The sequence below is a fragment of the Labrenzia sp. THAF187b genome, assembly GCF_009363375.1.
GTDB classification, from domain to species: domain Bacteria; phylum Pseudomonadota; class Alphaproteobacteria; order Rhizobiales; family Stappiaceae; genus Roseibium; species Roseibium algicola.
In genome coordinates this window covers 115,344-343,081 of record NZ_CP045345.1, presented here as the reverse complement: position 1 = coordinate 343,081, position 227,738 = coordinate 115,344, and the positions used below count along the sequence as shown (strand labels likewise).

The following is a 227,738-nucleotide window of genomic DNA, read 5'->3' as shown; positions in this document are numbered from 1 at the left end:
GAGATAACAGATCGCACCGTGCCGGACGGCCGCCGTCAGCGGTCCGTCGTGCCAGACGGTACCGTCGGCATCCAGCAGAAACCGTCCGACCAGATCCGACGCGGTCATGTCCTCATGACAGGACACCGTGACGAGAGGACGCTTCAGCCGCCATGCCATGTGCTCGACAAACCGCGTTTTTCCGCATCCCGTGGGCCCCTTCAGAAGGATCGGCAACCGTGCGGCATAGGCGGCTTCATAATGGCCGACCTCCTGTGCAAAGGGGCGATAAAAGGGTTCACTGACAATGCGATAGGCGTCAATCGGGTCCTCAACCGGACCAGCTATCGGTGCATTCATTCCTGAACTTCCTGTTGAAGACGCTGCAGCGGGGGAAATCGCTGCAGCGCCAGGAGGATGCGGCGCTGCGAACCGCATCGCTCGGGAGGATCGCCGGATCAGCGCGTGCTGCCAGGTTGTTGGCCTGCGGCAAGAGCTGATCGATTTCGAACCGGGCGAGAGACTTCCCGCCCGGATTGGACCTGAGCCCTAGCGGTGGGTGCTTGCGCCGTTCGGGATGCCTTCCATCGGACATTCCTCGGTGCCGACCGTCGTGCGGGTCATGGCCTCGACCATCTCCCGCGTTCCTTCCGGATCGTTCACCCAGTTGGCGTAGAAGTTATAGGGGCAGGCTGCCTGGCCCTTGTCGCCGTCACCGGAGTTGATCGTGCCGGTGTAGCCACGGTGTAGCAGCTTGAAGAGGTGGTTCTGCGACTGCATGTTCTTGCGGGCATCGCGGATCCCCGACACCGACATCTGGGCATATTGAATGCCGTTTTCTTCGGTGCCGCATTCCCCCAGCGTCCGGCCATCGAAACCGATCAGGGCTGAATGGCCGAAATAGGAATAGACGCCATCGAAGCCGGCGGCGTTTGCAACCGCCACATAGCAGTTGTTCGCCCAGGCCATGGATTTGGAAATCTGGATCTGCTGCTCCTTGGCCGGATACATGTAGCCCTGGCAGCGGATGATGAGTTCCGCCCCGCGCATGGCGCAGTCACGCCAGATTTCCGGATAGTTGCCGTCGTCACAGATGATCAGGCTTATCTTCATCCCCTTCGGGCCTTCCGAGACGTAGGTGCAATCGCCCGGATACCAGCCTTCGATCGGCACCCAGGGCATGATCTTGCGGTATTTCTGGACGATCTCGCCCTTGTTGTTCATCAGGATGAGCGTGTTGTAAGGCGCCTTGTTTGGGTGATCCTCGTGTCGCTCGCCTGTCAGGGAGAACACGCCCCAGACGTTCGCCTTCTTGCAGGCTTCGGCGAAGATGGCCGTTTCCTCTCCAGGCACCTGGGAAGCGGTTTCGTACATCTCCTTGGGGTCATACATGATCCCGTGGGTGGAATATTCCGGGAAGATCACCAGGTCCATGCCCGGAAGGCCGATCTTCATTCCCGCGATCATGTCCGCGATGTTGCGAGCATTGGCCAGCACTTCCTCGCGGGTATGCAGACGCGGCATCTTGTAGTTGACCACCGCCACGCCGACGGTGTCGTTGCTGCTGGAAATATCACCGTGATACATCAATTCCTCCTTCTAGGAACGGGTTGCCGCGCCTCAGACCACGAGGTGTTCGTGGACAAGGTCGTCGGACAGTTGGGCAATGCCGGAAGTGACCGCGACGGTGCCGCGGTCGAGAATCGCGAACCGGTTCGAGGCCCGGCGTGCGAAAGTGAGGTTCTGCTCCACCAGAACGATGGTGAGGCCCCTGGTTCGGTTCAGGTCGATCAGGACACCCTCGATCTGCTCGACGATGTTCGGCTGGATGCCTTCCGTCGGCTCATCGAGCAGAAGCACCTTGGGCTGGGAAAGAAGCGCCCGACCGATTGCAAGCTGCTGCTGCTGACCTCCGGAAAGGTTGCCGCCCCGCCTGTTCAGGAACTCCTTCAGGATCGGAAACAGCTCCAGCACCCAATCGGCGATCTCGCCCTGGCCCGACTGGGCGGCGAAGGTGCCGATCATCAGGTTCTCGCGCACGGTGAAGGCCGGCAGGATGCCGCGGCCTTGCGGGACATAGCCGATGCCGGCGAGCGCTCTTGCGTGCGTCGGCAGGCTGTTCAATTCCATTCCGTCCAGCTTGACCGAACCGGACGTTCTGCTCATCAACCCGAGGACACTGCGAAGAAGTGTCGTCTTGCCCACGCCATTGCGGCCGAGAACGGAGAAAAAATCACCCTCGTCAATGTCCATGGAAACGGACTGGAGCGCACGGCTTCGGCCGTAGAAACCATCGAGGCCGTTCAGCTCAAGCATGGCCGGCCTCCTTCGTTCCAAGGTATGCTTCCTTCACTCGCTGGTCGCTGGAGACTTCCTCCAGCGAACCTTCGGCAAGCAGCTTGCCCTGGTGCATGACTGAAATGGTTTCAGCGATGTCGCGCACGAATCCCATGTCGTGCTCGACGACTATCAGCGTGTGCTCGCCCCGCAGCCTGTTGAACAGCTCGGCCGTCTTGCCGGTTTCCTGCGCGGTCATGCCGGCTGTCGGCTCGTCCATCAGGATGAGTGTCGGGTTCTGGGCCAGGATCAGCGCGATCTCCAGCCATTGCGTCTGACCGTGAGACAGATGTCCGGCAGCAAGATCGAGATCGTCCTGAAGGCCGACCAGAACCGCAAGACGTTCGATTTCCTCGTCGTCGTGACTTGCACCGAAACGTACGAGGTTGGCCAGAACGCCGGTATTTCGTGATTGACCGATGTTCAGGTTTTCCCGAACGGTCAGTTCGCGGAAGACACTCGGCACCTGGAACTTGCGTCCGATACCGATGCGGGCGATCTGATATTCCTTCAGGGTATGGATCGCCTCCCCCTTGAAACGGATCTCGCCTGAGGTCACACGGGTCTTGCCGCAGATCAGGTCGAGCGCCGTGGTCTTGCCCGCACCGTTCGGTCCGATCAGGCACCGCAGTTCGCCGCTGTTCACATCCAGCGACAATCCTGAGATCGCCTGGAAACCGCCGAAGGACACACTGACGTCCCGAAGGCTGAGGTGGTCGGTTGCCGTCTTCATGACGCCGCCTCCGTGGTTTTCATGACATTGCTCGCGGATTTCCTGGCGCTGCCGGCGAAAAAGGGCAGCCGGTCGACGGCCATCGAGACCGCACCTGCAATGCCTTTCGGCAGAAACAGGACAGCGAGTACGAACAGCCCCCCCATGATCAGCATCCAGCTTTCCAGGAAGACTTCGGATTCCGACAGGGCACCCTGGACGCCGGTCACGATCAGGGCTCCGATGGCAGCCCCCAGAAGGCTCTGCCGGCCGCCCACGGCTACCCAGATCACCACGGAGAGGCTGAGTGGAACGCTAAGGAATGTCGGCGAGGCGAATTCCATCACGATCGTGTAGAGCATGCCGGCCAGACCGGCGATGCCGGCCGACACCGAGAAAACGAAGATCTGATAGAGCGCGACGTCGTAGCCGAAGAAACGGACCCGGTTTTCCTGATCGCGGATCGCTTGCAGGATCATGCCGGTCTTGCTGCGGGTAACCGCGAGCGACAGAAACAGCACGACACACAGGCACAGCGCGACCAGGTAATAGGTTGTCGCGGAATAGGCGTCGAAGAAGAAACCGGCCACTTCGAACTGGGCGAGATCCGTGATGCCGTTGAAGCCGCCGGTGTAGCGCTGCTGATCGATGATCAGGAGATTGACCACCACCAGAACGGCCAGAGTGATGATCGACGCATAGACACCGGTGATGCGCCCGCGAAACATGAACCAACCGAGCAGCGCAGCAAAGGCGGCAGGGATCAGGAGGCCCGCCAGAATGGCGAAGGTCATGGAGTGAAACGGTGCCCAGAACCAGGGCAGTTCGGTGACATTGTTCCAGACCATGAAGTCCGGAAGCCCTTCGCTGCCGGTGTGCACCGGCACGGTGCGCAGCTTGAGGCCCATGGCCATGGCGTAGGACCCGAGGCCAAAAGTGGCTGCCTGGCCGAGATTGAGAATTCCGGCATAGCCCCAAGAGAGACTGAGCGAGACTGCCAGGATGGCGAAGACCAGGTAGCGGGAATATTTGTTCAGGAGAAACGCATCGTCCAGCACGGACGGCACGAGCAAGATGGCTGCACAGAACGCCAGATAGAGCACCAGCCGTGCTGTTGATTTTCCAGTCAGGTTCATTGAATTGCGATCCTTTTTCCGGCCGTGATCACGAGCGCACACGGGTCGAGAACAGGCCTTCGGGCCGAAAGCGGATGAGGATGACGATCGCCAGCAGGACCAGCGCCTTGGCCAGGGTGTCGTTACTGTGGAAGGCCAGGAAACCCGAAAGTTCACCCAGGATCCCGGAGCTTGCGACAGTGCCGAGCAGGCTCTGGGCACCACCAAGGACAACCACCATGAAGGCGTCGACGACGTAGGTCGTCCCCATCTCCGGAGAGACGCTCTTCAGCGGCGACACGAGCGCACCGGCGAGACCGGCAATGCCGGCGCCATAGGCGAAGGTCGACCGGTAGATGCGGGCGGAATTGATGCCGAAGCTGGAGGCGATCTCCCGGTTCTGGGTAATCGCGCGCAGTTTCAGCCCGAAGCTGGTGCGTCGGTAGATGACCCAGGTGATCCCGAAGAGGACAAGCGCAAGACCGAGGATGAACAGCCGGTAGGCGGACTCGCTCGCGCCGAACAGGGACACGCTGCCACTGAGGAACGCCGGGATCTCGACATAACGCAGCTCGCCACCGGCAATCAGCCGGATCGCCTGCTGCGCCATCACGCCAATACCCCAGGTCGCCAGGATGGTGTCGAGCGGCCGGTCGTAGAGATGGCGGATGACCAGGGCTTCCACAGCCCAGCCGAACACCGCGAGAATGAAAAAGATCGGGATCAGGCTCTCCAGCAATCCCATGCCAAGCTGGGACTGCAGGAACCAGGCGCAATAGGCGCCCAGCATGACGAATTCGCCATGCGCGAGATTGATGACCCCGGTCACGCCGTAAATGACGGCGAGGCCAAGGGCGACCAGCATCAGGATCGAAGCGATACTGAGACCGGTCAGGAGTTGGGAGACGACAAGTTCCATCTGCAAGCCTTCAAGGTCTGGAAAACATCAGGTCACGGAAAAGCCGGGCGGCGTGACGACACGCCGCCCGTTTGCGCGCGTCAGCTGCTCTTCAGACCGTCAGCGGTGCAGACCTGGCCGTCGTATGCCTTGTAGGGAATGGGCTCGAGCCAGTCGGCGGATTGTTGCAGGATCTCGAACTGGCCATCCGACTTGCACTGGCCGATCTTCGGTCTCAGCCAGGTATGAAGGTTCTCGCCCTCGATCTTGACCAGTCCCTGCGGCGCGTTGAACTGCTCGCCCTTGACGGCCTCGCGGATGGTGGTCGGATCGATATCGTCCGGCGACAGTTTCTCGACGGCCTGCTTGAACAGATGCACCTGGAAATAGGACGGCTCGGAGACGAAATGCGTGACCTTGTCGCCGCCCCAGCGGGACTTGTAGGCCTCGACGAATTTCTGGTTTTCCGGTGAATCCCAGACCATGAAATATGGTGCGGAGGTAAAATGTCCCGCGGCAGCGGCCCCCCCCATCGCCGCCACTTCGTTTTCGGAAGTGGTCAGGCTGGCCATCGGCATCTTTTCCGGGTCGAGCCCGGCCGCATGATATTGCCGGTGCAGGGCGACAACGGAATCGCCGACCACAGTCGAGAAGATCACATCCGGCTTTTCCGCCTTCAGCTTGTTGATGACGGACGAGAATTCCGAATGGCCGAGCGGCACATATTCCTCGTGAACCACTTCGGCTCCAAGTTCGGCCAGCAACTTCTTGCAGTAGTTGTTCTCTTCCTTCGGATAGATGTAATTCGACCCGATCAGGTACCAGCGCTTGCCGAAATTCTTCACCAGCCAGGGCACGAACTCGTCCTGCTGCTGATTGGGAACGGCACCTGTGTAGACGACATTCTTCGAGCACTCGCGCCCCTCGTAGAGGGTCGGATACCAATAGAGATTGTCCCGCTTTTCGAACACGGGCAGCACGGCCTTCCGGCTGGCCGAGGTATAGGAGCCGAAGACCGAAACGCATTTGTCCTGGAGGACAAGCTTGCGCGCCTTTTCCGCGAAAGTCGCCGGATCAGAAGCCGGGTCCTCAACCACCGGAACGATCTCCATGCCGTTGACACCGCCGGCGGCGTTGATTTCCTCGATCGCCATGATCGTCGCCTTGTTGAGCGACTCTTCGATAATCGCAGTCGTCCCGGTCAGGGAGAACAGAACCCCCACCTTGATCTGGCCGCCGGCGGCGCGCGCCAGTCCGCTGTTCTTGCTCCAGATATGCGGGAAGGTGCCGAGACCGGCTGCCCCGAAAGCGACCGACCCGAGAATAAAATTACGCCTGTTGGTTTTCACGTTGCTGCTCCATAAACAAAAAAGCCCCGTCCGCCCTGCCTTGCGGCAGCTCGTTCGGGGCATCGTCGCCTCTGATTTTTGTGAACGCGGCTATGGTGCCGCTGAGGGAAATGTCTGAATTTCAGACAACAAAAAACCCCACGTTCCGCCAAGACGAAAACCGTGGGGCTCTTTTACCCGGATGTACGTGGCGCTGTTGCCACGAATAACTTTGAAAGATTAGCTAAGAAGTTCGTGCGAGTCAATTATCGCATTTGCAACTGCGCCAATAGTTACACGCCGTTCCATCGCCTGCCGACGCAAATAATTGTAAGCTTCCTCTTCGCTTACATTCTTGACGCGAACCAACAGAGACTTTGCACGTTCAACAAGGCGCATCGTTCTGAGATTTTCGTCAAGTTTATCGATCCGGTTTCTTAGTCGACGCTCGTAAAGAAAGTGCTCGCGCGCCAGGGCGACACAAGTCTGAACCGCGCGCTGGACGACCGGATAGTGCAGCACGCCATGGGCGGCGCAATTATGGATCAGCTTGAGATCCAGATTGCTGACACCGCGATCCACCAACACCAGACCGGCTTCCGGCTCTCCCGGCAACCAGGGGATACGTTTGGGCATATCCTCGACCAGCGTGCAGAACACAAGATCGCAATCGACAGGCAACTGCGGCGGGATCGGCCAGATATGGCGCACCTCGCAACGCAGGCGCTGCAACTCCCGGATCAGGCGTTCGCCATCCGCATCGGGTTCGACGATAACCGCGATCCTGAGGTTCTGATGCGGAGTTGTCGCGGTGGCGTTCTTGCGCATGGCAGCCGCAGCCGACGTTCGTTGCGAAAGCGGACGCTTGGTCTTGGCCGCCGCGTTTGTGTCCATTTCCAGTGTCTCCCCGGTTGTCTGCTTGTTTGTCCAGGTTCTTCGGGAGGTTTGTGTCAGCTGTATTCGAGGCATCGGCCGTACCCAATCAAGTAAGGATCCGCCTTCACGCTGGAGGGCGATTCAAAAACGATATCGAACTGGCCGCTGCGGTTCGCGCGGCCGATGCGGGTCCACAGGTCGGCATGGCCCCAAACGGGGTTGATGGAAACTTCGCCCTGCGGGGCATCGAATTCCGATCCCATGACCGACTGGCGGATCATCGAGGTGTCCATCGAGTTGGTCTCGGCAAGGGTCTTGGCGAAGACATTCACCTGGAAATAGGAAGCCTCCAGACACATGTTGGTCGGCTCGTCCTCGCCGTAGCGCTTCTTGTAACGGTCGATGAAGGTCGCATTGCGGTCGTTGCCGACGCCCTGGAAATAGGAAGCGGCGGTCAGGTGGCCGTCGCCGACATCATATCCCATCGCCCGGATCTCGGCCTCGGTTGTCGTCAGGCTGGCGATCGGCATCACCCTCGGGTCGATGCCGAGATCCGCGTAGGCCTGGTAGAGATATGTAGTCGTGTTGCCGACCACCGTGGAGAAGATCACGTCCGGCTGCAGCTGCCGGATTTCGCGCATGATCGGTACGAAGGAATTTCTGTCCGCTCCCAGCCGGACATAACTCTCGCCGACGACACTGCCGCCGTTGTTGCGGATCAGCTCCCGCATGATGCGATTGGATTCGCGCGGATAGATGTAGTCCGACCCCACGAAATAGAACCGCGTTCCATAGAGCTCCATCAGGATCCGGCACAGCTGGACGCTGTTCTGGTTGGGCGTTGCTCCCGTGTAGATCACGTTGGAGGAAAACTCGAAGCCCTCGTAAAGCGTCGGATACCACAACAGGCCGTTCAGTCTTTCAACCACGGGCAGAACGGCCTTGCGGCTGGACGAGGTACAACAGCCGAATATCGTGCTGCAGCCGTCCTCGACCATAAGCTTCTTTGCAAGAAGCCCGTAGTTGCGCGAGTCCGAACCCGGGTCATAGATAATCGGCTCGATGGGCCGTCCATTGATCCCGCCGCTATCATTGATTTCATCGATCGCCGTCAACGTCCCGCGCAACTGGGTTTCCTCGATCACCGACATGTAGCCGGATTGCGAGAACAACACACCGACGCGCCACGGTTCGGAAGTTTTGCATGAACTGGTCAACCCAAACTCTCCCCTTTCAGTCCTGCGCCGGCCGCAAAAGCGGCCGGCCGGGCTGGCCTTGCCTGTCAGGCACTACCCGCAAGTATTTCCTTCAGCTTCCCGTCCAGAAACGCCACATCAACCGGGCTGGTGCCCGGCCCACCTGCAAAATGTCCCCAAATGGATTCAATCGGAATCAACGTCGCATTCGGCATGTTCGCGACTTCGATTTCGCTGTCTTCCGGCGGGAAGTATAGATCCGTTCGGCCGGGCATCACATATGCCTTCGATTGTATTGCCCCCAGCGCCTTCTTGTAATCGCCATGGTAGATGTCGTTGGCGCTGATATCGCCGTTCTGCCAGGTCCAGAGCATGGCCAGCAGGTTGTTAGCGTCCTTGGGCAGGAAAAATCCTTCCCAGAACGCAACCAGGAAATCCTCCAGCGAAGAATATCCAAGCGTCTTCAGGTCCAGTTCTTCCCGGTAGAATGATTGCGAGAAACCCCAACCGGCGTAGACTCGCGCCATCGCCCGAAGCCCTCGTTCCGGCTTTTTCTCGTACCAGCCTTCCAGAAAGGCGGCATCGGCTGTCAGGGCCGCTTTCACCCCTTCCAGGAACACGAAGTTGTGCCGGGAGCATTTGGCGGACCCGCAAAACGGCACGATCCTCTCGACCATGTCGGGATACATCGCGCCCCAGTGGAAGGTCTGCAGAGCCCCCATGGACCAGCCCGTGACCATCTTGATGCGCTCGACACCAAACTTCTGTGTCATGAGCTGGTGCTGTGCGCGGACGTTGTCATAGGCGGTCACTTTCGGAAACCGCGCCGCGTTGTAGGGCTCGGGCGTATTGGACGGCGAAGATGACAAGCCGTTGCCGAACATGTTCGGAATCACGATGAAATACTCATCGGGATCCAGCGCCATGCCCTTGCCGACCAGCCATTCGTTGTCGACGTGCTGGCCGGAATACCAGGTCGGGTAAACGATGACGTTGTCCTTCGCCGCGTTGAGTTTGCCGAAGGTCTTGTAGGCGAGCTTGCACTCGCGAAGCGTTGCGCCACTCTGAAAGGTGAAGTCGCCCAGTTCGTAAATTTCGTAGTCTGCCATGGAAGGCTATCCTCTGGTTTTTGGTATTGTCCGGCGGCCTTAGCCGCCGGAAATGGGTCAGGCACCGGCCCTTGCGGCCTCTGGCATCCTGTTGAACAGGAGGTAGGCAACCCCACCCGCAAGCCCCGCGGAAATTGCCGTCGAAAACTGCGGCGCATAGAACTCGACGATCACCGCAACGATGGAACCTGCCGCCCAGGCAGCGAATGCAGTCGGGCGCCAGTCACGGTCGATCGTGGCGTTGCGGCGCTGCAGATACTGGTCAACCAGAATGATCGCGCCGATCGGCGGAACAAGGATGCCGAGCAGGGAAAGCCACTGAATGAAGAACGCCCAGACGTTGCCGGCGGCAATGACGATACCGATGACACCCAGGACAACTGCCATCAACCGCATACGGCTGTTGAGAATACGCGACCAGCCGGTTGCGGCATTGTAAAGGCAATGAGCGCAGACAGAGCCGAGATTGCAGTAGAGAAAGAGGAAGGCAAGGACACTGAGAAAGGTCAGCTGCTTGCCGTTCATGTAGCCGAACATGTTGTCCGTGCCGAAGGGATTGGCATCGGGAACCGCAAGGGCTGCCGTCATGATGCCCCCGACCAGCATGGCGCACATGTTGGCGAACGGAAAGGCGCTGAACGTTGCGATGACGGATGCCTTGGTATCCTTTGCCCAGCGGTTGAAGTCCGCAGTCACTGTCCCGGCATCGATGAACAGGGCGATGACCACTGTCAGTCCGACACCCATGGACATGGTCGCCGCGCCGTTGTTGCCGGGATAAGCCGCGATTTCCGCCCAGCTTGTCGTCGACAGGCTGTCGGCAACCACCCAGCCGCCAAGCAGCACGAACAAGGGCACCGACACCAGCCCGATCAGGTGAAGCCCGTGTACGCCGACGAAGGTGATGCCGATGTAAAGCAGGCCGGCGATCACGGTCATCGCGACATAGTTCAGCTCGTAGGCCGAGCTGATCAGGGATCCCGTGATGCCGGTTTGAACCGCGTACCAGCCGAGCAGCAAGGTCGACAGCAGGCCGGAGGCAAGCATGTATCCCTTCCGTCCAAAGACCACGCTGGCGAGAAGTGCGAAATTCATGCCCCTGCGGGTGCCCAGAACTCCCAGCAGGCCGACATAGGCAAACATGATCAGGTTGCCCAGGAGCATGGCCCAGACCGCATTTGTGAAACCCATGCCCAGAACCAGGAGAGACCCGGTCATGGCGCCGGTGATGATCATTGGAAAACCGATCCAGACGGTCGTGACCGAAAAGGTGCTCCTGCGGGCCGACATCGGGACCGGCGTGTGTTCATATTCTTCTCCGAGAACATGATCCACTTCGTCCAAGGCTTCCGCCTCGCCGTGTAACTTGCTCATTTTTACCCCTCATTTTTATTGTTCTGCCGCGCCCCGGCAGTTGTTCGGGGTTTCTCTCGCGGCACATCGCTGAGCGCAAAAGAAAAGGCCTCCCTACAGCTTCGTTTCCGAAGACATAGAGAGGCCTTTTCGCCTGCGAATTTTAAAGTGGCCCCGTTGCCACGTTCCAATCACTTGGAGATTGAAACGTTATCGAGAGGTTTTACTTCTGTCAACAAAATCGGCACACGGCTTCTGCCGAATTTTTGACCAGCCACCTAAAAGATTTTTCTTATTAATTTCAATTAATTACAGCAAATGCTTCACACAGGCGCCCGTCAGGCAAACATCAAAGCACTCTATTCGGGCTGCTGTTTCGCGATGTCAGGGGTTGGAATTTTCTTTCGCCAAGCCCTGACACCGGTTTCCGAAAATGGCGCAACATCGGCCTCTTCAACTGCGTAGTCCGCCTGCTGTGACGCGCTTCTGCGTTTGTCTCGATGCCTATTCCTGGGTCAGATGCTCGAAGAAGGTCGAGCCTGAATAGTCCTTCCGGAAAAGGCCCAGATCACCCAATGCAGGAACCACCTGTTCCAGGAGCAGGCGTACCGCGTCCAGAGATCCGCCCGGAAAGGCGACGAAACCGTCGATCGCACCTGCCGCTGCCCAGTCCTTGATTTGTGCGACCGCATCGGAAGGTGTGCCGACGACGAGCCAATGGGCCGAGCCGATAACCTCCGGCCGGCGCAGCAGGTCTTCGACGGCCGGTTCGTCCCGCTCGATCATCCGCCGCAGAAGTTGCGAATGGGTACGGCTGCGCACCGTTTCCGGTGGCGGGGGCAGATCCGTGGCTTTCACCTGTCGTTTTGCCGGCCAGTCGCAAAGATCGAGCCCGGTCATTTCCAGAACAGTTGCCAGGCACCGGTCCCGGCTCACGCGTGCGTTGGTTTCGGCAAAGAGCTCCTCCGCCTCCGCCCTGGTCGGCGCAAGATAAAGGCTCAACCCCGGCAAAACCCGGATATCGTCACCCTTTCGTCCGCGCTGTTCGGCCCGTTTGCGCAAATCGGACCGCAAGTCCATGGCTGCCGCCTTGTCCGGTGTCGAGGCGAAGATCGCGTCCGCCACCGAAGAGGCAAAGTCACGGCCTGCACCAGAAGCCCCAGCCTGCACAAGCGGTATCCGTGTCTTGCCGAAGCGCGGCAAGTTGAGCGGGCCCTTCACGTTGAAGAACGAACCTTCGTGGTCGACCGGTTTGACCAGATCCGCATCGGCGAAAAGCCCGCTTTCCCTGTCGAGCTTGAGAGCTTCATAAGGAAAGCTCTCCCAGAGCTGCCGGACGACTTCGGTAAATTCGGCAGCCCGTGCGTAGCGTTCCTCCGGGCTCGGCATTTCGGAAAGGCCGAAATTCGCGTTGCCGTCCAGCGCGGTGACGATGTTCCAGCCGGCCCGCCCGTTGCTGAGCCAGTTCAGCGACTGGATCTGCCGGGCGACGATATAGGGTGGAAAGAAGGTCGTCGACGCTGTCGATAAAAGCCCGATCTTCGACGTCTCGCGTGCGATCGAGGCCAGCAGCAATGTCGGGTCAAGACTGGCGAACCCGGTGCCGGATGCCAGCAGCCCGGCGTTCAGAAACAGCGAGTCCGGCAGAAACGCAAAGTCCAGTTTGGCCTGCTCCGCACGGAGTGCGACGTCGAGATAAAAATCACTGCCGTAAAGGCCTTCCACGCCACTATCCGCACGACGCCACGCGTCGCCGCTGAGCCATGTCGGGGCGAGCGACATGCCGATATGCAATTTCTTTGAGGGGGTCATCAAATCCGCTCTTGATTGGATTGGAAACGAGTTCGAGGGCTGGCTTTGGGTTTGCTGGCTCGTTTCGGATAGTATAAAGACTTCTGCATTGCAGAAGGTCAAGAGGTCGAAATTGCTGGAGACAAGACACGTAAGCGCGGCTTACGGACCCTTGAATGTGCTCAGTGATGTCTCCGTCCGGTTCAGCAAAGGCCGGCTTACGGCGATCGTCGGGCCGAACGGGTGCGGCAAGTCCAGCCTGTTGAAAGCCATCATGGGCTTCCTGCCGATCAGCACCGGCGACATTCTGCTGGAAGGCGCACCTCTCCGTGGCATCGGCCGAAAAGCTCTTGCCCGCCGGATTGCCTATCTGCCTCAGGATTGCTTCTGCCCGGATTACATGACACTTGGCGAGCTGATCGAGCTTGCCGGCTATTCGCGGTATTCGCTGACGGGTGGTCCGTCGGCGCAGGATCGTGATCTTTTCAAGCAGGTTCTGGAGACGGTCGGCCTGAGCGACCGGGCCGGCTTTCCCGTGAACAAACTGTCCGGTGGCCAGCGTCAGCGCGCCTGGATCGCTATGGTTCTGGCACAGGATACCGATGTCATCCTGATGGACGAGCCAGTCAATCATCTGGACATGAAATACCAGTTCGCCGTTCTCGAACTTGTCAGGGAGTTGATCGAAACCCACGGCAAGACGGTGATTGCCGTTCTGCACGACCTGAACCTGACCACCGCCTTCGCCGACGAGGTCGTGCTGATGCAGTCAGGCCGGTGCATTACGGCAGGACCGGTCGCAGACACCGTCACCAGTGACAACATCGAACAGGTCTTCGGTCTCAGGACCCAGATCTTTCCGCGCGATGGGCGCCTCGTCTGCTTCCCGGAGCGCATTGGGCACGCATCGGTAGCCTGATGGACCGGCGTAGTCTCCACCTTCTGCTCATCCTTGCAATGCTTGTCATCGTACTGGTGGTGCATTTGTTCTTCGGTTTCCACGCGGCCGATCTGCCGAACCTGATTGCCGCGCTCCAGCGTTTCGAAGCTCAAAGTTACGAAGAAGCGGTCCTTCTCTTCCAGCGTTTGCCGCGCACCCTGATTGCGATTTACGCCGGCGGCATTGCCGCGGCCAGCGGCTTCGTCCTGCAGAGCCTGGTGCGCAATCCCCTGGCCTCCCCTGCCACACTGGGCGTCAATTCAGGTGCGGCTCTCTTTCTCGTTGCCAGTGCACTGCTATTCGGTGCTGGTGCCGAGCTGCAGGGCATTGCGGCGCTTGCCGGAGCACTTGCCGGCTTTCTCTCCAGCCTTGCAGTTGCCCGGCTCGCAGGGCGCCGGAACGACCCGCGCGGATTGTCTCTTATTCTGTCCGGCGCCCTGGTTTCCATGCTGTTCACCGGCATGACCAACGCCTTGCTGTTGTCCGACCCGGCCCGACGTGCCGATTTCCTGAGTTGGGTAACCGGCAACATCAACCACGTCTATATCGACCGCCTTGCCATGTTCTGGTGGATCGGGGCCCTTTCCGTCGCAATCCTGCTGCTGTTTGCCCGGCCGCTGACCCTGATCCTGCTGGGCGCCGACAAGGCCGCCTCAACCGGTGTCAACGTTCCTCTTGTCTCACGTCTTGCCGTCGGAGCAGCCGTTCTCGGGTCCGGCTCCGCGGTTGCAGTGTGCGGTCCGATCGGCTTTGTCGGGCTGGTCGTGCCGCATATCGTGCGCCCCTTCATGGGCAACAATCTTGTTCACGCCCTGCCGGTCTCCCTGATCGTGGGAGCGATTGTCGGTCTGGCTGCGGACCTCATCGCACGGGAAGCCTTTTACCCCTACGTCGTGAACACCGGCCTGGTTACGGATCTGATCGGCGGCATCGTATTCATCGTGATCGTCAAACGCTTCTATCTCTCTCCCGGAAGCCGGGAGGCCTCATGATCAGAGGCGGTAGAGCAATCGACGGCAAACGGGTGCTGCGTCTGGCTGGCGGACTTCAGATGAGGACCGGCAATCTGCTTGCCGGAGCCTGTCTTGTGGCTGCTGCGCTTGCACTCGCAGCTCTTGCCACCGGCCTCGGGCTGACCGACACCGGGCTAACCGATCTTTTCCGAACGCTTGCCGGTGAACAATTGCCGGGTGCAGAGGACTATGCCCTCTGGACGGTCCGCCTGCCGCGGATCCTGCTCGGGTTCATGGTCGGCTGGGCGGTCGCACTTGCAGGAGCAATGCTTCAGTCGGTTGCCAGGAACCCGCTGGCTGACCCGGGACTTTTCGGCTTCAGCCAGGGGTCGATGACGATGATCATGTTGCTGTTGGTCTTCCTGCCTGCGGCACCCAAGAGCCTTGTGGTTCTTGCTGCGCTCGCCGGTGGGCTGACGGTTGTCGGTCTGCTTTTGTGGCTTGTCGGCAGCGAGCGATCCAGCGGCCTTTCCATCGTCCTGATGGGGATAGCAATCGAGACTGTCCTGTCTTCCTTCGGATCGCTTCTCATCCTGTATCTGCCGACCGAGACCTCCATCGCCCTTTCCGAGTGGCTGGCCGGCTCGCTGTTCCAGGCCAACTGGACAGTCATCGCCGCCTTTACACCGTTGTTCGTTCTCAGCCTCGCGGCAATCTTCGTTCTCGGCCCTGCCATGGCCACCTATGACCTGGGCAGCGAAATGGCGATGGCATTGGGCGAACCTGTTGGCCGTTCACGCCCGTTGATCCTGCTCACTGCCGTTGTGCTGAGCTCCGCTGCCGTAACGGCGGTTGGGCCCCTGGTCTTTCTCGGCGTGCTGGCACCTCACATCGCCGGCTTTCTTTCACCGGCCGTCGCCCGGGCACGGCTTTTCCTGTCAGCCTTGATGGGCGGGATCCTCGTCCTGATCGCCGATGCACTGACACGCGGGCTTGGCGGCTCCCTGCCAATGCCTCTCGGTCTCAGCCTGACCATGGTCGGCGTGCCGCTCTTCATCATCGCGCTGCGTCTGCAGGCGCTGCGCAAACTCCAGTCACACTGAAAGGATCTTCATGCGTTTTCTCGTCTCCTGCGCAATCGCAGCCCTACTGGCGACAAGTCCGGTCCTTGCAGCCGAGCGCACCGTCACCGACGACACAGGCCGGAAGGTCACGATACCGGAGCAGCCCGAACATATCGTTGTCATGCACGAGCCGTTGCTCGGCATTCCTCTGATGGATCTCGGCCTCGATCTTACCGGCAGCTTCGGCCGGGCGGACGACGGCAGTTTCGTTATCGCAGTCGACTTCATCGACACCGTTCTCGGCGAAGGCAAAACGAAACCGAAGGGTTTCGGCCCCGTCGGGCAGCTCGACCTTGAAAAACTGAGAGCGCTGGAACCTGATCTGATCGTCGCGAGCGAACTGGATGCCGGCAAAGCCGATCAACTGGCCACTGTCGCCCCGGTCTATCTGCAGAATGTCGGCAGCTCGAAGGTCTACGGTTTTGATGTCGAGGAAGACCTCGCAGCTCTCGTCGGCCGGGAAGATGTCTTTGCCGCCCGCAAGGCGGCCTATGAAAAGCGCGTGGAAGATCTGCGCGCCAAACTGCCCTTCGATCCTTCAGGCAGGACCTACCTTCCCGTCTTTCTGACCGACCAGCTCAATGTTGTGGGCGATTCCTCCGGGATGGTTCAGGCACTGGAAGATCTCGGATACAGCCGTCTGGAAGTCGGCGCGCCGAGTGGCGCCTCTCCGGCAGGCGGTTCCATGATGCTCATGCCTTTGAGTGCGGAGGAATTTGGCAAGCTCAATCCTGATGTTCTTGTCCTGCTCAACAGCTACATGGCCGGCGGCCGCGATGAGGCCGGCACCCGTGCTTCGCTGAGCAAGATTGTTCCCGGTTGGGATCAATTCATGAAACCGGCCAAGGAAAACCGGATCCTGTTCGTCGATCCCGCCAAAGTGATTACGCCGAGCGTTGCAAGCGCGGAACACATGCTGGATGCGATCGCAAGCTGGAACGAGACGACGCAGTAAAACCGGTGCTGCTCAGTCTATCGGTTTTCTGCGTCGGACACGCCCGGGCGGCACACCAAGTGCTTGTCCGGGGTGTCTTGCCTTCTCCCGTCCAGAAAACATATCCGGCCCACCGCGATGGATGCCGGGCTTAAAAAAACATGAGTATTTGATACAAGTTTAATTGCTCCCGCTGGCTGTGCCTGCTAACAAATGCAACTCATATCCGCTTACTCAGTGAGCCCCCGCGTCGTCGGCCCGAATGGCTGCGGACGAGCTCCCAAGGCAAGCAATCAGCACGACACATGAGTATCGGGAGACTGACATGACCGGAGGTTTAGACCGCCTGTTGACAGCAACCGAGTTCGAGCGTTTTGACGCGGAACTCAAATCCCTGGACGGGTCAACCCAGCCTGCCGTCCCGGCTGGCCGTTTGCCGGAAAAAGGCCGGGAGCCGCACACCGTCACGCAGCATCAGGAACGTATCTGGCTGGCGCAACAGCAAGATCCGGACAAGGTGCTGCGACATGCCCAGGCTTACCGGCTCGGTGGCGCACCCGATATCGCACGCCTCGCCCGCGCCGTGGGCACGATGGTTGAAGCCTTTCCCGAGCTGGCGATGCGCTATCGCTTCAGTGACGAGGGAGAACTCGTGAAGTCCCCCTCGCACGGGCCGGACGGAACACTTGAAATCATCAAAGCTGAAAACCAGCAGGAAGCTGTTTCACTTGTCCTGTCCGCCCAGGAAGCACATTGGAACAGCGAAGCCGAACCCCCTTTCAAGGTGCTGATGATCTTCGGCGGCCAAGAGGTGCTCCTGGGCCTGCTCATGCACCGCATTCTCGAGGAGGTCTGTTCACCGGAAGATGTCCTGAGAAGTCTTGCGGCAGCCTATGACGGCAAGGTCATTGCTGCACCGGCGCCGCATCAGGTGAAGCATTTCGAGCCTGATGTTCCCGGACTTGCGCCGGTCACCTGGTTACGACGGGGCGAAGGATTGGCCGATACGGCCGTTATCGATTTCAACGAAACACCTGGTCTTCTGCCAACGGGCGACCGGCTCGCGCGGAGGTTCGGAACCTTGCTCGAACCTGTCCTCAATCATGACCAGGTTTACTCTTCATCAGACCACGCCACATTGCTGGCACAGATTGGAGCTCGTTTCGCGCAGTTCCTCTGCAAGCTCGGCGGTCACGAACGGATCGAAGCCATTTTTCCGGCACGGCAGACAGGCAGCCTGACTGACCATTGCGGCAGTTTTGCCCGTTCGGACAGCTTTGCTGTTTCGGTTGAACGGGATACGTCTCCCGAAGATATTGAACGACAAGTTCTGTCTCATCTTAATGCAATTTCGAAATCGGAAAAACACGACAACAACGCACTGGCGACGGACCTTCCAAAGGTCTGGATTCAACGGCTAGCCGATCCGAAAACCATCGTCCCGACAGACACACTCGCCTTCGAACGGATACCCCTGCCGACATATGAAGCCCGCCCCGATTTCGAGCTGGCAGTGGGCTTTGACACAGAAGGCAGGGCAATTCTTGAACTGGTCACGGGACAGAGGATCAGGCGACATGCCGGCAGTTTGGTGCTGGATCTGTTTTCCGAATACCTCCGGAACCCTGAAGGTCTTTCAATCGCGACGGGCAAGCAGCTTCTCCAGGGCGAAAGTGCCTGTGTTTCTGACGCTCCTTTCCACACACGGCAAGGAACTTCTCTCGACGTGACGGCCATTCAGGCGGCCATCCTGCAGGAATTTCGGGATGCGCTCGCGGTTGCAGACCTCACACCAGACGACGACTTTTTCGATTTTGGCGGACATTCGCTGGTTGCCACCCGGATCATCGGCCGCCTGCTTCATGATCATGGAATAGAGGTTCGTTTCAATGATCTTTTCGGCAACCCCACAGCAGCTGGTCTTGCCCGGCACGCAACACTGGTGGATGGGGCCGGCGAAAGCGCCGGGAACCGCAATGTCGAGATCAGAAACGGCAAGGCCAGCGACGCTGCCACACCTCTAGCTCTTGCGCAGATGTCGCTCTGGAAGATCTATTCGGCTCTTGGATACCGCGAGATTTTCAACTTGCCGTTTGCCCTGGATTTTCTCGACCCCGTGGACGAAACCGTTTTCGAGGCCGCCTTCGGTGACTTGATGAAACGGCATGCCGCCCTCAGGACACTCTACTTCGAAACGGAAGAAGGTGACGTCTTGCAGAAGGTTGTCCCAGTTGACGAGCTGGCGACCTACAAATGGTTCTGGACCAGTACGGAAAGCGCCGGTGCGGACCGCAATGCCGAAGCCATTTATTGCTTCGACCTTGCAAAGGAATTGCCGGTCAGGTTGCGGTTTCTCACCGATCCGGAAACAGGTCGGCAAGTGCTTTCGTTCCTGTTCCACCACCTCGCGCTCGACGAATGGTCCGTCAACCTGATGATGGACGAACTGGTTGAAGCCTACCGCGCACGCAGCCTTGGCGTAGCGCCCGAATGGCCGGACGAACCAGCACCTTTTCACGAGTTTGCCCGCAAGCAGGTGCAGTCGGGCGTCAATGCCCGGCACCTTGCCTTCTGGACGGACATGCTCGGTGATGCACCCAGGGAACTGGCTCTCTTCACCAACGAACCCAAACTCCCCGATGAATCCGCCACCGACGATAGTTCGGTCGCAGGCGGCTGGGTTGAAATGCGGCTGGAGAGCGACGTTTCCGAGGGGCTTTATGCCATTGCCAAGGAAAACAGCGCTTCCCTTTTCAACGTCGTCTATGGCGCGATTTCCGCCGCGCTTCAGGCCCTTGGGGGATTGTCCGATCTGGTGATCGGCACCTCTGCCGCTGGCCGTACAGACCCCGACTATTTCGACACGATCGGCTACTTCACCACTGTCGTCGCCCACCGGGTTCGCTTCGGAGACGATCCGACTGTCGGCACCCTGATCGGCAACATCAAGGACATGATCAACGGATCGATGCCCTTTACCGACATTCCGATCGACCTTGTGGAAGACGCCCTTGGCATGACGCCCGGAATGGATCACCTGTTCGATGTGTTCATTCAGATCCATGCGCAAAACAAGTTGAACGGCAACCTGCCAACGCCGAATGGCGGTACCATCGCGTTTCGCCAGGTCGACCCGGACAAGCATGAATCCCATCTCGGACTGCAATTTGAAGTGATGGAAGAGGTCATCGACGGCAACCGCGCCATCCGCGTGCTGATGAGCTACCAGGCCAGGCGCTATTCGCCTGCGCAGGTAGAGGCAATCCGCGCTTCAGTCATGTCAATGTTCACGCAATTCTCGCGTGGTGATGCCTCCAACATGAATATTTCCCAACTGGCCAGGACTTGACCTTCTCACATCATCGCAAAAACACCTTCGGGCTGACGGCCCGAAGGTCTCCGGCCTCAGGCGCAGCTCCTGCAACCGCTGACCGCATCCGGCTGGACTGACTTCCGTTTCACACTGGCGCGAGACGCTGAATTTCAGAAATGAATTTGATAATCGGCGGTATTTCCGTCGATTTTTCTGAATAGTTTTCCGTAAATGCAAAAATATGATTGTAGATGCGGAAGAAAACCTGCAGACCAACTTGACCGGCAACGTCGGTTTAATCGCTGCTCGATATCCACGGACGTCATTCCTGGAGAAACGATCAAACTCCGGAATACTGCGTGGAAGGCCGCATGAATGACCGTAACCTCTAATATTAGCGCGCCCGAGCTCAGCCACGGCTCTGAAAATCCGTCGCTGAAAAATTCGACTGCTGATCGCCAGAGCCGGTCCTGGATCGCAGCTCTTGCCAAATTCCGGAACATCAGTGCGCGCCGCAGCAGTTTCGAGATTGCAATCACGGTCCTCCCCTTCATTGCACTGTGGGGAATTACCGCGACACTCGTCTTACACGGCTACTGGTTCGGATTGATCCTGACGGTCCCGGCGGCTGGGTTTCTGGTCCGGCTTTTCATCCTGCAGCACGATTGCGGCCATGGGAACTTGTACGCCCGGCGCAGCATGAACGACTGGATCGGCCGGGTCATCGGGGTACTTACCTTTACCCCTTACGATTACTGGCGCCGAACTCACGCCATCCACCATGCCTCTGCCGGGAACCTCGACCGTCGCGGCGTCGGTGACGTCGATACACTGACCGTGCGCGAATACAGAGCCCTGTCCCGCTGGGGCCGCCTGCGCTACTGGCTCTATCGGCATCCGGTCGTCATGTTCGGCCTGGGACCGGCATGGCTGTTCGTCGCCCAATACCGGCTTCCCTATGGCCTGATGCGCGCCGGAATGCAGCCCTGGGTGTCGACAATTGCCACAAATCTCGGGATCGCGGCACCGTTTGCGCTCTTGATCTGGCTGGTCGGCGCAAGCACGTTTTTCCTTGTGCAGGTCCCGATTACTCTGATGGCAGCCAGCGCCGGTGTTTGGCTCTTCTATATCCAGCACCAGTTCGAAGAGACCCATTGGTCTGAAGAAAGTGACTGGGATTTCCAACATGCCGCGCTTGAAGGCAGTTCACACTACGACCTGCCGCCCCTGTTGCGCTGGTTCTCCGGAAATATCGGCATCCACCACGTGCACCACCTGTCTCCCAAAATTCCCTTCTACCGGCTATCTGAAGTCCTCAAGGAACATCCGGAACTGCGCAATGTCAGCCGGCTTACTTTGCGTCAGAGCCTTGGCTGCGTGAAGCTGGTCCTGTGGGACGAAAACGCAAGGCGCCTTGTCTCCTTCCGCGATGAGCGGCTAGCAAGACTGGCCGCCCCGGCCTGACCGGGTTCGAAGCGGCAAAGCCCGTCAGGAGCGTCCTGAAAAAGGACCAATGAAACAACGAGGCGTGACGGGCACCACGATCGCGCTCTCAAAGCGACGGGACAACCGCAGCATGAGGCAAGTTGTATCTAAATGAAATTACGATAACTACAGATACAATTTTCAATAATCTTCACACCAGCACCTCGACAACGCCCATAGACTTGTTTCAGCCAATTTACGTTCAGCAGATTGGACCATGCCCAGTCGTTGGCCGAGTTTTCGAATTTCAGCCTAACCGTTACCACCGGCGGATCGATGTATCTGAAGATATGCGGCGGCTGCTTCAGTCCTGTTCGACACGCCCATTTTCGAAATGATGTGGTGAATGTGAAGTTTGATCGTGTGCTCCGACAGCGAGAGATTTGCAGCAATATGCTTGTTTTGCTGCCCTCGTGCGATCAACTCCAGCACTTCCCGCTCTCGGGGCGTCAGCGAACTTACGATGTGCGCCCCGGACACGCCGCTGGCAGCAGTCGCCTTGCGCGCCTTTTCCAGCAGCACGCTCCTGTCGTTCTCGAGAAGTTCGACAAGATCCGGTGGCATGTAGGAACCACCATGCAACATGATCTGGATCGCATAGAGCCAAAGATCCAGACGGAGGTTCATGGGTATGACGTTATTGATGATACCGGTTTTCAGACATTTTCGAATGTGCAGCTTGGATGTGTACTCACCGTTAAAGGTTAGACACAGGATGGCATTGGGATACGTGTCCTGAAACACTTGCAACAAATCGGCATTCATCGCGCCGAAGGCTTCATCAACCAGGATCAGGGAAGGCAAAACACCTTCCTGTTCGGCCTTTTCAACCAGAACATCCCAGTCAGTTGAAACCTGCACAACGAGACCCGGCAGCTCCCGAACCAATGAATTTTCCAATGGTTTAGGCAATTTGTCCCTGGGACCTATAAAAAATAAATAACGCAAATGCTCGGACATAGAACGTCTCCCGAAGGACCATGACCAGCTCTATTGATTACGTAAAGGAATTTCGGGTCATGACTCGGCTGAAAAGCATCAATGGGTTTTAAGTTCCAGCCAACACTTTATGGTAAATAGTCTACACCGGGGAAAAAATCAGTGACATAAATCATTATATCTAATCGCCCAGATATCAACTCAGAAATTTCTTTTTTTATTTTGAATGTAAAAGCATCCACCAAAAGCAACGCCCGATGCCAATGAAAATAATTCAAGCAAGTACAGTCGAACTGCACCTCATTTTTATTGCTTTTTCATGCGGGTTTTGATTATGACCAAACGCTTCTCCAGACAAATATTTAACCGGAGAATTCGACTGATAATATATCTTCAAACCGCCTCTTAAACGCTAAAGTCTTATCTACTTCCGCGTGGCACTTAAAATGCGTGAGAGGCATAACCGGCAAACAAACAAATCGGTAAAGACTACCCGGCTTTTGCCTGTCGCTCCGCTGGCGACATCCCGGGTGGTAGAGGCGATCTCGTCTTTAGCGGCCTGCACTTGAAAACAGGCCCATCACCGCCCAAGCAATCGATCACTTCTTGTCTTCAGAGAGCGTGGCCGCGACGATCGCATTTGCATGTCCGTGCCCAAGCCCGTGCTCGGTTTTCAGAAAGTCGACAATATCCATGTGCTTCTTTCCGTTCTGGGCGCGCACGAGAGCTTGCCAGTCGCCGATTGGCTTGCCGTATTTCTTTTCGATAGACGGAAAGTACGACGCAGGCCCCTTCACCTTGGAGACCTGATCTTTTTCAGCCACCGCAATCTCCTCTCGTGATGCAGGCGAACGCCGAGACGTAGCATCTGACGTCGCCGGGTTGATTTATCTTGCGCGAAAGATAAACTGAATTGTCTCGCACGCAAGATAAAATTGAGAATGAGCAAAAGCGATACTGATCACGTTGAACGCCGACGCCGGCAATGGGAGCTGGAGTTGCCAGAGGTTGATACGCGCGGCATGGCGATCCTTGGCCGCGCGCGGGTGATTACCCATTTGGCCCGGCCGGGCATCGAGGCCATTTTCTCAAGACACGGCCTCGATACCAGGGAATTCGATGTTCTGTCGACGCTGCTGCGCTCCGGATCACCTTACCAGCTTCGCCCCACGGAACTGTTCAATTCCCTGATGCTCACCTCAGGAGGGCTAACCGGCATTCTGGCACGCCTGGAAAGGGCGAAATTGATCGAAAGGCCAAAAGACCTTGCAGACGGCCGGAGCTCACCCGTCCGACTTTCCAAGAAGGGGATCGACCTCATCCGGTCCGCTTTCAAGGAAGACATGGCTCATGAAGCCCGATTGATCGACTGCCTCACAGATGAGGAGCAGCGCACGCTTTCGGCATTGTTGGGGAAGTTGACGAAGGCTCTGGAAGGATCGGAAGGCGGTCGCAAGAGCTGAAAGGCCGAACAGCCTTACTGCTCTTGCCAAAAAACTATCCGTAATGTCGCAATTCGAATGTCAGAACCGTCCTTGTAACTATGGAACCGTTTTTCATGTTGTACATGCTGCTTTGCTATAATGATGAAGAGGTCACCTCCGCGTGGAGTGACGAGGAAGACGCCGCTGTCATGAAACGGCTGCAGGTCGTCCACGAGAAGTGGGCTGATCAGTATGAGCTGGCTGCCCGCCTCATGCCCACCAAAACGGCCTCTACCCTCCACAAGAAGGAAAATCTCGTTACCGATGGCCCCTATGCGGAGACCAAGGAACAGCTGCTCGGCTTTTATCTGGTCGAGGTTGAGGATCAGCAGCAGGCCCTGGACTTTGCCAGAGACCTTACCGAAGCCAACCCCGGTGGAGCCTATGAACTGAGGCCGGTCAAGAGCTTCCACCCGGGCACCACGACTGACACCGACAATGCAACCGCCTGATCTCACATGGATTGACAGCAAATTGACTGCCTCGCGGCCACGGGTGATGGCCGCTTTGCTCCGGTATTTTCGTGATCTGGATCTGGCCGAAGAAGCTTTTCAGGAAGCCTGCCTGCGTGCCTTGAAAAACTGGCCGGAGAACGGACCGCCGCGAAACGTGGAAGGATGGCTGATCACCGTCGGCCGCAATCTGACGCTGGACGTGTTGAAACGAGAGGCAAGGACCTCCGGCCTGCCCTCCGAAGACGTTCTGTCGAACGTGGAGGATGCCGAACCGGACCTGGTTGAACGGCTCGATACGGCGGACTACCGTGATGACATCCTGCGCCTTCTGTTTATCTGCTGTCATCCGGATCTGCCGGCTACCCAGCAGATCGCGCTTGCATTGCGCATCGTTTCCGGCATTCCGGTTGGTGACATCGCCCGGGCATTTCTGGTCGGCGAACACGCGATGCGGCAGCGGATCACCCGTGCAAAGGCGACGATAGCCGACGCTGGCGTGCCGTTCGAGACACCGGATCAGGCAGAGCGGGAAAACCGCCTGGCGGCTGTATCCGCGATGATTTATCTCGTCTTTAGCGAAGGCTACAGCGACCCTGATCCGGCTGGCGAGCGCTCGGGTCTGTGCCACGAGGGTATTCGCCTGGCCAGGCTGCTGCTGCGGATGTTTCCCTCCGACCCGGAACTCATGGGACTGCTTGCGCTCATGCTGTTGCAGCATTCCCGTCAAGACACGCGAGTTGACGCAAACGGCCTGTTGGTCCTGCTGGAAGATCAGGACAGATCACGATGGAACCGGCCCATGATAGCCGAAGCCCTCGTCCTCATAGACAAGGCGATGCTCCGCCGCGGACCGGGGCCCTATCAGATACAGGCGGCAATCGCTGCTCTGCATGCGCGTGCCGCGACACCGGAAGACACCGACTGGAAAGAGATCGAACAGCTATACGCCGCGCTCGAGCGTCGCTCGCCATCTCCCGTTGTCACACTCAACCGTGCCGTCGCGGTGTCGAAAACGGAAGGGGCCGAGGCTGCGTTGCAGATGATCGAACCGCTCGCAGTCAAACTTAACGGATATTTCTATTATCATGGCGCGCGTGGGGCGCTGCTCAAGCAATTGGGGCGGACAAGCGAGGCACGCTGCGCATTTGATCAGGCCATTGCCCTTGCCGGGACTGTTGCGGAAGCCGCTCATATTCGCCAACAGCTCGACCAGATGACAGGCCTTGAAAAAAACTGAACTCATTTGTCGCACGTGCCATTCTTCAATCGTCCTTGAGCTATCAACAACAGCGCAATGGACGAAATCAGATGTCAGAACAACAGCATGCACTCGAACTGATCCTTGATCTGGATGCCCCGCGAGAAAAACTCTGGCGTTGCTGGACGGAGCCGAAACTGCTTGAAAAGTGGTTCTGTCCCAAGCCCTGGTATGTCTCCGATGCCCGTATCGATCTGCGGCCTGGCGGCGAGTTTTCCTGTCGCATGCATGGCCCAAACGGCGAGGAATTCCCAAATACCGGTGTCTTTCTGGAAGTCGTTCCAAACGAACGTCTGGTCACCACCGACGCATTCCATCCCGGCTGGAAACCAACCGGCCGCCCCTTCATGGTGGCTGAGGTAACCTTTGAAGATCTGGGTGGTGGCCGGACCCGTTACCACGCTCAGGCTCTGCATTGGACGAAGGAAGCCAGGGAAGAACACGAACGGATGGGGTTTCACGAAGGCTGGGGCAAGGCTGCCGAGCAGCTTGAAGAACTTGCCAAGTCTATCTGATGGAGCGCGAAATGAGTAACGGAACCACCTTGCTATGGGCAGGCCGCATTCTGACGGGCCTGTTCGCCTTGTTCATGCTGGGCGCTTCCATTGCGCCGAAGCTGCTCCATCTGCCTGTTGCCGAAGACACGCTGGCCGAGCTTGGTTGGCCTGCGGGGTACGCATTTCCGATTGGCTTGATCGAACTGGCCTGCCTTGTTCTTTACCTCATTCCGCGCACCAGCGTATTAGGAGCAATCTTGATGATGGGGCTGCTTGGCGGTGCCATGGCAACCCAGATCCGGGCCGGGTCACCCCTGTTCAGCCATGTGCTGTTCAGTCTTTATCTGGGCCTGTTCATGTGGGGTGGCCTGTGGTTACGCGCTCCGGACCTGCGCAGGCTGTTCCCGTTGCGAGGATGGACTTGAACTGACACTGCCGATCAATCGAGAAAGACCTGTCCAAAGGTAACTCTTGCAGCTCACTGGCCTTGTCCACTTCCCAGTGACCCTTCGTGAAAGGATACTCGTCTTCCTGGACAGTAAGGGCACTTCGCGTTGGACAGGTCTTTCTCGAGGCCATCAGTATCTCAATTTTCAATGCGCATTTATGATGCGCATTGAAAATGCGTAAGCGTGCCGCTATTATCCGGGTACCGGGTATGAATGGTTTGGAAACACGATGGCACGCGTTCACGCACGCAAGGCGACCAATTTGACGATTGATATGACGCTGGTCGGTTCGGCGAAGGAACTGGGCGTGAATATTTCCCAGGCAGCCGAAGAAGGTATCCGGCGCGCGGTTTCACAAGCCCGCGCAGAACGGTGGAAACTGGAAAACAGGGCAGCCCTGAACAGCTCCAACGACTTTGTCGACGAACACGGCCTGCCGCTTGAAGCGAGACGCCTGTTTTAATGGCCAGAAATCAGCTCTACCGGCTGAAACCGGACAGCGTTCTGGTGCTAGATGTGCAGGCAGACCTTCTGGAAAGCCTCAACACACGTGTCGTCGTGCCGCTTTTGCCCAGGTCTCGCGCACCAGCGCCCGCGGCCTACCTGAACCCGATATTCAGCTGGGAGGGCGAGGAATACGTCATGGCGACCCAATTCCTCGCCGCCGTGGCGGTTTCCCAGCTGGGAGACCCGATCGGCAGCCTCGACGAGAACTTTGCGGAAATTACCCGCGCGCTGGACACCCTGTTCCAGGGCTTCTGATTACCGGTTCAGCCGGCTTCAAAAAACGCCGTACCGCTCAAGCCATTTCCACCCGGCTTTCACTTGCTGCATCGAAGTAGATGGCCTGATCGGTGTCATAGCCGATCCAGACGGTTTCGCCCCCGGAGGTCATGTCATGGCGCGGGGCGGTCACGATCAGCCTGCCGACGTCGCTTTCACAATGCAGGACCAGATTGGCTCCGGTCATCTCCGAAAAGACAATCCGTGCGGGGATCGCGGGAACGTCCGGGGACGAGGTGTGTACCTTCATATGCTCCGGCCGCATGCCGACGGTGAGGCCTGTTCTGCCGGACCAGAAGGGCAAGGTTTCTATGGGCAGAAAATTTGTCGGCAGCATTCCGAGGAACCCGGCGACGAAACGGTTCGCCGGCCGGTCGTAGATCGTGCCGGGCGTGTCGAACTGCAGTAGATCTCCATCTTTCAGGACGGCGATCCGATCCGCCAGGGAAAGGGCTTCACCCTGATCGTGGGTTACGTAAACGACAGTCGCCCCCAGTTGCCGGTGGAGCTCCTTGATTTCCGAGCGCATGGCAACCCGCAGGGCGTTATCCAGATTGGACAGCGGCTCGTCCATCAGGAAGATGGAACTGTTGCGCGCCATGGCCCGGCCCATCGCGACCCGCTGACGCTGGCCGCCGGACAGGGCGCCCGGTTTTCGGTCGAGATAAGGATCAAGCTTCAACGTTCTGGCCACTTCCTCGGCTCGGGTGTTGCGCTCTGACTTGGCGACGCCGCGCAATTCCAGACCAAAGGCGATGTTCTGGCGCACGTTCATATGCGGATAGAGAGCGTAATTCTGGAAGATCATGGCAATGTCCCGATCTTGCGGCGCAAAGTCGTTGACGCGTTTGCCACCGATGCGGATATCGCCCTGATCGCATTTCTCCAGGCCGGCGATGAGGCGTAGCAGCGTGGATTTTCCGCAGCCCGACGGGCCGACGATCACGATGAATTCCCCGGCTTGCATATCCAGCGAAACGCCATGCAGAACTTCCGGCCCGCCAGGATAGGATTTGCGGATATCTGTCAGTTCTATCCCGCTCATGACCGCCCTTCCCCCTGCCAGCGATTCCGGATCGCGATCGCGAGACTGGGCCGGTCGGTGGTGAAAACCTTCACACCGAGCCGAAGGGCCTTTTCGATCTGCGCACAGGTATGTGCTGCCCAGCAGCCGAACTGAAGTCCGGCGTTCTCGACAGCGGTCATCAGCTCTTCATCTGCGCAATCGATATGAACACCGATTTCCGGGATCCCGTGAGCCTTTGCCACTTCGAGCGTGCCTGCGGTTCCCAGTTGCTGAAGAACCGGCGGGCTGACCAGCCATAGTCTTGGTCGCTCTGTTGCCCTGGCCAGCTCGTCCTGTGTTTCGACCAGAAAAGACGAAAACACCGTACGCTCCAGCATGTCTTCTGCGGCAAGCATCGCGACCACCTTCGGAACGAAGTCGGCATAGGGCCTGCGATCCGGGCCGGGCTTGATCTCGCAGCGGAAGCCAACGGCACTGCCACGGTAAATCGCGCAGAGTTCCTGGAGGGACAGCGGATGACCTCCCGCCCCGTAATCGATCGTTGCCGAGCGAACCTCGGCCTCGCGCAGATCGCAGATCGCGCCGGATCTGTCGGTCGTTCGCTCGAGTGTCGCATCGTGGTGGACCATGATGGCGCCATCTGCCGTCGGGTGCAGGTCGAATTCGACTTCCTCAAGTGCCATCCGCGCAGTGGCTTCGAAGCCTGCCGGTGTGCTGTCACCAAATTCCAGGGTGCCGCCGCGATGAGATGCAATACGTGTCATTGAAACTTCCATTTACTTGACCGCACCCATGGTGATGCCACGCACCAGGTGCCGTTCGACGAATATGAAACCGAGCAGGACGGGAAGAATTGTGATGGTGGAAGCCGCCATCACCAGCGGCCAATTGACCACGTCTTCGCCCGGGTTGACCCGGTAGAGACGCGCAAGACCGATCTGGAGCGTGTAGAGGTCTTCATCACCAACTGCCACCAGCGGCCAGATGTAGCTGTTCCATTCCGTGATGAAGATGAACAGCCCCATGGAGAATATGGCCGGGCGGGCAATCGGCACGATTACGCGCCAGAGCACTTTGAGCGGTGTTGCTCCGTCCATATAGGCCGCTTCATCCAGTGCGATCGGAATGCCGCGGATGTACTGGCGCAAAAAGAAAGCCGCGAAGCCATTGGAAATCGCCGGAAGAATGAGCCCTGCATAGGTGTCCAGCAACCCCACCTTTGCAAGGGTCAGATAGTTCGGGATCAGCGAGATATGGCTGGGGATCATCAGGGTTGCCACCACGGCTGCAAACAGCAGGTTGCCGCCTGGAAAACGAAACCTGGCAAAGGCAAATGCGGCCATTGTCGACACCGTCAGGGCAATGAATGTGACCAAACCCGATACGACGATGCTGTTCAGCAGATAGCGGGCGAAATGGTATTGCCCGATGGCCAGCTCGTAATTCTCCAGTGTGAACTCGAACTTGCCCGTGTAATAGGCGTCCACCGTCTGAAACGACATGAAGACCGAATAGAGCGCCGGAGACAGGAACAGAAGGCCGGCAATCAGTGCAAGCCCTGCGAGGATGCGGCTGTCAGGCTTCATAATGCACCCTCCGGCCCAGAACCCGTGCCTTGAAGAGGGCCAAAGCCATCAGCAGCACGAAGAGCACAACGGCCAGCGCAGAGCCCTGCCCGATATCGAACAATGTGAAGCCGACACGGTAGAGCATGTTGACCAGCATGTCGGTGGCCCCCGCCGGCCCCCCCTTGGTCATGACGTCCACGACGGTGAACACCTGAAAGGCCTCGATCACCGAGACGACAAGCAGGAAATAGGTTGTCGGCATTACCAGCGGAACAGTTACACGGCGGAAGACGCGGCCTTTCCTGCCGCCATCGACGGCGGCGGCGTCATAAAGTTCCTGCGGGATTGCCTGAAGCCCGGCGATGTAGATGACGATATCGTAGCCGAGCTGCTTCCAGGTGTTGACGATGATCAGCACCCAGAGCGCAAGCTGCGGGTCCTGAAGCCAGGGAACCTTGCCGAAGCCAAGAGTTTGCAGGAAGGCATTGATCATGCCGTAGTCCGTTGCAAACAGCCAGGAAAACACAACCGCGATGGAAACGGTGGACGTTACCGACGGCAGGAACAGCGCGCCGCGCAGAATACGGGACGGCAAGGCCTCCCGGACCAGGTAACTTGCAACCACAAGCGCAAGGCAAAGCCGGATCGGAACGGAAATGACAGCAAAGATCGCAGTCACCTTGAGCGAGTTCCAGAACTCGTGGGACGAGAACAGCAGCCGATAGTTTTCAAAACCGACAAGGGGCATCGTCGGCGACAGGAAATCCCATTCCCGGAAGCTGAGATTGAGACTGGCTGCAATCGGAATGTAGGTGAACACCGCGATGAAGGAGATCAGCGGCAGCACCAGAATATAGGGTGTCAGGCGGGACAGCATCGGAAAGGGCTCCGGAGACACCGGGCTTCATCTGGAAGCCCGGTGCTGATGTCGAAAGAAAATCGGGCGATCAGTTGGTGCGCTCGGCTTCCTTTCGGGTGCGGTCCGCAAAATCCTTCAAGGTTTCCGTGACATCACGCTGACCAAGGGCCATGGCCTGCCACATGTCGTATTCGGTTGCGCGCATCCAGGTGACCACCGGCGGGCGCGGACGGCCACGGGCGAAGTCCAGCTGGTCGATCGCAACCGTGATGCCGGGCTTGTCCTGAACGGCGGCGGCGGCCAGCGGCTGTTTGGCGGTATTCTTGTTGATCGGCATGTAGCCGGTGCCGGAGAACCAAGTGGCGTTGGACTCAGGTGATGCGGCAAAGCTGATGAACTTGTAGGCGGCGTCCTGGGTTTCCTTGTCGGCTGACGACAGAATACCGATACCTGCCCCACCGATCGGCACGGCGCACACCTTGTTGCAAGGCATCGGACGAACGGCAAGGTTATCGCCGAGCGCCTTCTTGGAGCGGCCGTAGTTGCCGGTTGAATTCAGCATGATGCCGACCTTGCCGGCCAGGAAGGCATCCCTGCCGTTGTTTTCCTTGGTCACGCCGTCGGCAGAGGCAACCTTGTGCTCATGCACCAGCGAGGCCATCCATTCATAGGCTTCGATCGTGTTCGGGCTGTCGATCAGGATCTCGCCGGTCTTGCTGTCGATCAGGTCACTGTCGTTATCCATGATGAGACCCCAGCGTGCGAACTGGCCCGGAGCGGCAATGCCCGTGATGCCTTCGTCGCCTAACTTCTCGGTGATCTGTTTGGATACCGCCAGAAGATCGTCGTAGGTCTTGAGCGCCGGTTCTTCGGCAAAGCCGGCCCGCTCGAAGATCTCCTTGTTGTAGTAGAGCACCGGCGTGGAGGAGTTAAACGGCACGATGTAGTTCTTGCCTTCAAAGACGCCGACTTCGCGGGCAAAATCGAACAGGTCGTCCTTTAGTGGGTCGTTGTCGACCTTTTCGGTCAGATCCAACAGCACGCCGCGGTCAGCGAAGAGACCATACCGGGTGACTTCCATGATCACCGCGTCCGGCGCCCGGCGCGCCGGGATGGCAGCCTGTAGCTTGGCGACGATATCATTGTAGTTGCCGATGAACTGGGCATCGATCTTGATATCAGGGTTGGCAGCCTGAAAGTTCTCAATGATCTCGCCAAGCGCTTCGCCGCCGCTACCATCGAAGCTGTGCCAGAATTCAACCGTGACTTCCGCCTGCGCGGCACCGACGCTGCCAGAAAGACCTATCAGGCCAGCCAACAGCACTTTCTTCAAATTCTTCAACATGGAGTCATCCTTGTCAGAGTGAACTATTTCCGTTTGCGCACGAGACTTTGCCGCCGGTTCCAACGGCGGTCTTTTTTGGTTTGTTCAGCGATTTCCGTGTCCAGCCCTGCTTCCGGGACAGGGCAGGTCTGCTGGCGAACTCATCTGCGCCAGCGTGGCGGCAGCGATTGACGAAATGCCTTGAATTCCTCCAGGGACCGGATCGATCTACCGCCATCGATACCGGCCAGATCGAGAATGACCGCGTTGGCAATGGTCATCGGCACGACCAGTGACTGGGATTCGCCCGCCTCACCGCGCGAGGCGCAGATCTGATGATCGGGCGCGGGGTCGAACCGGGCTGCGAGCAGGTCCGTCAGCGCCAACCTTCTCGCGCCGCGCATGGACGCAATCCCGTTCGCATCGCTGATTTGCTGTGAAGGGCGGCGGAAGGCGAGCAGCCAGACGACATCGTCCGGTGAAAGCCTGTTCAGCATCTCGGCAAAGTGATGGGTGCGGTCGCCAAGGTCGGCGGCATCATAGCCGGATCGCTGCAAGCGCAGGGCAATCAGCGAGGACAGGCTCGCGGCATGACCGCGACCGAAAATGAAGATCTTGCGGGCATCGCGCAGGGCTTCGGAGAAGGCGCGGATATCGCTGTCGGGGACGGCGGTACGCAAGGCCTCGAGGGCGGCGATTTCACTGTCGAGCACGGACGACAGCACTTGCCCTTCTTCCGCCCGCACCAGCCGGGCTGCCATGCGGGCGGCCGGGTTCTCGAAGTCGTTGCCTTCCTCAACCAGATTTGCCTGCAGGTAGGCTCGAAATTCCGGATAACCTTCAAAGCCGAGCCGCTTGGCCAGACGCACCGCTGCGGCGGGATGCACCCCCGCGCGAAGGGACACTTCCTTGCCGTTTTCGATGGCGGCACGGATCGGGTCCTTGACCAGCACATCGAGTAGACGGGTATCGGAGCCCGTCAGCCGGGAGGCGTTGCGGGTGATGAGATCGGACAGGAAACCGGAGGATGGCACAGGTTTTGACATGCCATCGTTCTAGTTTTGCAATTTGAATTGCAGGCTACAGTTCGATGAAATTTTTATTACAAACCCTGGAGCCGGTACAGACGCCGGTACAGGCGCATGCACCGTCGGGCAGCCGCCGTTCAGCCAACTCAGGCCTTCCGTTGCAGTTTGAACCGCGAGACGAATTCAGCAGCAAGGGACGCGTCTCCCGACACCTCGACCACGCCTTTGGCGTTCAGATCCGCAAGCGGAACTGAGCCATAAACGGCTGAAGCCATCCGGTTGCCGTTGCCGGAAAGCACAAAGGGCGCGTCAGGACGGGAAACCGCCTTGGTGTGAACCTTGCCGGAGATCAGCTGCATCTCGAATGCCTCGCCCTTGAAATCGAACCCGGCAAGTGCGTCTCTTTGCGCCGCGGCCTCCGGAACGACGTTGACACCCATGGAAATCATCAAGGCAGACGGGCTGATGAAACGCGTCGGATCGTGACCGGGCACCAGCAACGCCCACCGGCACAGCGATTCCAGCACGGGCAGCAGAGCCTGGCCCGCCGCCGTCAGCGAATACACCCCCAGCCGCTCGTCGTGTTCGATGACATCGACCTCTACGAGCTGTGCAAGACGGCCGGTCAGAACACTCGCGGTTATGCCCGGCAACCCGGCGCGGATCATCTGAAAGCGTTTTGCGGAAAACATAAGCTCGCGCACGACGAGCAGAGCCCACCTGTCGCCTATTAGGTTCAGGGCGTGGGCGGCCAGGCACCCTTCGTCATAACGAAGGCGCGTTGTTGTTTTTGTCTCTTTGGTCATTTTTTCATACTGGCAGTTGTTTTTTCATACTAACGCTGTCACGATAATGCTGCAACCGGGATGTTCCCATCATCCCGACAAAAAGGAGGAAATGATCGCCATGTCCTATTTCACAGGTGCGGTAGCGGCTGTTCCGGCCGCAAACAAGCAGAAATATGCCGACCACATCGCCGCTGCCTGGCCTCTGTTCAAATCCTACGGCGCCACCCGCATGGTCGAAACCTGGGGTGTTGATGTTCCGAAGGGCAAGGTTACGGACTTCTACGGCGCCGTCGATGCCAAGGAAGACGAGGCAATCGTGTTTTCCTGGATCGAATGGCCGGACAAGGCTGCTGCCGATGCTTCCTGGGAAAAGATGCAGAACGACCCTGCCATGAAGGAAATTCCGGAAATGCCGTTCGATGGCAGCCGGATGATCTTCGGCGGATTTGCCCCTGTCTACGAGGCAGGCAGACACAGCGATGCTGGCTATTATCAGGGGTTTCTGCTGGCGGTGCCCGAAACGAACAAGAAGGCCTACACCGAGATGGCGGACGAAGGCTGGAAGATGTTCGAGAAATTCGGCGCACTCGGGATGATCGAAAACTGGGGCACGGATGTACCGCGCGGCCAGAAGACCGATTTCTACCGGGCCTCCAAGGTTGAAGACACCGAAGTGCCCGTCTTCAGCTGGGTTGCCTGGCCGGACCGCGCCACATGTGATGCCGCCGCCAAAGAAATGGAAGCGGGGATGGCCGATATGGACATGTCCGCAATGCCCTTCGACGGAATGCGGATGATGTGGGCCGGCTTCGATCCGCTCTTCGACTCGGAGAAAGCCGCATGACCCTTACCCTCTACACCTTCGACTGGCTGCCGGAGTTTCCACGCGGGTTCGTGCGGGATCTACGGGTCCGCTGGGGCCTGGAGGAGATTGGTCGCAGCTACCAGGTTGCGACAGTACCCGCACACCCCAAGAGCGCCGAACACCGCAAGCTGCAGCCATTTACGCAAGTGCCCGTAATCCAGGACGGTGAGCAGACGCTTTTCGAAAGCGGAGCGATCCTTGTCTACCTTTGCGAAGGCACCCCGTTGCTGCCGGACGACCGCAAAGCGGAAATCTGGCAGTGGCTGTTCGCCGCGCTGAACACGGTTGAATTGTCGGTGATGCACTGGGTCAGCATGATACTGGCCGAGCGGGTCCCGGAATTCTTCGGCCCTCCTCCGGCAGCCGACGTCAAAGCTCACGCCAAGTCAGACATGGATACCAAGCTGACTGCGCTACAGCAGGCTCTGGGCGACAAGGAGTGGCTCGCCGGTGACTTCTCCGTCGCCGACATCGCGATGGTAGAAGTGCTGCGCGTGGTCGCGGCCGAAGAGGCCCTTGATGCCTATCCGCAACTTGCAGCCTATGTCGAACGGGCAACATCCCGCCCTGCTTTCAAGAAGGCCATGGCAGATCACATGCAGCATTGGCAGGCGGCGGACGCCGAACAAGCGAGACGCAACACGGGCTGACGCTGGTTCTTCCGCAAACAATGTCATGTCGCCCCTGGATCTTTGAGTACAGACATCCGGGGCGACGGTATAACTCCAGGACTGGAAACAATGTCGATTGCAAAGAACACAATTTGCCTCTGGTACGAAAAAGACGCCGAGGCCGCAGCACGATTTTATGCTGAAACCTTTCCAGACAGTGCCCTGAAAGCCGTCAACCACGCGCCCGGCGACTATCCGTCCGGGAAAGAGGGCGACGTTCTGACCGTCGAATTTACCGTGCTGGGCATTCCCTGTCTCGGCTTGAACGGTGGCCCCACATTCAAGCACAGCGAAGCGTTCTCTTTCCAGGTTTCGACCGAGGATCAGGAAGAAACCGACCGTTACTGGAACGCCATTGTCGACAATGGCGGCGAGGAAAGCGCCTGCGGCTGGTGCAGGGACAAATGGGGCATTTCCTGGCAGATCACCCCGCGCACGCTGATGGAAGCCCTGGCTGCCGGCGGCGGCGAAGCAAAGCGCGCCTTTGGCGCAATGATGGAGATGAAGAAAATCGACGTGGCTGCCATCGATGCGGCCCGCCGGGGCGGCTGATCGTACCCGAGTGGCCGGACATTTTGTGAACCAGCCCTGTAATTTCGAGAAGTCCGATATGAAGAAATCACTATTAGGTGCAGCTGCAACGTTGCTGATCACAAGCCTTGCGCAGGCAGACACCGTTACCGTGAACGGTCACGACGTCTATTACGAAGTTCACGGGGACCTGGAGACCGGCGAAACGCCGGTTCTCCTCCTTCACGGCGGCATGCAGAGTATCGCCTCAAGCTTTGGCGCCTTCATCCCTGAACTTGTCGAGGACCGGCCAGTGATTGGCGTCGAGCAGCAGGGGCACGGACACACGCCTTTGAATGACGAACCAATCACCCTGGAGACCATGCGCATTGATACCATCGGTGTGCTTGATGCCTTGTCAGTGGAAAAGGTTCATGTCGTCGGGTTCTCGGCGGGTGGCATGCTGGGACTTGACCTTGCGGTCAACATGCCGGACCGACTGGCCTCTCTGACAAGCATTTCCGGCAGCGCCTCGCCAGACGGCTTTGTGCCCGGCATCATCCGGATGCAGAAGGACCCGGACTATGTGCCGCCGGCCGAAGTTCTGGCGATGATGCCGAGCGAAGAGGAATTTGCGGAGATGTTCGCCGAGATTGCGGCCGTGAACCCGGGAGGTGCCGAGGCCGCGCCGGTGACGATGCAAAAAATGAGCAGGTTCATAACCACGGACTGGGGATGGACAGAGCAACAGGTCGCGGCAATTCCCGTGCCGTCGCTGATCATGAACGGTGACAACGACTTCATCCTGGCAGAGCATGCGCTCTATCTGTCAAAAACCATTCCTGCCGCCCGCCTGGCAATCCTGCCCGGAACCACGCATATGAACATTCTGAAACAACCGGAACTCAAACCGATGATCAGAAAATTCATCGATGACATGGATAGCCAAGCCGGCGAATGAGGTTTCCTACAGCAATAGCCGAATACCAGCTTCCTTGAGCATGATCTCGGAAACCTCAAAACTGTGATCGAGCTTGCCGTCATGCGATGGTCTGGGCGGGCATTCCACACAGGACAGCCCGCTTTGAATGATCGCTCTCGCGCAGTCCGCACAGGGAAACCGGTTGACGTAGAGGGTGCAACCGGCAAGCGCTACACCGGCGCGGGCTGCGTTGTAGATCGCATTGCGTTCGGCGTGTTCCACCCAGAAGAACTTTTCACCGCTCGGGCGGTCGAGACGGGTTTCGTCCGTTCCGGAGACCCCGCGCGGCAGGCCGTTGTAACCTGTCGCGCGGATTTCCTGGCCAGGCCCGACAATGACTGCGCCCACCTTGAAGTCGCGATCTTCAGACCATTGTGCGATGTGATCGCAGAGCCCGAGAAACCGGTTGCGCCATTTGCCGGATTTGCTGTCCAATGTGCTTCTCCTAGCCTGCAAACAGGTAGCTGGTCTTGACCGTGGTGAAGAATTCCGCCGCGTAGCGGCCCTGTTCACGTGGTCCAAAAGACGATCCCCTGGTGCCGCCGAAGGGAACGTGAAAATCAACACCGGCGGTCGGCAGGTTGACCATCACCATACCGGCCCTGACACGCCGCTTGAAGTCGCGGGCATGTTTCAGGCTTGTGGTGCAGATACCGGCTGACAGGCCGAAATCGGTGTCGTTTGCAACTGTAATGGCTTCCTCGAAGTCGGCCACCTTGATGACGGATCCGCATGGACCGAAAATCTCTTCCCGGTTGATGCGCATGGAATTGGTCGTCTCGAGAAACAGTGCCGGGGCCTGAAAATAGCCGGGCACGGCAAGTTCGAGCCGCTCGCCGCCAATCACCTTTGCGCCTTCTTTCCGGGCGAGGTCCACATAGGCAAGGTTCGAAGAGAGCTGTTTTTCGTCGACCACCGGTCCAATCTGGGTAGCGGGATCAAGCGCATCCCCGACCTTCAAGGCCAGCATTGCTGTTTGCAGTTTCTCAACGAAAGCGTCGTGAATTCCCGCCTGCACGATCATGCGCGAGGACGCGGTGCAGCGTTGGCCGGTGGAAAAGAACGTCCCGTTCAAGCATGCGGAAACGGCGACATCCAGATCGGCGTCATCCAGCACCACCATCGGGTTCTTGCCGCCCATTTCAAGCTGGCATTTGCGTTTAAGCCGTCCGCACACTTCGGCAATATGGCTTCCCGTGGCAACGGACCCGGTGAAGGAAACCGCATCGACATCCGGGTGGGTGACGATGGCCTCGCCAACAACAGAACCGCGCCCCATGACCAGGTTGAAGACACCGGGTGGACAGCCGCATTCATCCAGCAGAGTTGCGATCACATGAGCGCAGCCCGGCGTCAGATCCGCCGGTTTCAAAACGACGCAATTGCCATAGGCCAGCGCAGGTGCCGCCTTCCAGGCCGGAATGGCGATGGGAAAGTTCCACGGGGTGATCAGGCCGATCACACCGACCGGCTCACGCGTAACCTCAACGTCGATGTCGGGCCGCACGGAGGCCTGCATATCGCCGGTCACGCGCAGCGCTTCACCGGCAAAGAACTTGAAAACCTGGGCGGCGCGCATGGTTTCGCCGATGCCTTCCGCCAGCGTCTTGCCTTCCTCGCGCGACAGCAGGCGGCCATATTCTTCGGCCCGTTCCGCCAACTTTCGCCCAACCGCTTCCAGCAGATCATGGCGTGTCTGCGGCGTTGCCGCTGCCCAGCCTGGCGCGGCCTTGCGCGCTGCCGTGACGGCGGCATCGACATCGTCAACGCTTCCCTGGGCATAAAGGCCGACGACATCATCGGTGTTCGAAGGATTGCGGTTTTCGGAATAGGTGTTGGAAGGCAGCCATTTGCCGCCGATCAGATTGTCGTGCTTTGTCATTGGAATTCCGGTTTCAAAGGGTTTCGGCAATGCGGTCGAGAGACCCGCGTGCGCCATCGTCCAGTTGTTGAAAGGGAGGCAGGACACGGTTCCAGGTACTTTCATCAGCGCGCCGGCCGACAAGATATTTGACCGCCGGAACCAGCGGATGGGCAGCAATGTCCGCCCGTATGCTGGCGACCCGGCCAGCCACTGCCTCGTTTGCAGGATCCTGCAGGAGCCGTGCACAAAGGGGCGCGCTGATGTTCACGGTGGCGGAAATGCACCCTGCAAACCCGGCTCCAGGCCCTTCCGCGAGCGCCGTTTCAGAACTTGGGAACACCTTCAGGTCTGGCAGCCGCCGGACAAGCTCCCGGCAATAGTCGAGATCGCCGGAAGAATCCTTGATGCCCGTGAACCTTTTCGGATGGGTCTTTGCCAGACACTCGACGACATCCGCGGGTATCTTCAAGCCCGTCATCTGCGGGAAATTATAGAAATAGATCTCGATCGGTGTCGCGCCGAGTGCCCGGTCCAGCGCTTCGTACCAGGCAACCAGCCCCTCCTCGGTGACAGGCTTGTAGTAGAACGGCGGCAGGACCAGCGCGACGCCATAGCCCATGTCGGCAGCTGCGCGCGTGAGGTCCAGCGTGTCCTCAAGCGACGTCAGACCCGTGCCGACCATAAGACGGCTCGTGTCAAAGGCCTCGGCCGCCCAGGCCATCACCTTCTTGCGATGGGCCAGACCGAGAGAATTCGCCTCACCGGTCGTTCCCAGGATGTTCAGGGCATCGCACCCGTTGGCCAGCGCCCAGGCGCAATGTTCCAGAAAGGTATCTTTCACCGGTGCGCCATGCGCATCGAGCGGTGTCGGCACCGCCGCAACTATCCCCTTCATGTCGTCTGTTCCTCAAAATCACGTTTGAAAAAATCCCGCACCGCAGGGTGGTCCCGGAAAGGCGTATCGCCCCTGGTCCAGCCACCCGGCGAAACCAGCCCTCCGTCCGGACCCTGGAACACATCCTTGTTGATCTCGATGAACGCCCGGTCCGCACCGGTCACCTCGTCGTCGTAGCGGATCGCGTCGACAGGGCAGATGCTCTCGCACATGCCGCATTCGATGCATTCTTCGGGGTGGATGTAGAACATCCGCTCGCCTTCATAGATGCAGTCGACCGGACAGGACGTGGTGCAGATCCCGTCCTTCACATCAATGCATTCGCTCTTGATGATCAGCGCCATCTTGATCTCTCAACTTATTTGCCTTGCCAGACCGGCGCGCGCTTTTCCCGGAACGCCCGAACCCCTTCGAGGGAATCCTCGGATGTGAGAGCGGCGATCAGTTCGGGAGACCGCACGGCCTGTGCCTGGTCGGGCGGCATTTCACCGGTTTCGCGTACCGTGGCCTTGATCGCCTGCACGCAAAGCGGCGCACTTGCCAGAATGTCGGCAATCCAGCGGTCCACTTCCGCATCGAGTTCGTCCTGCGGCACGACGGCATTGACGAGCCCGTAGCGCTCCATCTCCACAGCGCTTGCCATCCGGCCGGTCATCATCAGACCGACAGCGATATTGCGGGGGACGAGACGCTGAAGCAGCGTCATCCCGCCTGCCAGCGGAAGGTTGCCCACCTTTGCTTCGGGCAAGCCGAACCTGGCCGTATCGCTGGCAATCACGATATCGCAGCCAAGAACCATTTCCATGCCGCCGCCGAGCGCAAGACCGTTGACGCGGGCAATCACCGGCACCTTCAAGGATCGCCTCAGGGCGATGCCGCCGAACCCCAGCGGGTTTGCGGACGCCCAATATTCAAGCCCACTCAGTCCGTTGCTGTCCTTCAGGTCCGCACCGGCGGAAAAGGCACGTTCACCCGAACCGGTCAACACCACGCAGCGCACGGTCTGATCGGCTTCGATCTTCCGCCAGATGGTTTCCAGCTCGTCCGAAGTTGCCCTGTCGACCGCGTTCATGCGCTCCGGGCGGTCTATGACAACCCGGGCGACATGGTTTTCGAGGGTGAAAAGGACACTCATTCCGCCGCCCCTGCCACCTGTTGCAGGCCGAACTCCGCAATGACTTCGTCGGTGTGTTCGCCCAGGCGCGGCGGCGCGTGCCGCAGTTTCAGGGGGGCTTCACTCAAGTGCACGGGTGACCCCACGACCCTCAAGGGGCCAAGGACCGGATGGTCGAAATCCAGCAGCATGCCGTTGATGGCAGTCTGCGGGTCTTCGAGTGCCTCTCCGAGCGCCCGCACGGGTGCGCAAAGCAGGTCCTGCTCTTCCAGCCTGGCGATCCAGTGCGCCGTCGTGTCCGTTGCGAAGACGGCCCGGAACCGGTCCTGCAGATAGGGCTTGTTGGCACGCTGGCTGGCGAGATCCGGATAGGTGGGTGAAAGGTCCTCAATGCCAAGCGCGGTGCAGATGTCGCGCAGCGGATTTGCCTTGAAGGCACCGACCACCACCAGAGCACCGTCGGTGGTGTCGAAGACACCGGTCAAGGGCATGGCAGCCCAGTTCAGCACTTCACGATGCTTGGTCCACTGTGCGGCTTCCTGCATCTGCATCGCGATCATGGAATCGTAGAGCGACACGGAAACACGCTGGCCACGGCCGGTCTTCGTCCTTGCCAGCAAGGCCGCCAGAATGCCCTGAACCAGGTGCATGCCTGCCGTATAGTCGCACAAGGTTGTGGGATAGATGGACCGCTCGATCGACGGGTCGGCGGTCTTTTCCATGACACCACTCATTGCCTGGGCCAGAACGTCCTGCCCACCCTTGTGGGCATAGGGGCCCTTCTCGCCAAACCCCGTTCCGGATGCACAAATGATGCGGGGATTGATCGCCTTGAGCGCCTCATAGCCGAAGCCCAGACGGTCCATGACACCGGCGCGGAAATTGTCGACGACCACGTCCGCGTTGCGCACCAGATCGTACACCATCTGCTTGCCCTCATCGGACTTGGTGTCGATCTCGACAGACCGCTTGTTACGGTTCAGCGACGAGAAGACGGCGTTGTTCATGCCCTCTTCCGACCGCACGTCGAAGAAGTGCCGCGACAGGTCGCCTGCACCGGGGCGCTCGATCTTGATGACGTCCGCGCCGAAGTCGGCCAGCATCTGGGTTGCACATGGCCCCAGCATGACCTGGGTGAAGTCCAGAATGCGGACACCGGAGAGTGGGAAAGCTTGGGTATTCACGTTTGTTATCCTTTTTATTCTGCAGCGACGGTGCCTTCGACGAGCGCATTTGCTGATGGGATGTCGCCGGGGTCGGCGCCCTGGGCACGCATGCGTTTCTGGATCGTGGCAACGTCGGCGTCGCGCAGTGCACAGTTCTGTTCCAGAGCGACCGCAACGGCGACGCCCGCGGCTTCGCCCTGCGCCATGCACGGCGGTATTTCCCGCGAAAGCTTCTGGGCTTCGCTTTCAACCGAGTAGTGGCGGCCAGCAACGATCATGTTGTCGATGCCCTTGGGCAGCAGGGCCCTGTAAGGCGTGTAGTAGTCCCTGCCCCGGCAGACGCTGTCGGAGAAATGACGGCGGGAGCGCACGTCATCGCGGGTGACCACATATTCGCCCTGCAACAGACGGGTCTGGCGAATGCCGAGTTGTTCCGCGGCACCCAGCATCTTGGCGTTTTCGAAACCGGGCAGATTGGCGCGCACGAAGGCGAGCAGCTTCATCATGCGCTCGCGGCCTTCGACTTCCGCCGCCAGCATGTGTTCCGGCGACAGACCGTCATACCCCGGCATGTGCGGGCAGTTGCACCAGACGATGCCCGGCAGCGGCGTCTTCAGCCACCACATGCCCCAGGCGCCACCGATCACCCGGCGCACCTGACGGTCCAGGGCCTTGTATTCTTCCGGATTTTCGAACTCGAAGGCTTCTGCCTTGTCCGTGTCGACGTCGCACAGGCGGAACACGGTCGTGACGATGTACTGTCCGGTCTGGAAAGACGCCCCTGCGGACGATGCAACATCCAGATCGCCGCTGGCATCGATCACCATCTTCGCCTTGATCGCCTGACGGCCAAGCTTGGTCTGGCAGATCACGCCGGTCACACGGCCGTCTTCCACCATTGCTTCGGAAAACCACGAATGCAGGCGCAAATTGACACCTGCCTCACGAGCCAGGTCGAGGCTCACCCGTTTCCAGCAATCGGGGTCGAAGGCAACTGCGTGAATGATCGGCTGAGGCATGCCGGTCTGATGAAAATCGATGCAGCCCCAACGGGACCACTTCTTCCACACTTCCCAGTTGGTCAGGCAATCTTCCGGCGGCGGAAAAACTGCGCCATCCTGAGCCGACATCCGGTCGACGAATTCGTTGACGATGCCCGTCGTGACGATTTCATTGCCCTCGTTGACCATGTCGTCGAGCACCAGAACCATTCCGCCGGAGGCCATGCCGCCAAGGTGATGGTAACGCTCGAGCAGGGTCACCGAGCAGCCGTTTCTGGCAGCCGATACGGCGGCACTCAGGCCGGCGGGGCCACCGCCGATGACGACCACGTCGCAGTCTGCGACGACCGGAACCTGCTCATTGCGGGTCAAGGAAATCTGCGTTGTGTTGGTGCTCATTTCGGCGCACTCCTCCCGTTGGGCCGCCAAGCGACGGCCCGGTTTCAGTTAAGATTTTCGTTTGGTTCAGATCCGCTTCACCACCGCACGATCATGCGTTCGGCAATGGAAACAGCGGCAAACATCAGCACCGACAGGCCCGACGACAGGAAGACTGTCGCGTAGAGCAAGGCGGAGCGGAAATTGAACGTTGCATCGATGATCAACGCACCCAGCCCGACATCCGCGCCAACCCATTCCCCGACGATGGCGCCGATGACACAGGTGGTGGCCGCGATCTTCAGTGCCGAAAACAGGAACGGCAGCGAAGACGGCAGGCGGATCTTCCAGAACACTTCCGACTTGGAGGCGGACAGGATCCGTGCCAGCTCCAGCGCCTGAGGGCTGACCGACTGCAGGCCGCGCACCATGTTGACCAGTGTCGGGAAGAAACAGATCAGGGCAGCGATGACGACCTTTGCGGTCAAGCCGGCTCCGAAGATCAGAACCAGGATCGGGGCAATGGCCAGGATCGGAATGGTGTTGATGAACACCGCGATCGGGAAGAACGCCCGCTCCACCATCCGGCTGTGCACGAAGGCGATCGCGATCAGCACTGCAGCCACGTTGCCGACGACAAAGCCGAGCACGCTTTCGAACAGTGTTGGCCAGAAGTTCCGCATCAACTGCGGAAATTCGGTCACCAGCGTTGTCGCGACTTCGCTCGGAGCCGGGGCGATGTAGCTCGGCACTCCAAAGGCCCGGACGCCGATTTCCCAGGTGGCGATCAGGCCGACCGCAGTCAGCACCGGGGTCGCGACAGCAGTCAGCCGTGCCCTGCGCGCCATGGCCTTTTCGGCAGCGTCATCATCCACCGGCATGCCCATCGTTTCGTCGACGGCAGTCATCAGCACGCCTCCAGAAGTTTGCGCAAATGCGCGGAGTATCGGGTGAATTCCGCCGTATCCCGCAACTCGGTGGTGCGCGGATATGGCAGATCGATATCGACGATCTCGTGCAGGCGGCCCGGATGCGCCTTGAGCATCAGCACCTTCTGCCCCAGAAAGACCGCTTCCGGGATCGAGTGGGTTACGAACAGGATCGTCACGCCGGTTTCCTCCCAGACCTTCAGAAGCTGAAGGTTCAGGTGGTCGCGGGTCATCTCATCGAGCGCACCGAAGGGCTCGTCCATCAGCAACAGCTTCGGCTTGCAGACCAGTGCACGGGCAATCGCCACACGCTGACGCATGCCTCCGGAAAGCTCGTGCGGCAGTGCGTGTTCGCGGCCCTTGAGACCGACCAGCTCAAGCAACTCCATCGGCGACTTGTCGCTGACGGGGATCTGGATCCCGCGGCTCTGCCCCATTTCCAGGGGAAGCTGGACGTTCTCCAATGCCGTGCGCCAGGGCAGCAGCGTCGCGTCCTGAAACACGAAGGCAAATTCCCGTGCCAGACGGGCAGCCTCGGTCGTCTTGCCAAAGATCGACACGTCCCCGGATGCAGGCGGGATGAGATCAGACACCAGCCTGAGCAAGGTCGACTTGCCACAACCCGACGGACCAAGGATGGAATAGAAGGCTCCCGCCTCGATCTCCAGGCTGATGTCCTGGATCGCGGTGAACTGACCGAACTTGACCCAGGCATTGCGCAGGCTGGCTGCAGGCACCAATGTGCCTGCGTCCAGATTTTCCAATACCGCTTCCATGGCCTTAACCGACCTTCGGGCGGCTGTCTGCGGTGCTCTCCAGGACCGACAGCGTCATCACATCGTCGACGGCGGGCGCCCCGTTCGCGAATTGCTCGAGATTTTCGTAAGTCTCGATCTGGGCCTGCCAGTTTTCGCGTGTCATGGTGCCCCAGCCGTTTTCGGCGGTCTTTTCGTTGAAGGAATATCCGACCACCAGCGGCACCGCCTTCAATTCGCTTTCCCTGTCCAGGTTCGGCAGGCGCTCGACCAGATAGTTGACGGCTTCTTCCTGATTCTCACGAACCCAGCCCCAGCCGCGCGAGATGGCGCGGATCATGGCCTGCACCTTGTCGCCATGCTCGTTCAGCACAGTGTCCGTGGTGTAGAAGGGGTTGGCATAAAGCTGGATGCCCGCATCCCACAGAGACATGTCGACACGCTGGTCCCCAAGGATCGAAAGCGCGTTGACGTTTGTCTTCCAGCCGGTAATCGCATCGACCTGCCCCGTCAGCAGCGGCGCCATGTCACTGCCGATGACCTTCAGTTCAACCTGGGCCTCGGATATGCCGTTCTTGGCCAGAAGCGCGCGGAACAGGATCCGTCCGGTCGCCTGGGTGCCGATGGTCTTGCCGATCATGTCCTGCGGCGTCTTGATCGGGTTCTTCTTGAGCGAGAAATACGTGTAGGGGTGCTGCTGGTAACCGGCGGCAATACATTTCACCGGAATGCCCGCCGAGCGCGCCAGCATGAGAGAGGGGCTGGAAGACACCTGGCCGAGATTGGACCGCCCGGAAGCGACGGACGCCACACCATCGACATTCGGCCCCCCCGGCACGATTTCGAATTCAAGACCTTCTTCCGCGAAATAGCCCAGCTTGTCGGCCGCGATTTCTCCCAGGTTGCCGTTACCGGCCAGCCAGCCGAGCTGCATGGAAACCTTGAAGGTGTCCTGAGCAAAGCCTGGTACGATATTCACAAGTGTTCCGGCGCCTGCCAGACCAGCGCCTGCGGCCATGGTCTTGAGCATCGAGCGGCGGTTCAATCCATTCGAGAATAGGTATGACATACTGTTGGTCCCCCTCATTTGAGATTGGGCGGTTTGTGGCCGACTGTTCCCCTTGCCGACTTCACAGTGAACTCTAACGGGAAGATGCACGGTGCAAAAAGTGCAAAAACATGCTAACGGTGATGCATAAAATGCACCGCACTTTGTGATGCACTGTTTGCCACTCTGTCCGGGGGGACATCGTGCATTCGAATTTTCTGCGTTATTTCGACGAAGTCGCCCGCCAGGGCTCCATCCGCAAGGCATCTGCGGTTTTGAACGTGTCTTCCACCACGGTGAACCGGAAGATCATCAGCACCGAGAACGAGATGGGCGTTCGCCTGTTCGAGCGCACCCCCGAAGGCGTGACGCTGACCGATGCCGGGGCCATCGTCCTGGAACACTGCCGCAAGACGCTGCAGGACTATGAACGCACCCGCACCATGCTGGACGATATCCGCGACCTTCGGTCCGGGCACCTCAACATTGCCGCCATCGATTCCGTAACCTACGGGCTGTTGCCTCGTATCCTGCTCGACTTCAACCGGATCTATCCGCAGGTCACCTATTCGATCACCACCGCGCAGCCGGACGAGATCATCACCGCTGTCGCGGGCGGAATTGCCGATATCGGCATTACCTTCACCTTCGATCTGCATCCAAACGTTCGGGTAATTTCCGATAAGACCGCGCCGATCGGCATCATCATGCGATCCGACCATCCCTTCGCGGGCCGAACAAACCTCGCCATAGAGGAACTCTCCGGCCAGAAAATGGTGCGCACCGTAGATGCGCGCGGTCGCAATTCGATCATCGACCAGGCAATCTCGGGCATGTCCTCCGCCCTCTCGACCAACTGCTTTACCGACACCTTGCACGTGGCAAAACAGATGATCCTGGCCGGCCGAGGCCTCGGCCTTTACACCAAGATCGGTTTCATTGACGAAATCGACCAGGGCATTCTCCGGTTCGTGCCACTGATGCATGACATCCTGTCCAACCTGCGCATTGGCGTCGTCATGTCCGCTTCTTCCGGCATCTCGCCGCCCGAACGGTTGCTCGGCAACGAAATCAAGCGCGCCCTCACCCAGCTGCGGCTGGATTCATGAGTTTGCAAGGACACTGCCGGCGGCCTGCACTCTGTCTGCCGGATGGTTCAAATCGGTCTTACGTACCGGCGCAGTGAAACAGCAATTGTAATTATCGAAAAAAGCGATACAAATAGCTGTTCCAGATTCACAGCCGGGGACAACCCATGCGCGCAAATTTTCTGATCGTCGATCCCGTCAAGGACAAGATCGCCATGAAGGCGATCGCTTCCCAGCCTCGCCTGCACCTGTTGCAGGAGCTGGTACGGACACCCGGGATGAACATCAACGCGCTTTCGGAAGCTTCCGGCATGCCGCAATCCTCCGTGTCCACCCACATCCAGGTTCTGGAAGAAGCAGGCCTGGTGCGAACGGAAGTGCAGCGGGCGAAGAAGGGCAGCCAGAAGACGACCTTCGCCATCTACGATGAGATCATCCTGGCCTTCCGCTCGTCGGAAGAACGCATCGAGCCGAACCAGATCGAAGTATCGATGCCGCTCGGCCTTTACACCAACAGCCTCGTCACAGCTCCTTGCGGCATCTGCTCGACAGAAGGGATCATCGGCCTTCTCGATGTGCCGGAAACTTTCATGGATCCGGAGCGGATGAAAACGGCTTTGTTGTGGTTTACCAGTGGCTTCGTCGAATATCAGTTCCCCAACAATGCCAAGCTGACTGGCAAGCAGATCGACGGTCTGGACGTTGTGATGGAGGTGAGTTCCGAGGTGCCGGGCACCATGAGCAACTGGCCCTCAGACATCGTCCTGTCGATCAACGGCAAGGAGATCGGCGTCTGGACGTCCCCGGGTGATTTCGGCGACAAGCGCGGGGCCTACACACCCGACTGGTGGAAGCTTTCCGGCTCGCAGTACGGCATGCTGAAGACCTGGAGTGTCGGCAGGAACGGCACCTTCGTGGACGGTCACAAGATCTCTGATGTCAAGACAGAAGACCTCCAGCTCGACGAACACCGGTCGGTTCGATTGAAGATCGAGGTAAAGGCCGAAGGACGGCACCCGGGCGGAATCAACGTCTTCGGCCGCGGTTTCGGCAATTACGATCAGGACATTATTTTGCGACTGCACACCCGCAATTGACCGAAACTGCACTTGAAAAGACGTCGGGACATTCACTTCTGGTTGCACCGCAACAACATTGTCCAGTTGACAATTTTCCCCAAGCTCGCATTCTTATCAGAAATAAAGATTCATATCGATTTATTCGATATATATTTCTGGGAGAATGCGAATGAAGGCACGCGTCACCGTGCATCGGGATTTCCGGATCAGTTCCATCGATGAGCGGCTCTATTCCGCATTCATTGAACACATGGGACGGGCGATCTATTCCGGCATTTATGAACCTGACCATCCGCAGGCCGATGCCAACGGCTTTCGCAAGGACGTGCTGAAATTCGTACAGGACCTCAGGATCCCGGCCATTCGTTACCCGGGCGGCAACTTTGTTTCCGCCTACAACTGGGAAGACGGCATCGGCCCGAAGGACAAGCGCCCCGTCCGCCTCGATCTTGCCTGGCGCAGCAAGGAAACCAACCAGGTCGGTATCGACGATTTCGCGATCTGGGCGGAACAGGCCGGCATCGAGATGATGCTGGCCGTCAACCTGGGTTCGCGTGGTCTGGAAGAGGCACGCAACTTCCTGGAATATGTGAATTTTCCCGGCGGCACCCAATGGTCCGACCTACGTCGTTCCAACGGCCGCGAGGATCCTTACGGGGTCAAGATGTGGTGCCTCGGCAACGAAATGGACGGCCCCTGGCAGATCGGCCACAAGGTCGCCACGGAATACGGCCGGCTGGCCAACGAGACGGCCAAGGCGTTCAAAGGCTTCGACCCGACGATCGAGGCGGTCGTCTGCGGCAGTTCAAACGACCGCATGCCCACCTATCCCGAATGGGAACGCGAAGTCCTGGAAGAGTGCTACGAGAACGTCGACTACATCTCTCTGCACAAGTATTTCGGCAACAAGAGCAAGGACACGCTCAACTACTTCGGCAAGATCGAGGAAACCGGCCGCTACATCCAGACCATTGGCGGTGTCATCGATTACGTGAAGTCCAAGAAGCGTGCGAAGAACGACGTCCATATCTGCTTCGATGAGTGGAATGTGTGGTACCACATCCGCGAGGACGACAGCCGCCGCATCAAGGAATGGGACTGGCCGGAAGCACCGCCGCTGCTTGAAGAGAACTACAACTTCGAGGACGCCCTCTTCGTCGCCGGCCTGCTCAACGAGTTCATCCGCCGCTCCGACCGTGTGCGTATTGCCTGCATTGCCCAGCTGGTCAACGTAATCGCCCCGATCCGGGCGGAAAAGGGCGGGCCCGCCTGGCGCCAGACCATCTATTACCCCTATCAGTTCGCGTCTCTTTACGGCCGCGGTGATGCGCTAAACGTTGCCGTGGATGCACCGACCTACGACTGCTCCGTTGCCGACGATGTCTGCTACCTCGACGTTGCCGGGGTACACGACAAGGCAGCAGGCACACTGACGCTTTTCGTCCTGAACCGGCATCTGACCGAAACGGCCGATCTCGACGTGTCCTTGACGGGTTTCGGCTCGCCGTCCCTGGCCGAACATCTGTCCATGGAAGGCTACGGCCTCAATGACACCAACGGTCCGGACAAGCCGGACAACGTGGTTCCCGGCAAGGGGACAGGCGTTGGCGTGGAGGATGGTCAGCTCAAGGGCAAGCTTGCGCCGCTTTCCTATAATGTCCTGCGGTTGAGCGTCGGCTGAGGGGATCCATGCAATGGGGGTTCAGCTTCGCAACATACGCAAGGTCTTCGGCCCGGTCGGGGTGATCCATGATGTCAGCATGGACATTCCGACGGGTGAATTCGCGGTCTTTGTCGGTCCATCCGGCTGCGGAAAATCGACATTGCTGAGGATGATCGCAGGCCTTGAGGACACAAGCGGCGGCAAGATCTCGATCGAAGGCACCGATGTGACCTGGCAGGAACCGGCCAAACGCGGCGTTGCCATGGTCTTCCAGTCCTATGCGCTTTATCCGCATCTTTCCGTCTTCGAGAACATGGCCTTTTCCATGCGTCTGAAACGGGCGCCGAAACAGGACGTGCACGACAAGGTGATGGAGGCGGCCCGCATCCTCCAGCTTGAGGAACAGCTGCAGAAGAAGCCGTCTCAACTGTCCGGAGGCCAGCGTCAGCGAGTTGCGATCGGACGGGCGATCGTGCGCCAACCCAAGGTGTTTTTGTTTGATGAGCCTCTGTCGAACCTGGATGCGGAGTTGCGCGTCCAGATGCGGCTGGAACTTGCCCGGCTGCACAAGCAGATCGGCGCGACGATGATCTATGTCACCCACGATCAGGTGGAGGCCATGACACTGGCCGACCGGATCTTCGTGCTGAAACAGGGTGTCGTGCAACAGGCTGGAAAACCACTCGATCTCTACGACGACCCCGACAACAAATTCGTCGCCGGTTTCATCGGATCGCCGGCCATGAACTTTCTGCCGGCAACAGTGCTCGGCCGGGAAGGCGATTGCCTGCGCATTGCCATCAACGGAACGGACGCAGTCCTGCTGGCGAAAGTTTCCGGCGATCTTCCGGCCGACAGCCGGATCACCGTCGGACTGCGTCCGGAACACCTGACCAGCGCGGACAAGGGCATTCCCGTGACCGTGGAAATGGCGGAGGACCTGGGAGGTGTTTCCTACCTGCACACGCATATGCCGGACGGCCGCGAGATCGTCGTTGAATGGCGCGGCAGCCGCCATGCCGGGGGCGGTGAGGCAATCAAGCTCACCTGCACACCTGAACAGGTTCTGGTCTTCAACGAGCAGGACCAGCGTATTCGGTAGACCTTCTGTCTGCCTGGTACCTTTGAACCGGCCTTGATGGGAAATGCCGGTTTTTCATACGGGAGGAAGAGTCGATGAAATACCTTAAGACACTTCTGGCAGCGGGGGCGATGAGCCTTGCCAGCCTGCCGGCATTTGCCCAGCAGGACATCACCTGGTGGGACTTTCTGAGCGGTGGTGACGGCGTTCGCATGAAAGCGTTGATCGCACGCTTCAACGAAGAACATCCGGACGTCAAGATCAACGGAACCACTCTGGAATGGGGCGTGCCCTTCTACACCAAGGTGCGCACTTCCGTTGCCGTTGGCCAGGGCCCGGACGTGATGACCTATCACCTGTCGCGCATGCCGCTCGGGCTTGAGGAAAATGTGCTGGACGTGATCAGTGATGAAGATCTTGCCACCGCCGGTCTCAGCAAGGATGACTTCTTCCCGGCAGCCATTGCCGCCGCGAGCGATGCGGACGGCAAGCTCCACGCAGTGCCGTTCGATATCCACGCCATCGTGCTCTACGTAAACAAGACCTATTTCGAAGGATCCCGCTTCCTCGATGACCAGGGCAATCTGACCGGCATTGAAAGCCTCGCCGATTTCGAGGAAGCGCTTGCGCTTGCCAAGGAAAACGGCTCCGAAGCTCCCGTCTCCTACGCAACAGGTGATGACGGCGGCACCTACCGGGTCTTCTTCACCCTGCTCAAGCAGCAAGGCGGCGAGCTGATCACCGACGGCGAGGTTCTGGCAGGCGACAATCTGGACAAGGCCGCCAATGCCATCGAGATCATGACCAACTGGCACAAGCAGAGCTGGCAGCCGGAGCAGGCCGAATACGAAGCCTCCGTTGCGTTGTTCACGTCCGGCAAGGCCGCTTTTCACATGAACGGCGTCTGGGAAGTGCCGACCATGGTCGACATGGCGGAAAAGGGAACGCTCGGGTTCGACTGGGGTGCGGTACAAATTCCGACGCTGCTTGGAACCACGGCCACCTGGGCGGATTCCCACGCCTTCGCCATTCCTCAGGGAACGGAAATGAGCCCGGAAAAACGCGCGGCGGTGATGACCGCAATCGGCTGGATGGAGAAGAACTCGATCTCCTGGGCCGGGGCAGGACATATTCCAGCCTACAAACCTGTCGCGACCAGCGATGAATTCGGGGAAATGGAACCCAACGCCACCTATTCGTCACTCGCCGAAACCGCGGCCTACGATCCAAGGTCGCCGATCGCAGGGGTGGCCTCGCCTGTCTATGATGCAGCCATCAACATCATCTCGCCCGCCATGCATGGTTATCTGGAGCCCGCGCAGGCAGCACAGCAGATGAAAGACGAGCTTCAGTCGAAGCTTCAATAGACGAAGGCTTTGCCCGGGACGCCTGCCGCACGCACACAATATGCGGCAGGCGTCTCCTGCGGCGAGAAAAGGACGATTACTCAAGTGGCCATGATTACCAACCGGCGCAGGGAAGTGGCGGTCGCCATGACGCTCATCGCGCCCTTTGTCCTGACCTTCGTGCTGGTCTTTCTCTATCCGACGATCCGGATGATCGAGCTGAGCTTTACCAACGCGCCTTTGATCGGTCCGGGGGAATGGGTCGGCCTTGCCAATTTCAAACGGCTGCTTACCGACAACCTCTTCTATACATCTCTGAAGAACAACGGTTATTTCGTTCTCCTGACCGTCGTTCCAACGACCGCACTGGCCCTTGCCATTGCAATGATGATCACGCGCCTCAAGGGGCCGCTTCAGGCGCTGATCCTCGCGCTTTTCTTTCTTCCCTACATTCTGCCCGTGTCGGTGGTGACGCAAATCTGGGCCTGGATGCTGGACTTCCAGTTTGGCGTGCTGCAGCCGGTGTTCGCGTTCTTTACCGGTAAACCGGTACCGGTCTTCAAGAACCCCTATTGGGTCATGCCGACGGTCGCCACGGTGACAATCTGGTGGACCAACGGTTTCAACGTACTTCTGTTCATCGCGGGCCTTCGAAACATCTCCAGCGATTACTATGAAGCAGCGGCACTGGACGGGGCGACACGCTGGCAACTGTTCACCAAGGTCACCTGGCCCCTGCTTTGGCCGGTAACCGCCCTTGTTCTGACCCTTCAGCTGATCCTGCAGCTCAAGATTTTCGACCAGATCTACCTGTTGTCGTCCGGCGGACCGTTCAATTCGTCCTACGTTCTGCTTCTGATGGTCTACCGGGAAGCCTTCCAGTTGAACCACGGCGGCTATGCCTCTGCCATCGCCCTTGTTCTGTTTGTGCTGATCGTGGTCGTGTCGGTGCTGCAGTTTCAGTTGCTGCGCGCGGGAGGGAACAAGCAATGAAGACCCGCAAACTGGAAAACTGGGTTCTGGGCATCGGCAGCCTCTTGGCGGCGGCCATCTGGATCTTCCCTCTCTACTGGGCGTTCATTACCTCGATCCGCACCGAGGAAAGGGTCGTCAGCGAGGGCGCGGGTGTCATTCCCGACGAGTTCAACCTGGCCTCCTACATCGACGTTCTGTTCGATACCAAGCTGCTCAACTGGTACTGGAACTCCATCGGCACATCCGTGATCATCACGCTGGTTGTCATTGTCTCCGGAATGATGTGCGCCTATGCCATCTCCCAGATGCGCTTTCCCGGCCGGAGGCTGCTTTACGGCGTGGTGCTCGCCAGTTTCATGGTGCCCTCGCAGGCACTTGTGGTGACGCAGTTCATCCTGATGAACGACATGGGCCTGATAAACACCTGGGCCGGCATCATCCTGCCGCAGCTCATCGTTCCGGTGGTGATCATCGTCTACAAGCAGTTCTTTGACGCCGTACCGAAGGAAATGCGCGAGGCCGTCGTCCTGGATGGCGGCGGTGACTATACGCTGCTGTTCAGGATCTACCTGCCGCTCAACTGGGGCATCACGACCGCTCTGGCGATCATCACCTTCATCATGGCCTGGAACCAGTTTCTCTGGCCCTTCCTCGTCATCACAACGGAAAACCAGATGACGATCCCGGTCGGCATCACCCAGGTGAACGATGCCTTCGGCGTCTATTACGCCCGTCTGATGTCCGTCGCGCTTCTGGGTGCCATGCCCGTTGCCGTTGCCTATCTGATCTTCCAGAAGAAGGTGACGGAAGCCGTCATGATCTCCTCGGGCGTGAAAGGCTGAAGCCTGCCCTTTCGGAAGCATTTCTTCTTCCGGTTTCCTGTAACTCCTCGGCCCCGCGAACAATGTCGCGGGGCAATCGGTATTCTGCAGGCACTTGGATGCAGGCGCTGCAGTTCATATGTCTACGTCAACAAGATCAGAATGACGAAGACAGTTGAGCACTCACACCGTGTGTGTTTGGCAGACGGATGAGGAGTTCAGAATGACAGTTGGAGCCGGTCTCCCGATAGTCCTGGCGGGACCGATCCTGCGACATATCACGGCGAACAACGTTAGCGTCTGGCTCGCCACTTCCCGACATTGCGATGTTCGATTTGAGTTTTTCCCCGAAGCACAGCCGGACCTCAACCAGACCTATGAAACCGGCGATCAGGACTGGCAGGTTCTGAAGGCGGGAGAAAGCCTCTATTATCATCTCGTCGATATCGAACTGGGCACTTCGCTGCCGATCGATGTCCTGATTTCCTATCGCCTGAGCGTCAAGCCGACTGGTGAAGCTGAGCAAGCGTGGCAGGACCACACGGTGTGGGCTCCCGATCTCTGCTATCCGGGACGTGACCTGCCTTGTTTCAAGGTGCCGGACCGTATCACCTCCCTGTTCCACGGGTCCTGCCGCAAGCCGCATGCGCAAACCCCGGACGGCCTTGCCGGAGCCGACGTTGTCCTGAGGCAGGCCCTTGGCCCTGAGGGCGAAACCACAGCCGGCAGTCCCGCCTTGCCATCGCTGCTCGTGATGAGCGGTGACCAGGTTTATGCCGACGACGTTGCCGGACCGATGTTGCAGGCAATCAGCCTGCTTGTCGAAAAACTGGGCCTGCCGGACGAACCGCTGGACGGCGTTGAGCCTGGGCTACCTGCGTCCGGCAACGAACTGCGGAATGTCGGCAACCTGCTCTATCACCGCGATACGCTTCTGCCCCGGGTCTACAAGAACAAGACCGTGTTCGACGTCCTGTTCGGAGGCACCGAAAAGCCGGTTTTCACAACCCAGCACGCCCGCAACCACCTCGTCACACTCGGCGAAATGCTGGCCATGTATCTGCTGGTCTGGTCGCCGGCATCCTGGCAAGGCATGCCGGAGCTGAAAGCGCCGGAAGGCCTGGAGGCCAAGGACGCGGAGATGTACGCCGAAGAGACGGTGACGCTAAAGGATTTCCGGGCTGATCTGCCTGCCTGCAGACGGGTCATGGCGCATCTTCCAACGGCGATGATTTTTGATGATCACGACATCACCGACGACTGGAACCTGTCACTTGCGTGGGAACAGGCCGCTTACAGCCATCCTTTGTCGCGCCGGGTGATCGGCAATGCCTTGGTCGCCTATGCTCTGAACCAGGCCTGGGGAAACCGGGCACGCACCATCGGTCCGGACATTCTTCCGCCCGTGCAGGCCGCGCTTGCCGATCCCGGGTCCGAGGCGCATGAGACCGCGATCACCACGCTGCTTGAATACGAGGAGTGGGACTATCAGTGGCAGACGTCCCCGCCGTTGATCGTTCTGGACACGCGCACGCGGCGCTGGCGGTCAGAACGCAACGCGCATAATCCCTCTGGCCTTCTGGACTGGGAAGCAGCCACAGACCTTCAGACCCACCTGAAAGGCAAGGACGCCGTTCTGCTTGTGTCCGCTGCCCCGATCTTCGGCGTCAAGCTGATCGAAACGGTGCAGAAGATGTTCACGCTGGCCGGCAAGCCGCTGACTGTCGACGCGGAATACTGGATGGCGCATTCGGGAACCGCCAGTGCGATCCTGAATGTGTTCGGTCACCGCGGCACCCCCCGGCACTTTGTCATCCTCTCCGGCGATGTGCACTACTCGTTCGTCTATGACGTTGAACTGCGCCAGACCGCACCGAGCCTGTCCGGTGCGACCGACGACGGATCAAAGATCTGGCAGATCTGCAGCAGCGGGATAAAGAACAAATGGCCGGACAAGCTGATCAAGATTCTGGATCGCGGCAACCGATGGGCGTTTTCACCCCGTTCGCCGCTGAACTGGTTCACCAAACGCCGTGGTATGCGTGTCATCCCGCGCAAGCCCGTCGGAACGCCACATGGCCGCCGGATCCTGAACGCGTCGGGGATCGGCCTTGTGGAGCTGGACGAGACGGGCGCGCCCGTCGACATTCACCAGGTTCTGCCGGACGGTTCGCTGGTGTCGTTTGAACGCCGTGAAGCCGAAGCCCGGGACGACTGACCGTTCCGGCGGACGGTTCTGCTTCAGCGCGTTACCGCCATCAAGGCGCTTCCACCGATCATGAACCCGCCCCCGGCATAGCCCATGCGGCGCCGGGCGAGGCGTGTCTGAAAAAGTTTGCGCGCACGCGCGGCGATCAACGCATAGCCCGCCAGAAGCACCATGACGACAACGCTTGAGGTCAGTGTCAGCACAACGAGTTGAACCGTCATGTCTGCGGCCGGGTCGATGAACTGAGCGAGGAAGGCCATGTAAAAGACGATCGCCTTGGGATTGAAGATAGCCGTCAGGGTACCTGCCCAGAAACTGCCCCACGCAGACCCTGCGCGTATGCCCGGTTCAAGGGCAACGCTGTCGCGACGTGCCGCCCTGATCTGGCTGTAACCCAGCCAGGCGAGATAGACGACGCCTGTCCATTTCACGATCTGGAACAGCACAGTGGACGCGGCCAGAATGGCGCCGACACCTGCGAAGGAAAGGCCTGTCAGAACGATACTTCCGACAACGTCGCCGAGAATGCACATCACAGCAGCGGTTTTGCCGCGCATCAAGGTTTGCCCGACAACCAGCATGACACTTGGTCCCGGAATGATGGTCAGAACGACACAAGCGAGTGTGTAGGCAAGCCAGGTTTCCAGAGACACGTTCAACTCTCCCTTGGGGTCAGGCAGCGGCGGGTTGCGGCAAGAGGCAGTGAGGCGAGGAGCGCGGCACACCCGATGAGGAGTATGCCGGCCAGATCTGCCCTGTCTGGCATATCCGCAAAGAAGACGACACCCCAAACCACCGCGAAAACGAGGTAACCATTGTCGAAAAGCCCGATCAGAGGTGCCGGTGCCAACTGATAGGCAAATGCCACGGCCACCGTGATGAGGGCAAGCAGCAGACCCAGCAGGATCAGAAGTCCCCACGCAGCAGCTGAAAGAGCTGGCCAGGCGCTCAGCAGGAACCCTGCCCCGGCAGGGACGGAAAAGAGATGAAGCCCCAGCACGTAGGCACCGCCCGCCAAGGCAAGCACCAGGTTCAGATTGAACGCCATTGCCAGCGGTGCCTCCTTCCGGCACCTGGCCGACGTGACGACCGCCGCTAGCGCATAAAAGAAGCCTGCCAGCAAGGGCAAGACCACTGCCGGAGACATGTCATCAATTCCCGGCCGGAGGAGCATGACAACACCCGCCATCCCGAGAACAATTGCAACCGTGCCTTTTGCACCGACGGGCCTTCCCTGAAAGACAGATGTCAGAATGGCCATCCACAGGGGCGCGGTGTAATAGCAGGCTGCCGCAAGTGACAGCGGCATCAGCGGCAATGCGGCGTAGTAACAGCCCCACATCAGTGCAAGGCATACGCTGCGCGTCCAGACCCAGACGTTTGCCGCAAGAAGGGGCTGTGATGGGCGCCCTGTGTACGCGAATGCCAGCCCAAGCAGAATGGCTGCGACGAATGAGCGGACCAGAAGCAACTGCCCAAGCGCGATACTGCCGCTGTTCAGTTTGACCAAGGCGTCGGACAAGGACAGCAACAGCACTGCTCCGGTAATCGAAATGATCCCGGCAAGGAGCGATCCAGCTTGTTGTTTCGGCAGAAATAAAGATATCATTTCAGCATGGAAGCATGTCCACTATCTTTGTAAAAATGAGAAATTTCGAGAAATACATAATTGAAACGCATGCATAAGGATGACCTCTCACTGGCCCGCCTGAAACCGTTCGAGGCTGCTGCCCGATATGAAAGTTTCACACGCGCGGCCGATGAACTCGGCCTGACCCAGACGGCCATCAGCCGGCAAATTGGTCAGCTTGAAGAGGAACTGGGTGTCCGCCTGTTCGAGCGGCGCAACCGCGCGGTGTTCCTTACCGAGGAAGGAAAACGCCTGGGCCAGGTTGTCGGAGAAGCACTCAGGGCAATCCGCACGGAAGTTGCCGCCATCCGCGGGACAGGCGATCCAGATACCATCGTCCTGCGATGCCAGCTATGCGAAGCTTTCTACTGGCTGATGCCGCGTCTCTCGGGTTTCCACGCGGCACATCCTGAAATCCAGCTTCAACTGGTCAGCGCATTGGAACCCCTGACGGAGGCGCGCGAACCATTTGACGTCGCCCTTCAGACCACCGGGCGGGCGGCCGGAGCGGCACGGTTGGTGTTCACGGCATCCGACGAGATCTTCCCGGTCTGCGCTCCGGCGCTCTTGAAGGACGTTTCGTTGCCGCTGACACCGCAAGAGGTCTCCACCTTGCCTCTCCTGTCGCACCGTGTGGTGCCACAGGACTGGTTTGACTGGCCGGACTGGTTCGAAGCTGTCGGCGTTCCACGACCCGCCCACAAGAAGGTCATCTATTTCGACAGCTACCCGCTTGTCCTTCAGGCCGCCGTTGCCGGTCAGGGTGTTGCCCTCGGCTGGAAGCGCACGGTGGACGGCCTGATCGACGAAGGCAAGTTGCGCTCCATCTGTGATGTTGCCCTGAAGAGACCAAGCGAAATCTCGGTTTACCGAGGCACCAAACAGTCGCGGCACAGTGCCGTCGACCAGTTGATCGCGTGGCTCCGCGCAGAGCTGGCGTAACTCGGCGATACCCTTCGAAAAACCTAGCTTGGCCAGGCCAAGAACGCGTGAGGTTCAGTTATAGCGCTGTGCCATCGCTTCCAGCGGCAGCGGGCGAATGCGGCTGGCGTGGCCGGCTGTTCCGAAAGCCTCGAAACGGTCGCGGCACACCTGCGCCATCAACTCCATGGCCGGCTTCAGGTATTTGCGTGGATCGAATTCGGACGGATCGTTCGTCAGGGCCTTGCGTACGGCTGCCGTCATTGCCAGGCGGTTGTCGGTGTCGATGTTCACCTTGCGCACACCGCTCTTGATGCCGCGCTGGATTTCCTCGACCGGAACGCCCCAGGTCGGGCGAATATCACCGCCGTAGGAATTGATGATTTCCTGGAGATCTTCCGGCACCGAAGACGATCCGTGCATGACGAGGTGCGTGTTCGGCAGACGGGCGTGAATGGCCTCGATCACATTCATTGCCAGAACGCTGCCGTCCGGCTTGCGCGTGAACTTGTAGGCGCCGTGGCTGGTGCCCATGGCAACGGCAAGCGCATCGACGCCCGTGTCGGCAACGAACCGTTCAGCTTCTGCCGGGTCGGTCAGGAGCTGGTCTTCGCTCAGCTTTTCGGTTGCGCCATGTCCGTCTTCCTGATCGCCCATGCCGGTTTCGAGTGACCCGAGCACGCCAAGTTCGCCTTCCACCGACACGCCGGCCGCATGAGCCATGTCCACGACCTGCCGGGTTATGCCCGCGTTATAGGCATAGTTGGCAGGCGTCTTGCCATCCGCTTCCAGCGAACCGTCCATCATCACGGAGGTGAAGCCATGCTGGATAGCAGTCACGCAGGTTGCCAGGTTGTTGCCGTGGTCCAGATGCATGCAAACGGGAATATCGGGATAGGTTTCGGCGAAACCATCAATCAGGCGGGCCAGCACCCTGTCGCCGGCGTAGGCCCGTGCACCCCTGCTTGCCTGCAGGATGACCGGCGCATCGCAATCGGCCGCGGCGCGCATGACAGCCATGCCCTGTTCCATGTTGGAAATGTTGAACGCAGGCACAGCGTAGCCGTTGTCAGCTGCGTGATCCAGCAGCTGACGCAAAGTGATGCGGGCCATCAAAAGCTCCTTAGGTGTTGTCCGTGCAATAGGTAATGAACATGTCGACGTTTTCGGGTGACCCGAAAATCAACGGAATGTTCTGGTGCAGGCTCTCGGGCATCAGGTCGAGGATAGGCGTTTGCCCGTCCGTCGCCTTGCCGCCGCCCTGCTCGATCAGAAACGCGATCGGCACCGCTTCATAGACCAGACGCAAGCGCCCGTTCTCATAGCCGGGCCGCCGGTCGCCTGGGTAAAAGAACAAACCGCCCTGAAGCAGGATCCGGTGAAACTCGCCAACCGCGGAGGCCAGCCAGCGCATGTTGTAGTTTTCGCCAAGACGCCCCTCCTTGCCTTTCAGAACGTCATCTGAAAAGCGCCGGACCGCATCCGGCCAATGACGGGCATTGGAGGCGTTGAAGGCAAGTGTTCTTGATTTAGCGGGCACCTGATGGTTCTCCCGCAACATGCGGAAGACACCCGTAGCGCGGTCGAAGACAGCAAGGTGAAGGCCGTTGCCCAGGCTGAACCCCAGGTCTGTGGAATGGCCAAACGAAACATATCCCGCCGCAATGACGGATCTGCCCGTGCACAGAAAACCCTGGTCCGATGCCGGCAGGATCGAGAACAGGGTCCCGAGCGGAGCGCCTGTTCCGATACTGCCGGATCCGTCGATGGGGTCGATGGCAACGTCAAGCGTGCCTTCCGGGTTGAGAACAATGATCTCTTCGGCTTCTTCCGAAAGCAGCTGGCGGACACCCGCTGCCCGCAGCACCTCGACCATGTGAAGATGGGCACCGACGTCGAGTGCCTTCTGCTTGTCGCCACTTTCATTGGTGCCGACGACCTCGCCGGGGTCCCCCGGCAACCGGCCTGCGGCAAGCCTGTCTGCCAGGACGCCGGTCGCATCCGCAATGGCCTGAAGAACGGCGGCAGTATCGCTCGCCCCATGCTGTCTTGCCAGATACGCCTGCAGCGTTTCGGCATTCACGTCCGTATCGTTCGGAAGTCTCAGCATGGTCTCATCATTCCTCGGGTCAGCAATTTCGATCAGACCGCATGATACTTCGAATCGACGGCATTGATCGCGTCAACATTGCTAGCAGAGCGGCCGTTGACGTCGAATGTTTCCTTCAGGAAGGCGTCGGCGATGGATTTGGCGAGTTCGGGGCCAACCACGCGCGCGCCCATGGTGATGATCTGGGCATTGTTGGAAAGGGCTGCCCGCTCGGCGGAGTAGGTGTCGTGGGTCAGTGCGGCGCGAATGCCCGGCACCTTGTTGGCGGCAATGCACACACCGATACCGGTTCCGCACACCAGGATCGCCCGGTCGTAGGCACCGGAGATCACCTGGCTGGCAACACGCTCGGACAGATTGGCATAAAACGCATCCGGCCCTTCGGGCGTTCTGGAGATCTCGTCGACCTCGAAACGATCCTTCAGGTAGTCCGCCAGCAGTTTCGCAAGGCCTTCGCCTGCACTGTCGCCCGCAATTGCAAGTTTCATGTCAAACCTCTCCGAGTTTCGACGAGCACCTGGCGAGAATGTCGAGGTAACCCTCGACTTCCCAGGCGGATCGCCCGATGAACAGCCCGTCCACATGAGGACAGGAAATGAGCTCTTCGCAGTTTCCGGGATTGACCGACCCGCCATAGAGGCAGGGGATACGCCGGTTGAGGACGTCCTCTGCAACGGCAATAATCTCCGCCTGGCGGGCGTCTGCATAGTCCGACGTTGCCGGCACACCATTGACGCCGATTGCCCAGACCGGTTCATAGGCAAGCAGGATCTCGGCCTGTTTCTGCCCATCGGACAGATTGCCAAGAGCCGCGCGAACCTGTGCCTCAAGCACCGCCTGTGCCTGTCCTGCCTCTTTTTCCGCCAGCGTTTCGCCGATGCAGATCAACGGAACGAGCCCGTGACGCACGGCCGCTTCGGTCTTCAGGCCGACGGCCTCATCGGTTTCACCGAAAAAACTGCGCCGTTCGGAATGCCCAAGTTCGACAATGTCGAGACCGCAATCGGTCAGCATGAGCGGCGAGACTTCTCCCGTCCACGCCCCTGCATCTTCCCAGTGCATGTTCTGCGCGCCGACCTTCACCGATGTGCCTGCGAGCATCGCCTTCACTTCGCGCACCGCGGTGAAGGGAGGGATGACAAACCGCTGGATCCGGGGATCCCGATCCGCGTCGGACGTGACAAGCCCGTCCGCAAACCGTCTGGCATCTGCCAGCAGCTTGTTCATTTTCCAGCTCGTACCGACCCATTTTCCGGTGAGGGCAGCCATTCGCTCAGTCCTTTGCGATCATCAGCTTGAGCCCCGCCGCCTCGATTTCCTTCGCCGCATCTCCGGCCGGCCGGTCATCCGTGATGATCCAGTCGAACCGATCCAGATCGGCAAGGGTATGAAGTGCGGTGCGTCCGAAACGCGTGTGATTGACGAGCAGGCAACGCCGAGACGCAGCACCCATCATCTTTTGCTTGGAACGAACGACGTTGTCGTCCATGTGAAAGGCCTTGAGGTCCGCTACGGCCGGGGTCGACACGAAAGCGATATCCGCGCGCAACTGCGACAGCGCCGCTTCGGTAACGACGCCGAAAAAGCCGTTGAACTTGGCCGAATAGACGCCGCCGAGGCCCAAAAGGGTTATGCCGGGCTCATCCCGCAAACCATCGAGAATGGCGGCGTTGTTGGTGATGACCGTCAGCGGCCGCTTTTCCGGCAGCATCGAGCCGAGCACTGCGGCCATCGAACCGTCGTTGATCATCACGGTCATGCCGGGCTCGATCAGCTCGAGCGCCGCACGGGCCATCCGCTCCTTCGCGGCCGCGTCCTGGCGGGCCCGGATGCGGAAGTCGCTTTCGAACTGCGTTCCTGAATCCGCAGTGGCACCCCCGCGCACCTTGCGCAGCACGCCGGCCTGTTCGAGCTCGTCCAGATCCCGGTGAATTGTCATTTTCGAGACGGCAAATCGCTCCGCAAGGTCGTCGAGATCGACTTCCCTGTGTTCCACGAGCAGATCCATGATCGCCTGTCTTCGTTCTTCGCGTTTCACGCAAATCCTCCTCGTCCGGCGTTCACCGGATGCTTGATACCTAACATCACAAAATCACAAAATCAAAGTTATTTTGTGATTTTGTGATTTATTTTTGTGACTTCCTCCGCTACGCCTATGCCGTAAGCGCAGAGGAGGACCTCATGACTACAGACACATTTCTATCGTCGAAAGCAGCCCTGGACCCGGAAAATTTCAAACTCGCCAACTGTATTCGGGCGTTGTCCATAGATGCCGTCGAGGCAGCCGCTTCCGGACATCCGGGCGCGCCCATGGGTCTCGCGGATGCAGCGACCGTGCTGTTCCGCAAACACCTGAAGTTTGACGCGAAAACACCGGACTGGCCGGACAGGGACCGGTTTGTGCTGTCAAACGGTCATGCCTCCATGCTCCTCTACAGCCTGCTGCACCTGTGCGGCTATGAAGACATGACGATCGAGGAGATCCGAAATTTCCGGCAGTGGGGCTCGATAACCGCAGGTCATCCCGAGCATGGTCACGCCAAAGGCGTCGAAACCACCACCGGCCCTCTTGGCCAGGGCATTGCGACCGCTGTCGGCATGGCCCTGGCCGAACGGCGTCTTGCAGATGAGTTCGGTGATGAACTCGTAGATCACAACACTTATGTGATCGTCGGTGACGGGTGTCTTCAGGAAGGCATCGGTCAGGAAGCGATCAGCCTTGCCGGTCATCTGGGCCTTGGCAAATTGATCGTTCTCTACGACGACAATTCCATCACCATCGACGGCCCAACCAGCGTTTCCTTTTCCGAGGATGTTCCCGCCCGCTTCGCAGCCTGTGGCTGGCATGTGCAAACGTGCGACGGACATGACGGTTCTGCAGTCGACGCCGCACTGACCGCAGCCAAGGCAGCCACCGACAAGCCCTCGATGATCGCCCTGAAAACGGTGATCGGCTTTGGCTCCCCCAACAAGGCAGGCACCGCCGGCGTACATGGCGCGGCGCTTGGCAAGGACGAAGCGGACGCGACCAAGAAAGCTCTCGGATGGACGGCCCCTGCTTTCACCATTCCGGATGAACTCGCAGAAAGCTGGAAGAAGATCGGGATACGTGGCCAGGACAGCCGCGAGGCCTGGGAAGGCCGGCTGGCAGGTGCGCCTGAAGACAAGCGCCGCGAATTCGAAAGACGCGTGAGCGGCACCTTGCCGGCAGGCTATGAGGCTGCGGTCTCCAGTGCGCGTGACAGCCTCTTTTCAGAGCCCAGGTCCGCTGCTACCCGCAAGGCAAGCCAGATGGCTCTGGAAGCCCTTGCCCCGGCCCTGCCAGAAATGATCGGGGGATCAGCCGATCTGACCGGATCGAACCTGACCCGTGTTCCTGCCGTCAACAGCCAGTTTTCGCGCGAAGCGTCCGGCCGTTATATCGGTTACGGAGTTCGTGAATTTGCCATGGCGGCAGCCATGAACGGTCTCGCGCTGCATGGCGGCTTTCTGCCCTACGGCGGCACTTTCCTTGTCTTTTCCGACTATGCAAGGAACGCCATTCGCCTCTCGGCCCTGATGGGGCTGCGCTCCATCTATGTCATGACACATGATTCCATCGGTCTTGGCGAAGACGGCCCAACCCATCAGCCGGTCGAACATCTCCTCTCGCTGAGGGCAATCCCCAACCTGACGGTGTTCCGACCGGCAGACACGGTTGAAACGCTGGAAGCCTGGGACTGTGCCATTCGCTCCATGAATGCGCCGAGCCTTCTGGCCCTTTCCCGTCAGGCTGTCCCGCAACTGCGCCTGGAGCGGACAGAGGAAAACCTGACGGCACGCGGTGCCTATGTCATCCGCCAGTTCGGAGAGGGCCGCGACATCACGCTGATCGCGACCGGAACCGAAGTCGCACTGGCGGTCGAGGCAGCAGAGGGCCTGGCAGCAGATGGACTGGCCGTTGCGGTGGTATCGATGCCGTCGTGGGAACTGTTCGACGCCCAGCCGGACGCCTACCGCGCCGAAGTTCTCGGCACCGCCCCGCGCATTGCCATCGAGGCCGCGGGAAAACTTGGCTGGGCCCGTTATGTCGGCAGTGAAGACAATGTCATAGGCCTGAGTGGTTTCGGAGCTTCAGCCCCGGCCGAACGCCTCTACGAGGAATTCGGCATCACGAAAGAAGGGATTACCCGCAAGGCGAAGTCTCTGGCCGGCTGATCAAGCCGTCTGCGCATCCTGACCGGTCACGCTCCGGTCAGGGCATGCGCGGTGGTCTCGTCGGTGATGAGGCCACGCAGGCGTCCGCTGCGCAAGATAGCGCGAATGGCCTCGATCTTCTCAGGGCCACCTGCAATCGCGATGATCTGACTGTCGGCCCGTTCATCCAGCGTGGCCGCAAGCGTGCGGGCAGTCAGGGTCGTTTCGAGTGTCCGTCCACTGGCATCGAAAAAATGGCCGAGCATTTCACCAACGCCGCCACCGGCCTTGATTTCCTGGATCTCACTGAGTTCGATCATGCCGGACGAGACCAGCTGCGCCTGCGGCTCGACGGTGCCTATGCCGACGAGCTTGATATCGGCTGCGTTTGCCATGTCGAACACGTCCTGAACCCCGCGCTGCGCGAGCAGCACCTCCCGGTCTTCCGACGAATTGGCAAAGAAGGGCACCGGCATGACAAAAGCGCTCGCTGCCGTCTTTTCGGCCAGGCGATGCATGACGTCGTACGGATTGGCGGAAAAGTTGCGGGTCAATCCGCCGAGCAGGGACACGAACTGGACACCGCCTGCATCCATGCGGCTCATCAGACGAACAGCGTTGGAAAGCGTCCTGCCATGGCCAAGGCCAATGACCTTGTGCTCCTTGCGCTCGATTTCCCGGCGGATGAAATCCGCACCGGCCTGGCCCAGAGCCCGCAGCGGCATGCCGGGCTCGCCCAGATCCGGGGCGACATCGCAGAATTCGAGGCCAAAACGGTCGCAGAGGCTGTCCTCCAACTCGACGCATTCGATGATCGCACCATCAATGGAGACCTTCACCACCCCTTCGGCAGCCGCCTTTGCGATCAGCCGGTGCGCCTTGACCGAGGCAACCCCGAGCCGCTTTGCCACGGCCGCCTGTGTCAGTCCACCGGCGTAATGCAGCCAGGCAGCCCGCGTCGCGAGCGATTCCTCCGGGTCGATATCCCTCACCTTGCGTACCTTCCCAATAATTCGCAATGCCGCTTGCCGCCGCCAGCCGAACCGCGACGGTCACCTGATTTCAATAGCTTAGATATCGGGGCCTTGCTACCGCAAGCCCGTTGGCAAATAGCCGAAGACGCGATCAGCTAGATGTTGAGATCCTGCTGGCCCGTATCGATATGAGGTGCCCAGAAGGCAACACTCTCGGCGATCTGCGGAATGACCTGCCGGTCATTTGGCTCGCGCTCCTTGAAGCTGAGTTCCAGGCAGATCTCATTGTCCTCGGCGCCGCCTTTCGCCAAAGCTTCCAGAAGCGGCCCGGGATGGATCTGGCCGCGGGCGTTGAATTCCGCCGTAAAGGGCCGATGGCCGCTCTTGTCCAGAAGGCTCTGCTTGATGTGAATGATCGGCGACACCCGTGGAACGGCTTCGGCCCAGGCAAAGGGGTTGAAATCGTCCGGATTTGAGCTGGTCACGTCACCGTGGTCGATATCGGCCATCATCCACATCGGAATGGCCATCGGCGTGGCGGAAATTCGCTCCTGAAGGGCAAGGCAGGTCGCTATGGTCTCACCGAATTCCCGGCCAATGCTCATCGGCTCCCAGAAAACATATTCCAGACCCGCCCCCTTCGCGTGTTCGGCAACCTCCGCCCAGCAATCGATGGCGATCCTGATCAGGTCGTCCCGCCGAACCGGATCGTCGTAATCCTTGTAGGTGAAAATCGCGAACTGGGTGCCGACGGAAACGCCTCCGAGATCACCAATGATGTCGGCGAAGGTCTTGAACCAGTCTACATAATAACGCCGCACATCGGCATCTGGATGACCGAAATGATTGAGACGGCCGTAGGGGCCCGTCATACCGCTGGTCACCCGCACTCCTGTCCTGGCAAGTGACGCCGACATCTCGCGCGTCAACCGCCGGATAAGGGGCGCCGGCCAGCTGGGGTTGACGAACTCGTGCGTCAGCTGCAGGTCGCGGATCTTCAGGTCGCGTGCAACCGTCTCGATCAGATCCGCGGGATCCGCGTAGCGATTGACCAGCGGGTTTGTGTTGAGCGAAAGCGTCAGGGGCATGAAGTGTCCAGTCGTCGGGGAAATGGCAGGCGTCCGAGCCGGATATCAGGCGGCGCGTGCGGCGTATTCGGCGTTGAACCAGCTCGAGAAGGCTGCTTTTTCATCCGCACTCAGGTGCAAGCCGTGTTTGGTCCGCCGGGTCAGGATGTCATCGGCGGTCTGCGCCCATTCCTCATTGACGAGATGGCGCACCTCGGCCTCATAGAGTTGCGCGCCGAAGTGTCTGCCAAGCCCGTCCAGTGCGGTGGCCGAGCCGATTATCCGGCTGGTTCTTGCCCCGTAGCAGCGCCCGTAGTGTTTCAAAAGGGCGCGCGGCATCCACGGATAAGCCTCCCGCATCGTTTCCGAAAAGCTTTCGAAATCCGCATTCGGAATTTCGCCGCCAGGCAACGTGGCGGTTTCCGTCCAGTCGCCGCCCATCTGCGGGAAGATCCGGTCAAGCTTGTGCATCGCGCGCTCTGCAAGCTCGCGGAATGTCGTGATCTTGCCGCCGAAGACATTCAGAAGCGGGACATTGTCCGTCATGTCGAGATCGAACACATAGTCGCGCGTTACGGCAGACGGATTGCCCTTGCCGTCGTCGAACAATGGACGCACACCCGAGAAGGACGTCAGGACATCCGACCGGCGCAGCTTTGCCTTGAAGTACCTGTTCACGGCCTTGATCAGATATTCGATCTCGAATTCTTCGGCCTGCACGTCCTCGGCGCGGCCTTCATAAGCGATATCCGTGGTCCCGATCAGGGCCTTGTCGCCCTCATAGGGGTTTATGAAGATCACCCGTTTGTCGTCGTTCTGGACCAGATAGGCCTGTTGTCCCTGCCAGAACTTCGGCACGACGATATGGCTTCCCTTGACCAGCCGCACGTTCCGGCTGGAATTCGATCCGGCTACGTTCAAGATGACATCGGATACCCAGGGACCTGCCGCATTGACGATGCACCTGGCTCGAACTGTTGACGTTTCTCCGGTCTCGCTGTTGCGCAATGTTGCCAGCCAGACGCCGTTGTCGCGGCGCGCGCTGGCAACAGCCGTACGCGTGAGAACCCGGGCCCCTTTCTCGAAGGCATCCAATGCGTTGATGACAACAAGGCGGGCATCGTCGACCCAGCAGTCGGAATATTCGAAACCGCGTTTGTAATTGTCGAGGATCGGCGCGCCTTCCGGATCCCTGTGCAGATCGAGCGTCCGGGTGCCCGGCAGCTTCTTGCGGCCTCCCAGGTGATCGTAGAGAAACAAGCCGAGACGCACAAGCCAGGCCGGGCGGTCCGCCGGGCTGTGCGGCAGCACGAAGCGCATGGGCCAGATGATATGGCTGGCAGAATTCATGAGCACTTCCCGCTCGATCAGTGCTTCGCGCACGAGCCGGAATTCATAATATTCCAGATACCGCAGACCACCGTGAACCAGCTTGCCCGACCGGGATGACGTTCCTTGCGCAAGGTCGTCCTTTTCGCAGAGCCAGACGGACAGTCCCCGGCCGGCAGCGTCGCGCGCAATGCCGGCGCCATTGATGCCACCACCAATCACCAAAAGATCGATCGTCTGCGTTTCGCTCGTCATTTCATGCTCCTGTGGTGACACTGCTGGCAGGTTCCGTCTCGTCGCGGCTCTCGGTGCGCAGTTTCGCGAGCAGGTCCCATGTGCCTGCAAGATCCCTGCGAAGACCTGCAAAGACCGGGAAAATAGTCTCGTAGGACCGGACCAGGCCGGGATCGGGTGCTTCCGCCTGTCCAAGCAAGGGCGTGACCCACTCGCTGATGCAGCTGCGCATGTCCGGATAAACGCCGGTGGCAACCGCCGCCATCATTGCGGCACCCGCCGCTCCGGCCTCGTCCCGCGCCGAGACGCGAACCGGTGCGTTCACCGCAGCTGCCAGTATCTGACGTAGTGCCGGGGAGCGTGCCGCGCCTCCGGTCAACCGAAGTTCGGAAGGGAGTGCTCCCATTGCGGCGTAGCAATCACGGGCGGCCATACCGAGACCTTCCGCCACCGCACGCACCAGATCCGCGTAGCCATTTGCGGCGGAAAGCCCAGTAAATCCGGCGCGGGCGTTGGCATTGACGAAGGGGCCGCGTTCGCCAGCTTCAGAGATGTAGGGGTGATAGAGGATGGCTCCCGGCTTGCCGGCGGCAAGCCAGCCCTCGATGTGGGACACCAGATCGCGGTGAGAGACATCCTGTCCCATGCCGCGCATCACGTCCGCGGCAATGTTGAGAACCCAGTCAAGATTGAGCGTAGCCGACATGTTGGTCTGCACCTGGGTGACGATGCCCGGCACCGGTAACGCAATCACATAACCTGTGCCTTCAGCATTGAGGTGCACTTCTTCTGCTGGCTTGGCATGCATGTGCACACCGGTGGAGCCAATCGTCGAACAAGCGGCATCCGCTTCGCCCGTGTAGACACCGGCGCCAAGTGCCGTCATCACCATGTCGACGTAGCCGAGCGAAACCGGTGTCCCAGCCCGAAGGCCCGTCACCTTCGCGGCTGCATCGCTCAGCCCGTGGGTCGTTTCCGTTCCCTCGACGATCTCCGGCAGCAGATGCCGCCGGTGCCTGAGGCCGAGCGCTTCGATAGCCACATCATTATATTGCCGGGTCCGGAAATTGCCGAAAGTGAAACTAGCCTCGGACGGGTCCGTTGCCCGGACACCCGTGAGGTTCAGGTAGAGCCAGTCCTTGCAATGAAGCGCGACTTCCGCGCGGTCCAGGCTTGCCGGATCAAACCGGTCCATATGCGCAAGCTGGGCGCCTTGCTGACAGGTATTCAGCCCTGTTCCCGTTGCCTCGAACCGGGCCCGGTTCAGCGCATTTCCTTCCAGCCGGCTGACAGTAGGTGCGGCGCGGGCATCAAGCCAAAGCCAGGCGTCACCGACCGGAACATTGTCCCGCCCCACCAGCCAGGTTCCGTCTCCCTGCGCGGTCACGCCGATCGCGACAGTCCGCCCGCTCAGGCCTTCGACCAAATTACCAAGCTGTTTCAGGGCTGTGACACAGTCCTGCCAGGTTCGGCTCATGCACTGGGTCGCGGCACCTCCGGCGCCGGTGTCATAGGCATTCGTGACCGAAGCCACCGCAATCTGGGTGCCTGAAAGGTCGAACGCCACCGCTTTCACCACGGACGTGCCGGAGTCGATTCCGATAAGAATGTCGCCCTTATGCATGATGGCGTCCACCGCCCGAGCCATGCTCAAGAGCCGCTATTTCGGCTTGCATTTCATTCCTCCCAGAAAGCTTCAACTGACCGGACTCTCGCAGATCCTGACTGTTTGCACAGCCCTGCATGCGCCGTTCGGGACGAAGCTTCTGCAGTCTATATATAACACTATTATCTCATGTGCATGTATTTTTTTACTGACAACGTAATTTATTTCATCTAGAGTGATTGTCATCGGGAGGCATGCAGAAGGCATTTCTCCCGGTGCGAGGGTGGGAGCAACGTTCGCAGGAACGGGACCCTCAAACGAAAAAGCCGCGCAAGCGCGGACTGGGAGGAGAACAATGGTTTTCACGTTAGAAATGACGGTCGTCCGGAAGCGCATCGCGGATCAATGCCGCACGCAGCACCGGTCATTTGCGCATCCAGTCGCGCATAGCCGCTAAGAACGTGCTGAACGGGCGCGGTTAACGGGCGCCCGACGCATCCAGCTACTGACACGAGAAGAACATGCCGGCCGCAAGCCTTTTCGCGGCCGAACGAGAATTGCATGCCGGAGGAAGATATGGCCAAGGTCGAAACAGCAGTCGGCGGCGCCTCATTCGTGAAGCCCAGCTATGGAAAGTGGATCACGGTCGCGATCGTCGCTGTGGTGGCCGGTGCCATTGCCCTGGATACCAAGGTCGTGCGTGTCGGCTCCGAGAGCGACATTCGGCAACAGGCTTTTTCACCTGACGTCTATGGCGTGGACACTTTCCCGCGTATTCGTGACTTCGTTGCGCAGAAGGCCGTCGAAGCTAGCGAGATCGGAGCCCTGGCGCTTTCCGACAAAACAAAGCTGGCCGAAACCTACGGCACGGCTTCGTCTACCGGTTCGATCATTCCGGTGAAGTTCGAAGGTGTCGTCGGCGAAGGAAAGTCGGGACTTTACAACGTCACGATCGACGGTGTGCCGTCGGAAATCCGGGTTCGCGTCCAGACGGGTCCTGCCATCAACGGCACGGATCTTCGCGATGTCCCGGGGGATATCGCCTTCGGCGATTTCAAGAACCAGATCGAGTATCAAAACGCCGCTTCCGCCATCAACCGGGCAATGAAGCAGGTGGTGCTTGAAGGCCTCGACACGAGCGCCCTCACCGGCAAGACCATTCAGGTCACCGGCGCGTTCCGCCTGATCAATCCCAAGAACTGGCTGGTAACACCGACGGAGGTCACCGTTCGATGAACGCGATCCATCCCGTTGCCGCAGTTGAAGACGAAGTCGTGCTCGCCGCGCGTAATGTCGCCAAATCCTACGGTGCGATCCAGGCTCTGAAGGGTGTCAACTTCGACATTCACCGTGGCCAGGTCACCACCCTTTTCGGTGAAAACGGCGCCGGCAAGTCGACCCTGATGCGCATCCTGTCCGGCATCACGACGCCGACGACGGGTGAAATCATCCTGGATGGCGCACCGATCACCTTTGCCTCGGCCACCGAAGCCCGAGACAGAGGCATCTCCATCATCCACCAGGAGCTGAGCCTGGCGCCGAACCTTTCCGTGCGGGACAACATCTTCATGGGCCGTGAAATTCGCGGACCGATGGGGGTCGACTTCGCGGAGGAAGAACGCCAGACGCGAGCGCTGATGGTGGAGCTGGAAGAGGATATCGACCCGCTGACGCCGGTTGAGGATTTGCGCCTCGGCCAGCAGCAAATCGTCGAAATTGCCCGTGCGCTTTCATATGACAGCCGCATCCTGATCATGGACGAGCCAACCTCTGCCCTGTCCGCATCGGAAGTGGAAGTGCTGTTCAAGGTCATTCGCGACCTGACGAGCCGCGGCGTTTCCATCGTCTATATTTCCCATCACCTGGAAGAAGCGCTCCAGATCACCGATCACGCGGTTGTCCTGCGGGACGGCGTGATGACCGCCTATGCGCCACGCAGCGATATCGACCTGGAATGGATCGTCCGCAACATGGTGGGCGAGAACTATGATCTCGGCTCACCACCGACCGGTTACGAATTTGGCGAAACCGCCCTTTCCATTCGCAATCTGACCGTCGCCGACCCGTCAGGCGCGGATTACAACGTGGTCGACGACCTGTCGCTTGACGTGAAAGCCGGCGAGATCGTCTGCATCTATGGATTGATGGGCGCCGGACGCACCGAACTTCTGGAAACCGTCGCCGGGCGGTTGAAGCAGGAGACGGGAGACATCCTCCTGAACGGCGGCAATGTCTCGCCACTCTCGATCGGCCAGAGAATTGCCAACGGTCTCGCGCTTGTTCCCGAGGACCGGCAGAAGGACGGCCTCGTCCAGACAATGACGGTCGGCCAGAACCTGTCGCTTGCCTCCATCATGGATTTCACGCGCGGCATCTTCACGTCCAGAAAGCTGGAATCCGATCTCATCGAAACCAGCATCCGCAAGGTCACCGTCAAGACCTCCGGACCGGACGCGGCGATTGGTTCGCTGTCTGGCGGCAACCAGCAGAAGGTCGTGATCGGCAAGATCCTGGCCACCGAGCCGAAGGTGATCATGCTCGACGAGCCAAGCCGCGGCATCGATATCGGCGCCAAGGCGGAAGTGTTCCGGCTCCTGGCCGAACGTGCCCGCGAAGGTCTGGCCGTCATCTACTCGACCTCGGAAGTCGGCGAATGCCTGTCCATCGCCCACCGCATCATCGTCATGCACCGGAGCCGGATCTCGGCGGAATTCGATTCAACCATCAGCAAGGAAAAGATCATGGCCGCCTCCGGCGAAGCCGTGGTCGCCTGACGGAGATCAGATCATGAGCGTTACGAGCGCCAACACGCAACCGGTCGCCAAGAACCGCCAGTCCCGCGAGCACAATATAGGACGGCTCCTTCTCGAAGGCCGCGCTTTCTTCGCCCTTATCGCGATCATTGCCGTTTTCTCGTTCCTGTCGCCGCATTATTTCACGGTCGGGAACTTCCTGATCATGTCCTCGCATGTGGCGATCTACGGCATTCTGGCCATCGGCATGCTGTTGGTGATCCTGAACGGCGGCATCGACCTTTCGGTCGGCTCCATTCTGGCCCTGTCCGGTGTCATTGCCGGCTTCCAGATGCAGGGCATCGTTCTGGATGCCTTCGGCGTCATCGTCTATCCGCCGGTCTGGGCGGTGGTCGTCATTACCTGTGTCGTCGGGGCGCTGGTTGGCGCGGTGAACGGGATCCTGATTGCCTGGTTCCGCGTTCCGGCCTTCGTGGCAACGCTCGGCGTCATGTATGTCGCCCGCGGTATCGCCCTGTTGATGACCAACGGCCTCACCTACAACAACCTGTCAGGCGATCCTGCGCTTGGAAACACCGGTTTCGACTGGCTTGGTTTCAACCGTCTGTTCGGCGTGCCGATCAGTGTTCTGGTGCTGGCGGCACTTGCGATCGTTGCCGGTCTGATGCTCAGCCGTTCCGCCTTCGGTCGCTGGCTCTACGCTTCCGGCGGCAATGCCCATGCGGCTGATCTTTCCGGCGTTCCCGTCAAGAAGGTGCAAGTGTCGGTCTATACGCTCTCCGGCATTCTTGCGGCCATCGCAGGTCTTGTTCTCTCGTCCCAGCTGACATCCGCTGGCCCGACTGCGGGAACGACCTACGAGCTGACCGCAATTGCTGCTGTGGTGATCGGTGGCGCAGCCCTGACCGGTGGCCGAGGCACCGTCCGAGGCACCATGCTGGGTGCCTTCGTCATCGGCTTCCTGTCCGACGGCCTCGTGATCATCGGCGTCTCGTCCTACTGGCAGACCGTCTTCACCGGCGCCGTGATCGTGCTCGCCGTCCTGATGAACTCCATCCAGTACGGCGGCGCCCGAAAGAAGTAGCCACCGCCTCGATCAGATTTCGCCGCTCCCGGAGGACTTAGGGAGCGGGAATACCCGCCAATTGGCGACCCCCATTCACGCTAAGGGAGGAATACTCGATGTTGAAATTTACCAGACGGACCCTGCTTGCCGCTGCCGCCGTCCTGCCGATGATTGCAAGCCCGGCTCTTGCCGACGGCCTGATCTCGATCATCGTCAACGACCCGGCCAACCCCTACTGGTACACCGAAGGCCATGTGGCAAAGGCTACTGCGGAAGAACTCGGTTACGAGGCCCAGGTCAGCGCCCATAAAGGTGACACCAACACCGAAAGCACCCTGATCGATACCGCGATCACCAACCAGTCCAAGGCAATCATTCTCGACCCGGCCAACGCAGACGGTTCCGTCGGCGCGGTGAAGAAGGCCGTGGCCGCCGGCATTCCGGTGTTCCTCATAAACGCTGAAATCAACCAGGAAGGCCTTGCCCAGGCACAGCTCGTTTCCAACAACGCCCAGGGCGCTGCAATCGGTGCGCAGCAGTGGGTGGAAGCCGTTGGTGAAGAGGGCAAATACGTCGAGCTCTTCGGTGCGCCGTCCGACAACAACGCAGCGACCCGTTCCAACGGTTTTGAAACCGTGCTGACCCAGTATCCGGATCTGGAAAAGGCAGCGCAGGAAGTCGCCAACTGGGACCGTACCCAGGGCTATCAGAAGATGCAGTCCATGCTTCAGGCCAATCCGGACATCATCGGCGTCATTTCCGGCAACGATGAAATGGCTCTCGGCGCAATCGCCGCCTTGAAGGAAGCCGGCAAGCTTGACCAGGTGAAGGTCGGCGGCTTTGACGGTTCACCGGACGCGGTCGCTGCCATCCGTGCTGGCGAACTTCAGTACACCGTGCTGCAGCCGGTTGCAGTCTTCTCCGCCGAAGCAATCCGCCAGGCCGACAAGTACATCAAGACCGGCTCCACTGGCGCTGAAAGCGAAAAACAGCTCTTCGATTGCGTGCTGATCACGGCCGACAACGTCGACAAGGTCACGGCGGCCTTTACCCTGACCCAATAATACCTCCCCACCTGACGGAGGCATCGCAAGGTGCCTCCGCTTTTTTCCGGGCAACCGGACCGCAACGCTGCCACTTTGCCAAATTCAGACTTTGACGTTAAGTGAAGCTGATCGAGCAGCAGCAGAAGCGACACAGCGTGGCATCGGACAACACCAGTTCCCCCGGAAACCGGCCCCACCTTCCCACCGACAGCCGACAGGCGCGCCAGATTGCGCGCAGGCGTTTGATCGCCGACTACGTCAACAGCCGCCAGAGTGCGCGCATCGACGAGATTTCGAAACGCTTCGGCATCAGCCTGATGACGGTCCATCGCGATATCGACACGCTGGTCGAGGACGGGCTTGTCTCGAAGTCCCGCGGTGTGATCACCTCCAGAACCAGTGCTGCTGGTTTACCTGAACCGGCTGAAACCGCGGCAACTGACGCCGGCCACTATCAGGCGATCGCAGCGGTCGCTGCGGATCTGATCCAGCCCGGCCAGACCGTTCTTCTCGCAGGCTCCCCGATTCTCAGGCACGCAGCCAGGTACCTCGCCAGCAAGGTGCCGCTCACCATCGTGACCAACTCCCTCGATCTGATGAACGATTTCCGCGAGCTTCCCGATATTTCTCTCATCGGGCTCGGCGGGACATTCAAATCCTGGTCTGGCTGTTTCCACGGTCCGCAAACGATCCGGGAAATCAACGACATCGATGCGGATGCGGCGATTGTCTCTGCGGATGCGATCTTCGAGGAAAAGACCTTCTACGAGACCGAAGAAGACCTGGCTGTTCGGAAAGCGATGCAGGAAAAGGCTAGACGGAACATCCTGGTTGCCAGCCATGGGTTGTTCGACAAGAAGGCCTTTTACGGTGGCAATGATCTTCGTGACTACGACGCGGTGGTCGTGAATACCGCCGTTCCCCCGCTGCTTGTCGACCGAATGCTGTCCAGAAAAATCGACGTCCGGCTTGCCTGAGATCCTCTCGAAAATTCTTGTCTCCAGACAATCGTAACATTGTCGTCTTTTGTTGCAAGGAAATGACAAATGTTACTTAATGTTGCCAAAAGTCAGATTCACTTTTCGGCAATTGGACTATCGGCCGAAATCGTGCAATTCAGATCGGCAACAAAGGGGGGAGCGGTCATGACAATGGAACCGTCTCGAGAGATCAACCGCCGCGTACCTGCGGAGTTTGACGATGTCGTCGTCTGGGCAGCCTGGCTTTATTACGAAGAATCGCTCAACCAGAGCGACATTGCCGGCATCATCGGTGTCTCGCGCGCGACCATCGTGAACTATCTTCAGGAAGCACGAGAGCGGGGTGTCGTTCGCATCGCCATGGATGCGGGCGTCATGGCACGTTCCGACCTCTCGCGGGAGATATGCGAACGCTTTGGCCTCAGCGAAACGCTGGTGGTGCAGCATCAACCCGGCGCGGATGCCCAGACACGGCTATTGACCCTTGGTGCAGCCGGTGCGCGCCAGCTGGAGCGGATGATCGACCCCGGTGAGATCCTCTGTGTTTCCTGGGGCAAGACTGTTCTTGCGGTTGCCGATGCGTTGAAACCCATGAGCGACGTCGACGGGGTCACGGTGGTTCAGGTGACAGGAGCAGCGACCAGCAAGCGCGACTTTTCGGCAGAACTCTGCACCGCAATCATGGCCCGTAAGCTTGGTGCGATCAGCATGAACCTGAATGCACCGGCTGTTCTGTCCAGTGCAGACCTGTGCCAGGCGCTGCGACGGGAACCTGCCCTCGAACGCCAGTTCGACATGATCCGGCAAGCCCGTACGATCGTTTTCGGGCTCGGCGGCCTTGGGCCGGAAAGCACCATCCGCTTTGCCGACATCGCGACGGACGAGGAAATCGACGCCTACGGTGAAGACGGCGCGAAAGCCGTTCTGATCTGCCGGTTCCTCGATGAGGAGGGCAATCAGATAACGCGGGAATTCGACAAGCGCATGATGGGGATCGAACTCGACGAACTGCGCACCATTCCACGCCGACTTTGCGTGGCAGGCGGATTGTCAAAGCTCGAGGCAATCCGCGCAACGCTGAAGGGTGGCTATGCAACCCATTTTGTCACCGACCTGGAAACGGCGCGGGCCCTCCTCAAGGGCTGAGGCCCGCGCGTTCTGTCTGTCAGGCAAGAACCTTTGCCGAATTCATGAAGTTGACAGTGTCCTCGAAGCTCTTGATGCCTGCGTCAGACCCGAGCCCCGTCGCCACAAGCGCCGCCGAGGCCTGCGCAAAGTTCAGCGCGGTCTTCAGATCCATCTTGTGGTGAAGGGCCGTGATGAACCCTGCATCGAAGGCGTCGCCGCAGCCGGTCGTGTCCACGACGGAAATCTCGAACGCAGGCTGGCGGACAAACTCGCCCTTGTGATCCATGAAGCAGACGCCGTCACCGCCGAGCGTGAAGACACATTGCTTGACGCCGCGATCCAGGAAAAAACGTCCTGCTTCCTGGATGTCACCTGCACCGGAAATCAGACGGGCTTCTTCGATCGACGGCATGAAATAATCGACATTCGGAAGCAGCGGCAGGAGCAGATCGATTGTGTTTTCGTTGGCTCCCAGCAGATCGAAGGTGACCGTGCGGCCACGTTTCTTGGCCTCCGCCAGAAGTCTCGCGCTCGGCTCGCCGTCCAGTTTGGCTAGCAGTCCGGTTCCACCCAGGTGAATGATTGACGGCGCCAGAACGGCATCAAGCATGTCGGTGGGAACATCGAAATGATCGGACGCGCCGCGCTGGTGCAGGGCCGGACGGTCGCCGTTGCGACGCACGTTCAGGATGGTTGCCGAAGTCGGCACGCCCTCGAGCCGCTGCATCAAGCTCGTGTCGACCTTGAACCGGCCGAGTGTCGACAGCACGAAGTCGGCCTTTTCATCGTCGCCGACCGCTCCGACGGCCAGACAGTTCAGCCCGAGTTTCGCCAGATCGATCACCGTACCGCCCGCGGTACCGGCAACCGTCAACCGAATTTCGTCGATGAATTCGACATTGCCGCCCTCGGGGATGGCATCGACCGGACGACCGAGAACGTCAAGAATGTAAAGGCCTATGACAGCAGCATCGTGGCTCATTTTTCCTCCCGGGAAAGTATGTTTCAGGCGCGGTTGCGCAATGCGAAGATCGTGCCCGCCAGCAGGATGAAGGCGCCGATGATGGCGAGTTGAAGCGTGCTGGGGATACCGATGAAGACAAGAACGTTGCTGACCAGAGTGATCAGGACAACGCCGAGCAGTGTGCCGACCACGGTTCCCGAACCACCGGTGATCTTGGCGCCGCCGAGCACCACTGCCGCGATGATTTCCAGTTCCATGCCTGCAAGGTCGAACGGGTTGGCAAGCCGGTTCGAAGCGACATGCACGATACCAGCGACACCAGCCAGAAGGCCAGCCCAGCCGAAGACAAACAACCGGACATAGAACAGATTGAAACCGAGGCGCTCGGCAATGCCCGGATTGCCGCCAGCCGCGAAGATCGCCCGTCCCATGAGCGTTCTTTCCAGGATGAACCAGGTCGCAAAAGCCGCGGCCACAAGCACCAGCACTGTTACCGGCAGGGTCGAGATCACACCATTGGTGCCATGCCACGTGATCAGCGAGGCTTTCCCGAAGCCATCCATTGCGGCCGGAATATTCATGAACAGGGCCGTTCCGATGAACGTCAGCAGGAAACTGCGAATGAAGTACTGGGTGCCGATGGTGACGATCAGCGAAGGCGTGCGCAGCGCATGGACCAGAAGCCCGTTGACCACGCCGAAAGCGGCTCCTCCGGCGGCGGCCAGCGGCAGGATCACCCAGATCGGCATGCCCGGAAACACATTCGTGACCAGCATGGTCAGCGCGTACATGACGAAGGCGGCAATCGCGGTAAACGATACATCGATCCCGCCGGCGGCAAGAACGGCAAGCACGCCCATTGCAAAGATGCCGCGGACCACCGAGGCCCGCAGAATGTCGAAGAGATTGTTGACCGCAAGAAAATCCGGATTGGCAATCGCAACGCCGATCACCGTCAGAATGACGAGTGCAAGCGTGAACAGCTCCGGTCTGCGGCCCATCAGATCCCAGATGCGCTTGAACACGCCGGGTCCGCTGTTGGTAAGGGTCATGTCGGTCACTGTGCGGCTTCCTCGTCCATGTTCGCCGGCGCTTCCGTCGCCGGGCCTGCAGCCATTGTCTGGTAGATCCCGTCTTCATCGATCTCTTCGGCCGCATAGTCGGCGACGATCCCGCCCTGTCGCATGACGAGAATGCGGTCGCAGTTCTGCAGCAGCTCGGGAAGGTCATCGGAAATGATCACGACAGCCATGCCGTCGTCCGCCAGGCGCTGAATGATGCGGAAAATCGTGTCCTTCGAGCCGACATCGACGCCGACAGTCGGGCCGTGCAGCACCAGAAGGCGTGGTTCGATGGTGAGCCAGCGTCCGATCAGAACCCGTTGCTGGTTACCGCCCGAAAGCGATTGCACCGGCACCGTGACATCGGGCGCGACCACCTGAAGATCAGTGATCTGGTCTTCGGAGAGCTTGCGCGCCTTGCGCTGGCTGATCATTCCGAAGAAGTTGCGCAGCCTGTTCAACACCGGCAGCGTGACGTTGTCCTGAATGGATTTCTCCAGGAACAAGCCTTCGGTCAGGCGATCTTCGGGAACATAGCCGACACCTTCCCTGATGGCCTCGGCCGGTGAGCGCAGGGCAACCGACCGGCCGTCCAGACGGATCGTGCCGCGCTCTGCCGGGACGACACCGGACAGCGCGAGGGCCAGCTCATTGCGGCCGGAATCCAGAAGGCCGGTCACACCCAGAATTTCACCCTTGCGTACCGTGAACGACAGGTTCTTGAAGGCGCGGCCCTGGCTCAGGCCTTCGACCTGAAGCAGCGTGTCGCCGATTTTCGGCTCGGTGCGATACCGGGCCTCGGAAATCTCGCGACCGGTCATCAGATGACCGATTTCGGCCTTGTTGGTGGTGGTCACATCGCGCTCGGCAACCTTCTGGCCGTCACGCATGATGATGGCGTGTCCACCAAGCGACTTCACTTCGTCGAGCTTGTGCGTCACGAACAGGACCGTCACGCCCTTGTCCAAAAGCTTCCGGACCACGGAAAGCAGGTAGTTCACTTCCTGCCGGGTGAGCGAAGTGGTCGGCTCATCCATGATGACGAGCCGTGCCTCTGCGGCAATCGCGCGGGCAATCGCGACCAGCTGCCGGGTTGCAAGAGGAAGCGTGTCAATTCTGCGCGTCAGGAAGGCACGGTCCGTCGGCAGATGAACCTGCTCGAGAGCCTTGGCCGCGGTTTCGTAAAGCGCCCCCAGCTTCAGCCTCCGGGCGAGACTGCCGTCTGCTTCCACGAGCTGACCTGTCAGGGCGACATTTTCGGCAACCGACAGATTGGGGAGCAGGGAAAGGTCCTGATAGACCGTCTCGATGCCCGCGCGCAGGGCACCGATGGCACCGAGATCGCCTGCGACATCGCCTTCGGTCTGCACGCCATCGATAAAGATCTGTCCCGATGTCGCCGGTTGGGCGCCAGAGATGATCTTGATCAACGTGGACTTGCCGCAGCCGTTTTCACCCATGAGATGGTAGATCTGTCCGGCACGAAGCGTAACGCTGACATCCTTCAGCGCCTGCACGCCGCCGAACGACTTGCGCACATTGCGGATCTCTAGAAAAGGCGCCGTGCCTGTCTTTTGAGACTGAGCGGGCTGGGGCTGCATGGTGACGTCCTGTGAATTCGATAGGTTCGGGGACGCGGTGTTCCCGCGCCCCCTGTTTTGCAGTCGTGTGTCAGAGGATCAGAACGGGTACTCGCCGTAGTTTTCCTTGCCGACATCAACCCAGGCCTGACCCTGAATGATGATGCCCTTGCCCGGACCCTGGCTCACCTTGACCGAGTTGTAGCCCTGCACGCCGAGGTCAGCGCCATCGGTGATTTCTTCGCCGTTGAGGATCTTTTCCGAAACGACGTTCATCACGTAGCCGGCATCCTTCGGATCCCAGAAGTAGATCCGGTCGACGGCGCCGGTTTCCAGGTAAGGTCCGGTGTCCTTGGGCAGGCCCAGGCCGAAGACGCAGGTCTGATCAGACCGGCCAGCTTCCTCGATCGCACGGCCGATGCCGATGACGTCGATTGCGGACGAGCCCTGGAAACCCTTGATGTCCGGATAGGCGCGCAGGATTTCCTTGGCCTTCTCATACGCCTTGTTGGCGTCGTTGAAGGATTCGTTTTTCGCAGCAACCAGTTCCATGCCTGGATACTTGGCTTCCGCGTTGGCCGCACCGGCATCAACCCACTGATTGTGCGTCAGGCTGCCGAGCGAGCCGACGAAGGTCGTCCACTTGCCTTCACCGCCCATGCATTCGGCCAGACCTTCGTTGATCTTGGTGCCGAACGCGGCGTTGTCGAAAGCTTCGATGTCGGCATCCGCGTTGACGATGCTGTCACCTTCATGGGCGATGACCTTGATGCCACGGCCCTGTGCACGGCGCAGCACGCCTTCCAGTGCGGACGGATCCATCGGCACTACCGCGATCGCGGAAACGCCCTTGGCAACCAGATCCTCGATGATGCGTGCCTGCTGGGCGGCATCGGCCTGTGCCGGGCCGATCTGGGTGGCGTCGATAGCCTCCTTGTCCGCATTGAAGGCATCGACGCCTTCGTTCATGCGGATGAACCAGTTTTCGCCGGTAACCTTCACGACCGTCGTGATGGTCTGCTCGTCTGCAGCCAAAGCCGGGCCGGCAAGTATAGTGCTCAGGACGAGCGCGCTTCCAGCCAGTTTCTTGACTGATTTCATAGTCTTTCCTCCACGGTTTTTTAAAGGGCTGTTCATTCTTGCGCCGCCCGGGGTGCCCTCAGGCCCGCGGCGCATCCGTTCATTGCCTTGATGGCAACCAGATGCTGAAGTTCACGCGAGCCGAGGCCAGCAGGGCGAGCAGAAGGACACCCCACGCAAGGTCGCGAAAGAAGTTCGAGATTCCGAGAAAGTTGAACAAGCTCGACAGGATCTGCAGCGCCGTTGCCGCAAGAAGAACGCACAGCACCTTGCCGTATCCGCCTTCCGGCTTCACCCCACCCAAAACCGCAATCAGGATCGCGATGAGGACATAGGAGCTGCCGTAGTCCCATTTGACGGACAGATTGCGTGAAGCAATGACGACACCCGCGATCGAGGCCAGAATTCCGCAGATCGTATAGGTGATCACGATCATGCGGCGGGCCGGAATACCGCCATAGTGAGCGGCCTTGGCATTCGACCCGAGCAGCATCAGCTTCACACCGAAGGGCGTATAGCGCAGGACATAGGCAATCAGCGCGGCCACCACGACAAACAGCGTGAAGCACAGGGGAACGCCGAGAACGGGCAGGTTTCCGAAGCTGTCGAGCGGCGGAATATATCCGAGGCTGAGCGCCGATCCGTTGGTCAGCCAGACGGCGACACCGGTGAACAGCAGCTGGGTGCCGAGTGTCGCGATCAGCGGCGTCAGACCGGCAAAGGCGATGACTATTCCATTCAGAAGACCACCGACGAGACCGACCGCAATTGCAACGCCGGCGAACGTCCAGGAGAACAGCAGCGGATCATCACCCGGCACGACAAGCGTACGAACGACCAGAAACGAAACGATGCCGGAAAGATTGGCCAGGGCGATGCCGGAAAGATCGATGCCGCCGTTCCCGGAGATCATGGCCAGGGTCACGCCAAGTGCCAGCAGGCCGAGCTCCGGTACCTGGGCAGCCATGATCTGCAGGTTATAGCTGTCGATAAAATTGGCACCTGCAAGCAGGGCACCGGTGACCAGCACGATCACATTGATCAGCGCCAAAAACACCGTCTGTCGGTCAGCTCTAGGCAACAATCTTTCCTCCCAGGGGCCGGAGCGTTTGCACTCCGGATCGTTAATTGTATTTAGACAAGGGTATCTGACAAATGTCAATCACTCTGATTCAAGGTTTGACAATTCACCTTTAACCCATTGTCTTTTCGTCACTTTCCACCCTTCTGCTCACCGAGTTCCGTCAGTGCAGGGGTGTGGCAGGGATGGTCGAGAAGGGTGATGAGTTCGTCGTCCAGCTTCATCAGCGAGAGCGACACTCCCTTCATGTCGAGCGAGGTGAAATACGGTCCGACGAAGGTGCGGTGAACGCCGATGCCATGCGCCTTCAGACGCTGGCGAACACGGCGTGCCAGAATGTAGAGTTCCATCGTCTGGGTGCCGCCGAGCGAGTTGATGAGGAGCGCCACGCGATCGCCGCGCACCGGTGCCATCTCGCTCAGAATGCGGTCCAGAAGCAGATCCGCGGCATCATCCGCCTTGACGATCTTCTGCCGCATCACACCGGGTTCACCGTGGATGCCGACCCCGATCTCCATCTCGTCCGGACCGACCTCGTAGCTCGGCTGACGGGTATCGGGCAGCCTTACCGGCTCCAGGGCCAGACCCATCGTGTAGGTACAGTCGGCCGCGCGCCGCGCAACGATTTCGCAGGCCTCGAGCGAGGCATTGAGATCTGCCGCAGCCCCCGCGATCTTGAAAACGAAGACGTTGCCGGCAACACCCCGGCGCGACCCGCGGGCATCCGGTGGTGACGAGGCGATGTCGTCCGTCGTCACAACCTGACGAACACGAATTCCCTCCGCCGCTGCCATTTCGGCAGCCATGTCGAAGTTCATGACGTCACCGGAGAAGTTTCCGTAGATATAAAGAAGCCCGGCATCGCCATGAACTGCACGGCTCGCAGCCAGAATCGGATCAGGCGGCGGCGCGGCAAAGATGTTGCCCATGACGGCAGCATCAGCGCAGCCCTGGCCGACGTAACCCCAGAACCCGGGGTCATGGCCCGAACCGCCCCCAATGACGATGCCGACCTTGCCGGACCTCGGCCCGTTCCGCGCCATCACGGCACGATGGGTACCCGGCACCTTGGCAAGCAAGGGTTCATGCGCCAGCAAAAGACCGTCGATACTCTCGTCGACAATGTCCCGTGCTTCGTTGATCAGTTTCTTGTCGCCGCCGTGATGGACGCGCGGTGCAGCCCCGTCAACGACAGGGGCCGGAACTTGCGAACGCCGCTTCGGCTCCTGCCAGCCATCCGCCGTGAGCACACCCCTTGCACTGGCGGCATCGGTGATCAGCACATTGACGTATCCGCCGCGCAGCGCAGCAAGGATCGCCGAAACCTTTTCAATGCCGCCGGCAACGGCAATGCGCTGCGGGATTGCCCGCAACGCAGCAAGATCAAGGCCGATCGTCCGATCGTTGACCGGACCGATGACCGGTTCCCCGCGTGCCGAGATGAAGCGCCCGCTGACGCTGCCGACCGCGTCCTGATAATGCGCTTGCTGGTCGACCCCGTCGAGAAAGCCGCTTGTGTGAATTGTGCTTTCCGGGCGCATCGACGAAATGCCCATCACGATGCGATTGGCTTCCGAAAGAACGACCATCTGCTCCGACAGGACGGTTTCGGCCAGAAGCCGTTCGCGCATTTCCGGCGAGGATACGATGGCAGGTGCCGACAGGGGTACCCAACGAGCCCCGAGCGCTTCGGCAAGGCGGGCGGCGCAGGCCTCCGGGGTCCAGGGTATACGTGCCGTCGTGCTGCCGGACGCCTGAACGACGCGAATGTCGGCAAGGCCCGGATGGTGCAATTCCTCGGCAAGGGACAGAACAGACCGGCCCCAGGCCACTGCAATCGTGTCGCCGGCGCGCACCAGCCTCTTGAGCACCTGCGCACCTGCAGCGCCAAGCCGTTCGAACAGAGAGCGATCACCGCCTTCGCTGGGGATGACCAGGCAATCCTGCAGGTTGAAGCGGTCCTTCATGGCCTTTGCAATCATGACCGAACGGAAACGATCCGGTTCGATCTCGATATTTACCAGCCCACGCGTACGCGCATCGGCCAGATAGGTATTTACCGACGCCCGGGAAAGCCCCATGAGGTTGGCGATGTCCGCCTGGGTCATGCCGTCTTCGTAATAGAGCCAGGCAGCCCACAGCAGCGGATCGTCACCAAACCGCATCGGCATTTCACTCAGGATGGCCTTGTCGGATTTCCCGCCGGAACGCTTCACCATCAGCTTGCCTCCCCTTGCAGGAGGTTCGTGAGGCCCTCGCGCAATGCGGCAATGATGATGACTGCGGAGGCGGCTCCCGGGTCGACATGCCCGAGCGATCTTTCACCCAGTCTTGCGGCCCGGCCGACGGAGGCGACCATGGCGCGCGTGGCTTCTCGCCCTTCGCTCGCCGCCTCCAGCGCCGCATCGAGGCAAGCAACCGGGCCTGCCCCGTTCTGCTGTGCTTCTGTCACGGCGCGCGCGGCCGGTCCCCAGGCATCCAGCATGGTCTTGTCGCCCGGGGTCGCCTTGCCGCGTTGTGCAATCCCGTCGCAGAAGCAGACGACCATCTCCGGGAGACGATCGACCGAAATATCCTGCTGCGCATCAAAGGCCTGCCCAGCCCGAAGAAAGGCACTGGCATAGAGCGGGCCGGTCGTTGCACCGACGGCATTCAGGAACGAGCGTCCTGCAATCGGCAACAGGGCACCGGCCTTCACGTCCTGGTTTGCAGCCTCAACGCATGCGGTAACGACCGCAGCAAATCCGCGTGCCATGGTGTTCCCATGGTCGGCATCACCGATGGCGCCATCCAGGGCACCAAGTTCGGCACTTGCTTCGTCGATCCGCATCGAAACGATGCGGAGCAATTCGGTCATTTGCGTTGCGTTGAGGTTTGTCATGGTTCGTCTGCTGCTCCGTTTAGCCCAGCCTCTTTTCAAGTGAGTCGGCCAGTGCCACCAGGATAAGGCAGCAGGATGTCGCGCCTGCGTCCAGCACACCGCGCGATCGTTCGCCCAGACGGCTGGCACGTCCGATCTTCGCGACCAGGTCGATCGTGCTGTCACGTCCCTGTTCTGCGGCCTTGCGCATGGCGGCAAGGGCAGCAACGAACCCTTGCGATTTCGCCCCGTCAAAGGCTTCGACCGCTGGAACAAGCGTGTCGATCAGCGTCTTGTCGCCGACCTTTGCCGAACCGGTCCGGCGAACGCCTTCAAGCGCGGCATTGAGAACGGCAGAGAACCCGTCGGCATCGATGGCGGGGCGCCCCTGAACGGTCGTTGCCATTTCCTGGAACATGAAGCCGTACAATGGCCCCATGGATCCGCCGATCTCGCTCATCAGGACATCGGACAGAACGCTCATCGCCTCATCAAGTGAAAGGGACTTGCCGGAAATACGCTCCGCGGCACGACCAAACCCCTTGGCCATGTTGATCCCGTGATCACCGTCTCCGATCAGACCGTCGATTTCGGAAAGATAGGCCTTGTTCGCGACGATCACCTCGGCAACTTCCGCCACGATCTCCCGTGATCCTGCAACAGGCACAGAAGGTCCCTCGATGGTGACATCCTTTGCGACGGTGGACCGCGCTTCTTTTCGGCTTCCCCGTGACCTGTGGGTCGGAGCGCCTTCGGCAACTTCCGGCGCTTCGACTTTCCCTGTCGACATGCCCGGTGCCTCGGCGGCCATGTCCAGCAGCTCCTTCAGTTCACTGTCGAGCGCCATGACCGTCAAGGTCGCACCGATCATTTCCAGGGAGGTGAAGTAGTTGCCGACAAACGCCTTGTGCACACGAATGCCCTGCGCCTGGAGACCTGTCTCGATGCGGTTGTAGAGGACATAAAGCTCGTTCACGGGCGTGGCACCGAGACCCGAAACAAGCACGGCGACTTCCGCACCGTCCTTAAGTCCGTGATCATCGAGTACGATCTTCAGCATGTCGTCGGCCACGGCATCGGCAGAAGCGAGCTTTTCGACACGAACTCCGGGTTCGCCGTGGTGACCTATGCCGACTTCCATCGTACCGGCTTCGATCGAAAAATTGGGATGACCCACAGCGGGCAAGGTGCAGGGCCCCAGACCCACACCAACGGACCGGCAGGCATCGATTGCCTTTTGCGCGGCCGCCTGCACTTCCGTCAATGATCCGCCGAGCGCAGCCTTCGCTCCGCCGATCTTCCACATGAAGATTTCTCCGGCGACACCCCGGCGCTTTTCCCGCTCGGAAAGCGGAGCAGAGCAGACGTCGTCGTTGGCAACCACCGTAACGACCTCGATGCCGTCGGGAGCCACCATTTCCTTGGCCATTTTCACGTTCATGTTGTCGCCGGCATAATTGCCATAAAGGACGGCAACACCCTTGCCGCCATCGGCGGCGCGGATCGCGTCGGCAAAGCTCTTGGCGGTCGGTGAGGAGAACAGCTCGCCAACAGCGGTGGCGTCGACAAGGTTCCGGCCGGTATAGCCGATAAAGGCCGGCTCGTGACCCGATCCACCACCAGTGACGATACCCACACGACCTGGCCGCGGCGCTGTGGTGGACACGACAACACGGTCGTTTTCCGGATCCAGCCGGACAAGGTCGCTATGCGCCCTCACGAAGCCGGCAACGGTCTCGTCCACGAGGTTGTCTGGGTCGTTGATAAATCTCTGCATTCTCTTTCCGCTTGAAAAAACGTCACAGAAGGGCTCAGCCCCGGAAGCCATGCGCGAGACGCCTTTGAACAAAGGTCCGCGCTCGGCCAACCGAAGTTTCCGAGACAAGAGTGACGCTGATTAGCTCCTCCCTGAGCCGCCCTGAACGTGCAGGTCCGGCCTTGATGGGTCCTATGCTTCATCCGTATTTTGTCATTTGTCAAGCAAGAGTCGAATAATATCAAAAATTGACATCTTCCGTGTCGAGACGCTGTCGTCCAGCGACGCTACAGCATTGCAGCCGCAATCTCGGCCAGGGCCGGAACCGCATTCCCACTACCTAAGGTTTCGGTATCTGCACTTGTTTGGAGAACGAATTTCGATGCCGTCACTTTGACCTCGCTCCGGCCAAATCGACAGAACGGCGGGCAATGACAAATGGATCTAAGAAACTGATCTAAATGATCATTCAGACATGCGTTTTGGCTGCTCTCATAGACACAGGGAAGCGAAGGCCTTGCAGATGCCCCCAGCATCGATCGCCCTTCGCCACCCCTTGAACGCCCGACGGCACAAATTGGCACTTTCTAGTTATGAGGGTAAAATTCACCCGGATGCGGAAGGTCGAAAATCCGCCTTGGACGGACCACTTCTTCCAAGGGTGCGGCTAATGAAGAAGGTCAGCCCGATCAGTCCCGTCATGAGCGCCAGCCAGAAAAGGGAGCGTTCGGGGTGGCTGCCGATCTGGCTGAGCTGATAAGCGATCGTGGCACCGGAATAGGCGACAAACGTTGTCCAGGCAGCAGCAAAGACGGCCCAACCGGCACCGATTTCCCGAGCAATCGCAGAAAGGGTCGCAACGCAGGGGATGTAGAGCAATACGGCCAGCATGTAGGCAAATGCAGCGCTCTGGCTGCCGAAATACCTGGACATTTCGGCAAATACGGCTGGCTGGACGTTCTGTTCGCCTGCCGCGGCTTCGAAACTGGATATGTCACCGACATCCAGCCCAAGTGGATCAAGCAGGGCATCCGCAAGGCCGATCAGGGATTCGCCCAGGGCAAGCACCGTCGCTTGTGCGGTTTCCATCGGATTGGGAACCTCCTCACCTGTCGTTTCACCGGACGCGTAGAGAGCCTGCAGGGTCCCCACCACGGTTTCCTTGGCAAACATGCCGGTGAAAAGGCCGACCGCTGCCGGCCAGTTGTCGGCACTGACGCCCATGGGCTCAAGAACGGGTGTAACCTGCCGGGCTGTGAGCGCCAGTATGGAGGTGCCATTGTCCTCATTTCCGAAGCTGCCATCGGGGCCGACGGAATTCAGAAACGACAGCAGCGCAACCACGATCACGATGGTCTTCCCGGCCTCGGCAACGAATTGCCGGATCCGGGCCCAGCAGAGGCGCAGGACCCTTGAAAGCGGCGGCATCTGGTAGATCGGCAGCTCGATTGCCAGAGGCCGGGGTCGCTGCAAGGTCAGCCTGGGAGCCAGCATCCAGCCGGTGAATAGCGCTGCCGCGATGCCGATCAGATACAGCGCGAAAACAACATTCTGACCCCCAACCGGGAAGAAAGCAGCGGCGAACAGCGCATAGACCGGAAGGCGCGCCCCGCAGGACATGAAGGGCGCCATCATCGAGGTCAATATGCGCTCGGCGCGCGTGTCGAGTGTCCGCGTCGCCAGCACCGCCGGAATTGTGCATCCGAAACCGAGCACAAGCGGCAGGAAGGCGCGGCCCGACAGTCCCAGACGACGCATCACACGGTCCGCGACCACGGCTGCGCGGGTCATGTATCCACTTTCCTCCAGAAAGATCTGGCACAGGAACAGGAACCCGACCACCGGCACGAAAGTCCCGACCGTCTGAATGCCGGTACCGATCGCGCTGACGGCAATGTCGAGGACCGTGCCGGACAGCCCCAGCTGATGGAAAACGAGCGCTGGCGTATCGACAAAGGCAGCCTGACCGAGGCCGTCGAACAGATCGATGAAGACGCCGGACACATTGATCGTCAGGAAGAACAGGAGATACATCACGCCAAGAAACAGCACCGGGCCGAACCATGGCGAAAGGGCGACCCGGTCGAACCTGTCGGACAGGAATCTGCGACCCGCAGGTGGCGGCATATCTATGCGGCGCGTCAGAAGGGTTGCCTGTGCAAGGGGCGCGTCCGCCAGATACTGGTCGAGCGGCACGCCTTCCACAGGTCCGGTCTCCTCGATCAACCGGTCACGGATTTCAAGAAGGTCTTGTCTCGCGCGTTTTTCCGTCAGCCAGTCCCGTTCCATCAACCGGCGCGATGCGGCAACGGTGTTGGCGTTTTCATATTCGGGCCTGCCGTCCAGTACCTGTTGCAACGCCTCCAAGGCATCGCAGACCTTGCCGGGCAAGGATGTCTCCTGAGGGGAGGAAACGCGCTGCCGATCTTGCAGGCAACGTGCAAGCTGGTCATGCAGCTGATCGAGCCCGGAAAGTGTTCTGCCGGAAACGGCAACCACTGGAACATTCAATTGTTCGCTCAGAACCCGCGCGGCTGCGTCCACGGCAGCCGACGTCCAGCAGTCGGCCTTCGTCAGAACCGCCACGACCGGCACGCCGTTGCCACGGGCCTGCAGCAACATGGACAATCCGCGATGCGGCGCGGACAGATCCACCGCAACAATCAGGGCATCGTGCGCCACGTTGACGAGAGCGTCTCTGGCAACCCTTTCATCTATCCGCTCCGCCTGGGGAGCGGACAGGCTCGAGATTCCCGGCAGATCGACGAATTCAACGGTCAGACCCTTGATGACAGCCGTTCCGCTCTTTCGATCGACAGTCACGCCGGGCCAGTTGCCGATCGTTTGCCGGGCGCCGGTCAGCATGTTAAAAAGCGTGGACTTGCCCGAATTGGCAGGGCCGAGCAGGAAAACCCGGTACTGGGCCGGTGCACAGGGCAGAAGGTCCCGCCGAACGCAACCGGGTGCGGCACAACTAAAACAGCCCATCAGACGTCCCTCCCCCGGAAAACGTGTTCGTGTGCCTGTTCCTTCTGGCGATTGCTGTCGCAACCGCAGCCGCAGTCACAAGGAGAAAGCTGGACCGACAAGGCCAGATCCACGCCGATGGCGGCGCGAATGTCGCCACAGGCCACGATACGCGGCCGCAATCCGTTGCCGCGAAGAAGATTGATGACCGTGTCGGGTGCAAGTCCGGCCGCAAGAAGTTCCATGCGCGAGTGGCGCGTCTCGCCCAGGCAGACAACGTGATACGCCTTGCCTGGCACGGCATGCGCAAGCGTCAGAACATCCGCGCCATCGGCTGTCGGCTGCGGCGTTATTTGTCCACTCTCGGTTTGCAGGATTGGTTCAGACATTGGCGAGGCCCTTCTTGTTCCGAATAAGGGCGTAGCACCGGGAGAACCCGACCCAATTGACCATAGTCAAGTCTGACAGGGGGCCGGTCGCGGTGAAAGATCACAGATCGACCGGCAAAGGGCCACCGGAGACTAATTTCAGGCTCGTTCACCAGTCCATCGCCGCAGGCTGTCTCCCGGATCGATCCCCGCCGTTGCGAGCGCCCGGGCAGCAATCTGCCGGGTCATTTCCTCTATCGTTGAAAGGCCCAGATAAAACGGAGGCACCGGCGGTGCGACGATCGCACCCATGCGGGTAACCTTGAGCATTGCCTCCAGGTGCCCTTCGTGGAGCGGGGCTTCACGTGCCAGCAGGACAAGTGGCCTGCGTTCCTTCAGGGTGACATCTGCAGCGCGCGCCAGCAGACCCTCCCCCGTGCCGTAGGCTATGGCTGCGAGGCTGCGCATGGAACAGGGCGCGACGATCATGGCATCCATCTGAAAGGATCCGCTGGATATGGGTGCGGCGATATCCGAAGCGGCATATTCTTGCGTCGCGAGATCGTGGATTTCCCGGCGGGCCGCATCACCCAATTCAAGCTGTATCGTCCGTTCCGCCGCAGCGCTCACCGTGGTGAAGGTTTCGAGCTTGAGTGCCTTGCACAACCGCAGAAGTTCAAGTGCAATTGCCGCACCCGATGCCCCGGAAATGCCGATTGCAAGTCGTTTGCGCCGGCTCATGGGTGCACCTCGGAATCAGATGTCTGAAATAGCTGCGCGAAGAGGCTGTCAGCGCGCTTTTCCATCTCCGCCGGCATGGTCAGTTTCTCCGCAAATATCCGTGTCGTATCAGCGCCTGTCTTGATCGTCGCATCGATGCCGAGCTTGCCGCCCAGTCCCTCGCGCGGACTGGCAAAGTCCAGTTGATCGACCGGGGTGCCGGTCAGGACGAGCAGGTCGCGCTCCGGGTCGGACCGTGTCGCGACAGCCCACATGACATCGTCCCAGTTCCGGATGTCGATGTCCTGATCGACAACGATCACGTATTTGGTCATCGAAAACTGCGGCAAGAGTGACCAGAAACCCATCATCGCCCTCCGTGCCTGACCGGGATAGGTCTTGGCGATCTGAAGGATCGCCACTCTGTAGGAACAGGTCGCAGGGGGCAGATGGACATCGACAATTTCCGGAATGGCCTGTTGCAGCAGCGGGCGGAAGAGATCCGTCATGGCCTCGCCGATAACAGAGGGCTCGTCGGGTGCCCTGCCTGTGAAGGTCGACAGATAGACGCAGTCCCGGCGCATCTTCATGGCCGTCAGCCGGAACACAGGATAATCGGCGGCTTCGTTGTAGTAACCGGTGTGATCGCCGAAAGGACCTTCCAGCGCCGTCTCTCCCGGCTGGGCCTCTCCTTCCAGGACAATCTCGGAACTTGCCGGGACATGAAGATCGATCGTGTCGCAAGGAGCGAGCCTTGATGGCGCGCCGTTGAAGATGCCGGCCAGCGCCAGTTCACTCACGTTCGCCGGAGCCGGGATAACGGACGCCAGCAAGGTTGCCGGATCACAGCCGATCACCACAGCAACAGGCATTGCCTCGCCTGACTGCTGCCACTGGCGATAATGCTGGGCACCGCCGCGAAACGGCAGCCAGCGCAGGATTGCCCTGTCCTTGTCCAACACCTGGATACGGTAGATGCCGAGATTGTAGCTTCTGGGGTCGTCCTTGCCGGGACGACGGGTGACGACCATTCCCCAGGTGATCAGCGGTCCCGCATCGCCCGGCCAGCAGGTCTGTACCGGAAGCTGCGAAAGGTCCGGCTCAACCCGCTGGAGTTCCTTGGGAACGCCTGTCATCTTCGGCCTTGAATTAAGCCCTGCCTTTGCCGCCTGGACCAGGGTTCCAGCCTCCCGCCAGGAAGCGGGCGGCTGCGGGCTGCGCAAGCTGGCCAGAAACTGTCCGAGATCGGGCAGGTTTTCGGAGTGAAGACCCAGTCCGTTCGCAACGCGCTTCGAGGTGCCGAAGAGATTGATCAGAAGGGGTGCGGCAAAACCGCCCCGGTCTGCCCGGACTGGATTGGAAACCAGGACCGCGGGACCGGCACTCCCGATCACTTTCTGATGTAACGCAGTCGCTTCAAGATGAACATCCACGGGGGTGTTCAGGGTTTTCAGATCGTCCTCACAACCCAGAAAGTCCAGGAATTTCCGCAAGTTGGGAAAGGGAGGCAGGTCGCGACCGGTCTTTTGCATCGTGGTTCCAGCAAGACATGCGCGTGTGGCAACACGCTGCTCAGAGTGTCCGGCGATATCGGCAGAACGACCGATGCTCGCCTTGATAATTGTCAAGTTGGCAAGGGGCGATGCCGGTCTAGGCTCCGCTCACAGAAAGTGAGATCCGGATGCAAACACACCCCTCTTCGGAAAGCCTGCCACCACTCGTTTCCTCCCTTGTTTCGCCCCTTCCGAAACCCCCAATGGAAGCGCTGTTGTCTACCCTCACGAAACGCCTCGTCGCACGCCGTCCGGATCTGATCCGCAGGCTCGGCGACGTTGTCCAGGTGCCGATCGCGATCGTGCCGGACGATTTGCCCCACGCCTTTCTTCTGTCACTGGACGCGGACAACTCCAGGGTCCGGATCTGCGACAAGAGCCGGATCGGCGATGCCAGGGCGATCGTGCGCGCTCCCTTTCTGGTACTGCTGGGACTGCTGGACGGCACCTATGATGGCGACGCCCTGTTCTTCAGCCGTGATCTTCGTATCGAAGGCAGGACAGAGCACGTGTTGGCCCTGCGCAACACGCTGGAAGAGGCAGACCTCACCCCGGGCGAATTCTTCGGCCTGAGCGGACAATCGGCCGACTGGGTGAACACCTTCAGCGACAAGCTGCTGGGCCAGGTTCGTGCCTTTGCGCAAAAATCCGCCCAGGCTGAATCTTCCCGGCAGAAACTCTCATGAAATCCCCTGAAGCTAAACCTATGGAACTGGTTTGCCCGGCGGGAACACCCGCCGCATTACGCGCAGCAGCGGAAGCCGGTGCCGACGCGATCTATTGCGGCCTTGCAAACGAGACCAACGCGCGCAACTTTCCCGGGCTGAACTTCTCGCCGGAAGAGCTGGCGGAGGGTGTTGCCTTTGCCCACCGCAAGGGGTCCAGGGTGCTGGTCGCGATCAACACGTTTGCCCGGGCCGGAGATGTCGGTCTGTGGCGAGAGGCTGTCGATACGGCCGCGCAATGCAGGGCCGACGCGGTCATTGCCGCAGATCTTGCCGTTCTTGACCACGCGGCAAGCAACCATCCTGCCCTGAGGCTTCATCTGTCCGTGCAGGCGGCCGCCAACACGCCCGAGGCGATCCGGTTCTATGCGGACACTTTCGGGGTGAAGCGCGTCGTCTTGCCCAGGGTGCTGTCGGTGCCTGAAATCGCGAGCCTGAACAAGGAAATCAATGTCGAAACCGAGGTCTTCGTATTCGGCGGGCTTTGCGTGATGACTGAGGGCAGATGCTCGCTTTCCTCCTACGCCACGGGCAAGTCGCCGAACCTGACCGGCGTGTGTTCGCCGCCGGAACATGTCGACTACACCGAAGACGCCGACGGCAAACTTCAGGCCCGGCTCGGCGGGTTCACAATCGACAGTTTCGAGCAAGGCCAGGCAGCCGGGTATCCGACGCTCTGCAAGGGCCAGTTCACCGCGGAAGGCAAGACCGGCTACCTGTTCGAGGATCCGGTTTCCCTTAATGCCTTCGAGCTTCTCGGAGACCTTTCCAAGGCGGGTGTCACCGCGCTGAAAATCGAAGGTCGCCAGCGCGGCAAAGCCTATATCGCGGGTGTCGTCGGTGCGTTCAGGAAGGCCGTAGACAGTCTTTCAAACGGCGCTGACCCCGGTCCGGCCATCGGCGCCTTGAAGGCCTTTTCGGAAGGCGGCCGTCAGACCGCAGGCTCCTACAAGAAAACATGGCGATAAAAGATGCCGGACAATCCGAATATTGAACTTGCGCTCGGGCCCTGTTTCTTCAACTGGTCTACAGAGCGGCTTGTCGACTTCTACCGCGGCATCGCCGAGGAAGCGGACATCGATCGCGTGTATCTGGGTGAAGTCGTGTGCGGCAAGCGTATGCCGTTCACCGATGCGATCTGGCCGGACATCATGGAGATGCTGACCAAGGCCGGTAAACAGGTGGTCCTGTCGGGGCTTGCGCAACCCGTCAACAAGCGGGAACGAGAGATCCTGCGCCAGCAGGCCGGTTACGACATGCCGATAGAGATCAACGATCTGTCGATGGTCCCAGGCCGTGCCGGCCAGGAATTCACGGCCGGCCCGTTTCTGAATGTCTACAACGAAGCCAGCCTCAGACTGCTTGCCGACAGAGGAGCCACGGCCTGGTGCCCTCCGGTCGAACTGCCTCTTGTTTCGATCCAGAAAATCGCCGCGCTCGTGCCGGAGGTGGACATTGAACTATTTGCGTTCGGCAGGCTTCCACTCGCACTCTCCTCCCGTTGTTATCATGCAAGGGCACATGGGCTGCGCAAGGATGCCTGTCAGTTTGTCTGTGATCGCGACCCAGACGGAATGAACATCGCCACACTGGACGATCGCAGGTTCCTGGCGGCAAACGGAATTCAAACCCTGTCGGATGCCGTTCATGTTGCGGGCGTAACAAGCGGACAATTGCAGGCAATGGGTATCCGCCGGCTGCGCCTGTCTCCTCATTCGCTAGACATGGTGAAGGTCGCAGGAAGCTTCAGGCGGTTTCTGGACGGCGATCTGACATGTGAAGACTTGAGTGCAGAGCTCACAGGCCAAGGCCTGCCCGGCCCTGTCTGCAACGCCTATCTCGCAGGAGATGCAGGATGGAAGACAGCGACACTCCCGGCCTGAGACCGGGCATCGAAGCGCGAAGCGAACCGTTTCCGGATGTCATCGAGCAGATCCACCGTGAACTGCAACGTCTGGACATGCCCTGTACGTGCAAGGAACAACTGGACCGGACGATCGTCGCCATAGAAACCTGGAGAACCCTCAAGCTGCAGAAGGACCTGACCGGCAATATCGAGACAGAGTATGCGCAGTTGGCTGCCGGTATATCCTTCCTGAGCGATCTGGCGCTCCTCAGTCGCAAGCCGCTGACAGCGCAGGAGATGGTCGATCATGCCGAAAGCCTCAAGTTTCTGGCAGATATGGCGGATCGGTGTGCCCGGCGGCTGACGGAACTGGCCAGAATTTCCGGCAAGTCTTGAAGACCGCCGCCTTACGGCATCAGCGTTGCCACGGGATCGACACCTGCAAACAAGGGGTGCGCAACAGCCAGGACGATGTAGAGCACAAACCCTGCCGTTGCCCTTATCAGGATTGCTTGCCAGTTGACCGACACCTCTCTGGATGAACGCTTCATGTCGGCAAGCAGGCAATTCCAGGTATTGCCCATTTCCCTTTGTTTGCGCCGGTCGATCAGTCTCATGCCAGCCAGAGAGAAAACCGCAAACGTTCCGAACAGGATGACGTGTGCCAGATCTCCGTTTGGAACCACATGCGCTACCGACCACAGAAACGCAGCCACCAGGATCGGGTGACGCATCAGGCCAACGATGCCTGGGCGCTCGGGATCGAACCGGTTGTTGTGCCGCCCGCCGAAGGAGAACGGGTTTGGTGCACCGACCCCGAAGGCGAGGATCAGACAGACGGGCAGCATCATCAATACGGGTAAAAGGGTCTGCCAGGGCTCCCAGCGCCAAAGCGCAACGTATGGCGCATCACGGGCTGCCACAATCAGCCACCACAGGATCACCAGCGAAAGCAGCGAATAGCAGAGTGAAAACCCGCGCGGTGAGAGGAAGGCGACCAGAAGGGGACGTATCGGCGGCCTGACCAGAACCATGTGGGAGGCGAAAAAGACCAGGAAGGCCGCGATAAAATTGAGCCAGTTGAGGCTGGGCATGGATGGGGCGCTCTCTTCGGGAACACGTTTCCGGAACCTGGCAGCTCCGTCGATATACATGACTCTTATAGTCATAAATCCAATCCGACTTGACGATGGTCAAGACACTTGCAGACCCGCCTTGGAATCATGAGCCAAGGGCCCTTCGGCCTGTTTTATCTTCAGCTGCATTTGCCGGTCGGCCGGCAGAAACACCCTGAAAGGCAAGCTCATGATGGCAACTCATCGTTTCGGGGCATTGGGCGGCCCTAACCGGATCCCGACAGTGTTGACCGCCGGGTTCAGGTTCTTTTTCCTGTCCGCAGGCATTTTTTCGGTTTTTGCCATGTTCGCCTGGACAGTCTGGCTCGGTGTGCACGCTGCCGGAGGCACCTTTGTCTCCACACCCCTGTCCATGGCTCCGCACCTCTGGCACGCGCATGAAATGGTTTTCGGCTACACGGCTGCCGTGATTGCGGGGTTCTTCGTGACAGCGGTGCCCAACTGGACCGGAACGAAGGAAGCCGGTTCGCTGTTTGTCATTGCCAGTGGCGCGGTCTGGCTTGCGGGACGGGTTGCCATCTGGTTTTCCAACGGCATCGACCCGGTGATCGTTGCCGCGGTGGACCTTGCCTTTGTCCCGGTCCTCTCCACTGCCGTACTCGGGCGCCTCGCTCGCAAATCCCAGGCCCGCAACATGGTGTTCCTGGCTCTGCTGACGGCTCTCCTTACCGGTAATCTGATGATGCATATGGAGTGGGTCGGCTGGACGGACGACACCGCCCAGGCCGGCGTTAGAATGGGGATTTTCACCAGCACGGCCATGATCGCGATTATCGGCGGCCGGGTCGTGCCGGCGTTCACGCGCAATGCCCTGCTTCGGGCGGGCTATCAAGGGCCCCTGCCCGTGTCGCGTGTCTGGCTGGACCGGGCAGGTATCCTGCTTGTGCTGCTGACAGCTCTCGCATTCCTGCCGTTTGTGCCTGAAGTGTTGCGTGGTGGGCTTTGCCTGGCGGCCGGGCTGGTCACGCTGTTACGTCTTGCCGGCTGGCAAGGCTGGGCGGCGCGAAAGGAACCGATCCTCTGGATCCTGCATGCCGCCTATCTGCTGCTTGGGTTCGGGTACCTGGTTTACGGCGTGACTTTACTGACCGGCGAATACTCCGAAACCGCTGCCCTGCATCTGCTTGCAGCCGGCGCGATCGGCAGCATGACACTTGCAATGATGACGCGCGCCTCGCTCGGTCACGCGGGTTTGCCGTTGAAGGTTTCGAAGCCGATCGTGCTCGCCTATGTGCTTCTGATCGCCGCCGCGCTGGTGCGAAGTTTCGGGCTCGGCGCCCTCGGCTATTTCGAAACCATGTTGCTGTCGGGCGGTCTGTGGATCGTGGCCTTCGGTTTGTATGTCGGGGTCTATTTTCCGATCCTGACGACGCCTCGAACACGGAAATAACAATATTTATCAAGGCGCTCGCCACAGGTGAGCGCCTTTTTTTCATCTCCCCCGAAATCGATTCCGACACGCTTCGTGAGTTGTGGTCTTCAATGAACCCTGGATCGCGCCACGCGGATCTAGCGCCGAAATGTGAGCAGGAAAGCGAGCGTTTCCCTTCCTGTCCAAATGCTAGCTTCCATTCTTCACGCCTGTTCCACACCAAGAACGCCGCGCCTTCCTCTACAAAAGGCGCTGCCCGGATACAGCATCTCAATCCTGAACTTGGCTGGCGGTTGGTCGACACAAACGGCCCAAAGCTGCCTTTTATTGGTGGAACCGCATGCTGCGCTGAGGCCCGCTATACCAGCCATCGGCTGCTGCGTTGTCTACCTCACTGCCAAGGCCCACTCATCGGACAATGTGAGCTTTCGCCGCAGATGCGCCAATGACTGCTTTCGGGACCGCCGCGCCCACACCTATTGAATTGGCCCGCGCCAGAAAAGTCCGGGTTTTGCATATCTTGCACGGCGTGGAGCTGGCCAGTCTTGCCTCTACCGTGGGGCACTTGCCATTATTTAAATAGATATTTATATAGACAGATGTTAATTTAAGAGAGGCTTGGCATTGACACCTGATCTCGCTTTTGCCGCGCTCGCCGACCCAACCCGCCGGGCCATCATTGCGCACCTCGCGGGAGGCGAGGCTACGGTCGGAGAAATCGCCCGGCCCTTTGCCGTAAGCCAACCGGCGATTTCGCACCACCTCAAGGTTCTCGAAGAAGCTGGGCTCATCACGCGCCGGGTAGACGGCACCCGCCGACCATGCCGTCTTGCCGATGGTGCACTTGAAGAAATTGAAGGATGGCTCGCGTTGCTGCGTCGCGGCCTGGAAGCCAACTACGACCGCCTCGACGCGGTGCTCGCTGACATGGCGACGGAAGAGGCCTCAAGGAAAAAGGACTGACTATGACCAATGCCCCCCTTTCAATCAAACTCGACGGCGAGACCGACCTTACGGTTACACGCCACTTCCATGCACCGCCGGCCTTGGTGTATCGCGCGCATACCGACCCGGAGCTTGTGCAAAGATGGATGCTTGGCCCGCCTGGCTGGTCGATGCCGGTCTGTGAGATGGATGTGCGTCCCGGCGGTGCGTTCCGTCACGAATACAGCGACGGGGCTGGCGCCGGTTTTACCATTATCGGGGAATATTTGGCGCTGGAGCCCGACCGACGGATTGTCCATGTGGAACGGATGCTGATACCGGATCCCACACCGGACAACAACATCGACACACGGTTCGAACCCGACGGCTCCGGCACGAGGATGGTTCTGCGCATGTCCTTGCCCGACGCGGGGACCCGCAAGGCAATGCTCGAGACCGGCATGGCTGATGGCATGGAGGCCAGTTACGCGAACCTTGACGCGCTGGACGTTGCGGAACTTGAAAGTTGAAAGCCAAATTGATGAGCAATCACAAGACAATAACAGGTCCGGTCATTGGCGGTAAAAGCGCGGTTCTAGCAGCATCGACAGGCGCGGCTTTTCTTCTCCTAACCGCTTTGCATTTGTTGCGCCGAGAGGTTGACCCGACCTGGGTCTTCCTCAGCGATTACATGCTTGGCAACTGGGGCTGGCTGATGCGGTTTACCTTCGCAGCGATGGCTCTGGCGCTCGGAAGTTCAGCGGTAATCCTGGCCGTGCTTCTTCACGGGTGGGTCCGCTGGATTGTATCAGGCCTGCTTGGTTTGGCCGCGTTCGGAATGGTCATCGGCGGAGTATTTCCGCCCGATCCCACCGGGACTCCAATAGAGGCGCTGACAGGAACCGGAACCCTCCACGTAATCGGGGCGTCGCTGGATTTCACCCCTATCGCTGTCCTGATTGGAAGCATCGCTTTGGCACGCCAATCAGGCTGGCGCGGGTTTGCGTTGTGGCTTGTTGCGATATCCTTGTTCGCGGTTGTTGTGATGGTGGCGTTTATCATGTCCATGCCGCCCGATCATGTATTCGGACCTGAAACACACAGCGCTCTCATCGGTCGCCTGCAATGGCTAAGCTATTTTGCCTGGTTTGTTGCGCTGGCTTTTGCGGCTTACCGCGGGCGACCTGAAGAGCCCCACGCAACAAGGGGGCATTGAACCATGACTGAAGACCTTGAGAATTTCCTTGAGAGCCGTGTTCAGCAACAGTTTCACGATATCGTCCGCGCATTCGTTTCACAGATGGCGCTTGTTGCGCCAGAGGCCTCCTTTCGTATGCGCGGTGGAACGGAGACGTACTATTCAGTGCCTGTCTTCAAAATGAACAGAGACGTCGTGGCGATCAGTCCGACAAAGACTTGCGTCACCTTCTCTTTCACGAGGGGTGCCCATTTTGATGATCCATTCGACATGTTGCGCGGGTCTGGCAAGCATTCCAGAACCGTGCAGGTCAAAACCATGGAAAACTACCCGGAAGAACCGTTCCGGCACTATATTCGTCAAGCAATTGAACTGGACATGAACTGACTCGTGGCAAACGCCCGCAGCTTGTCAGGTAACGGAGCCAGACATTTGTTCGAAGTGCAGCATCTGCCAAATTGGGCTCGAAGCGGACTTGCCGTGGCACCGCATCCCGACCGAGACCTTGCCTGGCAGCTGGTTAACACAAACTGGACCATTGCTGTCATTCAACACTTATTGGTCCAGTGGCTGCTTTGCGTCACCTAAGTCGTCATGGGTTCGAGTGCTGCGCTGAGAGGCACGGCGATATGGCCTGCACTCAATCCGAATTTAGATAAAAGACGCCCCGAGCCCCGCAATAGCAAAACGTGCCTTGTGGGATCCCTGTTTCAAAATTGGCGACTTGACACTAATGACAAGGCCCCCGATTGTATCGGCCATGGTTCCCGAAGGCTGGCCGCCAACGGGATTAAAAGGGAACACGGTGAGGCGTAGCCAGAAGGCACCAAATCCGTGACTGCCCCCGCAACTGTGAGCGGCGAGCGAACCTGAAAACTCCACTGGGTCAAACCGGGAAGGATCAGGCAAGCAGCGACCCGCAAGTCAGGAGACCTGCCATTTCATCTTCAACCTCAACCCGGGCGGGGTGTCCCGGAGGAGCGAGTGACATGGCATTTCAGCGTCTGCTGACACAATTGCACATTCGGTTCGCCAACGCCCCGCGCTTTCGCGGAGGGCGATATGGACCGGACAGACCTCGAATCGTCTCAAACAAAATTTCAGCCATCTGACATCGTCTCGAGCCTGGGCCCGCCCGCTACACGCGCCATGCGCCAGCAATGCCCTAGAAAAGAGCTTGTCACATCAGCTTTCTGTAATGTAATAACATTACTATTTGACGAGCCTGAACACCTCTCGAACAAGAGCGGGCAGCGATGAACAGACAAGATATCAAACGGTTTCGCGCATGCGGCTCTCATCACGCCGCCATTCGTATTTCCGCACGCTCTCTCTGATGCTCCTCTTCCGGCACGTCTGCAGATCCTGCGGTTCCCGCTGAACAGCAATCGCCAGCTTCAAAATCGCCTCTCACATCTATTCCCTCCCGACAAACTTCGGAGCAAATCAATGACACCGGCACCAATCCCAAGCGCGTTTGCGCGTCTTTTAAAAGTAGCAGCCTTGGCGCTGCTGGCAGGAGCGCCCCTGGCGGCCGCGGCGCAGGAGAACATGGCTGCGCCGGAAGACCAGGTGCTACGTCTCGTCACGGTGAATATGCCGCGCTCGCTCGACCCGACCAACATCGATGCCCAGCGGCTTATTGACAACGGCTTCGCCGAGCCGCTTGTTTATGAATCCTTCGATGGCACGACGCTCTTCAAGGGCCTAGCCGTCAGCTGGGAGCTGGTCGAGCCGACCCTGTGGCGGGTCGAGTTGCAACCGGATGCCGTCTTCTGGAGCGGCGCGCCCGCCGATGCAGAGGCCGTTGCCGCCTCGCTGCGCCGGCACCAGGAAAACAATCCTCGCGCCCGTAGTTCCCTGAAGGACGTGGTGTTCACGCCGGTCGGAAAGACGACGCTGGAGATCCGTACCCTGTCGGAAGATCCAGCCTTTCTCTACAAGACGACGACACTCGCCATCGAGAACGTCGCCATCATCGACGAGCTCGGCGATCAATATGCGACGACGGGTGACATGACCGGCTATTTTCGGCCGGTGGAATTCGTCCCGGGCGAGTTGATCGCTGGTGAACCCTTTGAGAACTATCACGGCAAACAGCCCCTGCTCAAACGCATCGAGGCACGTTTCGTAGTCGATCCCCAGACCCGCTACCTCGCAATGAAGTCCGGCGAAGCCGACATGGACGGCAACGTGCAGTTCGAGCAATTGCGTCTTTACAGGCTCAGCAAGGACTTCACGATCGCGGAACTGCCACGCAGCACGTGGAACATCTGGATGAACTACGACAATCCGCTGCTGAAAGACCTGAAAATGCGCCAGGCCATCAGCCTCGGAGTCGACCGTGACGAGATCGTCAATTCGATCATGGCCCCCTTCGCCGTCATGCCGACCGGGCATTTTCCGGCCGGCCTTCCCTATGCGATCGACCGGACGCAGGTGTCGGACGCCGAAAAGGCGAAGGCTCTTCTCGACGAGATGGGCTGGGTGCCCGGCAGCGATGGCATCCGCGAGAAGGATGGAGAGCGGCTCGAATTCGATCTTCTGACCTACGGCTGGTGGAACACCATCGCCGTCGCGCTGGAGTCCCAGATGCGTGAGATCGGTGTGGCGTTGAACCTGAAAGTGGTGGAACCGGCCGCCTCGAACCAGATCATGCTGGATGGCGCCTTCGACATCGCCACCTACTGCTCCTGCCCGAAGCCGACGGGCGACCTGCACGGCACGCTGAACCAGTGGTACCACACCGACTCCGTGCGCAACTGGCAGGACTATTCGAACGCCGATGTCGATGCCCTGCTCGACGAATTGCGCACCCAAACGGACCAGGAACGACGGTTCGAGCTGGCCAGACAGATCCAGGACATCGTCTTCGATGACACCGGCCTTGTCTGGGTATCGAATACGGCCGTTCTTTCCGTTGCCTTTGCGGCCGATGTGCGCGGCGTCGACCCCGAACGCCCCCGGGACATCACCCCGGGCATGTATATCGCGTCCGAGTAACGCCGGCCCATGCTGCGATATGCACTCAGGCGCGCGGCGGCCGCCGTCGCCGTCCTCTTCGGGACAACCTTGGTGGTCTTTCTGCTGCTGCGGTTCATCCCGGGGGACCCGGCGACGGCCGTCCTTCTCACGATGTTCGATCCGGGAGCGGGCAGCGCCGAGCTCACCATGGCCGACATCGAGGACCTGCGCACGAAACTCGGGCTGTCGGATCCGCTCCCCGTCCAGTACTCCAATTGGTTGGGCCAGATCCTGCAAGGAAACCTGGGAACCTCCCTGCGCAGCCGGCAGCCGATCCTCGGCGAACTGGCGCTACGCATCCCCGGAACGCTCATCCTTGCCGGTGCGTCGCTTGTTGTCATGTTCGCAATAGCGATTCCGAGCGGCATTCTGGGCGCGCTTTACGCCGGACGACCGGTCGACCATGTGACCCGGATCCTGAGCCTGACGGGGGAATCCCTGCCGAACTTCTTTCTGGGTGTCCTGCTGATATATCTCTTCGCGATCCAGCTCGATTGGCTGCCGGCCATCGGCCGGAAAGGTCCGGAGAGCATCATTCTGCCCGCCATAACGCTCGGCACGGGCATTGCCGCCGCCACCTCGCGTCTTCTGCGCGCAAGCCTGCTCGACACGCTTTCCCAGCCCTACATGCTGATGGCAGAGGCGAAAGGGCTGCCGCGTGGACGGCTTCTCATGCGCCATGCGCTGCGGCCTGCCCTGATCCCTGTGCTGACGTCCTCCTCGCTTGTCGCGGGCGGGCTTCTCGGCGGCGCCGTTGTGGTGGAAACCGTCTTTGCCTGGCCCGGTGTCGGCCGCTACATGATCGAGGCCATCGGCGGGCGCGACTATCCGGTCATCCAGGGGTTTACCCTCTTCATGGCCGGCCTGTTCGTCATGCTGAACTTCAGCGTGGATATCCTCTACCGCTTCCTCGACCCCCGGGTCCGCGTGGAGGAACAGGGCCATGTCTGACCGGTTCGGCAGAAACCTTGCCACAAGGCTGCGGTGCGACCCGCCCGGCATTGCCTTGCTCGCTATCGTCGCGGTCCTTGCCGGCATGTGCCTCCTGGCGCCGCTGATCACCAGCGCCGATCCGCTGAAGACTGATTTCGCGGCAATGCTGCTTCCGCCGAGCCTGGCGCATCCTCTCGGCACCGACGATTTCGGACGCGACGTTTTTGCGCGGCTTCTCTATGGAGGCCGGGCCTCCCTGGCTGTCGCGGTCGTCGCGGTCGCGATCGTCATGACCGTCGGCGTTTCGGTCGGGATTGTCGCCGGCTATTTCGGCGGCATTGCGGATCTCGTGCTGACCAAGGTGATCGATGTCCTGCTCGCCTTTCCGCGCCTGGTGCTCGCCATCGCGGTCGCCGCGCTCATGGGCGGCGGCATGCTGCCGCTCATCGTCGCCATCTCGGCAGTCGCCTGGCCAAGCTATGCCCGGATCATCCGGGCCTACACCATGCAAGTCTCGCAGGAGGGATACGTTCTGGCGGCGCGCGCAATGGGGACCCCGGCCCGAAAGGTGCTGGTCCATCACATCGCGTTCAACCTGATCGGACCGATCCTCGTGCTGGCCATGCTGGACCTCGGCAACCTCATCCTCGCCATATCCGCCCTGTCATTCCTCGGCCTCGGCATCACGCCCCCGGCGCCTGAATGGGGCGCGATGCTCAACGAGGGCCGGGCGATGATGGAACTTGCACCCTGGCTGGTGGTGGCTCCCGGAACGGCAATCTTCCTGGTCGTTCTTGCCGCCAACTATTTCGGCGACATCATAAGGGACAGTACCGAAGGACGCGCCGTCCATGGTCCGCGCAACTGGCTTCGCCTGAGGTCCCGGCGCAAGGCGGCTTCCGCGGCGGAGATTGCTTTGAGCGGACAGGCATCGTCGGCGCCGCTGCTTGCCTTCGACAATGTGACAGTCGATGTCACCGATCGGAGATCGCCCTATTTCGGCCGGCGAATCCTTGACGGCGTCAGCCTGAATGTCCGGCGCGGTGAATGTCTCGGCCTGATCGGGGAAAGCGGATCCGGCAAGAGTACGCTGGCATCGCTGGCCCTCGGCCTGACGCGACCTCCCCTCGCCCTCACCTCCGGTGACGTCAGAATGTTCGGCGCGGAGACCGGAAACTGGATCTGGGACGACTGGCGGAAAATTCGCGGCAATCAGGTTGCCCTGATCAACCAGGACCCACTGTCCGCACTTAATCCGGTTTTGCGGATCGGCGAGCAGATCGGCGAGACCATGGCCGTGCACCGGGGCGGCTCGCCGGCGGAGATCTCTGACCGCGTCCGGGAAGTTGTCGGCGAAGTCGGTTTGCCGGAAAGGGTCATCGGGCAGTATCCGCATGAGCTGTCAGGCGGCATGCGCCAGAGGGTCGTCATCGCCATGGCGATCGTCAACCGCCCTGCACTGCTGATCGCGGACGAACCGACGACGGCACTCGACGTCTCTACGCAGATCCGCATTCTCGACCTCCTGGCCAGCCTTCAGGAACAATACGGTCTCGGCCTCATGTTCATCTCTCACGATCTTCGCGTCGTCTCGCGGGTGGCCAGCCGGGTCGTCATCCTGCGCTCCGGAAAGGTCGTGGAGGAAGGTGAAACGTCGCGGCTGTTCACGGCCCCGGAGGACGCCTACACCCGCGAACTGATGGACGCGATCCCGGGCCAGCGCAGGCTTCACAAGCAAATGTTGGAGGCTTGAAGCATGTTGTTGCTTGAAGGCGTCGCCAAATCGTTCAAAAGCCAGCAGGCTGTAACGGATGTGTCATTCGAAGTCTCTGCCGGCGAGATCGTCGGGCTCGTGGGGGTTTCCGGTTCGGGCAAGAGCACGATCGCAAGATGCATTCTCGGGCTTTCCCGGCCGGACCGGGGAACAATCTCCTGGAACGGTCAGCCGCTTGCCGCACGAGAGGTCCGCCGCCTCGCGCGGCGCGAGATCCAGACCGTCTTCCAGGATCCCCGGTCCAGTCTGAACCCGCGTTGGACGGTACGGCGAATCCTTTCCGAACCGCTCGACAACTGGTTCGGCTCAAGCCCCCGTGGGGCGCGGACAGCACGGCTCGAGGCGCTCCTGGCGCAGGTCTCGCTGACGGGCGATCTGCTGGCGCGCTATCCGCACGAACTCAGCACTGGCCAGTGCCAGCGCATCTGTATCGCCCGCGCCCTGGCGCCGGAGCCGAAACTCCTCGTCCTTGATGAGCCGCTTTCGGCGCTCGATGTGTCCGTCCAAGCAAGGGTCCTGCGGATCCTCAGCGACCTGCACGAGCGGACCGGCATCAGCTATCTGCTGATCACCCATGATTTCGCGGTGGTCCGCGACATCTGTCAGCGGGTCATCGTTCTGGACAAGGGGCGGATCGTCCAGAGCGGAACGGTGGAGGACGTCCTGGACCGTGCGAGCGACGCCCGCACCAGATCGCTTCTGGCCGATGTGCTTCCGCTTGCCTTCACAACGCCGCCCACCGACACCGCGATCACAGACGGAGCCGCAAGACATGAGTGATGCACTTTCGGAATTCACCATTGTGCCGGTCGCGGAGATGTCTCTCGGCGAGACACCGCTCGACTGGCCGGACCGTCCGGATACCCTTGCCGGAACACTGGAGATCGCGGGACAGATCGGCGAGCGCTTCCCGTTATTGCACTCCGGTCTTGCCGGGCCGGATGTCCTGGCGGCTGACAACCTCACCGACGCGGACATCGCGCGCGGCATTGCCGACCGCGGGCGCGATGTCGGCAGCGACGAGGACAGGGTCGCATCGGTTCTGTTTCTTCAGACATATGTCTACAGGGTTGCTGCACCCATGCTGGCGGCCTGGGTGCTGCACGGCAGGATCCCGGACGTCACCGCATCCAATCTCGTTCTCCGCTTCAACGGCATCGGACGGCCCCAGGACGTGGCAATGAAAACGCCTCGTGTCTACGCTCTTCCCGGCGACATCACGCGGGACGCTGAGACCGTTACTGTGACGGACCTTACGGATGCCGCCATCAGGGTTCTGCTCGACGGCCATCTCCTGCCCATGACGGAGCGCCTGCGCCAATCACGGAAAATGGGATTGCCGCTCGCCAGGGGTTCCGTCGCCTCGCAGATCGGCATGGCGCTGACCTTCATAGATGCCCAGAGCGCCGTGCCGTGGCAGACGACTGCCCGAATTGCCGTGGAGTTCTTCGAACGAACCGCTGACCTGATTGCAGGACAGGGCAGATCAGGCGACATGCATTACAAGCAGCTTGGTGACCGGGAGGGGGTGACGTTCCGGCGGGGCACCTGCTGCCTCGTCTATCGGGTGCCTGGCAAGGGATACTGCGGCGGGTGCCCGCTCCGCAGCAAGCCGGAACTCCTCGACACCTGGAGCACACGCCTCCTCGCCCGTCCGACAGACAATCTCGTCACGCCGCATGGGCGCTGCGACCTGGAGAGCTAACAGGTTTCGACCGCTCAAAAGCCGTTGACTGACCGGGAAAACCCGCTCGACGGCCATCTGGCCGGAACCCCATCAGAAATCCCAGTCCTCGTCTTCCGTCGCGACCGCCTTGCCGATGACGTAGGACGAACCGGAGCCGGAGAAGAAGTCGTGGTTCTCGTCCGCGTTCGGTGACAGGGACGCCATGATCGCAGGGTTCACCTGGCAGACGCTGTCCGGAAAAAGCGGTTCGTAGCCGAGATTCATGAGCGCCTTGTTGGCGTTGTAGTGCAGGAAGTGCTTCACATCTTCCGTCAGCCCGACGCCGTCGTAGAGGCTTTCGGTGTATCGGCTCTCGATCTCATAGAGATCGAACATCAGCGCGAAGGCGAAGTCCTTGACTTCCTGCCGCTCGGCCTCCGGCAGCCGTTCCAGCATGCGCTGGAACTTGTAGCCGATGTAATAGCCGTGCACGGCTTCGTCGCGGATGATCAGGCGGATAAGATCGGCCGTGTTGGTGAGCTTTGCCCGGCTCGACCAGTGCATGGGCAGATAGAAGCCTGAATAAAACAGGAAGCTCTCCAGGAAGACGCTGGCGATCTTCTTCTTCAGCGGCGAGGAAACCGTGTCGTACTCATCCAGGATCAGGCGGGATTTTGCCTGAAGGAACTCGTTCTCCTCCGACCAGCGAAAGGCCTCGTCGACATCAGCCGTGCGGCAGAGCGTCGAGAAAACGGAAGAATAGCTGCGCGCATGCACCGCCTCCATGAAGGCGATGTTGGTGAGGACCGCTTCCTCGTGCGGTGTCAGCGCATCTACCATCAGTGCAGGTGCGCCGACCGTGTTCTGGATCGTGTCGAGCAGGGTCAGGCCGGTGAAGACCCGGATGGTCAGCTGCTGCTCGTCCTCGTGGAGCGTTGCCCAGCTCTGGATGTCGTTGGAAAGCGGAACCTTTTCCGGCAACCAGAAATTGACCGTCAGGCGGTTCCAGATTTCCAGATCCTTGTCGTCTTGAAGCCGGTTCCAGTTAACCGCCTTGGGCACCTTGTGCGCTTGGCCCGATACGGGGGTGTGAATGGTCATGATCAAGGTTCCCTAAAGTGAGCAGGACACGCAGCCCTGCACTTCCGTGCCCTCAAGGGCCATCTGGCGCAGGCGGATGTAGTAGATGGTCTTGATACCCTTCTTCCAGGCATAGATCTGGGCGCGATTGACGTCCCGCGTCGTCGCGCTGTCGCGGAAGAAAAGCGTCAGGGACAGGCCTTGGTCGACATGCTCGGTCGCGGCCGCGTAAGTATCGATGATCTTCTCGGGACCGATCTCGTAGGCATCCCGGTAATAGTCGAGATTATCGTTGGTCATGTAGGCAGCCGGATAATAGACCCTGCCGATTTTTCCCTCCTTGCGGATCTCGATCTTCGAGACGATGGGGTGGATCGAGGATGTGGCGTTGTTGATGTAGCTGATCGAGCCGGTTGGCGGAACGGCCTGGAGGTTCCGGTTATAAAGCCCGTGCGCCATGACAGCTTCCTTCAGCGCCAGCCAGTCCGCCTGGGTCGGAAGATCGATGCCAGCTTTCTCAAAGAGTTCCTGCACCCGACCGGTTTTCGGTTCCCACTCGCGCTCGGTGTATTTGTCGAAGAAGGAACCGTCGGCGTATCTGCTCTTCTCGAAGCCCTTGAAGCTTCTGCCGCGTTCGCGCGCCAGGGCATTGGAGGCCCGGACGCAGTGATAGGCGACCGCGCAGAAATACATGCTTGTGAAATCGACACCCTCCTCCGAACCGTAGTGGATGCGTTCACGGGCGAGATAACCGTGAAGGTTCATCTGTCCGAGACCGATGGCGTGGCTTTCGTCATTGCCCCGGCGCACAGACGGCACGCTGTCGATGGCGCTCATGTCGGAGACAGCTGTCAGGGCCCGGACGGCGGTTTCCACCGTCGCGCCGAGATCGCCTCCGTCCATCGCCTTTGCGATGTTCAGCGACCCGAGATTGCAGGAAATGTCCGTGCCGAGGTGGCTGTAGGAGAGGTCCTCGTTGAACTCGGATGCCTCGTTGACCTGGAGGATCTCCGAGCAGAGGTTCGACATGTTGATGCGGCCGTCGACCGGATTGGCCCGGTTGGCGGTATCCTCGAACAGGACGTAAGGGTAACCACTCTCGAACTGGATCTCCGCGATCGTCTGGAAGAAACTGCGCGCCCGGATCTTCTTCTTGCGGATGCGTGGGTTGTCGACCATCTCGCGGTATTTTTCCGTGACCGAAACCTGCGAGAACGGCATCTCGTAGACCCGTTCCACATCGTGGGGCGAGAACAGATACATGTCGTCATCTTCCTTCGCGAGTTCGAAGGTGATGTCCGGGATCACGACGCCAAGGGACAGGGTCTTGATGCGGATCTTCTCATCTGCGTTCTCGCGCTTGGTATCAAGGAAGCGCAGGATGTCCGGGTGATGGGCGTTAAGGTAGACAGCGCCCGCGCCCTGGCGTGCGCCAAGCTGGTTGGCGTAGGAGAAACTGTCCTCCAGAAGCTTCATCACCGGAATGACACCGGAAGACTGGTTCTCGATCCCCTTGATGGGCGCGCCCGCCTCGCGAATGTTGGTGAGCAGCAAAGCAACACCGCCACCGCGCTTGGAAAGCTGGAGTGCGGAATTAATGCCGCGTCCGATGGATTCCATGTTGTCTTCAAGACGCAGCAGGAAGCAGGAGATCAACTCGCCGCGCTGTTTCTTGCCCGCGTTGAGGAAGGTCGGCGTTGCCGGCTGGAACCGGCCAGAAATGATCTCGTCCATCAGCCGCATGGCGAGATCCTCGTCGCCGGCAGCCAGGGTCAGCGAAACCATCACCACCCGGTCCTCGAAACGCTCCAGGTAACGTTTTCCGTCGAAGGTCTTCAGCGTGTAGCTGGTGTAATACTTGAAAGCACCGAGAAACGCTGGGAAGCGGAACTTGCGGGCATAGGCAGCTTCGAAGATCGCCTTGACGAAGACCGTGTCGTATTGTTCCAGCACCTCGTTTTCATAGTAGCCCTCGCGCACCAGATAGCCGAGTTTTTCCTCCAGCGAATGGAAGAAAACCGTATTCTGGTTGACGTGCTGGAGGAAATACTGCCGAGCCGCCTGACGGTCGGCGTCGAACTGAATTTTGCCGTCCGTGTCGTATAGGTTCAGCATTGCATTGAGCGCATGATAGTCGAGGTTTGCCGCCGGTGCTGCAGGGCGGTCTAGGACTGTCGTTTCCAAAATTCTGTCATCCCGTGTTGGACGCGGTGGAGGTCGGTTTCGGTTCCGGCAAGCTCGAAACGGTAGAGCAGCGGAACGCCGCATTTCTTCGACACGACATCTCCGGAATAGGCAAAATACGCCCCGAAATTGCGATTGCCGGAGGCAATGACGCCTTTCAGGAAGGATCGGTTGGCGGCATCGTTCAGGAACCGGATCACCTGACCGGGCACAGCGCCCCGCCCCTCTCCATCCGAAAAGGTCGGCAGGATCAGGAGAAAGGGGGCATGGACAACAGGAAGCGTTTCCGACCTGTTCCGCGGGATGCGGAGTGCCGGGTTTCCAAGTTTTTCGATGAACCGATGTGTGTTTCCCGAAGCGCTCGAAAAGTAAACGAGCCGTGTCAAGGACCTAGCTCAGGGCTGCGATCTTGTCCGGACGGAACCCGGCCCAATGATCACCGCTGACTTCAACGACCGGCACCTGCTTGTAGCCGAGCGACTGCACGTGCTCGAAGGCATTCGAGTCTTCACTCAGATCGATGACCACATATTCGACGCCGCGCTGATCGAGGGCGCGATAGGTGGCGTTGCACTGAACGCAGGCAGGCTTGCTGTAAACGGTGACGGTCATGTCTCTTGCACCCCGAAGATGTTTCCAGATTGTGGACGGATGGAGGCACGAGAGAACATGTGGGAGGCACATGCCTTCAAGCGTCGCCCGGACCCGCCGTCCGCTGACGTTTTTCGCTCAAGGCAGGTCTCCTGGCTCACGGGTCGAGGCCATGTCATCCGCCTTCCCGGGGAATCCCAGTGGTTTATGGACAACGGCTCGCCGTTCACAGTTGCGGGGGCAGCGCCGGATTTGCCTTTGGTAGAGCGCACCGGCTTCCCTCTTAGCCGGCAATTCAAAAGAATCGCCAGACCCTGAACACTAGATACAGTATGGGTCGCAAATTTTAAGTCAACATGAAGCGCCAAAAGCTGATAATTTGGGTGGGGAAAATTGGCTTGAGGTCTGAACTTCACTACTCCAGCGTCGTGTCGAGACGCAGACGGCCTGTAGAACTTACACCAATGGAAAGCCTGCCAAGAGATTAGCGCATTGCCTTCAGTCAGACGCCTCTTCCAGGGTGTTTTTCTCAACCTGGGGTACGATTTGTAGAGTTCCATGCCTAACCGAACGCTCAGCGATGACGTGCTCTGCGAAGTGCTGCACTTCGGAGGTTGGCCCTTTGAGAACCCCGATTTCCAGACAGTTGTCGTGATCTAGGTGCACATGCATGCTGGCAACCGTCAGGTCGTGATGATTGTGAAACGTGCTGGTCAGACGCCGCGCCAGATCCCGTGAAGCATGGTCGTAGACATAGCTGAGCACACCAAAGCAAGGCTGACGGGTGTCGGACGTTCGCGCTGCCTGTCCGAGCCCTGCGCGTGCCAGGTCCCGGATTGCTTCAGACCTGTTCTGATATCCCCGCTCCTCAATCAGCTTGTCCAACTCATCCATCAGATCATCGTCCAGAGTGATCGTTACACGCTGCATTGCCATACCTCGAATGAGTATGATGTTTTTCTATAGACATCATACTTTTTGACTCATAGTGTCTGCCGACAGCGGCGACAGCCACGGTCCGCCTGACTCGTCCGGCAGGATATTAGGAGCGATTTCATGACAATGCCAATCTCCGGAACATTGAGCCTCATCGCGTTCTTCCTTTGCCTCGGGATTTCCACGACCGCACTGGCTGCCCCTAAATCCGAGATCGTGCTTGCCATCGGCGGCGAGCCGGATGAAGGCTATGATCCGCTTCTCGGATGGGGCCGCTACGGACATCCTCTATTCCAGTCGACCCTGCTGACGCGCGACGCGCAAATGCGCACCCAGCCCGAGCTTGCGAAGAACTTGTATTTGTCCGAAGACCGGTTGACCTGGACCATAGAGCTTCGTCCGGATGCCAAGTTCTCGGACGGCAGCCCTTTGACGGCAAGAGACGTGGCCTTCACCTTCAACCACGCGAAAACCGCGGGCGGTGAGCTCGATCTCGGTGTCCTAGAGCTGGCAAAAGCAATTGACGACACGACCGTGAAAATCACGCTGTCCCAGCCCTGGATCGCCTTTTCAGGTTTCCTGTTCACGCTCGGTATCGTCCCGGCGGACAGCTACGGGCCGGAATACGCCCGCAAACCTGTCGGTTCGGGCCCTTACCAGATGGTGTCGTGGACCGAAGGCGAGCAGCTCATCGTCAAGAAGAACCCCTACTACTTCGGAAAGCAGTCGCCCTTCGAGCGGATCACGTTCCTGTTTACGAGTGAGGACACCAGTCTTGCCGCCGCCCATGCCGGCCAGGTTGACGTTGTGTCGGTTCCGGCGACTGCGGCCGATGCGCCGCCCGCCGGGTTCAAGCAGATCGCCGTGGACTCCGTCGACAATCGCGGCATGAGCTTTCCAATGCTGCCTGACGAAGGCAAAACTACGCCTGCCGGCAATCCGATCGGCAATGACGTGACGTCCGACCTGGTAATAAGGCAGGCAATCAATCTTGGAGTCGACCGGGAGCAGATCGTGGAAGTCGCCCTTTTGGGTCACGGGACGCCCGCCTACGGTCCAGCTGATGGTTTGCCATGGTCAAACCCCGAAGCGGCCTTAAGCTTCGATCCGCAGGCCGCCCAGGCACTTCTCGACGGTGCAGGCTGGGCGGTCGGCTCCGACGGCATCCGCAGCAAGGATGGAATTCGTGCCAGTTTCCCGCTCATCTTCCCGGCCTCCGACAGCACCCGGCAGGCCATCGTCGTTACGACCGCAGAACAGCTGAAAGCCATCGGCATCGAAGCGGTGCCGCAAGGCAAGAGCTGGGATGACATCGAGCGCCAGATGCACGCCAACCCGGTTCTCTTCGGTTGGGGCAGCCACAGCCCCCAGGAGGTGTACAGCCTATACCAGAGCTCGGTGGGTGGTCGGGGCTATTACAATCCCGGTTTCTTCTCCAACCCGGAGGTCGACGAGCACTTCGCATCGGCGCAGGCATCCGAGAGCCTTGAAGCCTCCTATCCGCATTGGCAGGCCGCCGAATGGGATGGGAAAGCCGGTTATTCAGGCAAGGGCCTGGCCGGCTGGGCTTGGCTCGTCAATCTCGACCACATCTACTATGTCAACGAGTGCATAGACCTCGGCCCGACCCAGATCGAACCTCACGGCCACGGCTGGCCGATCACGTCCCTGATTCAGCACTGGACATGGACCTGCGACTGATCTCATGACGAACAACTGGCCGATCCTCGTGGTAATCCGCATCGTGCGGCTGGCATTGTTGCTGGCCGCCGTTGCGGTCGTAGCATTCGCGCTGGCGAAGATGTCGCCTGTCGATCCGGTCCAGGCTTATCTTGGCCCGGCGATCTCCAAGGTCGGGCCAGAACAACGCGATCTCATCGCGCAGAAATGGGGACTGGATCAGCCCCCCCTCACCCAGTTCGTCAAATGGCTCGGCAACATCGCCCAGGGCGACCTGGGCACCTCCATGACGTATAACGCGCCGGTTGCGGAGGTGCTTGCAAAGCGTGTGCAGGCATCCCTGCCGCTCATGGGAATGGCCTGGTTGCTGTCGGGCCTTCTCGGCTTCGCGCTCGGTGTTACCGCAGGTGCAATGGCAGACACGTGGTTTGACCGCATCATTCGCACCTATGCCTACATCCTCGCATCGACCCCCACATTCTGGCTGGCGATCGTCCTGCTGGTGGTTTTTTCGGTCGGCCTCTCCTGGACACCTGTGTGCTGTGCCGCCCCAATCGGAGTTCTGCCTGAAGACGTGACGCTTCTGGAACGCTTGCATCATCTCATTCTTCCGCTGGTCACGCTGATGGTGCTCGGCGTGGCCCAGATCACCCTTCACACCCGCGCGAAAGTGATCGAGATCATGCAGTCGGATTTCGCGCTCTATGCCCGGGCCCAGGGCGCATCTCTCGCCGACGTTGCGATCAGGCATGGCGCGCGCAATGCTGCACTGCCGGCGATAACGGTGCTCTTTGCGTCGCTCGGTGAACTCTTTGGCGGATCGGTGCTGGCCGAGCAGGTTTTTGCCTATCCCGGGCTGGGGCGCGCCGCTGTGCAGGCGGGTGTCTCGGGCGATGTCCCCCTGCTTCTGGCCGTTGCGCTCTGCCTGACGTTGTTCGTCTCCGTCGGCAACACGATCGCCGACATCCTCTACCATGTCGTCGATCCCCGCATCGGTGCGACTCCCGACATGGAGGTCAGGCCTTGACTCAAGTGCTCGAGACAACGTCCAGCTCTTCTCCGCGTATGCGCATGAACAAGCGCATCCTCACGCTTGCCGCCACGGGGATCGGCGCTGCTGGCATAGCCTTTGTCGTTGCCGGGGCAATTGTCTTCGGCGACTTCGGCATCTCCCCCGACTTTTCCGCAAGACTTGCCGCTCCGTCCTGGGCGCACTGGTTCGGGACCGACCAGTTCGGACACGATATGTTCGCCCGAACCGTACACGGCCTGAATGTGAGCCTGTGGGTCGGCCTGATTGCGGCAACGCTGTCGGCCTTTATCGCGCTCGGCCTTTCGGTGTTTGCGACGACGTGCGGCCGCTGGGCCGACATGCTCGTGTCTTTCCTCGTGGATGCAACCATGGGCCTGCCCCACCTGGTGCTGCTGATCCTTATCTCCTTTGCCCTTGGCGGTGGCACCCATGCGGTGATCGTCGCCGTGGCGACAACACACTGGCCAAGGCTGACGCGTGTCCTCCGGGCCGAGATCCTTCAGCTTCGGCATGCCGATTTCATCGTCGTCTCCCGGCGGTTGGGTAAATCGTGGTGGTTTATCGGACGTCATCATTTCCTGCCCCACCTGTTGCCCCAACTGCTTGTCGGCCTGGTGCTTCTGTTTCCCCACGCCATCTTGCATGAGGCGGGCTTGACGTTCATCGGTTTCGGCCTTGAACCGACCAAACCGGCCATCGGCGTGTTGCTGGCGGATTCAATGCGCTACCTGACGGCCGGCAATTGGTGGCTTGGTCTCTATCCAGGCCTCAGCCTCTTGCTACTCGTCCTTTGTTTCGATGCGATCGGCAACGGGCTGCGCCTGTTGCTGGATCCAAGGCAGGCGCACCGATGAGCTTTCTTCGTCTCGATCAGGTATCGGTCGGTTTCACCCGCTACGACGGCCTCATTCGTCAGCGGGAACTTCGCATACTCGACGGCTTGAGCTTCGGGGTCGAACGGGGTGAGATTGTTGCGCTGATCGGAGCATCCGGTGGGGGGAAGAGCCTTCTTGCGCACGCAATCTTCGGCATATTGCCCACCAACGCGGTCGTGGGAGGCAACATCCGGATCGAGGGAACCAAGCTAGATGCTGCGCTCAGACAGAGGTATTGCGGAGCGCGGATAGTCCTGGTGCCGCAGTCGCTCAGCCATCTCGATCCGATGACCCGGTGCCGCAAGCAGATCGCCTGGGCAGGTCAGCGCGCCGGCCGTCAACTCGACAGCGGGAGCATCGACACCCTGCTTGTGCGCTACGGCCTCGATGAGGTGGCGGCAAACGCGTTTCCGCATCAGCTTTCCGGTGGAATTGCCCGGCGCATGATGATGGCCATCGCGACGGTAGGCGATCCGGATCTGGTCGTCGCCGACGAACCGACAAGCGGACTGGATCCCGCGAACTGTGCAAATGTCCTGGCCCACCTGCGCAATCAGGCAGATGCCGGAAAAGCTGTTCTCCTGATCACTCACAGCTTTGCCGAAGCGCTTCCGTTCGCGAACCGTGTCGCTGTCATGAAAGGCGGTCGCCTCGTTTCCATCGAAACCGCTTCGGATTTCGTGGGTGGCGGCGCGGCCCTCCGGTCACCGTTCGCGCGGGCCTTGTGGTTGGCATTGCCCCAAAACGCGTTCAGCGCTACGGAGGCGAAATGCTGACCGCAAATCGCCTCAGTTTCCGCTATGGCGCAAGAGCGCCCTATGTTTTGCGTGACGTTGCCCTCTCCATCCATCCTGGTGAAATCGTCGGATTGTCCGGCCCTTCAGGGCGGGGCAAGTCGACACTCGGAAGGCTGCTCGCCGGGCATCTGGAGCCAACAAGTGGGACTATCACAATAGACGACAGAGCAGGCTCAAATGGACAGTTCCATCCTGTCCAGTATCTGCACCAATCGCCGATCTTCGCGACAGATCCCCGCTGGCGCATTTCCAGGATTATCGCGGAAGGGTGGTCGCCTGATGAAGTCACCCGCACGGAGCTCGGTATCGATGACAGTTGGTATGCTCGCTATCCGCACGAGGTTTCCGGCGGTGAGCTGCAACGGGTCGCTCTTCTTCGCGCCTTGGCTCCCGGCTTACGCTACCTGATCGCCGACGAAATCACGTCCATGCTTGATCCGGTCGCCCAGGTGGAAATCTGGCAGTTCCTTCTCAAGCGCGTGCGGCAGGGCCTCGGCATTCTGGCAATCAGCCACGATCGGGCACTGCTTGAGCGCATCGCGACGAGGGTTGTCACAATCTGAGACAAATTGGTCTGGGGAGCCGCCCGGAAAGGATCTTCCCGCAGTGTGTTCAGGCGTGGGAGTGCGAAAAGCTCGTGAAAATCATCACGAGTCTGATCGCCACTTTCTTGATCTGTAGACAGGACAACAAAACCGTAATCGCGGAGAGGTACGGAACAAGGCCACCGGAGAGTCCGAAGAGGATCGTCTGCAAGGTCGAGAAGTGGCCGGGCTTGAGCTGCGCCTCGAGGTCGCGCTCATGCACCAGGGCACGTGCGTCCATGTGGGAATGACCGTGTCCATTTCCGTGGGCGTGCATCGTCCCGGTCTGCGGGGCAACGACATGCGTTGGTGCTTTCGGCCCTAATCGGTCATTCGTTTCATCTGCGAAGACGGCTAGCAATCAGACGCCGGCAATGCGGACGCTTTGTTGACCGTCCTGAAACGTGAAAGGAAACAGGCCCTCTTTTTCAAACAGCGTTTGAACTCTCCTGACATTCGGGCTACATACTTCACATCAACCGAGGAGGGAGTATGGGGCCGGAACCGACACGCCAGCGCCTATTGTTGAATGCGGAACGCCTGATGGCAGAAAAAGGCATTGCAGCCACTTCCGTACGCGAGATCACAGACGCCTCGGGGGCAAATGTTGCCTCGGTGAACTATTATTTCGGAAGTAAAAGCGACCTGCTTTTGGAACTTCTGAAGAGCCGCTTTCAGCAATTGGATGCCGAACTTCTGGCGCGCCTCGAAGCGGTGAAAAGCGAACGCAACGGCTCTCCTCCGGGTATCGAGGACCTCACCGGCGCTTATTTCGATGCTTTGGTCAATCTTGGCTTCAATGCGAAAACCGGACAGAGAGACCCGTTCATCTATCTGATCCAGCGGGCCTCTTCCGAACAGGAGAGCGTCCTGATCAATGCGCAGGATTACAGCGCGGCAGGTATATCCAAACTGTTTGACATGCTCGCCACGACGGTCCCAGAACTCGACAGGGACACCCTGCATCCGAAGATGCTGATCGGCCTGATGTTCACGACATCTGTCGACGCCATGGAAGCAATGGCTGCGGGCGAAGACAATGGCGCAATGGTAAATGCCGTCCGTGCGTTCCTCGTTGCCGGGGTCAAGGCCTACCTGTCGAGCCTTAAAAGATCAATTGACACCTGAGAACAGTTGAATTCCATGTCGGCATTTGGCATGACGAACCAGCCGAAGGCGCTTGGATCGATTGGTCCTGCCGCACATTCAATTTCAATACGCTCAGCCATTTCAGGGGAATAGCCAGGCGTCCACATCTGGAGACGCATCATGCGCAATTTCCACTGGGTGGCGCTCGCCTTTGCGGCTGCGCTCGGTACGCAGGCAAGCCTGGCCGACACGATTTCCATCGAAACGGCGAGCGGTCCGGCCGAGGTCCCGTCGCAACCGGCCAAGATCGCCGTTTTCGACATCGCGGCGATCGACACGCTCTCTGCCCTGGGTGTCGAGATCGCCGGTGCTCCGGCAAATCTCTACGTCGACTATCTTGAAGGTGTTGCCGAAGCGGCCGAGCCGGTCGGGACCCTGTTCGAACCGGATTTCGAGGCGATCAATGCGCTGCAGCCGGACCTGATCATTGCAGGCGGACGGTCTTCGTCCCAGGTTGAAGCCCTCTCCACCCTTGCCCCAACAATCGACATGACCATCTGGGGCGACGGCCTCCTGGACCAGGCACGTGCGCGACTGTTCGCCTACGGCACACTTTTCGGCAAGTCTGAAGAAGCCGGCAAGCTGGACCAGGATCTGGCGAACGCGATTGACGCCTTCAAGCAGCAAGGGGCAGCAGCGGGCAAGGCCCTGATCGTTTTGACCAACGGCCCCAAGATCAGTGTCTACGGGCCGGGTTCGCGCTTCGGCTGGTTACACACGGAACTCGGGATCGCCCCGGCTGTGGTTGAGATCGAGGACTCTACCCACGGCGAGGGGGTCTCCTTCGAGTTTATCCGTGACGTCAATCCTGACTGGCTGCTGGTCATCGACCGGGCGGCAGCCGTTGGCGCAGACGGTGCTTCTGCCCGGGAAACCCTGAACAACAAGCTGGTCGCGGAGACGACGGCCTGGAAAAATGGTCAGGTCGTCTATCTGGACGCCGCCAGGATCTACATTTCCGCCGGTGGTTATCAGTCCGTGCTTGGAACCCTGTCCGATCTGTCGGCAGCGTTTTCCAAGGCCAATTGATCGGTAGAAGGTTCCTTGCGCCTAAACGTCCGACGTTTCCCCTCCTCCGCGCAGATCTGGTTCTGCGCGGTGGTCGGCCTGCTGACAGCTCTCAGCCTGGCAAGTCTTGCCATCGGGGCTGCTGATCTCGGGATTGTGGAGCTGCTTCAGAGCAAGGAAGGTCTTGAACTCTTTCTGATCAGTCGTGTGCCACGAACTTGCGCGGCGATTCTGTCCGGCGCATCTCTGGCCGTGGCGGGTGTCATCATGCAAATGCTGGCACGGAACCGGTTTGTCGAACCGGCAACCGCGGGCACAGGTGAGTGCGCGGCCCTCGGACTTCTGATCGTGACGCTTCTGATGCCGTCAGGGTCGGTCTTCCTGAAGATGGCCATCTCATGCTGTGCTGCGTTCGGCGGCACGGCCATATTCTTGGCTCTTGTGCAGAAACTGCCGCCAGCCCAGCCCTTGCTGATGCCCTTGACCGGGATCATCTATGGCGGCGTCATTGCCGCCATCACCACGTTCATCGCCTACGAGAACGACCTGATCCAGTATCTCGGCATCTGGATGCACGGCGAATTTTCCGGCGTTCTTCAGGGCCGCTACGAGCTGCTCTGGGCCTCCGGCCTGGTCGCGCTCGCAGCCTATCTCTACGCCGACAGGTTCACCATCGCAGGCCTTGGCCGGGACGCAGCAATCGGCCTTGGGCTCAACTACCGCCATGTGCTGATTGTCGGCCTGGGCATCGTTGCCCTGATCACGTCCTTCACCGTGACTACGGTCGGCATGCTACCCTTTGTCGGCCTGGTCGTTCCCAACATCGTCAGCCGCTTTCATGGCGACAATGCCCGCAGAACCCTGCCGCTCGTCGCACTGACCGGCGGGACACTGGTGCTGGCCAGCGATGTGGCAGGCAGGCTGCTGCGCTATCCATACGAGATTCCGACCGCAACAGTCTTCGGCGCCATCGGCACCGGTGTCTTTCTCTGGCTGCTGTTTGCAAGGCCGGCGCATGCCCGATAGGAAACTCCTCCTCCTGGGCGCTTGTGCAGTGCTTGCGATCCTGGCCTATCTGACTTTGGGCGCGCGGGGCAACTGGGGCTTTGTCCTGTCGTTCCGGGGCACCAAACTGGCCGCGCTTGTGCTGGTGGCAGCTGCCGTCGCCCTGTCGACGGTTCTGTTTCAGACGCTCACCAGCAACCGTATCCTGACGCCCTCCATCATGGGGTTCGACGCGCTCTATCTCCTCGTCCAGACGGGCCTGGTTTTTGCGCTTGGCAGTTTCGGGTATGCCGCCCTGGCGCCGGAGACGAAGTTCGCTTTCGAAGTCATCCTGCTCACGGCCGCTGCGCTCGCCCTTTTCGGCACGCTACTCGGCAACGGTCTCCAGGATCTCTTCCGCGTGCTTCTTGTCGGGGTAATCTTCGGCGTGCTGTTCCGCAGCCTGACGAGCCTGCTGCAGCGCATGATCGACCCGAATGCCTTTGCCGTGGTGCAGGGTGCCATGTTCGCGAGCTTCAACCGTGTCGATACCGAACTGCTTGTGATCTCGGCCGGTCTCATCCTGTTGTGTTGCGTTCTGGCCTGGCGCAAGCGTCATGTCCTGGATGTCATGGCACTCGGCCGGGAGCAGGCGATCAGCCTGGGGCTCAACCACCGGCGTGAACTGTTCATCGGCCTGGCGCTCGTCACCGTGCTGGTCGCGACCTCGACCGCCCTTGTCGGACCCGTGGCATTTTTCGGCCTGCTGGTGAGCGCTCTGACCTATGAACTTCTGAAGACCCATCATCATGACAGCCTGCTGATCGCGTCGGTGCTGATTGCGGTCATCGTGCTGGTCGGCGGTCAGACCCTGTTCGAACGCGTGCTCGGCATGGGCGGCAGCCTCAGCATCGTGATCGAGTTTCTGGGGGGCCTCGTGTTCCTCTTCCTGATCCTGAGAAAGGTGCGGGCATGATCGAGATCGACAATGTCAGCTTCCACCATGGCCGCGCGCCGATCCTGAAAAATGTGTCCTTGAAAATCGCAAAAGGCGGTATCACGGCTCTGATCGGGCCCAATGGTGCCGGCAAATCCACACTCTTTGCGCTGATGGCACGCCTGCTGCCGCTGCAAACCGGACGCATCAGCTTCGACGACTTGGATGTCGTCCAAAGCCCGGCGATGAAGCTCGCCCGAAAACTGGCAATCCTGCGCCAGGATACCAGCGTCGCCTCCAGAATTTCCGTCAAGGAGATGGTCGGCTTCGGCCGCTTTCCGCATCACCTCGGACGGCCGGCGGAGATCGACCGCGAAAAGGTCGATGCGGCTCTTGAAATGTTCGATCTGACGGATCTTTCCAAACGCTTCATCGATGAACTATCCGGTGGCCAGCGCCAGCGGGTCCTGGTGGCGATGGCCTATGCCCAGGATACCGATTATCTGCTGCTCGACGAGCCGCTCAACAATCTGGACATGCATTACGCCAGGAACCTGATGCGGCAGCTTAGAAGCCTTGCCGATACACACGGCAAGACCATCGTCGTGGTCCTGCATGAAATCAACTATGCGTCGGCTTACGCGGACAGGATCATCGCCCTGAAGAACGGCGAAGTGGCCGCAATGGCCCCCACTGCCGACTTCATGCGGGAAGACACCCTCGCCGCTATCTACGACATGGATGTTCCGATCCGGGAACTGGACGGCAAGCTGGTGGCGCTTCACCATGCTTGAAAGCGCTATCTCCTGGCTCTGCCCCACAGACGGCGATTTCAAAAAAACTGGCGGCAGGATCGGTAGAAATCCGGCCGCCAGCACGATGTTCAAGGTGCCTTGGGGGCCCGAAATCAGAACTTGACTTGCGCCTTCAGCAGGAAGGAGCGCCCAGGTTCATAGAGCGGCGTCAGCACATCGGTGCCGTATTCAACTCCATAGGTCGAACGGGACGCATAAGCTTCATCGAAGATGTTGTTTGCCTCCAGCCGCAAGGTCAGGTGCGCTACCTGCTGTGGCTTGTACTCAGCAAAGGCATTGGCGACAAAATAGCCAGGCAAAGAGTTCTCACCTGCATCTTCCGTTCCATCGTAATCAAGAGCGGCATCGATGCTGGAGCCAACTGTGACACCGAAATCGGTGAAGGTGTGAACGACTTCCGCCGAGATAACCTGACCGATGGGGGCGCCAACATCGCTGGCGCTGTAGGAATCTACATAGTCGCCGTCGACCTTCAGATCGCTATTTGAGTAGGAAACCTTTACGAACCCGTCGTCCCAGGCGTAACCGGCTCCCAGCTTGAAGCCCTGAACCCTGAAATCAGTATTGTAGACGGTAGAGCTTGCGAATTCCCGGTAGTTCTCGAAGTCGGTCTGGTAAATGTCTCCGGACAGGGTAAAGCCGTTATGCGCGAACTTCACGCCCGCGATCAGGTTCTGGGAACGGACAGGCTTCAGGCCGTCATAGCTGGAGATGCTGTCGAAGATGTAGTTTTCTTCCAGATCAATACCGCCGAACACATTCGAGTATCCGGCGCTGAACGTGATCTGCTCGGTCAAATCGAAGGCAGCGAATGCATTACCGCTGAGGCCGAAGTTTTCCAGCTCGGTGCCATCGACACCTGTGAACCATTGCTGGTCGCCGCGGCCGCCGAAGGAAAGTCTTATCCTGTCTGTCGGCGACAGGCGCGCCTGCGCATAGAAACCAACATCACGTGCCTTTTCCTTGTACCCATCCGGGCTGTACAGGGCATCGGAGTATTCACTTTCCGAATTATAGAAGTCCACCCCGGCCGTGATCTTGTGGTCTTCGGAAAGATGGAAGGTGTTTTCCACCTTGCCCGACCACGTCCAGGCATTTCCGTCGCTCTCGATGTTGAGAAGACTGCCGGACCTCCTGTGATAGAAGTAGGGGATGTCGGTCGAGGACTCGCTGTAGCCGATCACCACTGCCGGATCGAACAGTCCCGTCCCATTCACATATTCATATCGTCCTGAGTAGGTCTGTTGAGTGATATCATAGAGGCGTGTCGCCGGTTCTGCTGACGGCAATCCGCCAAAGTTTGCCCGATACGGCCGCTGAGCGTCGTCCTGGACTTGCTGCGCACTGAATTCGAACCGGTGGCCTTCGCTGGACTCAAACGCTCCCTTGGCGAGATAGCTCAGGAAATCCGGTGCTGTCCCTTCCATTTCCTCGCCATTGCCGGCCGTGTAATTGTCACCATTCGCATTTTTGATATAGCCGAGTAGTTCCAACCCCTCATAGCGGACATAGCCTGCGCCGGCTTCGGTGAAAGCATTGCTGTTGGTATCATAGGAGAGCGAAGCATAGCCGCCGTAGAACCGCCCCTCCTCCAGAAGATCGCCGACATCAACCGTTTCGTAGACGATGGAGCCGCCAAGAGCACCCGGCCCGGCATCTGCCGGTGCCACGCCCGGGTCCACTCGAACAGACTTGAGCAATGTCGGATCTATGTAGTTGGTCGAATTGTGATGGAACACTCGATTGTTCTGAAGGACACCATCGACGGTTACCGCTAGATTGAGTTCATCTATGCTGTTCACATAGACCTTCTGGGTGGGACCCATGGCGCCACCGACCGAAATCGAAGCGTCCCCTGCAAAAACATCCTTCAGGTTCTGCGGGTTGGTAAGCTGAAGATCTTCCGCGGAGATGTAGATCGAATTTGCTCTGTCTGCCGCGCCCAGATGTTCGTCATTTTCTTCCGAAACACCTGGCGTCACCAGAATCGTCTGAAGCGTGGTCGCCTGCGCAGTTTCCGGAGAAGACGCAGGATCTTGTGCGCTTGCGCCCCCAGCCAAGAGCGTCGATTGTAAAACTGTGCCGGTAAAGAGCAGCGATAGACGCACGCGATCAAGCATGGCCGAATTCCCTTTTTCAGATTTTTAAGCAGCTGGTACCGGCTGAACAGCCGACTGTGGCTCGGCCGTTCCAGTGGCACGGCACGCCGCAACATATACATGAGAATAATACTCATGTAAAACAGTGTTTGAAATAATGTTTTGCACGTGCAGCCAGAGGCTTTCTCCAGAGCCAGGCTGTGTAGAAATGGCGCTCTTCTGCGGATCAGGCGAACGGGTCGCGCGCGTGTGCATGAAATCGCGACGCACTTTTCAATGCACCAAGGCCCGCCTGGTAGACGAGCCTTGGTGCATTTGACCCCATTCTATCCCGGTCGGTCAGTTCGGCGTGAACCGCATGGGCACTTCGATGTTCAACCACGCAAGACGCATGTCACTCGGGAAATTGGGCATGGGAGAAGCCCGGCGCACCATGTCCAGTGCTGCATTGTTCACTTTCAGGCCCGCGACCAGGTCTTCGGAAGGCCCGATCACGGAGACGCCGCCGCCCGCAGATGCCGCGATCGACACTTCATCTGGATCCTTCGCGAAAAACGCCGAGCCGTTGCCGTGCAGCGCCAGCGAAACGACAACGCCTGCCGCAAGGAAACGGGGGAACCTCACTTCGAGCCTCGTCTGGTAATCAGAACGATATCGCTGCGCCTGGCACCCTTGAGGTCCTTCAGAACCTTTTCCAGCGCATCGGCCTTCAGCGCTCCGTCGGCAGCGACCATGATGGGCCGCTTTCCTCGGCCGTCTCGTCCCGCTGCACCAGCCAGTCTGCAACCGAGATTTCGGTCTCCCCCGCAAAGCTCCAGCCCTCGGGATCGACGATCAGCGCACCGGTGGATCGGCAATGGCGCCGGTAAAGAAGGCCGCTGCGAGTGCTTCCATCTCGGGCTGTTCGGCTTCAATGCGGCTGTCGAACCAGCCAACAATCGCCGAGACCGGGATGGTGACCGCAAGACCGACCGCCGTCGTCAGCGGTGTGACCCAGATACCGCCGGCCAGCACGGAGGGATCGACCGCCGCTCCCGCGCCCTGTATCGCCTGGAAAGCTTCGATCATGTCGATCAGCGGCGCGGTCTGGGCGATCATATCAAGCGGGCAAAGATACGCCCGGAGCGTATTGATCCGCTGGATGCAGATACGCTCCACATCCTCCTTCAAAACGTCTGCCTGGGCTTTTCCGCGGCTGCTGCCCTGGATCGGCTTCAGCATGATGTCCGCAGCAATCGATTTGCCGCGCGCGGAGATTGCCTTGGCATCGTGCGGATGCCCGTCCAGCCAAACGGCAAGCGCCTTGCGGGCGTTGTTTAACCGGCCAACACCGAGAAATGTGAACTGCAGGACCTTGGCGGCGATCAAGGAAACATCGACAAGCGACAGGACCTCCCTGATCGACCAGTCCTGTCAGCGGCGAAAGGAAGTGCGGCAAGGCCGCGTGAATGTCTTCGGGCATAGCTCAAGCCAACTCGAAACAAGTCAAAGGATGAAGTCGATCTCGGACCGGGCGCTGATCTGCAGCTTGGGCAGACAATCTTCGGATGGGCTGCCCTCGATTTCGCAGGCCCGGACTTCGTTGAGCAAAACGCGCGAGATGCCGCTGCAGTCGCCCTTGGCAACGTCATACTGGCGCACCCGCGTCTTGCTGGCCGGCAGATCGCCGAAGTCGATCGCCGCGTAGCCGGACACGCCGTCGGACTTGTCGAACATCACCAGATCCAGCCCTAGCGCGTTGACAGGGCCGGCAAGTTCGTTGCGGATGACGAATGTCAGCCTGCAGGCATCGCCGACCGTCTCGGCGCCGTTCAACTGGATCGAAATCGTACCGGCTGGCTGCGCGCCAACGGCAGCCGCACCCAGGCAGGCCGAAACAAGAGCCAGAACCGGAACCAAAGATTTTTTCATCCTGCCGCTCTCCTGTTGGAGCATTCTCGCGGGCGTCAGTCCTGGCCGGGAGCTTCTGCCTCGCACCATGTGAGTTTCAGTTTTTCTTTCCAGGCGAACCGCTCGAGGTGATCGTCGATCACGAGTTTCATGCGAGCGATCTTCTGCTCTTCATCGGCTTCGCACCGGATGCTCAGGTGCACCGGGGAAGCCTCCATCCGGCAATGGCCGAATGGAAAGGACACCTCACCGGTCTCGGTGTCCCACTCGGCGGGAACCTTGTGTGCGAAGTGTTTGCAGAGTTGCTGGAGATATTTCGCGGCTGAGGCGGTCCTGGCCGTCGACGTGACGATAAACATTGCCCTGGCTATCCGTTCTTTACACCGAAATGGCGAGCCGGGGGAACCGGCTCGCACGAAAAAAGTTGAATTTTATATTCAGAATTTAGCCGTCGCCGTCAGGAAGAAGCTCCGGCCTGGCGAGTTGACCGGGGTCACCCGGCTTGTCGCGATGTAGCTACCCCGGCTGTAATAGGTCTCGTCGAAGACGTTGTTGACCTCGGCTCTCAAGGAAAAATCGGTTTCACCAAGCTTGGGCGCCCACTCGGCAAAGACGTTGACGACCTCATAGGCAGGGATAGGGTTTTCGAAGCCGTTGTCAGCAAGGTCTTCGTTCGAATATTCGAACGCGATTTCCGCATTTGCACCGAGGGTGAGATCCCACTGGGCAAATGTGTAGCCGGCACCCAGCGTCATGATGTCGCCAACCGGAACGGCGGCATTCACGTCGCCGAAGAGGGCAATTCGGTCGCCATATTCGACATCCGTGTGGGTATAGGCGGCGGAAACATAGGCCTTGGCCCAGTCGAAGCGGGCGCTCAGATCGAAGCCCCTGGAGGTCAGTTCGTCCCCGTTGATCCGCGAGAGGGTCGCGTAGTCATAGGCGATCGGATTCAACATCTGGACATAGAACAGATCCGCGCCGAGAGTTAGCCCGTTCCACCGGTAGGTCAGGCCGAGCTTGGCATTGTGCGCCGTCGTCGGATCGAGGTCGGCGGAATAGGTGTAGTCCTGGGCGTGATAGAGCGCTGCCTCGGCCTGCTCCAGGCCGCCGAACACATAGGAATAGCCGCCATTGACCGTCAGACCGGTGAGGATCTCGTAGCTGAGGTTGATGTTCGGCGACAGGCCGAAATTGTCGAAGGTCTGGTCGTCCACCGCATGGTAACTCTGGAAATCGGCCCGCAGACCTGCGGACACATCAAAACGCTCGACCGGCGTGACACGTGCCTGCAGATAGGCGCCGACATTGGTGATGTCTTCCGAAGCATCAGTCGTAAAGTGGAACCGCTCGATGTCGACTTGGTCATGGTAAAAATCGACGCCGGCCGTCAGTGTGCCCATGGCAAAGTGGAAGCGATTCTCGATGTGGCCGCCGATGGATTGCAGGTCGGAGTTGAAATCGCCGCTGGCCCTTGTGTAACCGGACTTGTTCGGCCGGTTCAATTTGTTGCGGTTGTAATAAAGCAGGACATCCGGATCGAACTGGCCTTCGGCACCTTCCAGCGAGTACCGGAAAGTTGTCGTGATGCGTTCGTAGAGATTGTCGTTGAAGGCAGTTCCGACAGCGCCCATGTTCGTGCGCAGGCGCCGATATCCGTCATCGCGATAATATTCGCCCGAGAGTTCGAACCGGTGTCCCTCCTGGCTCTGATAGGCCACCTTGCCGAGACCGGTCCACAGATCCGTTGCGGTACCAAGTTCTGTGAACCCCTCGCCGTCGTCGTAATCCTGGCCTTCTGCGCGGGTCAGGGTTCCAAGATATTCAAACCCTTGCGCCATACCGTAGGCGGCTGCGGTTCCGGTCAGCGTCATGGAATTGGTGTCGTAGCCGAAAGAGACAAGCGCACCGAGCTTCTGGCCTTCCTTAAGCATGTCGATAGCATCGACGGTCTCGAATGCAACGGTACCGCCAAGCGCACCGGGTCCACCGTCTGACGGCGCGACGCCCTCGTTGACCTCAACTGCCTTCAAAAAGCGCGGGTCGATGCCGAGATCACCATTGTGGTGCCAGACATTGTTCTTCTGCCTTGCGCCATCGACCGTCACGTTGAGTTTGGACTGATCGATACCGTGCACGTAGATTTTCTGCGAGGCAGGGCTGCCGCCGGCAGTAGTGACGGACGGCGTTTCCTGAAACAGCTGTTTCAGATCGACTGGCGCTTGCACTTCGATTTGCTCGCGGCTGATGTTGACGCTCTGCTCCAGCGTTTCGAATTTATCCGTGTCCTTGACGACGACGGTCTCGAGCTGCTGCAAATCCTCGGCCACGGCCTGTTCCGCCATCAAGGCAAGACTGCTGACAGACGCCGCAACGATAGCCCGCGTTGATACTCGACACTTCATATTACACCCCAACCACAGCCGTTTCACGGCACCACTAATCGTCCGCCACCCGGCATTAAACTTGACTTGAAAAGTCAGGTATTTGATAAGTGTCTTGCCGGGCTCAGACAATTCCGAATGCGTTTGCCAGTCACCCAAAGGCCTTTGCGATTGCTGCCTGCCCGCAATCCAGGTCTTTGACAGCCAGACAGACCAGCCTATCCGGGCAGTCTCCGGCTCAATTCTTTGCGAGAAACGTCACAGGTATGTTTGTTCCAACCGATCACCACCGGCACTATGTCACCAAGGACGACCTGATCCGTCAGCCGGAAGCCCGGCCTGTAAGGTGGCTCGGGCCGCGGCTGGAGACAAACGACCAGGTATTGCGCGGTGCCATTGATTTCGTGAAGATCGAACACGGCCTGTCCGTGCATTTTTCCAACGCGGAAGATCTGCATGACTTGAAGATTGAGTCCGATACCGAACCGCGCCTCAGCGTCTCGCTGTTTCTGGAAGGCGCGATTGAGGCTTATGTCGGACCGTTCCGTGTGCCGACGGCAACTTACAATGCTCAGTCAAGGCACTGGCAACCTGTGGCGACACTCTACTCTCAGATCCGGCCGGAAAAGTTTGTCCGGCAGGCGCGCCGCGGCGTTCGGCTTAAGAAGGTTATCATTTCGGTCTCTCACGCATGGCTGCAGTCGTATCTCGAACCGTCCGACAGCGACTATGTCAGTTTCCGGAATTTTACCGCAGAACACATGGCAAGTTTGAGCTGGCACCCGAGCAGTCACGCGATCAGTCTCGCCGAACAGATCATCGCCGCGCCGAGCCGATCGCCGTTCCAGCACCGGCTTTATATTGCTGGACGTGTCTACGGCCTTCTGGAAGAAGCCTTCCGACAGTTTTCGGAACACCGGCCGGATCAGGAAGCTACGGTCCAGGGCGGTGGCCAGGACCGGCAGCGCCTGCAAGCCGTGGAACATTTTCTCAGCGGCCAGAAAGGCCATTGGGTAACAGCCGAAGAACTCGCCCACCAAATCGGGATGAGCCAGAACTCCCTACAGCGACTGCTGTCGCGTAGCTATGGCTTGTCGACTTCCCGTTTCATCCGCCGGTTCATGCTGGAAAAAGCACGCGAAGCACTTGAACGGGACGCGGTCTCAATTGCGGAGGCGTCCCATCTTGCCGGCTATTCGTCACCGGCCAATTTTTCAACCGCGTTCAAGCGGGAATTCGGCCTTTCGCCAAAACAGGTGACATGACGTGCCAAGCGTTCGCGGAGTAAAAAATCCGGCAGCTTGCGCATACAGCTCGACAGGTATTGGGGAACGACTTGACGAACCAAAATCAACCGAACAATGACAAACGCACGCGTGTCACCATCAGGGAGGAAGGACTCTCCAGAGACGAGCAGAGCGTACTCTGCGCCGTCAGACTGATCTGCATGAATTATTCCAACCCTGCATGTTTCACATGGGAAAGCGCCCTGGAAACCTGCGAACGAGATTTCGGAGCCGAACGCGGTCCACAGATCGGAATGGTAGTGATGAAATGCATGCGCGCCCTGCGCATGACCCGGACCAGTGGCTTCAACTTCACCAATCTGGCCTGCCCCTGCTGTCGGGAGAAACTGTCCGATCACGAGCTCGCCTTCATGCGGCTGCTGACGGCCCAGCGAACTGGCAACGGGCTTTCCCGCCAGACGCACGCGCTTATCCTGTGCGAGGGAGCCGACGCGAGCCGATTGCTCGGTCACATGGAACAGTTGGCAATCCTGTTGGCTCAACATACCGAGGTGATCAGGCAAGTCCCAGTAAGGCCCCCAAAGCTTAAGTTCAGGTTTTCAAGCTAGAAAGTTTCAACCCCAGCCGCGCGGTCTCGGCTTGCCCGCCTCCGGATCTTGTCGCATGTGTTCGCAATCCTGGTCCAGCCAACTCTTGCGGTAAGTGCTTTGATAAGCAGGCCTGGCATCCAGCATGAAAGCCGACTTGCAATTGTATCGCCGGGCGACCTTCCGGAACATTTCAGTGTGCAGTCCTGTTGCTCACATGCCATGTGGGCGCCCACCCTGTCCAGCCAGCCATATCGGCTAGCTGCGCTACCTTTCGCTATTCGTAGCGGCTGCAAAAAGCAGCCATCAAACCGTCTGTTGGGAGCGCCAGTGCCTCTTGCGAGAACTCTTTCAACAAGGCCAAGGTCCTTCATTGGCGAGGGCTGTTGCGAAGCTTCGAAGTCGTCGAGTTTGCAACACTCGAATGGGTTGACTAATTCAAACAACGGCGCTCGCTGAAGCCTATAGGAAACACATCCTGGCTGAGTGAAGGAACAATATTACGCCATGCTGGATCAAACGGCTGCAGCCGAATAACGTAAACCAAACTGCCTCAGGCAAGGTTGGGGGCAATTTGGTATTTGCATGGCCTGCCGAAGCACTTGGACTTTAGCCGGATTGATGCCATGGTCCGCCCCACCAGACTGGACCACTCTGGTGAGGCAGATCATCCGGTATTCCGGGACTTATTTTGAAGCGGCTGTACGATTGCAATCTCTGAAGAGAACGGTCGGGTTGCGGGCTGATAGGTTTCGAGGAAAATGCAACGAAAACACTATAAAAAACTGCTGCGGAGCGCTTTGCGCTTTACTTCTTCCACAGCAGAGGCAGAGGATCTGGTTCAGGATGCCCTGCTAATAGCGGTCGAGCATGATCGATTCGACCTGACCCAGCCGTCGAACCAATCGTGGTTGCGTGGCGTTATACGCAAGCAGGGTGCAATGAAGGTTCGCTCCGCCATTCGTCGTCGCAGGCGTGAAGACTATTTCGCGCAAATCCTGGCGACGCCGGATTGCCAAATCCAGCATTCAACTCTCCACGAGTTTGTCACAGGTTTGCCGCGATCACTGAGGCAGACCGTCCTCCTGCTGGTATCGCTACACTCGAAGGACGAAATCTCTTGGTTGCTTGGGCTAAGTGACACGGCTTTCCGCAAGCGGATTAGCGATATCCGACGACTATGGCGATTGAACTCAGCTGATAAGTTACAACCCGCCGTCGGCCTTACGGGTGACCTTGCCTATGGCATTATTCGACAGTCATTACTTGCTCGCATGAGGCAACCTGGCAATACGCAAAGGACCCTGGGCACACACGATCCAGATGGGCATCTGATTCAAATTTCCTCACAAATCAAACTCATGCGGCAACCAATAAAGTCGTAAACTTGAAACAAGGGAAACTTCAATGTTCGCAAACGTCCGCATCGGCAACATTTGCTACTACGTCAAAGACATCACAAGAACCGAGGCATTCTATCGTGACACCCTGGGACTGGAAGTGACCAATATGGGAGACGATGGCTCTGGAAACGACTGGCTACTTGCAACCACGTCAAATGGTCCTGATCTCATTTTCTTCAAGAACGAAAGCAGACCTGGAAATTCACCGATCATAGTTTTTGATCTCGCCGAAGGCGGCATTGACGCGGCAATCAACTCGCTCATCGAGAACGGCACAACCATTGTCACACCCGTGAGCCATGCGCCTGGCGGCTGGTCAGCAGAATTTGAAGATCCAGATGGACATGTCATTTCCATGTACCAATCGGAAGATACCCCACGCTAGACTAGCGTGCGAACAAGGCAAAGTGAGCGCTAGCGCAAAACATTTTCTCTGTTGTCTACTCGATACGTCCCAGCGAATTTCGTCCATGACCTGGATCGGCATCAGCGACGGATAAGGTTCGTTGGGATCGCTAAACCACAGCCGCAGAACTCCCATCGCGCCAGAACATTATGATGGTCGATCTAAGCTCGGCACAAGTTTCGTGGCAACTCGCAAAGTTGGGCAAGACTTGTTGTTGGCATTTTTCGCGTGCGTCTTTCGACGCTTGATGGCATCAGAACCACGAGTTTCCGATGCGCGAAAGGTGGTGCAAGTTCTTGTTCGAACGGATCGCGATGCTGGTTGCCTTTCCCACCCATATTGAAGTGATTGCACTTCTCTTGCGCCAAATACCCTGTCGTATCGCGGTTATCAACGCAATTACCCCCTTGAATTAAAGCTAACTTCAACTTGTAGAAAGGAGTCGTGAATTCAGCGAAGGGACGCTTAGATGACCCATACACAAACTTCGACGTCATACAAAAAATCTACCGTTGACAATGCAAGCTGGCGCGAGTGGGCCGGTTTGGCCGTTCTCACTCTACCGACACTGATACTGGCCATGGACATGACGGTATTGCATCTTGCAGTGCCTACGATTAGTGCGTCGCTTGAACCTTCCGGTACTCAGTTGCTCTGGATTGTAGATATATACGGGTTCATGATCGCGGGCTTCCTGATCATCATGGGCAATATCGGAGATTGGATTGGTCGACGGCAGTTGCTTCTCCTAGGTACAATGGCTTTTGCCGTAACCTCGATAATTGCAGCCTATGCACCCAATGCCGAGTTACTGATCGCTGCAAGGGCCGTTCTTGGCGTCGCCGGGGCTTGCCTGATGCCGTCGACCCTTTCCCTGGTCCGCAACATGTTCAAGAATTCCACAGAACGGACAAAAGCCGTCTCGATCTGGATGATGAGTTTCATGGTAGGGACCGTGATTGGTCCCCTGGTCGGCGGTCTGATGCTTGAATGGTTCTGGTGGGGGGCGGTGTTTCTGCTGGCCGTGCCATTTATGGTGGTCATCCTGGTTCTTGGGCCGAAGCTGTTACCGGAGTATCGGAACGAACGGAAGGGTGGCCTGGATCTGCTTTCTTCGGCTCTGGCCATTTCCGCCATCCTCTTGATCGTCTTCGCACTCAAAGAAGCCACCAGGGAAGGGTTGGCGTGGCCCGTGGTCATTGCAGGTGCTGTCGGGTTTGGCATCGGAACGGTCTTTATGTTTCGCCAGAAGCATCTTGAAGAGCCGTTGCTCGATCTAGACCTTTTCCGATATCAAGGTTTCTCGGCAGCGCTTGTTTCGCTGACCCTTGCGATTTTCTCGATCGGAGGGTTAATGTTCCTAGTATATCAGTATTTGCAATGGGTTATAGGGCTGTCACCGCTAGAGGCCGGGCTCTGGCTGTTGCCCTCAACCCTAGCCGGCCCGTTCGTTTCATTTGCGGTTCCCACGTTCGCACAGCGCGTGGCTCCCAATCGTCTCATCAGTTTGTGTCTCGCCCTCGGGGCGGCCAGTCTTGCCACACTTGTGTTGATCGGATCGCTGCACGAGCTTGCCGTCATCGTCGTCGGAATGACGCTTCTAAGTGCCGGACTTGCTCCCGTAACCATATTGGGAACAGACCTGATCATCAGCGCTGCACCTGCCGAACAAGCCGGGGTTGCGTCGGCCACCTCGGAAACCGGTACCGAACTCGGCATGGCTCTAGGAGTTGCCGTGTTCGGAAGTCTGGCAGCAATGATCTACAGTTCGGGCTTGGAAAAGGCAGTCAGTGAGGAGGTTCCCATTGAACTCAGCACACGTGCGTCGGAAACCCTTGGGGCGGCGATTGCCATTGCGCAGTCGGTCGAAACAAATTTGGCGTCGGAGTTAGTCGAAGTGGCACGGCAGTCATTTGCGTATGCATTTCAGGTATCTGCGGTTATCGCCGCTGCGATCCTGGGTGTAACCTGTGTTGTGGCACTACGATTTCTACCTAGCGAGTGTAGAGCAGAAACCGAACAGGTCGACGCGAGCGGATCAAATCCTGACACTTGAAGATTATCAACCCTCACACGCAATTTCTAGCCGCCGGACGCGTCGTCGGAGATCCAGGCGCGCGGTCCGGCACCTTTCTCCGCAAACCGATCTCCAGGATTTATGATCTTGCAATCTTTCAAGGAAAGACAACCGCATCCAATGCAACCGGCCAAGCCAGATTTCAATTGCTCCAACTGTGCAATCTGTGCCTCGACGCGTTCGGTCCACTTTCCCGTCAGCTTTTCCCAGTCCTTGCCCGTTGGAACATGATCTGTGGGCAGTTTGTCGAGTTCTGCCTTGATCTCCTCGAGCCGCATTCCAAGTCGTTGCGCAAAAACAATGAAGGCTAAACGGCGGAGAACGTACCGTGGGAAACGCCTGTGTCCAGAATTTCGTCGTTCGGAACTTATGAGGCCCTTCTGCTCATAATAGCGCAGTGCAGAAGCGGCCAACCCGCTTCGACGAGCTATCTGTTGAATCGAGAGCGTCGTTTCCATTAAACGAAATGTAGAGTTCCAGAATTGAAGTTCAATATCACTTCATGTTTGCAAAAGGCCTGTGATCCTGATTTCGTCCGGAAGACTCAAGCCCGCCCAGGGGCACGTTGGGTCGCACTGCAACACCCTGAACGGAGCAAGCTTGTAAGCGAGGAAATTCGAGGAAGCAGCGCATGACACTTCGCTGAATGAACTCGGATCCGCGTTTCCGCTCAATGCTCTGATGCCACCTCACAGAAGACGTGCAAACAACTTTCTTAGCTCATGGTTTTCTGCCCGAAGCAGCGACTTCAACATCGCTGTCAGTGGATGATTTTACGCCACCAGCTCAGCCAGTACATCGGGGGGTGTCGCTTGGGACGTGACGCTGTCTGGCTGCCATTTTTGTTTCTCGTCGTCAGAACCTTCAAACGAAGAGGCGCAACCCGCAGCCGTGCGATCGATTTCGTCCTGACCCTGGTTTGTCTGAGGCTCTACAGTAGTTTGTGGCAACGCCTACATTATACGCGGCACAGGCGGCGGGGACTGAGGCTGCTTTGCACTCTACGGCGTTGAGCTTCACCGGAGCTGCAGCAGTTACGCGCCTTGATTTCGCTGTTCAAAGTCTGAAACAAAAGTAGCGGTTCACTCCACGTTGTGTGTGGTTCTCAACCAATCTGCCGGTTAAGCTTGCCTGCATCCGCGCAGATCTGCGGATACTCATTTGGCGCAACGGGAGCCTGGTGACTATGAAGTGTCTTCTCGCCGTTCTGACAAGTCTTCTTCTGTCCTTCATGGCGTCATCGTCTGCCGAGGCTGCACAGAAGGTGGCACTGATCATCGGCAACTCGCACTACCTAAATGTTAGTCCTCTCGACAATCCGGTCCGCGATGCCGATTTGGCGGGCCGAACGTTTTCAGCCCTCGGTTTCGAGAGTCAGGTGGTTCTGGATGCCAACACGGAGAGTCTGCGGCAAGCCCTTCGAAATTTCCAAACAGCTTCGAAAGGGGCGGAGGTCGCTGCCATCTTCTTTGCGGGCCACGGGGTACAGGCGGGCAACGTAAACTACCTGCTGGCAACAGACACGGGCGCCGAAAACAAGGCAACTTTCGAGAACACTGCCGTACGAATGGAAGAATTTCTGGCCGCTTATGCGCAGAGCGCGAAGGTCAAGCTGCTCATTGTCGATGCTTGTCGCGACAACCCGTTTGCTTCCACTCGTTCGCTCGAAAAGATCTTTGATCCCAGCGCGAAGGGGTTGTCCCGGGTCAACCATCAGCTTCAGGATCTGATGGTGATCTACTCCGCTCAGCCGAACCACCGGGCATATGACGGCGAGGGCAATAACAGCCCGTTTATGGAAGCTTTCTCTTCTGTTTTGACAGCCAAAGAAAACGTGCAGTTGAGCGATGCACTGATCGACATTACCAATTTTGTGCGCACCAAAACGGCGAACAAGCAGCTGCCCTATACCGAAGGCACGCTGTCCGTTCACGTGCAACTTACCCTGGAGCAGCCTCTGGAAAAGGCCTCGGAAGAGGATGTGTGCCCGGCAACAGGAAAGGTGATCGCTCTAGAACGTGTCGATGACTATCTGGAATTCGACACTGGACCAGAAAGCCTGATCATCAATGATGCGGGTAAGCCGGTATTGGAAGTCTGCCTTCGCGAAGGGGCAATCCTGGTTCACGGAAGTTACGACGAGATCTTCTCTGCCGCGGACCTCCGAAACTCGGAAAACGAGGGCTCCGGCTATTACTTCAAGACGCAGGAGGGCAAAGACGCCCACTTGTGGCTTTACGCCGATCCGGACGACCCAAATGCCGCGGCTCAGGTCGGGGTGTATGTAGGTGACCAAGAGGTCACCTGGATTACTACCGGCTGGGTATTCTGATCAGTTACTCGCAATAGATGGCGACGCGGGGGCGCACGCCCTAGCTCATATCGACCTGGTCGGATATCGAAAGACACCCGACCAGGCCATTTTGTTGCAATGAATGCACGGAACCATCGACCGCTAATAATGTCTTAACAATATGTAAATAATAACAACTAACCCTACGGAAATAAACTGACTGACAGTTGAGACCCCCAAGTCTTCGCGCGCTCCTTGAATTCTCGATAAGTCATTATTGAAAAATAACAAATCTGACATTTCTCTCATTTTTTAGATTTTAATCCTGGTATTGCAACGCGTTTAATTTTCAAAAAATGATTTAGATAAAATGTTTTACATATAAAGTTAATAATAAATAAAAACTGAAACACACCGAACATCAATTGTACCTTGAAATAAAAACTCGTAATTTTGACAAATTTATACATTCACGAAGTTACGGTAATATATTTAGGCACCTTTGATCATGTGTACTAGAACTGCAGCGTGCTCTTAAGATATTCGCCTGACAATCGAGCACGCTGCTTTTTCATTCCGAAACAGTTTCCAAGCGACACCCCACAAAAAATAGTTTGTGGGGTACAAAAGATGGTACGCTTACCCCACAGAGAAAATTATGTGGGGTAAATATGTCCATGAGCTATCATAGCTCAATCGGCGTTGCAGCTTGGACTGACCTGCGACGATCTTTGATTGACCGTGCTGTTTCAGACCTCCGAGGAGTGCCTCGATCGAAAATCATCGGCAAGAAAACCTACTGGTATGACCACTTTCGCATCGGCAACAAAACTGTCGATCGTTACATCGGAGAAGACACCCCCGAGCTGCGCAACCGATTGAATCGGCAAACTGAAATCGCGGATGCTGCCAAGCAGGCAAATCTCGAGCGAGCCAGGTTGATGCGTGTGCTGCGAGCCGAAGGGTATCTCTTCGCGGATGTAGGCTCCGGTCAGGTTGTCTCGGCAATGGCGAAAGCCGGTGTCTTTCGGCTGGGAGGTACGATCGTCGGCACGCATGCCTTTCGCTGTTATGAAGGAGAGCTTGGCGTCCGGATTGGTTTCGATCAATCGGCAACAACAGACGATATCGACATCGCGAGTCTTGAGCGCTTGTCCCTGGCTCTCGCCGATACAGCCGAACCGCCGTTGCAAGAGGTCTTTTCCGAACTTCAATTCGATCCGCTGCCAACGCTTGAGAGCGGCAAAACCTGGCGTTGGCGGCAGTCAAATCGCCAAACGTTGGTAGAATTCCTGACACCTTCATTTGAAGAGGACGAGGGCATCCGCGATCTTCCCGCCCTTGGGGTCAACGCTCAAAGTCTGCATTTTCTCAATTACCTGATTGCCGACCCAATTCGAGTACCCTTTCTGTATAGATCCGGAGTGTTGGTGCAAATCCCGAAGCCGGAACGCTTTGCAGTTCACAAGCTGATTGTCGCTGACCGAAGACAAGGCGGACCGGACGCGCTCAAAGCACACAAGGACCGCGCACAGGCGGCATTTCTAATCGAAGCCTTGAGCGAAACCAGACCCGACGATCTGGTCGAAGCGTACCAGCTGGCGATTGAATCCGGTTCAGCGTGGAGAACAAGGATCTTGGCGAGTCTGCAGCGAATGCCAACCACAGCCAAATTGCTTCAGTCAATGCAATGAGTTCGTACACTTGCAGGTTCAATCCCGGAACGCCGGTAATCACGTGGCCGAAGGCAGTTGTGCCAACGAACGAATTGCCGACGTTTCTTTGACGGATTTGTCACGGCACCTCCTTGTGCAGGTAGGACCAGTAGACCCGAACATCAGATCGATTGCGTATGGTGGAGCTTCAGTTGTTTGCCGGATCCGTTTCAGCCTCGAACGCCAGAATACCAACCCGTACACAGGCCCAGGCTGTCGGCAACAAGATCACCGCATTTAGAATGGCAAATGGGACCAGCGAAAGCCTGAAATACCCAGCCAACGCCCATAGAATTAGGAATGCGAAGGTGAGGAGTAGCGTGTCGACCAGAACGACTGCTGACACAAAGCCAAACATAGTGCCAAAGGTGATCAACCGTTCCGGTTGCTCACCCTCATTGTCTTCAATTTGAGAGGACATGATTACCATCCAGGAGATATCTGAAATCTAGCGAGAAGGATTTCCTACTTCGCTAAAGTTCAGCATTCGATCGGTCGCCGACCGTCTAAGCTTTCAGATAATTCGCTTCTGACCACGCTTCTATTAGACTAAAAAAAGAATTTCTGCGTCATCTTCGGTCAAACATTTGACTTTATTTGCGAGAGCAAGTCGTTTCCTCTAGCTTGTTTTTTCTGACGGAAGTAGGTTGGCGGTTAGTGCAGAGGTTTTTCTTAATCAGCCACTTGCAAAGCCGTATTATCCGTCCCACGTCCTTTCAGCGCGATTTGAGCGCGCCCTGCACGATTATCCAGCCCTTCTCCGTGCTTGGTGCCAGTTATTGGCGCTGGTGGAATTAAAATCATGAACCCGTTGCTGACGGAAGTGATGGATCATCCCAATCGGCACCAAGCGGAGGTGAACGTGAGCCCTAGTGACATCGTTACAAACTACTCTCTTTTACAAGATGGCAGATAAGGGCCGGCAGCGGACTGGCGGGTTTTGGTTCTGAGTTGCGCAACATCGACCATCCTGTGACTTGAAACCTGATGTTGATTTCGGCCCGCCGGCATCCTTCAGGGCTCCTGTGTAGAAAGTTTGCTTTCTGCGTTTTCGCGACTGGCTGAAAACCTCAAGTCTTGACCCGTTCCATTTTCGGATCGTAGAGAGGAGCGAGCGTAACGTCGGCCTGTACCCGCTCCGTGCCGACTTCAAGTTCATAGTCGGCGGAAAGGACGTGGTCTCTCGTGACGCCCTCGGGATGCCGGACGTAACCAATCCCGATGCTTTTGCCGAGTGTATGGCCAAACCCGCCTGAACTCAGCCAGCCGCACCGTTTTCCGTTCCGGTAGATCGTTTCCCGGCCTGACAGAATAACATCGCCGTCGGTGGTGAAGGTTGCGAGCATTTTCTTCAAGCCGTTCTCACGCTGTGCTTGTACAGCGCTGCGGCCCTTGAAGTCGGTATCAGTCTTCATCTTGACGGCCCAGCCAAGCCCGGCTTCGTCCGGCGTGTGGTCCGGCCCGATATCCGCACCCCAGGCGCGATACCCCTTTTCGAGACGCAGCGTTTCGATCGCCCGATAGCCGGCATTGCGCAGGTTAAAATGGTTCCCGGCTGCGTGCAGGGCATCATAAACCGTTTGCGCAAATTCGGTTGGAAGATGCAGCTCCCAGCCGAGCTCGCCGACATAGGTGATGCGAAGTGCGAGAACTGGACAGCCGGAAATCCCGATCCTGTGCGCCCGGCCGAAGGGAAATGCCTCGTTGCCAACGTCTGCCCGGGTACAGGCAGAAAGAATGTCGCGTGCCCTCGGCCCGAACAGCGACAGAACCGCATTTGATGACGTGACATCGACAAGCTGTGCGTTCAGACCTTTGGGAATGTTCCGCCTTATCCAGTCGAAGTCATGCGTGGCAAAGCCTGTTCCGGTGACAATGTAATATTCGTCGAGAGCCGTGCGCACGCAGGTTAGGTCACACTCGATGCCACCACGCTCATTCAGCATTTGCGTATAAATGATGGACCCGACCGGTTTGTCGACGCGGTTGGCGGCGATCCAGCTCAGCGCAGCCTCGGCATCTCCCCCCTTCAGGATAAACTTTGCGAAAGACGTCTGGTCGAAGAGGGCTGCGGTCTCGCGAGCTGCCATGTGTTCCCGGCCGACCGGACCGTGCCAGTTCGGCCGCTTGAAGGTGTAGATGTCACGCGCCTCTTCGCCAGCTTCGGCGAACCAGTTCGGCCGTTCCCAGCCAAGCTTTTCGCCGAAGACCGCGCCGGCCGATTTCAGCCGGTCATAGAGCGGCGAACGGCGGCAGGGTCGACCGCTGTCGTGCTCTTCCGAGGGCCAGGCGATCGTGTAGTGCTTGCCATAGGCCTCCAGCGTGCGGGTTCGCACCCAGTCGGTGTCGGCATGCGGCCGTCCGAAGCGCCGGATGTCGACTGGCCAGAGGTCGTAAGGTGGCTCCCCCTTGGCGACCCATTCGGCCAGTGCCATTCCCGCTCCGCCACCAGCGGCAATACCGAAAGCGTTGAAACCAGCTCCGACGAAGACATTCGCCATTTCAGGGGCTTCGCCCAGAATGAAGCTGCCGTCCGGAGTGAAACTCTCCGGTCCGTTGAGTAACTGCCTGATGCCGACCCGCTCCAGGTCTGGCACACGCGGCAGCGACAACTCCATCAGTTGTTCGAAATGATCGAAATTGCTGTCCAGCAACTGATAATCGAACGGGTCCGGGACACCGTCGAGCGCCCAAGGAATTCCGTTGGGCTCGTACCCGCCCATGACAAGGCCGCCGACTTCTTCCTTGTAGTAGGTGAGCCTGTCCGGGTCGCGCAAGGTCGGCAGGTTGGAAGGCACGCCAAAGGCTTCCGTGATCATGTACTGGTGCTGGATCGACACAAGTGGCACCGTAACGCCGATTGTCGCGGCAAGTTCCCGGGTCCATTGCCCGCAGCACAGGACCAGCTTTTCGCACGCAATATTGCCCTGTGCGGTGCGGACGCCCGTCATCTTTCCGCGTTCGGTGAGGATCTCGAGAACCGGTGTGTTTTCGACAAGCTTTGCACCGCCAATCCATGCGCCCCTGGCGAGAGCCTGGGTGATGTCGGAAGGACTCGCCTGACCATCTGTCGGCAAAAAGGCGGCACCGACAATGTCGCTAATGTCCATCAGCGGCCATAGGTCCTGCGCTTCCTTCGGTGTCAGCAACTGCATGTCCAGACCGAAACTGTGCGCCGTGGTGGCCTGGCGCTTGACCTCGGTCCAGCGTTCTTCGTTGCAGGCGAGACGGAGGCCGCCATTCATTTTCCATCCGGTTGCCTGTCCGGTCTCTTCTTCCAGCCTGTCGTAAAGCGAGATCGAGTATCCCAGAAGCTGGGTGATATTGGCATTGGAACGGAGTTGACCGACCAGGCCCGCGGCGTGCCATGTGGATCCGGATGTCAGGGCCGCCTTTTCCAGAAGCAGAACTTCCAGCCCCATCTTCGCCAAATGATAGGCCGTAGCACAACCGACAATGCCGCCGCCAATAATGATGATCTTCGAAGATGAGGGAAGCGTCATGAGGGCCTTCACAATTCACGGAATTCGGAAAGAGCGGCATTCAGCCGGTCCGTGTTTTCGCGGGTATATGCGGAGTAGTTGAAGTCCAGATCCGAGTGGATCTCCGATGTCATCGACCAGAGGGATTCACGCATGAGGGAGGTGCATTTCATGGCCTTGTAGGCGCGCCATCGGGTTTCGGAGGGTGTTTCGAAATACTGCTCGAGCATCTTGCGTTCCTGCTCTTCGCTCAAGCCATTGTTGGAGGCGAGGCCGGCAAGATCGAAGAGCGGCGAATTGAAACCACCATATTCCCAATCGATCAGCCAAAGCCTTTTGCCGTCATCGAGCAGATTGGCGGCAAGCAGATCATTGTGGCCAACAACGAGCTCAACCGGTCCGACCGCCTTTTCAAGATCAGCCATCGTGTCCATCAGATCCGGTAGCAAGGCCGAATGGTCTGATCCATCGGCTTTCAGGCGCGCAGCATAGGTCCGGTTCACCTGGAACGGCCAGAAGGCAAGTACCGGTCCGGTCAGATGGTTTCCCAGATCCTGGTGAACTCTGGCAACCAGCTCGATGATTCTTGTCAGATTGTCCGAATCCCTGACATCGGCTTCCTCCATGGTTCTTGCCTCCACGAAGTCCAGCACCAGGGCACCGGGTTCCTGATAAAAAACCGCAGGCGAAACACCGGCCGTCTCGGCAGCCCTGCTGAGCGCCAGCTCGTTCCAGCGCATGACGCCGTGTTCGGGAATGTCGTCACCAAGGCGGACGACAAAACGGCGGCTGCCATCCCGAACCAGGAGATTGATATTGGTGATGCCACCGTCCAGCAGCGTTATGTCCTGAGGATCGGAAAAACAGGCAAGCGTCGCGGCGCGGGCAATCGCAGTTTCGGACATACATCAATTCCCTCAACCTTTCACACTGGCCTTATTGAGTTCGACCGCTGGCAATTGAAATGTCAATGGTCAATGGATGCGGATATCCTGGCCTTGATGTGCTCCCGTTAAACACCCTCGATTTGGGTTAGAGTTTTCCGCGACGAGTTTCCTGGCTGGGAAGGAGCGGAATTGATGAAGGCATCCAAGTTTTCGGATGCGCAGAAGGCGTTCATCGTCAAGCGCGGGAAAAGGGAGTTCCTGTTGCGGAGATCTGCCTTGAAGCCGGGATCAGCCAGGCGACCTATTTCAACTGGCGCAAGGACTGCAACGAACACAGACCTCACGGTGCCATCGGCTACAAGGTGCCGGTGGACCGGAGGAAATCAGAACACGCAGCCAGCCCGTGTTCCTGATTGGGTCCAGAAAACTCTCGCCCACCACAAGGGCATGTTGGGTAGCACGTCACTTCGAACAAACCGGGCCAGTAAAGGTCACCGGCTCTGTCGAGAGCATCACTTTTGATGCGGGCTACTTGACTATCGTCAAGAAGTTCCACGCTGCAAAGGCCGACAACGAACTCCAAGAGAAAACACACGACTTCTTGGAGCGCGTCTCGTGGGTCATCCCCGTCACATTTTTCTGTTCGCCTTCCTGAGCATTGCTGTTGCCCTGGGTCTGGTGGGAATCGCACCGGTCAAGGCAGACGATGCACTGGTTCAGCATTACCTCGACAAGGTAGCGCCGGGCGAACTCGTGCCGGGGGCCGAAACCTTCGGACAGTTGAAGAACGATGTTCCGGTCGTGCCTGCCCTGAAGGGCAAAGACACTCTCGGATGGGTTTACCTGACTTCGGATTTCGTCTCCACAACGGGCTATTCCGGCAAGCCGATCCACACACTGGTCGGGGTCGACAAGGACGCCGTCATCACGGGTGTCCGACTGGTCAAACACTCCGAACCGATTGTCCTGATCGGAATTCCGGACAAGAAAATCCGTGCGGTCACGGAAGGATATGCAGGTCTCGACCTGAAAGCGGAAGCCGCCAGCGGTGGCTCGGCACACGATCTCGACATCATTTCCGGAGCGACCGTGACCATCATGGTCATCGACGACTCCATCATCCGTTCGGGCCTGAAGGTTGCACGGACCCTGGGTCTGGGCGGCCTTGCCTCCGAAGTTGCGGAGAGTGGCCCGCAAAGGGAAGTCGATACCGGCAAGAAAGACATCAGTGACTGGATGACGTTGACCGGTGATGGCTCGGTACGGCGCCTCTCCCTGGATGTCGCGCAGATCAACGAATCCTTTGTGAGCCAGGGTGACAAACGTGCGGTCAAACGGCCCGAAAAAGGCCCGGAAACCGACACCTTCATCGACCTCTATCTCGCTCTTGCAGATGTACCGTCAATCGGCCTGTCGCTGTTGGGCGAAGCGGAATATGCCAACCTGATGGCACGGCTTGACGACGGCGACCACGCCATTCTTGTGGCCGGCCGGGGGCGCTATTCCTTCAAGGGGTCTGGTTATGTACGGGGCGGGATTTTCGACCGGATCCAGCTTATCCAGGACGATATCTCGGTTCGTTTCCATGATCGCCAGCACAACCGTGTCGGCACGATCGCCGCCGACGGTGCCCCGGCCTTTTCCGAAATGGACCTCTTCATCATTCCGGCGGACTCAGGTTTCGATCCTGCCAGGGAATTCCGGCTGCAGCTGCTCGTGCAGCGCCCGGTCGGGCCGATCGAAAAGGTGTTCCTGACGTTCGACCTCGGCTACCGGCTGCCCGACAGCTATCTGAAGGCCGTTGCACCGGCCGCAGCGCCTGTCGCAGCTTCAGGTCAATCCAGTGCAGCCGCCGCGGAAAAGGACACAGGTGTCCAGGCCCTCTGGAAACGGATCTGGAATGACCGCAAGACGGACGTTCTGATCCTTGGCGTTGCCATCGCCGTGCTCACGCTGGTGTTCTTCTTCCAGATGCAGGTAACCCGCAACGAGCGTTTCACCTTCTGGTTCCGCATCGGCTTTCTCACCTTCACGCTGGTCTGGCTTGGCTGGATGGAAAACGCCCAGTTGTCGGTGGTCAACGTGCTGGCCTTCTTCTCCGCCCTCACGAGCGACTTCAGCTGGGACGCCTTCCTGATGGATCCGCTGGTGTTCCTGCTGTGGTTCTCCGTGGCTGCCGCCCTTCTGTTCTGGGGACGCGGCGCCTATTGCGGCTGGCTGTGCCCCTTCGGCGCCCTGCAGGAGCTGACCAACCGTATCGCCAAGCTGTGCCGTATCCCGCAGATCGAAGTGCCCTGGGGTCTGCATGAGCGCCTGTGGCCGGTGAAATACATCATCTTCCTGGGGCTGTTCGGACTGTCGCTCTATTCACTCGATGTGGCCGAACACTATGCCGAGGTCGAACCCTTCAAGACGGCCATCATCCTCAAGTTCCAGCGCGCCTGGCCCTTCGTCCTGTTCGCGGTGGCCCTGCTGGCAGCCGGCCTGTTCATCGAGCGGTTCTACTGCCGGTATCTGTGCCCGCTCGGCGCGGCCCTCGCGATCCCGGCACGGCTGCGGATGTTCGACTGGCTGAAGCGGTACCGCGAGTGCGGCAACCCCTGCAATCGCTGCGCCAAGGAATGCATGGTCCAGGCCATTCATCCGGAAGGCCACATCAATCCCAACGAGTGCCTGAACTGCCTGCACTGCCAGGTTCTGTATCAGCACGACCAGAAATGTCCCGTTTGCATCAAGAAGCTCGCGAAAAGACGGCGGTTCGAGGTGCAGACCGGTCTCGTCAAGCCGGACACAAAAGCCAAGGCGGAAACGCCGGTGCCGGCCAAATAACCTTCAAAAGGCAACCTAAGGAGATCAGCCATGAAGGACACTCAAGAACAGCGCGGCGTATCCCGCCGGGATCTGTTGGGCGGATCAGCCAAGACCGCCATTGTCGCCGGAATGGGCGCAGTCGCCCTCAGCGGTGCAGACCTTGCATATGCGCAGGGAGATGGACAGAAGTTCGAACTCGCACCGGGTGAACTCGACGAGTACTACGGCTTCTGGTCGTCCGGCCAAAGCGGCGAGTTGCGCATTCTCGGTTTCCCGTCCATGCGCGAACTGATGCGTGTTCCCGTCTTCAACCGCTGCTCGGCAACCGGTTGGGGTCAGACCAACGAGTCCCTCAAGATCCTGACGGAAGGTCTGCTGCCGGAAACCAAGGCGTATCTCGCGGCGCAGGGCAAGGTCACCTATGACAATGGCGACCTGCACCATCCGCATATGTCCTTCACCGACGGCACCTATGACGGCCGTTACATCTTCGCCAACGACAAGGCGAACACGCGCGTGGCCCGCATCGATTGCACCACGATGAAGTGCGACAAGATCATCGAGATCCCGAACGCACACGACATCCACGGCATGCGGCCGCAGAAATATCCGCGCACGGGCTATGTCTTCGCAAATGGCGAGCATGAAGCCCCACTGGTCAACGACGGCAAGATCCTGGACGATCCGTCCCAGTATTCCTGCCTGTTCACCGCCATCGACGGTGACGAGATGAAGGTCGCCTGGCAGGTGATCGTATCGGGCAACCTCGACAACTGCGACGCCGACTACCAGGGCAAATACGCCTTTTCGACCAGCTACAACTCGGAAATGGGCATGAACCTTGCCGAAATGACCGAGAGCGAACTGGATCATTGCGTCGTCTTCAACATCAAGGCGATCGAGGAAGCCGTCGCTGCGGGCAACTACCGGGAACTCAACGGTGTGCCGATCGTAGATGGCCGGAAAGAAGCAAATTCCCAGTTCACCCGCTATATCCCGGTACCCAACAGCCCGCACGGCTGCAACGCGGCACCGGACAAGAAGCACATCGTCATCAACGGCAAGCTGTCACCCACCTGCACGGTGATCGACGTGACCAAGGTCGACGCGCTCTTCTCTGACAATGCCGATCCACGCTCGGCCGTTGTCGCCGAGCCGCAGCTTGGCCTTGGCCCGCTCCATACGGCTTTCGACGGCAAGGGCAATGCGTTCACCACCCTGTTCCTCGACAGCCAGATCGTGAAATGGAACGTCGACAAAGCCATCCGCGCCTATGCGGGCGAAGAAGTCGATCCGATCATCTCGAAGGTCGATGTGCATTATCAGCCGGGCCACAACTCCACATCCATGGGTGAAACCGCGGAAGCGGACGGCAAATGGCTGATCTCGATGAACAAGTTCTCCAAGGACCGGTTCCTGAATGTCGGTCCGCTGAAACCGGAGAACGAACAGCTCATCGACATTTCCACCGACGACATGAAAGTCGTTCACGACGGGCCGACGTTCGCCGAGCCGCATGACAGCATTATCGTGCACGCGTCGAAGCTAAATCCGGCAACTGTCTGGGATCGCAACCATCCCTGGTTTGACGATGCCAAGAAACAGGCGGCCGCCGACGGTGTCGAGCTGGAATATGCCGCGGACGTCATCCGCGACGGCAACAAGGTGCGTGTCTACATGCACTCGGTCGCGCCGACATTCAGCCTCGAGAAATTCACGGTAAAGCAGGGCGACGAAGTCACAATCTACGTCACCAACATCGATCATATCGATGACCTGACCCATGGCTTCTGCCTGTCCAACTATGGCATCGCCATGGAAGTCGGTCCGCAGGCGACCGCATCGGTCACCTTTGTTGCCGAACGCCCAGGCGTCCATTGGTACTATTGCCAGTGGTTCTGCCATGCGCTGCACATGGAAATGCGCGGCCGGATGTTCGTGGAACCGAGGAACGCCTGAGCCATGCACCGCGCCTTTTTCAAATCACTGGCACTTTCCACCGCTGCTGTGGCGAGCCTGACCGTCTGCGGTCCGCTACAGGCGGAAGAATGGCAGGTACCAGCCGAAAAGGGCGCCTTGCAGCAGGTTCTTCAACAAGCGCAGGCCGGGGACATTCTCCGGCTTGCACCCGGCAAGCATGAGGGCCCAGTGGTTCTCGACAAACCCTTGACGCTGAGTGGGGCGGGCAAGGCGGGCATTGCCGGAAACGGCACCGGCAGCGTCGTCACCATCAACGCACCGGACAGTGTCGTGGAAGGGCTGGAACTGACCGGCTCCGGCCTCTCGCAGGAAACGCTGGATGCAGGCGTCAAGCTGTCCAAGACCGCGCATCGCGCCATAGTTCGCGACAACCGGATCCTCGACAACCTGACAGGTGTCGATGTTCATGGTGCGCGCAACGCAACTGTGTCCAACAATCTCATCGAAGGCCGCCAGGACCTGCGCATGAACGAGCGTGGCAACGGTATCTACGTCTGGAACGCACCTGATCTTCTGGCGGAATACAACACGATCCGGTACGGCCGCGACGGCATCTTCGTCAACACCAGTCCCAAGGACACCTTCCGCAACAACCGGTTCGAAGACCTGCGTTTTGCCGTTCACTACATGCACGGCAACAATGGTGTCATCGAGAACAACGTTTCCGAAGGCAACGACATTGGCTACGCGCTGATGTTTTCAGACCGGCTGAAGGTACGCAACAACGTCTCGATCGGCGACCGCAATCACGGCCTCATGCTCAACTATGCCAATCACGCCGAGATTTCCGGCAACCAGGTCGAAGGCGGCGGCGAGAAGTGTCTGTTCATGTACAACGCCAACAAGAACACGGTGACAGACAACAGCTTCGAAGGCTGCCCCATCGGTGTTCACTTCACAGCGGGTTCTGCAAATAACGCCTTCAAGGGCAATGCCTTCATCGCCAACAAGACCCAGGTGAAATACGTCGGCAGCCGCCAGCTTGACTGGAGCACGGACGGGCGCGGCAACTACTGGAGCGACCACCCGGCCTTCGACATGAACGGTGACGGCATTGCCGACACCGCTTACCGGCCCAACGACATGGTCGACCAGGTCCTCTGGACCCAACCTTCCGCCAAGCTTCTGGTCGGCAGTCCGGCTGTTCAGCTGCTGCGGTGGACCCAATCTCAATTTCCGGCGCTGCTGCCAGGCGGCATCGTCGACAACGCCCCACTGATGCATCCGCCGGTGCGGGCGACACCGAATTCGGGAGTTCAAGGATGACCGAAACGTCCCTTTCTGCACCGACCCTCCGCGTGGACGGCGTCTGCAAGACCTTTTCCGGGCACAAGGCCGTCGATGACGTGTCTTTTTCCCTGAACGCAGGTGAACGGGTTGCCATGCTCGGGCACAACGGCGCCGGCAAGACCACATTGTTCAAGATCGTGCTCGGGTTCCTGAAGCGCGACCATGGAGACGTCGCCGTCATGGGAGCTGCCCCAGGCAGCCACGATGCCCGTGTCGGCACGGCCTATCTGCCGGAATCGGTCGCCTTTCCCGCCTCGCTCACCGGCAAGGAAGTGCTGACCTTCTACGCGAGACTGAAAGGCGAAAGCCCTGCCAGGGCCTTGCCGCTGCTCGAAAGGGTCGGTCTCGCGGAGGCTGCAAAACGACGAGTCGGCACCTATTCCAAGGGCATGCGTCAACGCCTTGGTCTTGCCCAGGCTCTTGTCGGGAGACCTCGGCTGATCCTGCTGGACGAACCGACGACAGGCCTTGATCCAATCTCCCGGCAGACGGTCTATGAACTGATCGGTGAAATCGCGGGACAGGGAACGACGGTGCTGCTGTCGTCTCACGCCCTTACCGAACTGGAAGCACGGACAGACCGGATCCTGATCCTGTCGAAAGGCCGGCTCGTCGCGGACGACATCCTGAGCCGCCTGCGGGCCCAGGCCGGGTTGCCGATCAGGCTCAAGGTCTGGACCAGGCCCGAGGATCTTGCCCATGTCTCCGAAAGCCTCGGCGGCGGGCAGATGAACGGACGTTCGGTCGAATTCAACTGCAACGCGGACGACAAGGTCAAGGCGCTTTCGGCAATCAGCGCGCTCGGCAACCTGGTTGAGGATGTCGATGTGCACGCGCCGAGCCTCGACGACGTCTACCGGTATTTTTCCAGCGCCGCTGGCAAGGGGGCCTGAACCATGTTCTCCAGAATCCTCACTGTAGCAGGACAAGAAATCCGCATTGGTATCCGCAACAGGTGGATCCTGCTTGCAGCCATGATCCTCGCCGTGTTCTCGCTGGCGCTTGCCCTGCTCGGCTCGGCACCAGCCGGAACGCTCGGCGTCGACCGCCTGACCATTACCGTTGCTTCTCTGGCCAGTCTGTCGGTCTATCTCGTGCCATTGATCGCCCTGCTGCTCGCATTCGACGCCATCTGCGGCGAGATCGAACGCGGCACACTGCTGATGACGCTGTCCTGCCCGATCTCCCGTGTCGAATTCCTGATCGGCAAGGCCGTCGGCCACACGCTGGTTCTGGCATTCGCACTGGTTGTCGGATACGGCCTGACGGCCGGATTGCTTGTGGCAGCAGGCTTCGGCTCCCTCTCGGGTCTTGCGGATTTTGCGCGCCTGATCGCAACCTCGATCCTGCTCGGCGTCTGCTTTCTCGCCACGGGCTACGTTCTGAGTTCACTGACACGCCAGTCGCGCACCGCGGCGGCGGCTTCGGTTGCCGTGTGGCTGATGCTGGTCGTCCTGTATGACCTTGCACTGCTTGGCGCGCTGGTCGCAAACCCAAGCGGTGTCTTTGCGTCCGACGTTTTCCCCTACGCCATCCTGCTCAACCCTGCCGACGCCTTTCGCCTGTTCAACCTGGCCGCCCTCGGCGCAAGTGATCTGGTGGGTGGCATGGCCGGTGTGGCGGACGCCCTGCCCTTCGATCCCTTGCTTGCCCTTGGCTCCCTGGCAGCATTTGCCGGCCTGACCATGGCTGGCTCCGCTCTTCTGATAAAAAGGATTGCGCCATGAAACGCGCGCTCATTTCCATCTTCATGCTCGGGTTCCTGGCTGCCTGCCAGGAAGAGGTTCAGATTGCCAGACCCGATGCCGTGCATCTGACACCGGAAGCGGCTGGTCACTACTGCCAGATGACCGTTCTGGAACATGACGGCCCCAAGGCCCAGATCCATCTGGCAGGAAATCCCAATCCGCTCTGGTTCACACAGGTGCGCGATGCGGTTGCCTTCCTGCGTTCTCCCGAAGAGCCGAAGGATATTGCTGCCGTTTATGTCAACGACATGGAGCGGGCAGAAAGCTGGACCCAACCAGGCACCGACAACTGGATCGATCTGGATGGCGCCTGGTTCGTCATCGGCAGCAACGTGGCAGGCGGCATGGGTGCACCGGAAGCAATTCCCTTTGGTACGCAGGCCGGAGCAGATGCCTTCGCACGGGACAACGAGGGCCGCGTCGTCCGCGCCGAAGACATCCCGACCGAGTACGTTCTGGGAGCCGTCGATGTGTCCGCCGCCACCTCGGTCCCCATGGCTGCAGAACACGGGGCTGCGCAATGACACATGCAACCATCAATCAACCACCCATGAACCGCAGGCGTTTCCTGCGGATCTGCGCCGCCGGTGTTACTGGCCTTGCTTTGCCGGCGGGTGCCGCAATGGCAGGTGGACAGGCCCAATTGCACCGCTGGCGCGGCATTGCGCTCGGGGCAGGCGCCGAGATCGATATCCTGCATGAAAGCGCAAGCGAAGCGAAACGTCTGTTCACCAGGGTGGAAGCGGAAATCCGCAGGCTGGAAGCGATCTTCAGTCTCTACCAACCGGACAGCGAGCTGGTCCGGCTGAATGCCAACGGACGGCTTTCGGCGCCTTCTCTGGAAATGGTCGATCTGCTCGGCCTGTGCGACAGGCTTCATGCCGCGACTGAAGGAGCCTTCGACCCGACCATTCAACCTTTGTGGGCCTATTACGCCAGGCAGGCGTCCGGCGACACCGGCGAGAATCTTGCGGCTGCCCGAAGTCGCACAGGCTTCGGACACGTCGTTTATGGCCCGGGCGAGATCCGCTTTGCGCAAAAAGGCATGTCCATGTCCTTCAACGGCATTGCCCAAGGCTACATCACGGACAGGGTGACGGCCCTGCTAGCCGCGGTGGGATGCACGAACATGGTGGTCGACCTCGGTGAGATCGTCACCAGAGGCGGGCCGGATGAAGAACCTGCTCTTGACGCAGGCGCTCACCATGGCTGGCCAGTGACCCTGCAGCCAGTGGCCGAACGCGCAGAGGCGAAGACCAGGATCAGATTGACGAACGCCGCAGTCGCCAGTTCCGCGCGGCTCGGAACGACCTTCGATCAGGCCGGCCGGCGCTCCCACATCATCGATCCGCGAACCGGCCTGCCGGTTGCGGGTGCAGTAGATGGCGCCAGCGTCATAGCTCCGGCCGCAGCTCTTGCCGATGGCCTGTCCACGGCCGCATTGGTGCTTGAAGAGAACCTCTTTGGCAGTGCCCTTACTGACTTTCCGGCAACCAGTGCCTTTGTTGTGCGCCGCGATGGTTCGACAGGGTGGCTGTCATCCTGAGGAGGGTGTCTATCAGCGGATTACGGCGCGCAGGGCGGTCGAGGTAACGATCGCCCAGAAGCCCGTTCTGAAGATCAATGCCACGAGAGTACGCGTTTCATGAGGCCCGCCCTGGGACACATACACAAGGAATGCACATAAGACGATCGCGGTCCCGATCAGAATCGCGATGGCCATCCAGCGAGCCCACCCTCTGGCGAACCAGAGCCCGAGGCCGGTCATTGCATATGCAAAGCCCGCCAGGAAATTGAACCACAGGACAAACGAGACGACGTTGCCAGCCAGTCTGGATAGCTGATCGCCACCAAAGAGAACCGTTCCACCGCTCACGACTGTCATGACACCGAAAACAGCGGCTGCGGCACCAGCCATGCGCAGGCCAGATCCCTGGCGCAGGTCCCTTTGTATCAACATGGTCCGTATCCCGTTCACAAAGCTATCAATCTGCCGGTGGCAGTTTTCCATCTGCTTCGTCCATCAGTCGCCGCACCCACTTTGCTGCAAGCCATGTGGCCGGGATGCCGAGTGGCAAGCTGATCCAGATCGACACGATCGGCGACAGGGCCGGCAAGCCGATGGCCTGCCCCATCAGGCTGAGCATGAAGAGATTGATGGCAACGGCAGCGGCCGTGAACGGATAAAGCACGATCGCAAGTTTGCGCACCGGCCAGCCGGTTTCGATCCGGGTCACGCCGCCAGTTCCTTCAGATTGGCGCTCTCCAGCGCGCAGGCAATGAGTTTGGGTACGAATGGCGCCTCGATCAGCGGAGCAAGGCGCAGTCCCTCGAACCCGGCCTTGTCGAGAGCTTCCGGAATGTCCTGGGTCACGTGGTGCCCGTTTCCGGCAAACAGGGGTAACAAGACCGTTCTCATGCCGCAACTTGTAGCCGTTTGTTCCAGGAAGGGTGCTTCTTCAAGGAAGCCCAACCGGATCGGTCTTTCCGGCAACCATTCGGCAAGAACAGCGGCAAAGCGGACGGTGCTTTGCGCGGTCGACCGGCAGGTCGCCGACCCATGGGCCGCGAGCAGCAGTTCGTAGCCCGACGCGTTCCAGTGGGTTCTTTCTGCCGTCATTTCCAGAAAATGCGCCGTCAACCGTGGCAACTCGGGATGAATACCGAGGGCAGGCAGCTGCCGGGCACCCGTCCCTTTCAGCCTGCCTGTCAGAGCGGTCTGCGTGAACCAGCCTTCGGCCATGAAAACCGGAAAAACAAGCGGTTCAGGCCCGGCAAGGCCCAGGGCCCGATCAAGAGCGCCAGGCGCGGCCAGCGTGGCCGAGCGAATGGACCAGCCGGGCAGGAATTCGCGGACCTGCTGCGCAAGTGCGCGCAAATACGCTTCACCTGCCTGCGGGTGCGACGGCTGGCCGTGCGAGACGAGGATCGCCTCAATGGCTCGTTCCTTCCGAAAAGGTGATCTTGTTCCAGACATTGTACTTCCCCGAAGGTTTGCGCATGGGCAGGCGCCGGATCTCTTCCAGCGTGCTGGCGTCATAGACAATCACTGCGCCGTCGTCCTCCCAGACGGAGACAAGGGCATGACGGCCATCTTTCGTGAATTCGACATGGGCTACCGTCGCGCCCTCGACGGGCTTTAAGGTCTTGACGATTTCCAGGCTTTCCTTGTCGATCACATGAATTTCGTCCTTGTTCGGACCGAAGAAGACATCGGCCCAGAAATAGGGCGTGTTCTCGTGACTGCGCAGGAAGAAGCCGGGACCGTCGGTCTTGATCGTCGCGATCTGCTTCCAGGTTTCGGTGTCGATGACCGACAGCTTGCCTTCCTTCAGATGCGGGGTCGCCATGACCCTGCTGCCATCCCGCTCCCAGCTGATACCGGAGCCGAGATGCGGCATGCCTTCCAGCGGCAATTCAGCGATTTCACGGCCGACATTCAGGTTGACCACGACACCGCGCGCGCCGTCGCGCGACGCTCCGACGAGATGCCGGTAGTCATCATCGAAAAAGAAATCGTCAAGCGGTTCCGCCGTCAGGATCCGGCGGCGGGCGAAGAGACCGACGGAGGAAGGCAAAGCTTCGACCATGCCTTTTTCCCGGCTGTGCACGAAGCCTTCGTAGACCGGTTCCGCTTCCGGATCGGTCGCTACTTCCCAGATTTCCGGAGCATCCTTCAAGGCAAGGATAAAGCTCTTGCGGTTGGGAGCCTGATAGACCGCCGAAACACGACTGGCCGTTCCGTCCTTGGCCGTCACATCCATCACGGTTGCGACCGAAAGATCTTCGGTCGACAGGATCGTCAGCGTCATCGGCAGATAGTTGGCAACCGCCAGCCACTTGCCGTCATGGCTCATGGCAATGTTGCGGCTGTTGAGCCCTGCCCTCACCCGGCCAACTTCCTGAAGCGCGTAGAGATCGTATTTCTGGACCCAGCCGTCGCGCGACATGATGAAGACATAGCGCCCGTCCGGCGAGAATTTCGGCCCGCCATGGACCGCAAACGGCGTTGCGAACCTGTCGAGCGTCTCGAAGGTGTCGCCGTCTAGGACACTCACGTGATGATCACCTGTTTCGACGACAAGGGTGATGTTCATCGGATCGGACTGCCAGAGCGGCTTTTCGACGGGCTGATAGTCCTCGTTGATCACCTGGCTGGCGGCAATATCCGTTTCGGTCCAGTCCGGAACCTCGCTCAGCGGTTCTTTCAGGAAAGCGGCCAGGGCCTCGATCTGATCGGCATCTAGAATATCGGCGAATGCCGGCATCTGCGTCGCCTTGCGGCCGTCGCGAATGACAGCATCGAGATCCGGTCCGCGCATGCGGCCGAGGGTCTCCGGGATCAGTGCCGGTCCGACACCACCAAGACGGCCTGCTCCATGGCAGTCCTGGCAGTTGTCTGCATAGTCCTGCGCGGGGCCTGCAACCGAAAGCGAGGTCATCAGAAGGAGTGCGCTAAGCGAAGCGGTGAGCCGGATCATGGCGTTTTCCTCGGAACGGGGTCACGGCCAGGCGCTCGCCGCCAGGGCCGGCAAGCCCGATTTCGTCGTCATTGAGATAACAGGCAGGGTCTTCGGCCCAGGGATCGCCAGTCAGTTGCAGTGCGCGGATACGGGTATTGCCGCCGCACACGTCCTTGAAGGCACAGGCACCGCAGCGCCCCTTGAGCGGTCTTGGCCTTGTTCTGAGCCGGGCCAGCATGGGGTCTTCACCGGTCCAGAGTTCGGAGAACGGAACGGATTTCACGCTGCCGATGGTGTAGTCGGACCAGTAGGTATCCGGATGCACGTTGCCGAGGGTGTCGATGTTGGCGACACCGAGACCGGAGGAATTGCCTCCCCAGGCCGCAAGATGACCGCGCACATGGGCTGCCGTTTCCGGACCAAAGATCCGCTGTACCCATTCCAGAAAGTAAACCGCGTCGGCATCATTGTTGCCGGTTACGATATCGAGTGGCCGGCCACCGCTGACACCTTGCCATGCACGGTCCATCAGAATGTCCATTGCCCATCTGGAGCGCTTGTGCTCGGCATCTTCGCCGCGGTGCTTGTCGCCCCTGCCGGCATAGACGAGATGGGACAGATAGAACTTGTCGACACCTTCATCGTCGCACAGACGCAGAAGATCCGGCAGGCTTTCGTGGTTGCCCTCGGTCAGGGTGAAGCGCAGCCCGACCTTGATGCCACGTGACTTGCATTCGCGAACGCCCCGCAGGGCAGATTGGAAAGCGCCCTCGACGCCACGAAACCAGTCGTTCGTGGCCCCGATCCCGTCAATGGAAATGCCCACATAATCGAAGCCGATCTCCGCCACCTTGTCGGCAGTCTCGCCGTGCAGCCTGGTGCCGTTGGTCGACAGAGCCAGCATGCGCACAAGGCTTCTGGCGCGCCCCGCGATCTCGAACAGATCCTTCCTGTCGAGCGGCTCACCTCCGGACAGGATCAGGGCGGGAATGCCGAAGCGTCCAAGATCCTCCAGGGTCGCCATGGCCTGGTCGTGGCTCAACTCACCTGGAAAATCGACGTCTGCCGACACGGTGTAGCAATGCCGGCATTTCAGGTTACAGCGCCGGGTCAGGTTCCAGATCACCACCGGTTTGACCGCACCGGTGCCGCGGCGTGTCCTGACAGGTGTCGGCTCCACGATCTGGTGCATGTATTCCGAGAGGCGGAACATCGTTCAGCCCTCCTTGCCGCGAAGGCGCATGCCGGTCTTTTTCAGGATGCGCGTTGAAAACAGGATGTCGCCGGCACGGCAGGCCTTGCCCAGCAGACTGGAAATCTCCGCCCGCTTTGCAATCACTTCCTCGCGGGTTTCTCCATGAACCATGGCAAAGAGGTTGTAAGGCCAGTCGGGCAGTGCCCGCGGACGGCGGTAACAATGCGTGACGAACGGCAGGGCGCCGACCTTTTCGCCGAGACTGTCGACCACTGCGTCATCGACATCCCAGACGGTCATGCCATTCGCGGTCATGCCGAGCCTGTAATGATTTGGTGCGGCCCCGATACGCCGGATGACACCTTGCGCCTTCAGCTGCTTCAGACGGTCGATCAGCTCCGCTTCGCTCAGTCCCAGGCTTTCCGCGACGACAGCAAAGGGTCTGGTGACCAGAGGCAATCCGGCCTGTGTGGCTTCGACGATCGTTCGGTCCTGTGGGGTCAAGGTCATGCGTTCACCCGAAAGCCTATGAAAAACTCGCGTTCCTTCGGAAACAGCAGCACCGGCAAGCCTGTGTCGCGTTCGATTGCTTCGGCAGTTGCCGAAATTGCGGCCTGACTTTCCGTTGCCAGGACGAACCACATGTTGAGCTTGTGATCCCGTTCATAGTTATGGGCGACTTCGGGGTAGGCATTGACTTTGGTTAAGACGTCTTCGAAACGCGCTGGCGGTACCGCGATGGCGCAAAGGCAAAAGGCACCGCCAAGGGCTTCCGCATCGAAGAAGGGTCCGAACCGTGTCAGCAGGCCGTCGTCGCGCAAGGTCCGGATGTGCCCGGCAACCTCTTCTTCACTCAGGCCCAGTTCCTGCGCCAATTCCCGAAAGGGATGCGAAACCAGCGGCAGATCGTCCTGCAGACGATTGATCAAGGTCCGCTCAAGAGGAGACAGTTTCCGGGTCATGCCGCAACTCCCTGACGAGAGATCAGCGCCCCGGTCTGCTTGAAGCAACGGGTGGAAAAGAGGACGTCATGCCTGACGCCCGCCACTTCCCGCAGGCGCGATGCCTGAATGAGAACATCCAGTGCCTGCGACCGGCTCCGGCCGTGAATCATGCAGTAAAGCCGATAGGGCCACACGCCTGCCACGGGTCTGCGTTCGTAACACAGGGTCACCCCCGGATGCGCAGCAAGCGCCGGGCCCGCCGAGGCGATCCTTTCCGGTTCGATATCCCAGACAACCATGGCGTTCGCGCGCCAGCCAAGGGCGCGGTGACGTACAATCACGCCGAAGCGGGAAATGATACCGGCTTCAAGCAGCCTTCCAATCCGTTCCAGAACGTCCTCTTCCGTTCGGCCGAGTTGTTCCGCAATTCGCAGGTAGGGGCGCTGTATGATCGGTAGTCCTGTGGTCAGAGCCTGCAGGAGGTCATCGTCTCGCTCCTGCAGTCGCTCCAACCGGACCGGCCGGGGCACTGGTGGCCGGCCCAGGCCGCCGTTCAAGCTGAAGCCTAGGTCTATATTGAACGGACGGATGATCGGGAGATCCAGTACGGCAAGCTGCGTCTGCTCCCGTATGGTGTCCAGAACCCCGTTGACATGCTCCCGGTCCGGGCCGGTGGCAACGAACCAGAGGTTTCGGTAATTCTCCCTTAGATAAGAATGATTTATGCCCGGCTGAGCACCGACGATCCCGGCAACGGCCTCGATGCGATCGTGTGGCACCGACATGGCCGCCAATGTGCTTGCCGAAACCGTGTTGGGTGCACAGGTGGCACCAACGCGGGTGATCCGGCCGGTCGCAGCCATATCCTGCAGCCGCCCGATAACGTCACCTTCGGAGCAGTTCGTTCCCGCTGCAATGATTTCGAAAGGTCTCGGCACCAACGGGAAGTCCCGTTGCCAGTTGTCGAGCAGGTTCAAGTCAATGGGATCGATGAGGCTTGTCATGGCTCACAACCCCGTCCTGTGTGCCCGGGCTGTAAAGAAGATGCCGGATGGGCTCTCGGCGTCGATTTCGCCTGTATTCTCGAAGGTCCGGGTGTCGTAGATCATGACCTTGCCGGCATCGCGCACGGAAACCCAGACCTCGTTACCGCGTGGCGTGAATTCCATGTGCAGTACGGCAGGGCCGGGTTTGAATTCGTGAACGACCTGCTTTGTGATCGTATCGATCACCTGGATGGTGTCATTGAGCGGATGTGCGAAGTTTACCCAGACCTGGCGGCCATCGGGTCTCGCCATGGCAAAGACCGGTTGACCATGGGTACTGGTGCGTCCGGTTTCGGCGAGCGTTTCACCATCGACCCACAGAACCTCGTGGTGCCCGACGGCAGGCAGGACAAACTCCTGGCCCGCGCGTGCCCAACCTTCCAGATGCGGCATCTTGTAGACCGGTAGCTCCGCTTCCCCGCGGCCATATCCGGACAAAACGCGAATTGGTTCGGGATTTTCCTGCCACAGGTCGAGCGCGGTCAATCCGTCTTCGCCAAACAGGCCTGTGATGTAGAGACGGCCGTCACCGGTGATCAGAGCATCATAGGGGTTGGTGCCCATGCCGGTAATCCTGGTGATCTTCGGTTCCTCCGAATTGAGGTCCGCGATCCAGGTTTCGCCTGCATCCCACAAAGTGAAGACAAAGCGTTTGCCGGGCGCATCGACAAGACCGATTGTCTTCGACCCGGTCGGAATATCTGCAACCATCTCCAGCGTCTGAGCGTCGAAGATACGCACACCGCCAGGCTCATAGTTGGAAACCGCGACCAGTGAGCCGTCGTCCGAGATGGCCCCACCGATGGCGTTTCCGGATTGAATCACCCGCTTGGCTATCCGTTTCTCGACAAGATCGACCTTGGAAAGGCCGCCATCGCGGCCGAAGACATAGGCGAAACGTTCGTCCGGTGAATAGACCAGGCTTGCATGGGAAAGGTCGCCAAGCCCTTCTATCCGTGCCAGGGAGGCACGGTCGGACTGATCGACCAGCAACAGAGACCCGCTCGCCCGTTCCACCACAAGACCGAGATCGCCGGTGGCAACGACCGACTGCGCCTGGACAGTGCCGGTCAACATGGCTGCCAGAACGGCTCCACATAGCCACTTCATTTCGTGTCTCCCTTCAAAAGATATTCGGCAATTTTTCTCGCGTCGGCCTCGCTCAGGATCGGACGCCAGGGAGGCATTGCCGTTTTCGGGATGCCGTCCAGAACCACCGTGGACAGGGTGTCGATGTCGTAATGACCGAGGGCATCCGGCCGGATGTCCGGTCCAAGACCACCTTTCAGCGTCATGCCGTGACAGGACCCGCAGTCCTGCCGCACCAGGTTGACCAATGCCGCAGGCGTTTCCTGTTCCTCGGCAAGCGCGAGGCTTGTGATGGCCAGAAGACAGAAGGCAATGGTGAGCAGCGTCTTAAGCATGGACCAGCCTTCCGGCTGTGCCGCTGTCCACGGCACTGAGCATGGCGTCCAGGGTGGCTGCCGGCCATTCGGCACTCAGGGTCACGACCTTGCCGACAACAAACAGCACCGGTGCCTTGAACCTGGCGTCGCGGATATCGATCGCGATCCTGTCGAGTTCGGAATAGAGCCTGGTTTCACGCGGTGTCGTCGCGTTTGCGATGGCTAGTACAGGGGTTGTCCCGCTCAGTCCTTCGGCAATCAGGCGCAGGGCAATCTGCCCGATGTTGGCAACCCCCATGTAGACGACGAGCGTGGTGTCCTCGCAGGCGAGACTTTTCCAATCGAGGTCGAGAACGCCGTTTGCCTGCCGGTGTCCGGTCACATAGCGGACGCCGGTTGCCAGACCACGATGGGTGAGCGGCACACCTGTTACGCAGGCAGCCCCCTGGGCAGCGGTGATGCCGGGCGCATATTCGACCGCGATGCCGCGTGACAAAAGATGTTCGGCTTCTTCCGAACCGCGACCGAAGATCAGCGGATCGCCGCCTTTCAGGCGGGCGACGGTCAAGCCTTCCAGCGCCAGTTCTTCAAGGATCTCGTTGATCCTCTCCTGAGGAACGGGATGATTGTCGGGCGATTTTCCAACAGGCACCTGCAGGGCACCGGACGGAGCCAACGACAGGATTTCAGGTGAAACCAGACGATCAAAAACAACGGCATCCGCTTCCTGGAGCACTCGCAAGGCTTTGAGCGTCAGAAGCTCCGGGTCACCGGGTCCCGCACCGATCAGATAGACCTTCCCTGGCTGTTTCATCGTTTGCTCCTGCAGGCGGCATGGAAGAAAGAAACGGGAGAGGCGGAATTCCGCCTCTCCCGGCGGGACGTCAGTAGACGTCGGCGCGCGTGTTGAAGACGTTGAACTTGCCGGTCGGAGTGATCAGCCGTTCGTCCTTGATGACGTGCTTCAGCTCGAGCGTCTTGTCGTCAACGACGACGATCGCGCTTTCCTTGTCCTTGGCGTTCCAGACGGAGAACCAGATTTCCTCGCCCGCCTGGTCGAATTCGCCCTGAACGACACGCGGCTGGCCCTCGCCGACATCCGCCCATTCGACAATCGGCAGAACCTTGTATTCAGGTTCTTCCTGGGTCAGGTCGTTGACGTTGAACACAGCGATCGCGCCCGAGACTTCCGCGTCCGGGTTCAAGGGTGCATCCACGTAGAGATGGTTCGACTTCGGATGGGACTTGACGAAGAGCGAGCCCCCGCCGAGACCATAGAGGGTCTGCACGACCTTCCAGGCACTGTCCGGATGGCCTTCCGGATCTGTCCCGATCAGGGCGACGGTTTCGTCGCCGAGGTGCGAAGTCACCCAAACCGGTCCGTATGTCGGGTGGATCAGGTTGGCACCACGCCCCGGATGAGGTGTCTGACCACCCGTTTCAAGCAAGGCCGTCAGCTTGCCTTCCTTGGTGTCGACGACCGCAACCTTGCCGCGGGCGTTGGCAGCCACAAGGAAGTAACGCTTGGAACTGTCGAACCCGCCATCATGCAGGAAGCGTTCGGCTTCGATCTCGGTCGTCTTCAGGTTCTTGATGTCCGAGTAGTCGACCAGCAGGATCTTGCCGGTTTCCTTCACGTTGACGATGAATTCCGGGTTGTAGTGCGATGCCACGATGGAGGCGACGCGCGGCTCGGGATGATAGGTCTGGTCGTCGTAGACCATGCCACGGGTCGACTTGATCTTGAGCGGCTCCAGCGTGTCGCCGTCCATGATCACATATTGCGGCGGCCAGTAGGAACCGGCGATCGCATACTTGTCTTCCCATCCCTTCATTTTCGATGTTTCGATGGAGCGGGCCTCGGTGCCGACCTTGATCTGCGCCACTGTTGCCGGCTCTTCCATCCAAAGGTCGATCATGTTCACAAGCGCATCACGCCCGATCACGTAAAGATATCGGCCGGAGGCGGAAATACGCGAAATATGAACCGCATACCCTGTGTTGATCACCGCATGGATGGCATAGGTTTCACCGTCGATAAGGGCGACCTGGCCGCTGTCGCGCAGGGTGACCGAGAAGAGGTTGTCGATATCGATATCGTTCAACTTCTCTTTCGGACGGTCTTCCGGCGCAACCAGCACCTTCCAGCTCTTGCGCATTTCGTCCATGCCGAACTCTGGCGGTGACGCCGGTTCCAGCAGGATGTAGCGCGCCATCATGTCGACCTGTTCCTCGGTCAATTCACCCGAGGTCCCCCAGTTCGGCATGCCGGCGGGCGATCCGTAGGTGATGAAGTCGCGCAAATATTCGTAGCCGTTTTCCCGGGTGATATCCGTGGTCAGCGGCTTGCCGGTCGCGCCCTTGCGCAGCACGCCGTGGCAACCGGCGCAGCGTTCGAAATAGATCTGGTTTGCATTCTGATATTCATCAGGCGTCATCACGGGATCGCCTTCCTTGCGCCCCGGAATCTCGACCTTCAGCTGGCCGAGAGTTGACATGCTAGGCTCATAGGCAGCTGAAGGACCACTGCCGTGGTCCGCCGGCTTGTCCTGGGCAGAAACGCCGACTGCCGACAATCCGAGTGTGAAAGCCACACTCATCAGCAGCGCATTTCTCCGAATGGCTCGTGTCGAGATCATGATTAGTCTCCGTTCGACTGGTGAGGCAATCGGACGGTGCGCGCAGGCTGGGTCTGCTTCCTTGACTTTCGTTAACTTGAAATTTTCAGGCAGGTTTGTTCAGCCATGTTCGGCGGGAAAACCGGCAAGATACGATCTTTCTAAGCCTTTGTTTTCATTTAGATAATTACATGTTCATCGCCTGCAAAACGACACAATTGTCGCAGGGAAGCATGCCCTTCGCGGCAACATCGGCGAACGCGTCGATCCCATTGCGATGATTTTCACCGTCTTCGGCACGCCTTTCCGGTCCACTTGACTTTGGTTAAGGAAATGCGGCTACGCGCTGGCACCCTCCCGGCAGGATCAACTCCGGGGAAAGGAGCGCGCTATGCGCGAAGTCATGACCAAAAGCATGGCCCGAAACATATTCTATGGCGGGTCGCTTTTTTTCATCATCATCTTTGTGGGGCTGTCGGCGCACAGCCACCTTTACATCACCAGCACATCGACGAATGCGGAGACGCTGACCGAAAGCGTTGCCGCAGGTAAACGGGTCTGGGAGGACAAGGCCTGCATCAATTGTCACACGATCCTCGGCGAGGGTGCGTATTTCGCCCCCGAAGTCGGCAACGTGATGACCCGTTGGGGTGTGCTGGACGATCCTGACCTGGCATTCGAGACCCTCAAGGGCTGGATGGAATCCCAGCCTTCCGGCATCGAAGGCCGCCGACAGATGCCGCAGTTCCACCTGACGGACGAAGAGATCCGCGATCTCTCGAACTTCCTGATCTGGACAGACAAGATCGACGCCCAGGACTGGCCGCCGAACGACGCCGGCTGATTTTGAACGCTGAGGAAACCCAAGATGAAATACCAATCTCAAAAGGTTGCGCTGGCGTATTTCGCCGTGGCGCTCGGCCTGTTCGCCGTCCAGGTTCTGGGCGGGTTGCTCGCCGGCTACATCTATGTGGCGCCGAACTTTCTGTCGGAGCTGCTTCCCTTCAACATCGTGCGGATGCTGCACACAAACAGCCTGATCGTCTGGCTGCTGCTCGGCTTCATGGGCTCCGCCTATTTCCTGATCCCGGAAGAAGCGGAACGGGAAATCCATTCCACCAAGCTCGCCTATCTGCAGCTCATCATTCTGGTGGTCGGCACACTGGGTGTGGTGCTCACCTATGTCTTCAACCTGTTTGAAGGCAACTGGCTGCTGGGCAAGGAAGGCCGCGAGTTCATCGAACAGCCCAAATGGGTCAAGGTGGGCATCGTTGTTGCCGCCCTCATCTTCCTGTTCAACATCACCATGACAGTGCTGAAGGGCAAGAAAACCGCGATCACCAACATCCTGCTTCTGGGCCTGTGGGGCCTGGCGCTCCTGTTCCTGTTCAGCTTCTACAACCCGAGCAACCTCTCGCTCGACAAGCAGTACTGGTGGAACGTCGTGCACCTGTGGGTCGAAGGTGTCTGGGAACTGATCATGGCCTCGGTCCTTGCCTACCTGATGCTGAAGCTGACCGGCGTCGACCGCGAAGTCATCGAGAAATGGCTCTACGTCATCGTTGCCGCCGCACTGTTCTCCGGCATCCTGGGCACCGGCCACCATTACTACTGGATCGGGACACCCGGATACTGGCAGTGGATCGGCTCGATCTTCTCCTCGCTGGAGGTGATCCCCTTCTTTGCCATGATGGCCTTTGCCTTCGTGATGGTGTGGAAAGGCCGGCGGGACCACCCCAACAAGGCCGCGCTGCTGTGGTCGCTCGGTTGCGCGACGCTTGCCTTCTTCGGCGCCGGCGTCTGGGGATTCCTGCATACCCTGCATGGCGTGAATTACTACACGCACGGCACGCAGATCACCGCTGCCCACGGACACCTGGCCTTCTTCGGCGCCTATGTTTCCCTGAACCTGGCGATCATCACCTACGCCATGCCGCTTCTGCGCGGCCGGGATCCCTACAACCAGGTGCTCAACATGGCGTCCTTCTGGCTGATGGCCGGTGGCATGTCCTTCATGACCTTCGTGCTGACGTTCGCGGGAACGGTTCAAACCCACCTGCAGCGTGTCCTGGGCGAATACTACATGGACGTTCAGGACCAGCTGGCCGTGTTCTACTGGATGCGCTTCGGAGCCGGTGCAGCCTTCGTCCTCGGCGCCATCCTGTTCATCTACGCAGTTGCAGTGCCACGCCGCGAAGTCATCCAGCCGGGTGAAGCAGCCGGCGCCCCGGCGGAGTGACGGATATGGACGCAACAGTCTCCATGGAAAAGGGGGCGGCACCTGCCCCCTTCTACCTCTCGCAAGGCGACGAATGCGATGTCTTCGAAGCCGCGCACCGGAACGGCCTGCCGGTTCTGCTGAAAGGACCGACCGGCTGCGGCAAGACCCGGTTCGTCGCCCATATGGCGGCAAGGCTCGGCCGCAAGCTTTACACGGTCGCCTGTCATGACGACCTTGCCGCCGCCGATCTGATCGGCCGGTATCTTCTCAAGGGTGGCGAGACCGTCTGGGTGGACGGACCGCTGACACGGGCCGTCAGGGAGGGCGCAATATGCTATCTCGACGAGGTTGTGGAAGCGCGCAAGGATGTGACGGTCGTGCTGCATCCCCTCACGGATGATCGCAGGACCCTGCCGATCGACAGAACCGGAGAAGAGCTGATGGCCGCACCCGGCTTCATGCTCGTCGCCTCCTACAACCCCGGTTACCAGAACATCCTGAAGACCCTGAAACCATCCACCCGCCAGCGTTTCCTGTCGCTTGAATTCGATTTCCCGCCGGCGGATCTGGAAACCGAAGTGGTTTGCGAGGAAAGCGGCCTCGATCGCGACCGGACCGCCTCGCTGGTACGTCTGGCCGGAAAACTCAGGGCTTTGAAAGGCCAGGATCTCGAAGAAGGCGTGTCGACCCGTCTGGTCGTCTATGCGGCAACGCTGATTGCCCAGGGCATGCCTGTCGGCCGGGCGATCGAAGCTGCAATGATCGAACCGCTGACCGACGATGAAGACGTGAAACGCGGGCTCCTTGATCTTGTCACGGCCGTGTTTGGGTGAGGCCAGACCGATGGGCAAGATCGACATCGAGCCATGGGAACCCGAGGAAACTGTCGGGAAACTGTGGCACGCGTTTGCAAGCCGCCTGGGTGCACCCGAGGTGCATCATGGAGCCGCGGTCGGCCTCGATGAGGTCGGCGGGCGGCTTGCTGTCCTTTTCCGGGGACTGGGCGGAGCTCACAGTGTCGAGCTCCGTCCGGTCGCCCAGGAGGTGTCCCGCCATCGCCTCGGATTTCTGAGGCGGCTCGGCACGGAAGCGGAAACCGTGACACGGACCAGCTTCGACGGCGAAATCCTGAGACTGCCGGCCAGTCTTGCGGTGTTCCCGCTGCGGGAGGCAAATGCAGTCCTCTATGTCTGGCTGACGGCCCTTGCGGCCCATGCACCAACCCATATTGCCGAAACGGACCCGCTCCGCGCCGACCTGCAAGCGCTCAGGGCGATTTCCGCGATGGTGCGGGACACGCTCGAACATGCTCCCGGCTTGCGGGATCTCTACGCCGCACTCTGCCAGCAGGTGCTGGCAGCAAGACCACAGGCCCCGCTGCCGGACATGGAAGCAAGGGTCGACAGGCTCATACGTCAATTTCTGGGAGACCCCGCCCTGCCGCCCCGCGATGTCCTGGAACTTCGGGAGCGGGTTGACCGGAATTCGTTCGAGGAGATAACTGCCCCGCGCGGATACCGCCCTTTCCGGCCGGTACCGCTTTGGCCGGATCTCAGAGCAATCGTGTTTTCTGCGGGAGACGAAGTCGACAGCCGCGAGACAGACGGCCCACCCGAGGAAGCGACCGGCAAGACCGTGCGCGCCCGCAGACGCAAGGCAGATCAGGCGGAACGCAAGGACAGTCTGATCCTCCACAAGTTTGAAGCCATATTGAGCTGGGCGGAGTTTCTCAATCTCAATCGGCGTGTCGATGACGACGACCACGACAGCGCCAAGAAAGCGGCAGACGATCAGGAGGAGATCGGCCTCGGGCAAATCTCCAAGGCACCGGCAACCCGTCTGAAGCTGCATCTTGACCTCGCCCCGGAGGATGTGGACCGCGAGAGACTGTCCGGACGGCATCTCTACCCCGAATGGGACACACGCAGCGGCCGCTATCTGGCAGACCACGTCTGCGTTCTGACCAGCACTGCAGAAGCGGATCCTGAAAAGGGATCTGCCGGCATGGACGAGCGGGCCAAACGGCGCATCCGCTCGGTGAAGAAGCAGTTCGAGGCCCTTCGCCCGGGCCGGGTGACGACACGTGGACACCTGGAAGGCGACGGACTGGATCTTGATGCAGCCGTGCGCTCTGAAGCCGAACGGATTGCAGGCGGCACCGGCTCGGAGCGAATCTGGCTGCAGACCCGTCCGGAAGCGCGTGATCTTGCGGTTTCCATCCTGCTCGACGTTTCCCGCTCGACCGAAAGCGCCGTCACCGGACGCGCCGTGATCGATATCGAACGGGAAGCCCTGACAGCGCTGGCCTGGGGTCTGAACGCCTGCGGCGATGATTTCGCCATCACTGCGTTTTCATCCCTGAAACGGCAGCGGGTGTACCTGCAGTCCTGCAAGGGGTTCCATGAACCGATGAGTGCCCTTGTCGAACAGAGGATCGGAACGCTGCGTCCCGGCTTCTACACCCGCCTGGGTGCAGCCATTCGTCATGTGTCCGCCGACCTGGCAGCGCAGTCGCGCAAGCGCAAGCTCCTTCTGGTGATCACGGACGGCAAGCCGAACGATCTCGATCACTACGAGGGGCGGCACGGCATCGAAGACACCAGGATGGCAGTTCGGGAAGCCCGGCGGGCAGGCCAATCCGTCTTTGGCGTCACCATCGACAAGTCGGCCAAGTCCTGGTTTCCGCGGTTGTTTGGTCAAGGCGGCTTTGCCGTGATCCCGCATCCCGATCGGCTGACACAGGCCTTGCCGCAGATCTATCGCCAGATTGTCGGAGGCTAGAGCCACTGATGCACGCTCCGTCACCGAAGCCGGAACAAGACGGCGACGCCGGCATCCTCGACGAGTTGCCGGGAGAACTGATGATGTGGGTACTCATCGTCAGTGAACTGCTGGTGTTCGGTGCCGGTCTTGCCGCCTTCATGGGTGTGCGAATTTCCGATCCGGCAGGCTTTGCGGCCGCAAGTGCCCATCTCGACCCGGCGCTTGCGGGCATCAATACGATCGTTCTGATCACCAGTGGTTTTATGGCGGCCAGAAGCCTGGAGCTTCGGCTCGTGATGAAACGCACCGCAGCGCGTTTGCATCTGATTGGCGCCATGGCCCTCGGCTGCGTGTTCCTCGCCATCAAGATACAGGAATATGCGGTCAAGATAGAGCAAGGGATCTCCACGGAAACCCATCCCTTTTTCACCTTCTACTACCTGCTCACCGGGTTTCACGCGGCTCATGTGCTTGCCGGTATCGTTGTACTGGGCCTGGTTGCCTGGAAAGACGAACCACGTACCATCGAAACAGGCACCGCCTTCTGGCATATGGTCGATCTCATCTGGGTTCTGCTGTTTCCGGTGATCTATGTCCTGGGATAGCGAATGATGACCCTTCCCTCCGTCACGCTTGCGTGGATTGCGCTATTGGGCCTGTCGGCCGCCACCGTTCTGGTGACAACAGGCGGAACCGGTCATTTCAGTCCGGCTCTTTTCGGCGGACTGCTGTTGCTGCTGGCCTTCATCAAGGCACGGATCATCCTGTCCCGATATCTCGGGTTGTGGCAGGCGCCTGCCTGGCTGTCAGGCTTCAGCTGGGTGATCGGGTTCTTCTGCCTGCTGTTACTGGTGCTTTACGCGGCACCGGGGCTCAGTCCCTGAACGCTTCGGCAAGCTGCTTTGGAAGATCGAATTCGGCAAGCACCCGGGCCCGTCCGTCCTCCGACATCTTCCGTGCCGTTTTCTGCACGATATCGAGCACCTTGCTGTCCTCGTGCTTGGCGGCAAATGGCGCGAAATACCATTTCAGGAACACAAAACAGATCACGTTTTCCAGCGCCTGCACGTCCGCGTCCCGCTTGAGGCCTTCCTTGCGCAGCATCTTCGCCGCCGCCTCGATCTCCTCCGGTGAATAGCCCGCGCCCGCCATGATTTCACCGACCCGGTCCGCGTGATGACGGGCCTGATCCCGGCGCCAGGCGTGGTAACCGGCCTTGCCTTCGGGGTAGGACTGGCGCGGAGTGATCCAGCGCTCGATGTGCTGGCCCCTGGCCGCGACCTTCAACGGATCGGCCGCATCCGGGTAGAGCCGGTCCAGCTCTTCGCTCATCCGTTGCCCATATAGAAGAGCCGCGGGCTTGCCGTCTTCCTGGTTGGGGTCGGCAGCGTTCGCGGTGTCGATAGCCGTCAGGGCAATGTCCCGTTTCATCATGGTCACCCCTTGGTCCAGGCATCCACCGGATCTTCTTCCGAGAAGGCCCGAAGCCGTTCGATATCCTTGATTTCCGCATGATTTCGATTGATGCGGACCCCAGCAGATTTCAACCGCGCAAAAGACCGCGACAGGCTTTCCGGCTTCATGCCGAGACGGCCGGCGATCAGGAACTTGTCGTAAGGCAGGGTTACCTCGCAGCTGCCGCTTTCCTGCTCGCACAATTCAAGCAAGAACTCGGCAACCCTTTGCGGTCCGGTTTGCGCCTTCAACTGCTCCAGCTGCGAAACGAGGGAATGCAGGTGAATGAAGGTCGACGCCACAACGGACACGGCAATGTCCGGGTCCTTGCGCATGGCTTCCAGGATGGCCGTGCTGGGTATGCGCATCACTTCGCAGGCGGTTACCGCTTCCGCCGAAACCGGATAGGCAAGCCCGCGGAACGCGACCGCTTCACCAAAGCTTTCGCCCTTGGCAAAGACATTCACGACCGCTTCGCCTCCGTTGGGCGCGATCCGGTAAAGCTTGACCCAGCCGTCCATGACGATGTGGATTGCCTGGGCTGTCTCGCCATGCAGGAACAACGTCTCACCGCGGTCATATGTCCGCCAGCTCGACATGCCGAGCACCATGTCTCGGATCTCCTGCGGGAAGCTTTTCAGAAGCAGGGAGTTCTGGGCAATTTTCCGCTGGCGGTCGGTTGGCATCGATGAAGGTCCTGGGCAAGTGATATGCAAGAACGTCTAGCCCGACCTGATGACTTTGCACAATAGCAAGCGCAGACCATCGACGGATTCTTGCCTTTCTTGACTATTGTCATTCAGCCTGCCCCGCCCCGCAACTAGCGTCTACCGGACACTTGAGAAAGCGGGGACGTCATGGACTATCAAGCCTTTTTCAAAAGCCGTCTTGCAGACCTGAAGCATGATGGAAACTACCGCGTCTTCATCGACCTTCAGCGCAAACGCGGCAATTTTCCGGAAGCGAAGTGGACCAGCGGAGAGAGCACCAAAGATGTCGCCATCTGGTGCTCGAACGATTACCTCGGCATGGGGCAGCACCCTAAGGTTCTGGCAGCCCTGCACGAGGCGGTCGACCGCTGCGGAGCCGGGGCAGGCGGAACCAGAAACATTTCCGGCACGACACACGATCACGTGCTGCTGGAAGCCGAACTCGCCGATCTGCATGCCAAGGAAGCCGCCCTGGTGTTTACATCCGGTTACGTCTCCAACTGGGCGGCGCTCGGTACGCTCGCCTCGCAGATCCCCGACTGCATCGTTTTTTCCGACAGCCTGAACCACGCCTCGATGATCGAGGGAATACGCCACTCGCGCGCCGAAAAGGTGATCTGGAAACACAACGACCTGGAAGACCTGGAAGCCAAATTGCGGGCTGCCGACCCGGCAAAGCCGAAGCTGATCGCCTTTGAAAGCGTCTACTCCATGGATGGGGATATCGCGCCGATTTCGCAGATCTGCGATCTTGCGGACCGATTTGGTGCCATGACCTATCTGGACGAGGTCCATGCCGTGGGCCTTTATGGGCCGCGCGGAGGCGGTATTGCAGAACAGGAAGGCGTGATGGACCGCCTGACCGTCATCGAAGGCACCCTTGGCAAGGCCTTCGGCGTTGTCGGAGGATATATCGCAGCGTCTGCCGAACTTTGCGATTTCGTGCGCAGTTTTGCCAGCGGCTTTATCTTCACCACAGCCCTTCCCCCCGCGATCGCGGCAGCCGCAGCGGCATCCATCAGGCATTTGAAGGAAAGTTCGGTGGAACGGGAAGCCCACAAGGCCGTCGTCGCGAAGGTTCGGCGGCGTCTCGATACGCTCGGCATTCCACATGTCGACAATCCCAGCCACATCATACCGGTGATCGTCGGCAATCCGGCCAAGTGCAAATTCCTGTCGGACACACTCCTGGAGGATTTCGGCATCTACATCCAGCCGATCAACTACCCGACCGTTCCAAAGGGAACCGAGAGGCTTCGGATTACCCCGTCGCCGGTTCACACATCCGGGGATGTCGACCGGCTGGTCTGCGCACTTCATTCGCTTTGGTCGCAATGCCAGCTGGCAAGACAGCCCGTTGCCGCCGAATAGCCGGAGGCTCGCTTGACGGATGTCAAGGATGTGAAAGGCGATCACCGGCTTTCTGGCCTCGCACCCTCACCATGACCTCGTCCGTCCGACAATGAGGCCTGGGGACGGACCGGTCAGGCCGGGCAAACAAGGTTTGCCCGGCCACCATGAAAACCCACCGCGGCCGTCCGCCGGCCGTATCGTCGGCAAAGTGCCGGCAACAGGAAAGGAAACATCATGAGAAAGACACTCACCTGCCTTGTCACGCTTGCGGGTCTCTTCGCAGCGGCTCCTGCCTGGGCTGACGGCGACGCTGCTGCAGGCGAAAAGATCTTCAAGAAATGCCAAGCCTGCCATGCTGTCGGCGACGGCGCCAAGAACAAGGTTGGCCCGGCGCTGAACGGGATTGTCGGCGCGCCTGCAGGCCAGGTCGAAGGCTATAAATATTCCGCCAGCATGACCGAAAAGGCTGACGGCGGACTGGTCTGGGACGAAGAAACCCTGACGGCCTATCTGCATAAGCCAAAGGAAGTCGTCCCCAAGACAAAGATGTCCTTCGCCGGGCTGCGCAAGGACGAGGAAATTGAGAACGTCATCGCCTATCTGAAGACGTTTCAATAAGCGGATTGCAACGGGCACACCGGGCTCGCGCCGTTAACTCAGGTGCGGTCCGGTCGTGGCCTACCTGTCGGTAATTCCTGGGCTCAAAAGCCCGGCACGGTTGGTGCACCGGCCGCGGTTACCTGGCGTTCCCCCAGGCTTTCCGAAAGCCGTTGGGTGATGGTTTTCATCACGTCGGGAGCGTTTCTGTCGACGCCATAGACAAACCCCGGAAAGTCGAGCGGCTTCTGGATCGTCCAGATGGCTTCATGCTGGTCTGCCGAAAGGATCCGGGCCGGGTCACCGACAGCGACCCATCCGATCGGAACGGTCGATCCGGGTTCCAGCCGCGTGCGAAGGTGAACCGTGCCGTTGACGCGAACCTCCGACCCGTGCCCCACCTGCGCGCCATGGAAAACGGCAGCTCCGGTTGCGATGAAGACTTCATCCTCGATTTCCGCGCCGACAACATGAGTGTTCGGACCGATCAGACAATGATCTCCGATTTTGCAATCGTGACGGGACGTTGCGCGGATCACGGCGTTTTCGAGGACGATACAGTTTCGGCCGATACGGATTGTGCTGCCGCCTTCCGCCACCAGCCGGGCACCATTCATGATCCTGCTGCCCGCACAGATCCTGACATCGCCCGCAACCGTCGCGTCGGGCGCAACCCATGCATCCGGATCGATGTAAGGTGAGGCGTTTCCTTCAGACGTGCTCATAGCCGCTCCTACGCTTTCTCGATTTCGCTGGCCTTGCAGCCAATCGGGCAAACATCGGCGCTGCAAAGGTTATGCTCGCACAGCCGGCAAGTTGTTCTGGCAAAGGATCGCGATGTCGTCGCCTCTTCAAGAACCCTGTCCAGCAGCAAAACGAACCGGTTCCGGTCTTTCTCGGGCAAGGCGCCAAGCAAACCGTCCAAAGCGGCCAGCCGGCGAAGCTGCAACGCTTCGGCCTCATCGTGACCCGCCTTTGTCAGGCTGAGCGGGGTGACACGCCCTACCTGCTCGCCGCGCTTGATCAACGCCTGTCGTTCCAGCCCATCTATCAACCTGACGGCAGTCGGTTGACTGACGCCGACGACTGTTGCGATTTCACTCGTCGTCAACCCGGGCTTGAAGTGAAGCATCGACAGAACGGCGGCAGCGCTTGGCGACAATGGTCCCAGCGCCGCATCTGTCCGGTCGCGGATCAAAGTGCCGAGGGCACCCAGTTTGTTGGCGTCCAATAATTGCATAGCCTATGCATATATTAATTCCTCACCTTGTCAACGTCCATGTCCGCCTCTGCCAATACAAACCCTTGGTGCTCATAACGCTACACAAGATCCGATGCGCTGGAGCAAGAAACGCCTGAAAGGTTCCCCCCAAAGGTCTTCTCATCTCGAAGAATTCAAAAAGGCAGTACCTCGAAGGCTTCTTCCTGTGCCCACTCCGAAGGTATGTCCGACAGGTTGAAACGCAAACCTTGGATGCAATTTCGTGCCGAACGGAGTGTCAGCTGACTGCTGTGACGTTTCGATAAAAGGCCGGTCCTTGCCGCTTTGCCTGTACTCGACGAACGAGTTGCGAATACATTTTCCGGAACACTCTGAGACGTGACTATTCAGTACGTGTCTTGTTTCACAAGCCTGACAAAGTCTAGCGTCTCGATAAATTGACCTAGGTATTGTGATATCTGATGTAAATTATTTTCTTCATCCAACTCACATCAAGAATTATTCTTGAATTACTGAAAGCTTCGCATTAACCAACTAAATATTATTGCCTTCTTGAAGATCAATCACATTGACGAACTTTGCAATTAAAAGGTCTCAGGCCTCTCTGAAAAACTTTCGACATTCAAAGCTTTCCCTGCGCAGCGTTAATGGTGTATTATTTGTTAATATAGGGCTGATGGCTGATTATAATTTATTTCTTCGCTCCTGTGCGGCAAGTTCAGGTAGTGGGTTGGGCAACCTGACAGCACGGTGAGGGAAGCGGCATCGTCCGATCTGCGAGCATGAAGAGTGCTCGTAGAAACATGCGCAAGACCACGTTTGGAATACCAGCTATTGCAGTTTGATTTTGGAAATATTCCTAAATGCAAACGACATGAACACGGAAGGTTCTATTTCAATTTAGAAAATAACAAAGCTTAAGCAACACAAAAAGATCCCAAAACAAGTTGCTTCCTGATTGATAAAGAATGCCAACCATGCGGTTGGTGGCAGCGCTATATTTTTTACAGTGTATTTCTTGGTGGATATTCTTCTTACAGCGCGTTAAGGGCAAACGAAATCCACCTTCAGCGTAATACGTCCTGTAAATCTATAGCCATAGATAGTTCCTACAAGAATAAATTTCGTTTCCAATTGAATATGGTGGGGTGACATGGGCAAGCTACATAGTAACTTTATCGACCAATTATCCGCTGAAGCGTTCCCTTTAAGACGTCAAGCCAGAATTACGCGGACGACTGGAAGGGCACATACCAAACGCGCAGCGGATGCCAAACTCGAAATATCCCGGTTCGATGTCTCCGCGTCGGAACTGACCCTCGGCAACGGCATTCACTGGGGTATCGCCGTCATGTGTGAGCGCGCGCGGAGGCATGGAGCGACTTCCGAGATCCAAAGTCCCGTCAGGCAAAACAGGACCTGCATTACGGTCTTCCATTCTTCAAATCATCACTAAAAGACGATCCGAAGGGAAGCGTTACAATGACGCCAAAGCTTACCCGTATGGTCATCGCCGACGAGCATCAAGTGATGATTGCTGAAGACCGGGCCCAAATTGAACTATCAGAGACTAACAGGCATCCGGCACCGAAAGGCTTCACCAGCCCAGCAGCGAGAAAGGACCCGTAATGCGTGTTGTGTTTGTTCTTGCGGGCCTCGGAGCAGGCGGCGCTGAAAAAGTCGTCAACCTGCTGGCGCACCACCGCCTTGCCGCTGGCGACGATGTACATGTGATCGCCCTGAATGCGACCGATTCCACCTCCTATTTTTCCTATGACTCCAGAATTCAGGTCGAAGGGCTAAGCCGCACCGGTAATTACTCCCGGCATTTTGTCACCATGCAACGGGTAAAGGATCTGCGCAGGCGCTTTGCAAGGATCAGACCGGATATGGTCGTCTCCTTCCTGACCAAGATAAACGTCATCACCGTTCTTGCGACCGCAGGTACCGGAACGCCAACGATCATATCCGAACGCAACAATTTTGATGTTCAGCAAATGAGCCGCTTCTGGCGCTGGTCTCGGCCGATGGCGGCCTTTGCAGCGACCAGTCTCGTCGTCATGACGGAGCGCGCGCGCGCAAGACAACCCGCCCGCGTTCGCAAGAAAACCATCGTTATTCCAAATCCGGTCACGCCGCTGCCGCGCGCCATGCCGCGGCCCGATGCGGGCCGCAGAGTGGTCGCGGTAGGACGGCTCGATCGGCAGAAAGGCTTTGATATCCTCATCGCCAGCTTTGCCCAGGTTGTGGAGCGCGTCCCAGATGCGGTGTTGACGATCTATGGCGAAGGGCCGGAGCGGTCCGCACTCGAAAAGCAGATTTCCGACCTCGGGCTGCAGGAAGTCGTCCGTCTTTCGGGTGTCACGCAAGTTCCTGGCGAATGGGTATCGCCCGGCGACGTATTTGCCCTGAGTTCGCGCTTCGAAGGTTTTGCGAATGTCGTCCTCGAGGCGATGTCGAGCGGGATGGCCGTTGTGTCCGTCGACTGCCCGTGGGGACCCAGCGAGATCGTGCAGGACGGAACCACAGGTCTGCTCGTGCCGATGGGCAGCAAGGAGGCACTTGCTTCAGCGATCACTCGGGTCCTTACCGACCCAGAGCTGCGTGGATCTTTTTGCGAGGCCGGCCCACCTTCGCTGGACCGCTTTTCCACGGCAACCGTCCTGGCCAAATGGGACGAGACAATTTCTCAAGCCGCAGGCCGTCCTCCATTGACCGTTTTTGCCGATGCTTGACATGGGGTTCAACGGTACCAAAACGGCCGTGTATGCCGATTTCCGGTTTCACCTTATTGCCGTATCGCCCTTGAGCGCAAAACAGGATCAATGCACCACAACGGTGAAAAGGCGCATGAGAAGCCGGGGCATTGCCTATTTGGCGCGTCCAGGCGCTGGTTCCAAAATCGCACAATCGAGAACTTCCTGGCTTAACGCCCCCTCCCCGACAGCCCGTGACAGGACAAGTGCCCCGACCATGCCGGTGATCAGCCGAATTGCCTCGCAGCGGGTCTGGGCACTTTCGGCGCGGGTGTCGGTCAGCAGAGTGATGGATTTCTCAACGGCTTCACAAAATGCATCCTGGAGATCCTTGCCGTGACGCGGGGCTTCGGCCGCCAACGCGGCATAAGCGCAGCCTGCGTCACGTCTGTCGACATGTTCCCGGGATAGATACCAGCGTCGTAGAGCGTTCAAAGGGTCGTCCCGGTGTCCTTCAACAACGGATTGCCAGGCAACGAGATTTTCGTCCAGCGCCTGCTGCGTTGCTTCGGTGATAATGGCGTCCTTGTCGGCAAATTGCTTGTAGAACCCGCCCTGAGTCAGCCCGGCAGCTTTCATCAATCCTGCGATACCGATCCCGTCGTAGCCGTGTTCCCGAAACTGTTTGCTCGCGGTTTTCACGACGTTCTCGCGGTTTCTTGCTGCCGTTTCCCTGCTGACACGCATTCCTACCTCCGTTGGCTGTTGGAATCGTAATTCGGATTACGATCCAAATCTATTCTTGATTTTATCAATTATGATCATAATCTAATTCTGGTAACCAACCAGGAGATACCCATGAGCGAGCCCGATCCGATCGTTATCTGCGCCGCCAGACGCACACCGCTAGGTGCTTTCATGGGGGCCTTGAGCCCCGTAGCAGCTCCGAAGCTCGCCGCGACAGCGATTGGAGCAGCGCTTGAGGATGCGGGAGCTGGGCGAGACTCGATCAGTGAAGTTCTGATGGGCTGCGTTCTTCCTGCTGGTCAAGGACAGGCTCCGGCCCGGCAGGCGGCCCGTGCAGCCGGTCTTTCCGACCACACGGGTGCAACCACACTCAACAAGGTTTGCGGCTCCGGCATGAAGGCCATCATGCTTGCACACGATCTCCTGACTTCCCGGTCGGCAGACATCGTCGTTGCAGGTGGCATGGAATCGATGTCGAACGCGCCATTCCTGTTGCCGCAAATGCGCGCGGGTCGAAAGTTCGGTAGTAGCGAGGTACTTGACCACATGATGCGCGACGGCCTGGAGGATGCCTATGAGGCCGGCCGCCCGATGGGGTCTTTCGGAGAAGCAGCTGCGGAAAAATACGGTTTCACTCGCGCCGACCAGGACGCCTTTGCCCAGGAAACGCTCGTCCGTGCGCAAAAGGCGGTGACCGGTGGTGCCTTCCGGGATGAAATCGTCCCTCTTGAGGTTGCAGGCCGCAAAAGCACGGTCACTATCGAGGACGATGAAATCCCGGGACGGGTCGATCCGGAAAAAATCCCGAGGCTTCGCCCGGCCTTTTCTGAAAACGGCACCATCACAGCTGCCAGTGCCTCGGCCAATGCGGACGGTGCCGCGGCCCTGGTTCTGACCCGCAAGAGCTATGCGCAAGCCAACGGACTGCCGGTATTAGCAATCGTGCGTGGCCACGCGACCCATTCGCAGGACCCGGCCTGGTACACGACCGCGCCGATCCCGGCGATCCTCAAACTTCTGGATCGCACCGGCTGGTCTGCCGATGACGTCGACCTCTGGGAGATCAACGAAGCCTTCGCGGTGGTCGCAATGGCTGCCGCACATGACATCGGCATTCCGCGCGAGAAACTGAACGTCAACGGCGGCGCCTGCGCGCTCGGCCACCCGATCGGCGCGACCGGTGCCCGTCTGGTTGTCACACTCATTCATGCCTTGAAAGCACGTGGAGCCCAGCGCGGCGTTGCAGCGCTGTGCATCGGCGGCGGCGAAGCCACCGCGCTGGCCATCGAACTCTCCGCCTGAACACTTTTAAGCGCGCAGGACTAACGGCAGCGCATTCCCCCGCTTTCAAACTGACAAGAGACAATCGTCATGATCGAATTTGAAATCCACACGGCACAATCGGCGCCGGATCGCAGCAAACCCTTGCTCGAACAAACAAAGGCCGCCTTCGGGGTCGTGCCCAACCTCCATGCGGTCATGGCGGAAGCGCCGGGCTTGCTGGAAGGGTATCTGGTTCTTCATCGCCTTTTTCTGGAAAGCAGCTTCACGGACGAGGAAAAGACTGTTGTCTGGCAGTCGATAAACGTCGAGCACGATTGCCACTACTGCGTCCCCTCCCACACCGGCATCGCAAAGCGAATGGGCGTTGATGATGCGGTCTCGGACGCCTTGCGCAACGAAACGTCATTGCCAACACCCAGGCTTGAAGCGCTTCGCCGGTTCACGCTGCAGATGGTTCGCGAGCGCGGATCGGCCGGCGACAAGCAGGTGGAGGCGTTTCTGGCTGCCGGTTTTACCAGCCGGCAGGTACTCGAAGTCGTGCTTGCCATCTCGCAGAAGGTGATGAGCAATTACACCAACAAGCTGGCCGATACGCCGATCGAGCCGTATTTCGAGCAATTCACCTGGCAACGCACGCCGGCAGCAGAGCTCGTCAGCTGAGAAGGCGACGAGCAAAACCAACTCCTCGCTGTCGCCCGGCATATGGCGCCGGGCGACAGTCGATCGTGCATTTTTACCGGTGCAAGTGAACGAGATTGCCCTCTGCGTCGTCATCCGAGCTGTGAACAAGATGCAGAAATGGCCTGCCTTGCCGTCTGCCGGATAACGGGCCTTGCGGTACGTCCATGCGAACACCACCCATGGCTTCTGGTTGGTAGGCAACCCCGATCACCGTGAGTGTCCTGCTCTGACGACCAAGGCCCGTTAGCTCAATGCTCTGCTTTTCCGACATGCCAAGCAGGGCCATTCCCGTTGTCGTCGTGATCGGCAAGGTGAGGCCGACAAGACTGTCGGCTTCATCGGGAATGACCACCCTTGTGTCGGGTGCATGATCGTCCACCTGGAAGGTCACGCGGCTGTTCATGGTGACGACGTTCACCGGGATCTCCGATGAGGGCACTACGTGGGCTTGCGCCAATTTCCGGCGCAGCAGGGAAACAAACGGCGTATTGGTTCGCGGGCATTGCGACACCATTCTGGTCAAAGTCGCGTAGTCCTTGTTGGTGAAGATAAACTGCTTTGGTTCGCGCATGCGGTGTCTCCTTCGGCCCCGCTTTGGCAAAGGCCGGTGTTGGAACTGATTTCAGCTTCAAGACTGTTCCCCCTGTCCGGCCATCTCGGGTGCGAGAGACCGGCAGGGGCTAAGTTCCTGCGAGAAGACTGCCTGCATGATCCAGGAAACGGGGTTTGTGAAACGGCGAGCCGGAAGTCATGACTAGCCGCGATCCGGGCTCTGCAACTCCGGACCTCCACCGACGAGCGGCGGCTGGCTGACCGACACGACGGTTAGGCGATGCCGACGTCCGTCGTTTGCACACCAAGCGATCGACTGGCCCGCGGAAAGGCCAATGAGGGCGGTGCCGATGGGTGTCAGGATGGAAATCCTGCCGTTTGCGATATCCGCGTCGCCCGGAAAGACCAGTTGCAGGATCTTTTCGTCCGTATCGTCGGTACGGAACCGGACGACGGAACCCATTCTCACACTATCGGCAGGCAACGCCCCATCAGGGACGAGTCTGGCCCGGCTCAATTCGGCCAGGAGATCCTCCGTGACACTTGGCAATCGTGTTTCAAACGAGGAAGCGAGGCTTTCCAGTCGTTCATAGTCGGTCGTGCCGATAACGATGTCAGGCTTCGAAGCAAAATCAGTCGGTTCGCGCATAAAGTCCCCCTTGCCGGGTGCCTTCAGGCACCAATGGACGGAACACGTCCGGACGGCGGAGTTAAGTCTCAAGATGTGGTGATTTGTGCGCTTCGATGATTTCAACCGGCAGGACCGGTTCCTGTTGCATCATCTCAAGTGTTTACCCCGAGGCTCGGGGCGCATGACAGCCGAGCCGGGGGCTACTCTCCCGCTTTGGGGATAGCTCTGAAATCTCGTTTGTAGCTGGTCGCGGCGGCTTTGTTCATGACGGGATAGTTGCGAAGAATTTCATGCAAAGTCAAGCCGCCCGCAAATGCTTTGGCTACACTGGCGGGCGGCAAGGAGAGTTGTCAGGTCTGAACCAGGAGTATCAAGCCGCTTCGGCCTGCTGCCGGTCCAGGATCTCACGAACCTTACCGGCAATGGCCTTGCCCAGGTCGATGTTGTTCTGGGCCGTGAAATGAATGCCGTCGCAGCCGTCAGTGGTGATGTGGTCAGCCGCGCTGAGGAAATCGACCTTCATGAAATCGGCCATGTTCCGGTATTGCTCGGCCAGCGCCGCCGACTTTTCGTGGCCCCCGCCAAACATGCCCTGGAAATAGGGATGCGGCATAGGCGTCAGGGGCGGCGGTGCGACGACAAGGCACTTTGGCGCCGGATAAGGCGTGCCAATGCCGCCACCACATGTCAGCACCTGCCCAACCAGCTTCGACATGCCGTAGGCAATGTCATAGGGAGTGCGGTTGAAGAACGGCTTGGTGTCGTTGGTTCCCAGAAGGATGATCGCCAGATCCAGCGGCAGGTGGCTGGCAAGGGCCGACGGCAGGTACTGGCTACCGTTCAGACGGGGGTCGTTGGGATCATCGGCGCTCGTCGTGCGGGCACTGAGGCCTTCCTCGATAATCCGGTACCCTTCGCCCAGCTCGGCGGCCATTGCCCCCGTCCAGCGCTGTTCATACGGGTAGCGCATTGTCGGGGCGCCTTCGACGACGGGGATCCAGCCCCAGGTCAGCGAATCCCCAAAGCAAAGTATCGACTTTTCGTTTGCCATTGTTTCCTCCTCAAATTTTACGGAAAGGCTCAATTGGATCTGGACGTTCTGATGCCGTAGAAGATGGCGGCGAGCAGGATGATCAGCCCCTGGGCGATGAGCTTGCCCGGGTCATCGATGCCGAAAGTGGTCATCACCACGAACAGGAGGGCGAAGGACAGGACCCCGAAGAACGGGCCCCAGACACCGCCTTCACCCCGGCCGAAGACGACCCCGCCGAGAATGGTTGCAGCCACTGCCAGGATCGGCAGATCGAGGCCGACGCGGACACTGCCGACCGCGATGGAGGCGGTTTGCACCAGGGCTGCTACTGCTGCGATGAAACCGGCCAGCGTATGGGCGAGAATGACGGTCCGCTCGACCGGTACCCCTGAAAAATGCGCGGCTTCCGGGTTCTCGCCGACCGAAGTGACATATCTGCCGAACACCGTCTTTGAGAGAAAGAGCGCCATCACCACGGTCAGGGCAAACCAGAACAGCACCGGAACCGGGGCCGGCCCCCATTTGATGTTGTAGATGTCGTTCAGGTAGGACGGCACGTCACCGGGTGGTTTGCCGCTTGAAAGATACTGCACGAACCCGACCAGGATGATGCTGACCGCCAGTGTGACGATAACTGCAGAGACCCGGCGCTTGCCGATCATCCAGCCGTTGAAGAGACCGATCGCGGTGCCGGTTGCCAGACTTAGCCCGATGAAGAACGGCATCGACGCCCCGGGAAAGATGCCCGAGGAAATGAAGTAGTTGACCAACAGGATGATGCCACCGCCGGAAAGGTCGATGCTCTTCACGCGCATCACCAGCAACTGAGCCAGAACCAGCACGCCGAGCGGCGCCACCTGGCGAATGAAGATGCCCATGATATTGGCGTTGAGCATGTGCGGCCTGGCAATCCAGAGCGTGATCAGCAGGATGGCGAACACGTAGTACGCCGGCGGAACACGCAGCAGGCGCTGCAGGAAAGGATGCTTCACGATCGCTGACATGATCAAAGCCCTATTTTCTTGCGGGTCTGGAGCCCTACGACCAGGAGCAGGAGACCGCCCTTGATCGCGGTCTGGATGAAGGGCGACACGTTGGTGAGGTTCATGCCGTTGGACAGCAGCGCCAGGACCAGTGCCCCGATCACCGTGCCCTGCAGGCTGCCGATACCGCCGGAGAGCTGTGTTCCGCCGACGGCGACGGCGGTAATCGCATCCAGTTCGAACAAGAGACCGACATTGGGATCGCCCGAAACAATCCGGCCGGCCAGGAAGACACCGGCAAGGGCCGCAAAACACGAACAGGCGACATAGGCGAGCAGGATGTTTCGACGATCCGGAACGCCGAAATTTCGCGCAGCATCCGGCGTGCCGTTTGCAACTCCGCCGCCGATCGCAAACAGATGCAGGCCGAAGCGCGATCCATGCAGCAACTTCCAGGCCACCAGAACCACCGCGACACCCCAGAACACCGGCATCGGTACTCCGAGAAACGTGCCGCCGACCGACTGGATGACGATATCGGGCACGGTGCCTCCGGAAACCGGACGCAGGATGCGCGTGATGCCCAGAATGACATATTGCATTGCCAGCGTTGCGATGATCGGGTGGACATTCAGCCGGGTGATCACAAGGCCGTTGCTGAGGCCAACCAATACGGCGAACAGGAAAACCGCGGGTATCGTCACGTAGCCCGGCGCATCAAGCGCCAGAATGGCCGTCGTGAAGCTGATGAGGGAACCCACCGACAGATCGAGGCCGCCCACCACCACCACAAACATCTGGCCAATGGCCGTGATGACCAACGGCATCGCCTGGGCAATCAGGTTGAAGAGGTTTTCAGAACCGAGGAACTGGTCGGTGCGAAGACCGAGATAAACGCTGATGGCGATGGCGATCAGCAAGGGCAGCATCCACAAACCCTGCCGGCCTTTCGGCTGCGTCAATCTCGCGAGAAATGCTTGTGTCATGATCACTTCAATCTTGTGGGCAGGGTCAGGCGCTCAAGGCAGCGTTCAGGATCTGGTGCTCCGTTGCGGTCTCGGCGGGCAGCTCCGCGACAATGGCCTTGCCATGGACGACATAAATGCGGTCGCACAGGCCGATAAGCTCAATTGTCTCGCGGGACAGAACCAGAACCGCGCCACCTTTGTCCGCAAAGCTGCGCAACAGCTTGTAGATTTCCGCCTTCGCCCCGATGTCGACACCCCGGGTCGGTTCTTCGATGAGCAGCAGATCAAGACCCGCCGCAAGGTAGCGCCCCAGGAGCACCTTCTGCTGGTTGCCACCCGAAAGCGTGCCGACCGGTGCGGATGGGCCGGACGCCTTGATGTTCATGCTGGCCATCGTCTCGGAAATCGCCTTGCGATAGTCGTGCGCGATGGAGAGTTCGCCATGCACGGAAGACAGACCGACGGCAATGTTGTGTGCGATGGAAAGTCCCAGGAAGAGACCCTCTTCCTTCCGGTCTTCGGGAACGAAGCCGACTTTCCTTGCCTGAAGCTGCCGGATGCCGGATGCTTTCGGCGCGGGGAGCGGCAAGATCTTGCCCTTGATGGAGGCGGTGCCTGTCGAAGCCGGGTAAAGCCCGGCGAGCGATCTCAGCAATTGCTGTTGCCCCTGCCCTTCCAGTCCAGCGAGGGCGACGATCTCGCCCTTGTTGACATGAAGGGACAGCGGTGTGCTGCCCGGATCGATCCTGAAGTCTTCAAGGTCGAGGACGGTTTCTGTTGACGCTTTTCCTCGTGCGGGAAAGAGGTCCTGCAGTTCGCGGCCGACCATCAGGGCAATGAGGCTGTCCGGCGTCATGCCGCTCAGGGGCCGCGTTGCGACCAGCTTGCCGTCCTTGAGAACCGTCACCGTGTCGCAGATGCCGAATATCTCGTCCATGCGGTGCGAAATATAGACAATCGCCTTGCCTTCATCGCGCAAGCGCCTGATCTGCGCATTCATCACCTCGACATCGGCCGCATTCAGCGCGGCTGTCGGTTCGTCCAGAATGAACACCGAGGCATCCGCCTTGATGCCATGGGCAATTTCAACGAACTGGCGCTCCGCAATCGACAGCTCGGAAACCAGAATATCGGGGTTCAACTCCAGCCCCAATGCGGCAAGGGCCTTGCGGGTTTCGCGCCGCATCCTTGCCCTGTCGACCGTTCCGAACGCTGTTACCGGCTCGCGGCCAAGGAACATGTTTTCCGCAATCGTCAGGTTGGCGAGCAGAGACAGCTCCTGAAACACGGTCGATATGCCTGCTTCAAGAGCTTCCCTCGGCGTCTCGAAACCAGCTTTCCGCCCCTCGCGGAAGATCTCCCCGCTGTCGGGCTGGTGGACACCGGCCAGGATCTTCATCAGCGTCGACTTGCCGGCACCGTTCTCACCCATCAGGGCATGGACCGTGCCGGGCATGAGCTTGAGTGACACACCGTCGACTGCTTTGCTTCCGCCGAACGATTTGGAAATGTTCGACATTTCAACGAGGCAAGTCATTGCCTTCTCCCCCGGATCATATTCTGGATCTTTGCTGTCGGTGACCAGCCGGTGCGCGGAACTGCAGCACCGGCTGGCCGTCCGGCCTCGGGAGGAGGCTATTTCTTGCCGTAGAGCTCCTGCAGCTTTTCCTCCGGCAGCTCGGTTGGCCACCAGACGTTGGCAGACAGGTCCTCGCGGTAATATTGCTTGGCCTTGTCGACGTCCCAGCCTGCCGGGTTGTAGTCGTAGTGCTTCTTCAGCTCCTTGCCTTCCAGCAGGGCGACAGCAGCACGCACCCCGGCAGCTCCCTGGGCAGGCGCGTATTCCGCAGACACGGATTTAAATCCGTCCCGGATCCACTGACCGAAAAAGCCGTTGTTGCCTTCGCCGGAAATCGGCGGAATTTCAGCGCCGAACTGCTTGAACACGTCAACACAGGCACGGGTCATGTCGGCACCGGAAGACCAGATCCCGTCGACAGACGGGTTGTTCAGATAAAGCGTCTCACACAGGTTCTTGGCCTTGTCGTACTGCCAGTCGCCATGTTCTTCGGCGATGACCTCGACATTCGTGCCTTCAAGAGACTGCAGCAGGCCGTTGTAACGGTTGGTGTCTTCCGGGTGTCCGGCGAGACCGCGCAGAACCCAGATCTTGCCGTCGGTGCCAACCTCGTTGACGAGCCAGTCGCCCATCACCTTGCCGAAGTGTTCGGCGCCGCCCTGGATCTCGGTCGTATAGGCATCGCTCTCGATACGGCCGGTGTGCAGGACAACAGGAATGCCGGCTGCCACGGCCTTGGCGATCGACGCATCCGCAGACGTTGACGTTACAGGCTGAACGATGATCGCATCGACGTTCTGTGCAACCAGATCCTCGATATCGGCCACCTGCTTTTTCTGGTCGAAACCGGCGTCGAGCAGGATGAACTTGGTAATGCAGTCGTTCTTGGCAGCAGCCGCTTCGGACTCATGTGCCACCTGAACGGTCCATGTATTGGCGTTCACCCCAAAGTGGCTCATGCCGATGGTCCAGGGGCAATCCTTCTTGTATTTTCCCGCTTCGACGACCGGATTGTCGCCTTCCCTGGCCGTAACGCCATCCATCAGAAACGTGTCTTCCGCGAGCGCCGGGTATGACGAGATGGTGACGGCCAGACAGCCTGCCAGCGTGGCAGGTTTTAAATAAGTCATCGAAATTCCTCCTCCAAGGTCAGGCTTTTGATCTGCTTGCAGGAAGACTGCCGAGCGCCTGACCTCGGCGAACAGCCTTCCTCTACGCACAGGTCAGCCGTTCCGGCAGCGACAACGGGTGCCGGCCGGCAGACAAGGCGATGCCGTTCGCCGAAACGCATTCCGGCGGCGGGTGAACGCAACTGCGATGGGTGGGACCTCCTCCCAGGTCCGTTAAAAATCACGGCAGGACTTGCCTGTCAATAGTTATTCATATTGAATGATTAATTGGAAAGCTTGTCAGATCCCGCGAGCGATGCAATGTATGGCAACAGAGATTTCGGCCAACCTTCGGGACAACCGACTGTTTTCAATAACCAAATCAGGACGCTGCCAGCATGCGCACGATCTTGTGTTACGGCGACTCGAACACGCACGGACAAATTCCAGGGGGGACACCACTGGATCGCTACACTCTGCTGCAGCGGTGGCCGGGTGTGCTTGCGCGTGAACTCGGCAAGGGCTGGCACATCATCGAGGAAGGCCTCAGCGGTCGGACAACGGTGCATGACGACCCCATCGAAGGCGCGCTGAAGAATGGCCGCACCTATCTGCGCCCCTGCCTCATGAGCCATGCTCCTCTGGACCTTGTCATCATAATGCTGGGCACGAACGACCTGAAGGCCCGGTTTGGCCAGCCGGCGTCGGAAGTGGCAATGGGCATCGGTTGCCTGATCCACGACATCAAGGAACTCTCGCCCGGCCCTGACGGAACGGTACCCGAGATCATGGTGATCTCGCCGCCGCCGATGCTGGACGACATCAAGGAATGGGAGAACATCTTCAAGGCCGCCCAGCAGAAGTCCCATGAACTTGCCCTGCAGTTCGAGATCATGTCGGATTCGCTTGAGGTGCATTTCTTCGACGCTGGGTCCGTCTCGACCTGTGATCCGCTGGACGGGTTCCACATCAACGCACAGGCACATGAGAATCTCGGTGTCGCCCTGGCGCGGGAAGTGGAGGCGATCGGGTGGAAATGAGTTCGCTGCGCGCACAGCTGCCGGCAGGAATTTATGCGGCACGGCAACGGAGGGCCTTCCATGCCTGACATGAGATTTGCTCCGCCCAATCCGCTGCGCATAGCCGACCGTGCGTCAGGCCTGAATGCCGTCAGTGTGCGAAGCTACAACGAGCGCCTGGTGCTTTCGCTGCTTCTGCAGAACTCCTCGACGACACGGCTGGAGATCGGCGAACAGACGGGCCTTTCGGCGCAGACCGTGTCCGTACTCGTCAGGTCGCTGGAGCAGGAAGGACTGGTGGCGAAGGGGGAAGCGCAAAAGGGCCGTGTCGGCCCGCCAACGGTGCCTCTGACCCTCAACCCTGAAGGCGCTTATTCCATCGGCATCAGCGTCGGCAACCGGCACACCGATATCGTTCTCATCGATTTTGTCGGCAAGATCCGCTTTCACAAGACCTTGCCCAATCCGCAGCTTGCCCATGGCAGCAACCATTCGGAATTTCTGGAGACGATTGCGAGCGCGGTGAAGCTGCTGCCGGATGCGGAACGCGAACGCCTGGCTGGCGTCGGTCTTGCCCTGCCTCGCCGACTGTCGGGCGGCATGGACGAAGAAGCCTATTTCAAGGCCTTGCAGGCGGAGATCGAGGAACAGCTCGGCATTGCCGTTTTTGTCCAGAACGACATCACCGCAGCGGCCAGCGGTGAGAGCATGTTCGGCGCTGCCAAGACACTTTCGGACTATATGTTCTTCTACCTCGGCGCCGACCTGCACGGCCGCCTTGTCCTCAATCACCAGATCTATAACGGCAATTCCGAAGTCAGCTTCGATGTCGGCATTGCGGCGCTGGAGAGAGATCTGTCGGCGCAGGGCAAGGAAGTCGACCCGCTCTGGGACCGTTCAGGATCCTGGCCAGACTACGGTGCTCTGGTGAGTGATTGGGAAGAACGGCTGATTGCCCAGATGCGCGCCTCCCTGCATGGGGTCGGTCAATTCGTGGAAATCGAAACAGTCATCCTGTCGTCTTATGCGCCTGAAAGCATTTGCCAGGACATCTGCCGGAAACTGGAAGCAGCAGCCCCGCAGATCAAGGCAATCGCCGGCAACATCGTGCCGGCACCGAAGGCGATCGGCGCTGCCAGTCTGCCGTTCAGTTCCAGGTTCATGGTCAGTGGAAACTGACCCGCTGAGGTCTATACCCTCCCGACAACCGCCTGATCTTTTCCGCGGTCGGAAATTGCTTGATTTAAAATGTTCATAATTATAATAAACATAAAATCATTCGGGAGAGAGCCATGTCGACGTCAGCGATCGTTCAATTCGGGACCAGCCGCTTCCTGCAAGCGCATGCAGACCTTTTCGTTTCCGAAGCCATTGCCGAAGGGCAGGACGTCGGACCGATCACAGTGGTTCAAACTAGTGGCGACGCGTCCCGGGCACATCGCCTGAAGGCGCTTGCAGACCCTTCCGGCTACGAAGTCCGGATCAAGGGCATCGACAACGGTACCCTGGTGGACACAAGCAAGACCGTCAGCAGCATCAAACGTGCCTTGTCCTTGCCGGAAGACCTTGCCGAGGTCGCGAAAGCCGTGGCCGGCGAGGCAAGGATTATCCTCTCCAACACCGCTGATGCGGGCTATCGGCCAAGTGAGGCAGACAAGAGCACCGACTTTTCCATCGACATGTCCTATCCGGCCAAGTTGACGTGGTTCCTGTTCCAAAGGTTCGGCATGGGCGGCGCTCCGGTGCAGGTCATGCCGGCCGAACTCATTCCCGAAAACGGCAATGTTCTGAGAGATCTTGTCCTTTCCATTGCAGCTCTTTACCCGCCTGAATTTGCAGACTGGCTCCGCTCAAACGTGACCTGGGTGAATTCCCTGGTCGACAGGATCGTCTCCGAGCCGCTGGAACCCGCCGGAGCTGTGGCCGAACCCTATGCGCTTTGGGCAATCGAGAAACAACCCGGCCTCATTCTGCCCTGCGTGCACCCATGCGTGCAGGTGGTCGAGGATCTGGAACAGGTCGAGACCCTGAAGCTATTCATCTTGAACCTTGGACACACCTACCTGGTGTCACGATGGCTGGCTGCAGGCGGTTCGTCCCTGCAGTTTGTCCGGGAACTGATTGACAGTCCCGACTATGGCCCCGACCTTACAGATCTCTATCGACGTGAAGTCATCCCTGCCTTCGAGGCTCATGGCCGCAAGAACGAAGCGGAAGTGTATGCCGCCACGACAATCGACAGGTTCAAGAACCCGTTTCTGGACCACAAGCTTGCCGACATCGCACAGAACCACGGGGAAAAGATAGAGCGACGTATTTCATCTTTCCTGTCCTGGGCACGGAAAGCCGACGCGTCACTTCAGATGCCCCGGCTGGATGCAGTGGCGGCTGGTGCCGAGGCAGCACGCGCATGAGGGCACGCAGACAGATCGGCAACACAGGTGTTCTGGTAACGGATATCTCCTTCGGAGCCTCCGCCATCGGAAACATGGCTCGGGTAGTGCCGGAACCAGAGGCAAACGAGGTTCTTCAGTCTGCCTGGGACGCCGGGATCCGGTACTTCGACACCGCACCTCATTATGGCCGTGGCCGGTCGGAAGAACGGTTAGGCAGGTTCTTGAAATCCAGGCGGCGTGAAGACTACGTCCTGTCCACCAAGGTTGGGCGCGTTCTGTCACCGGGAACTCCTCTGAAGGAGGCCGACGGTTTTTTCGACCCGCTTCCGAACGCTGTTCGCTACGACTATTCCGGTGACGGCATTGAAGCGTCGCTGGAAGGCAGTTTCGAGCGGCTGCAGACGCGCCATGTCGATATCGTCTACATCCACGACATCGGCACCTACACCCATGGCGCTTCAAACGAAACACATATGCAGGACTTGCTGGCGACCGGGCTCGACCGGTTGCAAAGGTTGAAAGCCAAGGGAAAAATCCGCGCCTTCGGCCTCGGCGTGAATGAAACCCGGGTTTGTCTCGACCTTCTGAACGAGACCGACCTGGACGCCATCCTGCTTGCAGGACGCCTGACCCTGCTCGACCGGGAAGCAGAAGACCAGCTCGTCGGGCGGTGCCGGGAAAAAGGCACAAGCCTGGTTCTCGGCGGGATCTTCAATTCCGGAATTCTGGCAACGGGACCGGTTGAGGGCGCCTGGTTCGATTACGCACCCGCGCCAGCGGAAATCCTGGCAAAGGTGACCGCACTCAAGGAACAGGCGAAAACACTGGGACTTTCGCTTGCCAGCGCGGCCCTTCACTTCGCCCACAGCTATCCCGGTGTCGCCTCTGTTCTGCTCGGCACATCGAAGGCCTCATCCCTGAAGCGCAATCTCGACTGCCTCGCCGAAGCACCGCCCGCCAGCTTTTCAAGAGTGTTTGGCACCCCTGCGCAAGAGGGCCTTCAGGCGAACTTGTGAACCCGCAGCGACTGCAGAAGCGTTTCCTTCGATCTCCGCAGATGCTTTAGCGCTGCGGCTTCCGACCTTGCGCCGTCCTTGTCGAGCATCGCGTCGATCCATTCCAGATGCTCCTCGATCGCGGCCGCATTGCGTTCCAGTTCGTCGCGTTTGTCCCACATGTAGTGGTAGTTGAAGATCAGCTTGATGAGCTTCTGTGCCTCGAGAACAAACCGGTTTTTGACCACGCTGTTGACGGCTGAATGAAACTTTTCGTCCAGCAGGGAAAAGTCGTGATACCGCTCCTCAAGGACCGACTTCAGGTCCTCATGTTCGCGCTTCAAGGCCTTGAGCTTTTTCCAGATCTCGTGCTCGGGCGGAAGGGTCAGCAGCTGCCGGACCGCATTCAGCTCGAGAACCATTCGAAACTCTGACAGTTCAACCGCAAATTCCGACGTGAACCCAAGGAGCGACCACCCTCCTCTTGGACGGCGCTCCACAAGACCGAGACGGCTCAGTCCGGCCAGAAATTCCTGCAGGTTGTGGACGGGAACACCGAATTGCCGCGACAGTTGCGCCACATTGAGCGACGTCCCCGCCGGAACGTCGAAACGCAGGATCCATTCAAAGAACCTGTGCTCCAGCTCCTCCGTGGACAGGGAACTTTCGGCAGGAACCAGGCGGTGCTCCGCTTGCGGTTTCCGGATCAGCGTCTTGGTACGGCCTTCCCAGCGAATGAGATTGTCGCTGTCCAGCTTTTGCAATGCGGTGCGAACGATGGTTCTGCTGACTTCCATCTTGTCCGCAAGCGCGGTCTCGGCGGGCAACTCGTCGCCAATCGCCATGGCGCTGCAGATGTCCAGCAACCTGTTGTATGCGCGCCTGAATCGTTCGTCCGTTCTTGCCATGGCAGCAACCTAACATATCCAAAACGCTGAACAATTCCGATTGTTTGTATTAAAAAATAAAAAACTGTTGACGCGCCACATTACCTGACCTCATATTGTTTTTAATAATTTTATTCAATATCCGGCCCGGGAGGATTTATGGCGGATCTTGATCGAGGCGCAGAGCCTGCTTCCTGGACTTTCAAACTGTCTGCCGGTTCTTTTCACAAGTTATCGGCGCTCCTGACCCTTGCCCTGCTGATCTTCGCGTTCTCCTTCGGAAATGCGGCCTTTTTCTCCATCAACAACGGACTGACGGTGCTGCTGCAGACGTCCGTCATCGGCTTGCTGGGCATCGGGATGACGATGGTGATCATTACCGGCGGCATCGACTTGAGCGTCGGCTCCGTACTTGCCCTTTCGGGAACCATCACCGGATTGAGCATCAAGGCAGGCGTGCCGGTCGGTCCCGCCATGGCGATCGGCGTGATGGCCGGCGCCGCTTGCGGTTTCGTCAACGGCTTCGTCATTACCAAAATGCGGATCACCCCGTTCGTGGCAACGCTCGGCATGATGCTGATCGCCCGCGGCGTTGCCCTCCAGCTGACGGGCGCAGCGCCGATTTCGCGCCTGGGTGAAAGTTTCGGTCTTCTGGGCAATGGCTCCTTGTTCCGCATCGTAGAGAAAACCGGCGGCATCTTCCCGAAAGTCGTCTTTCCCGGAATTCCCTATCCGGTCATTCTGCTCGCGGTTGTCGCACTTGCCGCAGCCTATCTTCTCAGGCGCCGCCAGATCGGCCGGCATATCTATGCCACAGGCTCGAACGAGGAAGCCGCGCGTCTCTCCGGTGTCCTGGTCGATCGCACCAAGATTTTTGCCTACGTCCTTTCAGGAGCGCTTGCCGGGCTCGCGGGCAACGTCCTGATGTCCCGTCTCGTGACAGTTCAGCCGAATGAAGGCGTCATGTACGAGCTCGACGCAATCGCCGCGGCCGTCATCGGCGGGGCTTCGCTCATGGGCGGTGTCGGCAATATTTCCGGAACGATGATCGGCGCAGCCATCATCGGCGTTCTGCGGAACGGCCTCAACATGGCCGGCGTGTCCGCATTCATCCAGCAAATCGTGATCGGGGTCATCGTCATTCTGGCGGTCTACGTCGATCAGATCAGAAACCGGCGCTGAGAAAGCCGGACGATTTCCAGAGCAACTTCAGACGGAGGAGAATGAAATGAAGAAGCTTTTGACAACAGCGATGATGGCAAGTGCCCTTGCGCTGTCCGCAGCAGCCGCGCAGGCCGGAGAAATTGCGGTCATCGTCAAGACGACGAATTCCAACTTCTGGCAGAACGTGAACAAGGGCGCCAGCGCAGCCATCGAAGGCCAGTCGGACCACACGATGACCTTCAACGGTCCGGCCTCGGAATCGGCCGTTGCCGATCAGGTCAGCCTTGTCGAGAACGCCATCAACCGCGGCGTATCCGGAATTGTCCTGGCACCATCCGATCCGGAAGCACTGATCCCGGCGGTGAAGAAAGCGTATGAATCCGAAATTCCTGTTGTCATTATCGACTCCGGTCTCGCCGACAACGGCAAGGAATTTTACCAGTCATTCCTGTCGACCGATAACTGTGCTGCTGGTCAACTGGTTGCCGACAAGATGATTTCGGAAGTCGGGACAGAGGGCAAGGTTGCCGTGATGTCCTATGTCGCGGGTGTCGGCTCCGAACTTGGCCGCGTCGGCTGCTTCGTCAAGCGGATCGAGGATCAGTCCAAGATCGAGATCGTCGGCCCCTATTACTCCCAGTCCCAGATGGCAACCGCCTTGAACCAGACCACCGACGTTCTGGCGGCAAATCCGGATCTTGTCGGCATTTTTGGCGCCAACGAACCGACGGCCATCGGCATGGGCCGGGCACTGGCACAAGCCGGAAAGGCGGGCAAGGTCACGGCGATCGGCTTTGACGGCAACACAGACCTTCAGGATTTCGTCCGCGATGGAACTTTGGCCGCGACTGCCGTTCAGGGCTCGTTCCAGATGGGCGAGATCGGCGTTCAGACCATTCTGAAGCTCTTGAACGGTGAACAGGTGCCGAACTTCATCGACACCGGCGTCGTGCTGGCCACCAAGGACAACATCGATCATCCGAGCGTTCAGAACGTCCTTTACTAACGCACCACAACGCGGCCGGAAGCCTTGCTGCTCAAAGGCTTCCGGTCTTTTCAATCGTCGATCGGGACACGGAATATGAAACCAGATGCACAATCCGCGGCACCGCTGGTGCAGATGGAGGCAATCGAAAAGCACTTTGGCGGCATCAGGGCGGTGAATGGTGTTTCTCTGGAGCTTTATCCAGGTGAAGTCGTTGGCGTTCTCGGCCACAACGGCGCCGGCAAATCGTGCCTGATGCGCATCTTGTCCGGAGCCATGATCCCCAATGAGGGGACGATCAAGGTCAACGGCGAAATCGCCGACATTCAATCGCCCCACGACGCCCGCGATCTGGGCATCGAAACCATCTACCAGACGCTTGCCCTGGCAGATCATCTGAACGCACCCGCCAACCTGTTTCTCGGCCGGGAACTGAAAACAAGGTTCGGCAATCTGGACGACAACAGAATGATGGCCGAGGCGGTCCGCGTTCTGAAAAGGCTCAACCCGAACTTCAAGAACCTGAACGATCCGGTGTCGAGCCTCTCGGGCGGCCAGCGGCAGGTTGTTGCCATTGCCAGAGCGATCTATTTTGACGTCAAGATCCTGATCATGGACGAGCCGACAGCCGCTCTCGGCCCTTCGGAAACGGCCATGGTCGGTGCCTTGATCAGACAATTGCGCGAAGAAGGAATAGGCATCCTCCTGGTGAGCCACGACATGCATGACGTGTTCGAACTCTGCGATCGTGTCATAGTGATGAACAAGGGCCGTAAGGTCGGCTCGCACCGGATTGAAGACGTCACCAAGGATGATGTTCTCAGCCTTATCATCAAGGGCGACCTTCCTCACGACTGGGCTCCCAGGAGCCGGAAAGCCGTTCAATGAATATTGAAAAGACCAAATCACCGGCAGTGGCCCGATCAATGGAATGCGGTACCGTCATCGAACCGGGTGTCTTCAGGCTCGAAACGCAGGCCCTGCCCGAAGACGCGCCGGACGGCTGGGTGCTTGTGGACATCGAGGCCGTCGGCATTTGCGGCACCGACTACCACATTCTGGAAGGCAAGCACCCTTTCCTGAACTACCCGCGTGTCATTGGTCATGAGCTTAGCGGCAGGGTCGCGGAAAGCGTCGGCCCGTGGACTGCCGGGGAACTGGTGGTGGTCAACCCGTATCTTTCGTGCAACGCCTGCCGGGCCTGCACGAAGGGCAAACCGAACTGCTGCAGCAGCATCGAGGTTCTCGGTGTTCACCGGGATGGCGGAATGTGTTCCCGCATCGCAGTCCCTCAGCAAAATCTCTATCCGGCGACCGGCTTGACGGAACTTCAGGCGGCGATGGTGGAGTTTCTTGCGATCGGGGCCCATGCCGTTCGCCGGGCGGCGCTATCCGCCGACGACAGGGTTCTGGTCACCGGGGCCGGTCCCATCGGCATCGGCACAGCTCTCTTTGCCCGGCTTTCGGGAGCCGAAGTCCATCTTCTGGACATGAGCCAAACGCGGCTGGCCCAGGCGACGGAAAAATTCGGCTTCAAGAACACGCATCTCGTCGGAACCGACATTCTGTCAGGTCCTCTGCAAGACGGCTTCGACGTGATTTTCGATGCAACGGGCAATGCGGCCGCCATCGAAGCCGGCTTTCCTCTTCTTGCGCATGGCAGCCGCTATGTGCTGGTGAGCGTCGTGAAGGAAACCATCAGCTTCAGCGACCCGGAGTTTCACAAACGCGAAACCCAGATCATCGGCAGCAGAAACGCCACGAGAGAAGACTTCGAGACCGTCATGTCGGCAATTCGCTCAGACCGGATCGACACGGATGCGCTGTGCACGCTGACCGTGCGCCTCGAGGACCTTCCGGCGAAGATCAAGGAGCTGGCGACAGACAGGGAAGCCTTGATCAAGGCCATCGTGACCTTGTAGTAACGATCGGGTCTGCCAGTTGAAGATTTCTCAAGGCTTCTGTGCGGCGATCTTCTCAGATCGCCGATCTTGCGTTGACCGCAATCTCATAAACCGACGTGGTTGCGGTGATCAGCAACCGGTTGCCGCGCACGCCACCGAAACACAGGTTGGAGACGACTTCCGGCACCAGGATCTTCCCGAGCCGGGTCCCGTCGGGGTGGAAACAGTGAATGCCGTCGGACGCCGAACTCCACAGATGGCCGGCAGCATCGACCCGCATTCCGTCGGGAAGTCCACGGTCTATTGTGGCAAACACCTCGTCCGACAGGATCCCACCGGTCTCGTCCAGCTTGAAAGCACGGATGATGGAGGGAACCTCGGCATCATGACTGGAGCCGGATTCCGCCACGTAGAGAACGCTCTCATCCGATGAAAAGGCCAGGCCGTTCGGCTGGGTGAAATCTGTGATCATCGCTTCGACCTCTCCGGTTACCGGATCCACGCGGAAGACATTACGGGCCGCCTGTTCCGGCTCTGAGGTGTAGCCTTCATAATCGCTCAGGATGCCGTAAGTCGGATCGGAGAACCAGATCGCGCCGGTCGACTGGACGATCACGTCATTCGGTGAATTGAGACGTTTTCCCTGGTAGCTGTCTGCAATCACGGTGCGGGTGCCGTCCAGTTCGGTCCGGGTAACAGAGCGGGTTCCGTGCTGACAGGACACCAGCCTGCCCTGACGATCCCGGGTGTTGCCGTTGGAATAATCCGCAGGCTGGCGATAGGTGCTGACCTGGCCATCAAGCGTCAGCCGCATCATCCGGTTTGCGGGAATATCGGAAAAAAACAGGTGCTGGTGATCGGCAAACCAGACGGGCCCTTCGGTCCATTCAAAGCCGGTCGCAAGTTGGCGCAACCTTGCGTTCTTCTGGATCAGGTTCCTGAAACGGGGATCGTCGATCTGATAGGGAGAAGAGAAACTGTTCATGTGGGTCTGCCCTTTCCGGATGCGGCAGCGACGATGCCAATGATGATGGCGCCGGTCATGATCAGGCGCACGCCTGCGCCGAAGCCGTAGGAATTCAACATCGAAACGACCAGGAACATCAGCAGCGCCCCGCCCCAGATGCCCGGAACATTCGAATTGCCGCCGGCAATGGAGCAGCCTCCGATCACGACAACGGCGATGGAAATCAGGAGATATTCCGTGCCCATGTTCAGTGCGGCACCTCCTGAAAAGCTCGCCAGAAGGTATCCGGTGAACGCCGCAAGCACGGCGGAGACGACATAGGTGACCGCGCGGACCGTCTCTACCGGGATCCCACTCAGCCGGGCGGCGCGCGTGTTCTGCCCGAAGGCGGACACCCAGCGTCCGAAGATCGAGCGTTCCAGAACCACCCAGCTCAACAGCGCAATCAGCACGCCGATGATCGTCAGGTTCGGCAGGCCGGCGATGGCGCCGGTCGAAAAATCTGCGAGCGCCTCCGGCGGCTTGATCCTGAGGCCGCGGTTCCACCAGATCGCCAGCGACTGATAAAGGAAAGATGCCGAAAGGGTCGCAATGATTGGCGGGATCCGCAAAAGCCGGATCAGCAGGTAATTGAATGTGCCCGCTCCGATACCGACGGCAAGCGCGACGGCGAGCCCCGGCAAGATGAGATTTGCCGCGCCATCCATGAACTTGAGCGACAGCGTGCCGGCCAGCGTCATCGTCGCGGGGATCGACAGATCGACATTGCCCGGCCCAAGGGTGATGACGAACATCTGACCCAGCCCGACAATGGCCGAGAAGGAGGCAAAGGTCAGCGCTGCGGAAAGAAGCTCCCCTCCACCGCGTCCTTCCGTCAGCGAAAGGGTTGCGAAATAGGCAAGGGCACTGGCTGCGAATGCCCAGAACCAGGGTCTTCTGGGGATGGCGAGAACGGTCGAAAGACGGGAGTTATCCATTTTCGGCTCCCTTCCATTTCCGGCTGCGGCGCGAGAAGATCAGCCGCACCGCAAGTACAAGGATGAGGATCGCGCCCTGAGCGCCGATCTGCCAGTCCGGCGACAGGCGCATGAACGAGAGGAAGCTTCCCGCGAGCGCGAGTGTCAACGCACCGAGCACCGCACCGACAGGCGAGACCCGACCGCCCGTGAACTCTCCTCCCCCCAGGATCACTCCGGCGATGGAGAGCAACGTGTAGCGCAAAGCGATGTTGGCATCGGCCGACGTTGTCAAGCCGACGAGGCAGATACCGGCCAGGACACCGAAGAAGCCGGCAAGCGCATAGGCACCCGCCTTCAGTTTCGTGACCGACCAGCCGGAGCGTGCAACCGCCTGGGCGTTGCCGCCGACTGCGCGCAACAGCGTGCCCGTCGAAGACCGCATGATCAAAAGATGCGTCAGACCGGCGATGAGGATGCAGGCCACCACCGCCATCGGCACCAGTGGCGGTTTGACGGTCATCACCGTTCGGATCCATGTCGGCGCCGCACCACCCGGCGATGGCAGCAGCAGAACCGCCAGGCCTCCCCAGACGAATGACATGCCGAGCGTGACCACAATCGCCGGAAGCTGGCGAATGTGAATGAGCGCGCCGATGGCCGCATACGCGAGGATCGATGCCAGCAGGATAGCCGCGCCGACGAGCGGCGCATCATTCAGGAAGGTTGCCGTGACACAGGCGACGAAGCTGACGAACGTCCCGACCGACAGGTCGATGTCGTTGACCATGATGATCATCATCTGCGCGATGGTTGCCAGCGCGATCGGTACCGCGAGATTGAAGAGCAGGTTCAGGCCGAAGTAGCTCATTGCCCGGGGTTGAAGGTAAAAGACGGCCGCCAGCAGCACAGTCAGGGACAGGACCGGAAGCAGAATGCGGTACTTGCCGTTCATGCGCCGGCCCCCTGCATCTGGAAAGAGGCGGCCAGAATGTTTTCTTCCGTGATGCCGTCTCCGGTCAACTCCGCTGATATCTGCCCGTTCCGGAACACAAACACCCGGTCACACTGGCAGACTTCATCCGTTTCCGTCGAATACCACAGGAAGGTGCGCCCGTTGGCGGCTTCCGTTCGGATCATGTCGTAAGCTTCCTGTTTGGTGCCGACATCGACACCGCGCATCGGGTCGTCCATCACCACGATCGGGGCCGATGAGGCCAGTGCACGGGCGAAAAGAACCTTCTGCTGATTGCCGCCGGACAGGGACAGGATGAGATTTCCCAGATTGTCGGTCCGAATGCCGATACGCTTCTTCCAGTCTGCGCCCAGCGCCTGCTCAGCAACCCTGTCGACCAACCCTCGCCGGGTCAGGCTTGGCAGGTGCGTCAGCGTGAGATTTCGAAGGATCGACCAGAGCGGCATGACCCCGTCCCGGCCGCGGTCACCGGCAACGAAGGCCGCTTCAGGATCCTTCACCCGCGCGAGTTTCCCCGACCGGGACATGAAGAACCGGGCCAAAGCTTCTGCCTGCCCATGCCCGGCAAGACCCGCCAGGCCAACGATTTCCCCTTTGCGGGCACTGAGCCCTTCCGGCGTCTTCAGCACTTCTTCGCCGATGCGTTGACTGCTTTCGACCGCCGCCCGGGCGGCGGCCTTCTCGTTTGCCACATGTCCCATGGCATCGATCAGGCCCTGCTGGGTAAATTCAGACGCCGGTCTGCTGGCGATGATCTTGCCGTCCTTCATCACGTCGATCCGTGATGCGACTTCGAAAACCTCTCCCAGCATGTGCGAAATGAAAATGACCGCACCGCCCTTGGCGCAGAAGCGACGGACATGTTCGAGCAGTTGCCGGGCAATCGAGGCATCAAGGGACGATGTCGGCTCGTCGAGGATGACGAGACGTGGTGGTGTAGGGCCACCTGCAAATCCGGCAGCGATCTCGACCATCTGCCGTTCCGCCAGGGTCAGGTCGCCGACGATCATGCCCGGTTCGATCCTGTGTCCGGGAAAGATTTCGTCGAGAGCAGCGGCAATCCGCCCGGCAGCCGTTTTGCGCCAGCCAAATCCTGTCAGGTCACGATGTGGAACCCTCAGATTTTCCAGTACGGACAGGTTTGGGCATAAGGAAAGTTCCTGAAAAACACTGCGGATACCGCAGGCACGCGCACGTGCTGCCCCCGTTCCTTTTCTGCCGTCCTCATGCCCGTAACGGACTTGTCCGTCCGTTGGCGTCAGTCCGCCATTGATCACGTTGACGGCTGTCGATTTGCCCGCACCGTTGTGACCCATCAGACCGACACATTCGCCGGGACTGACGGTCAGACTGACCCCGTCGAGCGCGCGCACTGCACCGAAGTGAACGCACGCGCCCGAAAGGGCAACCAACGGGACATCCGGCTTCGGCTTGCCGGCGCCAGTTGCCACTTCCAATTCCGTCTCTCCCTCAGTTGGCGGCTGCAATGACGGACTTGGCGTCTTCCTGACTGTATTCGACGTTCGCCACCGAACCGGCAGGTGTTGCGGCAAGCGTCTCGTCAAGCGTTTCCTGGGTGACTTTCAGGAAAGGTACCGTGAGATCCTTGGGCACTTCTGCACCGTCGAGCACTTGCTGGGCGACCCAGAAGGCAAGCGTGCCAACACCCGGGGCAATGGAAAGAGACAGGGTCTCGTAGCCGTTTTCGTCACGCGCTTCGGCCCACCATTTCATTTCGTCCTGGCGGTTACCCATCACGATGATCGGCGTATCGCGGCCGGCCGCCTTGATTGCCTGGGCTGCCCCGTAGCCATCACCGCCCTGGGTCACGACCCCGACGATCTCCGGCAAACTCGGCAAGACGCCTGCAACTGCCTTCTGGGCGACGTCCTGCGCCCAGTCGCCGTGGACCGATCCGACGATCTTGAATTTCGGGAATTCCGACACGCCCTGCTCGATACCTGCGTGGATTTCATCGTCCACGAAAACCCCGGCCAGACCGCGGATTTCAAGAAGGTTGCCGCCATCCGGCAGGCGTCCGGCGAGATACTCGACCTGCTGACGGCCCATTTCCTTGAAATCGACCGCAATGCGCCATGCGCAGGGCTCGGTGACGATACCGTCGAACGAGACGACCGTGATGCCGGCGTCGCAGGCTTCCTTGATCGCGCCGTTGAGGGCCGTTGGCGAAGCTGCATTGACCACGATCGCATCGTAACCCTGCAGGATCATGTTCTGAATCTGAGCGGCCTGTTCGGTTGCCTGGTTTTCGGACGTGGTGAATGCGTCGGCCGAGGCGACCACGCCGTCTTCAACAGCCTTGTCGCCGACCTTGGCCCAGCTTTCCAGCATGGCTTGTCGCCAGGAATTGCCGGCGTAATTGTTGGAAAGGGCAATACGTTTATCCGCGGTGTCCGCTACAGCGTGACCCGGCAGGGTGACCGCAACAAGCGCGACCGCCCCCAAGAGCTTGGCTTTGGTGTTCATGTTTCCTCCCTGACGCCAGCAGGCGTCTTTGATAACGGGACACGGTTCTCCCAACGCATCCCGAGCTCAGATTGCTGACGTTAAGGAAATGCGTAAAGCGGAAGAAACGCATCACGGTTGCGGGAACCCGCAACCATGATGCACTGGAGCGCCCAACAGATGGGTTGCCGACGCAAGCCCTGTACCGCACACTGGCACGCAATAAACGGGAGGAGCTTGTTGTTGCCATGCGACAGGGAGCCAATGAAAACCAGGAGGTGTCAGAGCCGACGGCTCTCGTCTCTCTCTTGCGCATTTCCAGTCATCTGGCCGGCCAGGTCGAAATCCGGGCCGCCCTGAGATCGGTGAAGGCCGAGATCGAGAACCTGCTTCCGATCGATCACCTCGACGTCTGCCTGGTGGACGACAAGGTTACCTGGAACACCAGTTACGAAGTCGGAATCAAGACGCGCTGGAGCCTGTCACGCACGCCTGTCGCCATCTCGCCCGTTCGCAGCATTCTGCTCGGCGAGACGGATTACATGCTCACCGGCAACGCCATGGAAGACGAGCGCTACACCTATGAGGGTGCGCTGGCCCAACCGATCATCAAGCACAAGCTGCGCAGCCGGGTAAATGTTGCGATGAAGGTGCTTGGCCGCACCATCGGCGCGCTGAACTGTTCCTCCTGCACAGCGGACATCTATGACGAGGCAACAGTTGTGCGCGTCAGGCAGATTGCCGATGTGCTTGCCCCCTATTTCTATTCCCTTCGCGCGAACGAAAAGGCCAAGCGCGCAGCCGTCGTCCGCGCGGAAGCCCAGGCTCGCGAAGAAGGCCTGCGGCAAGGCGCACTGGAACTGACCCGGGTTCTGGAACAGGAACGCCAGCGCATCGGCATGGATCTGCATGACCAGACCCTTGCCGATCTGACCCGGATCATGCGCGATGTCGAGAAGATGGATACGGCCTCCGACAAGGCCCGGGTGATCGGCAGCATTCAGCACTGCATCGGCGACCTTCGCCGGATCATCGACACCGCCGTACCAACGATCCTGGACCTGTTCGGCTTTGCCCACGCCTTGCGAATACATCTGGAGCGCGCGGTGGAGGACGTTTCGTCCACCATGCTTGAAGCTGCGGACGAGACGGACGGCCTGATCGATACCCTGGACCCGACCATCCGGATTGCCCTGTTTCGCATCGCCCAGGAAGCCATAAACAATGCCGCTCGCCACTCCGGAGCCGACCAGATAAGCGTCTCCGTGAAGCGGGTGAAATCCGGACTGCAAATGACAATCAGGGACAATGGCAAGGGGCTTCCCGGTTCACGTCTCGGCCGGCACACCAGCAAGGCAACAGGAGGCATTGCCCATATGCGCACACGGGCAAGGCTGATCGCCGCGGACTTCGGCATGTCGAGTAAGGAAGGCACGACCATCACGGTGAAACTGCCGATGACCTGCGCCCCGTGCCAGGAAACCGCACCACAGACGGGTGAGGAAGAGCTGGCATGAAGGTGCTTCTGGTAGAAGACGATCAATTTCATGCCGGGTATCTCAGCGAAGCCCTGCAACTGGCCTTGCCGGACGTCGAGGACATCTTCCACGCGACCAACGGCCTGGAAGGCGAGCAGTTGGCGCGCAGGCATTCCATCCAGTCGGTGGTGATGGATCTTCAGATGAAGGAACGCAACGGCATTGATGCTGCCCGGACGATCTGGCGCGAACGCCCCCAGACCCGCATCCTGTTCTGGTCGAACTATTCGGACGAGGCGTACCTGCGCGGCATAGCCCGGATCGTGCCTCAGGAAACCTCCTACGGATATGTTTTGAAGACGGCAACTCAGGAGCGGCTTCACCTGGCACTGCGCGGTGTTTTTCTGGAGTCCCAGATCGTGGTGGACCAGGAAATCCACCGGGTTCAGCAGCGCCACATCCGGACACATGACACGCTTACGGACAGCGAATATGCCGTTCTTCTGGACATGGCTCTCGGCCTATCGGACAAGGTCATTGCCGTTCGGCAGGGACTGTCGCTTCGCACCGTCCAGAACCGCCTGCTCTCGCTTTACGACAAGCTGGGCGTGGACAATCTCGAAACGGTACCTGCCGATTTTGCGATCAACAAGCGGACACGTGCCATTACACGCGCCTTGAACCTGCGTGCCATAAACGCCGAAAGCCTGGAAAGTGCCGAGCGCGACCTGCAGAAGTGGCTGGACAGTCATACCGAGCAGATCGAAAAGGCCCGTTGACGCTTCGGCCCGATCGCCACAAACCACCCGGCATCCAGATCCGTCAAAGTCGCTTCTCGATGCTGTAATTATGTATGTCGACATCGCCGATCTTCAGGTCGCGACGATGCAGACGTTCAAAGCCCTGCTTCAAAAATACCGGCAGTGCCGTCTCGCTTGCCTCCGAATAAAGGCGGCCCAGACCCCGTTGCCTTGCCGCGCCTTCAAGCGCCCTGATCAGGCTTGAACCAACACCACGGCCGGCCGCACCTGGATCAACGTAGAGGAACTGGATATGACCATCCTCTTCGAGGTCGGAAAATCCGATGACCCGCGCTTCGTGATCTACCGCCACAAGCGCGAGCCTTCCATCCCCATAGGCCGTTTCCATGACATCACCCGTCGGTGCAATGGAGAGCCAGGCAGACCGCTGGATTTCTGAGTAGTCGGCCCTGGCAATCTGATCGACCGCGCCTTGATAGATGGCGGCAAGGGCATCACCGTCGCCTGGCTCAAATGCCCTGATCTGGTAGGTCTTGTCAGTCATGGGTCCAGTGGATCTTTCGAGGTTGGCGGAGGGCGTGAACCAGCGCACTGGTAACGTGATGGCCTCTGCGTGAAGCAGCAGGCCATCCGTTTGATCCATCAGCCGCGAGCAGTCAACAAAGCGGCCTTCGCCACTGCAATCATGTTCTGGATAATTTAGCCCTGCGTTTCCTGACCAGGTCGAACTTCGAGTACCTCGGTCTTTCCGACCAGGTCAAACTTGACCTTGTGATCCAGTGGCTCAAGGCTCCTGGTGACGCTTGAAAGGCCGCGTACGGAACCAATGACTGTTCATGGCTGGACGGCAAGCAGCCTTCGGTTCTGGTCGCGTGCGATCTCGATTTCACTGCCGATCCAGGCCCGCAGATCGCGATATCCCTCCGTGTCTGCATAGGCAGCCGTCGTTACCAGCCAGTATTTTGCCTTCGAGGCGACCGGCTTACCGACGACTTCCAGAAACCCTGCCTCGATGTCGTTTTCGATCAGTAGTGTCCTGCCGAGCGCGACCCCCATGCCACTGATGGCGGCCTGGATCGCGAGGTCGGCTCTGGCAAAGGAAGCCACTGGTCTTGAAGGTGGCTCGGGCCAGTTGCGGCCCTTGAAATAGTCGGTCCAGCTGAAGCCCGTTCCGTCTGTCCCCCCGGACCTGTCTGCAAGCAGAGCCGGTGTTCCCTTGCCGGGAACCATTTGCCCCTTCAACAAGCCGGGCCGCGCAACGGGCACAAGTTGCGCAGTCATGAGCGCTTCGGCGTGGAACCCCGGATAAGGGCCGGTCCCGTAGCGGATCGCCGCCTGGGCCTCACCGGCGTGAAGGTCGACAAGCCTGTCTTCCACATCGACCACAAGGTCAAGACCGGCCTCCTGCGCGCGCTGCAGCGCTGGAACGATCCATTTCATGGCAACGGAGGACGACACGGACAGACGTATGGTCCTGGACGTCTTCACATCCGCTATCCGCGACAGTGCACTGCCCCAGATCTCCTGACAGCGCTGCGCGGCGTCACAAACGATCCGTCCCGCTTCCGTCGGAACGATGCGCCGGGTCGTTCGCTCGAAAAGCCGAATTCCGAGCGCGGCCTCCAGAGACTTGATGCGATGGCTGACCGCCGACTGCTCCAGCCCGACCGCGACAGCTGCCCGGGAGAAGTTCCCCTCTTCTGCAATAGCGTGCAGCAGCTGTGCGTTCAGCAAAAGACGGTTTTGCAGTTCGTCTCGCTCATTCATGAAATTCACTCATGTATTCAGGCATTGAACCAGCAATACGACGACATCATTCTTGTGTCCAGTTAATGATTGAGAGGTGCACGGAATGAGTGAAACGAAAGAAATTGTCGCCCGCATCGTGAACGGGTTCGTTACGCGCCGGAACGGTTCGGAAGCCTTTGGCGGAAATCCGGCCGGCGTCATCCTTGATGCCGACGGCTTGTCGGAAGCAGACATGTTGACCGTTGCGGGAAAGATCGGACTCTCAGAGACAGCCTTCGTGTCTAAATCAGCGAAAGAAGGGTTCAAGCTGGACTTCTTCACGCCAAACAGGCGGATAGCCCATTGTGGCCATGCAACGATAGCGACCTTCAGCTATATGGCAGAACTGGGCCGGGTTCGGGAGGGTGCCACTTCAAAGGAAACCGTCGATGGTCCGCGCAAGATCGTCATCAAGAACGGTGCGGCATACATGGAACAGCTTGCCCCGTCTTATGAACGGAGCCCAGCCTGGGCCGAGCGCGGTGTCAGCGAAGCCGACGTGCTGGCTTCGCTCGGTCTGAAGGCAGACCAGCTGGATGAACGCCTGCGCCCTGTCCTCGTGAACACGGGCAACAGTTTCGTCGTCGTCGCTGTACGCGATGCAGACGTCCTGAAGCAGCTCGTGCCAGACCAGTCGAGGATCAATGACATCAGCAACAAGCTTGACCTGATCGGCTACTACGTTTTCACGACCGATCGAAACGCCACGCAGGCCGATGCCACCACCCGCATGTTCGCACCGCGCTATGCAATTGACGAGGAATCCGCCACTGGCATGGCGGCTGGCCCCCTCGCCTGTGTGCTGCACGACCTGCTTCACGAAAGGAAATCACGGTTCGTCATTGAACAGGGCCACTTCATGACCCCGGCTTCCCCCAGTGTCATTACCGTGGATCTTGACCTTGAAGATGGCAGGATTACCGGCCTGATGGCGGGTGGTTATGGATCCGTCATGGAGGAAATGACCGTCACGATCTGACGGCATGAAACTCAAAAGCCTGGAGGTCTGCGCTGGTGGGCCTCCAGCGATGTACAGTGATGACAGGATCAGTTGAAGCTCATGTCCAGCAGGCGAGAGAAGAAATTCTGGGCTTTTTCGTTGCCGGGTTTGTCCTTTTCAAGCCGGACAGGCAGAAACTCGAGCACGATCTGCCGCGAAGACTGTTTGCCGATGAAACAGGTGCGAATTCGGTAGTGCCTCTTGAGTCCGATGTGACTTTGAACCTGCCACACACGGCCAGCGTCCCAGCCGACCTTGTCGAGAACAAGGGTCAGATCACGAACGTCATTCGCGCTCATGAGCGTGTCGGATAGCCGTTCGGTTCCTATTTGTTTTGCGGACAACCCCAACTCGCCGCGCCCGGCCTTGTTGGCGTATTTGATGCGGCGAGTATCCAGATCGGCAACCAGAATTGGGGTTGGAACCGCATCCAGAACTTCATTGGCAGATATTTCTACTGAATTGGCAGCAAGTTCCCCTGCAAAGATGATACCGCCGTTCGGATCATCGAGTGCCATCGGATGCAGATCGTAAAGAACTTCAACAGGATCGCCTACTGTCTGAGGCAGCTTGAGCGTTCCCTTGGACGCAAGGCGGCTTCGTAACATCTCGGCAAATGAGCCGGCGAGCTTCTTGCCTATGTAATTGGGGATCGTTCTTGCATCTCGGCCGACAACCTGTTTGGCGTTACTTATGCCGAACAGCTTCAGAAACTGGCGATTGGCCGACTGAACCACCCCCTTGTTGTCCGTAATGAGGACAGCACTGGCGTTCGAGATAAAGACGTTGGACAGGTTTTGCAGAATGTCCGGCAATTCCGCGTTGACCGGCGCTTCCGGCGCACACTCCTTCATCAGCCCTATGATCAGAAACGCCGGTTTGCCGGAAATGCGAGAAGCCACCAGGTCGTAGGACTTGTGACCGCCATCCGTTTTCATGGTGACACGTGTCGTCTGCGACAGACCGTGTTCCACCGCATTGGAAATCACCTTTAGGAAGCGGGTTCTGTCACGCTGGATGTAGTACTGAAGTGCTCTTTGAATGGACAGCTTTGCAAGGCGATAACCTCTGACAGAGGTCGGATCCGACCTTTGCCAGCACAACTCTTCCGCAACCGGATCGTAAGCCCAGTAGGAAACACCCATCGCAGTCAGAATCGCGCTTGTTTCCGGATTGGGAACCAGCTGACGCATGGATCGAATGAGAATGTTGACTTCTGTAGACATGCTGCGTCTTCGTGATTAGCGCCAACTTGCACCCCAGTATTGAGCACGTCAAAGCTGAAAAAAGCCTGAATCCGCATTTCTAAACCGGGTCTATTTAATTGAGAAAGATCTGCATTCGTGAAGATTTAATCCGGTTCGACCACGCTGTCAGTTCAACCTCCTTCTACCCTGCGTCAAGTTGCAGGATAAAGCGGGTTTTCGACAAACATTCAGCACCCTTTCTTCTGTAGAACTCAGCTGCCTGACAGTTCCAGTCCGGCGTCTGCCATTCAAGCCGAACGCACCCGGCAGCGTGCGCTTCTTCACGCACCTTCAGGAACAGTATCTGGCCGACGCCCCTGCCGCGATATTCCTTCGCAACGAAAAGGCAGTCGAGATGCCCGTAGCGCGCTCCGGACCAGAGCGAATAGTCCGTCGTCAACGCGGCATATCCCGCGATCTGATCTGATTCAGCGACAAGGATCCGAACCGGCGGCTCCTCGACCTGAAGCAGTCGTTCCAACACGCACTTGTCGATAGTGGCTCTCCCGCCCTCATACTGCGCATGATCTCGGATCAACCGGAGAAGTTGCGGGGTATCCTCCAACCGCGCGGTCCGAACCATCATTGCCCAGCTCGCAGCATGCCCACGGCAATTCTGTAAGGGCGTTTGGCAACGAAGGCCTGTTTTGAAACTGGGGGCATTTGAAGTTCCGCGTTCAATGTTGGCCCGCAGATGTGGCGGAAACCCCGTCTGGGAAGCAATCGGGTTCCAGGACTAAATACGTAAAAATCGTGCCATGATTTCCGGTTGCCCGAACCCTGGGAGGGCCACACCCCTTTCAAATAATACTTAAGTACTCCCACGAATTGAGAACGTTCCCAATCACCGGTAAAAAAGATGCAAGTTTCAAGTGCTCCCATCGCCCAAAACCAAGAACACCGCCCTTGAAGCTGCTTACGACAATAAAAACGGTGTGCCAAAAATGTCTTTAAACATAAGAATTCTTGAGCCATTGGAAACAAGCAGCTGCACAACGCTCGAAGACTTGCAGGAAAAAGGATACTCACTTTCCAGCTATTGCAAGTCATGTAACGATCTTAATTCTCTGGAAATTGATTACTGGATTCAGGCGCTCGGAAGAGCGTTCCCGCTATACCTCATCGATACCAAAATCGAATTGTTCGGGATGGACCAATGCCATCCCGAAACCAGGATCTGCTGTTTGTCGAGAAGCGCGGAAGATACCTGGGTGCAAAGCGCGCCCGGCTGCGGATGATTGCCCCGCCGGCAGGAGTTCACGCTTGCATGAGAACATCCGCGGCAAACTCTCCGCTTCAAACGACACTTCCACAATCTTCAGGAATGTGAGGTGTCGTCACTTTCCGCTTCTGCGGGCACCTCAGTTTCCTCACTCTGTTCAACGCTCTTCTTGAGAGCACCCAACATATTCGCTGCGTAGGCAGCGTAGGGACCGATCCAGCGCTCGTGAACCGCTTGAATTGGTAGCGCGTCAAGGTGGTTCCACCGTTCCCGCCCGCGGCGTTCGACCACCACCAGCCCGGCTTTTTCCAGAACCTTCAGATGCTGCATGACTGTGCAGCGGTCTATCTGCGGCAGCGCCTCGCAAAGGTGGCCTGTGGTCAGCGGACCCTTCTTCAAAAGGTCAAGCATGCGCCTGCGCGCCCTGTGGCCAAGCGCCTTGAAAAGCGCGTCATCCTGATCATCTGTTGACATGTTATATTTTTATAACATAATAGCTCGCAAGGCAACAAGGAACAGGTCCATGGAACTGAAATTCACAGTAGGCGGGAGGATTTCAAAACCCGTCGCGGAGGTGTTTGAGGCTGTCGTCGACCCGGCACAGCTTTCGGAATTCTTCACGACCGGAGGAGCTCGAGGCCGCATCGAAGCAGGTGCGGAGGTGACCTGGGACTTTCATGACTTTCCCGGTGCATTCCCTGTTCTGGTGCAGGAGGTGGTGCCGAACGAAAAGGTCGTTCTGCAGTGGGAGGCAGGAGATGACGCCCGCACCTGGACCACCGTGACCATCACGTTTCAGGAGCTGGAAGACGGACGCACCTATGTCCGCATCAACGAATTTGGCTGGCCCGGGACCGAAACGGGTCTGAAGTCCTGTCTCGGCAACTGCGAAGGCTGGACGGGCATGCTCTGCGCCATGAAGGTCTGGCTCGAAAACGGCATCAGGCTACGCGACGGATTTTACAAGTAGGCAACACGCATCGAAAGGGAATTGGAAATGGAACCGGGCAAGAACATCGCGATCAAGGTGCCGCTGTATCGGTGGGACGAAACCGTAGCCTTCTACCGGGACAAGATCGGATTGCAGGTGACGCGTGAACTCAAGGACAGCACCGGCTTCTCGTTTGGCCCCATGACATTGTGGATCGACCGCGTGCCGCATCAAAGCCAGACGGACGTCTGGATAGAACTGTTCGATGAGGATCCCACCAATGCCCTGGCAGCTTTGGGATCTCCCAAACGCGATGAACTGGAGCCGCTGACCGATGTCACCGGCCATTGGACATGCGATCCGGCAGGAACCGTCATATTGCTTCGGAAAGGTTCCTGATCATTCTGGCCACGTCTCTCAGGTCACTTTGTATGGCCTTGCGGCGTGGCCTTTTGTCATCAAATGAAATACGCAGAAATCTTGCCGTTTGTTTGTCACGTCGTGTTTGCCTTGGCACACAGGAAGTCTGATCAGGACCTGGCGAGCGGGTGTCATTGCGCCAGGCAAACGCGCCATGGAGCCGCCGGGACGCTCAACCTCATCACAAAAGCGCTCGAATGCAACCGGGTGAACAGAACCATATCCGGTTCAAGGTATTCAATTTCCTCCAGCCGCATGGTTGTTTCTCCGTGACTGTTAGACGGGTAGATCGCACCGGAAAATGCAGTTTCAGCGCAAATTTGCAGGTCAAATTCTGTGAGCCCTACAGGGATTTCTCGACTGCTTGCCTGAACGACACGCCTTTCATCACGAGCAAACACAGTCCAGGTGCTATTGCCACGGTGACGAACAGCCAACGAGCCGCATTCGCAACATCCATGCCTTCGGTTTGCGTGGCTGCGCCAGCCAGGTTGACCGACAGACCGGCAAGCGCGGCCCCGAAGGCGGTTGCGCAAAGCTGAACCGTCATGATTGATGACGCCGCATTGTCCGCTTCCGCTGGAGGTGCAACACTCAGGACCATCGCCGACAGATGCGGATAGGCAAGACCGACACCGGCTCCCCCGATCAAAAGGGCAGTGCAGATCAAGCTCAGAGGCAACCAATCGCCTTCGGCTCCCGTCCAGGGCATCACTGCAACGAGGATACCCATCGAAGCCAGAGAAAGCATCGGCCCCATGCGCACCGCCATGGTGCGTCGGCCGGCCTGAAATCCGGATGCAACAATGGCCGCAGCCGTCCATCCCGCAGACATGATGGCTGCGATGTAGCCCGCCTGCAGAGGCGAGCGGCCGTGAAGTTCCTGGAGAAAGAGCGGCAGGAAAATTTCCGTACAAGTGACGGTCACTGCCAAAAGTGCCGATGTCGCATAAAGACTCCCGAGAGCGCTTGGAAGTCTGAAGACACCGCCCGGTAACAGCTTCCGCTTCGAACCGCGTTCCGCCACAACAACCAGACCAGTCAGAACGAGGGCTGTCATCAATCCAATGACAGTCGACGTCATGTGTTTGCCGACACCACCCCAGGAAGCGGCAAAGACGGCGAGTGTCAGAAGGGCAAGCTGTGCGACCGGAAGCGGATCCACGCTCTTGCGCTCTTCATTGTCACGCGGCAGGACAAAGCTGGCCGAAAGAGCAATACCCACCGCAGCAGGTATCAGGACAACGAATGCACCGCGCCACAAGCCGAGTTCTGCGAACACACCACCAACTGCAGGTCCGAGCAGTGTCGCGATCCCCCACATGCTCGACAGGAGCGCCATTGCCCGTGGCCACAATGGCTCCGGGTAAACGCGGCGTACCATTGCATAGGCCAACGCCAACAGTACTCCTCCGCCGAAACCCTGCACGAACCGGCCGGCAAGCATGATTTGCATCGTGTTGGCACTGGCGCAGATGGCCGTGCCGGCAATGAAGATGAGCGCAGCAACACCATAGCCGCCCCGCGGACCGGTTAGTGCGAGAATATGCGAGGACAGCGCTGCTCCAAGGATAGACGCGACCACGAACAGGGTCGTGTTCCAGGCGTAATAATCAAAACCGCCGATTTCCCGCACAACCGAGGGCAAGATGGTGGTGGAAATATAGAGATTGAGCGCATGCAGCGCGACACCACCGCTGAGCGCAAGCGAACGCACGAGATTGCTGCCGGAAAGCAGGTCGGCCCAACCAGGAGAATGAGATGCGGCGCGGATGTCGGTCATTGTATCGTCCTTTCGGAGCCGTCGAGCCGGGCCAGTTTGTCCGGATTGCGCATGATGTAGATGCTGCAGAGGCGCCCCTGGACGTCCCAGGCGAAGCTGATTGACGCAGCAAGCACCACCCCGTCAAAGACGAGTGCTCCTCGCGTTCCATTGATATCGATGTGTTGCCACCTGTAGCCGGTCCAGGAAGACTTGAGGGTGTCGCCGAGGAACGACAACACACCCTCCTTGCCGGACAGAGGGTGCAGCAATGCAAGCACCTTCCCGCCACCATCAGCGCGCAGCTCGATGTCTTCCCTCATGAGGGTGGCAAGTTGCCCCGTGCGGCCTGTTGTGATTGCGGCCTGGAAAGCTGTCAGCAGCATGTCCTGGCGCTCCTTGGGAACAACGGCACCTGCCTCTTCACGGCCGACACGAATGCGCGCCCGCGAGACAAGCTTGCGGCAGGCCGCTTCGGTAACGTTCAAGGCAGCCGCGACGTCTTCATAGGACTGGTCGAAAATCTCTCGCAGAAGATATGCAGCCCTTTCCTTGGGAGCGAGCCGTTCCAGAACCAGCATGAAGGCGAGCGAAAGGGTGGAGGAAAGTTCAACGACCTCCTCCGCGTTTATTTCGGTCATCGTGTGAACCGGTTCCGGCAGCCATGCACCGACGTAGTCAACACGTGACAGGCGCGCTGATCGCAACATGTCGATGCAGCGGCGTGTACAAGTTGCGGTCAACCAGGCTGCCGGGTTGGCAATGGCTTCGTGCTCACCCGCCTGCCATTTCAGGTAGGTGTCCTGGACCGCATCCTCGGCCTCTGCCAGCGAGCCGAGAATGCGGTAGGCCAATCCGGTGAGAAACGGCCGGCGGCTTTCGAAAAGGCAGATGTCGGTCGGCTCCATGTCAGTGCGCAGAAACCTGAATGCGATTCCAGAGATTGATCATCGCAATCGTCGCGGTCAGAGCACTGATCCCGGCTTCGCTGAAATGCTCACGCAAGTTGGCACGCAGAGGCCCGTAGTCGGTTTTCCGGTCGATGTCCGTCAAGGCTTCGGTCCAGGCAAGCGCGGCACGTTCTTTCGGTGTGAAATCGTTCACATGTTCCCAGACCGCGAGACGATCGAGCCGTTCGTTGGTCTCGCCATCATCGCGGGCTTCCCTGGTGTGCATCTTGACGCAATAGGCACAGGCGTTGATCTGGGACGCACGCAATTGCACCAGGTGGTGCAACATGCGCTCAAGGCCATGCTCATCGATCGCGCCATGGACCGCCTCCAGAGAGGCAAATACGTTCGGAACATTCTTGTAGTGATTGACAGGTTTCGTCGTCATGGTTTGCTCCATTCAAAAGGTTCTATGCCTATGACGATCTTCACCGCGTCTTTGTGACGTGCTCCCCGGGGAAAAGACACGTGTTGCCAGACAACGAGTGTTGAGACGGGCCTCAATCAACGCGCGCTGACAACGCTCAAGGCCAGTCCGGCCAGAACCGAAGCCATGACCCATCGCTGTGCTTTAAGCCAACCGGGCCTCATGGCAAACCATGCCGCAACAGAGGCCGAGGCCAGTACAATCAGTGAATTTACGGCAAAGCTGATCATGATCTGGACACTGCCGAGCAACACGCTCTGCGCCAGCAAATGTCCGCCGCTCAGATCTAGAAACTGCGGTAACAACGACAGGTACAGAAGGGCAATCTTCGGATTGAGGAGATTGGTCAGAAAGCCCATCATGAAAAGACGCCGCGGAGGATCGAGCGGAAGATCGGTTTGCGGCTGAAAAACCGAACCGGCACCCGGCTGGATAGCGCGCCAGGCCAGATAGAGCAGATACGCGGCACCTGCGATCTGAATGACCCCGAAGGCAAACGGAACGGCAAAGATCAGTGCCGTCACGCCGAAGGCCGCGCACAGCATGTAAAATACAAATCCCGCAAGAACGCCGAACAACGAGATGAAGCCGGCTGCACGTCCCTGCAAGATGGATCGGCTGATGAGATAGATCATGTTTGGCCCTGGCGTGATCACCATGCCGAACGAGACCAGAGCGAATGCCGTGAGATTGGTGAGCGTGACCACAACTTTACTCCGGCATTTGCTTGATGCGTTTTCCGAATGCCGCCACGAGGGCGGTTGCAACCAGGGCCGCTCCGGCAACGGCGTATGCTGCAGAACTCCAGCCAAAACGCTCGATAGCGCTGCCGACGGCCGTCGGACCAAGGATTTGTCCCAGGTTGTTGCCTTGAATGATCAATCCAAGGACCACCGGAACCAGACCCGCTGTTGGAGCAACAATCGGAGCGGAAGACAGGATCGTTGCCGGGATCAGCCCACCAACGGCCGAGAACAGCATGCACAGAGCAAAAGTCGCGGCAGCGGGCAGCAGGGGCAAAAATATGCCGAAACTGACCACGCCCATGGTTATGCTGGCACCGGCGAGCAACACCGCACGACTGACACCACGGGACAGCAGAAGACCCGCCGCAAGATTTCCTAAAACATTCACTGCGGACGCAAGCGCGCTCAACAGTCCCGCAGTCTGGTGGGAGACATCCATTTGCTCCATCAGCAACACCGGCAGGAAGCTGAACAACGCAAAAAACATCAGACTGTAAAGAGCCAACATGCCAGCAAGAGCGACCGGCACCCTGGCGTGAAACACGGACATCGTATCGGTTTTCAGCTTGCGCCACGACCAGGGGCGATGTTCGTCATCGACCGGAACCATCAGTGGCACAAGCAGGCAGATGATCAGGGTGAGCAGGCAGCTCGCCCACCATATCGTCCGCCAGTCATCGAACATGGGACCGGTCAGCATCGCGATCGCCATGCCGACAGGCATGAAGCAACTCCAAAGGGCAAAGGCCACATCACGGTCGGAGGGTTTAGCGACTTGGCTCAGGATCGAGGGAGCCGCAACTGTCACCAGGAGGAAACCAGCGCCCTCGACGACGCGGGCAAGCAAGAGCCCGGACAAGCCTGAAACCACCGCTCCGAAGCCGGCCCCAAACACTGTCGTCAACAATCCCATGATCAAAAGACGCCTGCCACCGAAACTGGCGACAAGCGCGCCTGTCGGGATTCCACCCGCGAGCCCGAGAACTGCAAAGATCCCCGTCAACCAGCCGATGGCCGCCAGGCCAATTCCCAGATCTGATTGCAGCAGTGGCGCGGCAATGGCCGCTTTTCCAACCTGCAACGCCGTAACGATACCGGCGCAGACGATCAGGAGCACCGCCGACCACCGGGTGGACGACGGCTCAACTGTCAGAGCAGAGGCTGTCATTCGGCCACTCTCACCTGTCGGCCAAGGGCCAGGGCCATAGCAATCTCGGCAACGTGCCGCCCCTGAAAACGGGCGCCTTCCAGTTCGTTTTCACTTGGTTGGCGATCACCGCCATTGCCATCATCAGCCAGCGTGGACGCGCCGTAAGGAGAACAACCGGTAATCTCGTCCATCCGCATCTGTCCCTTGAAGCTGTAGGGCAGACCGACGATCATCATCCCAAGATGGAAAAGGACAGTCTGTGTCGACTGAATGGTGGTTTCCTGACCACCATGCTGGCTGCCTGTAGAGGTAAAGACGCTGCCAACCATGCCAACCAGCTTGTCTTCAAACCAGAGACCTCCCGTCTGATCGAGGAAGTTCTTCATCTGGGAAGACATGGTGCCGAAACGTGTCGGCGTACCAATGATGATGGCGTCGTAGTTGGCAAGCTCGGACACCATGGCGACCGGCGCCTGCTGGTCGACCTTGTAGCCGGACTTGCTGGCAACCGCATCCGGGACAAGTTCAGGAACACGCTTCACATCGGCAGTGGCGCCAGCCTGGCGCGCACCGTCGGCGACCGCCATCGCCATTGTCTCGATGTGACCGTAAGACGAATAATAAAGTACCAGTATCCTGGCCATGGTTGCACCTCGCTTCGGTTCATGGAACGCCGGCAAAATGCCTTCTTTGATTAGTCAATCTAAGTGATATAATTTGCATCAAAACGATCAATTGAGGTGATCATGCTAGACGCGCTGACGCTCGATCAGATGCGAACATTTGTAGCCATCGCAGACAGCGGAAGCTTCCGGGCAGCCGCACAGTCCTTGTCGAGGGTCCAATCCGGCGTAAGCGTCGCGATCGCCAATCTTGAAGCACAGCTTGGCGTCGAATTGTTCGACCGCTCTGGACACCGACCGGTTTTGACGCGGCAAGGCCAGATGCTGCTTGGCAGCGCAAGAGACATTCTCCTGCGCGTAGATGTGCTGCGGGCCAAAGCGCGCGGATTTGCGGCGGGTGTGGAAACCGAACTCGGGATCGCAGTGGACACCCTTTATCCATTGCAGAAAGTCGGAACAGCAATTTCGCAAATGCGGGAGAGCTTTCCCTCGGTCTCGGTTCGTGTTCAGGTCGAACCCCTGGGCGGCCCACTTGAGGCTTTGAGGCAGAAGAGTTGCGCACTGGCCGTGATGGTTGGCGAAGATTTTCGGGATCCACGTATCAAGTTCGACGCGCTGACCTCCATCATCCAGGTCGCGTTGGTGGCTGCAGAGCATCCACTTGCCAAGGACAAGGGTGCCAGGGCACTGGAAGCCCTGGACCTTGCAGATCATCTTCAGATTGTCTTGACGGACCCCTCCCAGATATCGGCCGGACGTGACTTTGGCGTGTTATCGCCGCAATCCTGCCGAGTGAACACGCAGGATGCCAAGTACAACCTCATCCTTGGCGGGCTTGGCTGGGGTCGGCTGCCTCTGTGGCTTGTAGAACGTGATCTCGAGCAGGGACGGTTGGTCAGGCTTAACGTGAGCGCACTTGGCCGTAACGGTGAAGTTGCGGCGCAAGCCTATGTTGCCCATCGTCTGGATGAAACGATGGGGCCGGCGGCAAGACATCTTGCTGATGCCTTGATCAGCCTGAACTCGGGCGGCACGTGAACCTGGAGATAGGAACGGCCGGAAACCTCTCAGACCACGTCTTCCTCATTTCCAAATCGTGCAAGAAGCAACTCGGCCCCGCCGTGCTCCTTGAGGGCATTTTCCAGTGCGTTCTCGTAATCGGGCTGCGCGCTTTCAAAATGTGCACGTCCCTTGTCGGTGAGGACGGTATAGACGCCTCGCTTGTCGTCCGGACAAAGATCACGAACCGTGAAGCCACCCCGCTCCAGACGCTCGACCATGCGTGATACGGAACTCTGGTTCAGCTGCAGATGGGTGGCCAGTTCCTGCATTCGCAATTCGGAACTGGGCGATTTGGAGAGGATCTCGAGTGCGCGATAATCCGACAGACCAAGGCCATGCCGGTCTTGCAGGACTTTTGCGAGGTCTGCTTCGACATTGGCGACCGCGTGGATCAGCCTGAGCCACGAACCACTGCTATTGGACATGATCAATCTGGACCTTCGAGTGTTCTACGCTTGCGCTGAACATTTGTATGCTCATGCAAGCGCAGAAACAAGTAACTGCCGTTAGTCGGAAATGCGGCTCATCGCAGCAAAGTTCTGGAAAGGCCGCATAGCTTTGGGGACGGCCAGCTTCGCCACGCGAGGCGACTGCCAGGCCAACGGATCTCTGGCAAACAGCCGATAGGAACCTCGATAATCGAAGCCGTGCCTTGCCACTTCATCACGATCGGCGGCAAAGAACACCTGCGAGATGCCTGCATAAAGCGCGCTCATGTAACACATCGCGCAAGGTTCTCCTGACGCAAGCAGAATGGCCCCATGCAGATGTGGAGTTTTAAGCGTGCGGGAAGCGTCGCGGATCGCGTCGACTTCCGCATGCGCGGTCGGATCATGATGATCCCGAACGCGGTTGACACCGCGCCCGATTATTGTGCCATTTCCGTCAACGACAAGTGCGGTGAAGGGAATGCCGCCTTTGTGGACATGATCCACGGAGAAGGCGACCGCCACCTCCATGAGCTGGTCGAGGCATTCTGAACGATCCGTCCCCATCATGCTGTTTCCGCAAGCTTCGGGCTGTCGGCCAGCTTCAACCAGACGACACCTGCGATAATGATACCAAGCCAGACTGCCTGGATCAGCGTCAACGGCTGGTCGAGCAAGATGCTGCCGAAGACGGCGGCCCCGACCGAGCCGATGCCTGCCCACACCGCATAGCCGATCCCCACGTCGATGGTTCGCAGCGCGGCACTGAGGAAGTAAAGCGTGAGCAGGAAGAAAACGACGGCGGCAATCGACCAGCTCGGAATGGTGAATGCCTGACTGCCGCCGACGCTGAGCGCATAGCCGATTTCGAACGCGCTGGCGAGCATCAGCATGCCCCATGCACCGCCATTGCCCTGGGTTTTCTGTAGCGTATCCATGATTTGCTGTTCCTTTTGATCAGAAGAGAATTGGAGGAGATACTTCGTGTTTCAGTTGCTCAGGCAGCACCACTCAGGCGCAGGCCGACAACGCCGCCGATGACGAAGGCGATGCCGAGGCCTTTCTTCCAGTTGAGCTGCTGACCAAAGAACAGCGCCCCCAGGACGACGATCCCGACACCTGAGACGGAGGTCCAGATTGCGTACCCGACACCGACATCGAAGGTGAGGAGCGCAAGGCTCAGGAAGAAGGTGGCGATAGCACCGCTCACGAGGGTTGCGACGGTCCACCCGAACCGTGTGAACCCTTTTGCATTTCCGGCACTTATTGCGACCGCGATCTCAAAGATCACGGCGATTCCGAGATAAACCCAGCTCATTGCATATTCCTTTTGTAGATTGAGAGTGTGTGAAGGCGGATGCCTTTCGACCTGGCCGCGTCGATTACCGGGAGCGGCCGCTATTGCCGGGGGCGCTTTCCAGCCGGTCGATTGCCTGAAGCAATTCGTCCAGCGGGGGAACTCCCCGGAAAATCTGATCACCGACCACGATCGTGGGAACCGACGTGATTGCCATGTCTTCGCGGGCATGGCGCAGTGCTTCACGGTGACGTGCGCGGTAGGCCCCGGTTTCGAGAGCCTGCCGGGCTTCATCCGGATCGATCCCCGCTTCCGCAGCCAATGCGACAAGAACCTCGGGATCGCCGATGTTGCTATCCTCCTGGAAGAAGGCGCGCAAAATCCGCATCGAATACGGATGATCCAGTCCCCGATCCTGCGCCAGAGCCAGCAGCTCGAAAGCCTTGTTGGTGCGTGGCTGAGGCGAAATCGACGGCAGCTTGATTGGCACCTGAAGGCTTTCCGCAAGCGGATAAACCGACCGGTTCCAGATCGCCGGAAGGTAAGGATCCTCGGGCCTCAGCGTCGGCACCGGGTCGGGCCGCAATTCATGGGCCCGCCAGGATATCGGGATCTTCCTGTCACCGATCGCCGTCGTCACGACCTTTTCCGCGAGCAGGCAAAAGGGACAGACGTAGTCGGTGTAAACTGTAACGGCACTCATCAGGTGGGCTTTCACTTTATTTGTATGTGCATGCAATATAATTAGAACTTCGCTATCGTCAATATATTTGCATGCGCATGCATGTTTATTTTTGCCTTGCGAGTGAAAAATCTCTTCTTGTTGCCGCTGCCAAAGCCTCACGGAGCGACCGTGCGGCACTGCCAACGGGCGTTGGTGACTGGCAACCCTTGAGAGGTTTCGCAGTCGCGGTGGTTCGCCAAAAGTTGTTACAAAGGGATTTTGCTCAAAGGCTCAATCCGCGGGGCAAACAACGCGACGGAAATGCCTGCAAGGCCGGAGCCCTGCGGCGGCGCCATCCCTCATTGGGAACGCAAAAGGAATGGAAGAGCAATTTAGCCTTGGTCGTTAACGCTGCAACACTTCAGGTCACTGGGTGATCCTGAAGCAGCACCGATCAAGCGTTTTATCTAAGTGATATAATTTCTATCAGAATGATCAGTTTAAATGATCATTTTCCAAGCCGCCGCAATATCGATATTCACAACAGTCGCCAGCGGACAGGAGCCCCTTTGCCAGGAGTTTCCGATCCGCAGACACTCAATTGGACGGCTGGGATATCACGCGTGCAAGAGGGCGTTGCCTGTTTCCCTGTCAAACAGGTGGATGTGTTCCGGTTTGATCGAAACGGAGACCGACCGAACGCCATCTTCAACACGAACCGGAGCGGTAATCAGGAGCCCGGGATCCGTATCGGTGAGCACGTAGGAGACTGCTCCCGTTCTCTCAACGAGCGATACCGGAAGCGTCATTTCATTTCCCGAGTCCCCCTGCCCGACCATCAGGTGTTCCGGCCGCAGTCCGACCGTTACCTTCTGACCGGGCAGTTGCAGTCCCTCAAATGCGATCTCCGGTGTCCCGGGAAGAGCAAGACCAACACTCTTGCCCCCCTCCGCAACGATTCCATCGACAAAATTCATCGCCGGGGAGCCGATAAATCCTGCAACGAACTTGTTCACTGGCCTGTCGTAAAGGTCGAGTGGCGCGCCTTTCTGTTCGATGACCCCGCTTCGCATGACCACCACCTGATCGGCCATTGTCATCGCCTCGATCTGGTCGTGGGTCACATAAACGGACGTCGCACCGAGGCGATTGTGAAGTTGCCGGATTTCGGAGCGCATGTGCACCCGGAGGGCCGCATCCAGATTGGAAAGCGGTTCGTCGAACAGGAAAGCCTTCGGGTTGCGGATGATGGCCCGGCCCATGGCGACGCGCTGACGCTGTCCACCGGAGAGTTGCCGCGGATATCTGTCGAGAAGTTCGCCCAACCCGGTCACGCGGGCTATTTCCTCCACCGCCTTGTCGATTTCGGACTTGGGGCGTCTCCGGAGCCGCATGGAATAGGTCAGATTCTGGCGAACGGTCATGTGCGGATAAAGGGCATAGGACTGGAACACCATCGCAAGGTCCCGCTCGCGTGGTGCCTTATCATTGACCGCATCTCCCGCGATCCGCATCGTGCCGCTGGTGATTTTTTCCAGTCCGGCGATGGTGCGCAACAAGGTGGACTTGCCGCATCCCGAAGGCCCGACCAGAGCAACGAATTGTCCTTTGGGGATCTGCAGGCAAACGTCGCGGAGCGCGTGATAGGCGCCATAATATTTCTGTATGTTTTCCAGCTCGATCTGATAGCTCATTTGAGGGCTCCGGAGGTCAGGCCGCTGACGATCTGGCGTTGCAGCAACACAAATATGATGAGAACCGGCGTCACGTAGATCGCGGAGTAGGTCATCACACCGGACCAGTCGGACGTGTTGGGGCCCATGAAGGACTGCAGACCGACAGTCGCCGGCTGTAGCGCCCGCTGCGTGATCAGGGAGCGCGAATAGACATATTCCCCGAAGGACTGCAGGAAGATGAGCACCGACGTCACCAGAATGCCGTTTCTTGCAAGCGGGACGATGATGGACAGGAAGGCACCTATTCGCGAGTTGCCGTCGACCAGCGCGGCTTCTTCCAGCTCCCTTGGAACCTGCAGAAAGGTTGCCCGGCACAGCACGATATAGAGCGGCAGAACCTTCGCCGCCTGCGCCAGTATCACCGATGTTCTTGGCACCTCGTTGAGGCCAACCTGATTGAAGGCAACGAAAATCGGCGTGATCATCAAGGATGATGGCAAGACCTGCATCATCAGAACGATGAAGAGCACCACGTCCATCCAGCGGTTGCGGATGCGAGAGAGAACATAGGCACAGCCCGTGCCGCAGATGGCGACGATAATCGTCACCCCCGTGGCAATCAGAAGCGAGTTCCAGAGGTAGACGTCCATCTTCAGGCGCGTCCAGACTTCGCCAACCATCCATTGCGGATTTTCCGGCCAGAAGGTCGGCGGATTGGCGAAGATTTCCGTGCCGCTTTTCAGGGCCGTGATGTACATCCAGTAAAGCGGGAAGAGGTAAAGGCTCACCAGACAGAGCGCGATCGCGGTCAGGCCATATTTTTTCATCATCGCTCGACGCCTCAAGCTAGCTGTTCGTGGCGCGTGGACCGCACGTAGACCGCGGCAACGAAAATCACGAACAGGATCATCAGAACCGAGATCACCGAACCGACGCCAATCTCGTAGTACTGAAACGACAATTGCCAGCTCCAGTACTGGAAGACGTTTGAAGCATTCGACGGACCGCCCTGCGTGAGGGCTGCAAACAGGTCGAACTGCTGAAGGGTGAAAATGACGCCCAGTGAGATCACTGCTCCGAGCTGGGCGCGCATCATTGGCAAGGTGATGGTGAAAAACCGTTGAATGGCATTCGCACCGTCCATTTCGGCGGCTTCGTAGATATCCTCCGGAATTCCCGCCAGTCCGACGGACAACAGGATCATGTTGAACGGAACCCCCAGCCAGATGTTGGCGAGGATGACCGAATAAAGCGCCACATTCGGGTCGGACAGCCAGAAGATACGCTCACCGGTCAGGCCGAGAGACAACAGGACATGGTTGAGAACGCCAAAATCCCCTGCCAGAATCCAGCTCCAGACAGCGCCGACAACAAGAGCCGGCATGATCCAGCCTGCCAGGAACAACCCGCGCAACCAGGTGCTTCCCGGAAAATTCTGCTGAAAGAACATTGCCAGAGCAAATCCGATGGACAATTGCGCTGCGACCGAGATGCCGACGAATTTCACGGTATTGAGGAAGATGCCCCAAGCTTCGGGACGTGACAGCACATCAACGTAATTGTCGAGACCGACATAGGGCCTGTCGAAGGATCCGAGTGAAAACAGGTCCACTTCCTGAAACGACATGACGAGGTTGTAAACGAGCGGAAAACCCGAAAACAGAACCAGGTACCCGAGCGCCAGCGTCACGAGGATCGTGTCGAAACCGGCCCCGTCCCGGAACGGTCTGGTAAAGTTGAGCATCCGTCTCCTCCTCCATGGCGGATGAAAAAGGGTGTGCGCTCCCGTCCGGTCGGACGGCTCGCGAGCACACACCCCAAGGCAGGGCGAACATCGCAAAACCCCGCCTGAACAGACCCTACTTCAGGACCTTGTCGATGCTGGTCTGCGCGGCAGCGAGAGCATCTTCAGGTGTTGCCTGACCGGTCAGTGTCGACTGGATTGCGGTCTGGATCGCCTTGCTGATGCTCGGCCACTGCGGATGAGGTCCGCGGTTGCGGGCATATTTCATCGATTCTTCGAAGACCGCATAGATTTCCGGATACTTTGGATCCTTCGCCTCGACCTTGGAAGCCGGCAGGTAGCCGAATTCATTCCAGACGCGGTCCATGTTGTCATAGAGAAACTCCAGGAACAGGAAGGCTTCGTCCGGATTGTCGGTGCTGGCCAGAATGACGTTGTCGCCCTCCCCCAGTGCCGAGGCACGGTCCGCTCCCTCATCCGGTGCGGGCAGGAGCGCAGCCCTGAAATCGAACTTGGCTTCCGAGCTCATTCGGGGCAGTTCCCAGGGTCCCGAGATAGACATTGCGGCGGTCCCGGCATTGAAAGTACCGGTGCTGTCCCACTGACCGCGGATGAGCGTGTCCGGCGAGGCCAGTCCTTCGTCGAGGATTTTCTTCCAGAGTGAAAGCGCTCGTACCGCCCCGTCCGTGTCGACGTTGTCGTAATCCCCACCGGTCATCTGCAGCCAGGGCAGAAACTGGAAGGTGCCCTCTTCGGTCGCAACCGCAGAAAAAGCGAGGCCGTAGATATTCTCTTCCGGCTTGGTCAGCGCCTTGGCGGCTTCGTAAAGCTCGTCCCAGGTGCGTGGCGGGTTGTCGGGGTCGAGCCCGGCCGCCCGGTACATGTCGGCATTGTAGTAGAGAGCGATCGTGTTCGCCCCGCGCGGAATACCATAGATGCCGCCCTCGTAGCTGACCGATGACAGCGGTCCCGGGAAGATGTCGTCGGCATTCACGATATCGGACTGCTCGATATAGGGTTTCAGGTCGAGCAACAGTCCGCGTGAAGCAAACAGCGCCACTTCCGGATTGTCGATATAGGTGATGTCGGGAGCATCACCGGTCGCCACGCCGCGTGCGAGGTCATTGACCATGTCCTCGAACTGGACGGTCCGCACGTTGATCTTGATGTCCGGATGCTTGGCCATGAACTCGTCGGCCATGACGTAGTGATATTCGCCCGGGTCGTCGATGGTCCACAGATCCAGCTCGACCGGATCGGCAACGGCGGTTGAAGCCAGCGCGATCAGCCCGGATGTTGCCAATGCTATTGATTTCAAGTCCATGTTGGGTCTCCTCCCTGTATGCGACATGAATGACGGACGGCGTTGCCCTAGGTGAGTGAGGGATCGCCGCCTTCGTATTTGCCGGTTCCCGGTATGAAGGCACCGCCCCGGCTAGTTTTCAGATGGTTGAGCGCATGCACCTGGCCGGTCATTTCGAGCTCGTCGCGATAGACCGGGTCGTGCCAGCCCTCGATATCGATGGAGCCTGAATACCCTGCAAGACGCAGCTCGCTGATGATGTCTGTCCAGTTGCTATCGCCAAAACCCGGCGTACGCATGAAGACGAACGGATGTTTTCCGAAGATGCCGTGTTCCCGGATAACATCATGGCGGACTGTGGCGTCCTTGCCGTGCACGTGAAAGATCTTGTCGGCCCACTTGCGGATCTGCGGCAGCGGATCGATCAGATAGACAAGCTGGTGGCAAGGCTCCCATTCCAGGCCGAGATTGTCGTCCGTCGTTTCGTTGAACATCAGTTCCCAGGCATCCGGATTATGGGCGATGTTCCAATCGCCGGTCTGCCAGTTCCCGTCCATGGCGCAATTTTCAAAAGCGATCCTGACACCCTTGTCGGCGGCGCGCTTTGCAAGCTCGGACCAGACTTCCTTGTATCTGGGCAGGCTGTCTTCCAGGGGCTTGCCACGGATCCTGCCGGTAAAGCCGGCGACGCAAGTGGCGCCGAAGTGATGGGCGTTATCGATACAGTCCTTCCATCCCTGAAGGGTTTCGCGATCCAGCGGCTGATCTTCCAGCGGGTTCCCGAACATGCCCAGGGTCGAGATGGTGATGTCCCGGTCGCCGATCGCCTCAACACAGCGCTTGCCGAGCTCGGCCAGGTCCTGCCCGTTGGTCGTCTGCCAGAAGAACGGTTCGAAGCTTTCAAACCCGAGATCGGCGATTTCATCGATCCGCTTCGCAGCTTCTCCGCCCGTGGCGGCGATCATCGTTCCGATGCGAATGGATTTTGCAGGATTGCTCATGAATGAATGTCCTCGGGTCAGATATCTATCTCGACGAAGCGCTCTTCCTCGGCGCTCCGGATTGCAGCAAATGTCATGGCGAGTGAGCGGATGTTGTCGGCGGAATCCGTGAGAGCGGCCCTGCCAGTCTCACGCGCGTCCAGGAAATCGGCGATGACGCCTGCATGGCCGGTGGCCTCCAGCGATGCGGGCAATTCGGGCACCTCGACCTCTTCCAGCGGATACAGAAAGCCTTCGGCCGATTTCACGATTTCGGCCCGGAAGCCTTCGTTGCCGTCCCACAAAAGAGTTCCGCGCGATCCGATGATCCGCCAGGAGGCTTCCCAGTCCGTGCGCGCACCTTCCGCACACCACGAGCCGCGATAGGTCATGGTCACATTGTCATGGCAGTCGAAGATGGCGGCGGCACTGGCTCCGTGGCGGTACCAGGAATGGGACGGATTGCTCTCGTGACAGAAGACCCGGCGCGGTTCCAGCCCGGCGACGAAACGGGCCGCGTCGAAAGTGTGGATCGCCATGTCGTGCAACAGCACGTGGTCCATCTCCTCCCGGAACCCACCGAAATGCGGTGCGATGAAGAAGTCGCAATGGACCTCCGCAATCCGCCCAATGCCACCCTGGTCCAGGAACTGTTTTGCACGCCGGATGCCGGGCAGAAACCGGCGGTTCTGAATCACGGCATGCACCCTGCCCTGATCCCGTCGCACGTCGAGCAGTGCTTTTGCCTCATCCAGCGAATTCGCCATCGGTTTTTCGGAAAGCACATCGCAGCCGGCAGCAAAGCCCTGGGTCACCACCTCGTTGCGGGCAGATGGCACGACGATGTCGAACAAGAGGTCTGGCTTCAGCCTGGACAGCAGTTCCGTCAGATCGTTTCCGGCCTCTGCATTGCCGAAGCCGGAGGTCTGAGCACGTTTTTGCGCAAGGTCCGTATCAAGGTCGACAAAGCCGACAATCTCAACCCGCTTGCCGGAAGAGTTGATGTCCTGAAGTGCACGTAGCCAGCCCTCGGACATGGCTCCGCACCCCACCATGACGGCGGTCTGCATGTGATTTCCTCCCATCGGGCGCGGTTGTGACCTTTCGTCTTTCCGGGCTCCGTAAACGTTTACGACGCTAGATTACGATGGAACTTTGTGTCAAGAAGTTTCGTAAACGTTTTCGGAAATCTTTTCAGGAGCCCCTGTCCTTGAACATAAAAGACCTCGCGCAACATCTTGGGATCTCTATCGGAACCGTTTCGCGAGCGCTGAACGACAAGCCGGATGTAAACGCAAAGACCCGAGAGCGTGTGCTCAATGCCGCAGTTGAACTCGGCTACAGTGCGAACGCTTCGGGCCGTTCGCTGCGTCGTGGAACAACGCAGACAATCGCCTTCATGCTCGAAACCGGGCAGTCGGAACTCAGGAGCGGCGACAACTTCTTCATGCGCGTGATAGACGCCATGCAGGCCGAACTCGACGATCAGGGCTATGATCTCATCATCCTGCCCTGCCATTCCGCCAACGATCCGACGGAGTTCCTGAAACGCGTTATCGCGCGTGGCACGGCGGACGCCATTGTTGTAACCGCGACCATGAAGAACGATCCGCGGATCGAGTTCCTGCTCAAGTCACGGCTCCCGTTCCTGACACTCGGAAGGTCACGCCTGGAAGACCAGCACCCCTGGATCGATCTCGATTTCGAAGGATATGTCGATCAGACAATCCGCAAGCTGGTGGCTCTCGGGCACAAACGCATTGCCATTACCGTGCCGCCGACCCGATCCAACATCGCCAGTGTGTTGCGCGAAGCCTATGAAACCGCAGTTGCCGAAACGGGGCTGGAATTCGATCCCGGTCTGATCTTCGAGTGTGAAGTCAGCGAGTCCGGCGGCAATCAGGTGACCCGCCAGATCCTGGAAATGCCCAACCGGGCGACCGCGCTGCTGCTGAACTACGAACTGATGGCATTTGGCGTTTACTCGGCCCTTCAGGAAGCCGGGCTGTCACCGGGCAAGGACCTGTCGGTTGCAACACTGCGCAGAAGCAAGCTCCTTCGCTTCCTCAACCCGCCGGTAACGGCATTCGAGATCGATCTGGAGCAGCTTGGGCGAACAATCGCGAGGGAAGTTCTGCAAGTGCTGCGCGACAACAGCCACAAGACCAGGATTGTCTGGCCTGCCACGATGGCCATAACCGAGAGTTTCGCGCCGCCACCTGGCCGGTAGCCCAGCTCGTATCCGACCGGCTTGCCACTTGTTTTTCCACGGACGCTGCCCTCCCCTTCCAAAGGCAGTCAGTCCCTTATGATACGTCACTACATCGGAAATCTCTGCGCAGCTGCGTCAAACAGAGCGGACGAACAAGTCGTTCCAAGGACATCGCCGACCGGTCGTGTCAGCCATTCCGGTTGAAGTGCACCCGACAGGAATGACGGCAGTTTCTTTTCGTGCTCGCTGAAAGTCTGTGTGCTCATCAGGCTGGGATCGGCGTCCAGGCACAGGGTCAGGTTGCTTGCGTCACCCTCCCCTCGGAAAGTGAGATTGAAGCCGTCAGCGGGGCCACTGCCAAGAATGTGGCGGCGAGACCTGCAACCGGTAAAAGCCGGTGCATTGAAGGGCAGCACGTTGATCAGGGGAGAGAAGAAGTACCGGCTGCCTTCCGTCAGCCCCTGGTCTTGTGAAATCTGCTCGATACGGTAGCGGCTGTACCGTCTTTGGCGTTTCAGCTCAGCGGCCGAGCCTTTCAGAAAATCTGCCAGGGTGTCGGTTCTGTTCACCTCCATCCGGAACGGCAGAATGTTGACCAGCAACGCCGGCAAATGCGCCCCCACACTGCCCCACCGGCTCATGAAAGGAAGCCAGAGTGTCAACGCATTCTCGGGCGGCATCTGCCGACCGGCCCGTTCGCCCAGAAGATAGAGACCGCAGAGCAGTGTCAGGAGATCCGGCCAGCCAATTTCAACCGCCGCAGCGGTTGCCTGCAGGTTTCGCGTGAACTTCGGAAATAGGGAAACCTGAGCGTGATAGCCGGGGCCACCATAGTCTTCATCTCCCCTCTCCAGAACTTCGATGTCGGCGGCTCTTGCGAAATAGTTCGACCAGAACGCCTTGTCGTCGTTCCACTGCCGGCTCTCCTGATATCGAGCCTCTTCAGACAGAAAACTTGCCAGCGGATGGAATGGCAGACCGGCATCGCCCTGGCCGCGATAATGATTGTACAGCTCGGCACAACGCTGTTCGATCAGTGCCAGACCATATCCATCGACGATGATATGGTGAGCGCGGATGTACCAGAGGTAGTTTCTCTCCCCGACGCGGTAAAGCGCATGCGCCGACAGTTTATCGTGCCGCAAATCCAGCTTTGCGGCCAGATCGGTTTCCATCCGCTTTCTGGCGACTTCCAGTGGCTCGGCCTCCTCGCGCAAGTCCACCTGTATAAGCGCGGGCAGAAACTCCGGATCGCAAACTTGAACCGGCGCTCCACCATCCGGGCTCACCCGAAACCGCGCCGACAGGATCTCGGCCTCGCGGATGGTGCGTGTGATCGCCCTGGTCAGCGCAGGCTCGTCAATGTCGCCTTCAAGCTCGATGTAATGCGCGACCGTCGACACGGGCTGGTCGGGATGAAAAGTGAATTCTTCCCAGAAGTCGAGCTGTGGCAGCGTCAGCGGCATCTCACCGGTTGGACCGATGTCCGGCATGAACGAAACTCCTTTTACGATTTCAAATGACGGCGGAATTTTTCGCAAGGTTGGAAAACGGAACGTCTTGAGGCCAATCAAGGCAACTCTCGAGAAACGAGTTCCTCCACCTGGTTCGCGTTTCGGCACATGAGAAGTTGCTTTGGCGGCAAAGCGACGCCGAATTCGTCGGAGATGCGCTGAGCGATCGTCTTGAGATGCGACGGTAAAAGCCCCATCGACAGGAAGTCGGTAGCCCCATTTACGGCTGACGTTGCTCCGCAGCCGACGACCTCCAGATAGATGTCGAGAAGCCGGCGGTTTGCCGGGGATACTTTCCTTTGCGGCGCCGGTTGTCTGGAAGAAAAATCTGCAAGCAATTGCCTCGCAGCCCTTCGATCCGGTTTTCCGTTGGCAGACAAAGGAATGCTATCCACCTTTAAAAAGTACGCGGGAACGTGGGATTCCTGCAGGTGCTGTCTTGCAAAATTGCGAAGGTCCGCATCGGAAAGTCCGCTTCCA

At 59.0% G+C, this 227,738-nt stretch carries 222 protein-coding genes, 1 pseudogene and 2 riboswitches (2 of these 225 cut by a window edge); of the genes and pseudogenes, 97 read left to right on the top strand and 126 right to left on the bottom strand.

Features of this window, described 5'->3' with window-relative positions:
• The 12 genes from FIV03_RS29450 to FIV03_RS29395 all read right to left on the bottom strand — a co-directional run.
• A protein-coding gene (locus FIV03_RS29450; protein WP_055661031.1) for a CbbQ/NirQ/NorQ/GpvN family protein crosses the window boundary here: on the bottom strand, window positions 1-339 show its beginning. 489 nt of this gene lie to the left of the window's left edge; the window shows 339 of its 828 coding nt (coding positions 1-339); it begins with the start codon at window positions 337-339; its stop codon lies beyond the left edge, outside the window.
• 189 nt (window positions 340-528) lie between these two features.
• Entirely contained in the window at window positions 529-1,566 is a 1,038-nt protein-coding gene (locus tag FIV03_RS29445) for an aliphatic amidase (protein WP_152512327.1), read from the bottom strand.
• 33 nt (window positions 1,567-1,599) lie between these two features.
• Window positions 1,600-2,295, bottom strand: a complete 696-nt coding sequence (urtE, locus tag FIV03_RS29440) for an urea ABC transporter ATP-binding subunit UrtE (RefSeq protein WP_152512326.1) — start codon at window positions 2,293-2,295, stop codon at window positions 1,600-1,602.
• A complete protein-coding gene (gene urtD, locus FIV03_RS29435; RefSeq protein ID WP_152512325.1) occupies window positions 2,288-3,049 on the bottom strand; it encodes an urea ABC transporter ATP-binding protein UrtD in 762 nt (253 codons plus the stop codon). The genes urtE and urtD overlap by 8 nt, the downstream gene beginning before the upstream one ends.
• Window positions 3,046-4,164: an urea ABC transporter permease subunit UrtC gene (gene urtC / locus FIV03_RS29430; RefSeq protein ID WP_152512324.1), complete on the bottom strand. Its 1,119-nt coding sequence runs from the start codon at window positions 4,162-4,164 to the stop codon at window positions 3,046-3,048. The genes urtD and urtC overlap by 4 nt, the downstream gene beginning before the upstream one ends.
• A gap of 28 nt (window positions 4,165-4,192) precedes the next feature.
• Window positions 4,193-5,062 (bottom strand): urea ABC transporter permease subunit UrtB, encoded by an 870-nt coding sequence (gene urtB, locus FIV03_RS29425; RefSeq protein WP_152512323.1) that lies wholly within the window; start codon window positions 5,060-5,062, stop codon window positions 4,193-4,195.
• Between the two features lie 80 nt (window positions 5,063-5,142).
• Entirely contained in the window at window positions 5,143-6,390 is a 1,248-nt protein-coding gene (locus tag FIV03_RS29420; RefSeq protein WP_286202324.1) for a transporter substrate-binding domain-containing protein, read from the bottom strand.
• 219 nt (window positions 6,391-6,609) lie between these two features.
• A complete protein-coding gene (locus FIV03_RS29415) occupies window positions 6,610-7,263 on the bottom strand; it encodes an ANTAR domain-containing protein (protein ID WP_173014012.1) in 654 nt (217 codons plus the stop codon).
• Between the two features lie 56 nt (window positions 7,264-7,319).
• A complete protein-coding gene (locus FIV03_RS29410) occupies window positions 7,320-8,462 on the bottom strand; it encodes a transporter substrate-binding domain-containing protein (RefSeq protein WP_286202323.1) in 1,143 nt (380 codons plus the stop codon).
• A gap of 65 nt (window positions 8,463-8,527) precedes the next feature.
• Window positions 8,528-9,550 carry an alpha/beta fold hydrolase gene (locus FIV03_RS29405; protein WP_023001373.1) on the bottom strand — a complete coding sequence of 341 codons (1,023 nt, stop codon included), beginning with the start codon at window positions 9,548-9,550 and terminating at the stop codon, window positions 8,528-8,530.
• Between the two features lie 57 nt (window positions 9,551-9,607).
• Window positions 9,608-10,924: a cytosine permease gene (locus tag FIV03_RS29400; protein ID WP_077294379.1), complete on the bottom strand. Its 1,317-nt coding sequence runs from the start codon at window positions 10,922-10,924 to the stop codon at window positions 9,608-9,610.
• Window positions 10,925-11,407: 483 nt separating this feature from the next.
• The gene (locus tag FIV03_RS29395; RefSeq protein ID WP_152512321.1) at window positions 11,408-12,715 is read right to left on the bottom strand and encodes an NtaA/DmoA family FMN-dependent monooxygenase; all 1,308 of its coding nucleotides are present in this window, start codon (window positions 12,713-12,715) and stop codon (window positions 11,408-11,410) included.
• A 112-nt stretch (window positions 12,716-12,827) separates the two neighbouring features.
• Here FIV03_RS29395 and FIV03_RS29390 point away from each other — a divergent pair, with 112 nt between their 5' ends.
• The 6 genes from FIV03_RS29390 (at window position 12,828) to FIV03_RS29365 (ending at window position 21,422) form a co-directional block, all read left to right on the top strand.
• Window positions 12,828-13,613 (top strand): ABC transporter ATP-binding protein, encoded by a 786-nt coding sequence (locus FIV03_RS29390; protein ID WP_286202322.1) that lies wholly within the window; start codon window positions 12,828-12,830, stop codon window positions 13,611-13,613.
• 38 nt (window positions 13,614-13,651) lie between these two features.
• Window positions 13,652-14,626 carry an iron ABC transporter permease gene (locus FIV03_RS29385; protein WP_152512488.1) on the top strand — a complete coding sequence of 325 codons (975 nt, stop codon included), beginning with the start codon at window positions 13,652-13,654 and terminating at the stop codon, window positions 14,624-14,626.
• On the top strand, window positions 14,626-15,690 hold the full coding sequence (locus FIV03_RS29380; RefSeq protein ID WP_152512487.1) for an iron ABC transporter permease: 1,065 nt from the start codon (window positions 14,626-14,628) through the stop codon (window positions 15,688-15,690). Before FIV03_RS29385 ends, FIV03_RS29380 begins: the two co-directional genes overlap by 1 nt.
• A 10-nt stretch (window positions 15,691-15,700) precedes the next feature.
• A complete protein-coding gene (locus FIV03_RS29375; RefSeq protein ID WP_152512319.1) occupies window positions 15,701-16,666 on the top strand; it encodes an ABC transporter substrate-binding protein in 966 nt (321 codons plus the stop codon).
• A 304-nt stretch (window positions 16,667-16,970) separates the two neighbouring features.
• Window positions 16,971-19,994 (top strand): condensation domain-containing protein, encoded by a 3,024-nt coding sequence (locus FIV03_RS29370; RefSeq protein WP_173014013.1) that lies wholly within the window; start codon window positions 16,971-16,973, stop codon window positions 19,992-19,994.
• Between the two features lie 339 nt (window positions 19,995-20,333).
• On the top strand, window positions 20,334-21,422 hold the full coding sequence (locus FIV03_RS29365; protein ID WP_152512317.1) for a fatty acid desaturase: 1,089 nt from the start codon (window positions 20,334-20,336) through the stop codon (window positions 21,420-21,422).
• 273 nt (window positions 21,423-21,695) lie between these two features.
• Here FIV03_RS29365 and FIV03_RS29360 read toward each other — a convergent pair whose 3' ends face one another.
• Both FIV03_RS29360 and FIV03_RS29355 read right to left on the bottom strand, forming a co-directional pair.
• On the bottom strand, window positions 21,696-22,403 hold the full coding sequence (locus FIV03_RS29360) for a response regulator transcription factor (RefSeq protein WP_152512316.1): 708 nt from the start codon (window positions 22,401-22,403) through the stop codon (window positions 21,696-21,698).
• A gap of 578 nt (window positions 22,404-22,981) precedes the next feature.
• Entirely contained in the window at window positions 22,982-23,206 is a 225-nt protein-coding gene (locus tag FIV03_RS29355; protein ID WP_152512315.1) for a DUF4287 domain-containing protein, read from the bottom strand.
• Between the two features lie 117 nt (window positions 23,207-23,323).
• Between FIV03_RS29355 and FIV03_RS29350 the strand changes: the two genes are divergently transcribed.
• The 7 genes from FIV03_RS29350 to FIV03_RS29320 all read left to right on the top strand — a co-directional run bounded on the left by FIV03_RS29350 (window position 23,324) and on the right by FIV03_RS29320 (window position 27,287).
• Window positions 23,324-23,845 (top strand): MarR family transcriptional regulator, encoded by a 522-nt coding sequence (locus tag FIV03_RS29350; protein ID WP_152512314.1) that lies wholly within the window; start codon window positions 23,324-23,326, stop codon window positions 23,843-23,845.
• Between the two features lie 95 nt (window positions 23,846-23,940).
• Entirely contained in the window at window positions 23,941-24,318 is a 378-nt protein-coding gene (locus FIV03_RS29345) for a YciI family protein (RefSeq protein ID WP_077294637.1), read from the top strand.
• A complete protein-coding gene (locus FIV03_RS29340; RefSeq protein ID WP_152512313.1) occupies window positions 24,305-25,558 on the top strand; it encodes an RNA polymerase sigma factor in 1,254 nt (417 codons plus the stop codon). Before FIV03_RS29345 ends, FIV03_RS29340 begins: the two co-directional genes overlap by 14 nt.
• Window positions 25,559-25,629: 71 nt before the next feature.
• On the top strand, window positions 25,630-26,094 hold the full coding sequence (locus tag FIV03_RS29335; protein ID WP_152507872.1) for an SRPBCC family protein: 465 nt from the start codon (window positions 25,630-25,632) through the stop codon (window positions 26,092-26,094).
• 11 nt (window positions 26,095-26,105) lie between these two features.
• Window positions 26,106-26,501 (top strand): DoxX family protein, encoded by a 396-nt coding sequence (locus FIV03_RS29330; protein ID WP_152512312.1) that lies wholly within the window; start codon window positions 26,106-26,108, stop codon window positions 26,499-26,501.
• 253 nt (window positions 26,502-26,754) lie between these two features.
• A complete protein-coding gene (locus FIV03_RS29325; protein WP_152507871.1) occupies window positions 26,755-26,988 on the top strand; it encodes a type II toxin-antitoxin system CcdA family antitoxin in 234 nt (77 codons plus the stop codon).
• A complete protein-coding gene (locus FIV03_RS29320; protein ID WP_152512311.1) occupies window positions 26,988-27,287 on the top strand; it encodes a CcdB family protein in 300 nt (99 codons plus the stop codon). Before FIV03_RS29325 ends, FIV03_RS29320 begins: the two co-directional genes overlap by 1 nt.
• A 37-nt stretch (window positions 27,288-27,324) precedes the next feature.
• On the opposite strand, the gene FIV03_RS29315 is transcribed toward FIV03_RS29320, so the two are convergent.
• From FIV03_RS29315 to FIV03_RS29285, 7 genes are all read right to left on the bottom strand, one after another.
• Window positions 27,325-28,353: an ATP-binding cassette domain-containing protein gene (locus FIV03_RS29315; RefSeq protein ID WP_152512310.1), complete on the bottom strand. Its 1,029-nt coding sequence runs from the start codon at window positions 28,351-28,353 to the stop codon at window positions 27,325-27,327.
• Window positions 28,350-29,099: a glycerophosphodiester phosphodiesterase family protein gene (locus FIV03_RS29310; protein WP_152512309.1), complete on the bottom strand. Its 750-nt coding sequence runs from the start codon at window positions 29,097-29,099 to the stop codon at window positions 28,350-28,352. Before FIV03_RS29310 ends, FIV03_RS29315 begins: the two co-directional genes overlap by 4 nt.
• Before the next feature lie 12 nt (window positions 29,100-29,111).
• The gene (locus FIV03_RS29305) at window positions 29,112-29,921 is read right to left on the bottom strand and encodes a carbohydrate ABC transporter permease (protein WP_023001393.1); all 810 of its coding nucleotides are present in this window, start codon (window positions 29,919-29,921) and stop codon (window positions 29,112-29,114) included.
• On the bottom strand, window positions 29,911-30,780 hold the full coding sequence (locus FIV03_RS29300) for a sugar ABC transporter permease (protein WP_023001394.1): 870 nt from the start codon (window positions 30,778-30,780) through the stop codon (window positions 29,911-29,913). The genes FIV03_RS29305 and FIV03_RS29300 overlap by 11 nt, the downstream gene beginning before the upstream one ends.
• A 70-nt stretch (window positions 30,781-30,850) precedes the next feature.
• Window positions 30,851-32,107, bottom strand: coding sequence for an ABC transporter substrate-binding protein (locus FIV03_RS29295; RefSeq protein ID WP_152512308.1), 1,257 nt, complete (start codon window positions 32,105-32,107; stop codon window positions 30,851-30,853).
• 140 nt (window positions 32,108-32,247) lie between these two features.
• Entirely contained in the window at window positions 32,248-33,132 is an 885-nt protein-coding gene (locus FIV03_RS29290; RefSeq protein WP_152512307.1) for a MurR/RpiR family transcriptional regulator, read from the bottom strand.
• A 128-nt stretch (window positions 33,133-33,260) separates the two neighbouring features.
• On the bottom strand, window positions 33,261-33,920 hold the full coding sequence (locus FIV03_RS29285) for a winged helix-turn-helix transcriptional regulator (protein WP_152512306.1): 660 nt from the start codon (window positions 33,918-33,920) through the stop codon (window positions 33,261-33,263).
• Between the two features lie 100 nt (window positions 33,921-34,020).
• Here FIV03_RS29285 and FIV03_RS29280 point away from each other — a divergent pair, with 100 nt between their 5' ends.
• The 4 genes from FIV03_RS29280 (at window position 34,021) to FIV03_RS29265 (ending at window position 36,909) form a co-directional block, all read left to right on the top strand.
• Window positions 34,021-34,746, top strand: coding sequence for a DUF1428 domain-containing protein (locus tag FIV03_RS29280; RefSeq protein WP_152512305.1), 726 nt, complete (start codon window positions 34,021-34,023; stop codon window positions 34,744-34,746).
• Complete coding sequence (locus FIV03_RS29275; RefSeq protein WP_152512304.1) at window positions 34,743-35,417, top strand: glutathione S-transferase family protein; 675 nt, start codon at window positions 34,743-34,745, stop codon at window positions 35,415-35,417. The genes FIV03_RS29280 and FIV03_RS29275 overlap by 4 nt, the downstream gene beginning before the upstream one ends.
• Before the next feature lie 96 nt (window positions 35,418-35,513).
• Window positions 35,514-35,990 carry a VOC family protein gene (locus FIV03_RS29270; protein ID WP_152512486.1) on the top strand — a complete coding sequence of 159 codons (477 nt, stop codon included), beginning with the start codon at window positions 35,514-35,516 and terminating at the stop codon, window positions 35,988-35,990.
• 58 nt (window positions 35,991-36,048) lie between these two features.
• Window positions 36,049-36,909 carry an alpha/beta hydrolase gene (locus FIV03_RS29265; RefSeq protein WP_173014014.1) on the top strand — a complete coding sequence of 287 codons (861 nt, stop codon included), beginning with the start codon at window positions 36,049-36,051 and terminating at the stop codon, window positions 36,907-36,909.
• A 6-nt stretch (window positions 36,910-36,915) separates the two neighbouring features.
• Here the strand turns inward: FIV03_RS29265 and FIV03_RS29260 are convergent, their stop codons facing one another.
• The 10 genes from FIV03_RS29260 to FIV03_RS29215 form a co-directional block, all read right to left on the bottom strand.
• A complete protein-coding gene (locus tag FIV03_RS29260; RefSeq protein WP_152507860.1) occupies window positions 36,916-37,365 on the bottom strand; it encodes a deaminase in 450 nt (149 codons plus the stop codon).
• Between the two features lie 10 nt (window positions 37,366-37,375).
• Complete coding sequence (locus FIV03_RS29255; RefSeq protein WP_152512302.1) at window positions 37,376-38,812, bottom strand: aldehyde dehydrogenase family protein; 1,437 nt, start codon at window positions 38,810-38,812, stop codon at window positions 37,376-37,378.
• Between the two features lie 13 nt (window positions 38,813-38,825).
• On the bottom strand, window positions 38,826-39,689 hold the full coding sequence (locus tag FIV03_RS29250) for a dihydrodipicolinate synthase family protein (RefSeq protein WP_152512301.1): 864 nt from the start codon (window positions 39,687-39,689) through the stop codon (window positions 38,826-38,828).
• Entirely contained in the window at window positions 39,686-40,033 is a 348-nt protein-coding gene (locus FIV03_RS29245) for a ferredoxin family protein (RefSeq protein WP_023001405.1), read from the bottom strand. Before FIV03_RS29245 ends, FIV03_RS29250 begins: the two co-directional genes overlap by 4 nt.
• 14 nt (window positions 40,034-40,047) lie before the next feature.
• A complete protein-coding gene (locus tag FIV03_RS29240) occupies window positions 40,048-40,824 on the bottom strand; it encodes an enoyl-CoA hydratase-related protein (RefSeq protein WP_152512300.1) in 777 nt (258 codons plus the stop codon).
• The gene (locus FIV03_RS29235) at window positions 40,821-41,987 is read right to left on the bottom strand and encodes a CoA transferase (protein WP_152512299.1); all 1,167 of its coding nucleotides are present in this window, start codon (window positions 41,985-41,987) and stop codon (window positions 40,821-40,823) included. Before FIV03_RS29235 ends, FIV03_RS29240 begins: the two co-directional genes overlap by 4 nt.
• 14 nt (window positions 41,988-42,001) lie before the next feature.
• On the bottom strand, window positions 42,002-43,369 hold the full coding sequence (locus FIV03_RS29230) for an FAD-dependent oxidoreductase (protein WP_152512298.1): 1,368 nt from the start codon (window positions 43,367-43,369) through the stop codon (window positions 42,002-42,004).
• Window positions 43,370-43,446: 77 nt separating this feature from the next.
• On the bottom strand, window positions 43,447-44,256 hold the full coding sequence (locus tag FIV03_RS29225; protein WP_023001409.1) for an ABC transporter permease: 810 nt from the start codon (window positions 44,254-44,256) through the stop codon (window positions 43,447-43,449).
• Complete coding sequence (locus FIV03_RS29220) at window positions 44,256-45,053, bottom strand: ABC transporter ATP-binding protein (RefSeq protein WP_055660967.1); 798 nt, start codon at window positions 45,051-45,053, stop codon at window positions 44,256-44,258. The genes FIV03_RS29225 and FIV03_RS29220 overlap by 1 nt, the downstream gene beginning before the upstream one ends.
• A 4-nt stretch (window positions 45,054-45,057) precedes the next feature.
• Window positions 45,058-46,101 carry an ABC transporter substrate-binding protein gene (locus tag FIV03_RS29215; RefSeq protein ID WP_152512297.1) on the bottom strand — a complete coding sequence of 348 codons (1,044 nt, stop codon included), beginning with the start codon at window positions 46,099-46,101 and terminating at the stop codon, window positions 45,058-45,060.
• Between the two features lie 182 nt (window positions 46,102-46,283).
• On the opposite strand from FIV03_RS29215, the gene FIV03_RS29210 reads away from it, so the two are divergent.
• From FIV03_RS29210 to FIV03_RS29175, 8 genes are all read left to right on the top strand, one after another.
• Entirely contained in the window at window positions 46,284-47,189 is a 906-nt protein-coding gene (locus FIV03_RS29210; RefSeq protein ID WP_055660965.1) for a LysR family transcriptional regulator, read from the top strand.
• A gap of 146 nt (window positions 47,190-47,335) precedes the next feature.
• A complete protein-coding gene (locus FIV03_RS29205; protein ID WP_152512296.1) occupies window positions 47,336-48,265 on the top strand; it encodes a winged helix-turn-helix transcriptional regulator in 930 nt (309 codons plus the stop codon).
• 151 nt (window positions 48,266-48,416) lie between these two features.
• Window positions 48,417-49,928 carry an alpha-N-arabinofuranosidase gene (locus tag FIV03_RS29200; RefSeq protein ID WP_152512295.1) on the top strand — a complete coding sequence of 504 codons (1,512 nt, stop codon included), beginning with the start codon at window positions 48,417-48,419 and terminating at the stop codon, window positions 49,926-49,928.
• Window positions 49,929-49,941: 13 nt separating this feature from the next.
• The gene (locus tag FIV03_RS29195) at window positions 49,942-51,012 is read left to right on the top strand and encodes an ABC transporter ATP-binding protein (protein WP_152512294.1); all 1,071 of its coding nucleotides are present in this window, start codon (window positions 49,942-49,944) and stop codon (window positions 51,010-51,012) included.
• Window positions 51,013-51,086: 74 nt separating this feature from the next.
• Window positions 51,087-52,358, top strand: a complete 1,272-nt coding sequence (locus FIV03_RS29190; RefSeq protein WP_152512293.1) for an extracellular solute-binding protein — start codon at window positions 51,087-51,089, stop codon at window positions 52,356-52,358.
• A 90-nt stretch (window positions 52,359-52,448) separates the two neighbouring features.
• Window positions 52,449-53,330, top strand: coding sequence for a sugar ABC transporter permease (locus FIV03_RS29185; RefSeq protein WP_023001417.1), 882 nt, complete (start codon window positions 52,449-52,451; stop codon window positions 53,328-53,330).
• Window positions 53,327-54,154: a carbohydrate ABC transporter permease gene (locus FIV03_RS29180; protein ID WP_152512292.1), complete on the top strand. Its 828-nt coding sequence runs from the start codon at window positions 53,327-53,329 to the stop codon at window positions 54,152-54,154. The genes FIV03_RS29185 and FIV03_RS29180 overlap by 4 nt, the downstream gene beginning before the upstream one ends.
• A gap of 202 nt (window positions 54,155-54,356) precedes the next feature.
• Window positions 54,357-56,351, top strand: a complete 1,995-nt coding sequence (locus FIV03_RS29175; RefSeq protein ID WP_152512291.1) for an alkaline phosphatase family protein — start codon at window positions 54,357-54,359, stop codon at window positions 56,349-56,351.
• A 23-nt stretch (window positions 56,352-56,374) separates the two neighbouring features.
• On the opposite strand, the gene FIV03_RS29170 is transcribed toward FIV03_RS29175, so the two are convergent.
• Both FIV03_RS29170 and FIV03_RS29165 read right to left on the bottom strand, forming a co-directional pair.
• The gene (locus FIV03_RS29170; RefSeq protein WP_286202321.1) at window positions 56,375-56,995 is read right to left on the bottom strand and encodes a LysE family translocator; all 621 of its coding nucleotides are present in this window, start codon (window positions 56,993-56,995) and stop codon (window positions 56,375-56,377) included.
• Window positions 56,996-56,997: 2 nt separating this feature from the next.
• On the bottom strand, window positions 56,998-57,951 hold the full coding sequence (locus FIV03_RS29165) for a DMT family transporter (RefSeq protein WP_152512289.1): 954 nt from the start codon (window positions 57,949-57,951) through the stop codon (window positions 56,998-57,000).
• A 69-nt stretch (window positions 57,952-58,020) separates the two neighbouring features.
• Between FIV03_RS29165 and FIV03_RS29160 the strand changes: the two genes are divergently transcribed.
• The gene (locus FIV03_RS29160) at window positions 58,021-58,914 is read left to right on the top strand and encodes a LysR substrate-binding domain-containing protein (RefSeq protein WP_152512485.1); all 894 of its coding nucleotides are present in this window, start codon (window positions 58,021-58,023) and stop codon (window positions 58,912-58,914) included.
• Window positions 58,915-58,968: 54 nt separating this feature from the next.
• Here the strand turns inward: FIV03_RS29160 and fba are convergent, their stop codons facing one another.
• From fba to FIV03_RS29135, 5 genes are read right to left on the bottom strand one after another with little or no spacing between them, the layout of a single operon-like run.
• Complete coding sequence (fba, locus tag FIV03_RS29155) at window positions 58,969-60,006, bottom strand: class II fructose-bisphosphate aldolase (RefSeq protein WP_055660946.1); 1,038 nt, start codon at window positions 60,004-60,006, stop codon at window positions 58,969-58,971.
• A 10-nt stretch (window positions 60,007-60,016) separates the two neighbouring features.
• A complete protein-coding gene (locus FIV03_RS29150) occupies window positions 60,017-61,003 on the bottom strand; it encodes a class 1 fructose-bisphosphatase (RefSeq protein WP_152512288.1) in 987 nt (328 codons plus the stop codon).
• A gap of 32 nt (window positions 61,004-61,035) precedes the next feature.
• Window positions 61,036-61,491, bottom strand: coding sequence for an RpiB/LacA/LacB family sugar-phosphate isomerase (locus tag FIV03_RS29145; RefSeq protein WP_023001425.1), 456 nt, complete (start codon window positions 61,489-61,491; stop codon window positions 61,036-61,038).
• Window position 61,492: 1 nt separating this feature from the next.
• Window positions 61,493-62,272 carry a triose-phosphate isomerase gene (locus tag FIV03_RS29140; RefSeq protein WP_152512287.1) on the bottom strand — a complete coding sequence of 260 codons (780 nt, stop codon included), beginning with the start codon at window positions 62,270-62,272 and terminating at the stop codon, window positions 61,493-61,495.
• A gap of 4 nt (window positions 62,273-62,276) precedes the next feature.
• Window positions 62,277-63,041, bottom strand: a complete 765-nt coding sequence (locus FIV03_RS29135; RefSeq protein WP_152512286.1) for a DeoR/GlpR family DNA-binding transcription regulator — start codon at window positions 63,039-63,041, stop codon at window positions 62,277-62,279.
• A gap of 143 nt (window positions 63,042-63,184) precedes the next feature.
• Between FIV03_RS29135 and tkt the strand changes: the two genes are divergently transcribed.
• Window positions 63,185-65,200: a transketolase gene (gene tkt, locus FIV03_RS29130; protein WP_152512285.1), complete on the top strand. Its 2,016-nt coding sequence runs from the start codon at window positions 63,185-63,187 to the stop codon at window positions 65,198-65,200.
• 26 nt (window positions 65,201-65,226) lie between these two features.
• Here the strand turns inward: tkt and FIV03_RS29125 are convergent, their stop codons facing one another.
• From FIV03_RS29125 to FIV03_RS29110, 4 genes are all read right to left on the bottom strand, one after another.
• Entirely contained in the window at window positions 65,227-66,162 is a 936-nt protein-coding gene (locus FIV03_RS29125) for a sugar-binding transcriptional regulator (protein WP_055661105.1), read from the bottom strand.
• A gap of 146 nt (window positions 66,163-66,308) precedes the next feature.
• The gene (locus FIV03_RS29120; protein ID WP_152512284.1) at window positions 66,309-67,241 is read right to left on the bottom strand and encodes a TIM barrel protein; all 933 of its coding nucleotides are present in this window, start codon (window positions 67,239-67,241) and stop codon (window positions 66,309-66,311) included.
• Window positions 67,242-67,286: 45 nt separating this feature from the next.
• Window positions 67,287-68,804 carry a glycerol-3-phosphate dehydrogenase gene (locus FIV03_RS29115; protein WP_152512283.1) on the bottom strand — a complete coding sequence of 506 codons (1,518 nt, stop codon included), beginning with the start codon at window positions 68,802-68,804 and terminating at the stop codon, window positions 67,287-67,289.
• A 1-nt stretch (window position 68,805) separates the two neighbouring features.
• Complete coding sequence (locus tag FIV03_RS29110; RefSeq protein ID WP_152512484.1) at window positions 68,806-70,410, bottom strand: FGGY-family carbohydrate kinase; 1,605 nt, start codon at window positions 70,408-70,410, stop codon at window positions 68,806-68,808.
• A 540-nt stretch (window positions 70,411-70,950) separates the two neighbouring features.
• Here FIV03_RS29110 and FIV03_RS29105 point away from each other — a divergent pair.
• From FIV03_RS29105 to FIV03_RS29080, 6 genes are all read left to right on the top strand, one after another.
• Window positions 70,951-71,625, top strand: coding sequence for a DUF2291 domain-containing protein (locus FIV03_RS29105; RefSeq protein ID WP_286202320.1), 675 nt, complete (start codon window positions 70,951-70,953; stop codon window positions 71,623-71,625).
• The gene (locus FIV03_RS29100; RefSeq protein ID WP_152512282.1) at window positions 71,622-73,163 is read left to right on the top strand and encodes a sugar ABC transporter ATP-binding protein; all 1,542 of its coding nucleotides are present in this window, start codon (window positions 71,622-71,624) and stop codon (window positions 73,161-73,163) included. The genes FIV03_RS29105 and FIV03_RS29100 overlap by 4 nt, the downstream gene beginning before the upstream one ends.
• A 13-nt stretch (window positions 73,164-73,176) precedes the next feature.
• Window positions 73,177-74,226 carry an ABC transporter permease gene (locus FIV03_RS29095; protein ID WP_152512281.1) on the top strand — a complete coding sequence of 350 codons (1,050 nt, stop codon included), beginning with the start codon at window positions 73,177-73,179 and terminating at the stop codon, window positions 74,224-74,226.
• Between the two features lie 98 nt (window positions 74,227-74,324).
• Window positions 74,325-75,272, top strand: a complete 948-nt coding sequence (locus FIV03_RS29090) for a D-ribose ABC transporter substrate-binding protein (protein ID WP_023001437.1) — start codon at window positions 74,325-74,327, stop codon at window positions 75,270-75,272.
• Window positions 75,273-75,373: 101 nt separating this feature from the next.
• Complete coding sequence (locus FIV03_RS29085) at window positions 75,374-76,231, top strand: DeoR/GlpR family DNA-binding transcription regulator (protein WP_152512280.1); 858 nt, start codon at window positions 75,374-75,376, stop codon at window positions 76,229-76,231.
• 168 nt (window positions 76,232-76,399) lie between these two features.
• On the top strand, window positions 76,400-77,380 hold the full coding sequence (locus FIV03_RS29080; RefSeq protein WP_152512279.1) for a sugar-binding transcriptional regulator: 981 nt from the start codon (window positions 76,400-76,402) through the stop codon (window positions 77,378-77,380).
• A gap of 19 nt (window positions 77,381-77,399) precedes the next feature.
• Here the strand turns inward: FIV03_RS29080 and FIV03_RS29075 are convergent, their stop codons facing one another.
• The 12 genes from FIV03_RS29075 to FIV03_RS29020 all read right to left on the bottom strand — a co-directional run bounded on the left by FIV03_RS29075 (window position 77,400) and on the right by FIV03_RS29020 (window position 93,331).
• On the bottom strand, window positions 77,400-78,344 hold the full coding sequence (locus FIV03_RS29075) for a sugar kinase (protein WP_152512278.1): 945 nt from the start codon (window positions 78,342-78,344) through the stop codon (window positions 77,400-77,402).
• A gap of 23 nt (window positions 78,345-78,367) precedes the next feature.
• Window positions 78,368-79,327 carry an ABC transporter permease gene (locus FIV03_RS29070; protein ID WP_286202349.1) on the bottom strand — a complete coding sequence of 320 codons (960 nt, stop codon included), beginning with the start codon at window positions 79,325-79,327 and terminating at the stop codon, window positions 78,368-78,370.
• Window positions 79,328-79,383: 56 nt separating this feature from the next.
• Window positions 79,384-80,988, bottom strand: a complete 1,605-nt coding sequence (locus tag FIV03_RS29065) for a sugar ABC transporter ATP-binding protein (RefSeq protein WP_152512277.1) — start codon at window positions 80,986-80,988, stop codon at window positions 79,384-79,386.
• Between the two features lie 78 nt (window positions 80,989-81,066).
• Window positions 81,067-82,068, bottom strand: coding sequence for a substrate-binding domain-containing protein (locus FIV03_RS29060; protein ID WP_023001443.1), 1,002 nt, complete (start codon window positions 82,066-82,068; stop codon window positions 81,067-81,069).
• Between the two features lie 79 nt (window positions 82,069-82,147).
• A complete protein-coding gene (locus FIV03_RS29055; protein WP_286202348.1) occupies window positions 82,148-83,128 on the bottom strand; it encodes an ABC transporter permease in 981 nt (326 codons plus the stop codon).
• Window positions 83,129-83,259: 131 nt separating this feature from the next.
• Window positions 83,260-85,347: a bifunctional sugar-binding transcriptional regulator/dihydroxyacetone kinase subunit DhaK gene (locus tag FIV03_RS29050; RefSeq protein WP_152512275.1), complete on the bottom strand. Its 2,088-nt coding sequence runs from the start codon at window positions 85,345-85,347 to the stop codon at window positions 83,260-83,262.
• The gene (gene dhaL, locus FIV03_RS29045) at window positions 85,347-86,009 is read right to left on the bottom strand and encodes a dihydroxyacetone kinase subunit DhaL (RefSeq protein WP_152512274.1); all 663 of its coding nucleotides are present in this window, start codon (window positions 86,007-86,009) and stop codon (window positions 85,347-85,349) included. Before dhaL (FIV03_RS29045) ends, FIV03_RS29050 begins: the two co-directional genes overlap by 1 nt.
• 19 nt (window positions 86,010-86,028) lie before the next feature.
• A complete protein-coding gene (gene dhaL, locus FIV03_RS29040; RefSeq protein ID WP_152512273.1) occupies window positions 86,029-87,765 on the bottom strand; it encodes a dihydroxyacetone kinase subunit DhaL in 1,737 nt (578 codons plus the stop codon).
• A gap of 585 nt (window positions 87,766-88,350) precedes the next feature.
• Window positions 88,351-90,732: a ferrous iron transport protein B gene (gene feoB, locus FIV03_RS29035; RefSeq protein ID WP_152512272.1), complete on the bottom strand. Its 2,382-nt coding sequence runs from the start codon at window positions 90,730-90,732 to the stop codon at window positions 88,351-88,353.
• Window positions 90,732-91,100, bottom strand: coding sequence for a FeoA domain-containing protein (locus FIV03_RS29030; protein WP_152512271.1), 369 nt, complete (start codon window positions 91,098-91,100; stop codon window positions 90,732-90,734). Before FIV03_RS29030 ends, feoB begins: the two co-directional genes overlap by 1 nt.
• A gap of 138 nt (window positions 91,101-91,238) precedes the next feature.
• On the bottom strand, window positions 91,239-91,820 hold the full coding sequence (locus FIV03_RS29025; protein ID WP_152512270.1) for a UbiX family flavin prenyltransferase: 582 nt from the start codon (window positions 91,818-91,820) through the stop codon (window positions 91,239-91,241).
• On the bottom strand, window positions 91,817-93,331 hold the full coding sequence (locus FIV03_RS29020; protein ID WP_286202347.1) for a UbiD family decarboxylase: 1,515 nt from the start codon (window positions 93,329-93,331) through the stop codon (window positions 91,817-91,819). The genes FIV03_RS29025 and FIV03_RS29020 overlap by 4 nt, the downstream gene beginning before the upstream one ends.
• Before the next feature lie 236 nt (window positions 93,332-93,567).
• On the opposite strand from FIV03_RS29020, the gene FIV03_RS29015 reads away from it, so the two are divergent.
• Genes FIV03_RS29015 through FIV03_RS29000 form a run of 4 tightly spaced genes read left to right on the top strand, consistent with a single transcriptional unit; the run spans window position 93,568 to window position 96,319 of the window.
• Window positions 93,568-94,038 (top strand): SCP2 sterol-binding domain-containing protein, encoded by a 471-nt coding sequence (locus FIV03_RS29015; RefSeq protein WP_173014016.1) that lies wholly within the window; start codon window positions 93,568-93,570, stop codon window positions 94,036-94,038.
• The gene (locus tag FIV03_RS29010; RefSeq protein ID WP_152512267.1) at window positions 94,035-95,045 is read left to right on the top strand and encodes a peptidase U32 family protein; all 1,011 of its coding nucleotides are present in this window, start codon (window positions 94,035-94,037) and stop codon (window positions 95,043-95,045) included. Before FIV03_RS29015 ends, FIV03_RS29010 begins: the two co-directional genes overlap by 4 nt.
• A gap of 3 nt (window positions 95,046-95,048) precedes the next feature.
• A complete protein-coding gene (locus tag FIV03_RS29005; RefSeq protein ID WP_152512266.1) occupies window positions 95,049-95,960 on the top strand; it encodes a U32 family peptidase in 912 nt (303 codons plus the stop codon).
• Entirely contained in the window at window positions 95,933-96,319 is a 387-nt protein-coding gene (locus FIV03_RS29000; RefSeq protein ID WP_152512265.1) for a hypothetical protein, read from the top strand. The genes FIV03_RS29005 and FIV03_RS29000 overlap by 28 nt, the downstream gene beginning before the upstream one ends.
• Window positions 96,320-96,330: 11 nt before the next feature.
• Here the strand turns inward: FIV03_RS29000 and FIV03_RS28995 are convergent, their stop codons facing one another.
• Complete coding sequence (locus FIV03_RS28995; RefSeq protein ID WP_286202346.1) at window positions 96,331-97,092, bottom strand: NnrU family protein; 762 nt, start codon at window positions 97,090-97,092, stop codon at window positions 96,331-96,333.
• Between the two features lie 136 nt (window positions 97,093-97,228).
• Between FIV03_RS28995 and FIV03_RS28990 the strand changes: the two genes are divergently transcribed.
• The 10 genes from FIV03_RS28990 to FIV03_RS28945 all read left to right on the top strand — a co-directional run bounded on the left by FIV03_RS28990 (window position 97,229) and on the right by FIV03_RS28945 (window position 107,989).
• A complete protein-coding gene (locus FIV03_RS28990) occupies window positions 97,229-98,449 on the top strand; it encodes an NnrS family protein (protein ID WP_152512264.1) in 1,221 nt (406 codons plus the stop codon).
• 606 nt (window positions 98,450-99,055) lie between these two features.
• Window positions 99,056-99,394: a metalloregulator ArsR/SmtB family transcription factor gene (locus tag FIV03_RS28985; RefSeq protein ID WP_173014017.1), complete on the top strand. Its 339-nt coding sequence runs from the start codon at window positions 99,056-99,058 to the stop codon at window positions 99,392-99,394.
• A 2-nt stretch (window positions 99,395-99,396) separates the two neighbouring features.
• Window positions 99,397-99,885: an SRPBCC domain-containing protein gene (locus FIV03_RS28980; protein ID WP_152512262.1), complete on the top strand. Its 489-nt coding sequence runs from the start codon at window positions 99,397-99,399 to the stop codon at window positions 99,883-99,885.
• Window positions 99,882-100,571, top strand: coding sequence for a DUF998 domain-containing protein (locus FIV03_RS28975; protein ID WP_152512261.1), 690 nt, complete (start codon window positions 99,882-99,884; stop codon window positions 100,569-100,571). The genes FIV03_RS28980 and FIV03_RS28975 overlap by 4 nt, the downstream gene beginning before the upstream one ends.
• A gap of 3 nt (window positions 100,572-100,574) precedes the next feature.
• Window positions 100,575-100,940 carry a DUF1801 domain-containing protein gene (locus FIV03_RS28970; RefSeq protein ID WP_055660900.1) on the top strand — a complete coding sequence of 122 codons (366 nt, stop codon included), beginning with the start codon at window positions 100,575-100,577 and terminating at the stop codon, window positions 100,938-100,940.
• A gap of 357 nt (window positions 100,941-101,297) precedes the next feature.
• Window positions 101,298-101,509, top strand: a riboswitch (cobalamin riboswitch).
• 493 nt (window positions 101,510-102,002) lie between these two features.
• Window positions 102,003-103,556, top strand: a complete 1,554-nt coding sequence (locus FIV03_RS28965; protein WP_152512260.1) for an ABC transporter substrate-binding protein — start codon at window positions 102,003-102,005, stop codon at window positions 103,554-103,556.
• A gap of 9 nt (window positions 103,557-103,565) precedes the next feature.
• Window positions 103,566-104,528, top strand: coding sequence for a nickel ABC transporter permease (gene nikB / locus FIV03_RS28960; RefSeq protein ID WP_152512259.1), 963 nt, complete (start codon window positions 103,566-103,568; stop codon window positions 104,526-104,528).
• The gene (locus FIV03_RS28955; RefSeq protein WP_152512258.1) at window positions 104,521-106,263 is read left to right on the top strand and encodes a dipeptide/oligopeptide/nickel ABC transporter permease/ATP-binding protein; all 1,743 of its coding nucleotides are present in this window, start codon (window positions 104,521-104,523) and stop codon (window positions 106,261-106,263) included. Before nikB ends, FIV03_RS28955 begins: the two co-directional genes overlap by 8 nt.
• A 3-nt stretch (window positions 106,264-106,266) precedes the next feature.
• The gene (locus FIV03_RS28950) at window positions 106,267-107,064 is read left to right on the top strand and encodes a dipeptide/oligopeptide/nickel ABC transporter ATP-binding protein (protein WP_152512257.1); all 798 of its coding nucleotides are present in this window, start codon (window positions 106,267-106,269) and stop codon (window positions 107,062-107,064) included.
• Window positions 107,057-107,989, top strand: a complete 933-nt coding sequence (locus FIV03_RS28945; protein ID WP_173014018.1) for a (2Fe-2S)-binding protein — start codon at window positions 107,057-107,059, stop codon at window positions 107,987-107,989. The genes FIV03_RS28950 and FIV03_RS28945 overlap by 8 nt, the downstream gene beginning before the upstream one ends.
• 72 nt (window positions 107,990-108,061) lie before the next feature.
• Here the strand turns inward: FIV03_RS28945 and nrdF are convergent, their stop codons facing one another.
• The 5 genes from nrdF to nikR form a co-directional block, all read right to left on the bottom strand.
• Window positions 108,062-109,051, bottom strand: coding sequence for a class 1b ribonucleoside-diphosphate reductase subunit beta (gene nrdF / locus FIV03_RS28940; RefSeq protein ID WP_152512255.1), 990 nt, complete (start codon window positions 109,049-109,051; stop codon window positions 108,062-108,064).
• 12 nt (window positions 109,052-109,063) lie between these two features.
• Window positions 109,064-111,214, bottom strand: a complete 2,151-nt coding sequence (gene nrdE / locus FIV03_RS28935) for a class 1b ribonucleoside-diphosphate reductase subunit alpha (protein ID WP_152512254.1) — start codon at window positions 111,212-111,214, stop codon at window positions 109,064-109,066.
• A complete protein-coding gene (gene nrdI, locus FIV03_RS28930; RefSeq protein ID WP_055660870.1) occupies window positions 111,196-111,600 on the bottom strand; it encodes a class Ib ribonucleoside-diphosphate reductase assembly flavoprotein NrdI in 405 nt (134 codons plus the stop codon). The genes nrdE and nrdI overlap by 19 nt, the downstream gene beginning before the upstream one ends.
• 4 nt (window positions 111,601-111,604) lie before the next feature.
• Window positions 111,605-111,826 carry a glutaredoxin-like protein NrdH gene (gene nrdH / locus FIV03_RS28925; RefSeq protein WP_055660868.1) on the bottom strand — a complete coding sequence of 74 codons (222 nt, stop codon included), beginning with the start codon at window positions 111,824-111,826 and terminating at the stop codon, window positions 111,605-111,607.
• Between the two features lie 103 nt (window positions 111,827-111,929).
• A riboswitch (cobalamin riboswitch) is annotated at window positions 111,930-112,137 on the bottom strand.
• Between the two features lie 166 nt (window positions 112,138-112,303).
• Entirely contained in the window at window positions 112,304-112,735 is a 432-nt protein-coding gene (nikR, locus tag FIV03_RS28920) for a nickel-responsive transcriptional regulator NikR (protein ID WP_055661094.1), read from the bottom strand.
• Between the two features lie 126 nt (window positions 112,736-112,861).
• On the opposite strand from nikR, the gene FIV03_RS28915 reads away from it, so the two are divergent.
• The 5 genes from FIV03_RS28915 to FIV03_RS28895 are packed head-to-tail and all read left to right on the top strand — an operon-like array spanning window position 112,862 to window position 117,689.
• The gene (locus FIV03_RS28915) at window positions 112,862-114,442 is read left to right on the top strand and encodes an ABC transporter substrate-binding protein (protein WP_353622194.1); all 1,581 of its coding nucleotides are present in this window, start codon (window positions 112,862-112,864) and stop codon (window positions 114,440-114,442) included.
• A gap of 4 nt (window positions 114,443-114,446) precedes the next feature.
• Window positions 114,447-115,448, top strand: coding sequence for an ABC transporter permease (locus FIV03_RS28910; RefSeq protein WP_152512253.1), 1,002 nt, complete (start codon window positions 114,447-114,449; stop codon window positions 115,446-115,448).
• Window positions 115,449-115,453: 5 nt separating this feature from the next.
• The gene (locus FIV03_RS28905) at window positions 115,454-116,308 is read left to right on the top strand and encodes an ABC transporter permease (protein ID WP_353622195.1); all 855 of its coding nucleotides are present in this window, start codon (window positions 115,454-115,456) and stop codon (window positions 116,306-116,308) included.
• Window positions 116,305-117,105, top strand: a complete 801-nt coding sequence (locus tag FIV03_RS28900) for an ATP-binding cassette domain-containing protein (protein WP_152512252.1) — start codon at window positions 116,305-116,307, stop codon at window positions 117,103-117,105. Before FIV03_RS28905 ends, FIV03_RS28900 begins: the two co-directional genes overlap by 4 nt.
• Window positions 117,099-117,689: an ATP-binding cassette domain-containing protein gene (locus FIV03_RS28895; protein ID WP_055660858.1), complete on the top strand. Its 591-nt coding sequence runs from the start codon at window positions 117,099-117,101 to the stop codon at window positions 117,687-117,689. The genes FIV03_RS28900 and FIV03_RS28895 overlap by 7 nt, the downstream gene beginning before the upstream one ends.
• A gap of 49 nt (window positions 117,690-117,738) precedes the next feature.
• Here the strand turns inward: FIV03_RS28895 and FIV03_RS28890 are convergent, their stop codons facing one another.
• Window positions 117,739-117,951 (bottom strand): hypothetical protein, encoded by a 213-nt coding sequence (locus FIV03_RS28890; RefSeq protein WP_055660856.1) that lies wholly within the window; start codon window positions 117,949-117,951, stop codon window positions 117,739-117,741.
• Window positions 117,952-118,202: 251 nt separating this feature from the next.
• Here FIV03_RS28890 and FIV03_RS28885 point away from each other — a divergent pair, with 251 nt between their 5' ends.
• The 5 genes from FIV03_RS28885 (at window position 118,203) to FIV03_RS28865 (ending at window position 122,582) form a co-directional block, all read left to right on the top strand.
• On the top strand, window positions 118,203-118,838 hold the full coding sequence (locus FIV03_RS28885; RefSeq protein WP_152512251.1) for a TetR/AcrR family transcriptional regulator: 636 nt from the start codon (window positions 118,203-118,205) through the stop codon (window positions 118,836-118,838).
• A 141-nt stretch (window positions 118,839-118,979) separates the two neighbouring features.
• A complete protein-coding gene (locus tag FIV03_RS28880) occupies window positions 118,980-119,888 on the top strand; it encodes a siderophore ABC transporter substrate-binding protein (protein ID WP_152512250.1) in 909 nt (302 codons plus the stop codon).
• Window positions 119,889-119,903: 15 nt separating this feature from the next.
• Entirely contained in the window at window positions 119,904-120,893 is a 990-nt protein-coding gene (locus FIV03_RS28875; protein WP_286202344.1) for an iron chelate uptake ABC transporter family permease subunit, read from the top strand.
• A complete protein-coding gene (locus tag FIV03_RS28870) occupies window positions 120,883-121,827 on the top strand; it encodes an iron chelate uptake ABC transporter family permease subunit (protein ID WP_152512249.1) in 945 nt (314 codons plus the stop codon). The genes FIV03_RS28875 and FIV03_RS28870 overlap by 11 nt, the downstream gene beginning before the upstream one ends.
• Window positions 121,824-122,582 carry an ATP-binding cassette domain-containing protein gene (locus FIV03_RS28865; RefSeq protein WP_152512248.1) on the top strand — a complete coding sequence of 253 codons (759 nt, stop codon included), beginning with the start codon at window positions 121,824-121,826 and terminating at the stop codon, window positions 122,580-122,582. The genes FIV03_RS28870 and FIV03_RS28865 overlap by 4 nt, the downstream gene beginning before the upstream one ends.
• Before the next feature lie 113 nt (window positions 122,583-122,695).
• Here FIV03_RS28865 and FIV03_RS28860 read toward each other — a convergent pair whose 3' ends face one another.
• The 6 genes from FIV03_RS28860 to FIV03_RS28835 all read right to left on the bottom strand — a co-directional run bounded on the left by FIV03_RS28860 (window position 122,696) and on the right by FIV03_RS28835 (window position 128,997).
• Window positions 122,696-124,723: a TonB-dependent receptor gene (locus FIV03_RS28860; protein WP_152512247.1), complete on the bottom strand. Its 2,028-nt coding sequence runs from the start codon at window positions 124,721-124,723 to the stop codon at window positions 122,696-122,698.
• Window positions 124,724-125,041: 318 nt separating this feature from the next.
• Window positions 125,042-125,326, bottom strand: coding sequence for a hypothetical protein (locus FIV03_RS28855; protein WP_152512246.1), 285 nt, complete (start codon window positions 125,324-125,326; stop codon window positions 125,042-125,044).
• Between the two features lie 210 nt (window positions 125,327-125,536).
• Window positions 125,537-126,070: a MotA/TolQ/ExbB proton channel family protein gene (locus FIV03_RS28850; protein ID WP_286202343.1), complete on the bottom strand. Its 534-nt coding sequence runs from the start codon at window positions 126,068-126,070 to the stop codon at window positions 125,537-125,539.
• 117 nt (window positions 126,071-126,187) lie between these two features.
• The gene (locus FIV03_RS28845) at window positions 126,188-126,613 is read right to left on the bottom strand and encodes a hypothetical protein (RefSeq protein ID WP_152512245.1); all 426 of its coding nucleotides are present in this window, start codon (window positions 126,611-126,613) and stop codon (window positions 126,188-126,190) included.
• A gap of 35 nt (window positions 126,614-126,648) precedes the next feature.
• On the bottom strand, window positions 126,649-126,951 hold the full coding sequence (locus FIV03_RS28840) for a DUF2218 domain-containing protein (protein WP_152512244.1): 303 nt from the start codon (window positions 126,949-126,951) through the stop codon (window positions 126,649-126,651).
• A 78-nt stretch (window positions 126,952-127,029) separates the two neighbouring features.
• The gene (locus FIV03_RS28835) at window positions 127,030-128,997 is read right to left on the bottom strand and encodes a TonB-dependent receptor (RefSeq protein ID WP_152512243.1); all 1,968 of its coding nucleotides are present in this window, start codon (window positions 128,995-128,997) and stop codon (window positions 127,030-127,032) included.
• Between the two features lie 245 nt (window positions 128,998-129,242).
• On the opposite strand from FIV03_RS28835, the gene FIV03_RS28830 reads away from it, so the two are divergent.
• A complete protein-coding gene (locus tag FIV03_RS28830) occupies window positions 129,243-130,241 on the top strand; it encodes a helix-turn-helix transcriptional regulator (protein WP_152512242.1) in 999 nt (332 codons plus the stop codon).
• Here FIV03_RS28830 and FIV03_RS28825 read toward each other — a convergent pair.
• Window positions 130,169-130,786 (bottom strand): hypothetical protein, encoded by a 618-nt coding sequence (locus FIV03_RS28825; RefSeq protein WP_152512241.1) that lies wholly within the window; start codon window positions 130,784-130,786, stop codon window positions 130,169-130,171. The genes FIV03_RS28830 and FIV03_RS28825 overlap by 73 nt on opposite strands.
• Before the next feature lie 785 nt (window positions 130,787-131,571).
• On the opposite strand from FIV03_RS28825, the gene FIV03_RS32080 reads away from it, so the two are divergent.
• The 3 genes from FIV03_RS32080 to FIV03_RS28810 all read left to right on the top strand — a co-directional run bounded on the left by FIV03_RS32080 (window position 131,572) and on the right by FIV03_RS28810 (window position 134,675).
• Complete coding sequence (locus FIV03_RS32080) at window positions 131,572-132,195, top strand: sigma factor (protein WP_152512240.1); 624 nt, start codon at window positions 131,572-131,574, stop codon at window positions 132,193-132,195.
• A gap of 22 nt (window positions 132,196-132,217) precedes the next feature.
• Window positions 132,218-132,598, top strand: a complete 381-nt coding sequence (locus FIV03_RS28815) for a VOC family protein (RefSeq protein ID WP_152512239.1) — start codon at window positions 132,218-132,220, stop codon at window positions 132,596-132,598.
• A gap of 490 nt (window positions 132,599-133,088) precedes the next feature.
• Window positions 133,089-134,675 carry an MFS transporter gene (locus tag FIV03_RS28810; RefSeq protein WP_152512238.1) on the top strand — a complete coding sequence of 529 codons (1,587 nt, stop codon included), beginning with the start codon at window positions 133,089-133,091 and terminating at the stop codon, window positions 134,673-134,675.
• Window positions 134,676-134,701: 26 nt separating this feature from the next.
• Here the strand turns inward: FIV03_RS28810 and soxR are convergent, their stop codons facing one another.
• Complete coding sequence (gene soxR, locus FIV03_RS28805) at window positions 134,702-135,154, bottom strand: redox-sensitive transcriptional activator SoxR (protein WP_152512237.1); 453 nt, start codon at window positions 135,152-135,154, stop codon at window positions 134,702-134,704.
• Window positions 135,155-135,960: 806 nt separating this feature from the next.
• Between soxR and FIV03_RS28800 the strand changes: the two genes are divergently transcribed.
• Both FIV03_RS28800 and FIV03_RS28795 read left to right on the top strand, forming a co-directional pair.
• On the top strand, window positions 135,961-137,028 hold the full coding sequence (locus FIV03_RS28800; RefSeq protein WP_173014019.1) for a caspase family protein: 1,068 nt from the start codon (window positions 135,961-135,963) through the stop codon (window positions 137,026-137,028).
• A 632-nt stretch (window positions 137,029-137,660) separates the two neighbouring features.
• Window positions 137,661-138,683 (top strand): GSU2403 family nucleotidyltransferase fold protein, encoded by a 1,023-nt coding sequence (locus tag FIV03_RS28795; protein WP_152512236.1) that lies wholly within the window; start codon window positions 137,661-137,663, stop codon window positions 138,681-138,683.
• A 169-nt stretch (window positions 138,684-138,852) separates the two neighbouring features.
• Here the strand turns inward: FIV03_RS28795 and FIV03_RS28790 are convergent, their stop codons facing one another.
• From FIV03_RS28790 to FIV03_RS28780, 3 genes are all read right to left on the bottom strand, one after another.
• Window positions 138,853-139,125, bottom strand: a complete 273-nt coding sequence (locus tag FIV03_RS28790) for a hypothetical protein (RefSeq protein WP_152512235.1) — start codon at window positions 139,123-139,125, stop codon at window positions 138,853-138,855.
• 649 nt (window positions 139,126-139,774) lie between these two features.
• On the bottom strand, window positions 139,775-142,207 hold the full coding sequence (locus tag FIV03_RS28785; protein ID WP_152512234.1) for an FAD-dependent oxidoreductase: 2,433 nt from the start codon (window positions 142,205-142,207) through the stop codon (window positions 139,775-139,777).
• Window positions 142,208-142,215: 8 nt separating this feature from the next.
• The gene (locus tag FIV03_RS28780; protein ID WP_055660831.1) at window positions 142,216-143,091 is read right to left on the bottom strand and encodes a phosphotransferase; all 876 of its coding nucleotides are present in this window, start codon (window positions 143,089-143,091) and stop codon (window positions 142,216-142,218) included.
• Window positions 143,092-143,265: 174 nt separating this feature from the next.
• Here FIV03_RS28780 and FIV03_RS28775 point away from each other — a divergent pair.
• From FIV03_RS28775 to FIV03_RS28740, 8 genes and pseudogenes are all read left to right on the top strand, one after another.
• Window positions 143,266-143,393: pseudogene (locus FIV03_RS28775) on the top strand (transposase); the annotation flags it as partial.
• Between the two features lie 295 nt (window positions 143,394-143,688).
• Entirely contained in the window at window positions 143,689-145,902 is a 2,214-nt protein-coding gene (locus tag FIV03_RS28770; RefSeq protein ID WP_152512233.1) for a NosR/NirI family protein, read from the top strand.
• 30 nt (window positions 145,903-145,932) lie between these two features.
• Complete coding sequence (nosZ, locus tag FIV03_RS28765; RefSeq protein WP_152512232.1) at window positions 145,933-147,843, top strand: TAT-dependent nitrous-oxide reductase; 1,911 nt, start codon at window positions 145,933-145,935, stop codon at window positions 147,841-147,843.
• Between the two features lie 3 nt (window positions 147,844-147,846).
• A complete protein-coding gene (locus FIV03_RS28760) occupies window positions 147,847-149,130 on the top strand; it encodes a nitrous oxide reductase family maturation protein NosD (RefSeq protein WP_173014020.1) in 1,284 nt (427 codons plus the stop codon).
• Window positions 149,127-150,047, top strand: a complete 921-nt coding sequence (locus FIV03_RS28755) for an ABC transporter ATP-binding protein (protein WP_152512231.1) — start codon at window positions 149,127-149,129, stop codon at window positions 150,045-150,047. Before FIV03_RS28760 ends, FIV03_RS28755 begins: the two co-directional genes overlap by 4 nt.
• A gap of 3 nt (window positions 150,048-150,050) precedes the next feature.
• Window positions 150,051-150,881 (top strand): ABC transporter permease subunit, encoded by an 831-nt coding sequence (locus tag FIV03_RS28750; protein WP_152512230.1) that lies wholly within the window; start codon window positions 150,051-150,053, stop codon window positions 150,879-150,881.
• On the top strand, window positions 150,878-151,426 hold the full coding sequence (locus FIV03_RS28745; RefSeq protein WP_152512229.1) for a nitrous oxide reductase accessory protein NosL: 549 nt from the start codon (window positions 150,878-150,880) through the stop codon (window positions 151,424-151,426). Before FIV03_RS28750 ends, FIV03_RS28745 begins: the two co-directional genes overlap by 4 nt.
• Window positions 151,423-152,448 (top strand): FAD:protein FMN transferase, encoded by a 1,026-nt coding sequence (locus tag FIV03_RS28740; protein WP_152512228.1) that lies wholly within the window; start codon window positions 151,423-151,425, stop codon window positions 152,446-152,448. The genes FIV03_RS28745 and FIV03_RS28740 overlap by 4 nt, the downstream gene beginning before the upstream one ends.
• Window positions 152,449-152,460: 12 nt before the next feature.
• Here the strand turns inward: FIV03_RS28740 and FIV03_RS28735 are convergent, their stop codons facing one another.
• The 12 genes from FIV03_RS28735 to FIV03_RS28680 form a co-directional block, all read right to left on the bottom strand.
• On the bottom strand, window positions 152,461-152,862 hold the full coding sequence (locus FIV03_RS28735; RefSeq protein WP_286202341.1) for a hypothetical protein: 402 nt from the start codon (window positions 152,860-152,862) through the stop codon (window positions 152,461-152,463).
• A 25-nt stretch (window positions 152,863-152,887) separates the two neighbouring features.
• Window positions 152,888-153,139 (bottom strand): hypothetical protein, encoded by a 252-nt coding sequence (locus FIV03_RS28730; protein WP_023001466.1) that lies wholly within the window; start codon window positions 153,137-153,139, stop codon window positions 152,888-152,890.
• Window positions 153,136-153,879, bottom strand: coding sequence for a CbiX/SirB N-terminal domain-containing protein (locus FIV03_RS28725; RefSeq protein WP_173014022.1), 744 nt, complete (start codon window positions 153,877-153,879; stop codon window positions 153,136-153,138). The genes FIV03_RS28730 and FIV03_RS28725 overlap by 4 nt, the downstream gene beginning before the upstream one ends.
• Complete coding sequence (locus tag FIV03_RS28720) at window positions 153,836-155,383, bottom strand: nitrite reductase (protein ID WP_152512226.1); 1,548 nt, start codon at window positions 155,381-155,383, stop codon at window positions 153,836-153,838. Before FIV03_RS28720 ends, FIV03_RS28725 begins: the two co-directional genes overlap by 44 nt.
• On the bottom strand, window positions 155,358-156,578 hold the full coding sequence (gene nirJ, locus FIV03_RS28715) for a heme d1 biosynthesis radical SAM protein NirJ (RefSeq protein ID WP_152512225.1): 1,221 nt from the start codon (window positions 156,576-156,578) through the stop codon (window positions 155,358-155,360). Before nirJ ends, FIV03_RS28720 begins: the two co-directional genes overlap by 26 nt.
• 3 nt (window positions 156,579-156,581) lie before the next feature.
• Window positions 156,582-157,070, bottom strand: coding sequence for an Lrp/AsnC family transcriptional regulator (locus FIV03_RS28710; protein ID WP_023001470.1), 489 nt, complete (start codon window positions 157,068-157,070; stop codon window positions 156,582-156,584).
• Window positions 157,067-157,522: an AsnC family transcriptional regulator gene (locus FIV03_RS28705; RefSeq protein ID WP_152512224.1), complete on the bottom strand. Its 456-nt coding sequence runs from the start codon at window positions 157,520-157,522 to the stop codon at window positions 157,067-157,069. The genes FIV03_RS28710 and FIV03_RS28705 overlap by 4 nt, the downstream gene beginning before the upstream one ends.
• Window positions 157,519-158,508 (bottom strand): Lrp/AsnC family transcriptional regulator, encoded by a 990-nt coding sequence (locus FIV03_RS28700; protein ID WP_152512223.1) that lies wholly within the window; start codon window positions 158,506-158,508, stop codon window positions 157,519-157,521. The genes FIV03_RS28705 and FIV03_RS28700 overlap by 4 nt, the downstream gene beginning before the upstream one ends.
• A gap of 3 nt (window positions 158,509-158,511) precedes the next feature.
• Window positions 158,512-159,660 (bottom strand): cytochrome D1 domain-containing protein, encoded by a 1,149-nt coding sequence (locus FIV03_RS28695; protein WP_152512222.1) that lies wholly within the window; start codon window positions 159,658-159,660, stop codon window positions 158,512-158,514.
• Window positions 159,657-159,974 (bottom strand): cytochrome c, encoded by a 318-nt coding sequence (locus FIV03_RS28690; RefSeq protein WP_023001474.1) that lies wholly within the window; start codon window positions 159,972-159,974, stop codon window positions 159,657-159,659. Before FIV03_RS28690 ends, FIV03_RS28695 begins: the two co-directional genes overlap by 4 nt.
• Window positions 159,967-160,770 carry a uroporphyrinogen-III C-methyltransferase gene (cobA, locus tag FIV03_RS28685; protein WP_152512221.1) on the bottom strand — a complete coding sequence of 268 codons (804 nt, stop codon included), beginning with the start codon at window positions 160,768-160,770 and terminating at the stop codon, window positions 159,967-159,969. Before cobA ends, FIV03_RS28690 begins: the two co-directional genes overlap by 8 nt.
• A gap of 70 nt (window positions 160,771-160,840) precedes the next feature.
• Window positions 160,841-162,595: a nitrite reductase gene (locus tag FIV03_RS28680; RefSeq protein ID WP_286202340.1), complete on the bottom strand. Its 1,755-nt coding sequence runs from the start codon at window positions 162,593-162,595 to the stop codon at window positions 160,841-160,843.
• 370 nt (window positions 162,596-162,965) lie between these two features.
• Between FIV03_RS28680 and FIV03_RS28675 the strand changes: the two genes are divergently transcribed.
• Genes FIV03_RS28675 through FIV03_RS28650 form a run of 6 tightly spaced genes read left to right on the top strand, consistent with a single transcriptional unit; the run spans window position 162,966 to window position 168,442 of the window.
• Window positions 162,966-163,418 (top strand): cytochrome c, encoded by a 453-nt coding sequence (locus tag FIV03_RS28675; protein WP_023001477.1) that lies wholly within the window; start codon window positions 162,966-162,968, stop codon window positions 163,416-163,418.
• Window positions 163,419-163,442: 24 nt separating this feature from the next.
• A complete protein-coding gene (locus FIV03_RS28670) occupies window positions 163,443-164,813 on the top strand; it encodes a cbb3-type cytochrome c oxidase subunit I (protein ID WP_152512220.1) in 1,371 nt (456 codons plus the stop codon).
• A gap of 5 nt (window positions 164,814-164,818) precedes the next feature.
• Window positions 164,819-165,628 carry a CbbQ/NirQ/NorQ/GpvN family protein gene (locus FIV03_RS28665; RefSeq protein WP_152512219.1) on the top strand — a complete coding sequence of 270 codons (810 nt, stop codon included), beginning with the start codon at window positions 164,819-164,821 and terminating at the stop codon, window positions 165,626-165,628.
• Between the two features lie 10 nt (window positions 165,629-165,638).
• Entirely contained in the window at window positions 165,639-167,576 is a 1,938-nt protein-coding gene (locus tag FIV03_RS28660) for a VWA domain-containing protein (RefSeq protein WP_152512218.1), read from the top strand.
• An 8-nt stretch (window positions 167,577-167,584) separates the two neighbouring features.
• Window positions 167,585-168,163 carry a cytochrome c oxidase subunit 3 family protein gene (locus tag FIV03_RS28655; protein WP_152512217.1) on the top strand — a complete coding sequence of 193 codons (579 nt, stop codon included), beginning with the start codon at window positions 167,585-167,587 and terminating at the stop codon, window positions 168,161-168,163.
• Window positions 168,164-168,166: 3 nt separating this feature from the next.
• A complete protein-coding gene (locus tag FIV03_RS28650; RefSeq protein ID WP_152512216.1) occupies window positions 168,167-168,442 on the top strand; it encodes a nitric oxide reductase F protein in 276 nt (91 codons plus the stop codon).
• On the opposite strand, the gene FIV03_RS28645 is transcribed toward FIV03_RS28650, so the two are convergent.
• Complete coding sequence (locus FIV03_RS28645; RefSeq protein WP_152512474.1) at window positions 168,432-168,989, bottom strand: DUF4202 domain-containing protein; 558 nt, start codon at window positions 168,987-168,989, stop codon at window positions 168,432-168,434. The two genes, FIV03_RS28650 and FIV03_RS28645, sit on opposite strands and share 11 nt — an antisense overlap.
• A 5-nt stretch (window positions 168,990-168,994) precedes the next feature.
• Entirely contained in the window at window positions 168,995-169,699 is a 705-nt protein-coding gene (locus tag FIV03_RS28640; RefSeq protein WP_023001484.1) for a Crp/Fnr family transcriptional regulator, read from the bottom strand.
• Between the two features lie 171 nt (window positions 169,700-169,870).
• Here FIV03_RS28640 and hemA point away from each other — a divergent pair, with 171 nt between their 5' ends.
• Together hemA and FIV03_RS28630 are read left to right on the top strand one after the other, a co-directional pair.
• Window positions 169,871-171,094: a 5-aminolevulinate synthase gene (gene hemA / locus FIV03_RS28635; protein ID WP_152512215.1), complete on the top strand. Its 1,224-nt coding sequence runs from the start codon at window positions 169,871-169,873 to the stop codon at window positions 171,092-171,094.
• Between the two features lie 216 nt (window positions 171,095-171,310).
• Window positions 171,311-171,694, top strand: a complete 384-nt coding sequence (locus FIV03_RS28630; RefSeq protein WP_023001486.1) for a cytochrome c family protein — start codon at window positions 171,311-171,313, stop codon at window positions 171,692-171,694.
• A gap of 83 nt (window positions 171,695-171,777) precedes the next feature.
• Here FIV03_RS28630 and FIV03_RS28625 read toward each other — a convergent pair whose 3' ends face one another.
• Window positions 171,778-172,398 (bottom strand): gamma carbonic anhydrase family protein, encoded by a 621-nt coding sequence (locus tag FIV03_RS28625; RefSeq protein WP_152512214.1) that lies wholly within the window; start codon window positions 172,396-172,398, stop codon window positions 171,778-171,780.
• Window positions 172,399-172,406: 8 nt separating this feature from the next.
• Window positions 172,407-172,913, bottom strand: coding sequence for a MarR family transcriptional regulator (locus tag FIV03_RS28620; RefSeq protein WP_152512213.1), 507 nt, complete (start codon window positions 172,911-172,913; stop codon window positions 172,407-172,409).
• A 1,610-nt stretch (window positions 172,914-174,523) separates the two neighbouring features.
• Here FIV03_RS28620 and FIV03_RS28615 point away from each other — a divergent pair.
• Window positions 174,524-175,630 (top strand): glycosyltransferase family 4 protein, encoded by a 1,107-nt coding sequence (locus FIV03_RS28615; protein ID WP_152512212.1) that lies wholly within the window; start codon window positions 174,524-174,526, stop codon window positions 175,628-175,630.
• A gap of 135 nt (window positions 175,631-175,765) precedes the next feature.
• Here FIV03_RS28615 and FIV03_RS28610 read toward each other — a convergent pair whose 3' ends face one another.
• Window positions 175,766-176,338 carry a TetR/AcrR family transcriptional regulator gene (locus tag FIV03_RS28610; RefSeq protein ID WP_152512211.1) on the bottom strand — a complete coding sequence of 191 codons (573 nt, stop codon included), beginning with the start codon at window positions 176,336-176,338 and terminating at the stop codon, window positions 175,766-175,768.
• Between the two features lie 111 nt (window positions 176,339-176,449).
• On the opposite strand from FIV03_RS28610, the gene FIV03_RS28605 reads away from it, so the two are divergent.
• Both FIV03_RS28605 and FIV03_RS28600 read left to right on the top strand, forming a co-directional pair.
• Complete coding sequence (locus tag FIV03_RS28605; RefSeq protein ID WP_152512210.1) at window positions 176,450-177,640, top strand: acetyl-CoA C-acyltransferase; 1,191 nt, start codon at window positions 176,450-176,452, stop codon at window positions 177,638-177,640.
• A 69-nt stretch (window positions 177,641-177,709) separates the two neighbouring features.
• Complete coding sequence (locus FIV03_RS28600; protein ID WP_152512209.1) at window positions 177,710-178,282, top strand: carboxymuconolactone decarboxylase family protein; 573 nt, start codon at window positions 177,710-177,712, stop codon at window positions 178,280-178,282.
• Between the two features lie 73 nt (window positions 178,283-178,355).
• On the opposite strand, the gene FIV03_RS28595 is transcribed toward FIV03_RS28600, so the two are convergent.
• From FIV03_RS28595 to FIV03_RS28565, 7 genes are all read right to left on the bottom strand, one after another.
• Window positions 178,356-178,874: a nucleoside-diphosphate kinase gene (locus tag FIV03_RS28595; RefSeq protein ID WP_152512208.1), complete on the bottom strand. Its 519-nt coding sequence runs from the start codon at window positions 178,872-178,874 to the stop codon at window positions 178,356-178,358.
• Window positions 178,875-179,057: 183 nt separating this feature from the next.
• Entirely contained in the window at window positions 179,058-179,504 is a 447-nt protein-coding gene (gene rnk, locus FIV03_RS28590; RefSeq protein WP_152512207.1) for a nucleoside diphosphate kinase regulator, read from the bottom strand.
• A gap of 352 nt (window positions 179,505-179,856) precedes the next feature.
• The gene (locus FIV03_RS28585; RefSeq protein ID WP_152512206.1) at window positions 179,857-180,537 is read right to left on the bottom strand and encodes an SGNH/GDSL hydrolase family protein; all 681 of its coding nucleotides are present in this window, start codon (window positions 180,535-180,537) and stop codon (window positions 179,857-179,859) included.
• Between the two features lie 29 nt (window positions 180,538-180,566).
• Entirely contained in the window at window positions 180,567-181,523 is a 957-nt protein-coding gene (locus FIV03_RS28580; protein WP_023001496.1) for an ABC transporter permease, read from the bottom strand.
• Between the two features lie 2 nt (window positions 181,524-181,525).
• The gene (locus FIV03_RS28575) at window positions 181,526-182,488 is read right to left on the bottom strand and encodes an ABC transporter permease (protein ID WP_152512205.1); all 963 of its coding nucleotides are present in this window, start codon (window positions 182,486-182,488) and stop codon (window positions 181,526-181,528) included.
• Between the two features lie 25 nt (window positions 182,489-182,513).
• Window positions 182,514-184,007, bottom strand: coding sequence for a sugar ABC transporter ATP-binding protein (locus FIV03_RS28570; protein ID WP_152512204.1), 1,494 nt, complete (start codon window positions 184,005-184,007; stop codon window positions 182,514-182,516).
• A 98-nt stretch (window positions 184,008-184,105) separates the two neighbouring features.
• Window positions 184,106-185,179, bottom strand: a complete 1,074-nt coding sequence (locus FIV03_RS28565) for a substrate-binding domain-containing protein (RefSeq protein ID WP_152512203.1) — start codon at window positions 185,177-185,179, stop codon at window positions 184,106-184,108.
• A gap of 377 nt (window positions 185,180-185,556) precedes the next feature.
• Between FIV03_RS28565 and FIV03_RS28560 the strand changes: the two genes are divergently transcribed.
• The 4 genes from FIV03_RS28560 (at window position 185,557) to FIV03_RS28545 (ending at window position 189,589) form a co-directional block, all read left to right on the top strand.
• Window positions 185,557-186,198 (top strand): SGNH/GDSL hydrolase family protein, encoded by a 642-nt coding sequence (locus FIV03_RS28560; RefSeq protein WP_152512202.1) that lies wholly within the window; start codon window positions 185,557-185,559, stop codon window positions 186,196-186,198.
• Window positions 186,199-186,258: 60 nt separating this feature from the next.
• Window positions 186,259-187,356, top strand: coding sequence for an ROK family transcriptional regulator (locus tag FIV03_RS28555; RefSeq protein ID WP_145903866.1), 1,098 nt, complete (start codon window positions 186,259-186,261; stop codon window positions 187,354-187,356).
• Window positions 187,357-187,469: 113 nt separating this feature from the next.
• On the top strand, window positions 187,470-188,591 hold the full coding sequence (locus tag FIV03_RS28550) for a mannitol dehydrogenase family protein (RefSeq protein ID WP_152512201.1): 1,122 nt from the start codon (window positions 187,470-187,472) through the stop codon (window positions 188,589-188,591).
• On the top strand, window positions 188,588-189,589 hold the full coding sequence (locus FIV03_RS28545; RefSeq protein ID WP_152512200.1) for an aldo/keto reductase: 1,002 nt from the start codon (window positions 188,588-188,590) through the stop codon (window positions 189,587-189,589). Before FIV03_RS28550 ends, FIV03_RS28545 begins: the two co-directional genes overlap by 4 nt.
• On the opposite strand, the gene FIV03_RS28540 is transcribed toward FIV03_RS28545, so the two are convergent.
• On the bottom strand, window positions 189,574-190,476 hold the full coding sequence (locus FIV03_RS28540) for a GntR family transcriptional regulator (RefSeq protein ID WP_228933098.1): 903 nt from the start codon (window positions 190,474-190,476) through the stop codon (window positions 189,574-189,576). The genes FIV03_RS28545 and FIV03_RS28540 overlap by 16 nt on opposite strands.
• 138 nt (window positions 190,477-190,614) lie before the next feature.
• On the opposite strand from FIV03_RS28540, the gene FIV03_RS28535 reads away from it, so the two are divergent.
• The 4 genes from FIV03_RS28535 (at window position 190,615) to FIV03_RS28520 (ending at window position 194,526) form a co-directional block, all read left to right on the top strand.
• The gene (locus FIV03_RS28535) at window positions 190,615-191,637 is read left to right on the top strand and encodes an ABC transporter permease (RefSeq protein WP_152507791.1); all 1,023 of its coding nucleotides are present in this window, start codon (window positions 190,615-190,617) and stop codon (window positions 191,635-191,637) included.
• Between the two features lie 46 nt (window positions 191,638-191,683).
• Window positions 191,684-192,625: an ABC transporter substrate-binding protein gene (locus FIV03_RS28530; protein ID WP_023001507.1), complete on the top strand. Its 942-nt coding sequence runs from the start codon at window positions 191,684-191,686 to the stop codon at window positions 192,623-192,625.
• A 75-nt stretch (window positions 192,626-192,700) separates the two neighbouring features.
• The gene (locus FIV03_RS28525) at window positions 192,701-193,492 is read left to right on the top strand and encodes an ATP-binding cassette domain-containing protein (protein WP_152512199.1); all 792 of its coding nucleotides are present in this window, start codon (window positions 192,701-192,703) and stop codon (window positions 193,490-193,492) included.
• A complete protein-coding gene (locus FIV03_RS28520; RefSeq protein WP_152512198.1) occupies window positions 193,489-194,526 on the top strand; it encodes a zinc-binding alcohol dehydrogenase family protein in 1,038 nt (345 codons plus the stop codon). The genes FIV03_RS28525 and FIV03_RS28520 overlap by 4 nt, the downstream gene beginning before the upstream one ends.
• A gap of 55 nt (window positions 194,527-194,581) precedes the next feature.
• Here FIV03_RS28520 and FIV03_RS28515 read toward each other — a convergent pair whose 3' ends face one another.
• From FIV03_RS28515 to FIV03_RS28495, 5 genes are read right to left on the bottom strand one after another with little or no spacing between them, the layout of a single operon-like run.
• Window positions 194,582-195,493 carry an SMP-30/gluconolactonase/LRE family protein gene (locus FIV03_RS28515; protein WP_152512197.1) on the bottom strand — a complete coding sequence of 304 codons (912 nt, stop codon included), beginning with the start codon at window positions 195,491-195,493 and terminating at the stop codon, window positions 194,582-194,584.
• Entirely contained in the window at window positions 195,490-196,452 is a 963-nt protein-coding gene (locus tag FIV03_RS28510) for an ABC transporter permease (protein ID WP_152512196.1), read from the bottom strand. Before FIV03_RS28510 ends, FIV03_RS28515 begins: the two co-directional genes overlap by 4 nt.
• Window positions 196,445-197,386 (bottom strand): ABC transporter permease, encoded by a 942-nt coding sequence (locus tag FIV03_RS28505; RefSeq protein ID WP_023001512.1) that lies wholly within the window; start codon window positions 197,384-197,386, stop codon window positions 196,445-196,447. Before FIV03_RS28505 ends, FIV03_RS28510 begins: the two co-directional genes overlap by 8 nt.
• Window positions 197,383-198,864, bottom strand: a complete 1,482-nt coding sequence (locus FIV03_RS28500) for a sugar ABC transporter ATP-binding protein (RefSeq protein ID WP_286202339.1) — start codon at window positions 198,862-198,864, stop codon at window positions 197,383-197,385. The genes FIV03_RS28505 and FIV03_RS28500 overlap by 4 nt, the downstream gene beginning before the upstream one ends.
• A gap of 13 nt (window positions 198,865-198,877) precedes the next feature.
• Complete coding sequence (locus FIV03_RS28495) at window positions 198,878-199,894, bottom strand: ABC transporter substrate-binding protein (RefSeq protein ID WP_152512195.1); 1,017 nt, start codon at window positions 199,892-199,894, stop codon at window positions 198,878-198,880.
• A 227-nt stretch (window positions 199,895-200,121) separates the two neighbouring features.
• Here FIV03_RS28495 and FIV03_RS28490 point away from each other — a divergent pair, with 227 nt between their 5' ends.
• Both FIV03_RS28490 and FIV03_RS28485 read left to right on the top strand, forming a co-directional pair.
• A complete protein-coding gene (locus FIV03_RS28490; protein WP_286202338.1) occupies window positions 200,122-201,390 on the top strand; it encodes an ATP-binding protein in 1,269 nt (422 codons plus the stop codon).
• Window positions 201,387-202,130: a response regulator transcription factor gene (locus tag FIV03_RS28485; RefSeq protein ID WP_023001516.1), complete on the top strand. Its 744-nt coding sequence runs from the start codon at window positions 201,387-201,389 to the stop codon at window positions 202,128-202,130. Before FIV03_RS28490 ends, FIV03_RS28485 begins: the two co-directional genes overlap by 4 nt.
• A gap of 43 nt (window positions 202,131-202,173) precedes the next feature.
• On the opposite strand, the gene FIV03_RS28480 is transcribed toward FIV03_RS28485, so the two are convergent.
• A complete protein-coding gene (locus FIV03_RS28480; RefSeq protein ID WP_152512193.1) occupies window positions 202,174-202,656 on the bottom strand; it encodes a GNAT family N-acetyltransferase in 483 nt (160 codons plus the stop codon).
• Window positions 202,657-202,946: 290 nt separating this feature from the next.
• Window positions 202,947-203,879: a LysR family transcriptional regulator gene (locus FIV03_RS28475; protein ID WP_152512192.1), complete on the bottom strand. Its 933-nt coding sequence runs from the start codon at window positions 203,877-203,879 to the stop codon at window positions 202,947-202,949.
• 85 nt (window positions 203,880-203,964) lie between these two features.
• On the opposite strand from FIV03_RS28475, the gene FIV03_RS28470 reads away from it, so the two are divergent.
• Window positions 203,965-204,879 (top strand): PhzF family phenazine biosynthesis protein, encoded by a 915-nt coding sequence (locus tag FIV03_RS28470; protein ID WP_152512191.1) that lies wholly within the window; start codon window positions 203,965-203,967, stop codon window positions 204,877-204,879.
• A gap of 68 nt (window positions 204,880-204,947) precedes the next feature.
• Here FIV03_RS28470 and FIV03_RS28465 read toward each other — a convergent pair whose 3' ends face one another.
• The 3 genes from FIV03_RS28465 to FIV03_RS28455 all read right to left on the bottom strand — a co-directional run bounded on the left by FIV03_RS28465 (window position 204,948) and on the right by FIV03_RS28455 (window position 207,843).
• On the bottom strand, window positions 204,948-206,126 hold the full coding sequence (locus FIV03_RS28465) for a PAS domain-containing protein (RefSeq protein ID WP_081713180.1): 1,179 nt from the start codon (window positions 206,124-206,126) through the stop codon (window positions 204,948-204,950).
• A 163-nt stretch (window positions 206,127-206,289) separates the two neighbouring features.
• Window positions 206,290-206,631 carry a GNAT family N-acetyltransferase gene (locus tag FIV03_RS28460; protein ID WP_173014023.1) on the bottom strand — a complete coding sequence of 114 codons (342 nt, stop codon included), beginning with the start codon at window positions 206,629-206,631 and terminating at the stop codon, window positions 206,290-206,292.
• Between the two features lie 834 nt (window positions 206,632-207,465).
• Window positions 207,466-207,843 (bottom strand): metalloregulator ArsR/SmtB family transcription factor, encoded by a 378-nt coding sequence (locus tag FIV03_RS28455; RefSeq protein WP_152512189.1) that lies wholly within the window; start codon window positions 207,841-207,843, stop codon window positions 207,466-207,468.
• 49 nt (window positions 207,844-207,892) lie between these two features.
• Here FIV03_RS28455 and FIV03_RS28450 point away from each other — a divergent pair, with 49 nt between their 5' ends.
• Together FIV03_RS28450 and FIV03_RS28445 are read left to right on the top strand one after the other, a co-directional pair.
• Window positions 207,893-208,339 carry an SRPBCC family protein gene (locus FIV03_RS28450; RefSeq protein WP_075281832.1) on the top strand — a complete coding sequence of 149 codons (447 nt, stop codon included), beginning with the start codon at window positions 207,893-207,895 and terminating at the stop codon, window positions 208,337-208,339.
• Window positions 208,340-208,366: 27 nt separating this feature from the next.
• Entirely contained in the window at window positions 208,367-208,699 is a 333-nt protein-coding gene (locus FIV03_RS28445; RefSeq protein WP_152512188.1) for a VOC family protein, read from the top strand.
• 364 nt (window positions 208,700-209,063) lie between these two features.
• Here FIV03_RS28445 and FIV03_RS28440 read toward each other — a convergent pair whose 3' ends face one another.
• The 6 genes from FIV03_RS28440 to wrbA all read right to left on the bottom strand — a co-directional run bounded on the left by FIV03_RS28440 (window position 209,064) and on the right by wrbA (window position 214,399).
• A complete protein-coding gene (locus tag FIV03_RS28440; RefSeq protein ID WP_152512187.1) occupies window positions 209,064-210,503 on the bottom strand; it encodes an MFS transporter in 1,440 nt (479 codons plus the stop codon).
• Window positions 210,500-211,390: a sigma-70 family RNA polymerase sigma factor gene (locus tag FIV03_RS28435; RefSeq protein ID WP_152512186.1), complete on the bottom strand. Its 891-nt coding sequence runs from the start codon at window positions 211,388-211,390 to the stop codon at window positions 210,500-210,502. The genes FIV03_RS28440 and FIV03_RS28435 overlap by 4 nt, the downstream gene beginning before the upstream one ends.
• 1 nt (window position 211,391) lies before the next feature.
• A complete protein-coding gene (locus FIV03_RS28430; RefSeq protein ID WP_286202337.1) occupies window positions 211,392-211,820 on the bottom strand; it encodes a carboxymuconolactone decarboxylase family protein in 429 nt (142 codons plus the stop codon).
• 116 nt (window positions 211,821-211,936) lie between these two features.
• Window positions 211,937-212,566: a LysE family translocator gene (locus FIV03_RS28425; protein WP_152512184.1), complete on the bottom strand. Its 630-nt coding sequence runs from the start codon at window positions 212,564-212,566 to the stop codon at window positions 211,937-211,939.
• Between the two features lie 4 nt (window positions 212,567-212,570).
• Window positions 212,571-213,773 carry an MFS transporter gene (locus FIV03_RS28420; protein ID WP_152512183.1) on the bottom strand — a complete coding sequence of 401 codons (1,203 nt, stop codon included), beginning with the start codon at window positions 213,771-213,773 and terminating at the stop codon, window positions 212,571-212,573.
• Window positions 213,770-214,399: an NAD(P)H:quinone oxidoreductase gene (gene wrbA / locus FIV03_RS28415; protein ID WP_152512182.1), complete on the bottom strand. Its 630-nt coding sequence runs from the start codon at window positions 214,397-214,399 to the stop codon at window positions 213,770-213,772. The genes FIV03_RS28420 and wrbA overlap by 4 nt, the downstream gene beginning before the upstream one ends.
• A 102-nt stretch (window positions 214,400-214,501) precedes the next feature.
• Between wrbA and FIV03_RS28410 the strand changes: the two genes are divergently transcribed.
• Complete coding sequence (locus FIV03_RS28410; RefSeq protein ID WP_152512181.1) at window positions 214,502-215,416, top strand: LysR family transcriptional regulator; 915 nt, start codon at window positions 214,502-214,504, stop codon at window positions 215,414-215,416.
• A 29-nt stretch (window positions 215,417-215,445) separates the two neighbouring features.
• On the opposite strand, the gene FIV03_RS28405 is transcribed toward FIV03_RS28410, so the two are convergent.
• The 11 genes from FIV03_RS28405 to FIV03_RS28355 form a co-directional block, all read right to left on the bottom strand.
• Window positions 215,446-215,865, bottom strand: coding sequence for a MarR family transcriptional regulator (locus tag FIV03_RS28405; protein WP_152512180.1), 420 nt, complete (start codon window positions 215,863-215,865; stop codon window positions 215,446-215,448).
• Window positions 215,866-215,946: 81 nt separating this feature from the next.
• Window positions 215,947-216,435 (bottom strand): nucleoside deaminase, encoded by a 489-nt coding sequence (locus FIV03_RS28400; RefSeq protein WP_173014034.1) that lies wholly within the window; start codon window positions 216,433-216,435, stop codon window positions 215,947-215,949.
• Window positions 216,435-216,806 (bottom strand): multidrug efflux SMR transporter, encoded by a 372-nt coding sequence (locus FIV03_RS28395; RefSeq protein WP_152512179.1) that lies wholly within the window; start codon window positions 216,804-216,806, stop codon window positions 216,435-216,437. The genes FIV03_RS28400 and FIV03_RS28395 overlap by 1 nt, the downstream gene beginning before the upstream one ends.
• Window positions 216,807-216,865: 59 nt before the next feature.
• Window positions 216,866-217,186 (bottom strand): multidrug efflux SMR transporter, encoded by a 321-nt coding sequence (locus FIV03_RS28390; protein WP_152507773.1) that lies wholly within the window; start codon window positions 217,184-217,186, stop codon window positions 216,866-216,868.
• 64 nt (window positions 217,187-217,250) lie between these two features.
• On the bottom strand, window positions 217,251-217,868 hold the full coding sequence (locus FIV03_RS28385) for a DsbA family oxidoreductase (RefSeq protein ID WP_152512178.1): 618 nt from the start codon (window positions 217,866-217,868) through the stop codon (window positions 217,251-217,253).
• 578 nt (window positions 217,869-218,446) lie between these two features.
• Window positions 218,447-219,523, bottom strand: coding sequence for a sn-glycerol-3-phosphate ABC transporter ATP-binding protein UgpC (gene ugpC, locus FIV03_RS28380; protein WP_152512177.1), 1,077 nt, complete (start codon window positions 219,521-219,523; stop codon window positions 218,447-218,449).
• Window positions 219,520-220,335, bottom strand: a complete 816-nt coding sequence (locus FIV03_RS28375; RefSeq protein ID WP_152512176.1) for a carbohydrate ABC transporter permease — start codon at window positions 220,333-220,335, stop codon at window positions 219,520-219,522. The genes ugpC and FIV03_RS28375 overlap by 4 nt, the downstream gene beginning before the upstream one ends.
• Before the next feature lie 11 nt (window positions 220,336-220,346).
• The gene (locus FIV03_RS28370; protein WP_023001537.1) at window positions 220,347-221,249 is read right to left on the bottom strand and encodes a sugar ABC transporter permease; all 903 of its coding nucleotides are present in this window, start codon (window positions 221,247-221,249) and stop codon (window positions 220,347-220,349) included.
• A 115-nt stretch (window positions 221,250-221,364) separates the two neighbouring features.
• Window positions 221,365-222,573, bottom strand: a complete 1,209-nt coding sequence (locus FIV03_RS28365) for a sugar ABC transporter substrate-binding protein (RefSeq protein WP_173014024.1) — start codon at window positions 222,571-222,573, stop codon at window positions 221,365-221,367.
• A 47-nt stretch (window positions 222,574-222,620) separates the two neighbouring features.
• Entirely contained in the window at window positions 222,621-223,553 is a 933-nt protein-coding gene (locus tag FIV03_RS28360; RefSeq protein WP_152512175.1) for a sugar phosphate isomerase/epimerase, read from the bottom strand.
• A 17-nt stretch (window positions 223,554-223,570) separates the two neighbouring features.
• On the bottom strand, window positions 223,571-224,602 hold the full coding sequence (locus FIV03_RS28355) for a Gfo/Idh/MocA family oxidoreductase (RefSeq protein WP_152512174.1): 1,032 nt from the start codon (window positions 224,600-224,602) through the stop codon (window positions 223,571-223,573).
• Between the two features lie 140 nt (window positions 224,603-224,742).
• Here FIV03_RS28355 and FIV03_RS28350 point away from each other — a divergent pair, with 140 nt between their 5' ends.
• Entirely contained in the window at window positions 224,743-225,762 is a 1,020-nt protein-coding gene (locus tag FIV03_RS28350; RefSeq protein ID WP_075281880.1) for a LacI family DNA-binding transcriptional regulator, read from the top strand.
• A gap of 89 nt (window positions 225,763-225,851) precedes the next feature.
• On the opposite strand, the gene FIV03_RS28345 is transcribed toward FIV03_RS28350, so the two are convergent.
• Window positions 225,852-227,237, bottom strand: a complete 1,386-nt coding sequence (locus tag FIV03_RS28345; RefSeq protein ID WP_286202336.1) for a condensation domain-containing protein — start codon at window positions 227,235-227,237, stop codon at window positions 225,852-225,854.
• 77 nt (window positions 227,238-227,314) lie between these two features.
• A protein-coding gene (locus tag FIV03_RS28340; protein ID WP_173014025.1) for an AMP-binding protein crosses the window boundary here: on the bottom strand, window positions 227,315-227,738 show its end. 2,666 nt of this gene lie beyond the right edge of the window; 424 of the gene's 3,090 nt are visible here — the last part of the coding sequence; its start codon lies off the right edge, out of view; the stop codon is at window positions 227,315-227,317.

Excerpts from the sequence above, each read along its gene's own strand:
- FIV03_RS29145 (WP_023001425.1), bottom strand. The coding sequence starts at position 61,491 with ATGAAACTTGCAATTGCGGGCGACAGTGCAGGCGAAGGCCTTGCGAAA.
- FIV03_RS29225 (WP_023001409.1), bottom strand. The coding sequence starts at position 44,256 with ATGACTGCCGTCGACGAAACGATGGGCATGCCGGTGGATGATGACGCT.
- FIV03_RS29070 (WP_286202349.1), bottom strand. The coding sequence starts at position 79,327 with ATGGGCCGCAGACCGGAGCTGTTCACGCTTGCACTCGTCATTCTGACG.
- urtC (WP_152512324.1), bottom strand. The coding sequence starts at position 4,164 with ATGAACCTGACTGGAAAATCAACAGCACGGCTGGTGCTCTATCTGGCG.
- FIV03_RS28445 (WP_152512188.1), top strand. The coding sequence starts at position 208,367 with ATGGAACCGGGCAAGAACATCGCGATCAAGGTGCCGCTGTATCGGTGG.
- FIV03_RS28870 (WP_152512249.1), top strand. The coding sequence starts at position 120,883 with ATGCCCGATAGGAAACTCCTCCTCCTGGGCGCTTGTGCAGTGCTTGCG.
- FIV03_RS28710 (WP_023001470.1), bottom strand. The coding sequence starts at position 157,070 with ATGACCTTGACCCCACAGGACCGAACGATCGTCGAAGCCACACAGGCC.
- hemA (WP_152512215.1), top strand. The coding sequence starts at position 169,871 with ATGGACTATCAAGCCTTTTTCAAAAGCCGTCTTGCAGACCTGAAGCAT.
- FIV03_RS32080 (WP_152512240.1), top strand. The coding sequence starts at position 131,572 with ATGCAACGAAAACACTATAAAAAACTGCTGCGGAGCGCTTTGCGCTTT.
- tkt (WP_152512285.1), top strand. The coding sequence starts at position 63,185 with ATGACTACAGACACATTTCTATCGTCGAAAGCAGCCCTGGACCCGGAA.
- FIV03_RS28600 (WP_152512209.1), top strand. The coding sequence starts at position 177,710 with ATGATCGAATTTGAAATCCACACGGCACAATCGGCGCCGGATCGCAGC.
- FIV03_RS28995 (WP_286202346.1), bottom strand. The coding sequence starts at position 97,092 with ATGACTATAAGAGTCATGTATATCGACGGAGCTGCCAGGTTCCGGAAA.
- FIV03_RS29150 (WP_152512288.1), bottom strand. The coding sequence starts at position 61,003 with ATGCTGAGACTTCCGAACGATACGGACGTGAATGCCGAAACGCTGCAG.
- FIV03_RS28740 (WP_152512228.1), top strand. The coding sequence starts at position 151,423 with ATGACACATGCAACCATCAATCAACCACCCATGAACCGCAGGCGTTTC.
- FIV03_RS29000 (WP_152512265.1), top strand. The coding sequence starts at position 95,933 with ATGGAAGACAGCGACACTCCCGGCCTGAGACCGGGCATCGAAGCGCGA.
- FIV03_RS29095 (WP_152512281.1), top strand. The coding sequence starts at position 73,177 with ATGAGCGTTACGAGCGCCAACACGCAACCGGTCGCCAAGAACCGCCAG.
- FIV03_RS28785 (WP_152512234.1), bottom strand. The coding sequence starts at position 142,207 with ATGACGCTTCCCTCATCTTCGAAGATCATCATTATTGGCGGCGGCATT.
- FIV03_RS29230 (WP_152512298.1), bottom strand. The coding sequence starts at position 43,369 with ATGAGCACCAACACAACGCAGATTTCCTTGACCCGCAATGAGCAGGTT.
- FIV03_RS28845 (WP_152512245.1), bottom strand. The coding sequence starts at position 126,613 with ATGAAAAAATCTTTGGTTCCGGTTCTGGCTCTTGTTTCGGCCTGCCTG.
- FIV03_RS28385 (WP_152512178.1), bottom strand. The coding sequence starts at position 217,868 with ATGAGTGCCGTTACAGTTTACACCGACTACGTCTGTCCCTTTTGCCTG.
- FIV03_RS28865 (WP_152512248.1), top strand. The coding sequence starts at position 121,824 with ATGATCGAGATCGACAATGTCAGCTTCCACCATGGCCGCGCGCCGATC.
- FIV03_RS28725 (WP_173014022.1), bottom strand. The coding sequence starts at position 153,879 with ATGTCTGGAACAAGATCACCTTTTCGGAAGGAACGAGCCATTGAGGCG.
- FIV03_RS28575 (WP_152512205.1), bottom strand. The coding sequence starts at position 182,488 with ATGACACAAGCATTTCTCGCGAGATTGACGCAGCCGAAAGGCCGGCAG.
- FIV03_RS28550 (WP_152512201.1), top strand. The coding sequence starts at position 187,470 with ATGTCGACGTCAGCGATCGTTCAATTCGGGACCAGCCGCTTCCTGCAA.
- FIV03_RS28895 (WP_055660858.1), top strand. The coding sequence starts at position 117,099 with ATGCTGACCGCAAATCGCCTCAGTTTCCGCTATGGCGCAAGAGCGCCC.
- FIV03_RS28630 (WP_023001486.1), top strand. The coding sequence starts at position 171,311 with ATGAGAAAGACACTCACCTGCCTTGTCACGCTTGCGGGTCTCTTCGCA.
- FIV03_RS28420 (WP_152512183.1), bottom strand. The coding sequence starts at position 213,773 with ATGACAGCCTCTGCTCTGACAGTTGAGCCGTCGTCCACCCGGTGGTCG.
- FIV03_RS29400 (WP_077294379.1), bottom strand. The coding sequence starts at position 10,924 with ATGAGCAAGTTACACGGCGAGGCGGAAGCCTTGGACGAAGTGGATCAT.
- FIV03_RS28650 (WP_152512216.1), top strand. The coding sequence starts at position 168,167 with ATGATGACCCTTCCCTCCGTCACGCTTGCGTGGATTGCGCTATTGGGC.
- FIV03_RS29350 (WP_152512314.1), top strand. The coding sequence starts at position 23,324 with ATGAGCAAAAGCGATACTGATCACGTTGAACGCCGACGCCGGCAATGG.
- FIV03_RS28440 (WP_152512187.1), bottom strand. The coding sequence starts at position 210,503 with ATGACCGACATCCGCGCCGCATCTCATTCTCCTGGTTGGGCCGACCTG.
- FIV03_RS28435 (WP_152512186.1), bottom strand. The coding sequence starts at position 211,390 with ATGGAGCCGACCGACATCTGCCTTTTCGAAAGCCGCCGGCCGTTTCTC.
- FIV03_RS29300 (WP_023001394.1), bottom strand. The coding sequence starts at position 30,780 with ATGCTGTCCCGCCTGACACCCTATATTCTGGTGCTGCCGCTGATCTCC.
- FIV03_RS29060 (WP_023001443.1), bottom strand. The coding sequence starts at position 82,068 with ATGAAATCAGTCAAGAAACTGGCTGGAAGCGCGCTCGTCCTGAGCACT.
- urtD (WP_152512325.1), bottom strand. The coding sequence starts at position 3,049 with ATGAAGACGGCAACCGACCACCTCAGCCTTCGGGACGTCAGTGTGTCC.
- FIV03_RS28345 (WP_286202336.1), bottom strand. The coding sequence starts at position 227,237 with ATGCCGGACATCGGTCCAACCGGTGAGATGCCGCTGACGCTGCCACAG.
- FIV03_RS28990 (WP_152512264.1), top strand. The coding sequence starts at position 97,229 with ATGATGGCAACTCATCGTTTCGGGGCATTGGGCGGCCCTAACCGGATC.
- nrdH (WP_055660868.1), bottom strand. The coding sequence starts at position 111,826 with ATGACCGTCACCGTTTACAGCAAGCCTGCCTGCGTTCAGTGCAACGCC.
- FIV03_RS28615 (WP_152512212.1), top strand. The coding sequence starts at position 174,524 with ATGCGTGTTGTGTTTGTTCTTGCGGGCCTCGGAGCAGGCGGCGCTGAA.
- FIV03_RS29105 (WP_286202320.1), top strand. The coding sequence starts at position 70,951 with ATGCCGGAGGAAGATATGGCCAAGGTCGAAACAGCAGTCGGCGGCGCC.
- FIV03_RS28370 (WP_023001537.1), bottom strand. The coding sequence starts at position 221,249 with ATGCTCAACTTTACCAGACCGTTCCGGGACGGGGCCGGTTTCGACACG.
- FIV03_RS28655 (WP_152512217.1), top strand. The coding sequence starts at position 167,585 with ATGCACGCTCCGTCACCGAAGCCGGAACAAGACGGCGACGCCGGCATC.
- FIV03_RS28530 (WP_023001507.1), top strand. The coding sequence starts at position 191,684 with ATGAAGAAGCTTTTGACAACAGCGATGATGGCAAGTGCCCTTGCGCTG.
- FIV03_RS28945 (WP_173014018.1), top strand. The coding sequence starts at position 107,057 with ATGAGTGATGCACTTTCGGAATTCACCATTGTGCCGGTCGCGGAGATG.
- FIV03_RS29075 (WP_152512278.1), bottom strand. The coding sequence starts at position 78,344 with ATGAGCCACGATGCTGCTGTCATAGGCCTTTACATTCTTGACGTTCTC.
- FIV03_RS29190 (WP_152512293.1), top strand. The coding sequence starts at position 51,087 with ATGAAATACCTTAAGACACTTCTGGCAGCGGGGGCGATGAGCCTTGCC.
- FIV03_RS29255 (WP_152512302.1), bottom strand. The coding sequence starts at position 38,812 with ATGACAAAGCACGACAATCTGATCGGCGGCAAATGGCTGCCTTCCAAC.
- FIV03_RS28890 (WP_055660856.1), bottom strand. The coding sequence starts at position 117,951 with ATGGACGCACGTGCCCTGGTGCATGAGCGCGACCTCGAGGCGCAGCTC.
- FIV03_RS28720 (WP_152512226.1), bottom strand. The coding sequence starts at position 155,383 with ATGATCCGGCTCACCGCTTCGCTTAGCGCACTCCTTCTGATGACCTCG.
- FIV03_RS29195 (WP_152512294.1), top strand. The coding sequence starts at position 49,942 with ATGGGGGTTCAGCTTCGCAACATACGCAAGGTCTTCGGCCCGGTCGGG.
- FIV03_RS29100 (WP_152512282.1), top strand. The coding sequence starts at position 71,622 with ATGAACGCGATCCATCCCGTTGCCGCAGTTGAAGACGAAGTCGTGCTC.
- FIV03_RS29205 (WP_152512296.1), top strand. The coding sequence starts at position 47,336 with ATGCGCGCAAATTTTCTGATCGTCGATCCCGTCAAGGACAAGATCGCC.
- FIV03_RS28555 (WP_145903866.1), top strand. The coding sequence starts at position 186,259 with ATGCCTGACATGAGATTTGCTCCGCCCAATCCGCTGCGCATAGCCGAC.
- FIV03_RS28455 (WP_152512189.1), bottom strand. The coding sequence starts at position 207,843 with ATGTCAACAGATGATCAGGATGACGCGCTTTTCAAGGCGCTTGGCCAC.
- FIV03_RS29290 (WP_152512307.1), bottom strand. The coding sequence starts at position 33,132 with ATGTCAAAACCTGTGCCATCCTCCGGTTTCCTGTCCGATCTCATCACC.
- FIV03_RS28750 (WP_152512230.1), top strand. The coding sequence starts at position 150,051 with ATGTTCTCCAGAATCCTCACTGTAGCAGGACAAGAAATCCGCATTGGT.
- FIV03_RS29240 (WP_152512300.1), bottom strand. The coding sequence starts at position 40,824 with ATGAGTGTCCTTTTCACCCTCGAAAACCATGTCGCCCGGGTTGTCATA.
- FIV03_RS29185 (WP_023001417.1), top strand. The coding sequence starts at position 52,449 with ATGATTACCAACCGGCGCAGGGAAGTGGCGGTCGCCATGACGCTCATC.
- FIV03_RS29310 (WP_152512309.1), bottom strand. The coding sequence starts at position 29,099 with ATGACACGTATTGCATCTCATCGCGGCGGCACCCTGGAATTTGGTGAC.
- FIV03_RS28815 (WP_152512239.1), top strand. The coding sequence starts at position 132,218 with ATGTTCGCAAACGTCCGCATCGGCAACATTTGCTACTACGTCAAAGAC.
- FIV03_RS28535 (WP_152507791.1), top strand. The coding sequence starts at position 190,615 with ATGGCGGATCTTGATCGAGGCGCAGAGCCTGCTTCCTGGACTTTCAAA.
- urtB (WP_152512323.1), bottom strand. The coding sequence starts at position 5,062 with ATGGAACTTGTCGTCTCCCAACTCCTGACCGGTCTCAGTATCGCTTCG.
- FIV03_RS29295 (WP_152512308.1), bottom strand. The coding sequence starts at position 32,107 with ATGTTGAAGAATTTGAAGAAAGTGCTGTTGGCTGGCCTGATAGGTCTT.
- FIV03_RS28400 (WP_173014034.1), bottom strand. The coding sequence starts at position 216,435 with ATGGGGACGGATCGTTCAGAATGCCTCGACCAGCTCATGGAGGTGGCG.
- FIV03_RS28520 (WP_152512198.1), top strand. The coding sequence starts at position 193,489 with ATGAATATTGAAAAGACCAAATCACCGGCAGTGGCCCGATCAATGGAA.
- FIV03_RS29275 (WP_152512304.1), top strand. The coding sequence starts at position 34,743 with ATGACCCTTACCCTCTACACCTTCGACTGGCTGCCGGAGTTTCCACGC.
- FIV03_RS29325 (WP_152507871.1), top strand. The coding sequence starts at position 26,755 with ATGGCACGCGTTCACGCACGCAAGGCGACCAATTTGACGATTGATATG.
- FIV03_RS29165 (WP_152512289.1), bottom strand. The coding sequence starts at position 57,951 with ATGATATCTTTATTTCTGCCGAAACAACAAGCTGGATCGCTCCTTGCC.
- cobA (WP_152512221.1), bottom strand. The coding sequence starts at position 160,770 with ATGAAACAGCCAGGGAAGGTCTATCTGATCGGTGCGGGACCCGGTGAC.
- FIV03_RS29370 (WP_173014013.1), top strand. The coding sequence starts at position 16,971 with ATGACCGGAGGTTTAGACCGCCTGTTGACAGCAACCGAGTTCGAGCGT.
- FIV03_RS29320 (WP_152512311.1), top strand. The coding sequence starts at position 26,988 with ATGGCCAGAAATCAGCTCTACCGGCTGAAACCGGACAGCGTTCTGGTG.
- FIV03_RS29285 (WP_152512306.1), bottom strand. The coding sequence starts at position 33,920 with ATGACCAAAGAGACAAAAACAACAACGCGCCTTCGTTATGACGAAGGG.
- FIV03_RS29215 (WP_152512297.1), bottom strand. The coding sequence starts at position 46,101 with ATGTCATACCTATTCTCGAATGGATTGAACCGCCGCTCGATGCTCAAG.
- FIV03_RS28405 (WP_152512180.1), bottom strand. The coding sequence starts at position 215,865 with ATGTCCAATAGCAGTGGTTCGTGGCTCAGGCTGATCCACGCGGTCGCC.
- FIV03_RS29335 (WP_152507872.1), top strand. The coding sequence starts at position 25,630 with ATGTCAGAACAACAGCATGCACTCGAACTGATCCTTGATCTGGATGCC.
- FIV03_RS29315 (WP_152512310.1), bottom strand. The coding sequence starts at position 28,353 with ATGAGCGGGATAGAACTGACAGATATCCGCAAATCCTATCCTGGCGGG.
- feoB (WP_152512272.1), bottom strand. The coding sequence starts at position 90,732 with ATGGGCTGTTTTAGTTGTGCCGCACCCGGTTGCGTTCGGCGGGACCTT.
- FIV03_RS29140 (WP_152512287.1), bottom strand. The coding sequence starts at position 62,272 with ATGGCTGCCCTCACCGGAAAATGGGTCGGTACGAGCTGGAAAATGAAC.
- FIV03_RS28450 (WP_075281832.1), top strand. The coding sequence starts at position 207,893 with ATGGAACTGAAATTCACAGTAGGCGGGAGGATTTCAAAACCCGTCGCG.
- FIV03_RS28860 (WP_152512247.1), bottom strand. The coding sequence starts at position 124,723 with ATGCTTGATCGCGTGCGTCTATCGCTGCTCTTTACCGGCACAGTTTTA.
- FIV03_RS29065 (WP_152512277.1), bottom strand. The coding sequence starts at position 80,988 with ATGCAGCCCCAGCCCGCTCAGTCTCAAAAGACAGGCACGGCGCCTTTT.
- FIV03_RS28885 (WP_152512251.1), top strand. The coding sequence starts at position 118,203 with ATGGGGCCGGAACCGACACGCCAGCGCCTATTGTTGAATGCGGAACGC.
- FIV03_RS28510 (WP_152512196.1), bottom strand. The coding sequence starts at position 196,452 with ATGGATAACTCCCGTCTTTCGACCGTTCTCGCCATCCCCAGAAGACCC.
- FIV03_RS28695 (WP_152512222.1), bottom strand. The coding sequence starts at position 159,660 with ATGAAGTGGCTATGTGGAGCCGTTCTGGCAGCCATGTTGACCGGCACT.
- FIV03_RS28430 (WP_286202337.1), bottom strand. The coding sequence starts at position 211,820 with ATGACGACGAAACCTGTCAATCACTACAAGAATGTTCCGAACGTATTT.
- FIV03_RS28915 (WP_353622194.1), top strand. The coding sequence starts at position 112,862 with ATGACAATGCCAATCTCCGGAACATTGAGCCTCATCGCGTTCTTCCTT.
- FIV03_RS29405 (WP_023001373.1), bottom strand. The coding sequence starts at position 9,550 with ATGGCAGACTACGAAATTTACGAACTGGGCGACTTCACCTTTCAGAGT.
- FIV03_RS28840 (WP_152512244.1), bottom strand. The coding sequence starts at position 126,951 with ATGTTTATCGTCACGTCGACGGCCAGGACCGCCTCAGCCGCGAAATAT.
- FIV03_RS28745 (WP_152512229.1), top strand. The coding sequence starts at position 150,878 with ATGAAACGCGCGCTCATTTCCATCTTCATGCTCGGGTTCCTGGCTGCC.
- FIV03_RS28660 (WP_152512218.1), top strand. The coding sequence starts at position 165,639 with ATGGGCAAGATCGACATCGAGCCATGGGAACCCGAGGAAACTGTCGGG.
- FIV03_RS28705 (WP_152512224.1), bottom strand. The coding sequence starts at position 157,522 with ATGACCCGGAAACTGTCTCCTCTTGAGCGGACCTTGATCAATCGTCTG.
- FIV03_RS28395 (WP_152512179.1), bottom strand. The coding sequence starts at position 216,806 with ATGGATACGCTACAGAAAACCCAGGGCAATGGCGGTGCATGGGGCATG.
- FIV03_RS28595 (WP_152512208.1), bottom strand. The coding sequence starts at position 178,874 with ATGCGCGAACCAAAGCAGTTTATCTTCACCAACAAGGACTACGCGACT.
- dhaL (WP_152512273.1), bottom strand. The coding sequence starts at position 87,765 with ATGCAGAGATTTATCAACGACCCAGACAACCTCGTGGACGAGACCGTT.
- FIV03_RS29250 (WP_152512301.1), bottom strand. The coding sequence starts at position 39,689 with ATGAAGGGGATAGTTGCGGCGGTGCCGACACCGCTCGATGCGCATGGC.
- FIV03_RS29160 (WP_152512485.1), top strand. The coding sequence starts at position 58,021 with ATGCATAAGGATGACCTCTCACTGGCCCGCCTGAAACCGTTCGAGGCT.
- FIV03_RS29115 (WP_152512283.1), bottom strand. The coding sequence starts at position 68,804 with ATGACGAGCGAAACGCAGACGATCGATCTTTTGGTGATTGGTGGTGGC.
- FIV03_RS28625 (WP_152512214.1), bottom strand. The coding sequence starts at position 172,398 with ATGAGCACGTCTGAAGGAAACGCCTCACCTTACATCGATCCGGATGCA.
- FIV03_RS28545 (WP_152512200.1), top strand. The coding sequence starts at position 188,588 with ATGAGGGCACGCAGACAGATCGGCAACACAGGTGTTCTGGTAACGGAT.
- FIV03_RS28950 (WP_152512257.1), top strand. The coding sequence starts at position 106,267 with ATGTTGTTGCTTGAAGGCGTCGCCAAATCGTTCAAAAGCCAGCAGGCT.
- FIV03_RS28480 (WP_152512193.1), bottom strand. The coding sequence starts at position 202,656 with ATGACTGACAAGACCTACCAGATCAGGGCATTTGAGCCAGGCGACGGT.
- FIV03_RS28690 (WP_023001474.1), bottom strand. The coding sequence starts at position 159,974 with ATGCTTAAGACGCTGCTCACCATTGCCTTCTGTCTTCTGGCCATCACA.
- FIV03_RS29330 (WP_152512312.1), top strand. The coding sequence starts at position 26,106 with ATGAGTAACGGAACCACCTTGCTATGGGCAGGCCGCATTCTGACGGGC.
- FIV03_RS28955 (WP_152512258.1), top strand. The coding sequence starts at position 104,521 with ATGTCTGACCGGTTCGGCAGAAACCTTGCCACAAGGCTGCGGTGCGAC.
- FIV03_RS29345 (WP_077294637.1), top strand. The coding sequence starts at position 23,941 with ATGTTGTACATGCTGCTTTGCTATAATGATGAAGAGGTCACCTCCGCG.
- FIV03_RS29005 (WP_152512266.1), top strand. The coding sequence starts at position 95,049 with ATGCCGGACAATCCGAATATTGAACTTGCGCTCGGGCCCTGTTTCTTC.
- FIV03_RS28835 (WP_152512243.1), bottom strand. The coding sequence starts at position 128,997 with ATGAAGTGTCGAGTATCAACGCGGGCTATCGTTGCGGCGTCTGTCAGC.
- FIV03_RS28645 (WP_152512474.1), bottom strand. The coding sequence starts at position 168,989 with ATGAAACGGGACATTGCCCTGACGGCTATCGACACCGCGAACGCTGCC.
- FIV03_RS28755 (WP_152512231.1), top strand. The coding sequence starts at position 149,127 with ATGACCGAAACGTCCCTTTCTGCACCGACCCTCCGCGTGGACGGCGTC.
- FIV03_RS29280 (WP_152512305.1), top strand. The coding sequence starts at position 34,021 with ATGTCCTATTTCACAGGTGCGGTAGCGGCTGTTCCGGCCGCAAACAAG.
- FIV03_RS28465 (WP_081713180.1), bottom strand. The coding sequence starts at position 206,126 with ATGTCTACAGAAGTCAACATTCTCATTCGATCCATGCGTCAGCTGGTT.
- FIV03_RS28390 (WP_152507773.1), bottom strand. The coding sequence starts at position 217,186 with ATGAGCTGGGTTTATCTCGGAATCGCCGTGATCTTTGAGATCGCGGTC.
- FIV03_RS28910 (WP_152512253.1), top strand. The coding sequence starts at position 114,447 with ATGACGAACAACTGGCCGATCCTCGTGGTAATCCGCATCGTGCGGCTG.
- FIV03_RS28540 (WP_228933098.1), bottom strand. The coding sequence starts at position 190,476 with ATGGCAAGAACGGACGAACGATTCAGGCGCGCATACAACAGGTTGCTG.
- FIV03_RS28470 (WP_152512191.1), top strand. The coding sequence starts at position 203,965 with ATGAGTGAAACGAAAGAAATTGTCGCCCGCATCGTGAACGGGTTCGTT.
- FIV03_RS29020 (WP_286202347.1), bottom strand. The coding sequence starts at position 93,331 with ATGCAAAAGACCGGTCGCGACCTGCCTCCCTTTCCCAACTTGCGGAAA.
- FIV03_RS28560 (WP_152512202.1), top strand. The coding sequence starts at position 185,557 with ATGCGCACGATCTTGTGTTACGGCGACTCGAACACGCACGGACAAATT.
- FIV03_RS28410 (WP_152512181.1), top strand. The coding sequence starts at position 214,502 with ATGCTAGACGCGCTGACGCTCGATCAGATGCGAACATTTGTAGCCATC.
- nosZ (WP_152512232.1), top strand. The coding sequence starts at position 145,933 with ATGAAGGACACTCAAGAACAGCGCGGCGTATCCCGCCGGGATCTGTTG.
- FIV03_RS29090 (WP_023001437.1), top strand. The coding sequence starts at position 74,325 with ATGTTGAAATTTACCAGACGGACCCTGCTTGCCGCTGCCGCCGTCCTG.
- FIV03_RS28505 (WP_023001512.1), bottom strand. The coding sequence starts at position 197,386 with ATGAACGGCAAGTACCGCATTCTGCTTCCGGTCCTGTCCCTGACTGTG.
- FIV03_RS28670 (WP_152512220.1), top strand. The coding sequence starts at position 163,443 with ATGAAATACCAATCTCAAAAGGTTGCGCTGGCGTATTTCGCCGTGGCG.
- FIV03_RS29180 (WP_152512292.1), top strand. The coding sequence starts at position 53,327 with ATGAAGACCCGCAAACTGGAAAACTGGGTTCTGGGCATCGGCAGCCTC.
- FIV03_RS28665 (WP_152512219.1), top strand. The coding sequence starts at position 164,819 with ATGGACGCAACAGTCTCCATGGAAAAGGGGGCGGCACCTGCCCCCTTC.
- FIV03_RS28880 (WP_152512250.1), top strand. The coding sequence starts at position 118,980 with ATGCGCAATTTCCACTGGGTGGCGCTCGCCTTTGCGGCTGCGCTCGGT.
- wrbA (WP_152512182.1), bottom strand. The coding sequence starts at position 214,399 with ATGGCCAGGATACTGGTACTTTATTATTCGTCTTACGGTCACATCGAG.
- FIV03_RS29305 (WP_023001393.1), bottom strand. The coding sequence starts at position 29,921 with ATGAAGCCTGACAGCCGCATCCTCGCAGGGCTTGCACTGATTGCCGGC.
- FIV03_RS29025 (WP_152512270.1), bottom strand. The coding sequence starts at position 91,820 with ATGAGCCGGCGCAAACGACTTGCAATCGGCATTTCCGGGGCATCGGGT.
- FIV03_RS28900 (WP_152512252.1), top strand. The coding sequence starts at position 116,305 with ATGAGCTTTCTTCGTCTCGATCAGGTATCGGTCGGTTTCACCCGCTAC.
- FIV03_RS28475 (WP_152512192.1), bottom strand. The coding sequence starts at position 203,879 with ATGAATGAGCGAGACGAACTGCAAAACCGTCTTTTGCTGAACGCACAG.
- FIV03_RS28515 (WP_152512197.1), bottom strand. The coding sequence starts at position 195,493 with ATGAACAGTTTCTCTTCTCCCTATCAGATCGACGATCCCCGTTTCAGG.
- fba (WP_055660946.1), bottom strand. The coding sequence starts at position 60,006 with ATGGCCCGCATCACTTTGCGTCAGCTGCTGGATCACGCAGCTGACAAC.
- FIV03_RS29445 (WP_152512327.1), bottom strand. The coding sequence starts at position 1,566 with ATGTATCACGGTGATATTTCCAGCAGCAACGACACCGTCGGCGTGGCG.
- FIV03_RS29365 (WP_152512317.1), top strand. The coding sequence starts at position 20,334 with ATGACCGTAACCTCTAATATTAGCGCGCCCGAGCTCAGCCACGGCTCT.
- FIV03_RS28605 (WP_152512210.1), top strand. The coding sequence starts at position 176,450 with ATGAGCGAGCCCGATCCGATCGTTATCTGCGCCGCCAGACGCACACCG.
- FIV03_RS29385 (WP_152512488.1), top strand. The coding sequence starts at position 13,652 with ATGCTTGTCATCGTACTGGTGGTGCATTTGTTCTTCGGTTTCCACGCG.
- FIV03_RS28760 (WP_173014020.1), top strand. The coding sequence starts at position 147,847 with ATGCACCGCGCCTTTTTCAAATCACTGGCACTTTCCACCGCTGCTGTG.
- FIV03_RS28490 (WP_286202338.1), top strand. The coding sequence starts at position 200,122 with ATGCGACAGGGAGCCAATGAAAACCAGGAGGTGTCAGAGCCGACGGCT.
- FIV03_RS28965 (WP_152512260.1), top strand. The coding sequence starts at position 102,003 with ATGACACCGGCACCAATCCCAAGCGCGTTTGCGCGTCTTTTAAAAGTA.
- nrdF (WP_152512255.1), bottom strand. The coding sequence starts at position 109,051 with ATGACCATTCACACCCCCGTATCGGGCCAAGCGCACAAGGTGCCCAAG.
- FIV03_RS29395 (WP_152512321.1), bottom strand. The coding sequence starts at position 12,715 with ATGACCCCCTCAAAGAAATTGCATATCGGCATGTCGCTCGCCCCGACA.
- FIV03_RS28680 (WP_286202340.1), bottom strand. The coding sequence starts at position 162,595 with ATGATCTCGACACGAGCCATTCGGAGAAATGCGCTGCTGATGAGTGTG.
- FIV03_RS29220 (WP_055660967.1), bottom strand. The coding sequence starts at position 45,053 with ATGGAAGCGGTATTGGAAAATCTGGACGCAGGCACATTGGTGCCTGCA.
- soxR (WP_152512237.1), bottom strand. The coding sequence starts at position 135,154 with ATGGAAACGACGCTCTCGATTCAACAGATAGCTCGTCGAAGCGGGTTG.
- FIV03_RS28610 (WP_152512211.1), bottom strand. The coding sequence starts at position 176,338 with ATGCGTGTCAGCAGGGAAACGGCAGCAAGAAACCGCGAGAACGTCGTG.
- urtE (WP_152512326.1), bottom strand. The coding sequence starts at position 2,295 with ATGCTTGAGCTGAACGGCCTCGATGGTTTCTACGGCCGAAGCCGTGCG.
- FIV03_RS28810 (WP_152512238.1), top strand. The coding sequence starts at position 133,089 with ATGACCCATACACAAACTTCGACGTCATACAAAAAATCTACCGTTGAC.
- FIV03_RS28640 (WP_023001484.1), bottom strand. The coding sequence starts at position 169,699 with ATGCCAACCGACCGCCAGCGGAAAATTGCCCAGAACTCCCTGCTTCTG.
- FIV03_RS28360 (WP_152512175.1), bottom strand. The coding sequence starts at position 223,553 with ATGAGCAATCCTGCAAAATCCATTCGCATCGGAACGATGATCGCCGCC.
- FIV03_RS28830 (WP_152512242.1), top strand. The coding sequence starts at position 129,243 with ATGTTTGTTCCAACCGATCACCACCGGCACTATGTCACCAAGGACGAC.
- FIV03_RS28375 (WP_152512176.1), bottom strand. The coding sequence starts at position 220,335 with ATGATGAAAAAATATGGCCTGACCGCGATCGCGCTCTGTCTGGTGAGC.
- FIV03_RS28980 (WP_152512262.1), top strand. The coding sequence starts at position 99,397 with ATGACCAATGCCCCCCTTTCAATCAAACTCGACGGCGAGACCGACCTT.
- FIV03_RS29080 (WP_152512279.1), top strand. The coding sequence starts at position 76,400 with ATGACAATGGAACCGTCTCGAGAGATCAACCGCCGCGTACCTGCGGAG.
- FIV03_RS29360 (WP_152512316.1), bottom strand. The coding sequence starts at position 22,403 with ATGTCCGAGCATTTGCGTTATTTATTTTTTATAGGTCCCAGGGACAAA.
- FIV03_RS28525 (WP_152512199.1), top strand. The coding sequence starts at position 192,701 with ATGAAACCAGATGCACAATCCGCGGCACCGCTGGTGCAGATGGAGGCA.
- FIV03_RS28355 (WP_152512174.1), bottom strand. The coding sequence starts at position 224,602 with ATGCAGACCGCCGTCATGGTGGGGTGCGGAGCCATGTCCGAGGGCTGG.
- dhaL (WP_152512274.1), bottom strand. The coding sequence starts at position 86,009 with ATGACAAACCTCAACGCAACGCAAATGACCGAATTGCTCCGCATCGTT.
- FIV03_RS28700 (WP_152512223.1), bottom strand. The coding sequence starts at position 158,508 with ATGACAAGCCTCATCGATCCCATTGACTTGAACCTGCTCGACAACTGG.
- FIV03_RS28565 (WP_152512203.1), bottom strand. The coding sequence starts at position 185,179 with ATGACTTATTTAAAACCTGCCACGCTGGCAGGCTGTCTGGCCGTCACC.
- FIV03_RS29010 (WP_152512267.1), top strand. The coding sequence starts at position 94,035 with ATGAAATCCCCTGAAGCTAAACCTATGGAACTGGTTTGCCCGGCGGGA.
- FIV03_RS28790 (WP_152512235.1), bottom strand. The coding sequence starts at position 139,125 with ATGTCCTCTCAAATTGAAGACAATGAGGGTGAGCAACCGGAACGGTTG.
- FIV03_RS29245 (WP_023001405.1), bottom strand. The coding sequence starts at position 40,033 with ATGGCGCTGATCATCAAGAGCGAATGCATTGATGTGAAGGACGGGATC.
- FIV03_RS28780 (WP_055660831.1), bottom strand. The coding sequence starts at position 143,091 with ATGTCCGAAACTGCGATTGCCCGCGCCGCGACGCTTGCCTGTTTTTCC.
- nikR (WP_055661094.1), bottom strand. The coding sequence starts at position 112,735 with ATGCAGCGTGTAACGATCACTCTGGACGATGATCTGATGGATGAGTTG.
- FIV03_RS29200 (WP_152512295.1), top strand. The coding sequence starts at position 48,417 with ATGAAGGCACGCGTCACCGTGCATCGGGATTTCCGGATCAGTTCCATC.
- FIV03_RS29415 (WP_173014012.1), bottom strand. The coding sequence starts at position 7,263 with ATGGACACAAACGCGGCGGCCAAGACCAAGCGTCCGCTTTCGCAACGA.
- FIV03_RS28585 (WP_152512206.1), bottom strand. The coding sequence starts at position 180,537 with ATGGCAAACGAAAAGTCGATACTTTGCTTTGGGGATTCGCTGACCTGG.
- FIV03_RS29265 (WP_173014014.1), top strand. The coding sequence starts at position 36,049 with ATGAAGAAATCACTATTAGGTGCAGCTGCAACGTTGCTGATCACAAGC.
- FIV03_RS29120 (WP_152512284.1), bottom strand. The coding sequence starts at position 67,241 with ATGCCCCTGACGCTTTCGCTCAACACAAACCCGCTGGTCAATCGCTAC.
- FIV03_RS28620 (WP_152512213.1), bottom strand. The coding sequence starts at position 172,913 with ATGCAATTATTGGACGCCAACAAACTGGGTGCCCTCGGCACTTTGATC.
- FIV03_RS29340 (WP_152512313.1), top strand. The coding sequence starts at position 24,305 with ATGCAACCGCCTGATCTCACATGGATTGACAGCAAATTGACTGCCTCG.
- rnk (WP_152512207.1), bottom strand. The coding sequence starts at position 179,504 with ATGCGCGAACCGACTGATTTTGCTTCGAAGCCTGACATCGTTATCGGC.
- ugpC (WP_152512177.1), bottom strand. The coding sequence starts at position 219,523 with ATGAGCTATCAGATCGAGCTGGAAAACATACAGAAATATTATGGCGCC.
- FIV03_RS28675 (WP_023001477.1), top strand. The coding sequence starts at position 162,966 with ATGCGCGAAGTCATGACCAAAAGCATGGCCCGAAACATATTCTATGGC.
- FIV03_RS28365 (WP_173014024.1), bottom strand. The coding sequence starts at position 222,573 with ATGGACTTGAAATCAATAGCATTGGCAACATCCGGGCTGATCGCGCTG.
- FIV03_RS28570 (WP_152512204.1), bottom strand. The coding sequence starts at position 184,007 with ATGACTTGCCTCGTTGAAATGTCGAACATTTCCAAATCGTTCGGCGGA.
- FIV03_RS29175 (WP_152512291.1), top strand. The coding sequence starts at position 54,357 with ATGACAGTTGGAGCCGGTCTCCCGATAGTCCTGGCGGGACCGATCCTG.
- nirJ (WP_152512225.1), bottom strand. The coding sequence starts at position 156,578 with ATGTTCCGCCTCTCGGAATACATGCACCAGATCGTGGAGCCGACACCT.
- FIV03_RS28495 (WP_152512195.1), bottom strand. The coding sequence starts at position 199,894 with ATGAACACCAAAGCCAAGCTCTTGGGGGCGGTCGCGCTTGTTGCGGTC.
- FIV03_RS28735 (WP_286202341.1), bottom strand. The coding sequence starts at position 152,862 with ATGTTGATACAAAGGGACCTGCGCCAGGGATCTGGCCTGCGCATGGCT.
- FIV03_RS28970 (WP_055660900.1), top strand. The coding sequence starts at position 100,575 with ATGACTGAAGACCTTGAGAATTTCCTTGAGAGCCGTGTTCAGCAACAG.
- FIV03_RS29030 (WP_152512271.1), bottom strand. The coding sequence starts at position 91,100 with ATGTCTGAACCAATCCTGCAAACCGAGAGTGGACAAATAACGCCGCAG.
- FIV03_RS28485 (WP_023001516.1), top strand. The coding sequence starts at position 201,387 with ATGAAGGTGCTTCTGGTAGAAGACGATCAATTTCATGCCGGGTATCTC.
- FIV03_RS29050 (WP_152512275.1), bottom strand. The coding sequence starts at position 85,347 with ATGGTGAAGCGTTCCGGCGGGAAATCCGACAAGGCCATCCTGAGTGAA.
- nikB (WP_152512259.1), top strand. The coding sequence starts at position 103,566 with ATGCTGCGATATGCACTCAGGCGCGCGGCGGCCGCCGTCGCCGTCCTC.
- FIV03_RS28795 (WP_152512236.1), top strand. The coding sequence starts at position 137,661 with ATGTCCATGAGCTATCATAGCTCAATCGGCGTTGCAGCTTGGACTGAC.
- FIV03_RS29375 (WP_152512319.1), top strand. The coding sequence starts at position 15,701 with ATGCGTTTTCTCGTCTCCTGCGCAATCGCAGCCCTACTGGCGACAAGT.
- FIV03_RS28580 (WP_023001496.1), bottom strand. The coding sequence starts at position 181,523 with ATGTCAGCGATCGTGAAGCATCCTTTCCTGCAGCGCCTGCTGCGTGTT.